This is a genomic window from Sandaracinaceae bacterium (assembly GCA_020633055.1).
Classification (GTDB): Bacteria; Myxococcota_A; Polyangia; order Polyangiales; family Houyiibacteriaceae; genus JADJJE01.
The window spans coordinates 692058-922743 of record JACKEJ010000004.1; the positions used below are offsets into that span (position 1 = coordinate 692058).

Genomic DNA, 230686 nt, shown 5'->3' on the forward strand with positions numbered 1-230686 from the left:
TTCGACCCCGAGGAGCTGCAGGGCATCGTGCAGCGCCACGTGCACCTGCCCATCGAGGAGAACGTCCGCGCGCTGATCGACGACCTGGTCGCGCACTACGGACCGAAGGCCATCGACGACAACGGCATCTGGGTGTTCTCGAACGCCGGCAACATCATGGGCACCATGACGCTGCTGCACGCGTCGCTGAAGGAGTACCTGCTCATCTTCGGCACGCCGCACGGCAGCGAAGGGCACAGCGGGCGCCACCGCTGCGACCTCTGGGACATCGTCATGCAGGGCGAGCTGAGCACCTACCAGGAGCACGAGCTGCGCGCGCGCGTGCTACGTCCGGGGGACATGTCGCACTTGCCGCGCGGACGGAGCAACGGCTCGCGCATGGGGCCCGAGGGCTCGTTCATGCTCGAGTATTGCCGCGGGCCCATCCCCACCATGCTGCCCTTCGGCCTGCTGGACAGCTTCGCCAGCACGCTCGACTTCCACGGCATCCGCACGACGTTCAAGGTCTACACGCGCTGCACGCTGAAGGCGCTGCTGCCGTAGACAGCGCGGGACCGTCGCTCAGGCGCCAACCCCCGACACCACGACACTGGGCGCCACCGCATCGCGCACGGACCAGATGTCGTCGAGGTCCGCTGTGTACACCACGTCACCCCGCGTCGCTGCCGACACGACGACCGCAGCGTCGACGATGGATGGACGCTTGTGAGTGAGTAGCGCCAGCGCTTGGCCGACGCGCCGGGCGCTGGCGTCCGTGAGCGCTTCCACGTGAACAACGTCGAGGAGCCGGGCGGCCGGACCACGCTGCCCCCGCCACCACTCCGCGACGACCACGGCGGGCACGGTGATGGGAACGTTCCGCGCCAACGCGGCACGCCACACCGCCGCCATGCGCCGATTCCCACGCTCCAACGCCACGAGCGCGCCCGTATCCATCGTGAGGCCGCCCGACATCAGAGGACGCCCAACGTGCGCAGCTCGTCCTCGCCCGCCTGCAGCTCCTCTGCGCGCAGCGGCTCGTCGAGGAGCTCCGCGAGCAGCGCATCGAAGGCCGCCAGCCGCACCGCGCGGCTCTCCTCCGCCGCCTGAGCCTCGCGCACCAGAGCGGTGAGCACCGCGCTGACAGAGCCGCCCTCCGCCACCCTCTCTTGCACCCACTGGAGCGCATCCGGGGGCATCGACACCGAGAACTTCTGTGCGTGAGTCATGAGACCCATGGTACGACTCGGTCATACCGGGTCAAGGGCCACCCTGCCCTTCGTCGAGCACGCGTGCTACCCCTGCGCGCGTGACCAAGACCGATACCCCCTCGTTCCTGACGCGCCTGTGGCTGGCGCTGGTGGCCCCCTTCCGCCTGCTGTTCGACGCGCGCTTCGCGGCCGCCGTGGTGAGCGCCCAGAACCCCGCGCTGCCCGCGCCCGCCCCGCGCGCCCCCGAGCCCGCACCCGCGCCCGAGCCGCCAGCTCCGCGCGTGTCCCTTGCGGACGCCGCGCCCGACGCCGCGCTGCAGCTGCTGGGGCTGTTCCAGCGCGAGGGGCGCTTCGTGGACTTCTTGATGGAGGACGTCAGCGCCTTCTCGGACGCGGACATCGGCGCCGCGGCGCGCGTGGTGCACGACGGCTGCAAGCGCGCGGTGGACGCGCACTTCACGGTGGGGCCCGTGCGCACCGAAGAAGAGGGAAGCGACGTGGCGATCGCGGCGGGCTACGACGCGCACGCGCTGCGCCTGACGGGCAACGTGGTGGGTGACGGCCCATATCGCGGGACGCTCGCGCACCGCGGCTGGCGCGTGACCGAGGTGCGGCTGCCCAAGCTGGTCGAAGGACACGACGCGCGCGTGCTGGCGCCGGCCGAGGTGGAGCTCGCATGAGCCCGCGCTTCGCCGTCGGGATCGACCTCGGCACCACGCACTCGGCCCTCTCGTACATCGACCTCGGACGCCCGCCCGCGCCGACGCAGCAGCCCCTGCTGCAGGTGCCGCAGACGGTGGCCGCAGGCGAGGTGGACGGCCGCGCGCTCTTGCCCTCGTGCCTGTACCTGCCGCTCGCGGGGGAGCTCCCTGCGGGCAGCCTGGCGCTGCCCTGGGACCGCACGCCGACCGCGCTGGTGGGCACGCTCGCGCGTGAGCTGGGCGCCGCGACCCCGCTGCGCCTGGTGGCCAGCGCCAAGAGCTGGCTGGGGCACAGCGGCGTTGACAGGCGCGCCGCGCTGCTGCCCACCGAGGCCCCGGACGACGTGCAGAAGGTGTCGCCCGTGGACGCCTCGGCGCGCTACCTCGCGCACCTGCGTGCGGCCTGGGATCACGCGCACGCGGGTGCTCCGCTCGCGCAGCAGCACGTCACGCTGACGGTGCCCGCGTCTTTCGACCCCGCCGCGCGCGAGCTGACCCTCGAGGCCGCGCGCGCGGCCGGGCTTCCACACGTGACGCTGCTGGAGGAGCCGCAGGCCGCGCTCTACGGCTGGCTGGAGCGCCGCCCGGACTGGCGCGATGAGCTCGCGCTGGGCGAGGTCATCCTGGTGGTGGACGTGGGCGGCGGCACCACGGACTTCTCGCTCATCGCGGTGTTGGAGCGCGACGGAGCCCTGGCCCTCGAGCGCGTCGCGGTGGGTGACCACATCCTGCTCGGCGGGGACAACATGGACCTGACGCTGGCCTACGTGGTGAAGGCCAAGCTGGAGGCCACCGGCGCCGCGCTCGACGCGTGGCAGCTGCGCGCGCTGACGCACGCGTGCCGCGCTGCGAAAGAGCTGCTGCTCTCGGACGACGCGCCCGCCGCTGTGCCCGTGGTGGTGCCCAGCCGGGGCAGCAAGCTGGTGGGCGCCTCGCTGCGCACGGAGCTGACGCGCGAAGAGGCCCTGGCCGCGCTGGTGGAGGGCTTCCTGCCCGTGAGCGCGAGCCATGACGCGCCCGCGACCCGCCCGCGCAGTGCGCTCACGCAGCTGGGGCTGCCCTACGCGCAGGACGCGGCCATCACGCGGCACCTCGGCGCGTTCCTCACGCGCCAGGCCAACGCGGGGGCCGAGCTGCCCATCTACCGTCACCCGGGCGCGAGCTTCCTGCACCCGACGGCCGTGCTCCTGAACGGCGGCGTGCTCAAGGCCGGGCCCGTGGCGCGGCGCCTGATGGACACGCTCAACGGCTGGATCACGGCCGAGGGCGGCGAGCCGGCCCGCGTGCTGGGCGGGGCCGACCTGGACCACGCCGTGGCCCGTGGTGCGGCCTATCACGCGCACGCCAAGCACGCGGACCCGTCGCGCGTGCGCATCCGCGGCGGGCTCGCGCAGAGCCTCTACGTGGGCGTCGAGGTGACCGCCATGGCCGTGCCGGGCATGGCCCCCGAGCTGCACGCGCTGTGCATCGCGCCGCACGGGCTGCAAGAGGGCGAGGCCCCCGAGCGCCCGCCCCAGCAGCTGGGCCTCGTGGTGGGCGAGCCGGTGCGCTTCCGCTGCTTCGCGTCCAGCACGCGCCACGACGACGCGGTGGGCAGCGTGATCACGCACGTGCGCGAGCCCGAGCTGGTGGAGCTGGGCGCCATCGAGCTGACCCTCCCCGCGGCCGGGCATCGCCCAGGGGACGTGGTGGCCGTGCAGCTGCAAGCACAGCTGACCGAGCTGGGCGCGCTCGAGCTGTGGGCGCACCCGGTCGGCAAGGGCGAGCCGTTCGTGGTGTCGTGGCAGGTGCGCGACCTGTAGGGAACCGAGACCCAGGTGAGCACGACCTCGACCCCGCGGCCGCAGCTCTTCAGAAGATGCAGAGGAACTCTGCGGGGTCGTTCTGTATGGCGGCGAGCGACCTCGGGAGCAGCTCCGCAAGCGAGTCCGCGACGTACTCGATGCGGTCCGGGTCATGCACGTACCGGATGATCTGGCCGGGCACTCCGCTCCCGAGCGGCTGATGGTCGACGAGCAGCACGGCGTGGTCGCTCTCTGCCGCGAACGGGAGCCAGCCGGGCGAGAACCAACCCACGCCGACGCGGGGGTCCCGGGGAGCCGTGCATGCTGGCGCCCGATCGTACTGTGGCGCACGGTGCTTGAAGCAGTCTCGCTCGTCGAGCGCCTGCTCCACAGAGAGGAGCGCGTAGCCACAGAGGTACTTTCCGTCGTGGAACACGGGCGCGTCGTCCGAGCCGTTCGCGACGTCCCAGAGCGCGCGCAGCTGCGGGTGAAGGGTGGTGCCCATCACCTTCTCCACCTTCGCGATGGCCTTCGCGCCAACCTTGCGGCGTAGGCGGAGCGTGTGCGGGCTCTCGGCACCGTGGTCGCGATAGATCACCTTCAGAGCGCTCAGGTAGTCGGTGACGTTCATGGCAGCTCGGCGTGCAGTCTACCGAGCACGAAGTCTCTCGGTACAGCGAGAGGTGCTGGCCTTCGACGCCGACCCGAACGAACGGGCGCGCTGGTCGACGAACGGCCCACCGCTCCTACCAAGGCAGCAGCCGCAAGAAGCCATGCGCGAGGATCACGGGGTAGAGCATGAGGTTCCGAGCGAGCGCGTACATCCACGACCAACGCGGCGGCGGTCCCCCAGCCACCACCGCCGCAGCCAGGCGTTCGAGGTGCGTCGGACCGAAGGGGCCGTCTTGAATGCGCCGCACGAGCGGCAGCGGGAGGGCTGCGGCACCATGCAGCGCGCCGAGCCACCCACCCACGATCGCAGCGTGTGAGTCCGTGTCCCCGCCGGCCCGAATGCAGGCGTCGATGCCGCTCATGGGGTCCTCCCCGAAGCGCAGGAAGACGTAGGTGCATAGGCCGACGGTGTGGAAGATGAAGCCGGTGGTGCCCAGCTGCGCTGCCGCGTCGTCCAGGGGCTCTCGTGCGCTGCGAACGGCGGTGTCGATGGCGTCGAGGATCGCAGGGTCCCGGACCACCTCGCGCGCAGCCGAGACCAACGCCGCGCGGGTCCGGGCCTCGGGAGATGCGCACAGCGCGCTCAGCTCGCTGACGTAGAGCGCGCCTTCGACCGCGCGCTCGTCCGTGTGCGTGACCGTCGCCAGCGCTCGCCCCAGGCGGCGTCGCCGGGCCGCGTCGTCCACGAGCATCACGCCCAGCGCGCCCGCACGCATCGCGGCGCCGTTCCCTGCCGAGCGTACCCCGGGCCTGCGCAGACCGATCGCCATGCGCAGGCAGGCGCGCAGCGTCGCGCCCCCGATGCCAAAGGGCAGCCGCGCGAACCACCCGACCATGGACCGCCGAAACCGCGAGACGGTGGCCGCGTCTTCACCGCCAGACGCGAGGAGCGCCTGCGCGAGCAGCACCATCTGTTCGGTGTCGTCGGAGACGACGCCCGTCCGCCCGAAGAGGCGGTGTCGGTCCGGACCCGGATAGCGGCGGCGGATGCGACGGGGCGAGAGCCCCTCGAACGGGAGCCCGAGGGCGTCACCGAGGGCCACGCCGAAGAGCGCTCCGAGCACACGGTCGTGTCTGTCCATGGTGTGGCCCACTGCCAGGTCCGTGCCAGCGCGACGCCACGCAGATCTGCGGTGCGGGTCTGGGCGCTCGCAGATCGGGGGTGTCGAACTGACACGAGCGCGTGCGTCCGAGGGACAGATTGGCGACACTGACCGCTGCTGACATGCAGGCGGACGGACACCAGCAAGGGAGCCTCGATGACGACCACCCGCTCGTCGCCACGTGCGCGTGCGCGTCCATGTCCGGGCTCCGCCGGCCCGTGCTGCGGAAGCGCCTCGCCGTCGCCGTACTGATGGGAGCGGGGTGCATGCTCGGCACGTGGAGTCCCCCGTCCACCGCGGCGGCTCACGGGTTCGACGTCGATCTTCGTCGCGGCACCACCATCGCGGTCGCCGGTACCATCTCCGGCATGGCCAACCTAGACGGTTCTGGGGCGTCCGCCGGGGCGCGTCTGGACGTCAGTCGGTTCTTCGGGGATGGGCGCTCACGCTTCGAAGGGCGTTGGTTCCTGAGCGTCGGCGTGTTCGCTGCGGGGCTGCTCGCCGACCAGTTCGTCGGAGGCTGGGTCCCCGAGGGGGGTGTCTCCCTGCGCACCGGCTACGGTGCCCTCTTCGTGGAGGCGGCGTGTGGCATCGTTGGGGAAGACCCGTCCGCCGTGGCGTCGTTTCGGGCTCGCCTAGGCGTGGGCTACATGAACGTCGCGACGTTTGCTGCGGGCGTGTTCTGGCTGGACCGTACGTTGCGCGTCGAGGCCGCCGTGTCTCTCGGGTTCGGGGCTCGCGTGCGCTGACGAGGCAGGCGGCTCTCGGCTGCGTTTGGCCATCGCGCCGTCTGCCGTGCTTGTGCTACCGTCCCGGCATGTGTCTAGGAGGGAAGCCATGGTTCTCACTCATCGTGTGCGTGCTGGGGCTGGGCAGCGCACTCGTGGCCGCGTCGCTGGGTCTCGCCCAGCCCGCGTCGCCCGAGCCAGCTGCGCCGGCGCCCAGCCCCGCGCCCGCGATCGAAGGCGCGCCTGCGCCCATGCCGACGGCAGCCCCCACGGTCGCGCAGCTGCCCTCCGGGCCGCCCGCGCGCAGCACCGTCCGGCTCGTGAGCGCGGGGGCCGAGCCGCGCGCCGAGCTGCGCTACGCGGCGGCCATCGGTACGCGCGAGGCGGTGATGGTGACCACGCGCAGCAGCACGGACCTCGAGATGGGCTTCGGCGTGCAGGTCACGCGCCTGCCCGCGACGCGCGTCATCGTGGAGATGGGGCCCGTGGGCGACGCGGGCGCCGGCCGCCTGATGGTCGCCTTCCACTTCACCGCGCTCGAGGTGGTGCCCACCGAGGGCGTCAGCCCCGACGTGGTGGCGCGCCTGCAGCGCGAGTTCAGCCCCATCGTGGGTCTCCAGGGCTATCAGCTCATCGACCGACAGGGGCTGGGCACGGCCGTGGACATCGTCATCCCGCCGGGGACGCCCACCGCGCTGGCCGAGCAGATCCAGGCGCTGCGCCGCAACCTGCACGACCTCTTCGCGCCGTTCCCGGCCGAGCCCGTGGGGCTGGGCGCCGTGTGGGAGGTCCGCACCCAGGTCGAGACCAACCACATCCTGGCCGAGCAGGTGACCACCTACACGCTCACCGCGCGCGCAGGCGAGGAGATCTCGCTGGGTGTGACGCTCACGCAGACGGCTCCGGGGCAAGACCTGCCGGCGCCGCAGCCCGGCGTGCGCGCGCGCCTCGACAGCCTGCAGGCCACCGGGACCGGGTCCATGGACCTGAAGCTCAGCCACCTCACGCCCACCACGCACTTGCTCACGCGCGCGCTCGTGCACTCGACCGTCGCCACGGGCGGCTTCGCGCAGCGGGTGCGCATGGGCATGGACCTGGACGTCTCGTTCGGGCTGCCCTGATGAGGCGCGAGTCGATTCCCCGAAACGAGCCGCGCCGCGCGGCAAGCGCGATGGACTGCGCCCATGATGTGCTAGGCTCTGCTCAATGCACTCACTGCTACTGCCCGAAGCGGGCAGCCCCGGCCAGGTGGAGCAGCGCGCGCTGCGTGTGGCAGCGCGACGGCTCCTCGCCGTGACCGGCACACCAGGTGTGGTCGCCGCCCAGAAGTGGTTCTCCGCCGCGCTACGCACCGACAGCTCCGGCGCGCTCGCCATCCTGGCCACCCCCGAGGTGCTGGAGGCGTTGCTCGGCGAAGCGGTGCCCGAGGCGGTGACTCTGCGACGCCCCGAACCGAGGCCTGGCGTCCGCCTCGATGCCCCTTGGCCGTCGCTCGCGGCGCACGTGCTACGAGTGGGCCCTGGCCCTGGCCTGGGGGTCGCGGCCAGCGGCTCGCCGGAAGATCTCACGGCCGCAGCCGTGATCGCGCGCGTCAGGCTGGTGCACGCGGCGACACCCCTCGCGGTGGCGCACGCACGATGCCGCATGGGAGAGAGCATGGACGTTGGTGCGGCCCTCGGCCACTGCACCGCGCTGGCGGTCGTCGCGCAGATCAAGGGAGAGGAGAGCGAGAGGGCAGCCGCGGCGTTCGCCGACCTCGCGCGCGGAGCCGAGCCAACGCCCGCCGGAGAGGCTCACTGGCGGGCCATTCAGGCAGCGGTAGGCGTGGACAGACGCCGACGCCTGGTGTGCTTCGACCTGGACTTCGACGACTTCGTCTACTCGGAGGCGGTCGCGCGTTCGTTGGTGGCTCGCGCGGCGGCAGCCGGATGGGCGGTGGACTGGGTGCGTCCGCATCCAGCGGACGTGCGCCGCCTCGAGGCTGAGCTAGGCGAGATGCCTAGGGTGAGCTTCGAAGGAACGGAGTGGTGGCTGCGAGACGTCGCGGACGTGCGACCACTGGCGAAGCTGGTCGATGGCGCCGACGCGCTGTTCGCCAACGTCAACGCACCCGAGTTTGCGTGGCTCGCCAGCGTTGCGCCCGACGTGCCTTGGGTGATGTGGGCACGGCACCTCGCCACTCAGCTCTGGGAACAGAATCACCCGCCGGTCCACGTCGCGCGCCTACATGCGTGGCTCATGTCGCTACCGTTCGAGTTCGGGATGGACCGCTACACACCGCACGTCCATGCCCAGTTCTGGCCGATGGAGCTGGACAGGCTCGACCACGACCGCACCGCCATTTCTGGCAGGGTGTTCACGGGCGGGGACAGCGCACGGGACACCGACACGCTCTTCGCGGCGCTGGACGGTCTGCCGCTCGAACTCGTGATGGTGACGTCTCGGCCCGAGGAGCCGCGCCCGAACGTGGTCTTCCCTGGTCGCCTCTCGCTCATCGACTTTTGCCGGGCGATCGGAGAGTCCGAGATCGTCGTGCTCCCCTTGGTGGGAATGACGCGCTCCGTGGGGCTAACCGTGCTCGCGCTCGCGATGCTGATGGGGCGAGCCATCGTCTCCACAGAGACTCACTGCATCCGCCATCATGTCGTTCACGACAAAGAGGCGCTGTTGGTCCCCGAGGGCGACGTGACGGCCCTCCGCGCAGCGCTCCTCGACCTGCATGGTGACGCGGACAAGCGACACCGACTGGGCCGCGCCGCAAAAGCGCGCGCCTACCGAGACTTCGACGTGCGCGAGCTCGCCAATGCCATGTTCGCAACGCTCGAGAACGAACTGGCCGCCTCGAGCTGAAGTTCACGGTGCCCCGTCGGACGTTCCCCATACGATGGCGACGTTCTCACGCCGTACGGCCAAGCGAGGCGACCGACGCGAGCCGCTGACCGAGGGTGTGGCAGCGCTCAGGGAGCGCAGCGTCAGTACGGGCGCCGCGAGCCGACGTTCCCGGCCGGGCGGTAGCGGCAGACCCAGATCTCGCCGAGGCCACCGGTGAAGCCGGCGATGCCATCGCAGGTGGCGACGCCGCAGCCGATGGTCATGCTCTCGCGCCAGACGATCTGCGTGTAGTGCCCGCACACCCCGGAGCAGGTGCCCGAGCCGTAGTCGTAGTCCTCCGCTTCCTCGGCCCAGCCCTCCACCACGTCGGTGCCCGTCTGCCAGCCTGGTGGCGCGTTGACCGAGAGGTTCTCGCCCGTGTTGGGCCCGCGGTTGCTGTCGTGCTGGAAGTTGCACCGCTCGGCGTAGGCCTGCGCCTCCGCGGCGAGCGTGTCGTCCCACGTGACGGGCTCGAGCGCCGGCGAGGGCGAGGGCGACGCGGTGACGCGGATGCGGTTGTGGTCGATGACCATGTTGGCGAGCCGCGTGTCGACGCCATCGACGACGTCACCGGGGATGACGCGGGGACCATCCGAGCCGCAGGCGGCGAGGCAGAGGAGTGCGAACGAGATCGAACCGCGTAGAGCGGCGCTGAGACGTGTCCAACGCATGGACCGATCGTACCGTAGCGGCGCCGCGGAATCCCGGGCCGCGAGCGACTCCGGAAAGAACGATGCACAACCCGACCGGAACATTGCTGAGCTGACGGTCGAGTTGTGCAGCAGACATCCCGGTGACCCCAGTCCCAGCCCCTGGTACGCTCGCCGCGTGACCCGCCGCAGCCAACCGCACGATGCACCGCCGCACACGGGGGTTCGCGTGTCGACGCGAGACGTCGATGGCGTGGAGCTGGTGTTCCTCGACGTCCCTGCGCCGTCGCGACGAGGCGCCGTGCTGGACGCGCTGACCACCGCGGAGCGCGAGGTGGCGGAGTTGGTGCTCGACGGGTGCTCCAACGCCGAGGTCGCGGACCGGCGCGGCACGTCGGCGCGCACCGTCGCGAACCAACTGGCGCAGATCTACCGCACGCTGGAGGTGAGCAGCCGCGCGGAGCTGTGCGCGCTGCTCTCGGAGCGCTCGTCGTGGCCGGAGGACGCGTGAACCTCGGCGATCCCTGGCTGCCTCGACGTGGAGGCCGCGCATGGCGCGCCTAGCCCATCACGACGTCGCGGTGGCGGCCTGGGAGCTGAACAGCGACCGCGCGACGTGGCTGCGCGACCTGCTCGGGATCGCGTCTGCGGTCGCCGGCGTCCACGATGGCCTCGCCTGGTCGGCGGAGCTCCAGGACGGCCCGCCCAAGCTCGCCAACATCGAGGGGGCGCCCGGGCTCGCGGCTTGGCTCACCGTCGACCACGCCGGGCGCACGTCCGAAGACGCCATCCGCGGCGCGTACTTCGAGACCCCCATCGTGACGACGATGCGCAGCGCCTTCAGCGCCATCTGCGGCGAGGTGCCGGCCCCTATCCGCGACGAGTTGGCCAGCCGCGAGCTGCGGGACGTGCTGTTGGTGGCGCCCCGAGCGGGTGACGAGGTCGCGACGCTGGGTCTCCCTCTGTCGATCCACGGCCCGGCCGAGTGGGACGACCCCGCGCGCCTGGCCGAGCGCTGGGCCGGGGTGGCGCTCCACATGCGGCACGCCCTGCGCGTCCGACACGCCCTCGCGCGCTTGGACTCCATGGACGCCATGGACGCCATGGACAAGGGCGGCGCGGTGCTGGCCGACTTCGACGCGCGAGGGCGCGGCAGCTTCGCCGTCCCCGCCATGCGGAAGGAGCTGCGCGAGCGGGCAACCCAAGCCCAACGGACGCCCACCCGGACCGCGCTCTGGACTGACCTCGTGATCGGGCGCTGCTCCATCGTCGGGTACCGCACGCGCGCCGGGGCGATGCGCTTCATCGCGGTGGCGAACCCCGACGGCGCACGTGGGCTGCGCGCGCTGTCCGCCGTCGAGCGCCGCACCATCGAGCGGCTCGCGGCGGGCGACAGCCAGAAGGCGGTCGCGCTGGACCTCGGCATCCGGGAGACGTCGGTCTCCAACATCGCGCGTCGCGCACGCGCGAAGCTCGGCCTGGTGGACCCATCGCACCTGGCCGCCGTGTGGGCCGCGACGCGCCGCTGACACGCCTCCACGACGCGCGTCGCCCTCACTCGCGTCGCGCCGCCCCTCACGCCGAGCGTCGCGTCGCGCCCGTCAGGAGACAGGGCGCAACGAAGGCGGACGTCCGTGTCTGCGGACACACGCGCCGCGGGAAGAGAATTGACCATGGAGCCCAACGCGGGCGGTGCGCAGGGTGATGGCATGCACGAACCTTCACAACGCACTCCCTCCGCCCACGGCGTCCTCCGCTCGTGCGCGACCTCTTACCTCTCACTCGCGCTGCTCGCGTCGCTCGCGCTGTCCCCGCTCGGGCTCGGCTGCGGGGGCAGCAGCGCAGGAGGTGACCCCGACGCGAGCGTCGACATGGGCGGTGACATGGGCATCCCGAACCCCGACCAGGGCATGGCCTGCCCGACGGGGACGCAGGACGCGGACGGCAACGGCACCTGCGAGCCCGACTGCGCGAGCATCGCGTGCGAGCACGGCACCTGCACCGAGAGCGCCGCGACCGGCCTCGCCGTCTGCACGTGCGGCGCCGGCTTCACGGGCGACGCGTGCGACACGCTGGTGCGCCCCGCGGCCAGCGCCGCGGACTTTTGGATCGACGCGGCCGAGGCGAGCTCGCTCTCCTATCACTCCGGCCGCTTCGTGAGCGGGTGGACGGACCTCTCGTCGTCCGGGATCGAGGGCGCCAGCGCGGACCAGGCGAGCGCCCCCCAGCGCGTGGACGGCGCGCAGAACGAGCTGCCCGTCATCCGCTTCGACGGTGTCGACGACGCGATCGCGTTCCCGGGCGTCGCAGCGTTCAGCCAGGCCACCGCGTCGTACACGGCGTTCCTCGTGGTGAGGGCGTCACCCGACGTGAACGGACAGATCTTCTTCGGGGAGGGCGCGGCGTTCAGTGAGGTGGAGCTCACGGCCTCCGAGGGCGAGGCAGACCAGCTCACGTACACCCACGCCCCCGCGGATGCGTTCATGGAGGTCGAGGTCGAGGCCGACGCGCGCCAGTACGGAGACGCGTCCGGTTGGACCAACGACGCCTTCCACCTCGTCACCATCCAGCGCACGCGCGAGAGCCTCGTCATCTGGATCGATGGCAACCACATGCTGGCCAAGTTCGACGTGTTCTCGGAGTTCGCGGAGCAGATCCTCACGGAGGCGCTGACCCTGACCTTCTCCCCGAGCGGGGACCCGATCGCGATGGACCTGGGCGAGATGATCGTCGTCTCGAGCGCGCTGCACTACGGTGAGCGCAAGCCCTTCGAGGACTACCTGGCGGCCAAGTGGTTCGGGGCGGCGTTCGCGCGGACGCCCAGCGCGTTCGGCGAGACCACGGTGTGGCTCGACGCGAGCGCAGGGGACGACGTGATCGTGGCTGGCGGCGGCGTGACGACGTGGGTGAACCACGGCATCGACGGCGGCGCGTTCGGCAACGGCGCGTTCGCGGACGCCCGCCCAGCCTATGAGGCCACTGGCCTGAACGGGAGGGCCACGGTGCGCTTCGACGGTGGGGACGCGCTGGTGCAGAACGACGTGCGGGCCGAGGTCGGCGCCATCCGCGGCGAGTACACCATCATCGTCGTGGTCGACCCGCCCACGACGGGCAGCACGCAGATGATCTACCGAGCGATCAACGCGGCGGACGACGACCCCGCGTTCCGCCTGGACATCCTCCCCACGGTGCCCAGTCTGCAGTACCAGCACGTGGACTGGAGCGACCCGCTGACGTTCGACACGTTCGCGCCCGCCATCGACGTGTCGGCGCCGCACGTGGTGCTGGTCGAGCGCCGTGAGAGCGGCCAGTTCTCGATCCGGGTGGACGGAACGACGAGCTCGTTCGCGGGAACGGACGCGCTCGACTACACGCAGTCGAACTTTCACTGGTCCTTGGGCGGCGAGGAGATCCAGGCGCCCGGCCCCGGGCTCGTGGGCGCGGTCTCGGAGTTCATCGTGATGAACAACCGCCTGAACGCGGCCGAGGAGGAGGCGCTGATCGGGGCGCTCCGGGAGAAGTGGGGGCTCTGAGCGCACGCGGGTGAGGCGCACGCCGAGGGGACGTGCGTCTCGCCCGTGGACCCGGGCGCGCGCCGGCGGGATCAACCGCGCGGCGCGCGCTCTCGTTTGGCTCCCAGGCGGCGCAGGTACTCCTCCGGCGCGATGCCCCCGGCCCACTCGGCGAAGGCCGCATATTGATCGGGTCCTTCGTACCCGACGGCACGCAGCACCTCCTGGCGACACGCCCCCCGTGCGGCCCCGTAGGGTGGGGCCGCACGGCACTCCACGATGCGCTGCCGACTGCGCTCGGCAGACAGGAGGCCCACTCCCGTGCCGAAGTCGCGCAAGCCCTCGCGTCCCGGCCCTCGAAGGAGCGGGCAGAGCCCAAAGGACACCTGCACGTCGCGGGTGCCGCGGACGATCGCGTGGGAGAGCGGGAAGTCCACCTCGTGCGCCTCGAGCGGACGGTGCCCGACGATGGGGAGCTCTCCGAAGAAGAGCTGGTTGTCCATCACGTACTCGGCCTCGAGCATCAGTGTCGCCGCGAGCGCGTCGAGCGCCGGTTCGTCGGTCGTATGCTCCTCGCCATACAGGCGCACCACGAGCGGCTTCGTCATCAAGCGACTCATGACATGCTCGTCCGCGAGGACGCCCCACTTGCGGAGCGCGAGCACCTCGGCGACGACCCGACCGAACGCGTAGTGCGCATATCCGACGCGCACACGGAAGAAGTCTCCGGGGCGATAGCGCAGGCGCTGTCGGGGAGCGCTGGCCGCAGCCTCGAGCTCACCTCGGTAGGCGGGCGTGAGCCGACGGTCGTGCTCGTCCAGCCAGCCGCGGAGCGCCTCGAGCGACCGCACCTGCTCGAACCCGAAGAGCGGCACACCGCGCGCGTTGCGCGTGTTCAGGAGCGCGACGTGCGGCGGCCGGTCGTCATCGCCGAACGTGACCTGGAACCAGTGGCCGTTCGCGCGCTCGGCGACCAAGAGCAGGCTCGCGGTGAGCTTCTTCTCCTTCCCGCGGCCGGTGCGTGGCAGCACGAACCGGCGCTCACGCGTGGGGAGCTGGGTGTCCACCTCGAGGTAGCCACGCGCGTCCGCCTTGCAGTACTTCCGCAGGACGTCCCCCTCGAAGTACACGGTCACGCCGTCGACGTCGACGCGATCCCAGTCGGGGATCACCGGCTGCAGGCCGAGGTTGTGGCGGTCGCGGGCGCTGAGCTCGAAGGGCTCCATGGCCCGGGGGAGAATAGACGTCACACCGCACGTGGTCACGCGTCGGGCGGCTGGAGAGCGCGGGGCGCGTCGCGAGACCGCAGCACGCGACCCGCGGGGGACGCGTCGAACCCCGAGCACGGAGAGGCGCGATGGCTCTACGATGGCGGCGCATGTCCCAGTCAGAAAGCGAGTCCGGTGCTGCGTCCGACGCGCGCGCGCTGCTGCGCGTGAAGGTGCTGCACACGGCCATCTGGGTCGTCCTGGCTGGAGCCATCGTGGCGCTCCCCGTGGTGGCGCTGGTTGGGCTCTACACGTGGGGCTTCGCCATCGTGGGGTTGGTGTTGCTCGAGACGCTCGTGCTCCTGGTCAACCGCTGGCGCTGCCCGCTGACGTTGGTGGCCGAGCGCTACACCACGGATCGGAGCGCGAACTTCGACATCTTCCTGCCGGAGCGGTTGGCCCGCTGGAACAAGGAGATCTTCGGGACGCTGTTCCTGGTGGGCGTCGTCACCCTCGTGCTGCGCTGGCGCGGCGCAATGTGAGGCGGCGTCGACACGGCGCAGGGCCAACTCCATCCCGCGGAGCCCGCTGAACGTCCATGGGCGCTTCTCGCGGACGGCTACAGAGCGGGCGCGCTGACGACCTGTGTCGACGCGACAGCCGAGAGGCGTCCCCGCGCGTCTACGAAGAGGACGTCCACGTGGGCATCCGCGGCGATCACGTTGCCCGGGAGGCTCGGGGAGCAGCGACCCGCTCGCGCGCCGAACGAGAAGCTGGTCTGGCCGCGCGCTTCGACCTCGACGCCGAAGCCGTAGGCGCGTGGAGCCTGCCCAGCGGCTGGCGTGTAGCGGACGATGATGCCGCGCACACCTGACGGAGGCGCGCGGCGCAGCTGGATCGAGTTGTAGGCCTGTGTCCGAGAGGGCCGGCCAGACGGCGCCCCGCCGACTGTAGTGAAGTCATGGAACGCCACGACAGGGGCGCTGGGCGCGCTCAGCGTCCCGCGTGCGCGGGGTCCGAAGACGAACGCGCGCCGTTCCGCCCCGAGGACGACCGTGGCGCGCCCGCGCAGGCCCTCGGCCGGCCGCAGCAAGGCCCAGCCCGGTGCCAGTCCGACCCACGTCATCGTCGCGGAGCCGTTGGCACGCTCCACCGTGTAGGGCGGTGCCGCCAGCTCGCCCAGCCCACCCCCTCGCGCGGCGTCACCGCTGGCGGTGGTCGGCACGAGGAGCACCCCACCATCCTCTGGCACGGACGAGCCCCCGCGCACAGCAAAGCCGAACGTGTAGTGGCGCACCGTGGCGCAGCCCCCCGCACGCGCGTGCCCCTGCGGTCCGAGCACCGCTCCACTGAAAGCCGCGAGGGCGATCCACGTGGCCCCCCACGTCGCGAGGTGTGTTCTCTTGTGCATGTGCCGACTCCAGGCCCACCGGACAGGATCGCCTCAGCGTCTCACGTCGTCTGCGCACGAGCCACCCCGTGACCAGCCGGCTACCGGAATCTTTCCGGGACGCGGTGGTCCCCCGGCGCGGACATGCTGTCGTCCGGCGCGCTTCGCGCCCAACGTCAGGAGTCCGGAGAATGTTGAAGCGAATGATGCTCGTGGGAGCGCTCCTCGGGAGCATGGTGCTGGGTGCTCACTTGTCGGACGCGGTACAGGCACAGCCCTCCGCTCCTGCGGGCGAGGTGGTCTGGTACCGCATCGTCAACCAGGGACGCAGCGCGGGCACCATGGCACGCTGGGCCCGCGTGGGTGAGGGCGCCGCGGCGACGTTCCCGTTCCTCGACAACTTCGAGGTCGACATTCGGCCAGCGGACGATGTCGTGAACGCGACGGTGCGCGACGGGCAGACGCAGTTCGTGACGAGCGTGTCGTGCACGCGACCGAACGCGCCGCACCGGGTCGCGGTCGCGACGAACCGTATTGGCGACAACCTGCCGGTCATCTCGCTCGCGCTGCAGTGCAGCGCCACCGAGCCGTCGGTCCGCTGACCGAGAACGGCGGACGGGCGCCACGCATACGCGCGACGCCCGCGGGCCGTCTGCTTGATCCTCTCGCCCCATGGGCGCGCGGAGCGAGCCCTTCCCGGCGCGCGACCAGGCGCAGCCGATGGGTCAGTCCGTCTGGGCTGCAGGCGTCAGCGTCTGGGCGCGCGGCGAACCGAAGCGCGGAACGAACTTCGGCGTGCGCTGCTGATACTGCGCGTACGCCTCGCCCAGCTCGCGGCGCAGCGCGCGCTCTTCGAAGTGCACGCCGATGACGATGTAGAGCGTCATGCCGGCGGAAAGCACGGCGTGACCGACCGTGAGGTCCGGGGCCGCCCACAGCCCCACCATCAGGGCCGTCATCATCGGGTGCCGGCAGTGGCGGTAGAGCACCGGCGTCACGAACCCCTTGGCGGAGAAGCTGCGTTTGCGCCACGCAGCGAACGCCTGCTTGAGCCCGAACAGGTCGAAGTGGTCGATGAGGAAGGAGGCCACGGGCACACCCACCCAACCCAGCGCGTTCAGCCCGTAGAGGGCCACCCGGAGCGCCGGGGTCTCCACGTGCCAGACGAGGCCCGGGACGGGCTGCCACCCCGCGTAGAGCACGACCAGCGCGAGCGCCGAGGCGAGGACGTAGGTGGAGCGCTCGAGGTGCGCCGGCAGCACGCGGGTGATGCGCCGCTTGAACGAGTCGCGCGCCATCACGGAGTGCTGCACACCGAAGAGCAGGATGAGCCCGACGTCGACGAGCACCGACGAGAAGGCACCCCCTGGCTGCCCGGAGTCGACCGTGAATGGCACGAGCAGGTCGTTGGCGAAGAAGGCGAGGTAGCCGAAGCTGGCGAGGAACGCGACGTAGGCGAAGACGCTGTAGAGAAAACCGAACATGACAATGGCTCCTGAAACGTGAGAGGTGAGGGAGGCGGCTACCCGTTCAGCGGGCAGCGTGACGCGCGGGACGACGGGGACGCGCCACACGGACACCGGGTGGCGTCGTGAACGCGGGCAGCGCAGCGGCCGAGGGCAGCGCGCCGACAAGGGGGGCGCTCGCAGGGTTGGCCCAAGGGACACCGAAGAACCCGGAGCGCACCAGCTCGGGGTCGAACGCCGCAGGGAGGGCCTGCGCATCGAAGCCCAACGCCACCACGGCGCTGCCGGCGTCCATGCTGAGCTGCGCGCTCGCCGCGTGGCCCCGCAGCGCGTTGTCGACGACATCGAACGTGAAGGTGCGCAGGACGTGCCGGTCCGTGCCCGTCCCGGTGCGCAGCTCACAGGTCCACGTCCCGTTGGCCGACGTGTCCGGGCTGGTGATGGTCGTCTCGGAGCCCTGCACCCAGAAGGGCAGGTCGTACACGGTGAGGATGTACTCCTGGTAGGTGAGCGTCTCACCGGCGCCCTCGTGCAGCTCGCCGTCCGCGGTGCGCACGCGGTTGCGGATCTCCTGCGCGTCGTTGCGCGTGCCCGGCCCAGAGACCCGGAACGCCTGGAAAGGGCCCTCGCCCACGCGGCAGCGCAGGTCGGCGCGCAGGCGCTCGTTCGTGTCGCGCGCGTCCCACCACGCGAACTGCACAGCACTGTTGGTCACCACGGGCTCGCCGCCGCCACCCACGCTGCGTCCGAAGTCCGCCTGGCGCGCCACGGCCGCGCCCAGGGCGCTGTCCAGGCGTAGCGCGCGCTGCTCCACGTGCTGGGGGCGACCGCGGCTGTCGTTGCCCACCCAGCTCCAGGACTGCAGCACCGGGAACGACGCTTGGTACAGCACCGTCGTCGCGTCCGTGGTGCGGTGCACGTGCGTCGCGCGCACCTCGACGGGCTGCGCAGGGTCCACCGAGGTCGCGACCAGGCGCTCGGAATTGCAGCGGGTCATCGGCTGGCGGCCACGCGTCTCCACGCGGCAGGAGAAGCGCGCCAGCTCCGCGCCGCGCTGCGAGACGCTGACCGAGAGGTCGCCGCCCGCGCCGTTCATGACGCGCGCAGCGAACTCGAACTCCACCAGGCCCACGGGCGAGCCCCCCCGTGTCTCCTGGTTGGGGATGGTGCGAAAGTGGAAGTGCGACCCGAAGTCGATGGCGGGGCCCATGGCCTGAGCGGCGGCGTGCTGCGCGCCGAAGGGCACGGAGCACAGGGCGAGCGCGAGGACGGCGCGGAGGGTGCGGAGGACAAGGACAGGCGAGCGAGGGGCGTTGATGCGGGACATGGCGTTTCTCCTGAGCGAGGGCGCGTCGGTCACGAACAGCCGTGAGGGCGCGCGGTGAGTCATCCGAGGGTGCTGGGGCTCCGTGGAAGCCCCCGTGTGAACGAGCGTGGTTTCTGGGTGCGTGGGCCGTGCGTTGGTCGGGCGCGCCCGGTGGGAGTGGGTCAGGCGCGGCGGGCGTGGATGGCCCAGGCGCTCGAGCCCATGCGGACCCCGAGCCCGGGCCGCCACGAACCCGCCACCGCCGCGGCGAGCTCGTCCTCGATGACGGGGCGCATGCGCTCCCCGAGCGCGCCCGCCTCGCGAATCACCTCACCTGCGGGTCCGAGCGCCATCATCATCGAGAGGGCCTCGGCCACCGTCGCCCCCATGGGCATCTCGGCGTCACTGCGCTCGAAGCGGATGTCGACGAAGCCGGCCGCCTCCAGCTGGGCGCGCACGACCGCCTCGTCGCTCATGGAGAGCGGACCTGGGCCGCAGGTCTGGGCCTCCTCGCCGGGGGCGGGCAGGTAGCGGCGAGCGACCTGCTTCGCGAGGTACAGCCAGGCGTTGTCCTCCAGGCGGCGCCAGGTGATCATCATCAGTCGGCCGCCTGGGCGCAGCTGGGCGTGGAGGTTGCGCAGCGCGGCGACGGGCGATCCGAAGAACATCGTGCCGAAGCGGGAGAAGATCAGGTCGAAGGGCACTCCGAAGCGCTGCACCTGCGCGTCACCGATCGCGAAGCGCAGCTGACCGAGGCCCTGCGCCTGCGCCTGTGCCTGGCCGCGCGCCATGAACGTCGGCATGCAGTCCTGAGCGATGACCTGCCCCGTGGGGCCGACGGCCCGCGCGAGGGCGAGGCTGGTGTCCGCCCAGCCGCAGCCCACGTCCAGCACGACCTGCCCCGGCTGCGGGCCGTGCTCGGCCAGGACGCGGTCGCTGTGAGCGCACGCCCCCTCGACGAGCACCTCGCGATGGCGCTCGAACTTGGGGGCGATGACGCTGCTCCAGCAGTCGATGAAGGCGGCGTTGGGGGGCGGGCTGACAATCTCGGTGGTGAGGTCCATGGGGGACTCCTTTCACCGAGAACGTGCCGAGCCACCGTGTGAGCCAGCGTGAGAGCGGGCGTGGATTCCGCCCCCCACGGTCCGCGAGACGCGGGTTGCGCACCTTTCGCCGGGGACCGAGCCGCCAGTGGGTGACGGCTACGCGACGCCGAGGTCGTCGTGGAACGCGGCCGACCAGGCACGCGTGAAGGGCAGCTGGCTCTCGAGGTTGGCGCGTCGCACGCTCTCGGCGTCGATGCCCTCGAAGTGGCACAGCCCGAAGAGACCGTCCTCGGAGAGGTAGGCCTCGAGCAGGCTGGCACGGTGCCGCCGCATGCAGTCGGCTGCGCCCGCACTCAGCGCCTTGTATTGGTCCAGGGTGGCGGCATCGGGCATGGCACGTTGCACCATCACGCGCTCACGTCGCTGCTGGAGGTCGGACACACCCCGGCCCGTGAGGATCAACGCCTGCCACACGCGCTCCCAGGGCACGCCCGCGTCGTCGTGCGCGGCCCGGACCAGCGCCGGCTCGGGCGCCTCGTACACGCTGACGCTGCGGCTCCCGTCACGCGCGAGCACGGCGTAGCGCAGCTGCACACGACCCTCCCCGTCCTGCTGGGCCACCAAGTTCTCGAGCGTCCGTAGCTGCTCGCTGTCGAGCGGGGTCTCGTGAAAGCGTTCGACGACGATGGTGTTCATGCTCTCGGCTCCCTCGGCCGCGCGCGGCGGCTCTTCTTCGTGGTGGCGGGGGGCTGGTCCGGGCCCGCGCTGGGGACACCCTCGCCGTCGCGCTGGAGATAGTCCAACACCCCGTGCGAGACATCACGGCTGCCCCGTCTCAACGCTTCGGCAGCATGGCGATCCGCCTCGGCCGTGTCACCGCGCGCGGCATGTGCGCGCTGGAGGATCCTCGAGGAGAGCGCGATCTCGCTAGGGCGCTCGAGGATCTCCGCCAAGTCGAGCGCGCTCGTGGCCCGCGCGATGGCGTGCGCGAGGTCGCCGCGCGACAGGTCGACCTGCGCCGCGCGGGACAGGATGAAGGCCAGGCGCGCCTTGGCGTCCGCCATGCGCAGGGGCGCGAGCTGGTCGTCGAGCGCACCGGGGTCGACCTCGCCCCGCAGGTGCCGCAGCAACCCCGCCAGCGCCACCACATAGGGCGCTTCACTGCCATCACGCAGCTTGGGGGCGAGCTGCTCGGCGCGCGAGAGGTGTCGCGCCGCGCGGCCCAGGTCCGCCCGCTCCACCTCCAACATGAGCGCGTGTTCGGTCGCGTAAAACGCCATGGCGTGCTCGCCGCGCAGCTGCGCGAGGGTGTAGGCCTGCTCGTAGCACTCAGCGGCCCGGGTGTAGTCCCCCTGGTGCTGCGCGATCATGCCGAGCCCGTCCTGGATGTTCGCCAGGTCCACCTCGAGCACCTTTGCGCGTGCGTCGGCCTCGAACAGCAGGGCGCTGCCTTCGCCCAGGTCGTGCTCCAGCAGCAGCAGGCAACGCCCCGAGTCCGCCATCGACTCGACCCGCGCCCGGGGCTCGAGCGACTGGCTGATGCGCTCGGCCTCCCGCATGTAGCGATTGGCCGCCGCGCCGGAGCCGTCCTCCCAGAACAGGTAGCTCAGCAACCAGAAGGCGCGCCGGGCCTCGGGCACCTGGCCAAGGCTCAGCGCCTCCTGAGCCAGCGCTTCGAGTTCGGCTTTCACCGGCGCGCGATCCTCCGGGCGTCGTGCGCGCAGCTCCACCCCCATCAGTCGGATGGTGGCGCCCACGCGCTGCTCGTCGGGGAGCGTCCGCGCGTGCCGGAGGCCGCGCTGGGCGAGCGTGGCGGCCTGCCGATTCGCGAACACACGTAGGCAGCGCTCGCCCGCGCGCGCGCATGCATCGGCAGCCAGCTGCGCGTCGCCACACAGGTTGGCGTGGCGCGCCAACTCGGCGACGGCCGCGCTGTCCGTGCGCCCTTGGTCCCGGAGGAGCTCGGCCACGCGGCGGTGCATGTAGCGGCTACGAGCACGCGAGAGGTCACCATAGACCGCCTGACGCACCACGCCGTGCACGAAGGTGAACGCCCCCGCGTCCTCGTCCGCCACGAGCAGCGCCTGCGCCTCCAGCAGCTCGAGCGCGGACACCAGGGCGCCTGGGTCCAGGTCGATGAGGCTCTCCAGTTGCGCGCTGTGGAAGCTCTCGCCGAGCACCGCCGCCCAACGGAGCACGTCGGCCGCTTCGGGCCCGATGCGCAGGACCCGCTCGCGGACCGTCTCCGTGACGCTCAGCGGAAGCGCCTCGTCGGTGGCGCTGGTCGAGCGCGCCAGCTGCAGCGCGAAGAGGGGGTTCCCGCCGCTGCGGGCGTACACCCGGTCCCACAGCGCGGGGCAGTCGGGCAGCAGCGCCTCGAGCGCCGCGCGGTCCAGTCGCTCGAGCGGCAACGTGGTCAGCTGGCCCTCGCGGCCGAGGCTGCGGATCACGCGCGCGAGCGCGACGTTGTCGGGGAGCTCGTCGCGGCGCGCAGCGAGCAGCAGCACCAGGCGGCAGTCCTGACACTGCCGGAGCACGTAGTGCAGCAGCTCGGCGCTGGCGGGGTCCAGCCACTGCACGTCGTCGAACGCCAGCAGCAGCACCTGCTCACGCGCAGCCCTGCCACGGACGAAGTCGGCGACCCCCGCCAGGAGCCGGTCACGCCCGCCCGCATCGGTGGCGTCCGTGTGCGCGTCCGGCAGCAACGCTTCGAGCGCGCCGTTCGCGCCTGCGTCGCGGTCGGCTCCGTGGGCCACGCGGCGCAGCGCGTCGATCCAAGGCCCGTATGGGCGCCCGGCTTCGCCCTCTTGAGCGGATGCGTAGACCACGGCGCCGCCAGAGCGCTGCGTGTGCTCCCGGAGCGCCTCCACCAGACGGCTCTTGCCGATACCTGGCTCTCCCTGCATCACCAGGATGCGCGCCTGCTGTTGGCGCTTGGCCTCGTCCACGGCGGCGGTCAGCATGCTCAGCTCGCGATGGCGGCCCACCAGCGGAAGCGACGTGGACGTGGCGCTGGTCTCATGGTCGGCGCTCACGGAGAGCGCTGCTCCCCGAGCCCCACGCGGCGTGGTCCCGTCGGCGGGCGCACCCCCTCCGACGCGGTCGACGGGTGTCGGGGCGGGCGTGACCACGGGTGCCGGCTCCGCGCGCTCGGCGGCGCTCGCCGTGTTCCGACGCGTGGGCGCTGGGCTGCGGCGCAACTCGGCCCAGGCCGCGACCAGCTGGCGCTCACGCGGATCGCTCACCTCGGCCAGGATGCGGCGGCCCGCGCTGAAGTACTGCTCCGCCTCGGCCTCGTGGCCGGCCGCGTGCGCCATGCGCATCGTCGCCAGACGCGCCTCGAGGTCGTAGGCGTCGAGGGCGGCCCACGCGCGGGCATGCGGCAGCGCCTCTTCGGGTTGCTCGCCCAGCCGCGCCACGAGCTCGCGCAGGATGCTCACGCGCAGCGTCCGCAGCTCTTAGCGCTCGGCCACGCACCAGGCCTGGTAGTCGTCGAACTCACGCAGATCGAGCCCCTCCAGCAGCTCCCCCCGGAACGCCGCGGCCCACGCCAGCAGCTCCGCAGCCGGCGTCCCGCTCACGCCCATCTCGCGCACGCGCGATCGCAAGCGCAGTACGTCCACATCCATGCCCTCGGTGTCGATCATCACGGTCGCGCGGTCGGCCACCAGGCGCGCCCTGCCCGGCTCGTCCACCAGCGGGCGGATCTTGCTGAGGCTCCAGCGCAGCGCGCCGCGCGGGTCGTCCGCCACGTCCCAGAACAGGTCGCACAGCTTCTCGCGCCGGAACGTGCGGCCCGTCAGCAGCAGGAACGCCAGCAGCGCGCGGGTCTTGCGCGAGGGCGGAAGCTTGAGCTCCTGCGCACCCCGGTGGATCTGCAGGTCCCCCAACAGGCACACGCGCACGACGTCGCCTGCCGCGTCTTCGGCCGCGCGGGCGGATCCTCTCTTCGGGGGTCTCGGCATGGAACCGCGGCTAGCCTACCGCACGGAGCCGGGCCGGCGGCCCGGAGTTGCGTCTCACCGGGGTCACGAACGATGACGCCATCGACCTGGGTTTCCGTGACTGAGCCGACACCGCCACACGCTCGCGGGCGCTCCACGCATCGTGCACAATGTCGGCGCGCTCCGAGGAGCGCCTCGATCATCTCAGTCCCGCTTGGGCACGACGTGAGGAAGCCATGGGTCCACTGCAGCATCGTCGAACACGCGGCCGGCACGGCATGCGCGCGCCACTCTTGAGCGCGTGCCTGGCGTTGACCACGTGGACCTGTGCGTCCTCCACGCACTACGCGAAAGAGTTTCGCATCGTGCACGTGCGCGCCTCCGACGGGATCGCGGCGCAGCTCGCCGCGCATGCCTGCGCGGGGCTGTACAACCGGCGCCTCGGAGGCTCGGTCTTCGTGCAGAGCGACCCCGACGTGTCGCAGGCGGCCATCGACGGTGCCGTCGCCATGGACGAGCTCTGGCTGGACGCCCTCGGTCTCGAGTCCGCGGAGAGCCAAGAGGTGCCTGCGTTCCTGGCCGAGTGCGTCGCCGACTTCGGCTGCGTGCGCTACGCGTACGACACGCAGCGCGAGATCCTCCCGAGCATCATGACGGTCGCGGCCGCCCACGGGGCGCCCATGCTGGCCGACGAGTCGCCCGTCCGCTGCGAAGATCCCATCGTCGACGCCACCGAGGTGTTCGCTGGGCGCAACACGCAGCTCCTGGCCACGCAGTACGTCTACGAGAACTACCTCGACGAGACGACGGGGCTGGCCATGCTGAACCCCGGGTACGACCGCTTCGCGGCAGACCTCGCGAACCCCAGCCTGACCGACGACATGTCCGTCGCGCTGGTCGACTTCGTCTTCGAGCGGAAGCTGTTCGTCGCGTTCCTCGTCAATGGCTGCATCCAGGGACACCCAGAGCGAGACCTGCTCTCCAGCATCGTGAACGAGAGCGCGTGGCCGAAGCCGCTGCCCGTGTACGGCTACAACGACTCGTGGCTGGTCCAGGGGTACGTGTACGAGGCGCAGACGCGCTGCTTGGAGAGCGCCAACATGGGCGCGATCCCGACGCGCACCTCCAACCTGTCCTTCTTCGGTAGCCGGCGCCCGCCCATCGAGCGCAGCGGCGAGCTCCCGCTCAACCCGCCGCAGGAAGTCACCTACGACCCCACCAAGGTCTACGTCGCGTTCGTGGTCGGGGACGGGGACAACGTGCGCTACATCATGTCCACGCGGCGCGACTGGATGGAGGAGCGCACCGCCCTGTGCCGCGACGCGAGCCCCGCGTGCCCGCCCCTGTCGTGGACCATCTCGCCCCACCTGCCCGAGATCGCGCCGGACGTGCTCGAGTGGTACTACGCCGCCGCGGCGTCCACCGGGTCGGACTACTTCACGCTCCCGCCGAGCGGCTACCTCTACTCGTACCCCGGGTCGATGCCGCCGGACGACCAGGCGCGCTTCGCCGCCGAGACCGAGAGGGTCGCCAGCATCCTCGGCACGCACAGCGTGGTGCACTGGGAGTGGTTCTCCACGTGGCGCGGGTCACGCGCGAACTTCCTGCCGCGCTATGCGCACGAGGGCGGGCAGATTCAGGGGATCTTCCCGGTCAACGTGCCCTACCTGGTGGAGATCTTCACGGACTGGCCCGCGGAGCAGGAGTACGGGCTCATCGAGGGTGAAGACGGAACGAACGCCGTGATCTTCCGCTCGCACGCGTGGCGTGGGGTGGACGACCGCGACGCGTTCCACCCGAGCCCACAAGTGATGTCAGACCGCCTCGCCGCGCTGCCCGCGGGCACGGTGACCTGGGTCTACATGACCAGCGACGGGGGGCTCAGCCTCGCGAACTCCTACACCGCGCTCACGCAGATCCTGCCGTCGAACGTGGTGATCGTGTCCGCGGACGCTGCGGCGCAGCTAGCGCTCGCCGCGGGCGAGCCGTAGGCCCCGCGAGCGGTGGGGAGAGGCTCCATCCGGGTGAAAGGGCGAGGGGAGGGCGGTGCCGCACTCTTGGTTGCGCTCCTCGTGGCGACGCTGCCCGCGTCTGCGTACGCACAGCCATCCATCGATGACTCGCGTTCTGCGTTGGTCGCAGGTCTTCCCGTCGCCATGGTCATGGCGCGAGACTGTCCCGGCGGCCGCAACGCACAACGACTGAGAGCCAGGTACCGCGAGCTGGAGCGGATCCCCGAAGCGGACCGGGATCGCGCCCTCGCCGTGGCGCTCGCGAGCGAGTTCATCGCGGTCGCGGAGCAGTGCCACGATGGTGCTGGGCGCGCGCAGCTGTTCCTCGATGCGGGGAATGCGCTCGTCCTCGGTGGAGAGCGACGCGCTGCGGCAGACCATTTCCTGAGCGTGCATCGTTTCGCTCGCGCGCTGCGCGATCCCGCGGCGTACGACGGCGGCGACGCCCTCCTGTCTCTCGAGGCCCAGGCCATGTTTCGGTACGGCTGGGCCCTCGAGCAACTCTTCGAGTTCGAGGAGGCGCTCGAAGCGTATCGCGCGGTGTTCGATGAGCCTGCCTTCAGCGCGGACGCGTCCTCGATGGCATTCCATTGGCACTTCGATGCGCTGGTGGGGAGCATGGCTCTTCGCTACTACCTACGGCAGTGGCGTGAGTTCGATGCTGTCCTGCTGCGCGTGCAGACGGTCATACGTTCACTCGACGAAGCACTCGCGGGCATGACGACGCTCGAACGCAACGGGGCACGGTGGACAGGCGACGCGTCCGCCGCCAGAGCCCGGCGTGAACGGCTTGCGGCCGGCTTGTTCGCTCGAGCCACACTCGCGGCCGAACGCGGCCAAACGCAGGACGCCATCCGCGACCTCGAGCGCCTCCTCGTCCAGTTCGACCAGGACCCAGCGGGCAACTTGCATCGCCTCAACGCGCGCTGGCGCCTGTTCGAGTTGCACGTCGACTCCGGCGCTCGCTCCACGCGCGCCACTCGCGTGGCGCTGCTTCAGGCGGTCCTCGACGAAGCCGCTCGTCCCAACGAGAACCTGATCGGGATCCCGGCACGGTACGCGGCCAGGGCGCGGTACCGGCTCGTCGACGAGCTCATGGCCGACCTCCGTGCGCACGTGCGCTCTGGCCGCCTGGTCACGCGCGTCCGACTGGAGCGCGCGATCGCCCTGGCGGACGCTGTCACCACCGCCTACGCGGAGGCGTTCGCGTCTTCCTGGCCTCCCTACGGCGTCCAAGGCATCGCGCGCAGCGCAGACGCCTACGCCCTCGTCGCGCGCGCGCTCGACGACGCCATCGGCGCAGGCAGAGCCCGTGACTGGCAGCGCGACGCACGTGCCCGGCTGGCCTGCTACGTGACGGCGCTCGATCGACTCGCCCTCGGCCACGCCCGCCACGCGGGGCTCGTCGACCCAGTGCTCGAGACATCGATCAACCGCCTGGGCGCCTTGTCCCCGGAGGACGTCAGCGCTTGCGGCGACTCCCTGCCGTCTGCGGCGGGAGCCTTTCCGCCGTCCCCGCTCGACGCGCCACACCCCGCGCCGTTGGGACTGCTTCCACAGATGGCGCGGCTGGACGCACCTCCGGAGCTCGCGCAAGTCCCTCCGTGAAGAGGGCTCAGCCAAGAGCGGCGCCCTTCGCGTGGGCGTGTACGTGACGTCGCGGGCGGGCGCCGAGTTCCCACCGCGTTCGGCCGGGGCAGGTATGATGCCCCCTCACCCCCTGAGGCCGACGCATGAAGCTGATGAAGCCCGAGCTGCCCCCGTACGACCCGTTCGAGTGGGAGCGCCTCCCGTTCCGTGAGCGGGCCAAGCTGGTGTGCGAGTCGTGGTGCATGGACGGCTACGGCTCGCCGTTCGTCGTGTACGTCGCTTACCTGCTGAAGATCGCGGGCTACATCGCGCTCTGGTTCTTCTTCTGCGGCTTCACCCCCGGGCTGGGCAGCACGGCCGACCTCGCCCGCTGGTGGGCCGACCCGGTCGCGTTCCAGAAGGCCATCCTGCTCACCACCATGATGGAGGGGCTCGGCATGGCAGGCTCGAGCGGGCCTCTCACGGGACGCTACCTGCCACCCTTTGGCGGTTTCCTCTACTTCCTGCGGCCGGGCACCACCAAGCTCGCCCTGTTCCCCGCGCTGCCCCTCCTCGGCGGCACGCGCCGCACGCTGTTCGACGTCGCGCTGTACGCGGGCTTCCTCGGGCTCGCGCTGACGGGCCTCTGCTCCGCCAGCATCCCGGGCGAGGTCTGGCTCGGGCTGGTGGTGGTGGTCCCGCTCATGGGCATCGCGGACAAGACGCTGTTCCCGGCGGCACGCTCGGAGCACTACTGGCCCACCATGCTGTGCTTCGCGTTCATGCCCAACTGGGTCGCGGGCGCCAAGGCCGTGCAGCTGGCCATCTGGTTCTGGGCGGGCGTGTCCAAGTGCAACGCGCACTTCCCCACCGTGGTGGGCGTCATGACTAGCAACCACCCCGTCGTGCAGGCCAAGTGGATCCGCCGCCGCATGTACAAGGACTTCCCCAACGACGTGCGCCCGGCCGCGCCCACCATCGTGCTCACCCACATCGGCACGCTGATCGAGCTGGTGATGCCCATGATCCTGGCCTTCGCGGTGGGGGGCTGGCCGCTCACGCTGGGACTCACGCTGATGGTCGGCCTGCACCTCTTCATCTTCAGCAACATGCCCATGGCGGTGCCCCTCGAGTGGAACGTCATGGCCGTGTATGGCGCCTTCGCGCTCTTCTACGTGCACCCCGACGTGAGCGTCTTCCACATGGACTCCCTGCCCGTGGCGGCGGTGCTGTTCACCACGCTCGTGCTGGTGCCCCTGTTCGGCAATCTGTTCCCGGAGCGCTTCTCGTTCCTGGTGTCCATGCGCTACTACGCGGGCAACTGGCCCTACACCATCTGGCTGTTCAAGGGCGACAGCCGCAAGAAGATGATGCAGCTCACCATGAGCGCGCCGTGGGTGCACGACCAGCTCAACAAGCTGTACGAGCCCGCCGTGACGCACGCCATCCTGGGCAAGGTGCTGGGCTTCCGCCTGATGCACCTGCAGGGGCGTGCCCTGTCCGAGCTGCTGCCCAAGACGGTGCCCAACCTCGCAGACTACGAATACTACGACGGCGAGATCATCGCGGGCCTGGTGCTGGGCTGGAACTTCGGGGACGGGCACCTGCACAACGAGCGCCTGCTCCGCATCGTGCAGGACACGTGCGGCTTCGAGCCCGGCGAGCTGCGCTGCCTGTGCGTGGAAGCGCAGCCGCTCGGCCGGCCCACCATGGCCTACCGCATCTACGACGCGGCCACCGGGCTCTTGGAGGCAGGCAAGGTGGACGTGCGCGCCATGCAGGCGCGTCAGCCTTGGGATGCACCCGCGGACGTCGCCGCCTCCGCCGAGGCCACAGCGAGCGGGGCAGCATGAGCCGCTACGACGCGGTGGTGGTGGGCTCCGGCCCGAACGGGCTCGCGGCGGCCATCCGGCTGGCGCAGGCGGGCGCGTCCGTGCACGTGCTGGAGGCCAAGGACACGCTCGGCGGCGGCATGCGCACGGCCGAGCTCACGCTGCCCGGCTTCCATCACGACGTGTGCTCCGCCGCGCATCCCATGGGCATCCTATCGCCCTTCTTCCGCACGCTGCCGCTCGACCGGCACGGGCTCAGCTGGGTGCAGGGCGACGCCTCTGTGGCGCATCCCTTCGAGGACGGCCCGGCCGTGCTGCTCAGCCGCTCGCTCGAGGCCACCGTGGCGGAGCTGGGCGCGGACGGTGAGCGCTACCACAAGCTGGTCCGGCCGTTCCTGTCGGACCCGCACGCCTTCGTGAAGGACGCGCTCGCGCCGCTGCGCATCCCGACCCACCCGCTGACCATGCTGCGCTTCGGCCTGCTGGGCCTGCGCTCGGCGGTGGGCCTCGGCAAGCGCTTCGAGGGCGAGCGCGCCAAGGCGCTCTTGGCCGGCTGCGCCGCGCACTCGGTGCTGCCGCTCAGCAAGTCGTTCACGGGCGCGCTCGGGCTGGTGTTCCTCATCACGGCGCACATCGAGACCTGGCCCGTGGTGCGCGGGGGCTCCCAAGCGCTGGCCGACGCGCTGGTGGCGCACCTGCGCGAGCTGGGCGGCACGCTCGAGACCGGGCGCATGGTGGAGCGCGCCGAGGACCTGCCCGACGCCAAGCTCTACCTGTTCGACACCAGCCCCGATCAGGTGGCGCGCATCGCTGGGCCGGCCCTGCCCTTGGGCTATCTGCGGCGGCTGGGGCGCTACCGCTACGGGCCGGGCGTGTTCAAGCTGGACTGGGCGCTGGACGGGCCGGTGCCCTGGCGCGACCCGCGCTGCGTGACCGCGTCCACGGTGCATGTGGGCGGCACCATGGGCGAGGTCGCGGCGGCCGAAGCGGCCATGTGGCGCGGCGAGCACCCGGAGAGGCCCTTCGTGTTGATGGTGCAGCAGGCCGACCTCGACCCGAGCCGCGCGCCCGAGGGGAAGCGCACCGGCTACGCCTACTGTCACGTCCCGGCCGGCAGCGAGGTGGACCTGACCGACGTGGTGGAGCGGCAGGTGGAGCGCTTCGCCCCGGGCTTCCGCGACCGCATCCTCGCGCGGCACGTGTCACACACGCGTGACATGCACGCGCACAACCCCAACTACGTAGGAGGCGCCGTGACGGGCGGCGTGGCCGACGCGTTCCAGCTGTTCACGCGGCCGGTGGCGCGCTGGAACCCCTACAGCACCCCGAACCCACGTGTATTCATGTGCTCCGCGGCGACCCCACCCGGCGGCGGCGTGCACGGGATGTGCGGGTTCTACGCGGCCGAGGGTGCCCTACGCCGCCTCGCGCGGGTGTCGCAGGCCGCCCCCCTGCGATAGTCCCGGGGGGGCCGCCACAGCGCCCTGTGCGACGCACGTCCGTGACGCACGAGTTTGTCGCTTTGCAACCGCTGCTCCACGCAGTTGTCACGCAAGGCGGTCAGCGTCACTTGGATGTTCTCTTCGTGTTGTTGTGTGATCGCGGACGTCGCGCTGCACGGTGCCCTGCAAAACGAGTTCGCGTCGGAGCCCGTGCTCCTGCGCTACGTCGCGACCGGGCGCGAGGCGCTCGCCATGACGCTCGAGCCGCCCGTGGTGTTCCTGGTGGCGTCGCCGCTGCCCGACATGAGCACGTCGGAGTTCCTGCGTCGGCTGCGTGAAGGCAACCACGGCAGTGAGCCGCTGGTGCTGGTGCTGGGCCGCGAGATCGACGAGATCGATCGCATCGTGGCGTTCGAGCTGGGCGCCGACGATCTGGTCCAGCAGCCCGTGCCGCGCCGCGAGATCGCGCTGCGAATTCGGGCACTTCTGCGGCGGTCCAAGGCGCCCACCCCCAGCGTCGACGTGGTGTCCGCGGGGCGCCTGCAGATCGATGTGCCGCAGCACACCGTCACCTTCGACGGCGCGCCGCTGGACCTCACGGCCATGGAGTTCCGCCTGCTGGCGCACCTGGCGCGGCACAGCGGCATGGTGCTCAGCCGGGCGCGCCTGCTGGACGAGGTGTGGAACCACCCCGACTCGCTGGATCGTCGGACGGTGGACACCCACATCAAGCGCCTGCGCGAGAAGCTCGGTGGCGCCAGCCGCGTGTTGGAGACGGTGCGCGGCTTTGGGTATCGGTTTCGTGGCGACGCCCTCGAAGGAGAGACGGCTGCCACGGAAAGGTCACATAGCCGCGCGCATTCGGTACCTGGCTGACACACGACCGTCACCGTCGATCCCTAAAACACACTCACCGTGTTCAACGACTTCGATCAAGATGCCGAGAAGGAAGAAGGCCGGGGCCGCCGTGCGGCTTCGATGGCCATCTCCGGGTTGCTCTTCCTGCTGATCGGCTCGGGGTTGGCCGCCACCATGGCCACCGTGCGCGCGATGCAGCCGCGTCGGCCCGATCGCGACGTCGAGTTCGCGGACCTGCCGATGGAGGCACCGCCCGAGCCCGAAGAGGCTCCTCCGCCCCCTCCGCCGCCACCCCCTCCCGTGCGGCGCGCGGAAGATCGTCCAGCGGGCGAACGCCCCGTGTTGGACGGTCCTCCCTCCGAGATTCCCGACGAGCGCCCCGAAGAGGCCGAGGGTGAGCTGGCGGCCGTCAACAACGTCGGCCCCATCGAGAACGGCGCGGTCATGGGCGAGGGTGGTGGCGAGCGCGAGCCCACACCGCCCCCCGTGCAGGCGCCGCGCGTCGAGCTACCGCAACGCGTGGAGCGCGCCCCCGAGCAGGAGCGCGAGACCATCCGCCGCGCCCGCTTCCTGGCGGACCAGTCCGGCTGCCGCAGCCTCATCATCCCGGACGCCGTGGGCCAGGCCCTGGGCGCTCGCACCGTCCGTATCCGCGTGCGTGCCCTCGTGGGAGTCGACGGACACGTCATGAACGCGAGCGTGATGAACGGCGACGCGGACGTGCCCGAGTCGCTCGTCATCGACTGCGCCACGCAGTGGGTCTTCGCGCCCGCCACGCTGCCCGACGGCACCGCCGTCCCCTACCCCGCCATCCGCACCTTCGTCATCACGCCGCGCACCTGAGCGTCGCACCCCGAGAGAGAGAGAATCACTATGGACATGGACGTCGTACACCTCTGGGCCAGCATGAACAGCCTTGTTCGTGGCGTGGTCATCGTGCTCACCCTGCAGGCCCTGTCGTGCATCGCCGTGGTGGTCGACCGGCTCATCCTGCTCTTCCTCAGCGCCCGCAAGTCGCGCACCTTCGCCAAGGCGGCGGGACGCAAGCTGGCGGCCGGTGACCACGAGGCCGTGGTGGCCATCGCGAAGGAGAACCAGGGCAGCCACCTGGCCAACTTCATCGAGACCGGCCTGACGGTGTTCATGGAGCGCACGGCCGACGGCCTCAGCCGCGAGAAGGCGGCCGAGCTGGCCAACCGCGCCCTCGAGCGCCGCGGCGAGCAGCTGTCCGCGAGCCTCAACCGCGGCATGAACATCCTCGCCTCCACGGGCAGCACGGCGCCCTTCGTCGGGCTGCTGGGCACCGTGCTCGGCATCTTGAACGCGTTCAAGCTCATCTCCGAAGACGGCGGCGGCGGCATCGGGACCATCGGCGCGGCCATCGGTGAGGCCCTCATCGTGACGGGCTACGGGCTCTCGGTGGCCATCCCGACCGTGCTCCTCTTCAACTACCTGAGCGGCCGCATCGCCAAGTACGAGGCGGGCCTCGCCAACGCGGGCAGCGAGCTCATCGACCAGCTCGAGGCCGGCTCCTACAAGCGCGTGGCGGACAGCGACTCGCCGCCCGCGCACAGCGCGCACGACGCCGCCGTCGCGATGGCCTGAGGAACACCATGGGACTCTCTCGCAAAGGCAACAACCGGCCGCGCCCGTCCATGAACGTGACGCCGCTCGTCGACGTCGTGCTCGTGCTGCTCATCATCTTCATGGTGGTGCTGCCGGCGATGGAAGAGGGTCTCAGCATCGACGTCCCGAGCGTCTCGCACCAGGACGAGGATCACGACTCGGAGATGGAGCCCTTCCTCATCTCCATCACGCGGGACGGCAGCTACTACTTCGACACCACCGCCATCCGACAAACAGAGTTCGAGGCCTACCTGCGGCAGCAGCACACCAGCCAGCCCCGTCGCAAGGTGGTGCTCCGGGCCGACAGCGCGGTGCAGTACGTGCGGGTGCGCGAGATGATGCACCTGTGCCGCGAGATCGGCTTCCCGGGGGTCTCGCTGCGCGTGAACGCGCGCCAGGGCGAGGCCGAGCAGGCCAACGTCGGCGGGTCGAGCGACCACATGCTCGCGAGCCGCGCGCACTGAGACACCGGCGGACCAGCAGGAGACCATCGTCATGGGCATGGACCTCGACACAGGCAAAAAGAAGAAGAAGGGCGTAGGCACGCCCGAGATGAACGTCACGCCCCTCGTCGACGTCGTGCTCGTGCTGCTCATCATCTTCATGGTCGTGATGCCCATGATGCACGCGAAGTTCTGGATCCACGTGCCGCCCAAGCCGGACGAGACCGCCGAGCAGGCGCCGCCCGACCCGGACGCGCTGCAGCCCATCGTGGTGACGGTGAACGCCCAGGGGCACATCCAGATCAACCAGGACGTGTTCCCGGACGACGTGTTCCCGCGCCGCCTGCGCGGCATGTTGGTCGCGCGCAACGAGCGCAAGGTCTACTTCGACGCGGCGGACAACGTCCGGTTCGAGCGAGCGATGGAGGTGATGGACCTCGCTCGCGGTGGCGGCGCCGCGCACATCGCAGTCATGACGGAGAGCCTCCACTAGGGCGCCGTTTCCCCCCTCGGCGCAGGGCCCACCGACGCGTGCACGCCTGCGCCCGCAACCGATGAGGTTCCTTGTGAATGCCAGCGTACGATCGTGCGAGAGGTCGTGGTCCGTCCGGACCGCGCTCGCGCTGTGTTTGATGATGGGAGGCGCATCGCCGGCCGCCGCGCAGGACGCGGGCGTGCCCCCAGCCGACGCCGGGACGCCGCAGGCTCCTGCGGGGGACACCACTCCACCGGCCGATCCGGTGCCCGAGGTGGAGCCCGAGCCCGAGCCCGAGCCTGAGCCTGAGCGCGAACCCGAGGTAGAGCCCGAGCCAGACACCCCGGCCGTGACGCGCGCGATTGACACCACCACGGGCCTCGGCGGCGAGATCGTCGACTCGGTCACGGGTCTTCCACTGGCGGACGCCCCCGTGATCGTCCAGCGCGGCGACGGAACCCCCGAGACGACGCTGACCGACAGCGAGGGTCGCTTCCACCTCTACGTGCGCCCCGGCCGCTACACCGTGCGCAGCTACTACGACCTCTACCACGGCGCGCGCATCGTCATCCGTGTCACACAGGGCCGCATCTCGCCGGTGCGCCTGTTGCTCGACCCGATCGACGAGGAGAGCGACGTCGCCGTGGACGCCGTGGAGGTGACGTACGTCGCGGACGTCTCCGGCGAAGAGGCCGGTCAGGCCGTCCAGGCCGCTTCAGCCGTCGCCCAGGACATCAACACCTCCGAAGGTATGACCCGCGCTGGGGCGAGCAACGCATCCGATGGTGCTCGCCAAGTGGCGGGCGTGTTGATCGAGAACGACCAGCCCATCATCCGCGGCCTGCAGGGGCAGTACGTGCAGGTGCTGATCAACGGGACGCCCGTCCCCAGCACGGACCCGAACATCCCAGGTGTCGACCTCGACCTCTTCCCGACCAGCATCATCCAGAACCTGGCGGTCATCAAGACGTTCCTCCCCGACATGAGCGCCTCGTGGGCGGGTGGTGTGGTGGACGTCCGCACGGTGCAGTTTCCGACGGACTTCACGCTGGAGCTGGGCGTCAGCTTGGGCGGCAACACCATGACGACGTTCCGCCCGACCCTCGACTACCAGGGCGGCCGCTGGGATTGGACCGGATTCGACCACTCCCGCGACCTGCCGGGGACCGTCCCCAACCAGCTCGTGACCCCCTCGCGCAACGGGCTCAGTCTGGACGAGGCCAACGCGATCGGCCGGAGCTTCGCGAACCGTTGGCAGTACGAGCAGTCCACCGGCATCCCGAACATCGGCGTGGGTGCAACGCTTGGGAACTCCCATCAACTCGGCGAAGGCCGTCGCTTTGGCTATCTGCTCACCGCGGGCTACGGCTACGACACCGCGCGTACCTCGGGCGTCAACCGCTATCGCCCGACGGTGGCGCCCGACGGGTCCCTCCAGCGCTTCAATGACCTCGAGGTCGAGACTGCGCAGCGCGACGTCAACCTGAACCTGATGGGCACGACGTCGGTGGACTTGTCCGTCGACAGCTCGCTCAGCTTCCTCGCCCTGTTCAACCGCACCACCTCGGACAACGTCGAGCTCAACCGCGGCATCCTCGGTGAGCTCGACACGGGCGCGCAGGCGGAGCGCTGGCAGCTGCAGTACCTGGCGCGCACCCTCTTCTTCTCGCAGCTGCGGGGCGACCACCGCAACCTCGGAAACACGGAGCTGCGCCTGCGTTGGACGGCGTTCGCTGGGCTCGGGCGGCGCAACGAACCGGACCGCCGCTCGGTCACCTACGGCTCCCAGGGTGGCGACATCCTGTGGCTCGCGAAGTCGGGCTCCGGCGAGCGCTTCTTCAGCGACCTCCAGCAGCGAGACTTCGGCCTGGAGACCAACCTGCAGATGCCGCTGTGGTCCACCACCGCAGGAGAGGCCCAGCTGTTGGTCGGCGGTTCGTTCCGCCGCTCGGACCGCACCTTGCTGAACCGTCGCTTCCGTCTGCTGCGCGGCTTGGACCAAATGCCCCAAGAGGTCTACGCCATGCCCGTCGAGGATCTGTTCAGCGACGAGGGCATCGGGACGCTCACCCGCTTCCAGGAATTCACGTTCCCCACAGATAGCTACAACTCGGACCAGACGCTCTATGCGGGATTCCTGACCCTCGACACGCCCATCGTACGCAGCCTCACCCTGAACGCCGGCGCACGCCTCGAGGTGTTCGACCAGTCCGTCGAGAGCACCAGCCCGTTCCCGACCACCAACGATCCCATCCGCACGAACCGCACGGACATCAACGTGCTCCCGGCGGCGTCTCTGAAATACGGCTTGCGCGAAGGCATGAACCTCCGTCTGTCCTACGGCATGACGGTGGTGCGCCCGCAGGTCCGCCAGCTCGCGCCGTTTCTGTACTACAACTTTCAACGCGACAGAAACGAAGTTGGTGACCCCGAACTCACGAGCACCAACGTCCACAACGTCGACGCTCGTTGGGAGTGGTTCTTCTCGGAGCGGGAGCGCGTCACGTTCTCTGCGTTCTACAAGGGACTCGACGGATACATCTACGCGCAGGTCCTCGACCCGATCTCCTACGCCGTGGGCTACCGCAACGCCGGCCGTGGCTACGTGGTCGGAGGCGAGCTCGAGCTCGCCGTCGGATTCGAGCGCATCCACGAGCGCCTCAGGCACTTCAGCCTGCTCGCGAACGCGACCGTCCTGCGTTCACAATTGTCACTCATCCAGACCGCTGGAAGTGCCGTGCCAGATCACGTCCCTGTGCCAGGCCAGGCCCCGTTCGTCTTCAATCTGTCACTTCGATTTGACGAACCTGTCTCGGGCTTCTCGGCGGCCATCGTCTACAACGTGGTCGGGCCTCGCGTCACGGACGTGGGTGTCCGCATCGACGAAAACACCCTCTATCCGAACATCCGGCGCATGCCGTTCCATCAGCTCGACTTCGTGGCTTCGTGGCAGGCCAACGAGCACCTGAAGCTCAAGCTGAAGTTCAAGAACATCTTGTTTCAGAGGCAGGACTGGAGACAAGGAAACTTCCTCGAGTCCAGCACCACCCCCGGCGCCTCGTTCTCCATCGGCCTCGACTACCAATACTAGAAATGAATGCTCCATCAGGGAGCGAAGAGGAACTTATGAACCGCAAAATCCAACTCTGCTCCTTGATGCTCGGCATCGCCGCCTTCGGCGCCGGCTGTGGCGACGACAGCGGGTCGACCACGTCGACGACGTCCACCACCTCCACCACGTCCACGACGACCACCACGATGGACATGGGCACCCCTGACACCTGCCCCACCTCCGGCGACGTGATGATCACGACGGACATCACCGAGGACACCACCTGGAGCTGCCCGAGCTACCTGCTCGTCGGCCAGATCTTCGTGACGGGCAACTCCACGCTCACGATCGAGCCGGGCGTCGAGATCTTCGGCGACACGGCCAGCACCCCGAAGCCGGCGCTGATCGTCACGCGCGGATCCCAGCTCGACGCCGTGGGCACCGAGTCGGAGCCGATCGTCTTCACGTCCGCCAACGCCCCCGGCGCCCGCGCGACGGGTGACTGGGCGGGCGTCGCGCTGCTCGGTAGCGCCACCATCAACGCTGGCACCAACAACGCCGGCATCCTCGAGGGGCGCCTCGAGGGCCTTCCGCCGACCGAGCCTCGCGCCGTCTACGGCGGAGACAGCGACACCAGCAGCTGTGGTCACCTCGAGTACGTCCGCATCGAGTTCGCTGGCGCTGAGCTGAGCGTCGACAACGAGCTGAACGGCCTCACGCTGGCCGGCTGCGGCTCCGGGACCGAGATCAGCTACGTGCAGATCCACCGCGGCTTCGACGACGGCATCGAGTTCTTCGGCGGCACGGCCGGCATGGACCACGTCATCATCAGCGGCTCCACCGACGACGGTCTCGACTGGGACCTCGGCTGGCGCGGCGACGTGCAGTTCCTCGTCATCCATCAGTTCCCCGGCATCGGCGACAACGGCATCGAGGCCGACAACCTGGGCAGCAACGAGGCCGCCACCCCGCGCAGCAACCCCCGGCTCTTCAACGTGACCATGGTCGGCAGCGCCCGCGGCATGGTGCTCCGTGAGGGTACGCGCGGTCTCCTGCGCAACTTCATCATCCAGGACTTCGCCAGCGAGGCCGTGGACCTGCGCGCCACCACCAACGACCTGAGCACCGAGTGGCCCTCGCAGCTCTCCATCGAGAACAGCTTCTTCTTCAACAACGGCGCCTACGACGACGAGACCACGGTCGCCGCCGACAACGACGACAACGGCTTCGACGAGCAGGCCGCCATCGAGGACGCGGCCCGCAACAACACGGTCGGCACCGACCCGATGCTCGGCTCCACCAGCGTCACCGCGCCGAACTACGTCCCGGCCAACACCGCCGTCAACAGCCAGGCCACCCCGCCCGCCGGCTTCGTCGACACGGCGGCCACCTACGCTGGCGCCTTCGCCCCGGGCGGCACCAACTGGGCCGCCGGCTGGAGCGCCTTCCCGGCCAACTGAGCCTCACGGCTGAACACGCGGAACGGCCGCGCTCTTTCGGGGGCGCGGCCGTTCCGCGTTTGCGGCTAGAGCGCAGATCAGGATCGCCGCAAGACGCTGGCGCCGGACGAAGGTTCGCAGGCAAGGCGCCGCCTGCGGGCCTTCGGGCGAGCCAGGGGTTGCGCCGAACCTGCATCGCGCTCTAGAGACGCTTCTTGGTGCGGCACGCTGGTCCGCGTGTTGCGCCGACGCCAGAGCCGACGTGGTACAACGAGCCCCATGGAACTCGGCGCATTCTCCATCAGCTTGGCGGTCAAGGACTTGGCCGTGTCGAAGGCCTTCTACGAGAAGCTGGGCTTCGCCGTCACGGGCGGTGACGACGCGCAGGGCTACGTCATCATGGCCAACGGCGAGCACCTGATCGGACTGTTCCAAGGGATGTTCGACAAGAACATCCTCACCTTCAACCCGGGCCTCAACAACCGCAAGGAGACGCTGAGCGAGTACACGGACGTACGCGAGCTGCAGCGGAAGCTGGAAGAGCAGGGCATCGAACTCACCCAGCGCTGCGACGAGAGCGGGTCGGGCGCGGCCAGCATCATGTTGGTGGATCCCGACGGGAACCCCATCTTGATCGACCAGTTCTTCTGAGCTCGAGGCATGCTCCTGGCGCACTGAGCGCGGCGCTGCGGGCGGCAGCGAGGACCTCAGTCGAGGCTCCGCGGGCGTGTGTGCTATGTGCATCAGAAGTGCTCGCGACCGACCACAGCTTCCTGGTGTTCACCGACCTCGACGGCACGCTGCTCGACCACGACACGTACAGCTTCGAGCCGGCGCGACCCATGGTGACGCGCCTGGCACAAATGGGTGCGGTGTTGGTGCTCACCTCCAGCAAGACCGAGCCCGAGATGCGCGCGCTGCGCACAGCGCTCGGCAACGACGCGCCGTTCGTGGTGGAGAACGGGAGCGTGGTGTGCATGCCTGCGCGAGAGCCGGGTGCACCCGACGAGCACGTGGTGCATGGCGCGCCCTACGCCGACATCCGGCGCGTACTCACCGAGCTCCGCGCCACCCACGGGTTCGACTTCGTGGGCTTCGGCGACCTCGACGCGGCTGGCGTGGCAGAGCTCACCGGCCTCAGCACGGACGACGCCGCACGCGCCAAGCAGCGCGCCGGCACGGAGCCGCTGGTCTGGCGCGACACCGACGAGGCGCTCGTCCGCTTCGAGCGCGCCGTGCAAGACGCCGGACTGCACGTGACGCGCGGCGGGCGCTTCGTGCACGTCATGGGCCACACGGACAAGGGGCGCGCCGTGCCCTTCTTGCGCGCCCACTACGAGACTCTCTTCCCCAGCCGCACGTGGACCACCGTCGGGCTCGGCGACAGCGAAAACGACCTGCCGCTGCTACACGCGGTGGACGTCGCCATCGTCGTGCGCAAGCCGTCCGGCGCGTGGCTCCCGTTCGAGAGCGCGCGCCCGCAGTACCGCACCGCGCTGCCTGGCCCCGCCGGCTGGGCCGCTACGCTCGCCATCGCGCTCGACGACGCGACGCGCGCGCACCAGCAACCCTCAGCGACCGAGGCCCAGCATGGGTGACTTCCACCAGAACGGCCCGGTGGCCACGCTCCACAACATCACCAAGCGGCCTACCGAGTACCTCGAGGCCGAGCTGATCGAATTCGCGAAGGCGCGGCCCATGACGCTCATCCTGCCCTCGCTCTATTCCGAGCTCGAGACCGACGCGCTCGCGCACATCGTGGACGAGCTGCGGCACGTGCCCTACCTGAGCGAGATCGTCATCGGCCTCGACCGCGCCGACCCGGACCAGTGGCGGCACGCGCGCGAGTACTTCAGCGTCCTCCCGCAGCACCACCGCATCCTCTGGAACGACGGGCCGCGGCTGCTGGAGCTTGACGCCGAGCTGGCCGAGCAGCGCCTCGCGCCCCGCGAGCGGGGCAAGGGGCGCAACGTCTGGTACTGCATGGGCTACACGCTGGTGTCTGGGCGCGGACAGGCCGTGGCGCTGCATGACTGCGACATCAAGACCTACGACCGCGGCATGCTGGCGCGGCTCTTCTACCCCATCGCCAACCCGGCCTTCAGCTTCCAGTTCTCGAAGGGGTACTACGCGCGCGTGGCCGGGGGCGCGCTCAAGGGGCGCGTCACGCGGCTGTTCGTGACGCCCCTCATCCGCGCGCTGAAGATCAGCGTGGGCAACCTGGCGTACCTCGACTACCTCGACAGCTTCCGCTACCCGCTCGCGGGCGAGTTCGCGGTGCGCGCGGACGTGCTGAGCGACCTGCGCATCCCGAGCGACTGGGGCCTCGAGGTGGGCACGCTGAGCGAGCTGTACCGCAACTTCGCCACCAGCCGCATCTGCCAGGCGGACATCCTCGACATCTACGACCACAAGCACCAGGCGCTCAGCCCCGAGGACGCCGACGCGGGCCTCGCCAAGATGAGCACCGACATCGCCAAGGTGCTGTTCCGCAAGCTGGCCATCGAAGGCCAGGTGCTCACGTCCGAGACCTTCCGCACCATCAAGGCCAGCTACTACCGCGTGGCCCTCGACCTGATCGAGGCCTACAGCGCAGACGCCGTCATCAACGGGCTCACGCTCGACCGCCACGCCGAGGAGCGCGCCGTGGAGGTGTTCACCGAGAGCATCATGCGCGCCGGCGAGCACTACCTGAACCAGCCCATGGAGGTGCCCTTCATCCCCAGCTGGAACCGCGTGCGCAGCGCCCTCCCCAGCCTGATGCCGCGCCTGCACGCGGCCGTCGAGGCCGACAACGCCTGAGGCCCGCGACCAATGGCGTGCACGCGGTCGCTAGGAGCCCGCGCCAGCCAGCCACATGCACTGGTAGGGCTCCAGCAGCAGCTCGGTGACGCTGCGGTCGATGTCGACGCCACTCAGCAGGTCGAGGGAGCGTCGCGGGAGGCGCGAGAGCGCGCGCTGAGCGATCGGCACGCGCTGCTCTTCGGGAGTGACGTTGTGCAGCGCCAGGATGCGCTGAGTGCCGTCCAGCGACAGGCGCTCGAACGCGAATAATGCAGGCCCCAGCTGCAGCACCTCCATGCTGGCGTCGGGGTGGAAGGCTGCCTGCCAGCGACGCAACGCGAGCCGCCGGCGGTGCTCGCGGAAGACGCGCGCGCCGTAGCCCCTCGGCTGTCGCAGACGCGCCAGCAGGGCCGCCTCGTCCCAGCGGTGGCGGTTGATGTCGCGCGGGTGCTTGGTCTTGTCGTAGCCCTCGTAGTCGTTGGGCGTGGCCGTCAGACTATGGATGTACACGCCCGGGATGCCGCGCAGCCCGATCATGGCCGTCTGGGCCGCGAGGAAGCGCTGCACCTGCAGCCGGTCGCGCCCCTTTGCACTGCTGCGCAGGGCGTCGAACAGGCCGACGTTGAGCTCGTACGGGCGCTGGTTGCCCGCGTCCACGGCGCGGAAGCTCACCAAGCCCCCGTTGCGCTGCATGCCCGCCACCAGGCGCTCGAGCTCACGCTCGTCCAGCAGGCCCTCCACGGGGCGCAGGCCGATGCCGTCGTGCGAGGCCGTGAAGTTGAAGAAGGTGCAGCCCGGTGGCGGTGTGCGCAGCGACGCGGCCCACGCCGTGAGCGCGGAGGCGTCGCCCGCGTAGAGCGCGTGCAGCAGCAGCGGCGGCAGGCTGAACTGGTACACCATGTGGGCTTCGTCGCCGGCGCCGAAGTAGCTGAGGTTCTCATCGTTGGGGACGTTGGTCTCGGTCAGCAGGATGACGTCGGGGGCCACCATGTCGCAGATGTCGCGCATGAGCTTCACCACGTCGTGCGTCTCGTCCAGGTGGATGCAGGGCGTGCCCAGCCGCTTCCAGAGGAAGGCCACGGCGTCCAGCCGCACAATGCGCGCGCCGCGCTCGATGTAGGTGAGCAGCACGTCCACCATGGCCAGCAGCACGGCGGGGTTGCCGTAGTCGAGGTCGGGCTGGTCACGCGAGAACGTGGCCCACACGTGCTGCGTGCCGCGCGCGGTCTCGAAGGGCTGCAGCAGCGGATGCGTGCGCGGGCGCACCACCTGCGACACGTCCGTGTCGGCTGGGAGCGTGTGGAAGAAGTCGTGCCCCGTACCCTCCCCACGCACGAAGGCCTGGAACCACGCGCTCTCGCTCGAGCAGTGATTCAGCACGAGGTCCATCATCAGGTCGTGCTGCGCGCCGATGCGAGCGATGTCGTCCCAGCTCCCGTGCGCGGGCGCGACGGCCTTGTAGTCGATGACGGAGAAGCCACCGTCCGAGCTGGACGGGCAGAACGGCAGGAAGTGCACCGTGTTCACGGCGCCCGCGAGCTGCTCTTCGAGGAAGCGGGCCAGCGTGCGCAGCGGCGCCTCCCCGGCGCGGCGAATGGAGTCGGCATACGTGATGAGCACCACATCGGCCTGGCTGTAGCGCGCCCCCGACCCGTGCGGCGGCCTGCGTGGGTGCGCGTCCATGCGGCGCAGCAGGTCGTCCAACACGGCACGGGCGCGGTCCGCGTAGAGCAACCGCAGTCGCGGGAGAGCGCGCTCGCGAAAGCGCGCCGCGTCGAGGGGCTCGGGGCTCACCTGTTTCGGTATGGGCCGAAGGGCGCTGGGATGCCACCTACCCGAACCGGCCGTGGAGACTCAATTGGCCGGGAAGGCCGTCCAGCCGGACGCCCAGTTGGTGCCGTTGGGACTGAACGCGCCCGCGTACGTAGCGGTAGTGTCGAAGCCGGCAGGCGGGGTCGCCTGGCCGTTGAGCGCCGTGTTGGCCGGGACGTAGTTCGGCGCGGTGATGCTGGTGGAGCCGAGCATCGGATCGGTGCCCACCGTGTTGTGGCGGTCTGGGTCCTCGATGGCGGCCTGCTCGTCGAAGCCGTTGTCGTCGTTGTCGGCAGCGACGGTGGTCTCGTCGGTGTAGGCGCCGTTGTTGAAGAAGAAGCTGTTCTCGATGGACAGCTGCGACGGCCACTCCATGCTCAGGTCGTTCGTGGTGGCGCGCAGGTCCACGGGCTCGCTTGCCCAATCCTGGATGATGAAGTTGCGCAGGAGGCCGCGGGTACCTTCGCGGAGCACCATGCCGCGCGCGCTACCGACCATCGTCACGTTGAAGAGGCGCGGATGGCTGCGGGGCGTGGCGGCCTCGTTGCTGCCCAGGTTGTCGGCCTCGATGCCGTTGTCGCCGATGTTCGGGAACTGATGGATGACGAGGAACTGCACGTCGCCGCGCCAGCCCAGGTCCCAGTCCAGGCCGTCGTCAAAGACGCCGCTGATGATGACGTGGTCCAGACCGGCCGTGCCGCCGAAGATCTCGATGCCGTCATCAAACGCACGATGGATCTGAACGTAGCGGATCTCGGTCCCGGAGCCGCAGCCAGCTAGCGTGAGGGCATTGTATTCGGCGTCTGGAGCCCACTCAGCCCCGGCGAATTCGATGCGCACGTACTCGAGGTGACCGCAGCTGCTCGCATCGTCGTCACCACCATACAAGCCGCGCGGGTCGTTGGGCGGTATGCTCTCGAACAATCCTTCGGGTACACCTGCGTTGTCGATGCCGGAGTTGATGGTCGCGCTGCCTAGCAACGCCACGCCGCCCCAATCGCCCGTGGCACGCTCGCCAACCGACCTGCCCGAGGAGAACACGATGGGCTGTGCAGCCGTACCCACCGCGTGGAGCTCCGAACCACGCGTCACGATGAGAATACCCTGCGGAGACTGCGTCGAGTCCCCAACGACCTCGACGCCCGGCTCGATCGTCAGCGTGGAGCTCCCGGTCACGAAGATCTGACCAAACAGCCGGTACCTCGGGCAGCTCCACGTCGTGTCCTCCGTGACGTCCTCGGTGATCAGCACGTCGCCGGTCGGACACTCGGGTCCGGCGTCCGCGGCATCGCGCGCAGCGTCCAACGCAATGTTCGCGTCAGCGGTCGAGCCGCCGTCGGGACCCGCGTCCGCTGCGCTCTCGTGGGCTGTGGTACATGCGGCCAGCAGCATGACCATGACGACGGGCCCGACGTTGGCCAACCAGGTGAGTCGTGTACGCATGAGTCAGTTCGCCGGGTAGGCCGTCCAGCCGGACGCCCAGTTGGTGCCGTTGGGAGCAAACGCGCCCGCATAGGTAGCCGTGGTGTCGAAGCTGGCGGGCGGGGTTGCCTGGCCGTTTAGCGCCGTGTTGGCCGGGACGTAGTTCGGCGCGGAGATGCTCGTGGAGCCGAGCATCGGATCGGCACCCACCCTGTTGTGGCGGTCCGGGTCCTCGATGGCGGCCTGCTCGTCGAAACCGTTGTCGTCGTTGTCGGCAGCGACGGTGGTCTCGTCGGTGTAGGCGCCGTTGTTGAAGAAGAAGCTGTTCTCGATGGACAGCTGCGACGGCCACTCCATGCTCAGGTCGTTCGTGGTGGCGCGCAGGTCCACGGGCTCGCTGGCCCAATCCTGGATGATGAAGTTGCGCAGGAGGCCGCGGGTGCCCTCACGGAGCACCATGCCGCGCGTGCTGCCCACCATGGTCACGTTGAAGAGGCGCGGATGGCTGCGGGGCGTGGCGGCCTCGTTGCTACCCAGGTTGTCGGCCTCGATGCCGTTGTCACCGATGCCCGCAAACTGGTGGATGACGAGGAACTGCACGTCGCCGCGCCAGCCCAGGTCCCAGTCCAGGCCGTCGTCACCGGCGCCGCTGATGATGACGTGGTCCATGCCGGCCGTACCGCCGAAGATCTCAATCCCGTCGTCGAATCCGCGGTGGATCTGCACGTAGCTGATCTCGGTCCCCGAACCGCAGCCCGCCAGAGTGAGCGCGTTGCGTGCGCTGTCCAGGCCGAACTCGGCACCTGCGAACTCGATGCGGACGTACTCGAGGTGGCCGCAGCTGCTCGCGTTGTCGTCGCCACCATAGACGCCACGATCCTCGGTCGGCGGCAGGCCCTCGAGGCGGCCCTCGATAGTGCCCGCGTTGTCGGTCCCAGCGTTGATTCTTGCAGTGCCGAGCAACGCAATGCCGCCCCAGTCACCCGTCGCGCGGCTGCCGGCGGCTACTCCCGAGGAGAACACGATGGGCTGTGCAGCCGTACCCACCGCGTGGAGCTGCGAACCTCGCGTCACGACGAGAACCCCTTGCTGAAATCCCGTCGAGTCCCCAACGACCTCGACGCCCGGCTCGATCGTCAGCGTGGAGCTCCCAGTCACGAAGATCTGACCGAACAGCCGGTACCTCGGGCAGCTCCACGTCGTGTCCTCCGTGACGTCCTCCGTGATCATCACGTCGCCCGCCGGACATGCAGGTCCCATGTCCGCCAGGTCCGTCGTCGCGTCCATCGCCCCATCACGCGACACGTCCGTGCCGCCGTCCGCGGGCACCTCCGCCGACTCCTCACAGCCCCACAGGCCGATGCAGCACGCGAAGACACCCAACACCATCCGCTCCTTGAAGTCCATGCTCGCTTCTAAGCACGTCCGCCCAGCCCGCGTGGAGACGTTCTCGGGGCGCCCGCGTGACAAGCTCGCGGAGCTTCAGCTGGGCTTCAGGGTTCGCGTGCGACGCGACAGCTGACGCCCCCAACGAGAGGGCGTACCCTCGCGCGCATGAAGTACACGAAGAAGATCCTCCCCGCCCTCCTCCTCTCGCTCGCGGCCGGCTGCGGTGGCGCGTCCGCAGGCGGCAGCGGCGCGGCCAGCAGCGCGCCCCCGGGCGCCGAGTACATGGGCCTCTACCGCGGCGACTGGGGCACCATGGTGCTGCGCCAGGTAGGCGACGAGGTGTGGGGCGCGTACGCCCACGACGGCGGCGCGGTGCGCGGCCGGCTCTCCGGCGACGTGTTCAGCGGCGTGTGGTGCGAGGACCCGACGCGCACCGACGACGGAGACACCGGCCAGGTACGGTTCATCTTCGGGACGGCCCCGGATGGCGCCATCACCATCGACGGCACGTGGTCCTACGGCAGCGAGGCCCCCAACCGCGACAACTGGGACCTCACTCTTCAGCCTGGCGAGCAGGACGCCGCGCTCGAAGCTGCCTTCGCCGACCCGTCGCACTTCTGCCCAGAGTGAGTCAGCGCCTGGAGGCGCCCCCCCCCACGCGCTGGCGCCCCGCCCATCACGGGACGTGTCGTCGGCGCGAGGGTGACTCCGCCCGTGCGCTCAGAACGGCATGGTGAGGCCGACCTGCGCCGTGACGGCGTCGCCGAAGCTGCTGGTGCGCCACATGTAGTTGAAGCTCAGGTCCAGCCGCCCGCCGCGCAGCATGTCGAGCGCCGTGCCCTCGAGGAACCCGAAGCCCACGCGCAGCTGCGTACCCAGCTCGTGGCTGTGGAAGGCGCTCATCTTTGGGTCGTTGGTGAAGAAGCGCGCGTTGGGCGCGTAGGCCTCGTCGTCGTCCTCGTAGAAGAACGAGTGCGTCTGCCGGTAGAAGCGGTAGCGCAGCCGCATGTCCACATTGCGCGTGAGCTGCTGGTAGACGCGCACCTCGGGGTTGATGGCGCCGATGTCCCACGAGTCCACGTACGCCCGATAGCGCAGCTGCACCGTCGTGCGTGTCTGCCGGATGTGCGCCTTGAGCCGCCCCGTGACGGTGTGACGGATGCGCGTGCCAGGGTGGGTCTCCCCCACGGCCGCGCCCGCGATCATCACGCGCCGGTAGGCGTTCGCGAGGAAGCCGTTGAGGTAGACGAGGTCGTAGCTGACCTCCGCGATCAGCCAGCGCTGCAGCACCTGGTCCCACCCGATGGTGATGCTCAACGCGTCGAAGTCCTCGTTGAACAGCCCGAGGATGGTGCCCGGGCTGGCCTGGGGAGGCGGCCCGCGATAGTTCTGGCGCACCTCGTCGTGCAGGTAGCCCACCGTCAGGTGCAGCGTCGTCGCGCGCTGGTCCAGGAACAGAGCTGCGCCCAGCGAGCCCGAGATGGACGTGTAGTCGGGCTCGCGGCTGAAGTGGACACCTGTGGTGAACTGCAGGGCGTTGTCCCCCAGCGTGAATTCGTGGCCGGCCCCGAGGGTCACATCATGACGCGTCTCGTTGAAGCTCACATCGACGGTGGCACCAGCCGCCTGGCTGGCGCTGGTGATCGTGTCCACCAGATAGTTCGCGCTCAGGTCCGTGCCGTTCGGTGACGTGAGCTGCAGGTTCAGCTCGGGGGCCACCACGCGCGTGCTGGTCTCCCAGTAGTAGTTGCCCAGCAGGGTCAGGCGCCCGGACCACTCGCCGTCCACTTCGTCGGCGCGGCTCACGCTGCGCGCGCAGCACAGCGGCAGCAACACCAACGCCACCGCCGCGGACACGCTGCGTGCCCGCCGCGAGCGCACCCAACTGGCGCGCGCCTTCGAGGCCACCCGCATGCTCAGTTGCACCCGCAGCCGCCGCCGGTGGAGCCGTGGCCCCCTGCGGCCCCTTCGCGGGCGTCGTACACGTGCGAGCGGAAGCGGTCTTCCTCGGCCTCGCTCTCGGACTCCATGCCCGGACGGGTGAGTTCTTCGCGCGCGTAGGGAGGCACGTGCGCGCAGCCGGCGAGCGCGGCGAAAGCCAGCCACAGGACGAGCGCACGCGCAGCCCACGAGCGGGGAGCAGGAGCGCGGCGGTCAGCGGGCCGACGCGGATGAGCAGCGAGAAGGATCACGGAGCGTCGTCATGCAACAAGGCGGCGAGTGGCGTCAAGAACGCTCGGGCAGCTTCCTTCAGCCAGGGCCGCTCGTCGAGCGAGCGCGCCGCCTCGGGACCGAATTCGTAGTACGCGTCCACGAACGCTCGGCCGAGCGCGTTGGTCATCAGGTGGCGGTCCCGGAAGCGCCTGAACGTGCCCACCTCCGCAGCGAGCGGCGAGCCGTAGGCAGCAGTGGCGATGAAGCACGGGGAGACGGTCGTGAACGTGATGGCCGTGGTCGTGACGCTCGTCGTGGCGATGTCCCCGCGACGCCCACAGCTCTCTGCCTGCACGGCGATGTAGGTCGTGCTCTGCGGGATGAGGTGCCCCACGCCGTAGGTGGTCTCGGTGCCGGCGACTGGGCACCCGCCGTTGCAGATGTCCAAGGCCTCATCGGCCAGCGTGGCGCCGCGCGCCGGGATGCCCGCGTTGAACGAAGCCTGGTCCACGATGGGCGTGCTGCTCACGCGCACGTGATAGGTGACGATGTCGCGCGCGAAGGCCGGTGGCGTGAAGTGCAGGTCGGCCCAGTGGTGGCTCTGCTTCACGTCCGTGTTGGGCTCGGCGTGCAGACCCACGACGGCTGGCGGCGTCAGCGGCTGATCGCACATGCCGACACAGCGGCCCTCGGAGCCACACACGAAACCGCTCGGGCAGTCCGACGGACCGCTGCAGCCCATCTCGCACTCGGGGGGCGGGATGGGTTGCTCACACACGTTGGTGGCCACGACGTCCACGCTGAAGCGCGTGCCCCCCTGCACCAGCAAGCGATCCGCGCCGCTGCCGGGCGCGGCGGACGGGTCGTCGGTGATGCTTCCGTCCATGACGCGCAGCGCGCCGTCTTCGCCATGCAACGCGCCGTAGCCCGCGGGCACGTCGGTGTCGTACATGCCGCTCGAGTCCATGCTGAACGGCACGGAGAACACCACCGAGGGCTGTCCGCGATAGGGATAGCCGTACGTCTGCGCCCAGTAGTCCCAGTGCTCGCTGACCGGGGTCGGGTAGACGAGGTTGTCGTACTGGGCGTTGTAGTCCCCTTCGACGTTGACCTCGAGGTAGGCGACGTACGCCCCGGGCGGCCAGTCGTCGGGCACGGCGAACTGAACCATCTGCGCGACGCCGTCTGCGGGCGTGGCCATGGCGATGGCGTCGAGCTCGGGCATCACGGCCAGCGCGTCTTCACGGAAGCCGCGCACGTCTTCGTGGTCGGCGCCGCCCAACCCGTCCACGTCGCGGCGCGGCGGGTAGAGCGAGGTGGTGTCCAGGGGCCGCATGTCTTCGACCGCGCCCACGACGAAGGGCTCGGCGTAGCCGGCCGTGACATCCGCGCTCGTGACGTAGCGCCCCTTGTCGCTGTTGAACACGCTGGCGCAGGTGACGGCGTCGAGCGCCTCGCGGGTGGTGGTCGCGGTGTTGAAGGAGAGACAGAAGTAGTCGTCGCGGCTCTGGTCGTTGGACGTGCGCGACGCGTAGCCCTCGCTGAGGCGGTCTTGGAAGATGACGCGCTGGAAGCGCTCGGCGCCTGGCGCCGCGGCCCGGCGATGTGCCCACACCGGCAGCACGCCCTCGCGGCGGCCATAGGGCCAGTGGAAGCCGCTGTTCATCTGCGTGGCGCCCGGCCGGTTGCCGATGCCGCGCCGCGCCACGCCTTCCGTCAGGCGCAGCGTGCCCATGAAGGTCCCGTCCTCGCGCTCCACCCACAGCACCAGCTGCGCGCGCGCGGTGGGGCGAAAGCGGAACGTGAGCAGGCGCTGGGCGTTGCTGACCCCGCTCGCGCCCAACACGCCACAGGCAAGGGTCAACGCAGCGACGCGCAGCAGGAGGCGGCCCCTGGGGGAAGTCATCGCTGGCCAGCATATCAGCCTCGCAGGGAGATCGCATGTGCGGGTTCGGCGGTCCCGTTTCCCGGCCAGGGGCTCGGAACCCGGGGCAAAGGGAAACGGGAAGCGGGAAGCGGGAAACGGGACCCGTGACCCCGACCGCCCCCCACCCCGCCACGTGCGCGCCTCCCCACCTTGGCGCATCTTCCCCTACATGTCCTCCTCCGACACGCCGGCCTCCTGGCTCACCCCGGCCCTCGGCCAGCTCTCCCAAGCGCTCGGCGCCGCAGAGCCCCTGCGCGCCCGTGGCCGCGTCACGTCCTTGGTGGGTCTCGGCCTCGAGGCCCGCGTCCCTGGCGTGCGCGTGGGCGAGCTGGTGCAGATCCATCGGCGTGGCGCGGGCCCCCTGCTGGCGGAGGTGGTGGGTTTCCACGGGCCCGACGCGACGCTCATGCCGCTCGGACGCGTGGACGGAGTCAGCCCCGAGGACGACGTGCTGGCCGTCGGCCGCCCGCTCGAGGTCACGTGCGGCGACGGCCTGCTGGGGCGCGTGGTGGACGGCCTCGGGGAGCCCATCGACGGGCTCGGTCCCATCCACGGCGTGCGCCGCGCCGTCATGCAGCGCGCCCCCGACCCGCTCACCCGGCCGCGCATCACCCGCCCGCTGGCCACGGGCGTGCGCGCCATCGACGCGCTGCTCACGCTCGGCGAAGGACAGCGCGTGGGCCTCTTCGCGGGCAGCGGTGTCGGCAAGAGCACGCTGCTGGGCCAGGTCGCGCGGCAGGCCGAGGCCGACGTGTTCGTGGCGTGCCTGATCGGCGAGCGTGGGCGCGAGGTGCGCGAGTTCCTGGAGGACGCCCTCGGAGACGAGGGACGCCGCCGTGGCGTGGTGGTGTGCGCCACCAGCGACGCCCCCGCGCTGGTGCGCCTCAAGAGCGCGCACGTGGCCACCACCATCGCCGAGCACTTCCGCGACCAGGGCCTGCGTGTCCTGCTCATGATGGACAGCGTCACCCGCTTCGCGCGCGCGGGCCGCGAGGTGGGCCTCTCGGCCGGCGAGCCCCCTGCGCGACGCGGATACCCGCCCAGCGTCTTCGCGGCCCTCCCCGAGCTGCTCGAGCGCGCCGGCACGAGCGCGACGGGCTCCATCACGGCGCTGTACACCGTGCTGGTGGAGGGGGGCGACATGGAGGAGCCCGTCGCGGACGAGGTGCGTGGCATCCTCGACGGTCACATCGTGCTCGACCGAGCCCTCGGCGCGCGCGGCCGCTGGCCGGCCATCGACGTGCTGCAGAGCCTGTCGCGCGTGATGCCGGCCGTCACCAGCGAGACGCAGCGCGAGCACGCGAACGCCCTGCGCGCCCACCTCGCGGCCTACGAGTCCAAGCGCGACCTGGTCTCGCTCGGTGCGTACAAGGCGGGCTCGGACCCAGCCCTGGACGCCGCCATCGCGCGCATGCCGGCCATCGAGGCCTTCCTGCGCCAGCGCCCCGAGACCCGCTGCGAGACCGACGACACGTGGCTCGGCCTCGAGCGGGCTTTGGGTGCCGCGCAGGACTGACCCGCGGACCCGCGCGCTCAGCGGGTCGAGACCTCACGGTGTGCGTCGCGAGGAACCTCCCGTGGACGGCGCGGGCTCGACTACTCGAGCAGCCCGCGCAGCTTGTCCAAGAAGCCCGCTTGCTGTGGGTGCGTGTCCACCCCCAGCTCCTCGGCCAGCTCCTGGATGAGCTTGCGCTGCTTGCGCGAGATGTTCTCCGGCACCTCGACCACCACGCGCACCAGCTGGTCGCCCTTGCCGGCACCGCCGTACACGGGGATGCCCTTACCGCGCAGCCGGAACGAGCGGCCTGACTGCGTGCCCGGCGGGATCTTCATGGTCACGCGCCCCTCGATGGTGGGCACGTCCACGTTCGCGCCCAGCACCGCCTGGGGGAAGCTGATGGGCACCTCCAAGAGCACGTCGGCGCCTTCGCGTGTGAACAGCGCGTGGGGCTTCACGTGCACGGTCACGTGCAGGTCGCCGGCGGTCCCGGACGCCACCTCACCCGCGCCGCGCAGGGTGCGCACGGCTCCGTCCTGCACACCGGCCGGGATGCGCACCGTCATCTCCTCCTGGCGCAGCTGGTTGCCCGTCCCGGCGCAAGCACGACACGGCGAGGCGATGCGCTTGCCCGAGCCGCGGCAGGTCGTGCATGGACGCGACACGGCGAAGAAGCCGCGCTGCTGCCGCACCTGCCCGCGGCCCCCGCAGGCGTCGCACGTCTCCACCTTGGTGCCCGGCGCGGCGCCCGTCCCGGTGCAGTCGCCACACGGCCCCGGGCGCTCCACCGTGATGTTCTTCTCCACCCCCGTCGCCGCCTCGATGAACTCGATGTGCAGGTCGTACGTGAGGTCGCGCCCACCCGTGCGGCGCCGACCGCGCCCGAACATGTCCCCAAACAGCCCCTCCAGCAGGTCACCCACCGACCCGAAGTCGCCTGGGTCGAAGCCCCCTGGCCCCTGTGACTCGAAGGCCGCGTGCCCCATGCGGTCGTAGCGCTTGCGCTTCTGCTCGTCGCTCAGGATGGTGTAGGCCTCGGTGGCCTCCTTGAACTTGTCCTCCGCGCTCGGGTCGTCGGGGTTGCGGTCGGGATGGAACTGCATCGCCAGCTGGCGATAGGCACGCTTCATCGTCGCGGCGTCGGCATCGCGAGGGACACCCAGGACTTCGTAGTAATCGCGCTTGGCCACTGCGGCGGATGATACGGGGCGCGACGCGCCGTGGCGAGCCGGACGAGCGCTCGGTGCGAGCACACGCGCAGCACCGCGTCACAGCACAGCCGTGCACGTGGTCGGGCCGGGCCAGCCGGAGCTGCCCGCCTCACGTATCCCCCACACCAGGAACCAGATCAGTCGTCGTCGGTCGGCCGCACGATGCGGCGCGGCTGCACGGGGGCGGCGAGCTTCGGGCTGACCACGCGGCGACGGATGACCGCCACCTCGGGCTCGGGGCTCTGCGACTTCATGAGCGGCTTGCCACCGCCCGCGGGCTTGCCGCCGAACTTGCCGCCCTTGCCGCGCGCAGGCGCCTTCTTGGAGGACACGGCCGGCGTGCGCGGGGCGGTCTTCTCCTCCAGGCGCTTCTCCAGCGCCGCGCGCCAGATGTTGGCGGTCTCGGGAGCCGGCGAGATGTTGCCCATCATCTGGTAGAGCCGGACGCGCGAGTGGCGGCTCTTGATGCCCCCAGGCTCGGCCGCCTGCTTGAGCAGCTCGATGGACTCCTTGAGGGCCGTGAGCTTCTTGGGCATCTGCGGCGGCTCGGAGGGCTCTTGACCGGCTTCACGCAGGGCACGAAGGGACTCGGTCATGATGTCGTACCAGGCCGCGGCCTCTTCGGGCGTGGGCTCGGCACCGACGATGTCGGTCAGCAGCAGCAGCCCCTCGGCGTCGAGGCGCTTGGGGATGGTGCGTGCCATGAGGAGATGGAGCGCGCGGGAGAGTTCCTCGAAACTCTCCGGGATGCGCGGCGGCTGAGGTCGCATACCCGGTTCTTGAACTGCCTTGGCCCAGGAAACAAGCCCCCACGCACGTTCACGGGCCGTTCGTCACGTCGCGGGCTACCATCGCCGCATGAGCAGCGACCCCAGCGGACGCGTCTTCGTGGTCCCCGATCGGGCTGCGGGTCTGCGCCTCGACCACTTCTTGGTGCAGCACGTGCCACACATGACCCGCGCGCTGGCCACCGCCTTGAGCGCCGCCGGGGAGGTGCGCGTGGACGGTCGTCGTGCGCGCAAGGGCGATCGCGTGGTCCCCGGCGCGCACGTCGAGCTGCTGCGTCTGCCCGAGCCCGCGGACTTCGCCCCCACACCTTGGGACGGTCTCGCCCTCGACGTGCGGCACGAAGACGAGCACGTGGTGGTGGTGGAGAAGCCACGTGGGTTGCCCACCCACCCGCTGCGCCGTGAAGAACGGGAGACGCTCGCTCAGGCGCTGCTGCACCGCTACCCGGAGATGGCAGGGGTGGGCTACGCGCTACGCGAGCCCGGCGTGCTCCACCGCCTGGACACGGACACCAGCGGGCTGGTGGTGGCGGCCCGCACGGCCAGCGCCTTCGACGCGCTGCGGAGCTCCCAGCGCACGGGAGCGTGGACCAAGTCCTACGTGGCCCTGTGCGAGGGCGTGCCGCGCACCCCGGACCGCATCGAGACGACGCTCGGCCCAGACCCGACCGACCCTCGGCGGATGCGCGTGCTGGCCGATCGCGACGAGACGAACCCCCAGGTCACCGAGCTGACCGAGGCGCGTGTGCTGGGCGCACTCCAGACGGCGGACGGCGCGCGGGTCCAGGTCAGCGCGGTGCACGTGCGCGTGGAGAAGGCCACCCGCCACCAGATCCGCGTGCACCTGGCGTACTACGGCCACCCCTTGGTAGGAGACACGCTGTACGGGGGCGCTGCCCTGGCGGGGGACGAAAGCCCCCCGGCGCACTGGCTGCATGCCTGCGCCATCGCCTTCCCCCACCCGGCCCAGACCGACACCCTGGTGCGCGTGGAGTCACCCACAACCACAGAAATGCGTGACATCGAGGCGCGGGCGGCGGTCGGAGCGAGCTCCGCCTGAGGTCACGGAGTTGACGTGCGCAGCATTTGCGGCCACTCTTCTGACAGCTCGCTGGAGACGGCGATGCCAGAGCCCCGGGAAAACTGCAGTCCCTCCCCTCCTTGCACCCCGGGGCTCACCTATTTCGTTGCTGAGAGCGCCCGGTCGAGATCGTCCACGAGATCGGCCGGGTGCTCGAGGCCTGATGAGATGCGCACGAACGAGTCCGTGATGCCCTGCGCCAGCCGGAGCTCGCGCGGCATCGAGGCGTGGCTCATCTCAGGCGGGTAGGACACCAGGCTCTCGACCCCGCCGAGGCTCTCGGCCAGCGAGAACAGGCGCAGCGCGGACAGGAAGCGGCGTGTACCCGCCCCATCGGCGCGCAGAACGATGGACAGGACCGCCCCGGGCCGGGTCATCTGCGCACACGCCAGGGCGTGCTGGGGGTGCTCCGGCAGGCCTGGGTAGTGCACCCGCTCCACCTGCGGATGCTGCGCGAGGAAGGCGGCCAGGTGCTCCGTGTTGTCCACGTGCCGCGCCATCCGCACCGGCAGCGTCTTGATGCCACGCAGGGTCAGGTAGCAGTCGAAGGGCGACGGCACCGCGCCCCCCGCGTTCTGGATGAACGCCAGCTGCTCGGCGAGCGGCGCGCGCGAGGTGACGACCACCCCACCCAGCACGTCGCTGTGCCCGTTGATGAACTTGGTCGTCGAGTGGACCACCACGTCCGCCCCGAGCGTCAGCGGCCGCTGCAGCATGGGCGTGGCGAAGGTGTTGTCCACCACGACCAACGCCCCGCGCGCATGAGCGAGACGCGCGAGGGCGGCGATGTCCACCACCTTCAGCAACGGGTTGGTGGGTGACTCCAGCCACAGGAACGCGGTCTCGGTGGCGAGCGCCTCTTCGACGGCGGCGGGCTGCCCCACGTCCACGAACACCACGTCCACGCCCAGCAGGCGCACGACCCGCTCCAGCAGCCGGTAGGTGCCCCCGTAGAGGTCGGCCGTCGCCACCACGCGCTGCCCAGGGCGCAGCGTCTGCAGGAGCGCGGCGATGGCCGCCATCCCGCTGGCGAACGCGTAGCCGTGTTGCGCCCCCTCGAGCGCCGCCACGCTGGTCTCCAGCTGAGCCCGGTTGGGGTTGCCCGTGCGCGTGTAAGAGAAGCCCTGGTGCTCGCCCGGCGCACGCTGCGCGAAGGTCGTGGACAGCACGATGGGCACGCTGACCGCGCCGGTGGCGGGATCGGGCGGCTGCCCGGCGTGGAGCGCCAGGGTGTCCAGGTGTGGCGTAGGCCCAGACGAGCCGTCCGCGCGACCGTCGCTCATGCCGGGTGGAACCCGCCGTCGTGGACGTGCAGGTCCTTCACCTCGAGGCTCGCGCCGGTGCGGCGGATCTCGCTCAAGCGCACGGCCTTGCGTCCCTGGGGGGTGATGGCGAGGCACACCAAGAGGTTCGCCGCGCTGGCGATCAACCCGGCCGCCGCGTCGTCGGAGCGGACGCCGCCCATGTGCAGCAGCGTGCGCAGGCCTGCGAGCCCGTCGCCGCCCGTCGCCGTGCAGTGCACACCCACGAGGTCACCCCCAGCGCGGCTGCCGAGGATGGTGAGCACGTCCACCGCATCCCCCCCACGCACGTCGTCCACGACGAGGCAGGTGGGCCGCATGCGCGTGGCCTGATGCGCGACCTGAGACAGCGTGACACCCGTGGTCGCACCGCCGGTGGAGAGGGACACCGCGCGACCCGGGGGTAGTCCAAGGTCGGGCACGTCCTCCACGGTGACCATGCGCTCGCCGGCATCCACGTGGCGCGCCAGGGCAGACAGCAGCGAGGTGACCCCCGAACCCGCTGGGCCGAGCACCATGACGTTGCGACGCGACGCCACGGCTGCACCCAGCAGGCCCTTCATCTCCTGACTGAGGAGCCCCTGTGCGACCAGGTCGTCCAGCGTCCCCGCGGGCACCCACGCGCGCAGCTCGATCACCGGACCCTGCGGAGCGACCGGCGGCAGCACCACCAGCACGCGGGCCCCGCTCGGCAGCGAGCACTCGTGGATGGGCTTGTCGGTGCGCAGCTGCTCCCCAGCCTGCGCCACCAGGCGGCTGGCGATGACGGTCAGCATGGCGCGCGACGAGAAGTAGGTGTCGAGCGTGACGAGGCCGTTGCCGAAGTCCGCGGAGACGTGCCCCGGCCCGCTGACGACGACCTCACGCAAGCCCTCGGCCGTGAGCAGGCTCTCGAGGGCGCCGAGCCCCACCGCCTCGGTCAGGGCCATGGAGGACAGCAGCTGGGGGTCTGCGCCGCCGGAGAGCTGCGCGCTGTTGCCCATCGCCTCGAGGGCCACGTCGATGGCCGACTGCGCCGCGCGACGCCGCGAGGGGTCGAGCATGGCCACGGGAGACGCGTCGTAGAGGTCGAAGGACGCAGAGACGCGCCGCATGAGCTCGGCCAGGAGCTGCTGACCCGACGAGCCGCCAATGGGCGCAGGTGCGCTCGAGACGCGCGGCATGTTGTGCACCCCGCTTCCACCTGCGCGAGGCGGCAAGGGAGGCGGCATGCTCCCTGGGCGGACACGAGGACCTGCCGTCAGGTCGGGAGGGCTGGCCACGACCGCGGGACGGGCGGGCGCAGCGGTGACGGGAGGCTCCGCTGGACGCGCTGGCGCCGCCGGGGGCGGAGCGGGCACAGCGGGCGCGGGCGACGGGACGGAGGCGGGGGCCGCGAACGCGGGCGCGTGCTCGAGGGGCGGCGGGGCGGGCGCGGGCGCGGGCATGGCCTGGGCCGACGGACGCACGGGTTCGGCGGGCGGGGCAGAGCCACCGGGCGGCGCGCTCGAGACCGACTGCAGCCCGGGCTGCGAGGCGTCGTCGAGCTCGTCGAGGGTGATGATGAAGTCGCCGATGTAGATCTTGTCGCCGGGCTTCACCACGAGCGGAGACGTGATCTTGCGGCCGTTGACGTAGGTGCCGTTGGTGCTCTTCAGGTCGACGACGATGAAGCGGCCGTCCTTGAGGACGATGCGCGAGTGGCGCTTCGAGACGTTGCCCTTGCCCAGGATGACGTCGTTGCCTTGTACGCGACCGACGGTGATTTCGTTCTTGTCGAACTCCATCCGCCGCTGGGCGCCACCCTTCTCCGTGATCACGACCGAGAACATGCGAGGGGTATTGAACGTGCTCCCGCCAATTAGGTCAATTTCTATCGAAGCACGCGCGTTTTCGAGGCCATCTGGTGCCCTCTGACGCTCACGTCGTGGGGCGGAAGCGGCCTACGTTGCGCTCCAGTGTCAGATCGGGGGCAGCGCGAGGTCCTCCATGCCCAGCAGCGCGGCGCTGTGCTCGAACAGCGCGCGCGCGTTCTCGTCGTTCACGTTCCGCGAGGTCGAGCGCACCTTCTTGTCGCTCCAGTATTGCCCATGGGTGGTGACCCCCGCGGGATCCGTCGCCAGGAACACCCCCGTCTCGCCGCCCTTCTTGGGGGTACGCAGGAACACGCGGCCGATCTTGGTGCCGAAGCCCAGCAGGCTGCTCGCGTCGTCCTGGGCGAACTCGGTGCCCACGGCCCCCGGGTGGAAGCAGTTGGCCACGATGCCACGGGAGCGGGCGCGCGCGTCGAACTCGCGTGTGAAGAGGATGTTGGCGAGCTTGGTGAGGCCGTACTGGCGGAAGGCCGAGAACGACCGCTCGGCCTGCAGGTTGTCCATGCTGAAGCCGGTAAATCGGTGGCCGATGGACGACGTGGTGACCACGCGCCCCCCGGCGAGCGGCTCCAGCAGCAGGTGGGACAGCAGGAAGGGGCCCAGGTGGTTGATGGCGAACATGCTCTCGAAGCCCTCCGGGGTGAGCTGTCGCTTGGGCAGGTAGACACCCGCGTTGTTCATGAGCACGTCCACCTTCGGGTACGTGGCGCGCACCTGCTCCGCGAACGCGCGCACCGAGTCGGGGGAGCCCACGTCCACCTGCAGCAGGTCCACCGGCCCCGTGGCGACCGCCTTGATGTCGGCCTGCGCGGCCTCCCCACGCCCGAGGCTGCGGCAGCCCATGACGACGTGGTGACCCGCGGCGCCCAGCTCCATGGCCATGGCCTTGCCGATGCCGGAGTTGGCGCCCGTGATGATGATGACTTTCCGCTGGCTCATGTGCCGCTGCTCTCCGTCTTGCCGCGTGTGGGCGGCCGAGTGTTCCGCGCACGCGCGCGACGTAGGGACCGCGCAGCGCTGCGCGGGTGGCGTCTGGGTCGCCCCGCCCGAGGGAGCGTTACCTCTCCCGAGCGAGCGGAGCGTACTGGGCACGCCACGACGTCAGCAAGCCTCCGGAAGCTCCCGCGCGCGACGGCGCACCCTTCCCCTGGCGTGTCGGCCGGCTCGCGGGATCCGCGCTGGCGTTGGGCGCGTGAGCCGCTCAGGCGTGGATGCCGAGCTTGATCCACCCGTCGCGACGGTAGGCCACCACCTCGAGCACCAACTTCAGCGCATAGCTGGCCGGGAACGCGATCCAGATGCCGAGGGGTCCGAGCCCGAGCAGCGGCCCCAGCACGAGCGACAGGGGGATCTGAAAGAAGAACACCGTCAGCGCGTTGATGGTGAGCCCCGTGTTGGTGGCCCCCGAGCCCTGGAACAGGCCCACGAACGCGAAGTGCGCGCCCACCAGCGGCATGCCCAACGCGAGCAGCGACATCCACGTCCAGGTGAGCTCGCCCAGCGGGCTGCCCGGCTGGGCCCCGAACAGCGCGATGAGGGGCGCGGCCAGCACGATGATGAGCACGCCGAGCGCGCTGAGCACCCCGGCTGACAGGGCGCTGGACGCGCGCACCACCTGCCGCACCCGCTCTACGTTGCCCGCCCCGAGGCTCTGCCCGACGAGCGCGCCCGTGGCCTGCGCGATGCTCAGACCCGGCACGAAGGCCAGCGACTGGAGGCGCATGCCGATCCCGTGCGCCGCCACCGCGAGCGGGTCGGCGCGTCCCAAGAGCGCGATGATGAGGAACAGCGCCGCGTTGAGGATCATCATGTCCAGCGCGGCCGGGGCCCCCACGCGCAGGAGCTCGCGCGCGAGCGGCAGGTCCAGCGGCGCCCACCCAAGACGCAGCTCGAGGGCCGGCTCCACGCCGCGGCGCAACAACGCCACGGACAGCAGGACGCCAACGATCTGCGCGACGATGGTGCCGTACGCGGCGCCCGGCAGTCCGAACGCGGGCACGGGGCCCAGCCCGAAGATGAGCGCGGCGTTGAGCAGCACGTTGAGCGCGTTGACGACCATCGCTACGAACAACGCCAGGCGCGTGTTGCCGACCCCCCGCAGCACCGCACCGAGGAGGATGTTGAGGTAGGCGAAGACCGTCGCGCCCATGAGTGGCGCGAGATATCCGAAGCCCGCCTCGGTGACCGCGTCGTCCGCCCCCAGCATGCGCAGCAGCGGACGGCTGCCCGCGACCCCCAGCGCGCCCGCGACGACGCCGAGCAGCACGGTGAGCTGGAGGGACTGCTGCAGCAAGTGCTGCACGCGCTCGCGTGCCCCGGCCCCGTGTGCCCGCGCGACCAACGCGACGGCGCCCACGGTGATGCCCATCATGATGACCACCATCAGGAACAGGATCTGGCCGGCGAAGCCGAGCGCCATCAGCGCCTCTTCCCCGTTCTCGAGGTGGCCGCACATGATGGCATCCACGATGAGCGCCAGCACGTTGAGCACGTTCAGCCCCACCACGGGCCACGCCAGGCGCATCAGCTCGCGCAGCGCGGAGGGCGCCGCGGCTGGCGTGGACGCGAACGGGGCGTCCGTGGTGGCGGGGGGCATCCAGGGCTTTAGCGCGGCGGGGTTCATCACGCCACGGAGGGCGCGCTCGCGCCGTCGTGCGCCGTAGACCGCGCGCGCGAGATCCGGCAGCATGTCCGAGTGGAGGATGACCCGCTCGCGCTACCGCTGACGCTCCCCTGTGGAGTGACCCTGCCCAACCGGATCGCCAAGGCCGCGATGACGGAAGGGCTGGCGGATCCGCTCGACCAACCCACGGAGCGTCACGAGCGCCTCTATGCGCGCTGGGCGGAGGGCGGCGTCGGCCTCTCCATCACGGGCAACGTCATGGTGGACCGCCGCTTCCTCGAGCGTGCGGGCAACGTGGTGCTGGACCAGACGTCGGAGCTGGCGGCGTTCCGCGCCTGGGCCGCCGCCGGCACGCGCGGCGGGACGCAGCTCTTCGCGCAGCTCAACCACCCGGGGCGTCAGTGCACGCGCGCGTCGTCGCGTGAACCACTCGCTCCGTCGGCGGTAGGGCTCGACCTGATGGGCCTGTTCGGACGTCCGCGGGCGCTCGAAGAGCACGAGATCCGCACCATCATCCGCGCCTGGGCCAACGCGGCGCGCCTGTGCCGCGAGGCGGGGTTCAGCGGCGTGCAGATCCACGCGGCGCACGGATACCTGGCGAGCCAGTTCCTGTCTCCCATCGTCAACCTGCGCACCGACGACTGGGGCGGCCCACTCGACAAGCGCGCGCGCTTCCTGCTCGAGCTGGTGCGCGCCGTGCGGCAGGCCGTCGGCCCCGGCTTCCCTGTCGCCGTGAAGCTCAACTCGTCGGACTTCCAAAAGGGGGGCTTCACCGCCGTGGAATCGGCGACGGTCGCGCACTGGCTGGCCGAGGAGGGCATCGACCTGCTCGAGATCTCGGGGGGCACCTACGAAGCGCTCGCGTTCATGGGCGACGGCATGCAGAGCTACGAGGGCCGCTCGCGCTCCACCGAAACGCGCGAGGCGTTCTTCCTGGACTACGCGCGCACGGTCCGCGCGGCGGCGCCCGCGCTGCCCATGATGGTCACCGGGGGCTTCCGCAGCTCGGGCTTCATGCGGCAGGCGCTGCGCGACGGTGAGCTCGACGTGGTGGGCCTCGGGCGACCTTTCTGCGTCATGCCAGACCTGGCCGGGCGCCTGCTGGCGCGCACGGTGGACACGCTGCCTGCGCCAGAGCGCGCGCTGCGGCTGGGGCCAGGGGCGCTCGGCCCCAGCAGCGAGAACACGCAGGTGCGCGGGCTCAACAGCCAGGCCGAGGCGGCGTACTTCTACGCCCAGCTGATCGAGCTGGCCGAAGGGCGAGGGCCGCGCCACGGGCTCGGCCCCGCGAGGGCGCTGATGGAGCACGCACGCGGTGAACTGCAGCGCGCACGCGCACGCCGCTTCCGCTCCGGACGCTGAGCGCGTTGGCCACGATGTGGACGGCGGCGCGCCCACGCGGGATCCTTGGCGCGGCGGCCCACGTTGGCCGTCGGATCGCACCTGCCCACCTCGTGACTCATACTGCGACCTCGCGCGGCGCCCTCGGGCGACTGCGCCTCTCGCCACGCATGCCTCTCCGCCCACGCCACCCCCGTCCGCGCCAACGCCCGCTCCAGCGCGCGCTCCCTCCGGCTGCCTCGCTTCTCTGTCTCGTCGCGGTCGCGTGCGGGGGGAACGCCCTGCCCGAAGGCCAGGCCACCGGCGGCGAGGGTCCGGCCCCCGCAGGAAGCGAGTCCACGGCGCAGGTCGCGGCGCTCGCACAGGATCCCGAGACGCCCCCCGAACCCGAGGAGGAACCGGCGCCGCCCCCTGTGCCCCTCGAGCCGGTGCAGCGCAGCCCCCTGCCGCTGATCACGCCGATCGACGCCGCCATGCGCGCGAACCTGCAGCGCATCGCCGCCCGGAACCCCGAGCTGCGCGACGACGTCTTCGCGAAGATGGGCGGCTCCAGCGTGGTCAGCCGCGCCTACTTGCACTGCTTCGCCACGAGCGAGGTCGAGCTCGGCGAGCACACCGACCTGCAGCCCACCCTCGACGTGTTCCGCGCGTCCCAGGTGGCCGGTGGCAACGTGTTCACGCGCGAGAGCGAAGCGGCAGGCGTGGGCTGGAGCCTGCGCCAGGGCATGAGCGGTCGCCCCTCCCGCGTGCAGCGCGAGGTGCGCACCCTGCGCCCACGCTTCGCGCTCGCGTTCTTCGGCGGCAACGACGTGCAGGGCATGAACCCCAAGGTCTATGCGCGGCGCCTCATCGCGCTCGTGGAAGACCTCACGGCGCAGGGCGTGATCCCGGTACTGGGCGCCATCCAGCCGCGCCGCAGCCGCGACATGGAGCCCTGGGTGGTGCGCTTCAACAGCGTCACGGCCTCGGTGGCGCAGGCCTTCCAGCTGCCCTACGTGGACTTTCATCAGGCCATGTTGCCCTTGCCGGGCATGGGGCTCGCAGGCGACGGCGTGCACCCGAACGTCTACCGTCAGGGCTCGCGGCTGGTGCCCTGCGACCTGACCGAGGCGGGTCTCACGGGCGGCACGAACATCCGCAACCTGCTCACCCTGCAGGTGTTGCATCAGCTGCGCGAGGCGCTGAGCGCCGAGGGGACGGGCCCCCAGGAGCCCAGCGCAGCCCCCCGCCGACCCGAGGGCGACGGGACGGTGAGCTCGCCCGAGCCCGTGGTGCAGCTGCCCTTCGCGGCGCGCCTCTCGCCCAGCGTGGCGACCCTGGATGGCTACGACGGCTGCGAAGCCGCGGGGGCGCCGGGCCCCGAGCGTGTGTACCGCGTGCTGGTGGACGAGCCGCTGCGCGTGCGCGCGCTGGTGGTCACGCCGGACGACGACGTGCACGTCGGCATCTACCACCTGGGCGAAGAAGTAGACGCGGCGCAGTGTCAGGGCGGCGGGACGGACGAGGCGATGTTCGACCTGCCACCGGGCACGCACCACTTCGTGGTCGAGGTGGACCCGCGCTCCGAGCGCGACCTCAGCCAGACCCCGGTCTTGTTCTCGCTGGTGGACGAGACCGAGTGAGCGGGTCATGAGTCGGGGGGCACGCGCGCCGTGCGACCAAAGCCCGACCAAAGCCTGATGAGCCCCGTGAGCGACACCCTCCTCATCCACGAGATCTACGCGTCCATCCAGGGCGAATCCAGCTGGGCCGGGCTGCCCTGCACCTTCGTGCGGACGTCGGCCTGCAACCTGCGCTGCCGCTGGTGCGACACGCCGCAGGCCTTCACGGGCGGCACGCGCATGACGCAGGCCGCGGTGCTCGAGCAGGCGCTCGCGACCGGGACCCCGCTGGTGGAGCTCACTGGCGGCGAGCCGTTGCTGCAGCCGGGGACCCTGCCGCTGATGAGCGCCCTGGCCGACGCGGGCCGCACGGTGCTGCTCGAGACGAGCGGCGAGCGCGACATCTCGGGCGTGGACCCACGCGTGCACCGCATCATGGACCTGAAGGCGCCAGGCAGCGGCGAGCACACGCGCAACCGCTGGGAGAACATCGCCCACCTCACCCCGCGTGACGAAGTGAAGTTCGTGCTGGCCGACCGCGCGGACTACGAGTGGGCGCGGGACGTCGTGCGCGAGCACGCCCTTGCGGAGCGCGTCGGCGACGTGCTGATGAGCTGCGTGTTCGGTGAGCTTTCGCCGCGCGACCTGGTGGCCTGGACGCTGGAAGACGCGCTGCCGGTCCGCGTCCAGCTGCAGATGCACAAGTACATCTGGGCGCCGGACGCGACTGGCGTGTAGGGGCGCAACGGCATCGGCGACCGCGCACCTGGGACGGCGCGGGCCGGCGCGAAGGCCATCGCCTCAGTCCGGCGCCCGCCCGTCACACGGGGAGGGGGCCCGAGAAGCCGCCGTCGCCCAGCAGCGGACCGGCCAGACGCTCGGCCTCGAGCAGCGCCTCCTTGAGCTTCGCCCGGCCGCGGTGCAGCAGGACGCGCAGGGCGCCACGGGTCACGCCCATGGAGTCTGCCGCGTCGTCCCGCGAGACCCCCTCGACGTCGCACAGCGTGACCGCTTCGCGCTCGCGGCGCGGCAGGGCGGGCAGCTGCGTGTCGATCACGCGCAGCGCCGCCAGGTCGTCCAAACGCTCACGCGCGGGTGGCAGCGTGGGCGGCGCGTGGTGCTCCTCGAAGGCCACGGACGGGCGACGACGCCGGTGATGATCGGCGATCTTCCGCCGCAGGATGGCGGTGAGCCACGTGCGCACGGCCGCTCGCCCCTCGAAGCGGTCCGCCGCGGAGATGGCAGCCGCCCAGGTCTCCTGGACGAGGTCCTGCGCGAGCTCGGGCTCCCGCACGCGGCGCTGGGCATACGCGAGGAGAGCGGGTTGATGGAGCGCGATCAGCGCGGAGTCGATGTGGAGGGTGGTCATGGGGGCGAATTGGAGAGCGGACCGCACCTTTTGGAACAGTCGGTCCAAAAGTGACCACGAGCCTCGGAGCCGCAAGGGGCAGCCCTGCATTTTCTGAAATTTGGTCTTCGGAGGCGCCGGGTGGCACACCAGATACATGCCGCTGCTGCCCCAGAGCCCCGAGCGCTACCTGCGCGCGCCGCGCCTCACCCATGCGCCCGAGGGGGCGACGCTCCACGTGATCGCTTGGGAAAACGGCGCGGAGCACGTACTGCGGGTGTCCCTGGACGCGGCCGGAGACGTGCTGAGCGAGCAGCCAGGGGACCCGCAGGCGGCGGTCGTGGCGCTGAGCCCCGAGGCCCCGCGACCGGCGGACAGCTCCACCGCCCTGTGTGTCGCATGTGACGCGGCCAGCGGTGCGCGGGTGCGCGTGACGTACGAGGGGGGGCTCAGCCGGGTCGTTCTGGAGACCGCGGGGCACGGCGCGGCAGGGGACGCGGCGGAGACCCCCGAGTCACGGGCCCCGAACCCCATGGACTCCGTGGTCGTGTTCGAGGCGGCGTGCATGGTCGCGGCGCCGGCCGTGCTCAGCGGGCCGGCCGGTACGCTGGTGGCCTTCCACCACGACCTGCGCGAGGACACCCACGAGACCGACGTGGCCAAGTGGATCGCGCTGCGGCTTGTCACGCCCGAGGGCGACGTGCTGGAGCCCGCCGCGCCCATGACCGGGCGCGACCGCGATCTGGCCGAGGTCGAGCAGTCGTTCGAGTTCCCGGCGCTGGCGCTCGGGCCTCACGGCGCGGTGGCCCTCTTCGGCCGCGGGTCGCACAACTTCTGGCGTCAGGACCTGGACGCGGACGGCTTCCACCCGCGCGTGCCGCTCAGCGACGGGGAGTGGGGCTCGCGTGGCCGCTGGGTGAGCGTGGTGGGGTGTGAGAGCCCACTGGGGCCGCGCCTCGTCACGGCGCAGCGCGACCGCCGCGGCATCCTCGTGCAGTCGCTCGAGCCGCCGCAGGGGCAGGCTCCAACGTGGGTGCCCACCGCGGTGCGTCCGCAGGTGGTGCCGCGCGCGCACGTGGCTCGGGCCGCCAAACACGACCCCGCAGCGGCGCACGGGATGCGCACGTACTTCGGCGACATCCAGCAGCACAGCGCGCACTCGGACGGGGTGGGCAGCGCCGACGAGGTGTACCTGCGCGCCCGCCATCGCTACGACGACGACTTCGTGGCGCTCACGGACCACGAGTCGTTCCTGGGCAAGCGCACCGGGCCGGGCGAGTGGGCCTACCTGCAGGACGTGGCCGACCGCTTCGACGAGCCCGGCGCGTTCGCCACGCTGATCGCCTACGAGTGGACCGGCAAGATGTACCCGGGGCCGGGGCACAAGTGCGTCTACCTGCCGCGCCGGGGGCTGCCGCTGGTGTCGCGCGACGACCTGCCCGAGGGCGCGGACCTGGTGCGCGCCGTGCGCGAGCTGGGCGGCATCGCGTCGCCGCACCACATCGGGTGGACGGGCTGCGACGAGGCTGGGCACGACCCGGAGGGGCAGCCGGTGTGGGAGATCTGCTCGTGCCACGGCTGCTACGAGCACGCGGACCACCCGCTGGGCATGCGCGGTGAGCACGTGCATCAGCTGGCGGACGTGATGTTGAAGAAGGGCCTGCGCTTCGGCTTCACGGCCTCGAGCGACAGCCACGGGCTGCTCTACCACCACGGCGAGGCCCGCAAGCGCGACCCCTACCGCACCGGGCTCACCGCCGTGCAGGCGCCGTCGCTCACGCGTGACGCGGTCTTCGAGGCGCTGCGTGCGCGGCGTTGCTACGGCACGAGCGGCGCCAAGATCCTGCTGGACATGCGCGTGGACGGAGCGCCCATGGGCAGCGTACTGAAGCGCCGCGGCCCCGTGCCGGTCAGCGCCAAGGCGCACGGCGAGAGCGACGTGGCGCGCCTCGAGCTGATCACACGGGACGGGGTCGTGGCGACAGCCGAGGGACGGGGGCGCGACGCGACGCTCGAGGCGCAGGTGGACGCGGACTACGTGTACGCGCGCGTGGTGCAGCGCGACGGCGAGATGGCGTGGGCCTCGCCGGTGTTCATGGAGCACTGACTGCTCTGATTTGGGGTCACCCCGGACTGAAGAGGCTGTGTCAGAAATGCTAACAGTCCCGATTTAGGGGCACCCCGGACTGAAGTCCGGGGCAGCATCCTTCCGAGCGCCCGGCTAGTGCCGGGCACTCGGAAAAGTCCTCCCCACAAGGGGGAGGACTGTCTTGCTCGGCGCCACCGCAAATCCACGAACGCAGCCGTCCCGCCGAACACCCGACACCAATCTACGAGACGCAGTCCGCCTCCGCAGGGGGCGGACTTGGCGGGAGCGATCACCTGAGATCGCTGCCCCGGACTTCAGTCCGGGGTGCCCCTAATTCGGGATATTTGGCTGTTCTGACACAGCCTCTTTAGTCCGGGATGCTCCTAATTCGGGACAGCTGGCCGTTCTGAGACAGTCTCTGAAGTCCGGGGCAGCAACCTCAGGTGACTTCGGCGAGTGCCAGGCGGTAGCCAACGCGCTTGCGCCCGCAGGCCCCAACGGCGATCCTGGCGCGCGGGGTTCCTGTGAGTTCAAGGCAGATCGAGATGGTGTGGCGCTGCTCGTCGTGCGGCCACCAGAACCTGGGGCGGCACAAGCTCTGCCAGGGCTGCGGCAACCCCAAAGATGCGAGCGAGCGCTACGAGATGCCGAGCGACACGGCGGCGGCCGAGACGGTCACCGCTCCTGAGCTGCTGCGCTTGGCCACGGCGGGGCCCAACTGGCAGTGCGGGTTCTGCGGCAGTCATCAGCGGCGGCTGGACGGCGAGTGTGCGCAATGCGGCGCAGCGCAGCAGGACGGACGCGACCTGTCGCCACCCACCGACGAGCCGGCTGGAGACGCCAAGGACGCCGAGCGCGCGTTCGACCCCGAAGACGAGGCCGTGCAGGAGCTGGTGGGCAAGCCCACGGGCACGCGCTGGAAAGTCGCCGGAGCTGCGGGGGTGCTGGCCGCCGTCGTGGGCTTCTTCGGCATGGGCGGCGAGGTGCCCGGCCTGCACGCCGACGGGCCGAAGACGCACTACGTGGCGCGGGTCGGCGCGCGCCGCTGGGAGCGGGTGGTCACGGTCGAGCGCTACCGGCAGGTGACGCAGGAGGCGTTCGCCGAGAACATCCCGAGCGACGCCGAGGACCGCACCAGCCTCGGGCAGCGCCACCATCACCACGAAGAGGTGCGCGACGGGTTCGACACCGAGCACTACACCGAGCGCGTGCGCGACGGGTACGACACGGAGCACTACACCGAGCGGGTGGCGTGCGGTCGGGACTGCAGCCCCCGCCCGCAGCGCTGTCGTGAGGTGTGCACGCCGAACGAGAACGGCTTCGCCACCTGCCGCGATCACTGCACCGGGGGCGGGCAGGACTGCACCACGCGCTACTGCAACGAGTCGCGCACGCGGCGCGTGCCCCGCTATCGCGACGAGCGACGCACGCGGCAGGTGCCTCGCTACCGCACCGTGTCGCGCACCGCGGAGTGGTACAGCTACCGCGTCTGGCGCTGGGGCGAAGACCGCGTAGTGCGCGCCGCTGGCAGCGGGCCGACCGAGCCGCGCTGGCCGAGCGCGGAGGAGATCCGCCTGAGCGAGGGGCTGGCCGAGGGGGAGCGCGAACGCGAGCAGCGCAGCGAGACCTTCGAGGTGACGCTGCGCGCGGGCTCGCGGGACTTCGTGAGCCACCCGGCGAGCGCGGCGGCGTTCGGGAGTCTACAAGCAGACACGGCGCACTTCGTGCGGGTGCAGCCGAGCGGAGGGTTCGTCGTCGAGGGGCCGGCCGACGGCACCAACCGCTGAGCGGCAGACCGATGGCCGACCAAGGAGGTGCGCGCCTCACGTGGCGGCGGCTCCCGAGGCGCGATCACTCGGCCGGGGCGACGCTGACGCCAGCAGCGGGGGCGGCGAGCGCGGGCTCGGCGCGCGCGGCGAGCATGGGCGCGAAGGCGCTGCGGTACGCGTAGGCCAGGAAGATCTCGAGCGCGAGGAGCAGCAGCGGCAGTCCGACGCCCTCACGCGCCAGCAGCCCGTGGTAGGCCACGATGTTGACGATCACGGGCGCTAGCAGGGCGAGCGCCAGCGGGACGAAGCGGTTGCCGAGCAGGAGCGCGCCAGCGATCACCTCGGTGCCCTTGATGAGCGGGAACATGTAGCCCGTGGCCGCGAGGGCCCCGAGGAAGGCTGCAGGGGCGCCCGTGACCGGCGGCATGGGGAGGAACTGGAGGAAGCCGTTCAGGCCGAACACGAGGAACGCGAGACCGAGGAACAGGCGGGCGATGGTGGGGAGCTTGGACATGGGAGCCTCTCGGGAAAGGCCGGGCGAGCGGCCGGGAATGGGGCCGGGGACGTCCCGGCGGGCATGTCCTGACTCTAATTGTTGCTATCCCACGCGGTAGACATGGCGCCACGAACACTCCGTTGCTATCAAGGCAACAATGGACCTCAACCTCAACCACGTCGCGGTGTTCGTCCAGGTCGTCGAGGCGGGCAGCTTCACGGCCGCAGGCGAAGCGCTGGGCCTGCCCAAGTCGTCGGTCAGTCGGACGGTGTCGAAGCTGGAGGAGGAGCTCGGCGTCCGCCTGCTGGCCCGCACCACGCGCAGCCTGCACCTGACGGAGGCGGGGCGGGTCTACTACGACCGCGTGCGCAACGCGCTGGCCAGCCTCGACGAGGCCGCCGCCGCAGCGGTCGACGACGTGCTCGAGCCGCGCGGCGTCGTGCGCGTGACGGGCTCGGCGGGCATCGGCAGCGGCGAGCTGGCCGTGCACATCGCCGAGTTCGTGCGGCAGTACCCGCAGATCCACGTGGAGCTCTCCATCACGGGGCGCACCGTGGACTTGATGGAAGAGGGCTTCGACCTGGCGGTGCGCGGGGGCACGCCAGAGGACTCGGACCTGGTGGCGCGCACCGTGGGGGCCTCGGACTTCGGGATGTTCGCCTCCCGCGCGTATCTCGACGAGTTCGGCGCCCCCACCACGCTGGCCGAGCTGAGCCAGCGCGCGTGCGTGCTGTACAAGGGGCGCGCGGGTCGCAGCACCTGGACCCTGAGCGACGCGGAGGGGAACCAGACGACGGTGCCCGTCCGCGGGCCGATCAACGTGGACGAGATGCTCTTCGTACGGCAGGCCGTGGAGGCGGGCGCGGGCATCGGCATGTTGCCGCTTGTGGTGCTCGCTTCCTGCCAACGGGCGGGACACCTGGACGCCTTGGTGCGCGTGCTGCCCGAGTACGCCACGCGCGGCGGCGTGCTGTACCTGGTCACCCCCCCGCTCGACATGGTGCCGCAGCGCGTGAAGCTGCTGCGCGACTTCCTATACGAGCGGCTGGCGGCGACGTACGGTCGCAACACGGCGTGCGCGACGCGCCCTTGAACGCCCCAAAGCGCGGCGCTGCCACTACGCGGGCGGGCGGTTCAGCGACGCGGGGCGCGCGTGCCCGTAGAAGCGCCGCAGCAGGCGCTCCACCTCGGGGAACTGCTCTTCGAGCAGGTCGGGGCGACACAACACGTGCTCGGAGCACACGGCGAAGAACTCCTCGGGGGAGTGCGCGGCGTACGGGTCCACCAAGCTGTCGTCCTCCTGGCCAGCGTCGACCAGCGCGCACAGGCGCTCGTAGGCCTGCGTGAAGGTGCGACCCCACTCGTCGCGGCTGACGCCCTTGGGCAGGCGCGGCATGCCGTCCACCCCGCCGCTCAGCTCGTCGAGCTTGTGCGCGATCTCGTGCACCACGACGCACACTCCGTCGTCGGGCTTGTCGAGGTCCTCCTCGATGTCGGCCCAGGACAGGATCAGCGGCCCGCGCTCCCAGGCCTCGCCGATCAGCTCCTCGTGGTACTCCGTGACCACACCCGTGAGCTCGTCCTCGTCGCTGCGCAGGGCGCGGAACCCCTGCGGATAGACGATGACGCTGGTCCACCCGCGCAGCGCCTCGTGCCCGATGTGCAGCACGGTCCAGGACGCGAGCGCGGCGATCACGAGGCGCATGTCGTCGGTGACCACGAGGCCAGCCGCGCCCACGAAGCGCTTGGTGCGCAGGAAGTGCCCCGTGTACTCGCGCAGGCGCAGCAGCTCGTCGGCGTGGAGGTCGTCGAACCAGACCACGCCCTCCAGCAGCGCGGCCCATGCGGCGTCCTCGATGGGTACCGGGTCGGGGCCGCGCAGGAGCCGTCGGAAGAAGGGCAGCATGCGTCAGTCGATGACGACGACCGGGATCTCGCGGTCTCCGCACCACGCCAGGTAGCGGTTGAAACGTGGGTGCTCGTGCGCCACCGAGTCCCACAGGCGCTGACGCTCCTCCCCGGTGGTGGTGCGCGCGGTGCCGGTGAAGAGCTGGCCACCGATCTGGTAGATCACGCGCGGGTTGGCGCGCAGGTTGACGTACCACGCGGGGTGCACCTTGTTCCCGCCGTAAGAGGCGATGGTGAGGAGCTTCCCGTCGCGGCGGAAGTAGGGGATGGCCACCGTGCGCTCGATGCCGGTCTTCCGGCCCGTGGTGGTGAGCAGGAAGATGTCGAGCCCGTCGGCGCGCCCGCCGATGAGCCCGTGCGTGCGCTCGTAGAGCTTGATGTGGAGCCGCCCGATGCGCTTCATGGTGTCGGGCTTGGGCACCCAGGGGATGAAGAAGCGGCGGCGCGCGGGCAGGTGGGAGTCGGACATGGCGGCCCGACGATAGCAGGCCCGCGCAGGGATCCGACTGCGAGTCGGCGCCTGGCCTTGCCGACCCGGCGGCGCGCTCCCAGACTTGGCGCGATGTTCTCGTTCTCCCCCAGCGTCGTGCTCGTGACCCTGCTGCTCGCCCTGCCCGCGAGCGCCTGCCAAGACCCGGAGGCCAATGGCGCGGCCGTCAGCGCAGAGGGCGCGGGCCACGAGGAGCAGCAGACCAACCGCTACACCGTGAACGGCGTGGTACGCGGCATCGATCGCGACCGCCTGAGCGTGACCATCGCGCACGAGGACGTGCCCGGCTACATGCCCGCCATGACCATGCCCTTCAGCCTGCGCGCCGCGAGCCAGGTGGACGGCCTCGACGTGGGCGACGCGGTGCGCTTCACCTTCCAGCCGGAGGCTGGCGGACGGCACGTGGTCGTCGAGATCGCGAAGCGCTGAGCCGTGGGCGCGCAGAACCCCATCGGCGTGGACCTCCCGGAGCTGCTCGAGAACTTCGAGTTCCTGGACGACTGGATGGAGCGCTACCGCTACATCATCGAGCTGGGCAAGCGCCTGCCGGAGCTACCCGAGGCGCAGCGCACGGCCGAGAACAAGGTGCTGGGGTGTCAGAGCCAGGTGTGGCTCGTGACCTCCGAGAGCGACGACCCGGACGTGATGGTGTTCGAGGCGGACTCCGACGCGCACATCGTGCGCGGCCTGGTGGCCATCTTGCTGGTGATGTTCAGCGGCAAGACGCGCGCCGAGATCGCGGCGCTGGACCCGCGCCCCACGTTCGCCGAGCTGGGCCTCGACCAGCACCTGAGCCAGGGGCGCAGCAACGGGCTGCTGTCCATGGTGGGTCGCATCAAGGCGCTGGCGGCCGCGTGAGGACTCGCGCGTAGCTCACTTCGCGCAGGCTGCGTAGTACGCGACCACGCGCGGGTCGCTGGCGATGCGCTCGTTGTGCTTGGTGAGGGCGGGCGAGAGCTCGGTCACGAAGCTGGCGGGGATGTGGTCGAGCGTGCCCTTGAGCAAGCTGCGCAGCTGCACGAACACCTTGAGGTCCGCCACCGTCAGGCGGCCATCCGCGAAGTACTCGCCGCCCCCGCGCGCGAGCAGCACGTCGAGGCCCTTGATCAGCGTGGTCAGTGGGCCCTTGGCGAGGGCCTCGCGGGCCTCACGCAGCGCGTCGCCCTTGAGGCCGAAGGTGCGCACCACCTGGTTCGCGATGTCCTCGACCGCGTCCATGACCTCGTCGCAGTAGAGAGCCTGGAGGAGGTCCTCCGGGTAGAGCCCGGCCAGGCGGCCGACGTAGCGGTTGAGCGCGTTCGACTGCGTCACCTCGGCGCCGTCGATGGTCAGCACGGGCACCGCGTTGAAGCGCAGCGACGCGCGCTTCTGGCCAAACTCGGCGAACGACCAGCGCTCGTCCTCGAAGGGGATGCCGCCGAGACAGAACGCCAGCCGGATGGACTCGGCGCGGCCGCCGTGGACGTCGAAGTAGGTGAGCTTGTAGTGGGTCATGGGCAGCGTGTCTCCGAGAGAGGGAAGGCGCGCACGCTGCCACGACTCGCGCCCGGGGCGCCAGCGCCAGCAATGCGGACCGTAGGCGCGCTACTCGGCCGCGACGGCAGAGGCCCCGTGGGACAGCTCGCGCACGTGCGTGAGGATGCTGGCCGGCGCTTCGCACGTGACCATGTGGCCCACGCCCGGCAGCCAGATGTTGCGCGCGTTGGGGATGTCGCGCCCCAAGCGCTGCGAGTGCCAGGGCTTGCACGTCTTGTCGCGCTCCCCGCACAGCACGATGGTGGGTACGGTGATGCGGCCCAGGTTGGGATACCAGTCCTCGTCCATCTGCGCGCGCAGGATGGGCAGAGAGCGCTGCATGTCGTGCTCCAGCATGCCGAGGCGGTTCTGCTCCACGTACTCGTCCGGGGCCCAGTCGCCGAAGATGGTGCGCGACATGAGCCGGCCCAGCTGCGGCTGCTTGATGAGCTGGGCCATGATGCCCAGCTGCAGCAGCGGGATCTGGAGCTGGTTCTGCAGGCTGCCCTCGGCCACGCGGCCGCCGTGCGCACCCACCAGCAAGAGGCCGCGCAGGCGCTCGCGCACGACGTCGGTGTGTGTCTGCGCGAAGACGAGCGAGAGGAAACCGCCCATGCTGTGCCCCACTAGCACCGCGTCGCGCAGGTCGAAGTGCTCGAGCACCGCCACGTAGTCGCCCGCCATGGCGACCGAGGTCAGTCCGTCGCGCCCCAGCGACGAGGCGCCGTGCGCGCGCTGATCGAAATTGGTCACCCGGAAGCCGGCCTCGACCAATTGGCGCTGCACGATGGCCCAGTCGCGCTCGCTGCCCATGTAGCCGTGCGCCAGGAGCACGTCGGGCCCTGACCCCGCGCGCCGCGCGTGGAGGCGCGTGCCATCGGGGCGGGGGATCCACTCGGAGTCACCGAGCATGGGGAGGTCGAGGCGGGGCAGGCTGTGGGGCATGAGGACTCTCGGGGCTGGGCGCCGCTGGGGGCATTCAGGGGGAGTGCCTGGTGGTAGAGAAGCTGGGTCGTCAGAGGCGGCCCAGAGACGTGACGTGCAGCCGCTACGCCGCGAAGAGCGCGTCGAGCTGCTGAACGAGGGCTGTGCGCAACGCGCTCTCCGAGGATGACGTGAATAGGCCCGGCAGGCGATAGAGGAACGGGCTCATCTCCACTTCGTAGCCACCGAGCGCGTGGTCCTCTGCTGGAGGGATGTAGCCGAGCATGCCGTTGGCGTAGCCCACGACCAGCGTGCGGGCGGCGGGCGATGCCGCCTTGATGCGCTGCCCGGTGGTGGTGAAGAGCTCGGCGCCGCAGGTCGTGAGGGCGACGTCGCCGAGGCGGAGGGACTGCAACGTGAGCGGCGCCACCCATGCGCCATCGGGCTCGTGCTGCGCGGTCGGGGCCCAGGGGTACATGCGGTCCAGGAGCGGGTCCGCCCAGCGCGCGGGGATGCGCGTCTGGCGGGACAGCTCGCGGGCATGCCGGGGCAGCGCGTCCGAGCGGGGCGCGGGGGCGCGCAGGGCGGTGGTGGATGGCCGGGGCGCGCGCTGGTTGCTCCCTGGGGCGGCCGAGGCCTGATCATCCCCGAGGACCGCCGCGGCCGGATCGTCGGCGGGCACATGAAGCGCGAGTGGAAGCACCTCCAGCTGAGCGCCCACGTGCGAGCTCGCGACGGGCTCGAGCGGACCCTCGACCAGCGCGAGCGCTGCCTCGGCCACCGTGCGCCCCAGCCGCGTGACGGCCGCGTCGCCACCGCGCAGCCAGCGGTGGTTCGGGTCCACGTCGCCGGTGGCCCCTTGGAGGAACAGCACGGTGCCCGCCCCGCGCGCCTCCATGTGGCGCCGCATCTCCCCCGGCCACTCGGCCGACGCGCGTCGGTTGAGGGGGCTGAGGATGGTCGGGTGGCAGGCGTGATTGACGAGCGTGGCCAGCGGTCGCCCGCCTTCGGCGCGCACGACGAGCACGTCCAGGTCCGGGTCCAGCGGCCCGTCGGGGTTGGTGCCGATCACGATGCGCCCGTCGGACGCGACCTCACGTCGGTTGTGACCGATGACGACGCGCCCGGTGGCGCGCCCCAGCGTGGCCGGCGCCAGCGCACGCACGGCCTCGTCGGCGGCGCTCAGCAGCTGGGCCTCGAGGTGCGCGAGGAACGCGTGCTGCGCAGGGGGTGAGGAGGCCAACGCCGAGCCCAGCGGCGAGCTGTGGCTGTGGATGCACGTCAGCGCGATCGCTTCGGGGGGGACGCCCGTGCGCTCGGCCAGCTTGGTGCGCAGGGCGCTGGCGAGCGCGTCGTGGATGGCCAGGAGGTCCATCGACGCGAGGAGCACCACGCTGCGAGCCCCCCCGCGCAGCCCTTCGCTCGCGGCAGCGCCCTGCCCTTCTCCCTCGAGGGCCAGCACCGTGAGCGAGAGGGGGTCGCGCACGCTGCGGTGCGCCCGGAAGGGGTTGGGGTAGCCGGCCAGCCACGTGCCGCGCGGCAGCTCGAGAGGGCGTCGCGCCACGCCCGCGCGCATACCGGGAGCGCTGCTCAATGGAACGCGAGCTCCACCTGGAGGCCGAAGCCGTACTGCCGCCCGCCAGCGGTGTAGTCACCCACGGGGTCCACCAACGAGAGCTTCTCGTGCGCGCGCTCGCTGACCTGCGCGTAGAGGAAGTACGCGTCCACGTTGAGGTCGCCCGGGAAGCGGCGGCCCGGGCTCACGAAGGTGGCGCCGACGCCCAGGGCGAGGCTGTGGCGGTTGCTGTCGACGAAGTTGGTGCGCCCGCGCTGTGCCGGGAATGGCGAGCGCTCGAACACGTAGCCGGCCCGCGTGTGCAGCACGAACGCGTCCGTGCGGTGCGCGTCCCACTCGACGCCGACGCGGGGCACCACGATGTCGCGCAGGTTCATGGGTACAGGTGTGGTCCCGCCGATCATGGACGGGATGTCGAGCATGATGCCCGGCGGCAGCTCCACGTTGAGCAGCAGCTCCTCCGTGCTGATGAGGCTCGGGTGCTTGGACCAGTCCACCCAGCTGACGTCGAGGCTGACGCGCAGCGCCTCGATGGGGCGCGCGGCGACGCCGACCACGAGCTGCTGCGGGATGTATGCGCCCACGCTGCGGGAGACGAGCTCGAAGCTGACCGGGAAGGCCGGACCGAGGCCCGTGAGGCCGCCCTCCACGCGTGCGGTGAGCTGGTCGCGCAGCGCGAGCGCCCCGCGCCAGGTGACGCCAATCGAGAGCCAGTCGAGGGGGCGCACCTGGGCGCCGGCTTGGAAGGCGCGGCTGCTGAGCAGGTCGCCCTGCAGCTGGTGGGTGAGCCGCGTCTGCGAGGTGCGGAGGAAGTTGATGTCCCCGACGATGTCGAGCTCCATGGTGGACGCGGACTGGAACGTGACGCCCACGCCGACGTTGAGCCACGGCACCAGCTGGAGCGCCAGGTTGGTGGCCAGGTAGACCTTGTGCGGGCGGCTGTCGTAGAGCGTCCAGAAGGGGCGCGAGGGGAGCGAGGAGCGCGTGCGGTTGATGCGCTGGTCGGGCAGATGAACGGCCAGACCAAACGCGAGGCGCACGCTGCCGATGGCGGCCGGCGCGACGATGCCGAGGTTGAGCCCGCTGATGCGCTCGACGTGGCTGTTCACGTCGTTGATGTGCAGGTCCGAGCTGAGCGACGCGTAGGAGAGCGAGAGGCGCAGCCCCGGGCTGCCCACGAGCCCGGCCGGGTTGTAGTAGTTGGCCCCGCCGTCCTGTACGTCCGCGGCCACGGCGCCCCCGAGCGCGATGTTGCGGGCGCCGAAGCCGAGCAGGTCGGCGGGCGTCGCGTGGGCCGTGACGGGGACGCCGAGGGCGACCCCCAGCAGGGCGGCGCCGAGGACGACGAGAGACAAGCGTGCCCGCCCAGGCTCGAACGTGAGCGGGGAGCGCACGACGCACGCAGCGCCTCCACGTACATGCCGGGGAGGCCGCTGGACCGGCCGGCGCTCGGCGCGATGCGATCGACGGGCGGCGCTCACCACTCGAGGCCTCCCGTCCAGCCGAGAGCGAGGATCCAGCCTTCGCTGCGCATGTGGGGTCCCGTGTCGCTCGGCGAGACGGCGTCGGCCGAGATGCTGTGCGTGCGCGCGCCGATGCGCTGCGCCTGCGCGAAGAGGTCGAAGCGCACCAGCGGCTCGTGGCGCGTCTGCCAGCGGATGCCGGTGCCGGCGGTGAGCACGTAGCGGTGCCCGTCCAGGTAGCGCACGGGCAGCAGCACGGGGCGGCCGTTCGGGTCGAGGCGCACCTGCCCCGTGCTGTCACGTCCCGGCTCGAAGCCTGCGCGCGGGGCTGGAGTGGGGTCGAAGGCGAAGCCCCCGCGCAGGGTGGCCGAGAGAGCCTCGTCGCCCGTGCGCCACTCGGCGGCGATGCGCGGCGAGACGGTGTCCCGGAAGCGCGGTTCGGGCGGCTCGAAGCTGTCCTCGGTGGTGCGCTGCGGGGCCCCCGTCCAGGCGGACCAGCGGCGATACGTGAGGTTCGCGACGAGCATCAGGCTCGGCACCGGGAAGAACGAGACCTCGGCGGTGAGCGTGTGCGGGTCGAAGTGCGCGAGCGCGTCGATGGTGAGCGCGGGCAGCGCGATGGGCAGATCGTTGACCTGCACGTCGAGCGCGACGTCCGTGCGCAGCTCGCCGCGGTAGGTGACGCCCAGGGCCCAGCGCTCCCGCTGGTACTGCACGCCCAGCACGGGCGAGAAGCTGGTGGTCAGCTGCACCTCGGTCACGGAGGCAAAGTCGCCGCTCGGGTCCAGCTCGACGATCAAGCGCCCCAGGTTCTGCGCCATGGCCGAGACGCCGCCGCCGATGCGTAGGCCGGGCACCCAGCGGTCGAGGTTGATGCCGGCCGCCATCTGCAGCGCGACGACCTGCGCGCGGTCGACCACGGGCCACTGCGGGGAGTCCACGAACAGGACGTTGTTGCGCAGCACCGTGTTGGTGGGCGTGAAGAAGCCGGCGCCGATGACGAAGACGTTCTCGAGCTCGTCGGTGAAGGGCAGGGGCAGCTGGAAGCCGATGGTCATGCCCTGCGACGCGTCGGTGGGCATGATGTCGCCGTCCAGCCGGAGGCGATAGGCCCCGCCCGTGAGCCCGAGCACCAGCGCCATGCGCCGCGCCCCAGCGAGCCCGGCGGGTTTGGCGAACACGGCCTCGAAGTCGTCCACGTAGGACGCGCCGGTCATCGCCATACCAGGCGTGCGCGCGCCGAAGCCGAAGATGTCCTGCGGCGTGGCGTGAGCAGACGGTGGCGCAGCGAGCGTGACGGAGGCACACGCGCAGAGCAGCACGAGCGCGCGTCGCGTTGCGCGGAGGGCTGGGGGGGAGAGGAACATCGACGCGCGCGAGGCTACGCGACCACGGCACGCAACTCCACCCATGTGCGGCGAATAATCGAGGAATAATCGTGGTTCCACGTGCCTCGCTCCGTTGGCTCGGTCCTCCGCGACGTTGGAGGCGAGCAGTACGCGATCTCGTTCGAGCGCGTTGTCGTGAACCCAGCCACGGGACCCAGATGCTACAGAGCCACGTGGTCTCCCATCCGTCGCTCGTCTTGTTGCCCGGAATGGACGGCACCGGGATGCTCTTCGAGCCATTGCTGGACGCGCTCCCAGCGGACGTCAGCGCAAGGGTCGTGCGCTACCCGACCGACGCGTCGCTGTCCTATGAGGCGCTCGTGACGCGCGTGCTGGCGCAGCTGGCGGACGACGAGCCTTTCGTGCTGGTGGCCGAGTCGTTCTCGGGGCCCATCGCGCTACGCGTGGCGGCGACGCGACCCGCGGGGCTGCGCGCCATCGTGCTGTGCGCGTCGTTCGCGATCAGTCCCGTCCCCGTGCCGGCTGCCCTGGCGAAGGTGGCGCGGCCGAGGCTGCTGCGGGCCGCGCCGTTCTCGCTGCAGGCGCCGATCATGCTCGGGGCCGGCGCTGACGCACCCCTGCGCGGATTGCTGCGAAGCGCACTCGAGGCGGTCTCGCCCAACGTGCTCGCGTTCCGCATCGGGGAGGTGCTGCGCGTAGACGTGACGGACGCGCTCGCGGCCTGCCCGGTGCCGCTCCTGTACCTGCGCGCCACGCGCGACCGCTTGGTCAGCGCACGCAGCCGCGACCACGTCGTCGCGCACCAACCGCGCGCTTCGGTCGTCGACATCGACGGGCCGCACCTGCTGCTGCAGCGCAGGCCAGCGGAATGCTGGCGGGCCATGGTCGCGTTTCTGGACGACAGGCTGGACGCGCAGCCAAGCTGACCACTCCCCGAGGGCCCCATGCAGAACGACTTCACGATCGCGCCGCGTTTCTACGACGGCTCGCTGCGGCCACTGTCCGCCACCGAGACGCTGGAGCTCTGGCTGCTGCAGCTGGGGCTGATGCTCCTGGGGACGTACTTCGCCGTGGGCGTGCTCACCGAAACGCCCTACGCGTGGCCGCTGCTGATGGGGCCAGGCCCGTTTTTCGCGGTGTTGTGCGTGTACCTGGGCTGTCAGCTGCAGCGACGCACGCCGCACCTGTACGCCCTGGTGCGCTTCGTGACGCTGTTCAGCGTGCCCTACGCGGGCCTCGCGCTCGCCCGGGGTCACTTGCAGGAAGGCACGGAAGCGGCCACCTGGCACATCGGCTACCTGCCGCCGCTCCTGCTCGCTGGGACCCTGGCGCTGCGCCTGCACGCGTGGCGGCGCCTGTTCGATTCCGCCTATGAAGACGGGATGGACGAGGGCGGCGCCTTGCTGCTGGAGCTGTTCGCCGGGGTGGGCGCGTGGTGCGCCGTGGTGTGTGGTGTGGCGTGGGCGCCGCAGCTGCGGGAGTGGGCCTTCGCGCAGCCCAGCGGTGGCCGGCTGGTCCCGATGCCCGCCTACACCGTCACCCTGTTGCGGCTGATGTTCGTGCCGGCGCTGATCTCCGCGGGGGTGGGCGCGGCGCTATACGTGCGCCGGGCCTCGCGCGGTGCGACGACCGCCGCGCTCGTGTTCGTCTTGGGGATAGCCACGATCCACGCCGTCATGCTGGCGGCCTTCGCCAACGACGGGTGGTCCATGGCGTCGGGAGTCCTCTGGTCGCTGGTGTTGCTGGGGTTCGCCCAGCACATCTTCCGCCGGGGCGTGGGGCGCAGCTCGGCTTGGGCGGACGCAGCCCCGAGCGTGTTCTAGCGCGCGCGGACGCACGGGCGCCTCACCGTCCGGGGTATGCGACGCCGCAACCCGAGCGTTCGGAGGTGCGCGCGCAGCAGCTCCTCGCGCGGGCGGAAGGGATACGTTGGCCCCTGCGCTCCTACATGTCATCTTGACCCAGCGCGGGCCGCGTGGGTGCCCCGCCAAGCTTTGGTGAGGTCTATGTCCGTAGCGTGGGGCCGGGGGAAACTCGGTGGGTGCCGTTCGAAGGGGAGTCTGTGGAGCATGCCGACGTGGCTGCTCGCCACGTGGGCGCTCGCGAGCGTCACAGGCTGCTCGTTGCTCTACGACGGCGACGACCATCAAGGGGGCGTGCTGGACGGGAGCACGGGCGACACGGGTGTGGACGCCGCCGCGCAGTGCATGGCCGACCCCGACCAGGACGACGACGGGCACGACGCCATCGCGTGCGGCGGGGACGACTGCGACGACATGAACAACGCGGTGTACCCCGGCGCGCCCGAGGTGTGTGGCAACAACCGCAACGAGAGCTGCGGAGACGCGACCCTCGCGACCGCGCTCGGCGTGACCGCGCCCGTGGTGCAGCACCCACCGCGCTTGCTGTTCAGCTACCAGCAGCCTCGCTTCCCGAGCACGGCCAACTTCGTCGCGCCCGTCAGCATGGCGTCGACGCTGGGCAACGTGGGGTGGTTCGTGGCCGCGACGCTGCGCCACAACGGGACGCAGAACGAAGAGGTGATGATCCGCGCGACCGCCGACGCGCCCACCACGTTCACGCAGATCTCGAACTACATCCAGGGGCCGCCCGCGTTCGCCGACCTGGTGGGGCTCGCCGTCGCGCGCGACCGCAACACCGGAGGGGACCCGGCCATGGCCATGATGGCGCTGTACCGGCAGCCCGACGGGGACGACGTGCTGGGGTTCGTGGGGGACATCGACACCCCCGGGAACGACATCGCCCTCACCAACCTGAGCCCGCTGACCACTACCGAGGACGTCTCGTTCCGCCCCGGGATGACGATGACGGGCGGGGATCTCCCACCGCAGTGGGTGCTGGGCGAGGTCGGCTCGGTGACCATGCCAGACCGCCTCGGGTCATGCCGCGAGGGCTCCGCCTCGTGCAACTTCACGGACTCCACGCTGGGCGGCACGTCCGACGAGCAGCCGATCCTCGCGGCGGGGTCTCCCACGGGGCACGTGTTCTTCGCTTCGGGGGCGGGGCCGCTGATCATCTGGGACCCCATCAGCAACGGCACCACGACGCTGTCGGTGTCCGCGCTCATCGCCGACGGTGTCGAGACGAACGGCCGCCCGTCGGTGGCCGAGGTCGCCGTGACACCCGGCCTACCCGCCATCCACCACTACGTCGTGGCCCTGCCCTATCGCGACGCGGGCGATGCCGCGCGCCTGGCCCTGGTGGGCATCGACTGCGGCTTCGGCCAACAGCCCGCGGCGTGCACCGCGGGGCGCTCCATCGCAGTGCCCGTCGGGAGCGGCAGCTTCGCTGGGCCCGTCGCCATCGTCGGCTATGGGCAGGGGCGCTTCGCGCTGCTGGTGGCGCGCACGCTCGCCGGCACACACTCGCTGCGGATGCTGCCAGGGAGCTACGACCACACGGCCGTGAGCGACCCGTTCACGGTGGGCGAGGAGCGGGAGCTGCAGAGCTTCGCGGCCAGCGCGGGCGCGCTGCTGGACGTCAACGCCAACTACCTCGCGCGCGTCAGCCAGCCCTCCATCGTGTCCGTCGTGTGGCAGGCCCAGCGCGGGCTGGTCGAGCTGCACACCACCGCCTTCTCGTTCTGCCAGGAGCCCTGACGTGCCGCGACTCGCTCAGCCCCATTCGTTCGCGTCCGCGCTGCGCGGGCTCCTGCTCGCCTGCGCGCTAGTCGCTCCGAGCGGCGCAGGCGTCGCCCGCGCGCAGCCGTCCGAGTCGAGCGACCAGATCGCCCACGCCCACTTCACGGCGGGCACCGGGTACTTCAACAGCGGCGACTACGAGTCGGCCCTGCGTGAGTTCGAGCGGGCCTACGCGCTCACGCAATATCCGCAGCTGCTGTTCAACCTGTTCGCCTGTCACGAGCGCCTCGGGCACCTGGAGCCGGCCATCGCGCGCCTCGAGCAGTACCTGGCCGCCGCGCCCGACGCCGAGAACCGCGTACGCCTGGAGGAGCGGCTGGCCAACCTGCGGCGCCGCTACGACGCGCAGCAGAGCGGCACCCCCACGACCGAGCCGGAGCGCGAGCCCCCGCCGACGCTGCTCGAGGGTCGGCCGGCGCCTACCCCGGAGCCTGCTCCCGCCGAGCCCGCGGCGCCGGTGAGCGACCCGGACGAGGACCAGACGGACGCTCCGACGTCGTCGGGGCACGCGCCCGCGATCGCCATGTTCGGCGTGGCCGGGGCCGGCGCCGTGACCTGGGCCGTGGCCGGACTGATGGCCCGCAGCGAAGACCGCGCGCTGGCCCGCACGTGCGGACGTGACGGACCGCGCACGTGCTCCGACGCGCAAGTCCAGGGGCTGCGCCGACGCGCCATCACCGCCGACGTGGGGCTCTCCGTGGCCGTCGTCGGCGGCGTGGTCGGGCTGGTGCTGCTGCTCGTGCAGGGTGGCGACGACGACCCGTCCGAGCCGGCGGTGGCGGTGGACGCCGACGTCGGTCCGGGGCTCGCCAGCGTGCGGGTCAGCGGCCGCTTCTGAGACCCCGGTGTCGGGTCGGCTGCGGTCAGAACGAGTACGCGAGGTCGAGCCCGACGCTGACGCCTCCGCGCGTGGCCTGCTGCCCGCGGTAGCCGACGACGAGCCTGACGTACGTGTCGGGCGCGAACCGGTACGCCGCGTCCAACAGCAGGCGCACGTTGGCGTCGCCGTCCAACGGGAAGTTCGTGACCTCGATGGTGGCGCCCAGGGGGACGTGCGGCACGGTGTCGAAGCCCAGACGCACCCTGGCGAGGTAGCCCACGTCGGCCAGGTACTCCCCGCCCAGCTCGACGTGGGTGCCAAAGGGCTTGCCGAGCAGGGCGTAGGCGCCACCTCCCAAGGTGAAGCCGTCCTCCGAGAACCCGAGCGCGAGCGCGACGCGTAGGCGCATCCGCTCGTGGAGGCGCAGGGTCAGGTCCGCCCGCCCGTAGTCGACGCCCGGGTCGTTGGGTCCGTCCACCATCGCGCGCGTCACGCCCACGCCCACCTCGATCGTCTCGAGCGCCGTCAGGAAGTGGTGCGCGTAGGAGGCGGTCGCGCGCAGGTAGTAACCCCCGGAAGGACCCAGCTGCACCACCTCGCCTCCGAGCCGGAACGTGTTGCGACGTCCCTCGCGGTCGGCCAGCGCCTCACGCTCGAGGCGACGCCGGCGGGGCTCGATCACCACGATGGGCTGGGGATCGTCGGCGCTCGCGAAGATGGGTCGCTCGCGCCCGCTGGCCTCGTCGCGCAGCACCACCCAGTACTCGCTGCCGGTGAGGTGCAGGTGCTCGGGTGAGAGCGTCGCGACGAAGCCCTCGCTCGTCATGACGACGGGCACGGCGGCGGGTTCGTCCGTGCTGCCCAGCGGACGCACGAACACCAGCACCTGACCCGGGTCGCCGGGACGCGCCACCAGGAAGCGCAGCTGTGCGCCCGTCGAAGGCGCCTGCATCAGCGGTCGGTGCGCGATGCGGCGCGACGCGAACGTGTCATCGTCGGGCCGCGCGGCGCCAGCGTCTCCAGCGGAGTCCTCGTCGGGCGAGGCGGGCTCGGCGCCCGAGGCATCCTGGTCGGGCGAGGCGGGCTCGATGCCCGGCGCGTCCTCGTCGCCCGAGGCATCCTCGTCGGGCGGGGCAGCTTGCGCGGCCACTTGCGTGACCAACATGACCAACGTGAGCAGCACCAGCGACGTGAGCGCGAGCCCACCGAAGCGGGACACGAACCAAGCGCGCAGAGAGGGTGTGTGCGTCTTCATGTGGCGTCTCCTCACCAGTCGAACGTGAGCGCGAGCCCCGCGCCGAGGCCTGCGTGGTCGATGCTGCGGCCCTGGTAGGACGCGCGCAGCGAGAGGGCGAAGGTGTCCGTCAGCTGGCGCCCCACCTCGAGGATGCCGCGCACCGCGAGCTCACCCTCGTTGACGGGTTGGTCGGTGACGTGCACCTCCACCGCCATCGGCCAGCGGGGGCGCGGCACGAAGCTGAGCCCGATGAAGGCGCGCTGCCCGATCTCGGGGATCGTCTCGGCGCCCAGGACCAGGTTGGTGCCGTCGTCCGGGCCGATGCGCACGCGCAGCTGGAACCCGCCGCGCACCTCGCTGTTGCCACCGCTGCCGAGACCGAGCCCCACGGTCACCCGCGGCACCAGCGCGAACAGCCGATGCAGGCGCAGCTCGGTCTCGAAGAATCCGTACGAGAAGCCCGCCGAGCGCACCGTGCTGGGGTCGTCGATGTCGGCCGGGCCACGTCCGCGGTAGTGGCCGTAGCCCACGCGCACCGCGTGCACGAAGCCGCGCTGGACGCGATAGAGGAAGTCACCGCCGGCCGCTACGTACCAGTCGTCTCCGGACGCGCCGTCGAAGCTGGCCACCTCGCTCTCGAGCCGGACGCGCGCGCGCGGGCCCGTGGGCGCGGGGTCGCTGGCGCTCGCGGGCACCCGGACGCGCTGGGGGTGCGCGCTGTCACCCATCACACTCACCACGGCCCCCGTCACGCCGGACACCGCGACGACGAAGAACTCGAAGCCAGGGGCGTGTACGAGCTCGGCCGGCACCCGCGCACGCGTGTGACCGATGTCGTCGGTGTGCATGGACACCTGAGTGAACTCGGCCGGCGCACCGGGCTCGATGCTCCGCGCGTAGAGCTCGAACCCGCTCACGGCGTCGAGATCGGACATGCCGCGTGAGGCCGGCGGCTGGGCAGGCACACCACGCTCCGCCGGCTGCAGCTCGCCCATGGACGGCTCGAGGAGCAGCCCGATGAACACGGGTTGGTCCGCGTGCGCCTCGGTCAGCGCCAGCGCGTAGACGCGCGCACGCACAGCGCGCTGGATGAGCTGCCGTTGCTGCTCCGCCGTCGGCGCTGCTGGCACGCTGGCCCCCTCCGCGGCGACACGCAGGGCCTCGATGTCGCGCTCGATCCCGGCCGCCAACGGGGAGCCCGGGAACGCGCGCACGAACTGCTCCATCCGGGTGATGCGCTCCTCGGGGCTCGCACCCCGGCTGTCCCGGAACATGGCCAGCAGCGCCTCCTCGTCGGCGGCGCGTGGCGCGGGCGCAGCGTGAGCGGCGACGGGAGCGGCATGGGGCTCGAGCGTGGGCGCGGGGGCACCCTCGGGCGCTCCCAGGGGCGTCGGAGTGCCCATCGCGCGCTCGACCTCGACGACATCCCCCACCTGGAGCGGTCGGTCGGCGTCACCCACCAGACGGGCCAGCGACAAGGTCGTCCCAGCTTGACGCACCTCCAGCCAAGCAATGACGAAGCGGTCTTCGACGGGCTGGCGGGTCAGGGGATGGCGCAGGCGAATGGTCCTGTAGACCGCGAGACGCGCGCCGTCGCGCACGCTCGGCGCGCCGAGGTCCAGCACCACGTCGTCCCCGTCGAGGCGGACGACGTGCCCGGTCGGCGGACCTTGAGCCTCGATGACCGCGGGGCTCGAGACGAGCGCCCCCAGCACCGCGGCGAAGACGATTCGCGCAGTTCGCATGACTTCCTCCGTAGATGCAGGAGCGCAGGGCTCCGCAGGCGAGCGGTGCAAGGCCTGAGCCAAGCTAGCGACGCGCGGTTAACGCGCGCGACGCGACCGCCTGGCCGTTCATGCTGCGCAACGACGCCACACCACGTGGTCGAGACGGCACACCCTCTGTGCGCCAGTGGCACGGTGGTGTGTGTTGGCGGCACCCGCCCGGCGTGGCAGTGTCGAGGCATTCGGGCGGTGGGTGCCCCGAGCCGACTCGGGGTTCGTGCCGTATCCGTGGGTGCGGTCAAGGGCGCCTGCCCTCATGCAGCGGGCAACGCCACGTCACGGGCGATTTCCGTGATGGAAACGCCCACCTCACGCCGACCCTCCTCAGCCCCTCGAGACGTCATGAACACACCCCAGACCCTCGGTTCCGCCCAACGCACGTTCGTCTACGACCCCGAGCAGCGCAAGGTCACGCTCATGGTGGGGCTCGGCATGCTCGGCTTGGCGGTGGCCTTCCCCGTGCTCTACGCCATCGACCCGGAGGCGGCCGGCGTGATCGCGCTCTACCTGTCCCCGCTCACCGCGCTGGTCGGGCTGGGGTCGCTCGCGCACTGGGTCTACACGCGCGGCATCTCGCTCACCTTCTTCGAGCACGGCTTCGGCTACCGCGGGCAGGGCGTGCCGTACCAGGACATCCGCGGCATCCGCTACAAGCTGGTGCACGTGACGGGCGGCTCGGCCAGCTACAACAAGGGCTTCCTGCACGTGCGCTTGGCCGACGGACGGCGCGTGTCCACCAGCATGCAGCTGGAGAAGATGGACGAGGTGATTGGGACGCTCATCGGGCGCGCCATGCCCACGCTGCACGGCGGCATGCTGCAGGCGCTACTGAGCGGGCAGTCGCTCACCTTCGGGCCCTTCGCGCTTCACCCGCAGGGCGTCGTGTGTCGCGGCAAGTCCATCCCGTGGGAACGGGTGGCGTTCTCCAGCTCGGGCTCGAACACGCACGTGCAGCTGATGGACGTGGACCCCGACGAGGGCGACTACGAGGTGGTGCACAAGGCGAAGCTGGCGGACCTCGAGAACACCGACGCGCTCGAGGCGGTGGCCGAGGAGATGCGCTCGCGGGCCATCCGGGCCCGCCACTGAAGGGTCGGTCGACCACGCCGCAACGCACATCGCCGCTCAGCGCGGGAGCAGCTCGTCCACGATGCGGGTGAGGCGGGGTGACTCGGTCAGGTCGCGCGGGGTCACCATGAGCGTGTCCTCCGTCAGGCGCCCGGCGGTCTGTTGCGCCGCGCGCGCGCGGAGGCTGCCCAGGCGCACGGTGTGCGGCGTGACGAACGGCGGGGCGCCCTCCCCGGCGAAGGCCTTGATGACGAGCTCGCTGCAGTAGATGCGCGCGTCGTCCCACTGGTAGTCCCCGTCGTAGGGCCGGCCGCGCATGCGCTCGAGCGCGCGGCGGGCAGCGGGGAGCCGCGCCAGGAGCGCCGCGTCCGGCCGATACACGGCGAGCTCTTGGTTCACGCCGCGCCCCACCCACGCCACCAGGGGGGTGGGCCCGACGGGCTCGTAGGCTTCGTACACCACGCGCTCTCCATCCTCGATCATGACCAGCCCCACGTGCACGTAGCGGCTCTCCGTCACGCGTCGGATGAACGAGCAGCGCTGCCCGCACGCGAGGTCCTGGAACACGAGGTCCCCCTCGCGGATGCCGCCAAAGACCCGCTCGCGGGCCGCCAGCGCGCGCTCTGGGGCCCCCGAGAGCACGTACAGCGTGATGCCCAGCGCCGCGAAGACGAGCGCCAGCGAGTGAGCGAAGGTGAAGCCCGAGGTGCGCACGCCCATGGGACACCCTCTGGCGTCGCGGGTTCCCGACAGACATCACGTCAGCGTCCTGCCGACCCTTCGGACTCGACGCACTGACCCTGCAAACGCGCCCCAGCGCACGGGTGGTTCTGATACGTTCGCGCGCATGGCCATGCTCGACAGCACGCGCAGCGGGATCGCTGGCACCGCCGAGGTGCTCTACCCCGTCAACACCTTCGGCGCCCCGGACTGGCTGGAGGCCGAGGTCGTCGCCAACACGCTCAGCTACCTCGCCGAGCTCCCGCCGCACCGTGGCCAGCTGGTCGGAGCCCTGTTCGTGGCCGCGGACGTGATGCTCCCGGCCATGCTGGGCGCACGACCCGGCCTGCCCTACGTCCCCCTCGAGAAGCGGCAAGCCGCGTTCGAGCGCTGGTACAAGGAGCCCTTCTCGCCCATGGGGCAGTTCGTGGGCGCCCTCAAGGCCACCCTCGCCATGTGCTACTTCGGGCACCCGAAGGTGGTGAGCTACATCGGGACGCGCAAGGTGTGTGAGCGCCCCTGGGACGCGTACAAGGTGGACGTGGACGTGGACTTCCTGGTGCGCGACCGCGCCCGCGTGGCCAGCAGCGAGGGGGGCCGCGCGTGATCCATCACCTGAACGACCTGAGCGGGGGCTTCGACGCCGAGGCCGACGTCATCGTGGTGGGCAGCGGGGCGGGTGGGGCCGTGGCCGCCGCCAACTTCGCCGAGGCTGGGCTGCGCACGGTGGTGCTGGAGGCCGGCCCGCAGATCGCGAAAGAGGACATGACCCGCGACGGGCCACGCTTCATGGCGCGCTACATGTGGGACGGGGGCCTGCGCATCATCCAGGCGCGCTCGCCGGTGCCCATCATGCAGGGGCGCTGCCTGGGCGGCAGCACGGTCATGAACTCGGCCATCATGCTGAAGATCCCGGACTGGGTGCGGCAGGACTGGTCGCGCAAGAACGGGCTCTACTGGCTCGAGGGCGAGGAGCTGGACGCGGGCTTCGAGCGGGCCTTCGCGGGCACCAAGACGGCGCCCACCCCGATGAGCGTGATGGGCCCGCGCAACCGCATCGTGCGCGACGCGCTGGTCGCCGCGAACCAGCCGGGCAAGCCGCTGCCGCGCGCGGTGCACGACTGCGAGGGCTGCTCCGACTGCCTGGTGGGCTGCAGCAGCGGCGCCAAGCAGAGCACCGACCGCAGCTACATCCCGCGGGCCGTGAAAGACGGCGCCCAGGTCTACACCTGCGCGCACGTGGAGCAGATCCTGATGGACGGCACCCGCACGGTGGGCGTGACGGGCCGCGTGGTGGACCCGGTCGGCCGACGCCCGGTCGGCAAGTTCACGGTGCGCGCGCCGCGCGTGGTGCTCGCCGCGGGCGTCATGAACACGCCCGTCATCCTGCAGCAGAGCGGCATCAACCCGCGCGGGCGCGTGGGGGCCACGCTGGACGTGCACCTCACGGGCGGCGTGGTGGCGCGCATGGAGGAGCGGGTGGACCCGTGGATCGGCGCGACCCAGGGCTGGGGCGCCATCAGCGAGGAGATCCGCGGGATGAAGTTCGAGTCGCTGTGGGCGCCGCCAGGGCTCCTGCTGGCCAAGTGGGGCGGCCTGGGCGAGTCCTTCCTGCGCGAGCTGGACGAGATCAAGTACTTCGCGGTGATCGCCATCGTCTATCGCGGGAAGTGCAGCGGGAGCGTCACGGCCGACCGGCACGGGCGACCCAACATGAAGTTCAAGGTGCCCGACTTCGAGGCGCGCAACGTGTTCCGCGGCATGAAGATCGCGGCGGACGGCTTCCTGGACGTGGGGGCGCGCTACGTGGGCGCGGGCACCTTCCCCGGCGTGCCCGCGAAGATGCGCACCAAGCGCGACACGGAGAGCCTGCTGAGCCCCAAGCTGGGCGCGAAGCACATGGCCATGACCGGCAACCACGCGTTCGGCTCCTGCCGCATGACGGCCGCGTCCAACGAGGGCCCGTGCGACCCAGACGGCAAGGTGCGCGGCGTAGAGGGCATCTACATCTGCGACACCAGCGTGTTCCCGAGCCCCACGGCCGTGAACCCGCAGGCCACGTGCATGGCGGTCGCGGACGTGCTCACCCGGCGCATCGTCGCTCGGGCGTAGCGGCGGGCGGCGAACCCGGGGCGCCAATAATGCGAGAGGCGGGGGCGTTCTGGGGTAGCTTGGTGCCGAACGATGATCTCCGCCTCGTTGAATGACGCCCTGGCCACGCTCACCGACGCGCTCCTGAGCCAGCCCGAACTCGATCCGTTGCTGCGCCGTCACTGGCGTGAGGACCCGACGGACGAGGACGACCTGCCCGCGCACCTGCGGGCGGCGGCGGACGTGCTCTCGGCCGAGCTGCCGGTGCTCAGCGTGGGCGAGGACCCGGACGTGGTGCTGCTGTCGCTGCTGGCGAACCACGGGGGGCTGGTGCTGCTGACCTGGTGCTCGTCGAGCGCGTGGCGCGGGGACACGTGCATGTCCGCCATGCTCGAGGTGGCGGTGGGCGAGGACGACCTGGCCCAGGCGGTGTCGGGCGCCGCCCGTGAGCGCGTGGTGAGCGGCCCGCTGATGGACGCCCTCGCGTGCGTCCCGCTGATGGGCGACGGAAGCGACCTGAACCACCCGATGAACGCCGAGGTGCGCGCGCGGCTCGAGATCCTCGTCTGGGAGGCGGGCTCGTGCGCGTGGGAGCTGCCCGAGTTCGGGGCGTGGATCTGGCGCTCGCCGGCCGCGTTCGACGCGTTGATCGGGACGCCTGCGCACGGGTCCTTGCGTGGGCGCGTGCTGGCCGCGCGTTGCCTCGAGGCCACCGTCTGCGCCGTCACGCCGCACACCAGCCAGGAGCTGGTGGGGCGCACGCTGTCCGTGCTGCAGCCGCTGTTGCTGCACCCCGAGCCGCTCGTGTGGGTGCACGCCGCCCGCGCGCTCGGCCGCCTGACGGGGCCGCTCGAGGAGCTGCAGGGCATGCTGCTCGACTGGGTCATGGGCGACTCGCCCGTGCTGCGTCAGCGCGCCATGACCGCGTTCGCGTCGCTGCCAGCAGACCGCCTGGGCTTCCTGGCCAGCCAGCTGGTGGCCATCGTCCGCTCGCCCAACGAGGACCCCTCCGTGCTGGCCGCCATCGCGGCCGCGACGCCCTACCTGTTCTTCGAGCGGCGCGACATCTGGGACCGCCTGGCGACGCGCATCTACAGCGGTGACGGGGGCGCCATCACGGCGCGGGCCCTGGCGCGTGGGCTCGCCACGCTGTGGCGGCGCGGCACGCTCAACGAGGAGATCGAGCCGCACCTGCGCCGGCTGCGCAACCGCGCGCGGCGCGTGCGCGCGGGTGAGTTCTCCGACCTGCGGCGCTGGATCGAGGTCATCGCCGTGACCGACATCGTGGACGGCGCCGAGCGCGACCCGCTGGACCTCGAGCTGGGGCTCGACAACCTCATGCGCCTGGCCGCGCAGTACGACGACCCCGAGGCCGACGCCCGGGCCGCGCGCTTCGCGGGCTCGGTCGCGACCACGTTCGAGGAGGCGCGGCGCATCACGCTCAGCGAGGCGCGCCCGCGGCAGCGCGCGGCGGCCATCAACGCGGTGGAGGCCTGCGCGCGCGTGTTCGCGCTGCGCATCTGGGGCCCATTGCTGGAGACCAGCCCAGACAGCATCCCCGTGCAAGAGCCGATGCTGGAGGCCACCTGGCAGACCATCGCGGAGACCCCCGCGCACATCCTCGACCTGGTGAAGCAGCGGCGGCAGGACGAGGGCGTGGAGATGCCCGTGGACGTGCCGCTCGAGGTGCTGGCCCTGCGCCTGGGCGGCTACGCGCTGGACGCGTGTGGCGAGGAGCAGTTCGGGCCGCAGGCGGGCCAAGCGGCGCACGACACGTGTCTCTGGCTGCGCAAGCTGCAGGGGCTGGCAGACGGCTCGCGGCACATGCCCGCGCCGCTCGAGACGGCCCTCAGCGCCATCTTCTGGCGCTTGGTGGACACGGCCCGCGGCACCACGCTGGGCGTAGGCGACGACGTGGCCTGGCTCGGACCCTTCGCGGCCTGGTGGGCGCTGGTCATCGACCGTCCCTCCATGTTGGAGCGGCTGGCCACCGCGTTGCCCATGATGGACACGCACGCGCTGACCCACTGCTGCACGCAGGCCGAGACGCTGCGCACCGTGCTGTCGGCGGGAGAAGACGACGGACGGTGGGGTGAGGCCTCCGCGACCGCGCTCGCGGCGCTGCACGCGCAGGACACCGAGCTGGCGCACGCGCTGATGGCGCTCTCCCAGTCGCTGCAGCGCTTCAGCGGGGCCGCGGGGCGGCACCCGGAGCTGGAGGCCCTGTGCCAGGAGCTGGTCTTGGCGGGCGACCGCGTGCAGGCCGCGCTGGCCGACCCGGTGCGCGCGCTCGGCATCGAGGGGGTGCCCGCCGACGACCCGGCCACGCGCGACAGCCTCGAGAACGCGCCGCGCCGCGCCGCGCTGATGGCGCGCGCCATCCGCTCACGCGAGCTCTCCATGCTCGACGTCTGGCTGGCGTCGCTCGGCCCCATCGCGTCGGCCCTGCTGGAGGCGGGCATCCAGGCGGCCATCCGGCGCACGCCCCCGCCGCCGCCCACCAAGCCCAAGAAGGAGCCGCAGTTCATCGAGGGCTACGAGCTCATGCAGCGCATCGGCGAGGGCGGCATCGGCTCGGTGTGGCTGGTGCGCAAGCCCGGCGCAGACCGCATGTTCGTGCTCAAGATCCCCAAGCGCGAGGCGCTGGCCAACGCGTCCGAGACGGAGAGCGCGGGCATCCTCGCCTCGTTCGTGGAGGAGGCCGCGGCGCTGGCGGGCCTGTACCACCCCAACGTGGCGAACATCATCGACCGCGGCGTGTCGGGGGGCGTGCCCTTCCTGGTGCTGGAGTACCTCATCGGCGCGGACCTGCAGCAGTACGCGACGGCGCGGCGCATGAGCCTGTTCGAGCTGCGTGACGTGGTGCTGGGGGCCTGCGCGGGCCTGGCCGGCCTGCACGGCGCGGGCCTGGTGCACCGCGACATCAAGCCCGCCAACCTGTGGCTGCGCCTGCCCCTCGCGCGCGGTGAGCGCTTCGACCCGCAGAAGCACCGCGACCCCGCGATCGTGCCGCCGCTCGCCACCGTGGTGATCGACTTCGGCATGGTGCGCGCGCAGCACGTCTCGAGTGACGTGGCCGGGCGCTTCGTCGCAGGCACCGCGGGCTACATCGCGCCCGAGCAGGTGCTCGACCCGGTGGAGCTGGACCCGCGCGCGGACGTCTACGCGCTGGCCGGCACCATCTACAACGTGACGACAGGGCGCTCGTTCTTCGACGAAATCGAGAACACCCGCGACCGCATCATCGCGCACATGAGCCGCGACCCGTTCGAGGACCCCGAGCGCCTGAAGGGCTTCCCGCCCACCATGGCCAAGCTGCTGCGCGCGGCGACGGCCAACAAGCCCGGTGACCGGCCGAGCCCGCTCGAGTTCGGGCGCTTGTTCGCGAGCGCGCTGTAGACGCGGCGGAAGGCCTCGAGCCGAAGCGCACGAACCCCCACCCGCGCGTTACGTGGTGCGGGACCCCGCGCCGTGCATCGCGGGACGCTACGTGATTCCTCGGACCTCGCATATCCTCGCAGGAGTGGGTTCCAGCGGAAGGTAGTCGTCATGAAGGGCTCTCTCGCACAATGGTTCGGTCCCGTGGTTGTGTTCGCCACCCTCGCGGGGTGCTCCGACCCGGAGGCGCCGCTCGAGGTGACCTTCGGTCCGCATCCGACCGAGCGCGACGGTGCGCGTCAGTACGCCCTCGCGACGATCCAGACTGCCCCCAACCTCGACGCAGTCGTGACGTGGACCGTCGGGCAGCGCGAGGAACGACTGGAGCTCGACCCCAGCGGCCGCGCGACGATGGAGCTCGTCCACTTCCCTGGGGAGTCGGACACCATCGAGGCGGTGGTCGACGTGCGACCCATGAGCGACTCCGGGTTCGCACCTGTGCGGCGCGCCGTGCGCTACGTGTTTCCACCCATCCCCCCGAGCCTCACCGGCGACCCACGGGGGCCATCGCTGGCGTGCTACCACTCGCCGAGGCCCTGCGAGGTGCGCTGGGCGAACGGCGGCTGGAGGCTCTCGGGTCCGCCCGGGACGACCGTCTCCATCGGCGGTGCTACGCACACCATCGCGACCTCGGCGCCGCTGGTGGTGCCCGTCCCGCCGGGACAGCTCTTCGCGGGCATCCCCCTCGCGAGCATGCTCTCGCAGGAGCTGTCGGTCGGCATCCCCATGACCATCACGCTTCCTGGCAGTCCGCCTCTTCAGGGCGATCTTCCTTTCCCACGGCGCTCGATGGTCAACGCCGTGGCGGCGCACTTCGAGACCGTGGCGGGGAGCGGCGTCAGCGTGTCACCCGAGGGGACCGGCCGCGGGATCCTCGTCGTCCGGCAGGGCGAGGTCGGGGATCGAGAGCTCCGCGTGGTGGGCACGGCAGCGACCGCGGGCGACATCGGCTACGTGGCCCTCGTGACGTGGACGTCGACGCGCCGTGACTGCGGCATGTATGGCTCGGGAGGTGTCGCCCGGACGCGCATCCACGCGGTGACGTTCACGCACGCCATCAAGCTCTTCGAGCGCCGAACGGGCCGGGAGGTCGCGTCACGCTCGTTCACGGGTCCCGCGGCCCAGTGCCCGTCGTCGGCGATGTCCGACGAGACGGTCGCGGTGACTGGCCCGGAGCCCGCCGAGGAGGACGCCTGGATGGTGGCGCAGGCCCACTGACCGCGTGGACCACGGCTTCGTAGGGCCGCAGACACGTCGGTTGCTGACGCCTGCCGCGCGTTCAGCGGACTGGCCCGCGCACGACGTGCAGGACGCGCCCGGCCTCGGCGCAGACCTTGTAGCCGCCGAAGCGCGGGATGTAGTTCGGCGGGGGCGGCGTCTTGCGCGTGCCACGCACCATGCGGAGCGTGACGGTGCGCTGCTCCACGTCGATCTCGCTCACGTACTGCGCGTCGCCGACGTCGAGCCGCACCGGGAACTCCTCGGCCAGCTGCTGGCTCTCGTAGGCGGGGAGCGCGTCGGGCAAGAGGTCGTCCGCCGAGAGCAGCGCGAGGTCGTCGGTGCGCTCGACGCCCAGCTCGAGCAGGCGCTCGGCCACGAACGTCTCGAGGGGCGGCGGGGGACCGCACGGGGTGAGCCCCAGGCTCTCGCCGACGCGCGTGCCGGAGAGCGCCGCGGCCAGGGCGCGCTCTTGCGTGCGGCGCTTGGCCTCGCCCACGGAGCCCTTGAAGATGCGCCCGGCCAGGAACAGCTGGGCGATGGCCTCGCGCGCCAGCGGCCCCTCGGGCACGGCCTCGCGCGTGCTCAGCACGACGCCCGCGTACACGCGCTCGAGGGTGGCCGTGATGCGCCCGCGCTCCTTGGTGACGGCCCCGAGTCGCTCCTCGCCCAGCCCCGCCTGCCCAAGCCAGGCGAGCGGGACGGGCATGGCGCAGGTCGCGATGAGCTTGGTCTCGCGTGCGTTCGCGCCGAGGGCGCGGGTGTCCAGCACGAGCATGGCGTCGACCACGGGCGCGTCACGCCTCCCCTCGTCGCGCTCCAGCTTGAGGCGCAGCGCGCTCTCGCGACCCAGCTCGAGCTCGGGGCCCCCGTTGGCCCAGGCGGTGCCGTGCTTGCGCCGTCGCGCCACGTAGGCCGCGCGGGCGTCGGCCGCGAGGATGGCGCGCGCCAGGGCCTCGCGGGACGTGGCGGGCCGTGGACGCTGCGTGTGGTCGGTCGTCGGCACGGACTTCGCGCCCGCTCGCTCCGAACCGAGCGCGAGCGCCTGCTGCAGGCGGTCGCGTAGTTGGTGCGCCTCGCGCAGCGCCGGCGCATGCAGGACGTGGGGCGGCGCGTCCTCCCGCATGGCGCGGATGATGGCCTGCACGTCGCAGCCGCTCGCGCGCGGGTCGCTGTCGTCCCGCAGGTCCAGCTCGCGTGGCGGGCCCTGGAAGAGCGGGCGCCCGACCGCCAGCCCCGCCACCAGGCACAGCAAGTCGTCTGCGAGCACCACCTCGCCCCGCGCGCGCTCGGCCTGCGCCTCGACCACCAAGCGGCCCAGGGCGGCGTCCAGCGGCAGCCCCGAGAGCGCGCGGCCCGCGGCCGTCACGCCGTGCTCGTCGAGCGCCCCGAGCGCGTGCAGCTCGGCCTCGGCTTGCGTGAGCGCGTGCTCCTTCGGCGGGTCCAGGAACGGCAACGCGCGCACCGGCACCCCCGCGGCCGCCGCGCCGAGCACCAGCGGCACGAGCGACTCGCGGTGCACCTCGGGCGGCGTCGCGGCCGCGAGGCGGGTGGTCTCGCTCCACAGCCGGTAGCACACGCCCGCGGCGGTACGGCCCGCGCGACCGGCGCGCTGCTCGGCGCTGTCGTCGGCGATGGGCAGCAAGGTGAGAAAGCCGCGCCCTTGGTGGTAGCGCGTACGGCGCACCAGCCCCGAGTCGATGACCACGCCCACGCCCGGCACGGTGAGCGACGTCTCGGCCACGTTGGTGCACAGGATGACCTTGCGGCGGGGTGCGGGCTCGAACACGCGCGCCTGCTCGTCGAGCGTGAGCCCGCCGTGGAGGTTGAGCGTGAGCACGTCACGGCGCTGCGCGAGGCGCTCGTGCACGGCGTGGATCTCGCCCTTGCCCGGCAAGAACACCAGCACGTCGCCGGGGTCGCGGGCGGCGCGCTCGAGCGCCTGCGCCACGCGCTCGGGCAGGTCGTCGCGGTCGGGAGGCCGGTGACCCACGTGCGCGACGCGCACCGGGAACGTGCGGCCCTCGGCGTGCAAGTGCGTGCCTCCGAGGGCTTGGGCGATGTCGTCGCCCGCGAAGGTGGCGGACATCACGACCAGCCCCGCCGTGCGCTCGTGGCGCAAGAGCGCGAGCAGCAGGTCCACGTCGAGGCGCCGCTCGTGTAGCTCGTCCACCACCACGGCGTGCGCGGCGCGCACCTGCGCGAGCTGACGCAGGGCGATGCCCGGCGTGGCGAAGACGAGCTGCGTGCCCGGCCCCGTGCGGTCGTCGTCACGCACGCGGTAGCCCACGCGCTCACCCAGGCGGGTGCCCAGCAGCGAGGCCACGCGGCTGGCGAGGGCCCGGCACGCCACGCGGCGCGGCTCGATCACCCACACCACCTGGCCAGTGGGCGCGCTCTCCAGCAACCACGCCGGCACGCACGTGGACTTGCCCGAGCCCGTGGGCGCCGAGATGACCACCGGCCCTGTGCGCAGGGCTTCCGCGAAGGCGGGACGCAGCGCATCGATGGGCAGGCGAGGCTCGGACACGCGCCCGTATAGCACGCGGCGCTGAGCTTCACGGCCGCTGGACCCCTGGTAGTATCCCCCCATGAGCACCGCGGTCACCCCCACACCCGAGTCGCGCCCACGAACGGTTCGGGTGCGCCGCGCGGCGGCTCGCGCCAAAGCACACGTAGAGACGCGCGTCCGGCCGCGTGAGCTCGATGGCGCGCCCAGCGAGCCGGCATGACGCAGCGCCTGGACCACCGCCGCGCGCAGGCCATGCGCCGCTTCGCCGAGTTCTTCACAGAGCTCAAGGGGACCTTCCGCGAGCGCGAGGACGTGCTGGACCAGGTGGCCCTGGCGCTCTTGGCGCGCGAGCACGTGTTGATGACGGGGCCGCCGGGCACGGCCAAGAGCCAGCTCTCGAGCGCGGTCGTGGGGCGCATCCGCTGCGAGCAGAGCGGACAGCCCAGCCTGTTCAGCCGGCAGTTCACGGAGAGCACCGTGCAGACCGACCTGATCGGCCCCGTGAACTTCAAGACGCTGACCGAGACGGGACGCACGGAGCACTTCACCGACGAGGGGATGTTGGGCGCCGTGCACGCCTTCTTGGACGAGGTGCTGGACGGACGCGACATGCTGCTGCGCAGCACGCTGAACGTGTTGGAGGAGCGCGAGCTGAAGCAGGGCACGCGCGTCACCAAGGGCGCCATCGAGTGCGCGCTGATGACGAGCAACCGCTACCTGGCGGAGGTGCTGCAGGACAGCCGCGAGACGCTGCTGGCGTTCGTCGACCGCATCGCGTTCGTGAACTTCGTGCCGCGCGGCTTTGCGCGCTCCGAGAGCCTGGACGCCGTGCTCGCGGGCACGGTGGGCAAGCACCGGCAGCCGCTGCGCGCCCCGCTGAGCATCCAGGACCTGGACGTGCTGCAGGCGATGGTGGAGCAGGTGGAGGTGCCCGCGCACGTGCTGACGCAGCTGCGCGAGCTGGTGGAGTCGTTCGAGCGCGAGCAGCGCCTGGCCGAGCGGGCGGACCCGCACTTCGTGCCCACGCGCTACCTCTCCACGCGCACGGTGGTGCGCCTGGGCAAGCTGCTGCGCGCCATCTGCGTGTTCGACAAGGCCAACCACCGGCCCGAGCGCGCGCTGCGTGTGGAGCTCGACGATCTCGGCCTGCTGCGCCTGAGCCTGTTACTGGCGGGGCCACGCACGGCGGACATCGAGGCGCTGATCGAACGTGAGAGCGACCCGCGCGAGCGACGCCAGCTGAAGGTCATGGCGCGCGAGCACGAGCTGTTCGCGCAGTGCCTGCGGAAGCTCACCCTCCGGCAGCCGAGCCTCGACCCCACGCACCCCGCGCACCCCGCGCAGGAGGAGCACGGCGCCGAGCCCGGGACGCCGCGGCGGACGATCCGCGACACACGCCCCGAGTTCGAGGCGCTGGGCGCGACCGACACGGACGCCGAGGGTACGGACGGCCACGCGGGGGCCGCGCACGAGGCCGAGCGCGAGGCCGAGCGCGAAGCCGAGCGGCTGGGGCTGCAGCTGGTCGCGGAGAGCGCGGCGGCGCTGCGCGCGGGATGGCTCGTGTCCGGCGCAGACGACGCGCTGCACGTCGCGCGGGACCTCGCGGCGCGCGCCGATGCCCTCACCAGCACGGAGGCCGTGGGAGAGGCGACGTCGAACACCGCCCTCGCGCGCTGGCTGCGACGACGGGCGCTGCGCGAGCTGGTGGTGGGCGTGCAGATGGCGAACGAGCCCGGCGGGCCGTCGCCGAGCTGCCCGACCTCGACCGAGGAAGCCCTGCGCGTCTCGCGTGAGCGCATCGCGCGCATGCAGGGGGTGCTCAGGCTGCGGGAGGAGCTCGAAGCGCAGCTCGCCGCGCACGGGGCCGCTTCCCACACCGGCCCCCATGGCGCAGGGTCCGCTGGACGTGACGCTGCGCACGCCGCCCGCGCGCCTGCTGGACGTGACGCTGCGCACGCCACCCGCGAGTCTCCTGGACGTGACCCTTGGCACGCCGCCCGCGCGCCCGCCTCGGGCGCCACGTTCGACCCCGAGGGCGACGACGACCGCGCGTTCCGAGCCGGCCTCGGGCGACTGCGCGAGGCGCTCCGCCTGTGGTGGGACGCCGCGCTGCGCACCCGCGTGCAAGAGACCACGGGAGCCGCCGAGCGCGACGACCTGGGCGCCGTGTTGGACGCGCTCGACACCGTGCGCGCCCCGCTGGACGCGCTGGACCACGAGCTGGGTGCGCTGGAGCAGATGGTGGGCGGGGCAGACGACGGCGGCCCGCGGGAAGCGTTCGGCATCACCGTCGCGGGACCGCGTCTGCGCCCGCTGGTGCGCGCCGCCTACGGGCGGCTCCAGCTGGCGGACCGTCGCGCGCTGGTCACGCGGGTGCGCGAGCTGGTCACGCGGCTGGACAAGCTGACGCTCGGGGACGCGGTCGGCATCGACGAGCACCTGGCGTGGGCGGCCGAGGCCCTGCTGCGCACGGAGACGCGCACGCCGTCCATCCCGCCCATCACCGACCTTTCGGGCTATCGCGAGCTGCGCCGCCACGAGGCCAACAGCGCCGCGAGCGCGGTGCTGGCGGAGGTGGCGCTGGTGTTGCTGGAGGCAGAGGGGTTGCGAGAAGGGGCCACGCTCGACCCGGCGGACGTGGCGGCCTGCTTCGAAGGGCAACCGGAGGAGACGGCGCGCGCGCTCGGCAGGTCGGACCTCGACCGCGTGGAGCGCGCCATGGACGCGCTCGAGCTGTGGTGGACCAACGCCAAGGGGCGCGGAGCGGTGCTGCCGAGCGAGCTCTCGGGGGTGCTCCTGGACGAGCGCGCGCTGCAGCGCTTCTGGCTCGAGTGCCGGCTGACCGGGCAGGTGTTTCCCGCCGTGCGCGCGGAGGCGAGCGCCCTGGAGCAGCGCATCGTCGCGCTGAAGGGCGCGCTGAGTGACGCGGTGGCGGCGCACGAGCGGCACCAAGCCGAGCGCGCCTGGGACGAGCTGTTGGCGTCGATCGGGGACGGCCCGACGGCGGACGAGCGGCGCTAGGGCGTGGAGGAGCGGCTCGCCGACGTCCGACGTCGCCTCGAGCGCTTGCACAGCGCCCCCGATCGCGCGCCGAGCGGCTTCGAGCGCGTGCTGGTGCCCGTGCTGCGCGCCGTGGGCTGGCGGCCCCAGCTCTCGACGGACGCGGCCCGCGCGCTGCTGGACGCGGCACGCGCGCGACTCTCGGCCCCCGAGAGACCCAGCACGCTGCCCGCAGCGACGCCGCAGGCCGGTGGGACGCGCACCCCGCTGCCCCCCGCGCTGCTGGAAGCGACGCTCGCGGAGCTGGAGGACAACCTACGAGCGGTGGAGCGCTCGGCGCTCGTGCACCAGCTGGCCCCGGGTCACTACCTGGCCTGGTTGACCCGCGTGCACGACTGGCTGCGCGACATGGGGCGCGCCCAAACCCTCGACGTGGCGCACGCGTGGCGCGTCGCGGGCGCAGCCCGCACCAGCCGAGTCACCCTACCGCTGACGGTGAGCGCCGCAGACGCCCCGCCCGGCCTGCCGCTCGGGACGGTGGACGTGCTGATGGAGGCGGCGCGCGACGAGGTCGGCTCGCTGCACCGACGGCGACGCCTGCTGGAGGGGGCGCGCCGCGTGCTGCTGGAGCTGGGGGCCTCCGCGACGCTCGAGCCCGAGCCCCTGGCCGCGCGGCGCGAAGACCTGCTGACGGGCATCACGGAGCTGAACCGCCTCGAGGCCGCAGGGCTGGACGGCGAGGTCCAGCTGCCCTACCAGCTACGTCAGGCGCGCGCGCGGCGCGACGCGCCCAAGACCTACCTCGCGCTGGCCGCCGTCGAGGCCTTCGCGCGCGAGCGCGGGGACGTGGAGCTCGCGCTGCACGCGGGGCGCTGTCTCGCGCGCATCCCCGGTGCGTCTGGCCCGTCGGGCTCGTCTGACCCACCGGCGGGGCCGCCGACCCACGCGCGCGTGTCGACCGAGGCGCCTCTGCCCGGTCCCGTCGCGCGCGCATTGCGCGAGGCCTATGCGCAGGAGCGCGCGCGTGCTGCGGAGGCCGCGCAGGCAGCGACCATGAGCGACGCCCGCGAGCTGCGCCGGCGCGAGGCCTACTTCTCGGAAGAGGGTGCGCTGCGGGCGGCCCTGCTCGGGCTGGTGGCGGACGGCTGCTTCGACGTGGGTGGCTCGCTCTCGCCGGTGCGCGTGACCGAAGACCTGCGCACGCGCATCACGGTGCAGCACCCCACCGCCGCGCTGGTGCTGGAGACCGCGGGTTCACCGGCGGACCTCGCCAGCGCCGTAATCGACGACCCGCGCCTCCTGCTCTACCAGCTCGCCGGCGGACGCTTGCTGTGCCGGCGCTACGCGGACGAGCGGGTGCAGCGGCGCGAGCGCGACGCGCTGGTGAGCCAAGCGCGCATCTACGTGCTGGACGGCTCCAGCTCCATGGTGGGGGCCCGCGCGCGCATGCGGGACGCGCTGCTCGTCAGCGAGCTGGGCGCGCTGGTGGCCCGCCTGATGGCGCCCGAGACCTATGTGCACACCGTGCTGTACTTCCGCTTCTTCGACCACGCCGCGGCGCCCACGCAGCGCATCGCGACGGTGGACGAGGCCGTGGCCGCGGTGCGCGTGATCCTCGCGCGCGAGCGCGGCGGCCGCACCGACATCGAGGGCGCGCTGGTGGACTCGTTCGCACAAGTGACCGCCGCCCGGGCGCACGACCCGCACCTCACGCACGCGCAGGTGGTGCTCGTGACCGACGGCGAGGCCGACGTGAGCGCCGAGCGCGTGCTCGCGGCGCGCGCCGCCCTGAGCGACCTGCCGATTGGGGTGAGCGTGGTCGCGCTAGGCGACGAGAACCGGGACCTGCGCGCGCTGGCCGACGAGCAGCGGCGCGCTGGGGAGGCGGTCTTCTACCACCACCTGAGCGACGCGGAGCTCGAGCGCTGGGAGCGCGGCGAGGTGGACCTGGGCGTCCCGCTGCGCACCGACGACGGCGTACGAGACGGGGCCTGGCTCGAGCTGCTGGCCGACGAGCTGAGCGCGACCGAGCAGGCCGCGGACCCTACCCGCACCGTGGACGAGCTCGACCACGCCGGCGTGGCGCTGAGCGCCCTGGACGACGTGGGGCTCACGGCAGCGTCCGGCCGCGCCGACGGGGAGCGCGCTCGCTGGGAGGCGGCGCGGCGTGACCACGCGGCGCTCGAGCGGCGCTTCGCGCGCTGGTTCCCGGACATCGCCGAGGCAGAGGCATCCACCCTGACGCCTGCGGACGGCCCCGACGCGCACGCGCTGCTCGCGCTCGTGGACGCGCTCTCCGTGGTGAGCGAGATGCTGGCCCTGCTGGGCTCGGGCGGCGCGGGCGCGATGGTGGACGCCATCGACCTGCTCGGCCGGCTCTTGTGGGACGCCGGCATCTCCCCCGCCCGCTACGGCGCGCTCCTCCGGGACCACCCTGGCCCGCTGCGCGAGCCGCTGCGCGCCGTGCGGGCCGCCGCGGGTCAGGATGGTCGGAGACCCGCGGAGCACGGCTGAGCAGCCATCGGCGTGTGGCGCGCGGGCTCACGGCCGACAGACGCGCACGGGCCACGCGTCACTCCCGGCCCGCGGGCTCACCCGGCGCGCTCGGCAGGCACGCTCGGCGAGCATCACGGGCATGGGCATCACCAGGTCCGTGTCCGAACCGCTCGAGCCCTCACCCCACGCCAGGCTCAGCCGCTCGACGCTTCCGTCCGGATGAAGCGCGTCCAGGAACCCATCCAGGCTGACGTACATGTACGGCGTGGCGAAGCCAGCGAAGAGCATGGCGCCCGTGCCGTGGAAGGGCACGTAGAGGTCCAGGGCGTCGCCCGCGCGTAGCTCGTAGAGGTCACCCTCGGCCGCGGCGTGACGCAGCGCGGCGAGCTCTTCCTCGCTCGGTGGGGCGTCGGTCAGGCGCCGCTCGTCCACCAGCAGGCGCTCGGCATCTGTCTGCGCGCCGAACTGGTTCGGGTGCACCAGCGTGGGCGCCGCGAGGTCGAGCCGCAGCGCGTGGTCGCCTTCGTTGCGGACCCGCAGGCGCACGCTCCAGCCGTCGTCGGCCTCGCGATAGAAGGCGGGGTCCGGGAGAGACAGGCTGAGGGACGCGGCCCTGGTCAGCACACGCTCGGAATCGCCAAAGTTCGCGCCTTCGCTCGGGGCTGCGCTCGTTTCGTAGCCCGTGGTGGACCCCGCTTGCCCGCGCCCCGCGCAGCCCGCGTCGGTGAGCGCCAGGAGCGACACCAGCGACACCAGCGGTAGGTGCGACACGAAGCAGCGATGACGTGCGGAGGAGTCCACCACGGCGAGCATACGCGCCCAGCTGCGGCGGCATTCCTCCGCGCCGAGCCCGCGTGGTACTCATGCCCGCATGAGTGAGAACGACCTCGACGTGCTGATCGTGGGCGCAGGCCTGTCGGGTATCAGCGCCGCGTACCACGTCCAGGCGCTCTGCCCGGGCAAGACGTTCGCGTTGCTGGAGCGACGCGAGCGCCTGGGCGGCACCTGGGATCTGTTTCGCTACCCGGGCGTGCGCTCCGACTCGGACATGTACACCCTCGGCTTCTCGTTCAGGCCCTGGACCAACCCCAAGGCCATCGCGGACGCCCCGGACATCCTCGCCTACCTGCACGAGACGGCCGACGCCTACGGGCTGCACGAGAAGATCCGCTACGGCCTGCACGTGAAGCGCGCCTCGTGGTCCAGCCGCGACGCCCGCTGGACGGTGGAGGCCGAGCGCGTGGCGACGGGGGAGGTGGTGCGCCTGCGCGTGGGCTTCCTGTTCATGTGCAGCGGCTACTACGACTACGACCGCGGCTACCAGCCCACGTTCCCGGGCATGGAAGACTTCACCGGGCGCTGGGTGCACCCGCAGTTCTGGCCGGAGGACCTCTCCTACGAAGGCAAGCGCGTGGTGGTCATCGGCAGCGGCGCCACCGCCATCACGCTGGTGCCCGCCATGGCCGAGCAGGCCGCGCACGTGACCATGCTGCAGCGCTCACCCACGTACGTGGCCAGCGCCCCGGCCGAGGACCAGATCGCCAACTGGCTGCGCGAGCACCTCCCCGGCGAGACCGCCTACCTGCTCACGCGCGCCAAGAACATCGGCTTCGGCATGGTGATGTTCGCGTTCTGCCGGCGCTTCCCCGAGCGCGCCAAGGCGTTCTTGGTGGGCGAGGTGCAGAAGGCACTGGGCCCGGACTTCGACGTGGAGAAGCACTTCACGCCCACCTACGCCCCGTGGGACCAGCGCGTGTGCCTCGCCCCCGACGGTGACTTCTTCGCCGCGCTCAACGACGGGCGCGCCGCGGTGGTCACGGAGCAGATCGAGCGCATCACGCCCCATGGCATCCAGCTGCGCACGGGCGAGACGCTCCCGGCGGACGTCATCGTGTCGGCCACCGGCCTCGAGATGCAGTTCCTGAGCGGGATGCAGCTCGAGGTGGACGGGCGCGCCGTGACGCCCGCGGAGACGCTCACCTACAAGGGCATGATGTTCAGCGGGGTGCCCAACCTGGCGCTGGCGCTGGGCTACACCAACGCGTCGTGGACGCTCAAGTGCGACCTGACGGCGGCCTACGTCTGCCGCCTGATCAACCACATGGACGCGCGCGGCTACGACACGTGCTGCCCCGAGCCCGACGGTCCGCTCGAGCCCATCCCGCTGATCGACTTCTCGTCCGGATACGTGCAGCGCGCGCTCGCCAAGCTCCCCAAGCAGGGCAGCCGCGCCCCGTGGAAGCTGTACCAGAACTACGTGCTGGACCTGCTCACCCTGCGACACGCACCGCTCGACGACGGAGCCATGCGCTTCTCGCGCGGCGCGTAGCCGACCGCATTCGGGGCCGCCGTCGAGACATCACCGCGGTCGTCCCCCGAGCGCCGACCGGCGGTGTCTCAGAGCACGTGCCGCACCAAGAACGCGCGGGACACACGGCTCGGTGCGGGCGTGGCCGCGATGTGCGCCACGCGCTCCACCTCGTCGGCGGGCAGCATGTAGAACAGCACGTCGAGCACGGGCTCGCCGCGGACCATACGCTCGGCCTCCTCCAGGGGGACCTGCTGCTCCACCTCCTGGTCCTCTTGGTGCTCGGTCCCAGGGAACGCCTCCTCCATGGCGTCCTCGGGCTCGCTGCTGGCCGAAGGGGGCGCCGCACCGAACAGCTCGCGCCACCACGCGCGCTGAAACGCGGCGCGCTCGGCCCCCGTGAGCCCTGCCTCGCGCAGCGCGACGTTGAGCGCCTCGGCGGCGTGGACCCAGGACTCACTCGGGGTCGGCAGCGGCTGCCAGGTCTGGCCCAGCGTGACCGCCGCGGCGCGCACCTCGCCATCCACCAGCGCCATGCGGAACCCGCTGATCTCGCCACGCGTCGCGTGCGCGCGTACCAGGTCGCCGCTCACGTTCACCGCGACGGGCAGCGCGATGGGGCGCGTCGCGGCGAGGCGATAGAACAGGAGCGGCATGCGCTCGCCTCCCACCTCGAGACAGGCCCCGTCGCGCGTCTCGTAGCCCGACAGCTCGCGCACCTCGCAGATTCCGTCGGGAGCCGCGCAGTCCGTGAGATAGCGGTGCTGCCCCACGCATCCCTCCGGGCTCAGCCGCGCGCTCCAGTGCAGTCCCCGCGTGGGCGGGTAGTGCTCCCGGGCCTCGAAGCCCGGACCCGGGAGGACCTCCAGCTGGATGGCGAGTGCCTCCGGCGTGTGAAAGTAGAGCACGGGCTTCTCCACCACCATCTGGACGAACTCCCGCGGCGGACCCGCGGTGACATCCGTGCCGGCCGCCGTGGCGGTGATGACGCCCCACTCGTGCACCTCGTAGGCGGGCGCGGGACCCGTGCGCGGCGAGGTCTCGGGCTCTTGTGTGCCACCGCAGCCCGCGACGAGCGCGAGCACCACCCAGGCGAGGAAGCGCTTCATCGCCGCACCATACACCGCGTGAGGCGTGCGGAGCGAGTGACACGCAGGAAGGCCACGACGACACCCGAGAAGTGGTAGCGTGCGAGGCACGCCCCACAGGGCTGCGATGGGTCCGGCGCCGTGCTGGGCCAGGTGATGGAGGAGAGTCGATGTCCACCGATCAGAGCCGTTGGCGCGTGCGCCGCTTCGACGAGGCGCACTTCGAGCACCCCACGAGCGAACCCGAGCTCGTCGCCCTCATCCTGCGCGCCCGCACCGAGCACGCCCAGCTGCGCGTGCGGGGCAGCGCGCACTCGGTCGCCGCTGCGGTGTACACGGACGCGTTCGATCCCGAGAGCGGCCCCGTGCAGCCCGGCGCGCCCGTCATCAACGTCATGCTCGACCGCTACCGTGGCCTGCACTTCCACCAGAGCGGTGGGGTGGACTTCGTCACGGTGGAGGCGGGCCGCAACCTGGGCTCGGACCCGTATGGTCCGGGCACGACGCCTGGCGACGACGAGGGCCTGGTCCACGCGCTCGCCGCTCGTGGCTTCGCGCTGCCCGTGCTGGGCGGCATCTCGCATCAGACCCTCTCGGGCTTCCTCGGCACGGGCTCGGCCGGAGCCAGCGTGCAGCACGGCTTCCACCAAGCCATCGCCAGCATCCGTGTGCTGGACGGTCTCGGCAACGCGCGCGACCTCACCCCCTCGGATCCGGACTTCGCGCACGTCGGCGTGTCCATGGGTCTGATGGGCATCGTGTCGAGCGTCACCCTACGCCTCGAGCCCGAGTACGTCATCCGCGGCTGGACGTCGGTGCAGCGCGTGGCGGACTGCGACATCGACCTCTTCGGAGACGGCGACGCCACGCGCCCGTCGCTGAAGACCTTCTTCGAGACCACGCCCTACGCGCGTCTCTTGTACTGGCCCCAGAAGGGCGTGGAGCGCGTCGAGATCTGGACCGCCGAGCGCGCCGCGAAGACGCCAGGGTGGAAGCCCAAGCCCTACAAGCAGTTCAACACCGCGCCGTTCCTGATGCAGTGGCTGGTGCGCTTCCTGTACACGCGCGTGCTGCCCCGCATCGACCTCGTGCCGGGCGACGCCGACGCCGCCATGGCCGAGGCCTGGTTGCGCGACGCGATCACGGAGGGCTTCGCGGACGCGGGGCTGGGGGCGCCCACCCTGTCGGGCCCGCTGGTGGACCCGATGATCGACGCGCTCGCAGAGACGCTGGCCGACGTGGACGACGGGGTGGACAGCGTGAAGGAGGTGCTGGTGCGCGAGATGATCCGGCTCATCATCGCGCTCAGCCCGCGCGCAGGCGGCAAGTACGAACGCAAGGCCTTCACGGACACCTGGTACGACGGACTGCCGCACGACAACCAGATGGACGATCAGCTGATGCCGGTGCTGTTCACCGAGCTGTGGGCGCCCCTGGACAAGACGCCGGTGGTGATGCGCGCGCTGCGCGACTTCTGGTCCGCGGGCGGTCTGGAGGCGACGGGCACCTTCGCCACCGAGATCTACGCGGCCCCACCAAGCCCGTTCACGCTCAGCGCAGCGCACGGCACGCCCGTGCTGCGCATCGACCCCTTCGTGTTCTGGCGCGAGGACGCCAAGCCCGAGCAGGACTTCTTCCCGGGCTACTGGGAGCTGTTGCGCGCGTTCGACGTGCGCTTCCACTGGGGCAAGACGCTCTCGGCCCCTGGCAGCACGACGGGCGTCTCGTACCGGCGAGACATGTGTGGCGTGGCGGCGTGGGACGCGTGGAAGGCGCGGCGGGCCGCGTGGGACCCGGACGGGCTGTTCGTCAACGCGTACTGGCGCGCCCACCTCGGGCTGTAGCGTAGGCGATCTACGGCAGGCTCGCGCCGGGCGGCGGCATCGGGCTGGGCGCGCCGACAGCCGCGCGCAAGAGGTCGAGGGTGGGCTCGCCGTAGAGCGTGTGAGCCCCCTCGTAGTGTTGTAGGGCGTACTCCTCGGCGGTCGTGAAGTAGCCCGCGTAGTCCCCGGAATAGCCGATCAGGCTGGCGCTGCTCACGCCGGGCCGCCCCAGCGCGTCCCCCTCCATGCGGAACCCGGCCACCGTGGTGGGCTCACCGGGGACTGTGACGAACTCGTGCGTGCCCAGCCGCAGCCGGTGCAGCGGGTGCCACGGCGACGGGTTCAGGCCGACCTTGCGCAGCATGCGCTTGAGCAGCGGCAGGACCGAGCGCTTGGGCCACTGGGTGTCCCCGGGCTTGCGGGTGCCCTCGCGCTTGCGCATGCCCTCGCGCAGGACGGCCCCCAGGAGCTCGGTGCGGCCGTCCTCGGCACCGAAGAGGATGGGGTAGCCCACGTCCCACGCGTGCGTCGCGCCTGGCGCCCACGCACCGCCCGAGACCTCGAGCGTGAGCGGGGTGGTGCTGGCCGGCAGCGCCGCGAGGATGTCGGCCACCACGTCGCCGACTGTGGCGCCCACGGTCTGCGCCAGCGGCTCGCCCTGCGCGTCCCCCTCCTCTTCGCCCGGCGGGAGCGGCGACACGTCGCCGGCGCACCCGAGCCCGAGCGCGGCGACCACACCGTTCGGGTGGCGGCTCTCCACCTTGTCGATGGCGTAGCCCGGCCAGTCCCGGTGGTAGGTCGTCTGCTTCGGGCCCAGCGCGGTGGCGTGGCACGCGTAGAACGCGAAGGCGGCCGCGTCCCCCGCGCCCGTGGGTCGCGCCGCGATGCAGGTGACGCGCGGGTCGATGGCGCGGCGGGTGCCGTGCAGCCCTGCGGTCGCGTGCTCGCCGGGCATGCCGGGGGCGCTCCAGGCGGTGGCCTCGGGGTTCGACGCGAAGGGCGCCTCGGATCGGTTGCGCGCGACCCCGTAGCAGTCGGCCCGACCCACGCCGACCACGCCAGGCCGCAGTGAGGTCCAGGCCGCGCTCACGCCGGCCGCGATGGCCGCGCCCAGCTCGTCGATCCACGCGAGGTTGGGCTCGAACACGGCGTCGGGGCGCAGGGGCTGGGCGAACACGCGATAGAACGAGTTGCCATAGAAGTGCCCCGGGGCGGTGTGGGTGTGCGTACCCGCCAGGATCAGGCGCTCGGCCGGGATGCCCGTCTTGGCCACCACCGCTTCGAACAACGCGAGGGATGGACACATGAGGTCCACGATGCACAGCGTGGCCTCCTCGCCCCCCGCGTCCTTCAACGCGAGCGTGCGCGCGTAGAGGGTCTGGCTGCCCGCGTGGCCCTTCTTCCCACCCAGCGAGTAGCCCGCCATGCCGTAGTCGTCCGGCAGGGGCAGGGGCTGCTCGCTCGTCCCGAACTCGAGCGTCCCGACGCTCGCCCACGTGATGCTCGTCGCCATGTTCTCAGTCCACCCCCGCGCCGCTCGTCTGCCGTGCGCGCGGACGCGTGTGCGCCACCAAGAGGCGCTCGACCATCGGCGCCCGCGCCCACGCAGTCCATCGCATGCGCGCTACCCTATGCGGATTCGCGCGCGTCGGTCAACGGCGCGCGTAGGCGAGCAACCCCGGGAGCGCGTCGAGGGTCGCGCCGGCCTCTGCCACGGGGGGCCACGCCGTGTCGCGCTCCACCACCCGGAACGCGGCGCTGCCCGGTGGGGACCAGCGCCCCTCGTGGGACAGCAGCCGGGAGAGCCGCGCCGCGCAGTCCGCCGGGTCCTCCCAGCGCCGCTTCACACGCTCGAGCACCCACCCCAGGAGCCCGCCTCGCGCCCCGAGCTCGGTGCGGACGACGCCGGGGTGCAGCACCAGGACGTCGAGCTCTGGGTGCAGCCGCGCCAGCTCGCGCTGGGCCACCGCGAACGCCAGCTTGGTGTCGCAGTACGTGCGGAAGCTGGAGAAGTCGCGCCCCGTGGGGGTGCGTTCGGCGTCGACCCGCCCGCGCACCATCAAGCCCGCACCGATCACCAACACCCGCGCGAGCGAAGAGGGCGGATCCAAGAGCTCGGCCTGCATCGTGAGAGGGCCCGCGCAGTTGGTCACGAAGGCCTGTTCCAGCCCGTCCTCGGTGAGCGTGCGATGGCTCGGCCACACGCCCGCGTTGTGCACCAGCAGCGCGCCCGGTCGCACCCACGTGCGCGCCGTCCTGCCGAGAGCGCGAGCCGCGTCGAGGCCACCGAGGTCCCCCACCTGGGCCTGCGCGTCCACCCCACGTGCGCGCAGCGTGCCCACGAGCGAGGCGAGTCGCTCGGCGTCACGCGCGATGAGGAGCATGCGGGGAGGGTTCTCGTCTTCCGCGAGCGCGAGGGCCAGCGCACGGCCGATACCACGTGACGCCCCCGTGAGGATCAGGTCGGTCATGGGCACACCGTAGCGCTCGTCGAACTCAATTGGAAGAATCTTCCATTTGTCTCGAACAGCGGACTCGTGCAGCCTGCGCCCGTGACGCGACGGCGAGACGGTCTTCTGCGCCGGGAGGCGCTGCTGGACGCGGCCCTGGTGTGCTGCACGCGCTCCTCGGTGCTGAGGGTGGGCATCGAGGAGATCCGCCGTGAGGCCGGCGCCAGCCCCTCGAGCGTCTACAACCTGTTCGCCGACCTGAACGCGCTGCGCCTCGCGCTCTTGCTGCGTACGTTCGAGCAGCTCTTCGCCCACCTGACCGAGCGTGTGGTCGGCACGCGTGGCGCGCGCGGAGCCGTGTTCGCGCTGGTGGAGGCGCACCTCGAGTGGGTGCTCGCCCACCCCGCGGAGGCCCGCTACATGTATCAAGCGACGGCGCTCGAGTACGAGCCGGAGGCGGCCGCGCGTCTGCAAGAGCGCAAGGCTGCGCTGCTGGCCCCGGTGGTGCACCACGTCGCGCCCTTCGTCGCCGCCGGGGACCTCCCGTCGTGGTCGGTGCTGGCGCTGGACGTGAGCATCCTCGGAGCCAGCCACGAGGCCTGCCGCCGCTACCTCGCGGGAGCCGAGCTGGACCCAGCCTGGATGCGCCGGGAGCTCCCGCAGCTGGCGTGGGCGGGCATCCTCTCCGAGCGACGGCGCGCGCGGCGGGCGGTCACGTGAGCGGGCGCAACAGCTGACCCGCGCCGAAGCCGGGCGTGACGTAGCGCGCCCAGCGCGGGGGGTCGGCGATGCCGTGGGCCGCGAGACTGTCCATGAGTGCCTTGTCGTCGGCGGCCGCACCCTCAGCGCCCAGCTCGAGCAGCGCGCGCCGGCAGAGGAGCGCGTGCGCCCCCAGCCGGGCCGCGTCGCAGGCCGCGAGCGCGCGCTCGAGCTCGGCGCGCGCCGCCTCACGCGCCCTCGAGGAACTCGCCGTGTGCGAGGCCCCCGCAGCGCGCGAGGCCCCCGAACCCGACGAGACACCCGAAGCCTCCGAGGCCAGAGACAGCGCCGCCTGCGCGACGAGCGCCAGCGCGGGCCCATCCGGGCGCTTCACCACGCGCAGCTCGTCTCGCGTACGCTCGACCCGGCGACGCAAGCGTCGGTCACCGGGGCGCGCGCACCAGGCCGCGACCTCGGCCGCCAGCCGCACGTGCAGGATGGCGGGCAGCACGACCGGCACGCGCAGCAGGTTCGCGGCGCGGATGGCCGGCCACGCGGCGTCGACCAGCGCGAGCGCGCTCTCCGGCTGCTCACCGATCAGCCGCTCCAGCACCTCGAGTCGCAGGCGGTAGAAGTCCCACATGCCGAAGTCCACCGTCCACGAGTGCATGGTGCGGCGCATGTCGTCGATGGCGCGCGCGAGCCCCTCCGCGTCACCCGCCGCGCCCAGCGTGAAGCCGACCGCGCTGGTGACCATGACGAAGGTGATCTGCTCGCCGCTGTTGGCGGTCTGCCGCAGGAACTCCTCGCTGCGGGAGCGCATCTCGCCCAGCCGCCCGCGGTACTCGAGACACGCGGTGATGGTGGTGCGCGCGACGGCCACGCTCCACGCCGTGGGCTCGGGCGCGGACGAGAGCAACAGCACGGCGCGGTCCCCATGCTCGATGGCCGCGTCCCAGGTACCCTCCAGCAGCCCCCGCTGGCACCACGCCACGTGCAGGAGGCCGCGCAGCGCGGGGGACTCGTCAGCGTCGGCGATGCGCCGCGCCAAGCCCATGAAGTCGTCCGGTCGCGACCCCATGAAGGGCGTGAAGCCCGACCCCACGAACAAGAGCCCGTTCGCGATGGCCCGCGGCGAGCCCGAGTCGAGCGCGTAGAGCAGGCTGCGCAGGATGGTGACCGTGCCCTCCACCGGCGCGATGTTGCTGAGCCCCTTGCCCACGGACCAACACAGCGCGCTCTTGAACGCCGCGTCCTCGTCGACGCGTCGGCTCCCGAGGGCCAGGTCCCCCCGCACGCGCATTCGGACTTGCGCGGTGGCCCACAGGAGCCCGCGCAGCGCGGCCCCGCTGTCCTTCGGGAAGGGCACGCCCGCGTCCGCGAAGAGGGGTCGCAGGATCTCGAACGCCTCGCGCACCGCGCCGGCAGACAAGAGGGCCTCCGCGGCCAGCCGCTGCAGCTCCATCCGCGCGCGCCGGTCGCTGACCCCGGCCGTCGCGCGCAGGTAGGCGGCCCCCGCTTCGTCGCAGCGCCCCGCCTGATGGAGCGCGTCGGCGTAGGCGCGACGCACCGCCTGGACGTCGGCCAAGTCCTCCCCGGACCAGCGCAGCGCATCCCGGTAGGAGTCGGCGGCAGATTGGTACGCCAGGCTGCCGAGCGCTTCTTCGGCCGCGCGCAGCGCGTACTGCGCGGCCTCCTGCAGCTGCCCCGCCCCATGCAGGTGGGACGCGACGAGCTGCGGCGGGACGCTCTGCTCGGCCAGCAGCTCCCTCGCCAGCGCGGCGTGGCAGTGGCGACGCTCCTCGGGCGCGAGCACCAGCAGCACCCCTTCGCGGATGCGATCGTGATACGCCACGACCCGCGCGCCCGGGCCGGCCCCGTCCACGCGCACCAGCGACTTGGCGGCCAGCGTGGCGACGGTGGCGCGCACGTCGTTCACGGCAGCGGCGCGCATGACCAGCTGCTGCTCGAGGGGCTGACCCGCGACGGACACGGTGCGCAACACGCTGCGGGCCTGGTCGGAGAGCTCCTGATACCGTGCGCGGACCACGTCCTGCACGCTGACGCGCGCCCGCGTGCGCGCTCCGTGGAGCGCCAGCTGCTCGATCAAGAACGGGTTGCCGCCAGCGTCGGCCACCAGCTCGTTGAGCTCGAGGGTGTCCACGTCGTGGCTGCAGCGACGCGCAAGCTCCACCGCGGCCGTCGCCGAGAGCGGTGCCAGGTCGATGTGCGTCTCCTGGTGGAAGTCACGCCCCGCGAGCGGGGCCAGCTGCTGCAGCAGCGCGCTGGTCTCCACCTCGTCGGAGCGGTACGCCAGCACCCAGAAGATGGGCAGCGAGAGGGGGGGCGTGAGCAGCGACGCGAGCACGTGCCCCGCGCCAGCGTCGCCCCACTGCGCGTCGTCCAGCACGAGGCACAGCGGTCGCTCGAGGTGCAGCGCCTCGAGCAGCTGGGCCAGCCCGGCATAGGCGCGCTCGCGCACGTCCACACCCCCGGATTGCGCGGGCAGGCGCGGCAGCTCGGGGAAGGCCCCGAAGATGGCCGGGAACATGCGGGCGGCGTGCGCGACGTCCTCGCCGACGAGCTGGGCCCGCGCAACGTCTGGCGTGGCGCACAAGCGCAGCACGAGCTGGTCCACCAAGTCGTCGAGGCCCTTGTAGGGGATGGCCTCGAACTCGTGGCACTTGGCGTTGAGCACCGTGGCCACGCGACCGAGGCGCGACACCGCCTCGTCGCACAGGCGCGACTTGCCCACGCCAGAGAGACCGCGCAGGTGCAGCACGCTCGGCCGGTCGGCGTCACGTGCGTGGTAGGCATCGAGGATGGCGTCCAGCTCGTCCTCGCGTCCGACGAGCGCGGCGGCCGTGGCGCTCAAGCTGGGCCCCACCCCGCCCTGCTCGGGCCGCAGGACGGCGAGCGCGGCCTCGAGCGTGGGTCGCTGGCTGGGGTCGCGCTGCATCAACCCGTAGGCCAGGTCGGCCAGCGGCAGGCAGTCCTCTGGCAGCTCCGCCATGTCGGATGGGTGCGGCAGGGGCTCGGAGCACTTGCGCATGATGACCGTCAAGGCCGAGTCGCCGGGCTTCTCGAAGGGGCGCAGGCCCACCAGCGCCTCGTAGAGCATCACGCCGAGCGCGTAGCAGTCGGAGCGTGCGTCGGTCGGGGCGCCCCGCGCCTGCTCGGGCGCCATGTAGAGCGGGGTCCCGACCACGCGCTGTCCCTCGGCCCCGCGCGTCTGCCCCCCGCGCAGCGCCGCGATGCCGAAGTCGAGCAGCACGGCGCGCCCATCCGGGGCCACCACCACGTTGCTGGGCTTGAGGTCGAGGTGGCGCACGCCGGCCGCGTGCAAGGCCGAGAGCCCCTCCACCAGCTGCGCGAAGGCGTCACACAGGACGGGCGCGCGCAGCGCCCCGGGTGGGCTGCGCTTCGCCAGGTGCTCGCCCAGGTCGACACCCGGCACGTGCTCCATGGTGAAGAACCACGTGTCCTCGGCCACGCCCAGCTCGTACAGCTTCACCAGGTTGGGGTGCGCCAGCGCGGCCGTGTAGCGGAACTCGCTCTTGAAACGCATGAGCGCCATCGGGTCCGCCGAGCGCAGCGTCTTGAGCGCGACGGCGCGCGAGCCCTCCGGCTCGTGGGGGTCCGTCGCCAGGTACACGACGCCCATGCCCCCTGCCCCCAGCATTTGCTCCACACGGAAGCGCCCCAGGTGGGAGGGCATGCCCGCGGTAGACGGACGGATGGGGTCCGCGCGGGTCACGAGGCCATCGCTCGTCACCACAGCGCCGTCCGGGTGCGTGCGCACGCCCGAACCCCAATCCGGTGGGTCCAACGACATGGCCTGGTGTACCACTTACGCGACGTCAGCCGGCGGCGAAAGCGCGGACCTTGGGCCATCTCAGGCGAGCGACGGGTGGGCTCGGTCGCGCTCTGCCCCGGCGACCCCAGGCGCCGTGACCACCCCACGGCGCAGCAGCACGCGCCACTCGTCGGCGCTGTGTACACAGGGGCTCGTGCCGTCGTAGAACGCGCGGAACAGCGCGAGGAAGCGAGCGGGGTCGTCCTGGTGGGGGAAGTGCCCAGCCCCGTCGAAGACCTCGAGGCGGCTCGACGGCATCGCGGCGTGGATGCGCGCGGCGTGCTTGACCGGAATGACGCCATCGCGCGAGCCCCACACCACCAGCGTGGGCATGTCCTTGGCCAAGTAGCAGCGGTCCAGCATGGTGATGGCCTGCCCGCGCCAGTCCACGGCGCCCCGCAGCGTGCGCACGAAGGCGCGCCGGGATGCGGTATTGGGCAGCGCCTCGAAGATGCGCATCAGCTGCCTCGAGTCGCGGCCGATGTCGGTGTCCAGCAGGCGCAGGGCGGTGAACACGCCACGCCCCAGCAGCCTGGCACCAGGGGCCTGCAGCAGGGGTAGCACCAGGTCCGCGTTGGGCGCGGCCACGAACCGGAGCACGGGGTGGACCTCGTGGCTCACCCCTCCGGTGCCGACCAGCACGAGGCGCTCGCAGCGCTCCGGGTACTGATAGGCGAACTGCATGGCCACGCCGCCGCCCAGTGAGTGTCCGAGCACCGTCACGCGGTCCACGTCGAGCACGCTCAACAGGTCGCGCATGGCGTTGGCGTAGGCACCGATGGAATAGTCGGCGCGCGGCTTGTCGGACGCACCGTGCCCCAGCAGGTCGGGGGCGATGACGGTGAAGTCCTTGGCGAGCGCGGGGATGACGTCGGCCCAGCTGTCGGCGTCGTCGCCGATGCCGTGGATCAGCAGCAGAGCGGGCCCGCTGCCAGCCCGGATGAACGCGCGTTGATAGCCATGGATGGTCCGAAAGCTGCGCGTCAGAGCGGTCACGGTCTTGGCAGGGTATCGAGCGCCGCGCGTGGGCGCCCCCTCCGCGTGCATGGACGAGTCGAAGTTGCGACCGGGAAATGACCGTGAAACCAGGTGGAAACGCGCCACCGCCGGCCGTCGCGTCGGGGGGCGCGGCAGCTCCTCGGGTGACGCCCGGCTGGGAGACCGCCGCGCGCCGCGCCCGGCCGCTGGGAGACCGCCGCGCGCCGCGCAGGCCGAGCGACGTCGCGGCGACCCAGTCGTCAGGGAATGAGCGCGACAGCGTCGATCTCGTTCCAGCCCGTCACCGCGTTCGTGTCGAGGTACAGGCGTACGGTGTGGATCGAGCGCGGCTCGGGCAGGCGCACCTCGACAGCCGCAGCGCCAGTCACCCCTCGCGTGGGCTCGATGCCGGAGAACAAGGTCACGACCTGCGCCGGATCGCTCACGTCGTCCACGCGCACCACGGCGCCGGGGTTGTAGGTCTCGAGCCAGAACACGGCGGTGGTGAGCACGGGCTCCGCATAACGCAGCGTGATGTGTTGGATGCCGCCGTCCGCGAGGCGCGTGGCCCACGCGTTCGGGAGGTCGCCCGCGGTCGGATACACGTCGGGGGCGCCCGTCGCGCGCTGGGCGGAGTTGCCGTCGCTGGTGTACTCGGAGGAGAAGTCGACCACGGAGGAGGCCCAGCGGGGGCCACGGCGCTGGATCTCGGACAGCGGCTCGGTGCCCATGAGGATGGTGGTGCCCGGCAGCGTCGACGTCGGTACCGCGTACTGCTGACTCGACTCACCGCTCCCGTTGCAGCCGCGCACCGCCACCACCACGCCCACGACGAGGCCGACGATGACCAGCGCGAAGGCCCACATGGCGCCGCCGACCGAGAGCTCCTTCGTGGGTGGCGGGATGTACGGACGCTGCTCGAGGGGCAGGGGGTCGCGCGCGAGGAGCGCCACGGTGTCGATCTCGGTGTAGCCGCTGGTGTTGGTGAGGTACACGCGCAGCTTGCGCACGACGCGCGGCGCGTCGAAGGTCACGTCCAGTGCACATGACTCGCTCTTCGGGCTGACCTCGCCGTAGTACACCAGCTCCTCCCCGTCGGTCTGGTCCACTACGGCATAGACGCGGCCGCTGTTGTAGGTCTCGTACACGCGCAGGCCCGTGACGGGCTGGGTGCTGTCGTACTCCACGCACACCCACTCCACGCGGCTGTTGCTGGAGGACGGCGCCCACGCTCCGCCGATGTCGCCGTAGCGAGGGAAGACCTTGGGGGGCCCGACCATGGCCGAGGGCGACCACGAGCCGCCGTACGTCGTGGAGGCCGTCGCGTGCTTGGGCCAGATGGCGCGCTCGACCGGGCACAGCACCTCGCGGCTGCCGTCGCGCGTCGTGAGGCGCCTCCCTCGGCCCTTGGCGGGGCGCGCCGTGGGGCCCTCCATCATGCGAGCGTGCAGGTCCGAGTCACGGCTCGCCGCCGGCTGCTCGCGCCCTACCCCGGGCATGTTCATGACCGTCTGCGTCAGGTAGGTGGCCTGCGCGCAATACTCGCACTGGACCACGTTCTGACCCGGGACGGGCGACAGGTTGGCGCCGCAGTTGCCGCAGCGCAGCACGGTGGACTCGGATGGCATCGTATGCGCGATACTACGCGAGTCGCGGCGCGGATCATCCGTCCACGTGCAGCACGACCTTGCCGCGAGCCCGCTTGGTCTCGAGGTAGCGGTGGGCCTCGGCCGCGTCGTCGAGCGCGAACGAGCGGTCGACCACGACCCGGAGGGTGCCGTCGTCGATGTGGGCGCGCAGCCACTCGAGCTGGGCGCGGTGGGAGCGCACCACCACCAGGCGCGCGCGCTGGGCGCTGAGCACGGTCCGCGCGATGTCACGCACGATGCGCCCGCTGGGGATGGTCTGCACGTAGGTGCCGCCGGGCGTGAGCAGCGGCCGCAGCGTGTCGAAGCGGTAGTTGCCGAACACGTCGAACACGCAGTCGAAGCGGGTGGCCAGCTCGGGCAGCGGGGTGGTCGCGTAGTCCACCACGTGGTCGGCGCCCAGGCTGCGCACCAGCTCGGCGTTGCGCGCGCTGCAGGCCGCGGTCACCTCGGCGCCCAGCAGCTTGGCGATCTGCACCGCGAACACGCCCACCCCGCCGGACGCGCCGTTGACGAGCACGTGATGCCCGGGCGCCACGCGCCCCTCGTCGCGCAGGCCTTGGAGCGCGGTCTGGGCCGCGAGAGGCACCGCGGCGGCGGTGCGCAGGTCCACGCTGGCGGGCGCGGTAGCCAGCGACTGAGCGTCCACGGCGGCGTACTCGGCGTAGGCGCGGCCCGCGAAGTCGTTGATCATCCCGAACACGGACGTGCCCACCGGCAGGTCGGCGCCGGGCCCGGCCTCGACCACCTCGCCCGCGATGTCGTGGCCCACCAGAAGCGGGAAGCGCTTGCCCGTCACCACCTGGAACTTGCCCTTGCGCACGATGACGTCCTTGGGGTTCACGCCGATGAAGCGCGTGCGCACCAGCACCTGACCGCGCGTGGGCACGGGGCGCGGGACCACCGCGGGGCGCAGCACCTCCGGCGGGCCGTAGCGGTCGACGAGCACGGCCCGCATGGTGGCCGTGGGGTGGAGATGCCTGCCGTACTGAGGGAGCGCGCTCATGGTGGGTGGTTCGTACCCGCGGACCCCGGGTCTGTCGATGCGCGGCGGAAGACCCCCCGCGCCGAGGCACGGTAGCCTGCGGCCTCGAGCCAGGGGGCCAGCGCGGACTCGCGCGGGTGCGCGCCATCCACCGCTTCGAGGTGTGTGGCGTCGGGACAGGTGGCGAGGGCGGCGACCAGGACGGCGGCCCCGCGCGCGCGCTGCGGCTCGGTGTCGGGCAACACGGTGACGAGGTTCTTGCCGCTGGGCCCACGGTACGCGGTGAGCGCGCCGTCCACCAACCACACGCGGGCGCCTGCGGTCCGCGCGAAGCGGCCCGGCCCCACCGGCCAGGGCAGCACCGCACCGTAGGGCTGCGCGGGGTCGGTGGCGGCCAGCTGCAGCACCTCGGCAGGCGCCTCGGCGGCCCGGGTGCGCAGCTGTCGCAGGCGCTCGGCCGCGCCCGGCCAGGCGAATTGCAGCCCGCCGAGGCCGTCCACGAAGTAGCCACGCCGCACGCGCCCCGTGGTCTCGAGCGCCTCCAGCACCGGGTACGCGCCGGCGAACCCGCCCTGCCAGGACTCACTGGTGAGGCTCTCGCGCAAGACCACGCCATGACGCAGCAACAGGCGGGTGACGCGCGCCTCGGCCCGCTCGGTGGGGGTCACGGGGGTATCCAACGTGAATCCTGGCGGAAAGAGCAGCGACCAGCGACCCTCCCCGCCAGGCGGGGCGTGCCGGGTGGCGCGCGCCCGGTTGGCGACGCCCCGCAGCCGCGCAGGCCCGCGGCTGTCGCGCGCGTCGCTGCCCATGCGCCGGAGGGGCAGAAACGTATCGTTCGTGACTACGCCGTCCGCCATCAGGCCCCACAGCGTGGCCAGCACGTCGGCGGGGAACCCCCGCGTCTCGCTCAGGAGCTCGTGGAAGAACAGCGCACCGCGCTCGGCCAGCGTGCGCAGCACTCGTGCGGCCAGGCTCTCCGTGGGCGCCTCGTCCGGACCACCCGGCACCCGCGTCGCGGACGGCGTGCATGGAGGCTCCACCAGCGTGTCGACGTGCTCGGCCAGGTAGAGGGCCACGCGCAGATCGCGAGCGCCCAGCGCGCCCTGGCCTTGGAACACCACATCGCCCGCCGAGAGCAGCGCGTCCAGGTCGCGCGGATCGAAGCCCGGCAACCGCGCGGGCAGCACGCTCCGCTCGAGGTCCGAGGCGGGCAGCGGGTAGCCCTCCAGCTGCGCGATGACGTCCAGCAGCGCCTCGGGACCGCGCCGCGCGGCGCCCACGCCGTGCCACGCGGGCAGGAAGCGCCCGAGCGTCTCCGCCGGGACGGCCTCCACCTCGCGTCGGTGCTTGGCCAGCGAAGCGCGGCGCAGGCGCTTGAGCACCTGCTCGTCGCAATACTCGTGACCCTCGCCGCTGGGCAGGAAGGCCCCCTCCGAGAGCCGCCCGGCCTTGACCAGGGCACGCAGCGCGAGCTCGGTGGCCGCCACGGTGAGGTGCAGGGCGCGCTGCGCGTCGGCGGCGCGAAACGGCCCGTGGGTGCGCGCGTAGCGGCCCACCAGGTCACCCAGAGGGTCCGCGACGGGGGCCAGGAAGGCCTCGGGGAGCCCCGCGGGCAACGCCACGCCGAGCGCGTCGCGGTAGCGCGCCGCGTCCTCTGCCGCGATGAGGTGGGGCTCGCCGCCCAGCGCGATCTCCACGACACGCGTCCGGACTCGGAGGGTGTTCAGCACGGCCTCGAGAGGCTCGTCGCCCTGGTAGCGCCGGGCGAGCTCCGCCGGGGTGAGCGCACCGAGGTCGCGTAGGAGGTCGTGCACGCCGTCGGCCGAGCGCGCCCGCCGCGTGTCCAGGTGCTGCAGGCTGTACGTCACGTCCTCGATGGCGGCAGGGTCGAGCAGCTTGCGCAGGTCGGGCTCGCCCAGCAGCGCCCGCAGCTGAGCGTGGTCCAGGGTGAGCGCGCGGGCCTGGCGCTCCGCCACGGGCGCGTCGTCGTCGTAGAGGTAGTTGCCTACCCAGCTGAAGAGCAGCGAGCGCGCGAAGGGCGAAGGACGCACGCTGTCCACCACGCTCAGGGTCACCTCGCGCTGCTCGAGCCGCCGCAGCAGGGTGGCCAGGCCCGGCAAGTCGAACACGTCGCGCAGGCACTCGCGGTAGGTCTCCAGCACGATGGGGAAGTCGCCGAAGTCCCCGGCCACCCCGAGCAGGTCGGCCGAGCGCCGCCGGTTGAGCCAGAGCGGCACGCGCTGTCCAGGGCGCCGCTTGGGCAGCAGCAGCGCGCGGCCCGCGTTCTCGCGAAAGTGCGCCGCGAAGAGGGCCGTGTCGGCCAGGGCGCCCGAGACCTCGTCTTCGATACCCTCCGACTCGGGCAGGAACAGGCTCGGATCCGGCGCCTGGGCCAGCTCGGGCAGCCGGAAGACCATGCCCTCGTCGTGCCACATGACGTCCAGCGTGGTGCCGTAGGCCGCTTCGAGGCGGCGCTTGACCGCCACGGCCCAGGGCGCGTGCACCCGCCCGCCGAAGGGCGAGAGGATGGCCACGCAGCGGTCGCCGACCGCGTCCGCGAAGCGCTCCAGCACGATGACCCGGTCACTGGGCACCACCCCCGTTGCCTCGCGCTGCTCGTCGACGTAGCGCAGCAGCTCGTGGGCGGCGTGCTCGTCGAGGGCGTGGGTATCACGAAGCACACCCAGTGCTTCGGGAGCAGCCGTGCGCGCCAGCCGCTCGCTGAGCGCCCCGATGACCTCCCCGAACTCGAGCGGACGAGACGGGCGCTCCCCTTTCCAGAACGGCATGCGGCCCGCTTCGCCCGGGGCCGGGCTGACGAGCACGCGGTCGTGCGTGATCTCCTCGACCCGCCAGGACGTGGCCCCCAGCTGGAACACGTCGCCCGCCTGCGACTCGAAGACCATCTCCTCGTCCAGCTCGCCCAGGCGCGTGGGCTTCTCGGCGCCGGCCAGATAGACCCCATACAGCCCCCGGTCCGGGATGGTGCCGCCGTTGACCACCGCCAGCAGCTTGGCGCCACGCCGGGCCTCGAGCGCGCCGGTGGTGCGGTCCCAAGTGATGCGTGGACGCAGCTCCGCGAAGCGGTCCGAGGGATAGCGGCCGCTGAGCATGTCCAGCACCCCATCGAACACGGGTCGTGGCAGCTCCGCGAAGGGGGCGGCCCCCAGCACGCGCGCGTAGAGCGTGTCTGCGCGGCTGGGCTCGGTGGCGAGCATGGCCACGAGCTGCTGCGCCAGCACGTCCAGCGGGTTGACGAGGTAGCGCGTCTCCTCCACGTGCCCGGCGTGCACGTGCTGCACGAGCGCAGCGCAGGCCAGCAGGTCGCTGCGGTGGGTGGGGAAGAGCACACCCTTGGACACGGCGCCCACCTGGTGCCCCGCGCGCCCGATGCGCTGGATGCCCGCCGCGACCGACGGCGGGGCCTCCACCTGCACCACCAGGTCGACCGCGCCCATGTCGATGCCCAGCTCCAGCGAGGAGGTGGCCACCACGGCGGGCAGTGTGCCGTTCTTGAGACGCTCCTCGAGGGCCGCGCGGGCTTCCTTGCTGATACTCCCGTGGTGCGCGCGGGCCACCTCCTCCCCCGCCAGCTCGTTGAGCGCTTGGGCCAAGCGCTCGGCGAGCCGGCGGCTGTTCACGAACACCAAGGTGGTGTGATGCGCCCGGACCAGCGCCAGCAGGCGCGCGTGCAGGCTGGGCCAGATGCTGGGGGCGGCGGGACCGCCGGCGGTGTCTCCCGGGGGCCCCTCCTCGGCCGGGAGCTCCGGGGGCAGCTCCACCTGCAGCGCGAAGCGCTTGGTGCGGCCTGCGTCCACCACCTGCACGGGACGCGGCGACACGCCTGGGGACTGGGTGTCCGTCGGCGCGCCGCGGACGGCCCCGAAGCCACCCAGGAACGTGGCCACCTCCGACAGAGGCCGCTGCGTGGCGCTGAGCCCGATGCGCTGCAGCGGCGGGGGCGCGGGCTGCGCGGCCTGCCGAAGCGCCTCCAGCCGCTCGAGGCTGAGAGCCAGGTGCGCGCCTCGCTTGGTGCCCACCACGGCGTGGATCTCGTCGACGATGACGACCTCCACGTGGGCCAGGCCAGCACGCGCTTGGCTGGTGAGCAGCAGGTAGAGCGACTCGGGCGTGGTGATGAGGATGTCGGGGGGGCGCCGACCCAGCTGCGCGCGCACCTTCTGTGGGGTGTCCCCCGAGCGCACGCCCACGCTGGGCACGTGGTGGGGCACGCCATCGCGGGCGGCCTGCGCGGCGAGCCCAGCGAGGGGCGCGCGCAGGTTGCGCTCCACGTCCACCCCCAGGGCCTTGAGGGGCGAGAGGTAGACCACGCGCGTGCCGCCGTGCGTGGCACGGTCCCCGAACATCAGCCGGTCGAGCGCGACGAGGAAGGCCGAGAGGGTCTTGCCCGAGCCGGTGGGCGCGAGCAGCAGCGTGGACGCGCCGCTGGCGATGACCGGCCACGCCGCCGCCTGCGCGTGCGTGGGCGCGGGGAAGGCGCTGGCGAACCAGCGGCGCGTGCAGGGGTGGGCCGCCGCGAGCGGGTCGGGAAGGAGATCCACGGCAGCTCTCGTTCTACGGGCTGGGTGTGACAGTGTCATGGGGTCTCGTCCCGTCGGGCACCCGATCAACCCCAAGGGCCATGCTCGGGTCGCTCCGAGGCGGCCCCCACGGACATGTGCGCCAAAGTGCGCCAGGGTACGCCTTGTGCGTGCTCGAGGCCCCTCGACGTGCTAGCCAGGCGGCGTGAACCAGTGGATGCGGGTTGGGTTCGTCGCCCTGTGCGGCGTGTTTGGGGCGGGTTGCTTGACCGAGACGGTCTACGTCTGTCCGCCAGGCAGCGAGGTCACGGCATCGCAGCGCTGCGGCGCGGCGTGCGCCAGCGGCGAGCTCGACGCCGAGGTCTGTGCGCAGGTTCGGCAGGCGTGTGCGGACGGCCGGCTCGGCGCGCAGGACTGCGTGGGCTTGGACGTGGACATGGGCGTGCTCGACCTGGGCATGGACGCCGCGCCCCCGGACATGGGCGACGACCTGGGGCCCGACCTCGGACCAGACCTCGGCGTCTGTGGCGCCTGCGGCAACGGCACCGTCTGCGACCCGGACTCCATGACGTGCGTCCAGTGCGTCACCGCCGCCGACTGCACCGGCCCGCTGGGCCAGTGCAACGCCATGCACCAGTGCGTCGCGTGCCTCACCGAGGCGCACTGCGACGGCAGCACCCCCTACTGTGTCGCCGAGACCTGCGCTGCCTGCCGCAACAACGGCGACTGCCCCCTCACGGACCCGGTCTGCGACACCGTCGACCACACCTGCGGCTCGTGCCAGCAGCGCAGCGACTGCAACGACCGCAGCGCCACCCCCGCCTGCAACACAAGCACCGGCGACTGCACCCTGTGCGACATCGACAGCGAGAGCGCCGACTGCCCCGGTCAGCGCTGCTTCAACCAGACCTCGTGCACCGAGTGCCGGCCCGGGACCGCCAGCGTGGACTGCACCATGCCGTCCAAGCCCCAGTGCAACACCATCGGTGAGTGCGCCGCCTGCACCATGGACGATCACTGCAGCCACATCAGCGGCCGCCCCCGCTGCGTCAGCGGCACCTGCGTTGCGTGCATGCCGGCCACAGAGGCTACGGACTGCTCCGGAAACACGTGCCACCCCGCCACGTTCACGTGCACCGGCACGCCACGCTTCTCCCGTACCGTGTGCGAGTCGTGCGTGTCGGACACGGAGTGCATCCAGGGCGGCCCGGGCAACACGTTCCGGTGCGTCCCGATGAACTTCCAGGGCACTGGGCTGGGCGGGTTCTGCCTCCGCGTCGCGAATGTCCCGCCACCGACAGGATGTACCCGCCCGTTCACCACGCTGATCACAGCGGTGAGTCTCTCGGGATTCGCGTCCGCCGGCTACTGTGGGATCGACCAGACCGCGACCAGTTGCCCCGCAGTCCGCGCCTTGCTTGACGGCTTCTCGTGCCCAAGTGGCAGCGCAGGAGAGTGCATGGCTGATGGCGCGCTGTGCGACACGGTGAGCGCCGAGGACAACCGGTGCACCTACGCATGCGGAACCCCGAGCGATTGTCCCGCGGTCGGCAGCGCCAGCACCTGCGCCGGGGGCTACTGCGGCTCCTGAGCAACGCCATGGGGAACGCAGCGAACACAGGCGCGGCACTCGCACTCAGCGCGACGCTAACCATGGTGGGGTGTGCCAACGCAGGCTGCCCCGTCGGTACGGTGCTCGACGACTCGCTCGGCCAGTGCATCCGTGTCGGCGACATGGGCGTGCTCGACCTGGGCATGGACGCGTCGCCCCCCGACCTGCTGCCTGACCTCGGACCGGACCTGGGCCCCTGCGGGGCGTGCGGCCCCGACACCGAGTGCAACCCGGACACGAATACGTGCGTGCCGTGCCTCACCGCCGCCCACTGCAGCGCGCCCCTCGATCAGTGCACCAGCATGAATACCTGCGTTGAGTGCATCAACGACGGTCACTGCGAAGGGAGCACCCCCTACTGCGTCGCCAACGCCTGTGAGGCGTGCCGCAACAACTCGCACTGCCCCCTCACCGACCCGGTCTGCAACACTGTCGACCACACCTGCGGCTCGTGCCAGCAGCGCAGCGACTGCAACGACCGCAGCGCCACCCCCGCCTGCAACACCAGCACCGGCGACTGCACCCTGTGCGACATCGACAGCGAGAGCGCCGACTGCCCCGGTCAGCGCTGCTTCAACCAGACCTCGTGCACCGAGTGCCGGCCCGGGACCGCCAGCGTGGACTGCACCATGCCGTCCAAGCCCCAGTGCAACACCATCGGTGAGTGCGCGGCCTGCACCATGGACGATCACTGCAGCCACATCAGCGGCCGCCCCCGCTGCGTCAGCGGCACCTGCCGCGCCTGCACCCTGGCGACGGAGGGGACGGACTGCGGCGCCAACTCCTGCAACCCCGCCACGCTCACCTGCACCACAACGCCACGCTTCTCCCGCAGCGTGTGCGAGTCGTGCGTGTCGGACACGGAGTGCATCCAGGGCGGCCCGGGCAACACGTTCCGGTGCGTCCCGATGAACTTCCAGGGCACTGGGCTGGGCGGGTTCTGTCTGCGCGAGGCTCCGGGATGTTCGGCTCCGTACGCAGTGCCCATCGTCAACGTAGTGAGTCTCTCTGGCGCAACCGCCAGCAACTACTGCGGCCTCAACCAGACCGTGACTTCGTGCAGTGCGGTGCGAGTAATGATCGAGAGTCGGCCGTGTCCCGGGGGGACGGATGATGAGTGCATGGTCCCGGGCGGACGATGTGAGACCGTCGGCTCCATTTTCGACCAGTGCACCTACGGCTGCTCGGTCGCCAATGAGTGTGTAAGCGGGTTCTTCTGCAACGCCGGCTACTGCGGCTCCTGACGAAGCGCCCATGGGGACTACAACAAACACGTGCGCGACGCTCACGTTGAACGCCGCGCTGACCATGGTGGGGTACGTCAGTGCGGACTGCCCCGTTGGTACGGTGCTCGACGACACGCTCGACCCGTGCGTTCGCGTCGTCGACATGGGTGTGCTCGACATGGGCATGGACGCCACGCCCCCCGACCTGGGCGACGACCTGGGGCGCGACCTCGGACCGGACCTCGGCTCCTGCGGCGCGTGCGGCATCGTTGCCTTCCGCGAGTACACCCTCAGCAACGGCGAGACCCGCTCCGAGTCGACTCGCATCGGGGTCGCCTGGCCGAGCAAGAACGGCAACTTCAGCCTCCAGCTGGACTTCATCCCCCACCGACCTCGCCAGCATCAAGATCGTGGTGATGGTCGTGGTCGCGGCCAAGAAGGTCGCTCCCGCCCCCGACGCCATCCCGACCTGAGCCGCAGGGCTCGCGAGTCAACAGGAGTGATCGGTTGGGCGGAAGGAGCGCGCGAAGCGCCGTCTGGCCGGGGCCGCCGGTCGCTGGCTTGACACAGCTCCGGGAGCTGCCAGAAGGGGCCCAGGAAGGGTTGTCATGAATACGCGTACATTGTGGGTTTGGGTGGGCAGCGTCGCGCTGGGTGGGATAGCTGGTTGCGACAGCGGGCCGATATCAGGGGAGTGCCCGGACGGTTCCTGGGCAGCGGGGGGCGACGCAGGGACCGCGTGCGTCGAGTGGACACCCTGCCCTGCCGGCCACTACGAGTTTCGCGCCGGGACAGCCACATCGGACCGCGCCTGCGCGCCTTGTGGCTTGGGGTCGCCCGACCCGGCTTGCGCACTCACGGACTGCGTGGCGGGTGAGTATCGCAGCCCGGGCACGGGCTACCAGTGCACTCCCTGTCCGAGCGGCAGGTTCAGCGTCGGCAGGAACGCCGGCAGCTGCACGGTATGGAGCACCTGCCACCCAGGGCAGTACGTCCTCGCGAACGGCGCTCCCGGCGGTGATCGCATCTGCGCGTCCTGCCCGACTGGTCGCTTCAGCACCACCAACAACGCCGTGGCTTGCAGCCCGTGGACCACTTGCGAAGCCGGCCAGCGCCAGCACTCTCCAGGCAGCGACATCAACGACCGCGTCTGCATCGTCTGTCCGCCGGGTACCCACACCTCGGGCCCCAACCAGACCATGTGCATCGCCGCGGGGGATTGCCCCGCCGGCACGGTGCAGACCGTGGCCGGTACCATGACCTCCCCCCCCGTCTGCACCGCCTGCTCTCCCGGCCAGCACTGCCCGGGAGCCACCAGTCCCGCCGTCGCGTGCGCGGCCGAAACCTGGGACGACGACGCCGACGCGGCCACACCGTGCGTGGCGTGGTCAGTGTGCGGCGGTGGCACCTACATGACCGCCGTGGGCACGTCCACGGTCGACCGTCTCTGCGCACCTTGCCCCTCGGGCACGTTCAATCCAGCTTCCCTCAACGTCAGCATGTGCACCCCGTGGAGCGAGTGTGGGTACGACGAGGACGAGGGTACGCCCGGCACCGCGTCGCACGACCGAAGCTGCGTCATCGCTGGCTGGACCCTTCAGTTCGGTACCTCCGGCCATGACGAGGCGGCGAGCGTCAGCGCGAGCGCGTCCAGCATCGCCGTGGCAGGACGCACCACGGACGCCTTTACGATGCAAACGTCCGCAGGTGCCGCGGATGCCTTCGTCCAGCGGTACTCCGCTGGCGGCACGCTCGCGTGGACGCGCCAGTTCGGCACAGCCAGCACGGACAACGTCTACTCGGTGACCATGAGCCTAAACGAAGCGGTGGTCATCGCCGGCCGCTTGGGTGATGGCCCAAACCCCTACTTCGTCCGGCAGTACAACTCTGGCGGCCATCTAAGCTGGGACATCGCCACCTTTTGGGCCATCGCAGCGGCGAGCGCTGGGACCGACGGGAGCGTCTTCGTGGCGGGGTCCGCTGGCCATGCCCTCCCGGGGCAGAGTGCCTTCGGCCTCAGTGATGCCGTCCTGCAGAAGTACAGCGCAGCCGGGTCTCTGCTGTGGACTCGGCAGTTCGGCACGTCGGACAGCGACTTCGCCGTGGCCGTCAGTGTCGGCAGTGACGGGAGCGTAGTGGTCGTGGGGGGCACGGAAGGCACTTTCCCCGGCCAAGCGTACCTGGGCGTACAGGACGTCTTCGTTCGGAAGTACGACGCGGATGGAACTCTGCTCTGGACGCGGCAGTTTGGGACGGTGGCCGATGAAACCCCTTACGCTGTGAGCGCCGATGCCGAGGGCGCAGTGGCTGTCGTCGGCAGCACCCGAGGAGCGCTCCCCGGGCAGAGCCACCAAGGCCACTTGGACGCGTTCGTACGCAAGTACGATCGCGACGGTGCCCACCTCTGGACGCGACAGTTCGGCGGGACAGGTGCGGACGGCGCGACCGGTGTGAGCATCGCCCCGGACGGACGCGTCCTAGTCGCCGGCGTGATCCGCATGGCGCTCCCGGACCAGGTCACCCTCGGCGGTCCCGATGCCTTCCTGGTCACCTACAGCGCCGAAGGGACAGTTCTTCGGACTCGGCAGTTTGGAACGGCGGGCAGCGACTATGCCTTTGCGGTAGCGTCCACGAATAGCGGCAGCGCGCTCGTAGTGGGGGCAGTCGAACACGCGCTCCCAGGGCAGCTCAGCTTGGGCGGTCACGACGCGTTCCTGCGCGAGATTTACAACCCGTGACCTCTGCGCGGTCGCTGCGCTAGTCCACTGCGCGCCACCTCGACTTCCCTCTGGCGAGCGCGTGGTGACGGGCGAGGGCGTCGCGCGCCGGTCGTGCCCTCTCGTCACGGGGGGGGAACGAGCCCTCGGGTGCGTAGAGCTACTGCCTCTGCCTTGCGAACGTGTCGGGCAACTACAACCTCACGTGGGCGCGGGCGAAGGTGACGTCGCCCTCGCGGCGCCGGTGCGTCGACCACCGAGCATTGGACGACGCGGACGCCATCGGCGCACGCATCCGACTCGAGCGCCCCTGCGGGGTGGCCGCTTGCGTCGCCACTGGAAACCGGGTCCGAAGCGTTGCTCGGTGCGCTGCGCGCAGGTTTCCCCCCCAACTCTGAGGGTCTTGCTGGGAATCAGTGACCCAGGATTCCGGGACAGGCCTGCACGCGGTCTCCCATCCCTGGTAGGTTGGGGCATGCGCGGCATGACTCCTTTCCCCTTGCTGGCTTGGTGCCTCGCCGCGCTGAGCGTGATGGGATGTTCGGAATCGCCTGCGCCGCCCCCCGCGCAGAGCGGGGGAGAAGCGGACGAGCCTACACACGTCGCAGAGCAGACGCCCGACGTGCGGAACGAAGCGTCGGGGGACACGGTGGCGCTGGCGCCGTCGGACGGGCCCCCCACCGACCCGGCGGACACCGCTCAGCAAGGAGCGAACGTGAACGCGCCCGTCGACGGCCCCGACGACGCGGACGCGGGCGCGTCGCTAGGCCGAGTCGAAGCAGCCTCCGGGAACGCCGTCGACGGAGCCAATCCACGCGCGCGCACCTCACCTCCTCGCGGGCACGCACACTCAACCGTGACCAGCATCCGCGTGCCCGACTGCATCCGCTCCTGCGTGGCGTCGAGCCCCCTGCGCGAGCTGTCGGAGAGCGCCGCACGCGAGGACTGCGCGCGCACCTGCCGGCAGTAGCGCGCCCGGCGGGCACCTCCCGAAGCCCCACGTCGCGCTGCACCTACCGTGTGCGCCGCGCACGGACACGGTCCCCCTTGTCGTGGCGCGCGCGGGCCCGCCATGATGGGGGGGATGGATCCGTTGCACACCTTGCCTCGCCTGCTGGACCGCGTTCCGGCCGAGGTCTTGGTCCACTCGGAGCCCGAGCCCTGTCCCTACATCGAGGGGCGGACGGCGTTGATGCCGCTGCGCTTGCCCATCCGCCGCCTGCAGCCAGCCGAGCTGGACCTGCGGTTGCAGCAGGGAGACCGCCGCCACGGCGCGTTGCTCTACCGTCCCAGCTGCGCCGACTGCCACGCCTGCGAGGCCATCCGGCTGGACGTGGCGCACTTCCCGCTGCGGCCCCAACACCGGCGCGTGCTGCGGCGCGGTGACAAGGCCCTGCGTGTGGAGCTGGGCCCACCCATCGCGGACCGCGACCGCATCCAGCTGTTCGAGCGGCACAAGCGCGTCCGCGGTCTCGAGAGCGCCAACGCGCGCCCCATCACCATGCTCTCGTATCAGCGCTTCCTGGTGGACCGCCTGTGCGGCTCGTTCGAGATGCGCTACTACCTCGAGGATCGCCTGGTGGGCGTGGCCGTCACGGACAAGGGCGAGACCTCGCTCTCGGCCGTGTACTGCTACTACGACCCGGACCTCGCGCGGCTGAGCCTCGGCACCTACTCCATCCTCAAGCAGCTGGAGCTGGCCCGCCGCTGGGGCATGCAGCACCTGTACCTGGGGCTCTACATCGAGGCCAACGAGCACATGGCCTACAAGGCGCGCTTCCTGCCGCACGACCGCCTGGTGCGCGGCGAGTGGCACCACTTCGCGCGTCCCGACGCGGAATCGCCGGGAGCGACGCCCACGGCACCGACGACGCCCACGACCCCGACGACGCCTACGGACGCCGCGCCCAGGTGACGCTGGCCTGCTGGCACACGGGCTCGCAGTTCGCGCCGTTGGGGTACGTGGCCGCGTAGCTGGGCGTCGCCGTCTCGTCGCGCAGCGTCACACCGTCCAGCGTGTGCACCACGCGCACCCGTGCAGGCCGCCCGTACACCTCGATGACCATCTCGAACGCCCCCGGCACGGCGCGCGCGCCCGCCATGACGGTGCCCGGCACGGGGCTCTCCATCTCGACCATCTCCGTGCGCGCACCGAGGAACACGCTGGCGCCCCCGTCGCAGGTAGCGTGGTCGACGGCGGAGGTGTCCGTGTGCTCGAGCGTGCAGGTGATGGTGGTTCCGTCCGCGTCGATCACGAACTCGTGCCGACCGGCGGCGGCCTCCTCGGGGCTCAGGTCCACGCGGATGGTGACCTGGTCGGCGCAGCCGATCTCCGTGCAGATGGGCCCGGCGGACGTGCTGGCACCGCCGCCGCACCCCACGAAGGATGCCGAGAGGAAGGACAGCAGGAGCGCCGACAGCGCGACCGCTCGGTGAGCCATCCGTCGCGCCGACGGGGCCACTGGGCGACCCGATGCGACCGGTGAATGGGCTGGGACACGGGCCGAGCGGAGGGCGTAGAGGGCAGTGCGCATGAGGGTCCTGGTGCGAAGGCGTGGCGCCCGATGCTCGATGCACGCGCGCTCCCCAGCAAGACCCGCGTGCTGGCTCGGTCCTTGGCCGGGCATGGCAGCACCCACCGGCAGACCGGGCCGCGCGTTCATGGTGGGGGGTGCAACCGAACGCAAGACACGGACGTCGCCGAGCCCGCCTCGTCGACACGTCGCGCGCGCGGGAATACGCACGCCCCCCAGCCCGGTTCGGCCGCATGGTCCGCCCCACCCGTGCCCGTGCCCTCGCCACCGCCCGCATCCTCGGCGCCCAGGTGTGCCTGGCGCTGCTGGCGTGGGTGCTGCTGCGGCGCAGCCAGCCGGAAGAGGGCCTGCCCGAAGGAGCGCTGGCCAGCAGCACACCAGACCCCGAGGACGCCTCACCGGGGTCCGCGCGCGACCTCGACCTCGACCTCCACGGCCGGAACGACGAGCTGACGGCGACCGACCATGGCGCAGCGCGCGGCGCGAGCCGCCCGCCCGGCGCGAGCACGCAGGTGCGCGAACTGTCGACCAGCCTGCCCCCGAGCGAGGCCCTGCGCGCCCTGACCGAGTGCGAGGCCGCCTGCGACACCCCGTTCCAGCCGCAGCCCAGCGCTCTCCCCCCCGACGCGCGCCGCCGCCGCGCAGGCCTGCACCGCATCCCGGGTGGGCGCACCTGGTGGCTGGACCCACGCGCAGGCACGGACCAGGGCGCGCTCGTGTGCAGCGAGGTAGGCGACGGGCAGGTGGAGTGCCCCTGGACGCTGCCCCTCGAGGCACGCATCCCCCGGACCGACCCGGCCACGCGCGCCACGCCCTACCACGCAACGCTGTTCATCGCGGAGGCCTTGCTGGAGGTCCAGCTGTTCGTCCCGGGCGAAGACGGCCCGCGTTGCACCTGCCCACCGTTCGACCTGCGCGGCGTGCCCGACTGAGCCGCGGCGTCAGACCAGGCCAGCGGCTGCGCGCATGGTCAGCGCAATGAGCACCAGGCTCGACAGCGCGAACAACACGAAGCGCGCGGGGATGTGGTTCACCAGCGTCTGCACCAGGCTGTGCGCCACGCGCAGCCCGACGTACGCCCACGCCAATGTCACGGCCAAATCGTCCGCGGGCGCGATCAGCGCGCTCGCGAGGGCCACCGCGTAGAAGACCGTCGGCTGCTCCATCAAGTGGTTGTAGTTGTCCGCCTTCCACCGCACGCGGGCCGGCAGCTGCGCCATCTGCTCGCCGCGCGGGGCGTTGCTGTCGGGCGTCATCTTCGCGACCCGCATGGCGGGCAGCCGCGTGGCGTACATGAAGGCCCACATCAGGTGGGTCCAGAAGGCGAGGGCAAGCAAGGGCGCGAGGATAGGTGCAGGCATGCGCCGAGCATGCGCCACGATCCGTGCGGCATCCATGCGTCCTTCGGGGCCTCGATCAACCACTCCGGGTCTAGACGGAGGCTGTCCCGCGTGGCGCCAAGTGGTACGCTGCGGACGACTCGGGCAGGGCTGCGGTCCGTGAGCCCTCGCGAGGAGATGATCCGCATGAAGGCATGTGCACGGTCGCGACGCACACCATCCCACCACAGCGCACCCGCGCCGTTCGGACTGTTCACATGGGTCCTCTGTCCACGTCACATGGAAGCAGCGACGAGGATGTGCGCAGCGTGACGTTCGCGCCCCCAGACGAGATCGATCTGAGACAGTTAGCCAAAGGCACAGACCATCTGAGCCCTGCCGTTTGCGGCCAACTGGTAGAAGCCGCCGTCTGCTGCCTCGCACACCAAGGACACGACAATGGCGCGCACATGGAGGTCAACGGGTCCGCGGTCGTCGTGAGGTGCGGCGACCTGGATCCGAGAGCGAACGCGTCGCACGCCGACCGCCAGGATGCGACCGAGGACGGTGCTGTTGCTATCGCCATTGCTCTCATCCGCGCAGGCACCGATCTGGACGTCGTTCAACGGTCGTGGAAGGGTACCGGCTTCGACTACTTCCTAACCTCAGGAACAGGAAACGCGCCGTTCGAGGGAAGTGCCTGCCTAGAAGTGTCCGGTATTCTTGCAGAAGACGACCTATCGATGCGTCGGAGAGTCGCCGCCAAGGTAAAGCAGGTCGATGCGGGCGATGGCGCTCTGCCGGGCTACGTTGTAGTCGTCGGTTTCTCCCTGCCAAGAGCGGCCGTAAAGAGCGTCCCATGAGCGAAGCCAACGAACTCCACAACCGGGCCATGGCGCTCGTCGAATCAGCGCTAGGCGCTCGGCGACGCGGTGACCATGCTGAGGCCCGCGATGTGTTTGCTGAGGCCCAACGGCTGGAGTTGGCGTCGGCCCAGAAGGCGGAGACGCAACCTTCGCGCTCGATCCTGTTCCGCAGCGCGGCGTGGCTAGCGCTCGAGGCCGAGGACGCTTCTGAGGCGGAGCGGCTTGCCGCCTGTGGCCTGGCCGACATCGGAGTGCCGAACAAGGTGAAGGTGGAGCTGCGAGCCGTTGCTGAGGAGGCGAGGCTTCGGCTGCATCAGCCGCTGCCGCCCCCGACCGCCATGTCGAGCGTCACACTTCACTTGGAGGGCCCTGCCGTTGGCTACGGCACGGCATCGGCAGGCGACGTCGACCGTCGGAAAGGTGCCCTCCAGAGCATCATCGTGAGGACCGCCGAGCGAAGGGCACGGCGCCCGTTCAGGCTTCACGGTGGCGCCCCACGAGACGTCGTTCGCCAGCTCCAGCCTCGACTGTCGTATGCGGCGGGAAGCATGGTCGTTCAGGTTGTTCTCGGCGGGGATCAGCGCGAGCTGTGGGACGAGAACGCTGCGGTCGTAGAAGACGTGCAACGGTGTCTCCTGGCGTTCAGCGAAGGCGGGACACGTGCGTTGCGAGCACCTATCGCCGATGATCTCTATCGCGAGAACTTTGCACAACTCGCGACACAGCTGGCACCCGACGGGAAGCGGGTGACCTCGGTGGATGTCCTCGTGGCAACGGCGACTGGGTCTCAAAAGCCCGTACGAATGCGTCGGCACGGTTCCGAAGACCGCAAGGCGAAGTCCCTACCGGTGGGCCCCGCACTCGACGTCCTGGAAGGCGAGTTGAGGGGCGTGGACGAGACGACGCCGAGGAACACCATCAAGATTCTTCTCTCGGGCGCGAACGCAACCGCCGTCTCCGTCCAGGTCGGGGATGCTGTGATGGAAGACATCGTCCGACCGCTCTACGGTCGAGTCGTCCGCGTCACCGTCGCCACTGTGGGAAAGCAGCACAAGCTGATCGGCGTCCCAGAACTGGTCGACGACGACGAGTCGTGACCCAGCACGAGCGGAGGTCGCTGAACGCAGCGCGGCGTGGCGGACGCAGCGCCACGCCACGGGACCCAGCCCTACGCGTCGCCTTCCGACCAGTCGTGCTCGACGTCGTGATCGGCACGCCACGAAAGCCCCTCGAGCGCCTGGATCTCCTGATGGAGCTCCTCGGCGTCGGCCGCGCTGGACCCACCCGTGGCGAGCGCACCCAGCCCAGCAGCCCGGACGTTGGCGACCGCTGCACGGCTGAGCAGCGAGAAGGTCTCCGCGACCCCAACGCGCGCGTGAGCGCACGCGGTGATCGCGTGCGTGTCGATGGGCAGACCGAGCGCCTCGCAGGCCTCGCGCGGGGAGACCGCGCTGGGCAGGTCGGTCTTGTTCAGCTGCAGCACCAAGCTCGGCACGAGGTCGGGGCGCGCAGCGCGCAAGCTGGCCAACATGCGCGCTTGTGCGCCAAGGCGACCGCTGGCGTCGGCCACGAAGCAGACGGCGTCCGCAGCGCGCAGCAACAGTCGGCGGCGCGCCCGCAGGGCCCACTGCCCCGGCACGGCCAGCACCTGCACACGCAGGCGCCGCTCATCGATGTAGCCCGCGTCGAACGCGCGCCAGTCGAAGAACTCGGTGCGCCGCGACGTGGATCCAGGAGAAAGCAGCTCGCCTGCGCGAGCGCTCAACAAGGTCTCGTGCAGCACACGCACGTTGGTGGTCTTGCCCGCGCCCGCCGCACCGTCGTACAGCAGGCGCAGCGTGATCGCGCCCGAGTTTGGGTCTAGATGCGCCACGCGGATCTGGCGCTCAGAGCGTCAGGCCCTCTTCGACCGCGCGCAGCTTGTGGCGCGCGAGACCGAGGTTCCCGCGCTGCTTGTCGATCGCCACGTAGATGAAGAGCGAGGGGTGCCGCGTGAGCGGGCGGATGATGTGGTACTGCGTCTCCAGCGTGATGAGCATGTCCTCGATGACGCCGGGCAGGCCGAGGTCTTTCATGACGCGCGTCTTGGCCTTCACGACCGACGTGTTGCCCGAAGCGGCCAGCTCGATGTCGAACCCAGCGCCGCCGCCGGTGGTTCCGAGCGTCATGCCGGACTCGTAGTCGACGAGGGCCGCGGCGAGCGCTCCATCGAGGGTCATGATCTGTTCGAGGCTGCTGGCGATGGTGGACATGGGGACCTGGCTCCAGGGGTTGGTAGGGGGGACGATACCAGAGGTCGTGAGCGCGCTGGTCTCGCTGCCGTGCTCGGGCGCACGGAGGCGCGTGCCCGTCTGGGCGAGCTCCTCGAGCCGCGCCACCTCGGCGCTGAGCTCGTGGAGCGAGAAGCAGAGCTCGGACGCGTACGCGCGCTGCACCGAGTGGAAGACGACCTGTCCCTGCGCGGCGCGCTCGACCAGCGCGCGCAGCTGCCGCGCGTTGTGCTCCAGCAGCGCGTCACGCATCGCCACGCGCTCGACCACGCCGTCTTCGACGAGGGCTTCGGCGAAGTTGCGGCCGGTCTCGCGGCACTGCTTCCACACCTGCTGGAGCGCCGGCCGCAAGGCGAGGCCGCGGGAGGTCATCACGCGCGCGAGGCTCGTGGGGGCACCCGCCGAGACCACCCAGGCGATGGCGCCGCCCGCGAGAAATATGCGATCCTGCTCACGCCCAACGTGCACCGTGATCTCACCATGACCCAGCGTGAGCGCGTCCCGGAGGACCTTCTCGAGCGTGGCCGGCATGGGCAGCGAAACGCTTGCGTTGTCGAGGATGCCGTGCTGGGGGAGCGCGCTGGCACGCGGTGACATGGAGCGGACACTAGCACCAAAGGGGGACGTGGGCCACGCGAATCGTGCTATCACTGAAATTGACAGCATGTCAGTGTAATCGGCGATGGACGGCGGGTCTCCCGTGCCCGTGCGGTCCCATTGTCGGCTGCCGTGATGACCCCACACGCGGCCCCGAGACGCCGACGGCGGGGCCGTGATATGGCAGCGCGGTGACGTTCGTGAACCACCTGTGGAACCTCGGGAGCGCACTGGGCGTGGGCTGGATGATCGTGGCGGCGCTCCTCGCGCGCGCTTCGGTGCTCGATTCACCCAAGGGGTCCGATCCCCGCGCGCGCTTCCGCTTCGCGTTCTCGCTCTTCGGCTTTTTCGCCGTCCTCTTGCTGGCCAGCGCCGCCACCGCAGCGTGGCACGGTCAGAGCGCCGCGGAGCTGCGCGTGGCGACGGGACTGGTGGGCACCTTGGCCGGTGTCGGGCTGGTCAGCGTGGTGGTGTTCGAGGGCTTGGTGCGCCGCGTGCGTCCGAACATCCCGCGCATCGTGCCCGACGTGCTGACCACCATCGCGGGTCTGGTCGCGCTCATGCGGGCGTCGTCGCACCTCGGCTTGGATCTGAGTGGCATCATCGCGACGAGCGCCGTGCTCACCGCCGTCATCGGCCTCTCGCTCCAAGACACGCTGGGCAACATCCTGGGTGGGCTCGCGCTGCAGATGGACGGGTCCATCGAGGTCGGCGACTGGGTGAAGATCGGGGACCTCTCTGGGCGCGTGTCGGAGATTCGCTGGCGCTACACCGCCATCGAGACCCGCAATTGGGAGACTGTCATCTTCCCCAACAGCATGCTCACGCGGGGCCAGGTGATGGTGCTGGGCAAGCGCTCCGGGCAGCCCGAGCAGTGGCGGCGCTGGGTGTACTTCCACGTGGACTTCCGCCACGCGCCGACCGACGTGATCGCGGTGGTCACGCAGGCGCTCTTGGCGCAGCCCATCCGCAACGTGGCGGCCACGCCGGCCCCGAACTGCATCGCGATGGACTTCGACCAGAGCTCCACCAAGTACGCGGTGCGCTACTGGCTCACGGACCTCGCCGTGGACGACCCGACCGACAGCGAGATCCGCACACGCATCTTCTTCGCCCTCGCGCGCGCGAAGATGTCGCCCGCGATCCCCGCGCAGACGGTGTTCGTGACGGAGCACGACGAGGAGCGCGCGCAGGCCAAGCGCGAGGCGGACTTCGAGCGCCGCGTGAAGGCGCTGCAGGGCGTGACGATCTTTCGTGACCTGTCCGACGAGGAGCGCAGCGCGCTGGCCGAGAGCCTGCACCGCGCGCCGTTCGCGGCGGGGGAGACGATGACGCGCGAGGGCGCGACGGCGCACCACCTCTACATCTTGGTGCGAGGTGAGGTCTCGGTGCGCGTCGGCGGCATCGAGCAGACCAACGAGGTGGCGCAGCTGCGCGCGGGCGCGTTCTTCGGCGAGATGGCGCTGCTGACGGGCGAGAAGCGGCGGGCGACGTGCATCGCGCTGAGCGACGTGGACTGCTACCGCTTGGACTGGGGCGCGTTCCGCGGGCTGCTGGAGCGGCACCCGGAGCTGGCCGAGCAGGTGGCCGCGGTGCTGGTGGAGCGGCAGGCGGATCTCGAAGCCGTGCGCGAGCGCGTGGACGTGGCCCAGGACGCGAAGCGGCGCGCCGAGAGCCAGCGCGACCTGGCGTTCAAGATCCGGACGTTCTTCCAATTGGATTGAGGGCACGGACCCGGGCGCCCGCACTTCTCGTGGCGTGTCGCGAGCCGGCAGGTGTTCCCCATGACGGCGACGCGCGGTTCAGCGCGAGGTCAGCCGACGATGGACACCGTGACGCGTCGCCGATGCGGACGGGTACGGTGCTCCCACAAGTAGACCCCCTGCCAGGTGCCGAGGTCGGCGCGGCCGCCCGCCACGGGGATGCCGAGCGAGGTCTGCGTCAGCGCCACGCGCACGTGCGCGGACATGTCGTCGGGCCCCTCGTCGGTGTGAACGAACAGGGGGTCCCCGTCCGTGACGAGCCGCGCGAAGAACGCGTCGAGGTCCACGCGCACGTTCGGGTCCGCGTTCTCGTTGATGATGAGCGAGGCACTGGTGTGATGGACGAACACGGTGCAGAGCCCGCGCGTGATGCCCGAGGCCCGCACGACGCGCTGTACGTCGTCCGTGATCTCGAGGGTCCCCCGGCCGCGCGTGGCCAGCTCGAGCGTCTCGGCGTAGTAGGTCATGCCGCGACGTAGCACGCCGCCACGGCGACGCAGGCGACGCGATGCCAGGTCCAGGTGGGGTTGGCAGGTCGGGCCCTGGGCCTGCTACGTTGAACGCGAACGAAGGAGCCCCGCCATGAGCACACCGACCGCTTCCCTGCCACGCCTTGCCACGCTCTTTCGCCTGCTTGTGGCGGCGCTCGCGTGCGTCGCGCTGGACGGCGTCATGGCGAGCGAAGCCGCCGCCCAGGCTCCGGCCGTGCCACGTGCGGAGCGCGTAGTCGACTTCGACGACATGACCGTGAGAGGCGCGGCCCCTGGTCCAGGCGCCTTCTACCACGTGCCGCGGAGCACGGCGGCCGACGAGCCCCGCGAGCTACGCCGAACGTTCGTGCGCCAGATCGTCGAGAGCGTCGGCCGAGAGCCGTTCTGAGCGCTCGCAGCCCGTTGACGAACCCCCGTCGCATCGCGCGAGCACCCGGCGGCACGTGGGCCTCGGACGGCCGGCGAGAGGACGGGAGGGCGCCCCGAGTAGCGTGAGGCTCGCGTCCCGCGCGACCGGCGCGCGGAACGCGACTGAAGAAAGGCTACTTCTTGCCCTTGGCGGGCGCGGCGGCCTTCGCGGGCGCAGCCGCCTTCGGTGCGCCGGCCTTCGCGGGCGCAGCCGCCTTCGACGCCGCGGCCTTCGCGGGCGCAGCCGCCTTCGACGCCGCGGCCTTCGCGGGCGTCGCTTGCTCTCGACGCGGGCGCGGGCGCATCCGCTCGGCGCCAGGCGCCTCGCGGGAACGCAGCGATCGACGAGGGCGAGCCGTGCACTTCTCGGGGCCGCCAACGGCGCCCGAGGCCGCCTGCACGGCCTTCGGCGCCGCGGCCTTCGCGGGCGCAGCCGCCTTCGGCGCCGCGGGCTTGGCCGCCTTCGCGGGAGCGGCCTTGGCCGCAGGGGTCACTTGCTTGGACTTGGTGGCCGGCTTCGCCGCCTGCATCGACTTCTCAACCATTGTAACCTCCATGAGATGACACATGTCATCTCATGTAGTGTCTCGCATGTTCAGAGATACACAAGAGGGATAATACGGGTATGAGTGAAAATCCGTGCGTCCCCCTTCCCCCTGCGTGATGCCCCATACGTTGGCGACGAGCTCCGACGAGCTCCCGCTCCACCCACGAAGTCCGCCGGAACAGACGAGTTCCCAGGCGCACTCTTCGCCGGTTCTCGCGCGCCGGCGTGCGCCCCCGCTCACGCGGCGGCTGCGTCGCTCAACGCCCGGCGAGCCGGCGACGCACGGAGCGGAGGATGTCGAGGCGCACCGACATCGACTCGGGTGGCGCGCCCCCGGGCGCTCGCCCGCGATGACCATACGCCGCCCACCAGCGGACGCGGGCTTCCGGGTCGAACTCGCCCTCCAGCTCGGTTGCGAGCCGTGCCAGCTGCTCACCGAGCACACGGGCTGAGGGCGGGCGCTCGGCTGGCCGCTTTGCCAGGCAGCTCAACAGCAGCTCTCGCAACGCCGCCGGCGTGTGCTCGACGCTGTGCTCGGGCCATGTGGGCAGCGGCCCGTGTACGTGCTGCGCGAAGAGCGCATGGCGGTTGGCCCCCTGATACGGGGGCTTGCCCGTCAGCAGGAAGAACCCGAGGCCTCCGAGGCCGTAGAGATCGACGGCTGGGGTGATCGCCTCACCGACCACCTGCTCAGGGGCCATGAACGCGGGGGTGCCCTCGATGATCGGCGCCTCGCCGGGCGCACCCTGCTCCCCCACGGCGCGCGCCAGCCCGAAGTCCAGCACCTTCACGAAGTCGAGCGCGTCCGCGATGCGACACAGGAACACATTGGCGGGCTTGACGTCCTGGTGTACGAGGCCGGCGTCGTGCGCTTCCGCCAGAGACGCACAGACCTGGGCCAGGATGTGCGCGACACGCGCCGCGGGCTGGGGGCCGTCGCGCTCGACGAGGGTCGCGAGGTCGAGACCGTCGAGCAGCTCCATCACCAGGTAGTAGCGTCCGTCCTCCGCCACGCCGAAGTCATGCACCGCCACCGTGTGCAGGCAGTGCAGGCTTGCCAGACGCTGAGCCTCGTCGAAGAAACGCTGACGCCGCTCCGCGTCGCGTGCCGTGTCCGCCTCCCCCGAGGGCTCGCGGTGCTTGATGAGCTTGAGGGCGGCGTCGCGCGCCAGCAGCGTGTGACGCGCTCGGTAGACCTCGCCCATGGCCCCCGCCCCGAGAGGTTCCAGCAGCTCGTAGCGACCAAGCTGGCGCACCTGCTCCTCGGCGCGCCGTGCCGCGCGCTCGGCGCGCAGCCGTTTGCGGCGATGGTTGGCGAGGCTGGACGACACGGCGAGCGCTCCGAGCAGGGCCACCAGCGTAAGCGCCCCCGTGGTCGCAGCACCCGTCAGCGCCTGACGCTGGGCGTCGGCGTAGAGCTCGCGTTCGGGTACCGCCGTGACCAACCACACCCGCTGGCCGGAGAGGTCGAGCACCTGCTGCGCGTCGTAGCGATAGGGTTGTCCCGTCACCTCCATGACCCTGGCCTCGCGTACGACGCCATCACGGAACGCCTCGCGGATCGCGACGCTGAGGGGGTCGCCCAGATCGCGCAGCGTCGGAGGTGGCTGCGCCTCCGACGACGGTGGTGCGACGCGCGCGCTGGTGTCGTCCGGGGTGCCACGAGACGCCAGCACCACCCCTTCGGAGGTCAGCACCAGCGTGCGCTGCCCAGGCACCAAGGGCTCGCCCAGCAGCCGAGCCAGCTCCACCGCGTCGAAGTCCACGGTGAGCACGGCGAGCAGCGGACGCTGCGGACCGGGCCCATACACGGGCTCCGTGCGTGTCACACCCGTGTGCCAGTGGGGCAGGAACGTGTAGGGCTCGGTCCACGCGCGCTGCCGCTCGCGCACGGCGAGCCGGTAGAACGGTCGGCGCCGCGGGTCGTAGTCCGTGGCCGTGCGCGGCCCAGCGTGGACGCGTGCCTCGTCGTCGAGCGTCAGGACCCACTCCTCGGCCACGCCGCGCCTCGTCGTGTCGCCGGGCGGCGTCGTCCCGCGGGACACCAACGCGCTCGCCTCCGCGTGGTAGCCGCCGTCCTCGTCGCGGGCCACGCCCACGAAGGTGCCGTTCGGGAGGCTCACGCTGATCCAGGTCACCCCCGTGCGCCCCGCAGCCAGGGCGTGCAGGCGAGGGACCAGCGCCTCCACCGGGTCGGCCCCGAGCCCGCCGCGCACGGTCGCCGCCAGCTGGTCCAGCAGCGGGTCGGCGACACCGAAGGCTTGCCCGAAGGTGAGCTCGAGCTGGTCCCGCCGCCCTGCGAGCCACGCGTCCGCTCGCCGCTGGCCGGCCTCTTTCAGCGTGACGTACGAAGACGCCGTGGAGAACACCCCGGCGGAGATCAGCAGCGCCGCGACCCCGCCCAGCAGCACCCAGCGCGACCCCAGGTGCTCGCCGACACGCGCCATCACCCGCGTCTGGGAGACGTCGTCGGGCGGCGCGGAGCTCGGTCGCTGCGGGATCCCCATGGGTGGCACCTGCGCTAGCGTACACTCGTCCGCGATGACCTTCGAGCTTCACCCCACCCTGGCCGCCGACAGCGTCTTCGTGTGCGCCCTGCCGCTCTCGGACGTGCGCCTGGTCCGTGACGCGCGCTACCCGTGGGCACTCCTCGTCCCGCGCGTGGTCGACGTGCGCGACCCGTACGAGCTGACCGAGGAGCAGCAGCTCGCGCTCACCCGCGAGTCGGCCGCCCTCAGCCGCGCGCTGGTGGGGCTCTACGCGCCGTTCAAGCTCAACGTCGCGGCCATCGGCAACATGGTGCCGCAGCTGCACGTGCACCACGTCGCGCGCTCGCCCGGCGACGAGGCCTGGCCACGCCCGGTGTGGGGGATCGGGGAGGCCCGCGCCTATGAAGAGGCAGCGCTCGCCGCCCGTGTGATGGAGCTACGCGCGGCGCTCGGCGCGTGAAGCGGCCAATCGCCCGGTCCTCGCGCTGACGATCACTGGGGACCCGGTGCTCAGCGCGTGAAGCGGCTGACGGCCTGGTACTCGACCTTGCGCTCCCCCAGCCGCGCGCGCACCCAGGCCTTGGTCTTGCGCCGCGCGCGCGCGTCGGCCCACGCGTCCACCTGCGGCACGCGCCGCCGCACGGTCTCGAACGCAAAGCGCGGCAGAAACTGCGCGGGCGGGTGCAGCGCCCACAGGCCTGGGCCGGGCAGCTTGTAGGCGAAGCGCGACTGAGGGGGCAGGAACCACGCGGCATAGCCCCGCTCGAGGCCGTGCTCGAGCGACTTGATGAGCGCGTCGCGCTTGCTGTCCGTGTCGGTGGGGCGAAAAGACTCGAGGTAGGACAGCGCCAGCTGGCGCCCGTCGTCGCCCGAGCCGCGCACGCCCTTGATCTCGCTCGCGTACAGCAAGCCGATGCCCTCCTCCGGCGTGCTCGGGTACCAGCGCGGCTGCACGCCCACCAGGTGCCCCACGTAGCGCCAGAAGTGCAGTAGCGCGACGATCTCTTCGCGTGGCACGCGGAACCCGAGGAAGCGCAGGCCATAGCCAGGCGCGACGCTGCCGCCCATCAGCGTGAGCAGCGCGTCCCCCTGGGAGATGGGCACGCCCCACGCCTCGAGGTCCCACCCCGGATGCGCCAAGAGCCGCCGCCGGACGAAGACGTGCATGAGGCGCACGCGCAGCGCCGTCTCGCGCCCTTTGCCGCCGGGGCGCAGGCCCCCGGGCTCGGCCACGTCGATCCAGAACGCCGCCGTCTCGAGGAAGCGGCGGTTGGCGGACTCGCCGTTGTAGGCGCCCGTGAACGACAAGGGCTTGGCCACGGAGTTCTCGCGGTAGCCGTGCAGCGTGATCACCCCCGCGAAGCTGTACAGGTACGTGCTGAAGCGCCGGAACACGCGCGCGCCCAGCTCCACCTGCTCCCAGTCGAGCCAGCTGGGCACCTGCTCGATCTCTGCGAACAGCCGCTTCAACGACTCGGGCGCGTCCGTCACACCGTCCAGCCCGTGGGCGAGCGCTTGGTCGACCATGGCGCGCCCGGCCTGCTGCCCGCGCGTCATGTAGACCTCGTCCACGAACGCCTCGGCCACGGGGTCGGCGTCGAAGTACGCCTCGGCGTACTTCTGGACCGCCTCGCGCGGCAGCCGCGGGTCGACGCCCAACACCCCCTGCAGCAAGCGCCGCAGGGCCTTGGCGTAGGGGCTGTCGAGCTGTTCCCAGTAGCGGAACTCGGTGGGTATGCGGGCGCCGTTCACGTTGCGAGTCCCGTCTCGGGTGTCAGTCGCAGGTGCCCTGCATCTGGCAGGCGCGCCACTGGGCACTACAGCGCTGCGTGAAGCAGTTGAAGCTGAGGCACGGCGGGAAGGTGAGGATCTGCTGGAACGCGCAGTTGAAGAACTGGTCCGCGAAGAACAGCGCGTCCGCGCACGCCCCGTTGCCGCAGCCGTTCACGCAGCTGGCGAGGTTGGTGGGCGGGAAGAGGCAGTTCACCGTGCAGGGCGCCACGTCCTCGCAGTCCTGGGGCGGGCAAGCCCCGCAGTCGCCAGGGCAGTTCGCGCAGTTCTCGAGCGACTGGCACACGCCGTTGCCGCACACCGAGCACGAGCCGCAGTCACGTGCACATCCGGCGCAGTCCTCCGTGGCCGAGCACACTCCGTCGCCGCACCCCATGCAGCGGCCGCAGTCCGCGGGGCAGTTGCTGCAGGTCTCGGGCGCCGTGCACGTGCCGTTGCCACACGTCGGGCAGAAACCGCAGTCGGGCGCGCAGGTGTTGCAGGTCTCGCCCTCGCCAGCGACGCAGAAGCCGTCGCCGCAGAAGCCGCAGGTCCCACAGTCACCGGGGCAGTTGGTGCAGCTCTCGCCCATCGAGCAGACGTTGTCGCCGCACACGACGCACGCGCCGCAGTCCGCTGGGCACGTGCTGCAGTTCTCGAGCGGGCCACACACGCCGTTCGGACAGGTCACGGGGCACATGCCGCAGTCCGTTGGGCACGTGTTGCAGTCCTCGTCGGCGGCGCACGTGCCGTTGCCGCACGTCGGGCACATGCCGCAGTCCATCGGACAGTTGGTGCAGGTCTCGCCCGCGCCGCAGGTGCCGTTGCCGCACGTCGGGCACATGCCGCAGTCCGCCGGGCACGTGCTGCACGTCTCGTCCGCGCTGCACGTTCCATCGGGGCACGTCACCGGGCACATGCCGCAGTCCGCCGGGCACGTGGTGCAGGACTCGCCCGCGCCACACACGCCGTTCGGGCACGTCGGACACGCCCCGCAGTCCGCTGGACACGTGGTGCACGTCTCGCCCGCGCCGCACACGCCGTTCGGGCACGTCGGGCACGCCCCGCAGTCCGCTGGGCAGCTCAGGCAGCCCTCGCCTGCGCCACACACGCCGTCGGGGCAGGTCGGGCACGCCCCGCAGTCCGCTGGGCAGCTCGAGCAGCTCTCGGCCACGGCGCACACACCGTCGCCGCAGAGCTCACATACACCGCAGTCCATCGGGCAGCTGGAGCAGTTCTCGGTGGGGCCGCACATGCCGTCTCCACACGGGGGGCACACGCCGCAGTCCGCCGGGCAGCTCTGGCAGCTCTCGTCGGCAGCGCAAGTGTTGTCGCCACAGGGCGAGCAGGGGCCACAGTCTACCGGGCAGGTGAGGCAGCTCTCGTCTGCGCGACAGATGCCGTCCCCACACGTGGGACAGGTTCCGCAGTCGCTGGGACAGGTGCTGCAATCCTCGCCAGCGTCGCAGCTGCCGTTGCCGCAGCTCATGCACTCACCGCAGTCCACTTCACAGGTCGTGCAGTTCTCGGCTGCACCGCACACGCCGTCGCCGCAGTCGGGGCACAGGTCGCAGTCGGCCGGACAGGTGAGGCAGGACTCGGTGTCGTCGCAGAAGCCGTTGCCGCAACCCATGCACTCGCCGCAGTCCACCTGACAGCTCACGCAGTTCTCGCCAAAACCGCACACGCTGTCGCCGCAGAAAGGCGGAGGCAGGTCAGGGATGTCCAGATCCGTCCCCATGTCGGGGACGCCACCGTCGGGGGTGGGGTCGGGCACCCCCAGGACGGAGCGGCCGCAGGCCGACAGGGTCAGCGCAAAGAGCCCAAAGAGGACAAGCGAAAGCAGGGGAAAGCGGCGCATCGAGACTCCACGAGAGCGATCGTCCACAGCGTAGACGATCCGAACGGGGGTGGCACGAAAGCGACCCCGAGGGTCGACCGAGTCCAGCCCGGGCCCCTTCGGGCGGGTAGTGACCGTGGCCGCGGGAGCGACGACACATGTCCCCAACCGGTGGGCTGTGCGGGGGAGTGGACGGTGGCCCCGGGCTTTGGTCTGATTCCGCATGACCGAGGTGGACCACGCGGGGCCGAGCAGGACGACGACAGGCGTGACGTACGGTTCGACGGGGCGCGCTGCCGCCCTGTTGGCCATGGCGCTCGGTTGGCTCTCGGGCTGGCCCGGGGCGGCCTCCGCCGGGAACGACGACGAGCTCCTGGTGGGGGACCAAGCCGCGCTCGCCGGTGGCGCCGTGACCGCCATGGCGGAGGGGGCGGGCGCGCTGGCCTACAACCCGGCGGGTGTGATGCGCGGCACGGACGAGAACCACATCGACGCCAGCGCCACCGTGTATGGGGTGCGGCGCTACGTCACGCGCGCCCTGCTCTCGCTGCCCACGCAGGCTGCCGACGGGGAGAGCTTCCTGGAGATCACCGTGGTGCCCAGCACGCTGGCCTACGTGCGGCAGCTGGGCCGCCTGCGCGTGGGCGTCGGCTTCTTCCAGCGTCGCGCCACGTCGCTCACGCTGCGCGCGAACGTCAGCGACGACAGCGCGGGTCAGCTCGACTGGCGCCTCACCATCGTCGACCGCAACCAGCTCTACGACGCGGTGGTGGGCACGGGCTTCTCGCCGCACCCGCGCCTGCACCTCGGGTTCGCGCTGCACGGCTTGGTGTCCAGCACCTCGGGCTTCATCGCGTTCGGGGGTGGGCTGGTGGACCCCGTCACCCGCCAGGCGGACTACGCGCTGAGCCAGTCGTTCCTGGTGTCGGCCACCACCGTCAGCGCGCGCGTGTCGGCCGGGCTGCAGTGGTCACCCACCGACGACGTGAGCGTGGGCGCCTCGATCGACTCCCCCGCGCGCACCCTCTACTCGTCCACCACGGTGGACTTCTCGGCGCAGCAGCAGTCCCCGACGAACAACGGGTTCGCCACCGACTCGGTCGACAGGACGGGCCTTGTGTACGAGCGCTTCCAACCCGCCCGTGTCCGCGTCGGCGTGGCGCTCGAGCGGCCATGGGGCTGGCTCGCGCTGGACGGCGACCTCCAGCCGGCCGTGCACCGCAGCGACCTGGACCGCAAGCTGGTCTGGAACCTCCGCGTGGGCGGCCTGTTCCGGGTGACCGACGTCCTGCAGGTGGGTGCCGGGCTGTTCACCGACCGCGCCTCCGAGCATCGCCCCGACTCGTTCGGCGAAGCACGGGTGCACGCCTACGGCGCGACCCTCGGGTTGCGCTTCATGAAAGACCGGCAGCTGGCGCCGGGGGAGGAGGCGCCGCGCCTACGCTTCGAGTCCACGTTCGCGCTGCGCTACGCCTACGGTGCGGGGCGCGTCGCGGGCCTCGACGTGGCGCCGGTGCCCGACGTCAACGACCCGAACGTGACGTCGCCGCGCATCTCGCCCATGCGCGTGCACGAGGTGAGCCTGTACATGGGGTCCCGCCTGAGCTTCTGACGCGCCCGGACGCGGCGGCGCGCTGCCGTCCGTGTCCGCCCCTGCCACGGCGAGTCGCGGGCTGCCTGCGTCACGTCGACGCCACCCCCGCCTCCACCGCGCGGGCTCCGATCGCCCCGTGGCAGAAGACCCGCACGATCTTGCCCGCCTGCGCCGAGAGGGGCTGACTGGTGTCGCCCTGCGCGATCCAGCGCGCGAAGTAGCCCTGCACCAAGCCCCACAGCACGTAGCCTGCCTCCTCGGGCGCCATGTCGGCGAGCGCGGGGTGGTCGGGGTACTCGGCGCAGGCCGACGCGAAGTAACCCGTGGAGAGCGCGGTGAAGTCCGGCGGCGGATCCTTCTCGTCGTCGCCCACCTCGGCCGGCGGCGGGGTCATCACCGCGACGATCTGCGTGCGGTGCTGGTCGATCCAGCTGAGCTGCTCGAGCAGGATGAACTCCAGGCGCTGCTCGAGCGACAGGCCCGCGGGGAGCGGCCGCTCGAACAGTTCGAGGATGCCGTGTGTGACCACGTCGAGGAGCGCGTCCCAGATGGCGCGCTTGCCCTTGAAGTAGCTGTACAGCGAGGCCGCGCCGAAGCCCGCCTCGGCCGCGATCTCCTGCACCCCGGCAGCGGCGTAGCCCTTCTTGGCGAACACGCTGGCGGCCGCGTCCAGGATGTCCTCGCGCGCGTGGGCGGCCGCGCGCTCCCGGCGGTTGCGCTTGGCGACGGCGCTCATGGCGTCACCTCGGCCGTCTCGTGTGGCGTCCGGGTGAACAGGCGCGCGACCCGCATGCGCATGCCCTCGAGCAGCGAGTACAAGACCGGCACCACCACCAGAGTGAGGATGGTGGAGGTGATCAGGCCGCCGATGATGACGATGCCCATCGGCGCGCGCACCTCCCCGCCGTCGCCGTGACCGATGGCGACCGGCAGCATGCCGAAGGTCATCGCGGCCGTGGTCATCAAGATGGGCCGCAGGCGCGTGGCCCCGGCGTTCTCGAGCGCCTCGGGGATGGACTGCCCGGTGGCGCGCAGCTGGATGGCGAAGTCGATGAGCAAAATGGCGTTCTTGGTGACCAGACCGAACAGCATGATGAGGCCGATCATCGCGAAGATGGTCATGGTGTTGCCGGTCACCAAGAGCCCGCCGAACGCGCCGATGAGCGAGAAGGGCAGCGAGCTCATGATGGTGAGCGGGTGCAGGAACGACTCGAACTGCGCCGCGAGGATCATGTAGACGCAGATCACCGCGAGGAAGATGGAGAGCAGCATGCTGGCCATGCTCTCTTCCATCATCTGGGCCTCACCGCCGAAGGCCGCCTGGATGTCCGCGCCGATCTCCTCGTTGGCGATGGCCTGCACCTCGGGCATGGCGTCGCCGAGCACCTTGCCGTTGAGGTTGGCGTAGATGGTGACCTGCCGCTGACGCGCCTCGCGGTCCACGCGGCTGGGGCCGCTGCTGAGCGTCACGTCGGCGATGATGCCGAGCGGCACGGGGCGACCCTGGCTGGAGATGACGTTGGCGCGCGCGGCGTCGTAGATGTTGCGGTTCTCCTCGGGGAGCCGCACCCGCACGTCGATGCGCTCGTCGCCGTCGGCTAGCTGCGTCGCGACGGTGCCTGCGAAGAGGGTGCGCGCGGTGGCGGCCACGGTGTCGGCCGAGATCCCGAGGTCGTCGATGACCGCCCGGCGCACGTCGACGCGCAGCTCGGGCTTGCCCTCGCGGAAGCTGGTGTCGACGTCGACGTAGCCCGGGATCTCGCGCAGGCGAGCCGCGATGCGGTTGCCCGCGGCCTGCAGCGCAGAGAGGTCGCCGCCGCGCAGGTTGAGCTGGATGGCCGCGTTGCGGCCGCTGCCGCCCGGGTTGTCGCCGGCCTGCTCGACCGCGACCGTGTACTCGGTGACCCCGGCGAAGCGCTCGCGCGCGAAGGCCATGATCTCGGTCTGGTGGTAGCCGCGCTGCTCGGGGGGCACCAACAGCACCAGCACGGTGGCCACGTTCTTCTGCTCTTGCGCGCCGCCGCCCACCGTCGTGAAGGTGGACGTGACGCCGGGGAGCTCGGCGAGCGCGTTGGCGATCTGCTGGGCGGCCTCGTCCGTCGCGTCGAGGTTCGAGCCCGGCGGGAGCTCGAGCAGCACGTTGAACTGCGACTTGTCCTCGATGGGCATGAACTCGAAGCCGAGGATGCCAGCGGCGCCGAAGCTGGCGAACAGCACGACGACGGCCGTGGCGAACGTGAGGAAGCGCTGGCGCAGCGCCAGGCGGATGACCTTGCGGTACAGGCTGTCGAGCCCGTTGAGCGCCTTCTCGATGAGCGCCGAGAGCCCCTTGCCGTGGCCGTGGTGCGCGCTGAGGAAGCGCGCCGAGAGCATGGGGGTGAGCGTGAACGAGACGAAGAGGGAGATGAGCACGGCCACCGCCACGGTCATGCCGAACTCGTAGAAGAACTGCCCGATCATGCCGTCCATGAACGCCACCGGCACGAACACGGCCACGATGGACATGGTGGTGGCGAACACCGCGAGGCCGATCTCGGCGGTGCCGCGCTGCGCCGCGTCCATGGCGGACTCCTTCAGCTCCGTGCGGCGGCGGACGATGTTCTCGATGACCACGATGGCGTCGTCGATGAGGATGCCGATCGAGAGCGACAGCGCCATGGTGGTCATCATGTTCAGTGTGAAGCCCATGATCTGGACGAACGCGAACGTGCCGACGACGGAGGTGGGCAGCGCCATGGCGCTGATGAGCGTGGCGCGCCAGTCACGGAGGAAGATGAAGATGATCAGGATGGCCAGCGCCGCGCCCAGCACGAGGTCGAGCTGCACCGTCTCGATGGACGACACGATGATGGTGGAGTTGTCCTGCACCAGCTCGATGGCGATGCCGGCTGGCGCGGAGGCCCGCAGCGCGGCCAGCTGCGCGTGCACCCCTTCGGCCACGGCCACGGTGTTGGCGTCGCTCTGCTTGATGAGGGCGACGGCGACGGCGGTGCGCCCGTCGAGGCGGGTGACGGACGCCTGCTCCTCGAAGCCGTCCACCACGCGGGCGACCTGCGCGAGCGAGACCGGGATGCCGTTGACGGTGGCGATGGTGGTGGCGCCCAGCTCGTGCACGTCCGCAAAGCGCGCGTCCGTGCGCAGCACCAGGTCCTGCCGACCGCGCCCCGAGTTGCCCGCCGGGACCTCGATGTTCTGGCGGCCGAGGGCGCTCACCAGGTCCTGCACGGTGAGCCGGTAGCCCTGCAGCGCCTGCAGGTCCACCAGCACCTCGATCTCGCGCGGCCGCAGGCCGATGAGCTGGACCTGACCGACCCCCTGCACGCGCTCGAGCTCGGGCTTGAGTTGGTTCTCGACGTAGTCGGAGAGCGCGCGCGCGTCTTCGCCGGAGACCGAGAGCTGCAGAATGGGCGCGGCGCCCAGGTCGAGCTTCTCGACGGTGGAGTCCTCGGCCGCGTCGGGCAGATCGCGCGCCACGGAGGCCACGCGGTCGCGCACGTCCTGCGCGGCCACGTCCAGCGGCACGCCCAGCTCGAACTCGACGAACACCTGGGACACACCCTCGACGCTGGCGGAGCGTAGCGAGCGGATGCCGCTCAGGCTGTTGACGGCCTCTTCGATGGGGTCCGTGACCTGCTCCTCCATCGTCTCGGGCGAGGCCCCCGGGTAGACGGTGGTGACCGTCACGATGGGGAAGTCGACCTCGGGGTAGAGGTCCACGCTGAGCCGTGTGTAGAGCAGCACGCCGAACACGACGAGCGCGCTGATGACCATCGTGGTGAAGACGGGGCGCGCGATGCTGACGTCGGAGATCTTCATTCCGCAGCCTCCGGCTCGGCGGGGGCCTCGGCCTGCGCGGCTTCACCTGCAAGTTGGGCGGCGTTGGCTGCCGAAGGGGCTGGCGCGACTTCCGGCGTCGCGTCTTGTGCTCCCGGCGAGCCAGCCTGGGCGACCTGGGCCCGCACGCGCACGTCTTCGCGCAGCGGCTGCTCGGCGCGCACGACGACCTGGTCGCCCTCCTCCAGACCGGAGAGCACCGCCATGGTGTTCGCGTCGACGGGGCGGGCCGTGACGTTCACGCGCCGCGCGGTGTCGTCCGTCACGCGGTACACGTAGCTCTGCCCGGCCGCGCTGCGCACGGCGGCCGCCGGCAGCAACAGCCCCTCGGGGGGCGCCGCCTCGGTCAGCGTGACGTACGCGAACATGCCGGCGCGCAGCGTGGTGTCGGGGTTCGGGAAGCGCACCAGCACAGACGCGGTGTGGGTCAGCGGGTCCAGCTCGTAGCCCACGCGCTCGACGCGGCCCGTGACGCGGAGGTCCAGGCTGCGCAGGTGCGCCGTGGCTGCCCCTCCGACGGCGATGCCCGGCAGCAGCGACTCGCTCACCTTCACGCGCGCCTCCACTTCGCTCAGGTCGATTAGGCGCACGAGCGTCGCGCCCCCTTGCGACGCCACCTGCCCGACCTCGGCCGGCAGGGACTCGACGATTCCGTCGAAGGGCGCGCGGATGACGTAGGTGCGCAGCGTGGTGGTCGCCGCGCTGCGGGCTTCGCGCGAGGCTTGGGCCGTGGCGAGCGCGGCGTCCCGACTGGCCGCGAGCTGGTCGGTCTCGGAGACGGCGACCGCCCCACGCTCGGCGAGCGGCGCCAGCCGGTCGTACTCGCGCGCGAGCTGCGCGGCCTGGACCTGCGCCGACGAGGCCATGGCGTCCGACTGGGCGACGATGGCCCGCGCGTGAGCGGCGTCGAGACGCACCAGGAGCTGCCCCGCGCGCACGCGGTCGCCCTCCTCGACGTAGACGCGCTGCACGCGCGCCGTGACGTCGGCGCTGAGGTCCACGGCCCGGCGCGGGAGCAGGTGGGAGCCGATCTCGGCCTCGTAGCCCACGCTGCCGCGCGTCACGCGCACGACCGTGACGTCGACGGGCGCGGCGCGCTCGTCCTCCGCCGACGGAAGCTGCGCGGCCGTCTCGGGAGAGCAGGCGGCGGCCGCGGTGGTCAGGAGCGCGAGCGCGAGGGTGCGCGCGGAAGGGAGCGAGAGAGCGGGGGTGGCGCGGAACATGGGGATCTCAGTCCGGGGGGTCTCGAAGCGATGGGGGTGGGCGGGGTACACGCGCCGTGGGGTCTGAACGCTGCGGCTCATGGCGTGGCCTCCTCCGTAACGCCCAGCGCGTAGCTGCGGCGGGCCTGCGCCAGGCGGTAGTTGATGTAGGCGTCCACCAGGTCCACCTCGGCCTGGCGGGCGGCCATCTCGGCGTCGAGCACGTCGTTGGACGTGCCGGCGCCCGCCTCGTAGCGCAGCCGGCGAGCCTCGTAGGTCTCCTGCGCGGCGGCGACCGCCTCTCGAGCGGCGCCGATGGACGCGGCGGCGGCCCGCACGGCGGCGTCGGCCTGGTGGATCTCGATCGTGATGGCACGCTCGAGGCCGCTGAGCTGCGCCTCGGCCTCCACCAGCGTGGCCTCGGCCCCGGCGGCGCGGTGGTGCCCGGCCGCGAACGCGTTCGGCGACCACGTGACGTTCACGCCCAAGCTCCAGGTGTGCCGGAACTGGGCGGTCTGGGGGAACACGCGTTGATTCGGGTTGGCGTAGTCGATGGCGCCCACCAGCGCGACCTGCGGCAGCTGGGTGCCGCGGTGCACGCGTACCTCGGCGCGCCGCACCTCCACCAGCGCGCGCAACGCCGCCGCCTCGGGCCGCGCTTCGAGGGCCGCGTCCACCTGGCCGGCGTCCAGCGCGGCCGGGATGGACACGTCGCTCACCTCGGCCGCCTCGCCGAGCACCACGTGGTCCCCGGCGCGCCCGCCGATGCGCTGCACGAGCGCCACCTCCGCGATGACCGCGTCGCCCTCGGCCACCATCAGCACCACTCGGATGGACGAGAGGCGCGCCTGGATGCCGCTCAGCTCTGCGCGAGCCAGCACGCCGCGCTCGACCATGGCACGCGTGGTGTCGACCAGCGCCTCGAGCACACGCACGGACTGCTGCGCCACGGTGACGCGCGCGCGCGCCTGCATCAGCTGGAAGTACGCCTCGCGCCCCTGGATGCGCAGCATGCGCTCCTGCTGCGCGGCCTGCAGCTCGGCCGCCTCGCGACCGAGCGAGGCCGCGCGCATGCCGGGCAGCGTGCTCATGAAGATCTGCGTGACAGGCACGGACACCGACGCGCGCAGCAGGTAGTTGTTGAGAATCTGCGGGAACGGGTTGTCGATGACCGTGCCCCCGCCGATGTCGAACGGCGGCAGGTTCACCCGTGACAGGCGGGTGTAGCTGGCCTGGAGCTGCAGCTGCGGGAACAGACCGACCCGGGCCTCACGGTAGGCCGCCTCGGCGCGCGCGGTGGCGGCGGCGGCCTGGGCCATGTCGGGCGCGTGCTGCACGGACAGCTCGGCGGCGGCGTCCGCCGTGAGCCCTCCGGCGCCCAGCTCGACCACCACGCTCGGGCCCGGCCGGAGGGGCGGAGCCTCGAGTGTGGCGGGGGCCTCGGGAGTCGGCGCGTCGAGGGGCACGGGAGCTTGCGCGGCAGCGCCATGCGCATGGGCGAGGAGCGCTGCGGCGCAGAGGAGTGGGATGCGGTGTCTCATGGAGCGGTCGTTGTCCCTCATCGAATGACTGTTCGATAGGCTGGACGATACGGTCGCAACGCGCAAGGCTCGGAGCGCGGAAATGTGCGCCGATTGCACACAAAACATGAGCATTTCACCTATGGAACGCGGCGCCTGGCAGACAGAACGTCGGTTCGGCGGCTAGACGCTGGTCGCCACGTCGCCCCCTCAGACCCCCGGATGCCGCTCGGTCCCCAACCCCCGACATCCCCGAGCAGCTTGCTCTTCGCACTACCGACGCACAGCTGATTGAAGCCGGGTGGGGGAGGGCTTGGCGCCGTGCGCCAGCGTTGCATCGTCCGAGACCGCTCGTCGTGTGGACCATCTGTGGACCGCAAGTCGTACAGTCGAGGCGGCCTCCAACGGCTGGTGCTGGTACGACATCTGCGCCGCCGCAGAGGACCGCTTCGCAGTCTCGACGGGCGAGGAGACCGTGGCGATGTGGTCCGCCAAGACTGGGGTGCTGCTGGATGGCGCTTGCTTCTACCGCGTGGATCGCATCGAGGTCGCCCCCCACCGCCACAGACAAGGGTACGGCTTCGCGAGCTTCTACTTGCTCGCGACGCGCGCTCGAGAGGTCGCCGCTACCGGCATCGTGCTCGCCGCACTGCCCGAGGCATGCGAGTTCTACGAGAGGTTGGGGGGTGTCCAACATCGGCCCCGCGGTTGGCACTCAGCTCCTGGGCTGGTACCGTTTTTGTTCGACAGTTCACGACTCGAGGAGATCGCCTCCGATGCCGACCGATTCCGAAAGCACGGCTGATTCCAAGCGGCACGACGAAGCCGTTGCACGGTTTAGGGGCTACCTCGCGGTGGCCGCCGAGACGGAGGTCTGCGTTCTCGCGACGGACGAGACCCCCCGGGCCGCCATCACGAACTCCGGCTCGTCGCAGCCCGCTGCTGTGGCGGGCGCTGGTCAAACGCAGCGGCAGCGCTGAACGCAAGCCGCCAGAGAAGACAGCGCTCGCGCCATGCCACGTTGTGCCAGAATTGCCGGCACGGAACGTGCTGGTAGGAGGTGCATGACACGAAGCTCGGCTCTCGCGATCACGTCACCGCTCTTGGGCCTGCTCGGCATGCTGGGGTGTGCCGAGGCATCCATTCACCCGCTGGACGCCGCGATCGACGGCGCACTGCCCGATGTTCGCCAGGCGGCCCTAGCTTCCTGGCGGGCGCTGGACGACGCCGCCGAGACGCCCGGGGTCTACTGGTACGAGGAGCACAACTGCCCGCTCATGTCGCCGACCGGGACCGCCAGCGTGGTGCAGGTGACCAACGGGGCGGCCACGCTGGCGGGCCGGCGCGTCGTGTGCGGGTCGACCTGCGAGCATGGTCTCGAGCGCTACGCCGACCTGGTGCCCGCCACGCTGCCGGCGCTGATCGCGGCCTGCCCCGAGGGCGCCACGGTGGAGCTCGACGGCGACGGCGTGCTCACGCTGTGTCGGCTGCGCGCGCCGGACTGCGACGACAGCTGCGACACGGGCTTCCACGTGGTGCGCTGGGCACACGGCGTCTTCGAGGGAGACGCGACCACCAACGAGGAGTGCGCGCCATGAGCGCGATGAGAGCGACGCTGAAGATGACTGACTCCCCGCGCTCGCGGACCGCATGCGCACTGACCCTCGCAGTGGGGGTCGCGCTCTCGCTCTCGGTGACGTCGCACGCCGGCGCTTCGTGTGTCCTGCCGGACCCGGCCATCGTGTGGTCGTACCCCGCGGAGGGCGCCACCGACGTCCCGGTGGACGCGCGCATCTTCTTGCGGCTCAACACGTACTCGGAACGCCACCCTGTGGGTGCCGCGAGAGCAACTTCCTGTGCCCAGGCCGCAGCGTCGGTGTGGGGCCCTGGGCCGCGCTCGCCGCCCTCACCACGCTCGCCGCGCGCCGTCGTCGCCACTGACCCGGCGCGCCACTGGGAGTCCTGTGCGGGTCCGCCACCACCCCTCGCCGTCTGACGACTCGTCACACGCCCTTGCGACGTTCCGCCGGAGAGTGATCCTGCCGTGGCTCAGGTCATGGCGCGCGCAGCTTCATGACGAATGCGTCCGTCGCGCCCGCGCTAGCTTGTCCCGGCAAGGTGCCACTCGTCCGGCCCGCGACCAGCACGCCGCCACCCGGGCCCACGCTCAGCGAGAGGGCGACGTCGAACCACACGGTCCCGAACTGCCGCGTCCAGATCTCGGAGCCTGCGGCGTCGTACTGCCGCACGAACGCGTCCTCGTTCCCCCCGCTCGTTTGTCCTGGCAAGGTGCCACCCGTTTGGCCCGCGACCAGCACGCTGTCGTCCCCACCCACGCTCACGGAGAGGGCCAGATCGTAGCTCGCGCCTCCGAACTGCCGCGTCCAGACCTCGGTACCTGCCGCGTCGTACTTGCGCACGAACGCGTCTTGACCGCCCGCCGTGGCTTGTCCCGGCAAGGTTCCCAGCGTGTCGCCCGCCACCAGCACGCTGCCATCCGCCGCCACGCTCACCGAACTGGCGTGTTCGTCGCTCGCGGTCCCGAACTGTCGCGTCCACAGCTCCGTGCCCGCCGCGTCGTACTTGCGCACGAACGCGTCCCAACTGCCCGCGCTGGTTTGTCCCGTGAATGTGCCGAACGTGGAGCCAGCGACGAGCACGCTGCCATCCGCTCCGACGCTCACCGACTCGGCCGAGTCGCCGTTCGCGGTCCCGAACTGTCGCGTCCACAGCTCCGTCCCCGCTGCGTCGTACTTGCGCACGAACGCGTCGAAAGCCCCGAGTCCAGCTTGCCCAGACAAGATGCCACTTGTCCCGCCCGCGACAAGCACGCTGCCATCTGCCCCGACGCTCACCGACTCGATCACGTCGCCGTCAGGGGTCCCGAATTGCCGCGTCCACAGCTCCGTCCCCGCTGCATCGTACTTCCGCACGAACCCGTCGCCGAAGCTAGCGCCGATGCCCGGGCCGGTTTGGCCCGGCAACGTGCCCTGCGTGAGGCCTGCGACGAGCACGCTGCCATCCGTCCCCACACTCACCGAATAGGCGAAATCGCCGTTCGCGGTCCCGAACTGGCGCGTCCATAGCTCTGTGCCCGACACGTCGTACTTCCGCACGAACGCGTCCGTCGAACCCGCGCTGGCTTGTCCCGGCAAGGTTCCGTCCGTCCAGCCCGCGACCAGCACGCTGCCATCGGCCCCCACGTGCACCGACTCGGCGAACTCGACGCCAGCGGTCCCGAACTGCCGCGTCCACTCGTCCGGCACGCAGGTCCTGTCCATCGTCGCCGAGCCTGGCGCGTCTTCCACCTGCCCGGCTCCGCACACCTGCCATGGCGTGCACATGGTCAGGTTCGAGGTGGCGCTGTACTCCCCCGACGGACAGCCCATGCATGCTTGGTCGTTCGTTGCCGTCCCCGCCGTGCTCACGTAGGTGCCGGCCACGCATTCCGAATACGCGACGCAGCTCGCTGCGTTGGTTCCCGTGCTGTAGGTGCCCGCCGTGCACGCGGCGCACGTGCGGTTCGTGGTCGCGTCACCGTCGCTCACGACCGACTGGCCCGCTGCACAGTCCGTGCGCGGTGCGCACGCCGTCGCCGGGTCGCTGTCGTGGTCCCAAGTGCCGCCCGTGCAGGCCACCGCGGCCGTCGCACCGCCCGCGCAATGCTCCCCGGCGCTGCAATCTGCGCACACCGGCGGCGCCGTCATCGTCGCCGGTGCGGTCTGCACGGTGCCCGGCGCGCACGCGCCGACCGGCACGCACATGGCCTGGTTCGGACCCGACGTGTACTCCCCGTCCGGGCAGGCTGTGCACGCCTGGTCGCTCGTCGCCGTCCCCGCCGTGCTCACGTACTCCCCCGCCTCGCACACCGTGTGAGTCGCGCAGATCGCAGCGTTCGCGCCTTCGCTGTACGTGCCGTTCGTGCACCCGGTGCAGCTACGGTCCACTGTCGCGCTGCCCTCGTCCGTCACATACGTCCCCGCCGCGCAGGCTGTGCGCGCCACACACGCCGTCGCCGGGTCGCCGTCGTGATCCCACGTCCCGTCCCCGTCGTCGCAGGCCACCGCGGCGAGCTCGCCGCCCGGGCAGTGCTGTCCCGCAGCGCACGCCTCGCACACCGCGGGATCCGTCGCGGTCGCAGGCGCGGTCTGCACCGTGCCCGCCGCGCACCCCGTCAGCGCCACGCAGGCGGTCTGGTTCGGGCCCGAGGTGGTCGTCCCCGGCGCGCACGTCGTGCAGGCTTGGTCGCTGCTCGCGCTGCCTGCCGTGCTCACGTACTCGCCTGAGGCGCACTCCGTCCACGCCACGCACGCCGCCGAGTCAGCGCTCGCGCTGTACGTGCCGCTCGTGCACCCCGTGCACACTGGGTTGCTTGCCGCCGTCCCAGCCACGCTCACGTACGTGCCCGCCGCGCACGCCGTCCACAGGCTGCAGCTCGCCGCGTTGATGGTCGGCGAGAACTCGCCCGCAGCACACGCGGCGCACTCTCGATCCGTCGCCGCAGTGCCCGCCGCGCTCACGTACTCCCCCGCACCGCACACTGTCCACGCCACGCAAGCCGTCGCCGCGTCATGGTCATGGTCGTACGTGCCTCCCGCACATGCCTCGGGCGGCATCCCCTCCCCACACCCCACGCCCGCGAGGACCGCCACCAGGCCCGCCAACACCGGGGCCATCCGCAGACAACGTGTCGCCCGACGAACGGGAGACGTCTCGATGTGGCGGCTCGATACCCAGACGGTCATGGCGGCGCTTCTCGGAGTTCCAGTACGCAGTCCAGGGTAACAGCGCCGCCACGACACCAACCACATCGGCAGCACACGTGAACCACTCCGGCTCAACGGCCACACCGCCGAGGTGCTCGAGCACGCCCCGGCGCCGGAAAGCCCCGAACGAGCAGCCGTGCACGCGACAACCTCACGCGGTCGGGTCAGCGTGGCTCGCTGCGCGCGCCCCTTGCCGCCTGCACGGGTGCGCCGGAGGGAGGAGCGCATGTCCACCCAAACACGAACACCGAGCCGCGCGCTCGCTGTAGGCCCACGCGGCGCTACAGCTTCCGCGCGTGCGCTCGTGACGGTGGTCACGCGTCTGCAGCGGTCCGGGGGAGACGTCAGCCCTTGGCGGCGGCGGCGGCGTAGATGTCCATGATGGACGACAGCAGCGCGCGACCCTCCTCGGGGCTGCGCTGGAACGCGTTGCGGCCGACGATGGAGCCGTAGCCGCCGCCGTCCGCGATGCCACGGATCTCTTCGAGCACGGCCTCGGTGCCCTTGGCGGCGCCGCCCGAGAAGATGACGATGCGGCGGTTGTCGAACGCAGCCTGCACGATGTGGGCGATGCGCTCGGACAGCGTGGCGATGGGGATGCCCTCGTAGTTCTTCTTCGCCGCGCTCTGGTGCACCAGCGCCGTCGGGGGCTTCACCTTGATGATGTGCGCGCCCAGCTGCGCCGCGATCTGCGCGGCGTAGGCGACCACATCCACGGCGGTCTCGGCCTCGGTGGGCAGGTTGCCGCGCGGGTAGGACCACAGCACGGTGGGCAGGCCCGCGGCGCGCGCCGCGCGGATGAGGTCGCGCAGGTCCTGATACTGCTGGTTTCGCAGGCTGCTGCCCGGGTAGATGGTGTAGCCGATGGCCGAGCAGCCGAGGCGCACCGCGTCCTCCACGGCCGAGGTCAGCGCGGAGCACGGGGCCGGGGGCTCGCCCAGGCCGTCGCTGTTGTTGACCTTGAGGATGAGCGGCAGGCGCCCGGCGTACTCGGCGGCCACGGCCTCGATGAAGCCGAGCGGCGCGGCGTAGGCGTTGCAGCCGGACTCGAGCGCGAGGCGGGGGTGGTACTTGGGGTCGTAGCCCACGGGGTTGGGCGCGAAGCTGCGCGCGGGGCCGTGCTCGAAGCCCTGGTCGACCGGCAGGATGACCAGCTTGCCCGTGCCGCCCAGGCGACCGTGGTTGAGGATGCGGCGCAGGTTGCCGAGCACCCCGGGGGTCTCGCCGGCGTAGTTCGCGAGGATGGCTTCAACGACTTCGGACATGGTCTCTCCAGGCAGATTCGAACAGCGCAAAGGTGTTGGCGGAGGAGGAGGGATTCGAACCCCCGGAACTTGCGTTCAGCGGTTTTCAAAACCGCCGCCTTAGACCGCTCGGCCACTCCTCCTGGGCCCCCACGGGGCACAGTGGGAGGGCTCCTAGCACATGGAGTGGAGGGTGGACCAGCCCCCGCCGCGTGGGGAGTATCCGCCGTACCCGTATACAGCGCGAATACGGAAACTCGGGGGCGCGCGCCGCAGCAGCCGGGCCCACCCAGGCGGGGAGGCTAGGCTGGGGACTCTTATGCTTATCCCCGGTCTCCCATCCGCCCCCGCTCCCGCTTGGCTGCTGGTCTGTGCCACCGCGCTGAGCGGGTGCGGGGGGACCTCCTCCGGCAACCCTTCCGATCAAGGGACGAGCGACAGCGGTGGTGGGGACCTCGGACACCCCGACGGCGGCCTCACGGACCCACGCTTCGCGCACTGCCCAAGTGCCGAAGCGTTCGTGGGAGAGAGCAGCTGGCCCATCGCGCTCAGCGCCACCGAGGGCGCCGTCTACTGCACCCGCTTCCACGAGGGGCGCACCCTGCAGGAGGAGCTCGCCGCCAAGGTCCAGCTGCGCATCGTCGCGGGCGCCTATCGCCTGCCGACCAGCGCGGGGCCCTACCCCTTCGTGCTCCCCCTGTGCCTCGCCCTCGCCGACGGCCCAGGCCCCGCGCTCTCCGGCGCCGACGGAAGCATCACGCACAGCAGCAGCATGTACGAACAAGACACGTTTCATCAGCTGCACGTGACGCAGTCGTTGGTGGGCGCGTCCTTCACGGCAGACTTCTACCCGACGCAGCGGGGCGCGGTGCTCCCCACGCCGATCATCGACGGAAGCCCCTACGACCCCTTCGGGGACTCGGGCTTCTCGTTCGGCTTCTCGCTGTGCCTCGCGGCCAGCTGTGAGCCCGGCGCGGAGATCTACTTCGACTCCTGCACACACGAGGACAGCTCGGTGCACTTGCACGAGGTGCAGCTGGGCGACGACGGGGACGTGACCTTCGAGCTGCGCATCGGCGAGAGCGCGGCCAGCACCGAGCCGGCTGCCTACGTGCGCGCCACGGGCACCTTCCGCGGCACGGACTTCGATCAGCGCGACTTCTTCAAGCTGGTCTACAACCCCTCGCACCATCACTTCGAGCGACACTTCGCGGTCCTGTTCGACGCGCCCATCGACGGGGTGTGCGGCATCGAGGTCGAGAACCTCGAGCCGTGGGACGACTACCAACCCGACGCTGCCTACGCGGTGGACTGCGCGCTCGATCGGCTGAGCACGCTGACGGTCGAGTCGCACACGTGGACCGTCGAGTGACCACGGCTCCCTGCGGCGCCCACTGCGTCACCTGGCCCGCCAACTCCCGACGCATCGTCGGATTGATCGTCGCGCTCTGCGCCGGGCTCGTCGCCTGCGGCACCAGCCACGCCCCGGGGGCGAACGACGCGGGCCATGGCGACACGGGCACGGCGCCGAGCACGTTGGACGCGTGTTTCGCGGGACTCGCCCCCACCGGCGACAGCCCGTTCGTGGGCACGCTGCGCTTCGCGTCGCTGGACGGAAGCATCGAGGTGCGCCTCGCGCGCCAGCCGGGAGAGCGGCCCGCGGTGGGCGAGACCTGGGCGTACGACCTGGTGCGCTTCGGCATCGCGCAGGACGGCGTGGTGACCTGCATCACGCAGCCGGGCGCGCTCGCGTACGACTTCGGTCACCACAACTGGGCCGACATCGCCACGGCCGAGGGCGCGGCCACCTACGTGGTGTCGATGCGCTACGAGTTCACCGGCGACGCGGCGGCCTGGGTGGACACGCTGCAGATCGACGGCGCCGCACCCATCACGCTGCGCGCGACGGCCTGCGACGTGACCCCGAACGACCTCAACCACTGCCTGCTGCGGAGCTTCCCGTGACCCCGCACGCGACGCGTGCGCCCGCCCATCCCGCACGCGGGCCCTGGCGGCGAACGCGGCTCGCGCGGCGGATGCAGCTGCTGGCGCAGCTCGCGGTGCCCGCCATGCTCGCCCCCCTCGCACTGGCCGCGTGTGGCGCCGGAGACGCCACGGGTGACGCCGGGATGGACGCGAGCGCCGCCGACAGCGCCGTGATCGAAGGGCCGGACTACCTCGAGCAGCTGGACACCGTGGCCGAGTTCGAGAGCTTGGCGGCAGACGGAACCGTGAAGTACCTGGCGCGCGTCGACGGACGCGAGCCCCTGGTGGACGCCGACTGCTTGTTCCAGAACAGCCGCCGCTTCCCGTTCCACGCGCAGTTCCTGCGGCGTGTGTTCCCCGAGTACAGCGACCTCAGCTTCGACACCTACGTGGAGTTCGTGCTGCGCCAGGCCACCCGGCGCGCGTGGGGTGGCGCGCTCGAGTGGCGCCCGCGGGTCACGCACCCGCTCAGCGGGCAGGCGGGCATCTACGTCTACTACGCCTATCAGGAGCGCCAGCCGGACGAGAACCTGAGCGTGTCCCAGCTGGTGGAGCTGGACCGGCGCCTCAAGGCCTGCGCGCCCATCGCGGCGAGCCAGCTGGTGTTCGTGCCCAGCGTCCTGGAGCAAGAGGTTCACGTGCGGCCGCTCGTGCCCGAGCTCAACGCCGCGGGCGTGGCGGTGCGCTTCCCGGCCGACCTGATCGACCGCGACTACGAGGCGTATAGCGTCGGCGAGAGCTACGGCTACCTGCACGTGATCCCGGCCGGGACGGCGGTCCCCGAGGACTACGGCTCGCGCGACGTGCTCGTGGTGGAGGGCGCGCCGCCCGACATCAGCACGCTCGCGGGGCTGATCTCGACACTCCCCCAGAGCTCGCTGAGCCACACCAACCTGCGGCTGCGCGAGCGCGGCCTGCCCAACGTGCTGCTGGCCCGCGCCTACACGGACAGCCGCGTGCGCGACCTGGAAGATCGCCTGGTGCACGTGGTGGCCACCGAGACCGAGCTGACGCTCACGTCGGCTACGCTGGCCGAGGCCGAGGCCTACTGGGAGGCGCACCGCCCGATGGTGGGCCCCGTGTCCAGCGACCTGAACGTGACGGCGCTCGAAGGCATGGACACGCTCACGCACGAAGACGCCATCGCCTACGGCGCGAAGGCCGCCAACCTGGGTGAGCTGCACGCCGTCTTGCCTGCGCAGAACCGCGTCGAGGGCTTCGGCATCCCGTTCAGCGCCTACCGCGACTTCATCGTGCACAACGGCCTCGACGCCAACATCACGGCCCTGCTGGCCGACCCGCAAGTGGGCACCGATCGCGCCTACCGCGCGGAGGCGCTCGACGACCTCCGCAAGGACATCCGCAACGGCGCGTTCCAGCCCGGGTTCTTCGCGGCGCTGGACGCGCGCCTGCGCGAGGTCTTCGGTGCGGACGCGGCCACCACGTTCATTCGCTTCCGCTCCAGCACCAACGCGGAGGACCTGGATGCGTTCAGCGGCGCGGGCCTGTACGACTCGAAGACGGGCTGCCTGGCGGACGACCTGGACGCCGACACCGTGGGCCCCTCGCACTGCTTGAGCGCCGAGCACCGCACGTTCATCGAGGCCGAGCTCGCGCGCCGACGCGCGGAGCAGACCGCGCACCCGGAGCGCTGGTGGGTGGCGGACATCATCGCGGACCTCGAGGACGACCTGACCGACGAGAAGACCGTGGCGGACGCGGTGCGCAAGGTGTGGCGCAGCCTCTGGAACCTGCGCGCGTACGACGAGCGGGAGTACTACGGCATCCCGCACACCGACGTGTTCATGGGCATCGCCGTGCAGCCCACCTTCGTGATGGAGCGCATGGAGTCGGTGGCCGTCACGCACCTGCGCCCGGACGCGGGCGACCCGCTCTACCGCGTGGTCTCGCAGCTGGGCGAGGTGGGCATCGTTCGACCCATCGACCCCGGCGCGGTGCCCGAGACGCTGACCTTCCGGCGCACGCCGGCCGCGCCCAACGGCATGAGCGACGTGCGGGTGGCGATCCCGTCGTCGCTCTCACCAGGGGCGCAGCCGCTGTACGACACGGCCATGCAAGCCCAGCTGGGCGCGCTGCTGTTCACCGTGCACGACCACTTCGCCGCGAACGTCTATCCGCAGCTCACGGGGCTGCGCCTCGACGTGGAGATCGAGGTCACGGACGGGCGCATCGTGCTCAAGCAGGCGCGCCCGTACCTGGGCGTCGAACCCTGAGCGTCAGCTGGGCTCGACCACCATCGCGATGGCGCGGCCTTGCAGGCTGGGGCGCGAGGCGACGCGCGCGATGCTCGCCAGCGACTCCTCGAAGTACTCCTGCATCATGGCCGTCCAGCGCTCGGGGTAGGCGTTCTCGCGACCGCGCAGGCGCATCACGAGCTTCACCTTGTCGCCTCGCTCGAGGAAGCCGCGGGCGCGCGCGAGCTTCGTGTGGAGGTCGTGATCGTCGGTCTTGGGCCGCATCTGGACGATCTTCAGGCTGGTCGAGGCGCTCTTGCTGGCCGCGCGCTGCTTCTTCTTGTCGTACTTGAACTTGCCGTAGTCCATCAGGCGGCAGACGGGCGGTCGCACGTTCGGTGCCACCTCGACCAGGTCGAGGCCCTGGGCGCGTGCGAGCTCGCGCGCCTCGTCGGGGTGCATGATCCCGAGCGGCTCGCCGTCGGCGGCGATGACTCGGATCTCGGGGATACGGATGCGGCCGTTGATGCGGTGCTCGGCCTGAGGAAGTGTCCTGTCACGATGGAATCGACCCAAAATGTGTCCTTTGCATGGGGTGGGAGGGCGGCCGGCGCGCTGGCCGCGAGCCCTCGTGGATGAGCGTCCTCAACGCGAAGCGGACCCACCTGGGAGGCGGGGCACGGACCCACGGGAGAGGCGCCGGAAGGGCGCCCGATCTCCACGAGGAGTCACACTCAGGCCAACAAAGTAGGGGCGAGACGCGCACATCGCAAACTCGAGCGCGCCCTTGACGCAGCGAAACCAAGACGCCACAACGTACGGGCGGCGCCAACGCGTCGCGACGATGACCTACTGAAGCGCTCACCACCCGCCCCGCCCTGCACCCGCCCGTACGCGCGAGTGCGCGGGGTCGTGTCCACCGCTCGGGCCCTCGGCCGTCGTTCGCGCGACGCCCGCGACCACGCGACGCCACCGCCCGAGCTGTTTCTCCGTAGGTCCCCATGCCCTCCATCGTCCTCTCTCACCTCTCGTTCGGGTACGACGCGACGCGCGCCGTGCTCGAGAACCTCGACCTCAGCTTCGCCCCCGGCTGGCACGGCGTCGTCGGCGCGAACGGTGCGGGCAAGAGCACGCTGCTCGCGCTCGTCACGGGTGCCCTCGCGCCTACGCGCGGGCACGTCATGCGCTCGGCCGACATCGCGCGCGTCGCGTTCGTGCCGCAAGCCACGGAGCACCGCACCCCCACGGTGGACGCGCTCACGTCGCGCTACGACCGCATCGCCGCGCGCTGGTGCGGGCGGCTCTCCGTGGATCCCGCCGAGCTCGCGCGCTGGGACACGCTGTCGCCCGGCGAGCGCATGCGCGCGCACCTGTGCGCCGCGCTGGTGGACGAGCCCGACGTGCTGGTGCTGGACGAGCCCACCAACCACCTGGATGCGGAGGCGCGCGAGCAGGTGCTGGCTGCGCTCGCGCGCTTCTCCGGCATCGGCCTCTTGGTGTCCCACGACCGCGCCTGGCTGGACGCGCTGTGCACGCAGACGGTGTGGCTCGAAGAGGGCGGCGCGCGCGCCTGGGCGGGCGGCTACACGGCCGCCGCAGAGGGGCGCGCGCAAGGGCGGGCCGCGGCGCGCGCGGCGCGTGACGTGGCCCGCGCCGAGGTCTCGCGGCTCACGCGCTCGGCGGAGCGTGCCCAGCGCGCACGCGCCGGCGCGGAGCGTATGATCTCCACCAAGCACCGCGCGCGCTCACCGAAGGACAACGACGCGCGCGGCATCCTCGCGCGTACGCGCGCCGAGTGGGCCGAGGCGCGGCTGGGGCGCGCGGCCGCCACGCGCGATGCCCAGCTGGGGCGCGCGCAGGAGACCCTCGCGGCCCTCCCCAAGGTGTGCGCCGAGCGGGGTCGCGCGCTCACGTTCGAGAGCACGGGCGGTGGCGGACCGCTGCTGCTGTCGCTCGACGGGCAAGACGTGTGCGCCGGCGAGCGGGTGGTGCTGCGCGACGTGCACGTGGCGCTGCGCCGCGGCGAGCGGGTGTGGCTGCGTGGCGAGAACGGCGCGGGCAAGACGTCGCTCCTGCGTGCGCTGCTGAAGGCCCGTGAGCGACCGCGCGCGCTGTACGTGCCGCAAGAGCTGGAGCGCGACGTCGTCACGCGCCATCAGCAGGACCTGCTGGCGCTGCCCCCGGACGTCCGCGGTCGCGCGTTCCAGCGGCTCGCGGCGCTGGGCTGTGACCCCACCATCGTGACCAGCTCCTCCGCCCCCTCGCTGGGCGAGGCGCGCAAGCTCGCGCTGGCCGCGGGGCTCGCGCGCCCGCTCGACGCCATCCTGCTGGACGAGCCCACCAACCACCTGGACCTGCCCTCCATCGAGCGCCTGGAGCACGCCCTCGACGACTTCCCCGGCGCGCTGCTGATCGTCAGCCACGACGAGCGCTTCGCCGAGGCCCTGTGCGACACGGTCTGGACCGTCGAAGCGGGGCAGGTGCGATGAAGGGCGAGTCGGACAGCATCCGGTCGCCGTCACTCGCTGGCCGCGCCCGCAGCCCACGTCGGTGCGGCACGTCGCGCCGACGCCAGAGTGTGTCACCCTTGGCGCCGATATCATGACCGCAACGTCCCACAATCCCGCCGACAGCGCGCGCCTGCGCGATCGCCGCCAGACGCTGAGCGCCATCGCGACCCGCCGTGAGCCCTGGGACATCGTCGTCGTGGGCGGTGGCATCACGGGCGCAGGCATCGCGCGCGAGGCGGCCCGACGTGGGCGAGCCGTGCTGCTGGTCGAGCAGCGGGACTTCGCGTGGGGGACCTCCAGCCGCTCCTCCAAGATGGTGCACGGGGGGCTGCGCTACCTGGCCCAGGCGGACTTCAAGCTCACGCGCGACGCGCTGCGCGAGCGCGAGCGTCTGCTGCACGAGGCGCCCCAGCTGGTGCATCGGACGGGCTACTGGTGGCCCCACCGCAAGGGGCAGTTCCCGGGACCCATCGGCCTTGGCCTCGCGCTCGAGCTGTACGACCGTCTGGCAGGCATCCGCGACCATCGCTTCGTGCGCCGCGACGAGTACCTCCGCGCCGTCCCCGGGAGCAACCCGCGCGGGCTGGTGGGAGGCACCTACTTCACGGACTCGACGGTCGACGACGCGCGGCTGGTGCTACGCGTGCTGGACGAGGCGGTGGCCGACGGGGCCCGCACGCTCAACTACGCGCGCGTGTCCGAGCTGCTGCGCACGGCCGGGCAGGTGACGGGGGTGCGCGTCGTCGACGAGGTGTCCGGAGAGACTCTGAACGTCTCTGCCCGCGTGGTGATCAACGCGACGGGCGCGTGGGCCGACGTACTGCGCAGCAAGGTCGCGGGCGAGCGCAAGGTGCGCCCCCTGCGCGGGAGCCACCTGGTGCTGCCCCGCGCGCGGCTGCCCCTCGACGAGGTCATCGGCTTCCCGCACCCCGAGGACAAGCGCCCGGTGTTCGTGTACCCGTGGGAGGGGGCGACGATCGTCGGCACGACCGACCTGGACCACCGCGCTTCGCTGAACGAAGAGCCGCGCATCAGCAAAGAGGAGCTGCGCTACTTGCTGAGCGCCGCGCAGCGCGAGTTCCCCGACGCGGAGCTCGGGCGCGAGGACATCGTCGCCACGTGGGCCGGCGTGCGGCCGGTCGTGGCGTCGGGCAAGGGTGTCGATCCCAGCAAGGAGCGGCGCGACCACGTGGTGTGGGACGACCACGGCCTGATCAGCGTGACCGGCGGCAAGCTGACGACGTTCCGGCTGATCGCGCTCGACGCGCTGCAGCGCGCCGCCCGTCACGTGCCGGGCCTCGACGCCCGCGACACGCGTGAGCCGACATTCCGACGCGCGCCGATCACGGGCCCGACCGCGCTATCGCGCCACGTGCGCGAGCGTCTCGAGGGGCGCTACGGACCGTTGCTGCCGCGCTTCCTGAGCGAGATGCCCGCGGACGAGCTGGTGCCCATCGGAGACACCGAAACCCTGGTAGCCGACCTGCGCTGGGCCGCGCGACACGAAGCCGTGGTGCGCCTCGAAGACCTCCTGCTGCGCCGCACGCGCCTCGGCCTCCTGCTTCCCGACGGTGCGAGCGCGCACGCCACGCCGATCAAGCGCGCCGTTCAGTCCGAGCTGGGCCTCGATGACGACGCCTACGGCCATGCGTGGGACACGTACCTCACGCTCGTGAGGGACAGGTACGGCCTCCCGGGCGAGGCGCGCGAGGCGCGCGAGGCGGTAGGGTGACTCCCACGCGGTGACTCTTGCGGACGGAGGGCCCGCGCCGCCATGATGACCGCTCGGTGTGGGACACGCCCCAACGGATGGAGCACAGAGCGAATGAAGATTCTCCTCGCGGATGACGACGCGGTCGCCAGGCTGACCCTGACGAAGATCTTGGAGCACCTGGGCCACGAAGTGCTCTCGGCCTCCGATGGTGAGGAAGCGCTCGCGATCCTGGAGGGAGCTGCTGCGCCGCGGCTCGTGGTGCTCGATTGGGTCATGCCGGGGTTGGACGGGGTCACGCTGTGTCGTCGCATCCGCGCCCGGACACGAGCGCCCTACACCTACATCGTGATGGTCAGCGCCAAGTCGCGCCGCGACGACGTCCTCGAGGCCATGGCGGCCGGCGCGGACGACTTCGTGTCCAAGCCCTACTCCTTGAAGAGCATGGCGGCGCGCATCGCCGTCGGGGAACGCGTCCTGGACCAGAGCCGGACGTCGCCCGCCGAGGCGCTGCGCACCTTCGAGGCAGCGCTGACGAGCCAGACTGGTGGCGAGGTGGTGGCGCGCGCAGGAGACGCCGTGGGGCGGGTCCACATCGCGGCGGGACAGATCGTGTGGGCACACCTGTCGACGGAGTCTGGCTCGCTGCAGGACGTGGTGGCGGACTTGGTGCCTCTCTCGCGCGACGAGGCGCTCAGCGTGGTCGAGGAGGCGCGTACGTCAGGCAAGAGTTTTGGCGAGGTGTTGGTCGACTGGCAGTTCGTCGAGGCCGACCGGCTGCGCAGCTGCCTGCAGGCGTGGATCGCGAAGAAGCTGACGGCGATCCTCTCCCTCGACGAGCTGAGCACCTTCTTCGTGCCCGCCACGCGCAAGCTCGCGCCCTCCGCGTTCGGGTTCGACTGGTCGGAGGTCAGCACACTGGCGCTCGGCGAAGCGACCGGGCCTCGCGGCGCGGCGAGCAAGCGGTCGATCAGTGGCGTGGGCATCGAGGTCCCCCCGCCGGACGCGCAGATCGTCGAGGCGGTCGAGCAGTTCTCGAAAGCCGAGGGCGTGCTGTCGGTGGCCGCCATCGACCGTGCGCTCGGCAGGACGCTGCACGCAACGGGCGCGCCGCTCGACGAAGGCCTGTACCTGGCGGTGCTGCACGCCATCTCGCTCGCGGAGCTGTCGGAGGGCACCGTCGGCGAAGACCTGATCCTGACCAGCTCGCGCCGCATCTTCCTCGCGCGCGTCATCCCCGCACGCAGCGGCGTCGCGATCTTCACGGTGCTCGAGGGGGACGAGTCGAACCTCGGTCGCGCGCGGGTGCTGTTGAAGCAGGCCGTGGCGTCCATCACCTGAAGCCGCGCGGCGTCGCGGCCGGGTCCCCTTCCCTCAGGCGCACACTGCGGCGACGCGCTGGCCGCGACGCCGAGGGTTGACACACGCACATTAACGTAACATTTAAAGTTACGTGAGAAACGACAGCCGCCTCTCCTCCGTGCTCCACGCGCTCCTGCACATGGCGTCGCACACCGGGCCCATGACCTCGGAGCAGCTGGCCACCTGCATGCAGACCAACCCCGTGGTGGTGCGACGCACCATGGCCGGGCTGCGCGAGGCTGGCATCGTGCGCTCGGAGAAGGGACGCGGTGGCGGCTGGTCCCTCGAACGCGTGCTGGCACACATCACGCTGCGCGATCTGCACGACGCGCTCGGCGAGCCCTCGCTCTTCGCGGTGGGCCACCACCACGCGGAGAGCACGTGCCTGGTGGAGCAAGCCGTCAACGCAGCGCTCGGCGACGTGTTCGAGGAGGCCGAGCGACTCCTCCTCGCCCGTCTGGGCGCGGTCACGCTCGCGCAGCTCGAGCAGGACTTCACGGAGCGCATGGGCCGCGCCGGACACACGCCGGGCGAGCACCACCACGCGCGTCACGCCCCCGGCGGCAAGCACGGCCCCACCGGCCGCAGCCTCCGATGAACCCGGCGGCCAGGCGACGCGCGCGAGAACAGGAACCACCCGATGCCACCCGCACCCGCACCCCTGGAGACACCCATGACCAAGGAGACCAACGACACTCGCGCCCGCAAGTTCCTCGACGACCAGCCCACGTCCCCGTCCGTCGCGTTCGCCTTCGACACCGCGCGCGCCGAGGCGTACGACCGCCAGTTCGAGTCCATCCGCGCCATCACCGGCGCGCTCCACCTCCTCATGCGCATGCACTTCGCGGGTCTCCCGAGCGACGCGCGCATTCTCGTCGTGGGCGCCGGCACCGGCGCTGAGGTGCGCTTCCTCGCGCCGCTCTTCCCAGGCTGGCGCTTCACGCTGGTGGACCCCTCCGAGGCGATGCTGAGCGTGGCGCGGCGGCACGCCGAAGCCGAAGGCTTCCTGGACCGCTGCACCTTCCACGCGGACCTGCTCCCCTCGCTCCCGCCCACGCCGCACCACGCCGCCACCAGCCTGATGGTGTCGCACTTCCTCCTCCATAGGGAAGAGCGCCAGGCCTTCTTCGAAGCCATCGCGGCGCGCCTGCTCCCCGGCGGCTTGCTCGTCACCGCCGACATCGCCGCCGACCCGACCGCCCCCACCTTCGACGCCGTCATGGACCTGTGGATCGACCTCCTCGTCCACGCCGACACCCTGTCCCCCGACGGCCGCGCCAACTACCGCGCCGCCTTCGGCACCAACTTCGCCGCCCACCCCCCGGCCGAAGTCGAGGCGCTCATCCACCGCGCCGGCTTCGCCCCACCCACGCCAAGCTACCAAGCCGCCCTCCTCCGAGCCTGGACCACGACACGCCTCCCCGCCTGAGCCGCCGCAGCCGGACCGGCGACAGCGCCCGTCGCGACGACGCGGTACAGTCCCGCCATGACGTGGACGGAGGCACTCACTCCAGCTCCGCCACACCCATCCTCCACCCGAACCAACCAGCCCCGACCAACCACGTCGGACTCACTCCCGTCCCCCTCCGAAGCCCGAGACGTCGCCGAGGGAGGCGTGCCCCATTTCACGCGCCAAAGGCGCGTAGAAATGGGGGGAGGCACCGCAGGGAGCGCCTGCGCGACCGAGCCCCGGCGCAGGCCGCCACGCCTCCCGCACGCCACGTCGCCAAAGGGCGCATGTTACAACCCGCCCCCATGGGCGCCATGGATCCGATCCTCCCCGAGTTCGACATCCGCGAGTGGCGGCAGAAGCCCTGGCCCACCCGCTACCGCATGGCGTGCCAAGACTGGGTGGTGCGTGGCTACGGCAGCCCGTTGCCGGTCTACATCTTCTACGTACTGAAGGCCGCGCTGTATGTCTGGCTGTGGAGCGTCTTCGTCGCGCGCACGCCGGGCCTCGGGCAGCTCGCCGACATCGGCACCTGGTGGGCCGCGCCCATCGCCATTCAGAAGGCCGTGCTCTTCAGCCTGCTGTTCGAGGTGGTGGGCCTCGGCTGCGACTGCGGTCCACTCGCAGGGCGCTACAACCCACCCTTCGGCTCCGTCCTGCACTTCCTGCGGCCAGGGACGCTCAAGCTGCCGTTCTTCCCGCGCCTCCCGCTGCTCGGCGGCACCAAGCGCACACCCCTCGACGTGCTCCTCTTCGCCGCGCTCCTGGGCGCGCTCCTCTACGCCCTGCTCGCGCCCACGCTCACACCGATGCACGTCGCGCCGGTCGTCGCGCTGGTGCTGCTGTGTGGCGTGACCGACACCACCATCTTCCTGTCCGCGCGCGCCGAGCACTTCCTCACCGCCGCCATCTGCCTGCTCTTCGCCGACGACTGGCTGGCCGGGCTCAAGTGGACCTGGGCCGCCATCTGGTTCTGGGCCGCGGTCTCGAAGCTCACGCCACACTTCCCGCTGGTGGTGTCGGTCATGCAGGCCACCAGCCCGCTCACGCACTTCTTGCCCGCTGTGCGCCGCGCCATGTTCAAGTCCTTCCCGGAGGACATGCATCCGTCGCGGCTCGCCATCGTCATGGCGCACGCGGGCACCGTCGTGGAGCTCGCCATCCCCCTCGCGCTCCTGGCCACCGACGGTGGGCCCAGCACGGTCGTGGTGCTGGGCGCCATGGTGGCGTTCCACGTGTTCATCACCTCGAGCTTCCCGCTGGGCGTCCCCATCGAGTGGAACATCGTCATGGTCTACGGCGGCCTCGCGCTGTTCGGCGCGCACCCCGAGGCCAGCGCCCTCGCGCTGAGCAGCCCGCTCCTGGTGGCGATCCTGGCCGTGCCGTTGGTGATCGTGCCGCTCGTGGGCAATGTCTCCCCGCGCCACGTCTCGTTCCTGCTCTCCATGCGCTACTACGCAGGCAACTGGGCCTACAGCGTGTGGCTGTTCAAAGGGGACGCCGAGAACAAGCTGGACCAGCACATCACCAAGGCCGCGCTGGGCGGCCGCGCACAGCTCATGACGATGTACGAGCAGGACAAGGACATGGTCGACGCCATGCTGTGCAAGGTGCCGGTCTTCCGGCTCATGCACGTGCAGGGGCGTATCCTGCACGACCTGCTGCCCAAGGCCTGCCCCGACGTGGAGGACTACGTGTTCCACGACGGCGAGGCGGTCGCCGGCCTGGTGCTGGGCTGGAACTTCGGCGACGGGCACCTGCACCAGGAGCGCCTGCTGGAAGCCATCCAGGGCGAGTGCCAATTCGAGCCGGGCGAGCTGCGCTGCATCTTCGTGGAGTCGCAGCCCATCCACCGGCCGTTCCTGGGCTACCGCATCCACGACGCGGCCACCGGGTTGATCGAGGAGGGCGAGGTCCCCGTGAAGACGCTCCTCGCGCGCCAGCCATGGCCCGAGGGCGCCTAGCGCGACCACGCTTTCGTAACGTTCGAGGCGATCGTGCGTCCACGGGGGCTGCTATATTCTCGCGAGCGCCGCATGAACGACACGCCCAAGTCCCTCGAGATCGACCCTCCCCTGCCCACGTCGGCCCAGATCCGCGCGCGGCTCGAAGCGGCCAAGGTGCGCTTCCACGCGAACGACAACATCGCCGCCTACCTGCAGCCAGGCGACCGCGAGGCCCTGCTGGAGGAGGTCACCAGCAAGATGCAGGGGGTGCTCGAGAGCCTGGTGATCGACACCGAGAGCGATCACAACACGCACGACACCGCGCGGCGCGTCGCCAAGATGTACCTCACGGAGATCTTCCGCGGCCGGTACGCCGAGGCACCACCCGTCACCGAGTTCCCCAACGCGTCCTGCCTGAACGAGCTGATGATCGTCGGGCCCATCACGGTGCGCAGCGCCTGCAGTCACCACCTGTGCCCCATCATGGGCCGGCTGTGGATCGGCGTGATGCCCAACGAGCACTCGAACCTGATCGGGCTCAGCAAGTACTCGCGCCTCAGCGAGTGGGTCATGTCCCGCCCCCAGATCCAGGAAGAGGCCATCACGCAGCTGGCCGACCTGCTCATGAACAAGGTCACGCCGGACGGGCTCGCCGTGGTCATGGAGGCGGACCACTTCTGCATGCACTGGCGCGGCGTGAAGGACGACTCGACCAAGATGATCAACAGCGTCATGCGCGGGTCCTTCCTGAAGGACGCCGCCCTGCGCCGCGAGTTCCTGTCGCTCGTCAACCTCAAGAATGGGGGCTGAGATGCTCGTCCGTTGCCTGTACGCCAGCCGCGCCGTGACGCCGGTCACGCAGCACCTGACCGACGCCATCCTCGACCAGTCGCGTCGCACCAACCCCAAGCACGGCATCACCGGCATGCTCGTCATGAGCGACGAGGTCTTCATCCAGGTGCTCGAGGGCGGGCGAGACGCGGTCTGCGACCTCTTCAACAACATCGTCCGCGACCCGCGCCACACGGCGGTGCGCATCCTGGTGTTCGAAGAGATCACCGAGCGCCGCTTCGGTCACTGGAGCATGGCCCACGTGAACACCGCCAAGGTGAACGCCTCGCTCCTGCTCAAGTACTCCGAGAAGGCCGCGCTCAACCCCTTCGCGGCCCCCGGGCACGCCACCATGGCGCTGCTGGACGAGCTGGTCGCCACAGCCGCGGTCGTCAACCGCAGCTGACGCGCGTGTGGCACACCCTGGCGCGCATCCGGCGGGCACGAAACGTGCACTGTGTGGCGCCATGACCAACTTCCCCCCACCCATGGCCCGGCACTCGCTCGCCATGCTCGGCCTCTGCCTGCTGTCCATGCTGAGTGGCTGCACGAGCGAACCAAACCAAGACCCCTTCGAGCCTCGACCCGCCGAAGAGTGCGCGCCAGCGTGCGTGCCCGCGTCGACCCTCGGCCTGTCGGGGCCGTCCATCTGTTTCGACGGCTGCCACTACTGCCAGTGCACGGCGTCCGGTCCAACCAACTGCACGGCAAATGCGTGTTTCGACGCAGGCTCCGAGCCGTTGCCCGACCAAGGCGCGCCCTGACGCCGTCCTCTGCAGGACCGCGTAGACGGCTCGTCAGTCCCGAACCCCTTGGCGGACATCCCGTGGGTGGCCTTCACCGAAGACCTGGCTGGGTCGACGCCGGCGCGCTGGGCGAGTGAGCACCTCGCGGGCATCACGCCCGTGCTGCGCTCCGACAGCCTGACCGTGCAGCTCAGCGCGGTGCGTGGTGGGGTCGGCGCGGCGCTGGTGCCCGAAGGCAGCATGGCGCCCTATGGGCTGACGCCGCTGCGGCTCGGGAAGGCGCTGCGCGTCGCGCTGGGCCGTGGCCGGTGGACGACCTCTACCTGGTGACCCACCAGGCGCTGCGCGCCGTACCACGCGTGAGGGCCGTGTGGGCGTTCTTGGCGGAGCACGTCGGGAGCCGCGCCCCTGGGTGAGCCACCGCGAGGCCCGCGGGGCCGCAGGGGCGCGGCTCGTCCCGAGAGCTTCGACTAGCTAGGTGTCTTCCCGTTCCGTAGCGCTTACGAAAGCGGAGTCCGCGCTCGCCAACCACTGCAGCACGCGCGCGAGCGCCGCGCTCACGCGTGGCTCGCTCATGTCGCGTCGCACCTCGGGCGGGAGCGAGCGCCACAGGCTGTGCACCTCGGGCCCTCGTCGCCGGCCGTGCGCGCGTTGCCTCAGCTCCCACACGTAGGCGCAGAGGCTCACGTCGTGCGCGAGCGGCGCGTGGCGGACCACCGCGCGCAGGCGCTTGTCCGTGGTCGCACAGCCATGCATCCGGCCGAGTCGCGTGAGGGCCTCCTGCTTCACCCGCTGGGTGCTGCGGCTCGCCGCCCGAGCCCGCCCACCTCGCGCGGCGGGCGACGCACCGAGCGACACACGCGTGTCGATCAGCTCGCCGTCCCACGCGAGGTGCGACACCCGAAACGACACGTCCAAGAACGACGCCAGCAGGTTCGCCGTCCGCACGAAGTCGGGCTGAGTCGCTCCATTCGCATCCGCCTCGTACTCGGCCGACGGACGCAGCGCCTCGGGCAGGCCGGGCCAAGCCTCACGCAGCCACGCGAGGGCGCCCGCCCGGGTGCGCAGGCACTGCACGTCGTCGGGCCCCAAGTGGCCGGGGTCGCGCAGGCTCTCGGACTCCAGGTGCAGCAGCAGGTCGTAGGTGCGCTGGTGTAGCGCCAGCAGGCCTCGGATCTCGGCGGGTTGCATGAGCCCGCCTAGAGCAGGACACGTGCCATCCGCTGACCTTCGTGATCATGGAGCATTTCGCGCACGACTCGCGCAGCACCCGATACGTGCAGATTGCGGGCTATCCGCACGGCGCGTCGGCTCAACGCCGCCTGCGGAGGGCGAAGGCGAGGCCGAACAACATGGCGAGCGTGCCGAGCGGGGTGCGCCACTCCCTGGCCTGACACCGTGCAGTCAAGTGTCACTCAACTGGCCCAGCCCGCTCGGACCCCTCCCTCGCCCCCGCACCCAGCCGTGCTAGCGGCTGACGATCTCGCCCAGCTTGTGGAGGCCGCGCTCGAAGTCGGGGCCGATCATGCCATCCATGCCCATCAGCGTGTCCATCACGCGGCCCATGAAGTTGAGCTGCCCCTGCATGCTCCACGTCACGCGGGTCTGGCCGTCGCCCTCTGGGGCCAGCTCCATGAAGACGACGGCTTGGTCCTCCATGGGAGCCGTGAAGGTCAACGCATAGTCCACGCGTGTGGGGGTGATGCTCGTGATTTCCATCCGCCCCGCGCCCACCTCTTCCCCGCTCCACGTGTACCAGGCGCCCACGCCCGACGCCGGGTCCGAGTAGACCTTGGTGGAGCTCGGCTCGAGCTCGTCCCACGGGTTCCAGAGGATCCACTGACGCAGGTCCGTCAGGTAGGGCGCCACCGCGTCCGGTGGGGCGTTTACCACGAGGGACCGCGATACCGTGTAGCTCGTCGGGCGAGTGGCGACGTAGGCGCAGAACGCCGCGACGACGACTGCCAGGACGCCCACCACCCCGAGGGCTTTCTTTTTCTTGGACATGGTCGTGGAGCGTAGCGACATGAGCTGCGCTCTGCGAGCCCCACGACGCTCGTGCGCACCAAGCGAGTCAGCACCCTAGCGCAGGTTGAGGTGGGTGAGCCGGAGGCACTCGTCGGTGACGAACGTGTCGACGAAGTCGATGGAGAGCACGTTGGGGATACGGCCGGGACGGATCTCCCCACGCGCGACCAGCTCGTCGAGCGTGGGACCGAGCAGCGGGTTGGCCATCTCCGCCAGGTCGCGGATGGAGGTCGCCTGCTCGGGCGGGCCGATGCACGACACCGCGAGCTCCTGGTTCTGCGTCAGCGTCCACGACAGCTCGAACAGGCGGCCGCTGCCCGGGTCGTAGCTCTCGAAGCGCGCCACCTGCTCGGCGCGCAGCAGCTCCACGTCGATGACGTTGCTCCAGTGTCCATCGACCGTGAGCTGGGTCGGGCTGTAGCGCCCGGCCGCGCGCAGCTCCGGCGTGTCCGCCAACCCCTCGTAGAAGAAGACCGCCCGACCTCCGTCGGGCCCGACCAGCTCCGCCAGCGGGCGCTGCATGAGCGGTCGCGTTTCACCCGCCGGCTCCGTGTACAGGCGCGGCCCGAGCGTAGTCGTGATGAGCGCGACGAGGGTGTCGTCGTCCGCGCCCGTGCCGCAGAAGCCGCCCACCTCGATCACCACGAACTCGCGGTGTTGGTCCAAGAACGTGCGCAGCTCACCGAGCAGGTCCTGCAGGCGCGCGCCGAGGCAGCCGAGCCCCCCACAGGTCGTGGTGTGGTGCGTGAAGTAATCGTCGTCCATTCGCTCGGGCCTCACGTCGAAGGCGCGCACCCCCGCCTCGAGCTGCGCGCCCATGCCGAGCTCCTGGGTCTTCGTGTTGCAGGCGCTCGAGAAGCGACTGCGGCAGTAGCTCTCGGCGTACGTGCCCGCGTCGTGCGCGCGCGGCCAGCAGATGTCCGACATCGTGGGCTGCCGATCCGCGTACCGCGCCGCGATCTCGCTCATCCAATCGGCGTGGTGCGTTGGGTCGGCGCACCCCGCCGAAGCGAGCGCGGACACGAGCAGGAGGGCAGAGAGGCGGGTCATCGAAGGGAGTGTATGTCAGTCCCTTCGACGCATGGCGAACGCGAGGAGGAGCAGCATACCCAGACCGAAGAGCGGTTGGCTGCGCGTGCTCGCGTCACCAGTCGCGCAGTCGCCACAGCCGCCACCGTCGCTGGGGGGAGGCAGGCCACGCAACGAGGCGCTGTTGCTGCCCACGTTGCCGGCCTCGTCCCGCACCTCGAACTGCACCTCGCCGATGGCTTCGGCGACGAACCGCTCGGGCGTCTCCAAGGTCTGCCAGCTGGACCATGTCTCGTCGCCGAGCGCGCGGTAGCGGAACTCGAGCGCGTCGGCGTGGGTCACCGCGTCGGCGGCGCGCAGCCGCGTGCCGCGCTCCGTGATGGTGGTCTCCACCTCTGGCGCCAGCACGTCGATCAGGAACTCCACGCGCGCCGGCGTGAGGTCGACGCCGGTGTCCGCCCCGACGATGCGCGCCCGCGCCTCGGCGCTGTGACGCCCCTGGAGCAGCAGGGTGTCGTGCGACACCACCGCGTACGGGCTGCGCGACCAGTCGCTCCACGATTGCTCGTCCACACGATGCTGGTACTCGAAGGAGACCCCGTCCGGTCCGCTCGCGCTCATCTCGAGCTCGACGCTCGGCCGCTCGCCGACGCCGAACGTGTCGAGCGCGAACACGCTGGAGTCTGGGAGGTGGACGTTCACGAGCCGCAGCGTGGTGTCGGTGCGCTGCTGGAGCGGCGCCGGCCCCGCAGTGAGGTTGACGAACACGCCGAGGTAGCGCTCGTTGCGTCCGCCACCGAGGTCGTCCTCCACCAAGCGGAGCGTCCCCGATCCGAGCGGCTCGATGCCCACCGGCAGCCCCGCGGAAGCGACCAGGTCACCGACGTTGAAGCTGGGGAGCGCCCCACTGACCATGGTGAGGGCGACGGGAACGACCCCCTCGACGGCGAGCGTGATCGTCGCGGGGTCCTCGCGGATGAGCTCGTTGTTGGAGATGACCGCATTCGCGAGCTCGACTCCGAGGATCTGGGGGGTCAGCGTGCCGTTGTCGATGGGCACGTTGATGCGCGCGGTCGTGTCTGCGGTGAACGTCATGAAGCGCGCGTAGCGCTCGGTGGTCCACACGTAGAAGTCGAGATTCAGCTCGGGGAACTCGATGGTGACGAACGGGTCCTCCTCCGTCCCCGCGCCGAGCGTCACGTGTGGCGGCTTCCCGGGGCGAAGCGCAATCCCGAGCGCCGAGCCGCTGAACGGGAAGGTCAGCTCCTTGAGCGACCCAATGAGCAAGGAGAAGAGGCTCGTGCTGAGCAACGGGCTCAAGCGCGTGGTGACCTGCAGGCACAGCGCGCCACTCTCCCAGAGCTGGTAGGCACCCCAGTTCATGACCCGCTCGCTGAGCCCCACCTGGATGTGGTGGGTGTCCGCGCCGCCCGTGAACGCCGAGGCGAGCGCGACGTCCGTGGGAGGCTGGTCGAGGCCCAGCATGCTCAGCTCCTCGGGGGTCAAGGGATCGATGCAGGAGCTGTTCTGTACCAAGCTGCTGAAGCCCCCATAGGCCGGCACGGTGTAGCCACCACCCACACCCACTGCGTCGTCCTGCACCGCGAACAGGACGTCCACGGCGGCCCGCAGGCCCGGCGAGATGGAGCTCAGGAGGTCGCCCATGTCGACGCGCACTTCGGCGCCGAGCAGCTGCGGCACGCACTGCCCAGACACGGGTTCGCCGTCGTCGAACAAGCCATTGCCGTTGGTGTCGGTGAACCCGTGGCAGTTGCCGTCGGGTCGCGCGGTGCTGCCGCTCGGGCAGATGTCGCGCTGACCCGTCGTGGGGTTCAGCAGGGCCGGCTGACACAGCGAGACCAAGTCGTTCTTCACCTGCTGGATGGCGCGCGTGACCGTCTGCGCCGGGTCGCCCGTGAACGTCGTGACGATGCCCACCAGCTGCGAGGGACTCAGACCGAACGCGTTGCAGTTCGTCGAGAGGTCCGACACCTGCAAGCTGCCGTTGTCCAACGAGAAGTCCCCGATCGCGAGGGCACCATAGCCAGGACGCGCCGCCGACGGCCCGATGCCCACGTCCACGTTGATCGGGATGCTGGGCGGGTTCGAGCGTCGCGTGTCGATGTCCAGCGTGCACTCCTGGAACCCCGTGCTGATGCCGATGATGCTGTTGGCCATCACCATCGGCCACGCGCGCCGGGCTCCCGCGCTGTTCGTGGTCGTCGCGAAGAGCGGCACGCGCGCCTCGATGAACTGCCCGTCGGGGACGAGCGCGACCGGCGAATCCGCCGCCCCGAGCGTGGGCGTGATGGCGCACCCGCCCGCCGCTGGCGCGAACACCCGCACGTTGGAGCTGGGTCCCACGCTGGAGCCAGCCCGCGTCGCCCGCACCCGGTACTGCGTGCCTGCGGTCGCGTTGAACTGGCAAGAGCCTCTGAAGTCTTGACACCCCCCGGTTGACCGGCTGATTCGTCGAGGAAACGCGGCGTCAAAATTCGACACCATCGTGGCATTAATTCCGCTGCGGTACGTTGGTGGGGGATGCCGACGTCATCGAGCCAGAGCGCGCTATTCGAGAGGGTGGATCCGACCACGGTGACGAGCTTGTTCAGCGGGGGTCAGGTGCGGATCCTGGTTCACGGCCACGTGGTCTACGAATACCAGGAGGACGACCTGACCCACCGAGATCTGGCCGTCATAGGGCTCCGGAGGATCGGCCTTCGAGGCAAGCGCATTGCGATGGTGTGCCGCGTGAGCGAGTCGGAGGTCACGCGAGTGCGTCGACGCTACGAGAAGGGCGGCACGGCCGGTCTGGTGCGCGCGCCAACGCGCGAAGGGCTTTCACCGCTGAGCGCGGAGGAGCGCTCGCGCGCCATCGCGATGCGAAGCGCCGGGGCATCACTGGACACTGTGGCGCGGACGATGCGGCTGTCGCTGCCGCGCGTCATCGCGACGCTCGACGCGGAGGGATTGGGGTCCGTGGGGCGCGGTCATCGCTTGCGCACCCACCTCCCGGCGCAGCTTCCTCTGACGTCGGTGGAGCCTGAGCCGAGCCCCGCGGACGAGCCCGCCGCCGAGCCCGAGACGCGTCCTGCGCGCGATGCGGAGGACGACGAAGAGCTGCGCCCCGGCATGCCGCTTGCGGCGGGTACCGAGCACCGCTCGCAGTACGCGGGCCTGGTGCTGCTGACGAGCACGCTATGCGACTTGGGCATCGTCCCGGCGCTGGAAGTGGCTTCGGCCAAGCGCTCGGACAAGGCGGTGTACTCGGCGCCGACCATCGCGATGACCCTCTGCGCGGGCATCGCGGCGGGGTACCACTCGCTCGAGTCGCTGCACGAGCGCGATGCGTATGGGCTCGGGGTGGTGCTCGGCACCGAGCGATGCCCGAGCGTGCGGACGATGCATCGCGCGCTCACCCAGATGACGGCCACTTATGATCGCGTCGCGCTGCACGGCGAGCTCGCACGCCACCTTGCCCGCCGCGCTCCGATGGACGTCCGCGTCTTCGGTGTCGACATCCACTTCAAGACGTATACAGGCAAGGAGCGCATCGACAAGGGCTGGAACAGCAAGCGCCGCCTCGCCGAGAAGGGCCTCGCCGACGTGGTGGTCACCGACGCGATGGGTCGTGCCTGGTTCCGCGAGCCGGTCCCCGCGGGCAGCCACCTCTCGGCCTGTCTCGGCCCGATGGCCGAGCAGCTGCGCGTGGCGCTTCCGGAGACGACCGTCGTACTCGTGTCAGACCGAGGTGGCTTCGACTTCGATGTGCTCGAGAAGCTGAACGCGACCGGCGTGAAGTACATCGCCTGGGTGCCGGCCTCCGTGAATCTCCCCGACCTCGCGACCATCGCGCCAGTGCAGGATGGCATCGGTGGTGCGGTCTTCGAGCACCCGCGTATGACGCACGCGAGCCGACTCATCGTGCAGCGCGACGGCGACAAGCTGCTTCCGCTCTGCACGAACGTCGACACGAGCATGGATGTCGCGGAGGTCGTCGAGACGCTCCGCGCGCTGCGCGGCATGCAGGAGAACTCCTTCAAGTCGGGACGGCAGCGCGCCGGCATCGACCACCTGTCCGACCGTGGCAAAGCAACGCGCGCCCCCGACGACCGCACCATCGACAACCCGGAGTACGGGCGCTTGAAGGACGAGCTCGAGCAGCTCAACGAGACGGTCTCGGAGATCGAGTCATGCCCCGAACGCTGCACCCAGCGCGGCAAGTGGACGAGCGAGTACGTCGCCGCGCATCTCCGCCAGCAGACCACACAGAAGCTGATCCGTGGCGTCCCCGCTCGCGTCGAGCGATGCGCCGTCGAACCCGACGCCCAGCGTGCTTGGCTCTGCACCACCAAGCGCGACCTCGTGGTCCCTCTGCGCTACCTCGTCGACAACGCGGTGCGCGACCTGGTCGACCGCCTCGGGGACGCCCTCTCCGCGACCGACCGTCAGCACGATGCCTCGACGCGGGCGCGAACCCTGATGGCCCTCCTGCAGGCCCCCGGCACGCTCCGCTTCGAGAAGCGCCACGTCGTGGTCACCATCGAGCTGCCGCTCCCGCCCGCGCCGCACACGCGGATCGCACAGGCCCTCGAAGCCATGGATGAACTGCAACCGCGCTTCACGGATGGCGTGCGCACCGTCCGCTTCCGCCTCGCGCCCAGGGTCACGTGTGGCTCGATCCCCCTCGCCCCGAGCCCGTCGTGAAAATGCCATTCGGGCGGTCGACGAAGCCGGGGGGTGTCAAGACCTCAGAGCCTCCATTGGGCGCCAGGAACCCGCCGCTGCACATCTGCACGCCGTCCGACACGCGGTGGGCCGAGAATCCGCTGTGGAGCGTCGTCCCGAAGGGCGACGTCATCGCCACCACCGTCACGCCCGAGGCCGCGGCCCGGAAGGTCTGTTCCGTTGCGTTCTCGCCGTTGAACACGCCGGCCGAGCCAATGTCGAAGTTCAGCACACGCTCGGAGCAGATGATGACGTTCACGCTCGTCCCCACCGCACCGCCCCCCTGCACGCCTGTCGTCACCGTCTGCGTCAACCCGCCTGGCACCGCCCCGTTCACTAGGCCGGTCAGGTTGGCCTCCAAGAAGTCGAGACCCTGCTGGCTCAGCCGAATCTGCGTCGCGTTCGGCAGCCGCTGGTCGCCTCGTGCGTCCTGGCCCGACGGGAAGCCACCCGGGATGGGCAGCAGGCTGCAGCCGCAATCCGAGCAGTCACAGGCGGCGCAGCTGCCGCAGTCCGAGGCGCAGTCGCTCAGGCAGTCAGCGAGACAGCCAGCTGCGCACCCTTGAGCATCACAGCCACCGAGGGCGAGAGACGGCGGTGAGCGCTCCGACAACGACGAAGCGCAAGGAAGACAAGGAGATGGACATGAGGGGGGCGGCTCTCCAAGCAGATGCGAGCCCAATCATGCCATACAATATCGCGACCAGATGGACAGTGTGTGATTTATTCTGTCACCCCGTGTCACCATCTTCGGAGTCGCGGATCGTCTGCAGCAGCGTCTCGAAGCGCTCGACGATCCCATGGTCCATCTCGACCAGGATCCGGTTGAGCTCCTCCCAGAGCTCGCCCCGCGACTCGCGCGTCGCGACCAGGGCCTGGATGATGGCCAAGTTGTGGCGCCGAAGCGCGGCGCTGTCTGCGTAGTAGGCTTCCGCGAGAAAGGGGACCTGCCGCAGCATGCGGAGCGCCGTGTTGTAGAGCCACGCCACGGTCATGTTGTCGCCGGCCAGCTTGACCATCAGGCGCGAGAAGGCTGCGTCGGCGCTGAGCTTGCCGTCGATGTCGTCGTCCGCGACGCTCTCCAGCTCGATGGCGGCGCCCACCAACGTGGCGCCGGCTGCGATGATCGCGTCACGATGCTCGATCATCATCGTGGTCATGAGCGCGCGGCGGACGTCCAGAAAGTCTTGCAGGATGCGGCGGCGCGCCGCGGAGTCGTGCAGCGCCGCCTCCAACAGGGCGGGCGCGAGCGTGATCTCGCCGGTCAGCGCAGGGTCCTCCACGTGGATCCCGCTGCCTTGGCGGGCCGTGACAAGGCCAGTCGCCTCCAGCCGGGCGAGCGCTCGCTGGACGGTGGTGACGTTGACGTCGAAGCGCTCCGCGAGCTCACGGACCGTCGGCATGCGCGTCCCCATCGGGTACGCCCCCTGCAGCAGCTCCCGCACGAGGACCTGCTCGATCCGGCTCGCGACGTCGTTCTTCATGTGCACGCCCGAGTGCTAGGCGCGTGGTGAACGAGTGTCAATCGCCCCGCGCGAAAGGACAGCGCTGCTAGGCTCGTGGGGTGACGCGAGCTCCGACGGCGCTGCTGTGCCTGCTCTGCGCAGCCGGCGCGACGGGCTGTGCGGACGGTACGTACGCCCTCGACGCGGGCGTCGACGCTTCGCACGCGCCATCCGACGTGGGGACGCTCGACGGGAGCCAGCCCAGTGCGGATGCGGACGTCGGGGATGCCGGGCGTGACGAGGGAGCGGCGCATGGACCAGAGCAAGGCACAGACGGTGGACCGAACGATCTGGACGTCGCTGACGGTGGGCTGGACGTGGGGGCGAGCGCGCCTGACCTGGGGCCGGAGCCGACCCTCCCGGAGGGCACGGTCACGCCGCTGCCCCCCGCGCTGCGGACCGAGGTGGAGATGATCCTCCCAGCCGCGCACGCCTTTCTCCTGAGCCAGGGGGACGTGGACCCCATCGCGCACTTCGCCGGTGACCTCTTGGCGCGGCGCTTCGCCGTCGCGGGGTTCGAGCAGGCGCTGGCCCGCTTCGACCAGGCGACCACCACCGCCCCGGGTCCCATCGCCAGCATCATGCGCCTGCTGCGGCGCGTGTTCGACTTCGACAGCCCGCTGGTGCCCGGCGACCTCGAGTCGCTGGACGCGCTGACCGACCGCGTGACGATGCCCGCGCTGCAGTGCGACCGCGCCGAGTGGCCGGCCGACTACGACGCACGCCTGCAGGCAGCCGAGGCGCAGGGCGACTATGGCACGACGCACGTGTTACCGCGCACGCCCAGCGATGGGCCTCAAGTCGCGGAGCTTGATGGGCATCGCGTGATGCGCGCCGCTGGTCACGGCGGCGATGCCCATCGCCTCAGCGCGCGCGGACGCGCGACGCGTGATGGCCACCACCCCAGTGACGCGCTGTGCGCGTCGGGATGATGGCCATCAGTTGTATGCTGTTGGTTCAGGCGACGAGGTCGTTGAGGTGGTCGGCGAGCACTTTGCCGAGGACGGATCGGTCGACGATGCGGACCTTGCGCGAGGCGGCGTGCTGGAGGGCGTTGGTGGCGAGGCGGTCGATGTCGCGGAGGCGACCAGACGAGGCCTCGTGGAGGATGGTGACGGCGTCGCTCGAGAAGGGGTTGTTGTCCCCGCCGACAGCGCGGACGCGGTATTCGATGTACTCGGCGGTGTCCTCGGGAGAGGCCGCGCCGAGCTGGATGCGCGTGTGGATTCGGCTGAGCAGCGAGCGGTTGCGGCGCAGCGCGAGCCGGTCGGCGAGTTCGGGCAAGCCGACGAGGACGATGGAGAGGAGGGCTTTGCTGTCCCAGTCGTAGTTGGCGAGGATGTGCAGGTGGTCGAGCACGTCCTGGTGAAGGAGATGAGCTTCGTCGAGGAGGAAGACGGGGTGGACGCGCGCGGCGCCGAGTTCGTGGATGTGCTGGCCGATGTCGTAGAAGACCGCCGCCGCCGTCGCGCGTGGGCTCAGCCCCAGCGCGAGGCAGAGCTGGCGATAGAAGTCGCGACGACCGAGCGTGGCGTTGTGGCAGTAGGTGAGACGGAATCCGGCTTCAGGGAGGCGCTGTCGTAGCGAGCGCAGGACGCATGTCTTGCCGACACCGGGCTCGCCGGTGAGCAGGATGTGCTGGTGTTCGTGGCAAGCCTCGACGAGGCGGTCGACGCGGCGCTCGCGCGACGCGGGGACCCAGAGGTCGTCGTCGCGGATCTCCTTCGAGAACGGCGGCGACGCGAAGCCGAAGTAGTGGGCCCATGCGTTGGCGTTCACAGCGCAGCTCCCTTCTCGGCGGCATGTCGGGGGGCACGCCCGACGAAGCGGTCGAGGACGGCCTCGGCGGGGTCGAAAGGCACGCTGTCGATGCCCTTGGTGCTGGTGGGGCGCCGCGTGCGCTTGGCCTTGCCGTTGGCCTTGGGGTCGACGGGACGGAGCGCGAGGCGCTGGTCCTCGTGCTCGACCCACGGCAGCGTGGTCGGGTCGAGCAGCGAGCGCGCGACGGTGACGTTGTGGCCGGCGAGGTATCCCTGGTCCAGCTCGAACTCGCTCCCTGCGATGGACACGGTCCCGTCGCCGAGCATGCGTCGTCGCGCACGCACGGTGAGCGCTTCACGCAGCATCGATTCTGCGACCGGTGCTCGTCGCTCGCCATCGGCATAGGCCTCCGTGGGCGTGCGCCCCATGAGCCCGCCGTGCGGCGTGACGAGGTAGCGCTCGTTGAGCCACGCGAGCAGCCGCACCTGCACGTCGTGCAGCGAGCCGAGGCCCGCGCAGTGGTCGAGGCACTGCTCGCGCAGGGTGCGCCAGAAGCGCTCCATCTTGCCGCGCGCCTGCGGGTCGTAGGGCTTGGCGTGCACCAGCCCGATGCCGATGCGTGCGCACGCCGTCGTGAGCGCGGTGCCCGAGTAGGTGGCGCCGTTGTCGAGGTAGAGCACCTCGGGTGCGGGGTGCGAGCGGAGGGCCTTGACCAGGAGCATGAGCATCTCGCTCTCTCGCTCGTTGGTGGTGGCCTGGAGGGCGATGATGTGGCGGCTGTAGTCGTCGAGGATCGCGTGGATGCGTAGCGGCACCGACTTGCCGTGGATGCGGAGTGCGGGGCCGTGGCACACGTCCGCGTGCCACAGCGCGTTCGGGGTCGCGGTCTGCCAGCGTCGCCGCGGCTCGAGGTCGCTGTGCCGCAGCGTCCGAGCATCGAGCCCGTGCACGCGGTAGAAGCGGCGCAACGTCGACGCCGAGATCCGGGTGCGGTCCAAGCGCCCGTCAGCGACCAGCGTCTCGAGCACCACGCTCACCGGGACACGCGGATGGGCGCGACGAATCTCGAGCAGCAGCTCGCGCTCCACGTCGCCGAGCGCTTGCGCGAGCCGCACGCCCGCTCGTCGGGCAGGCCGGAGCGCGTCCAGCCCCATCGCGCGGAACGCGTAGTACCAGCGCTCCAGCGTCGCCACCGAGTAGGTCCTTGGCCGTGATGACCCCGGCGGTCGCACGGGCGTGCGCGACAGCTCGCGCAGCGCCTCGGCGAGCTCGCCGTGCGTGCGCCCGTCGCGACACAAGAGCGGGCCGACGACCTGCGCGCGGAAGACCGCGAGGTCCTCCGCAGGATCCTTGGGAGCAAGTGATTCGAGGGATGGGGGCATGATGACTCTCCTTCGCGCGCGTCCATCGCGCAGCTCGGGGAGTCATCACCCAGGTCCCGGACGCTCGGAACGAACAGAGCTGGTGGGACGACTTGGAGCGCTCATTCAGGCGCGATGCGCATCAGCGATGGAGCGCGCCGCACACCGCATCGGTGGCCACGACGCCCGTCGGCAGCGGCGCCAGCGCGGCGAGCTGTGTCGCGATGGCACCCGCCCGCGCTCGCGGTGGTGCCGTTGCGTCCACGTAGAGCCCCATCGTCAGCGGGCCGCTCACCCAGCGCGTGAGTGACCGCCAGCCGTGCAGCCTCTCGTCGCCCGAGCTCGACCACGGGCTGACCTCCGCGCGTGCCCGCCAGCCCGCACGTCCCTCGTGACCCCACGCGACCAGCGCCGTGACCACCGCCACCAGCGAGTACCGCAGGCGCGGCAACACACCCCGCGGCACCACCATCACCACCGCCCCGCAGCCCTGGCACCGGTACCGCCGGACGACCACAACCACCACGCGCGGACGGCCTCCGCGATCCGTCGGCCCTACCACGAGCCGCTCTCGGACCCCATGACCGTGCAGCATCGTGGGACCCCCGAGACGCCTTCCCGCAAGCCCGCAACATGGACATCGTCTCGGCCTCGCCGCTCCCACCGAGGGCAGACTCTGCTCCCAAGAGTTGACGTCCGAACCGCGATGAACGATGAAGCGCTGACCCTGGGAACTCTGGATAGGTGGCCGGGGCGTGACGAGGGCGCCGTCGCCAAACTACGGCCTCGTCACCTATTCCGTCGCGGCCGGCTCCATGCCAACGCCCCGGGCTCCTGCAACGCCGTCTACCCTGGACCCGGATCCAAGGTGAAATGACCGGCATGTCTTGAGGCCCATCGCGCACTCGCGCGGGCCACTGCCCTCACGCCCGCTGCTCAGCAGAGGCACCGATCGGCATCAGCAGACACGCTCGCTAACACACGTCGCGCTGGCCTTCGTGTGGGCCAGCGATCATGGCTGCTCGTTCCCGCTGTCTGCCTGGCGTTGGGTGGCTGTGGTGGACGCGCTGGTGGACATCGTCGCCCCGGCCGTCGCGACCGACCTGGCGCTCGAAGCCGCCGCCCTGCTGCACTACCTCGGGCAGGGCTTCCGCGTGCCAGACGCGCTCGTGCGCGCCACGCTGGACGCCCAACAAGCCGACGGCGGGTGGGACTGGACCCCAGGCGGGGGTGAGGCCAGCAACTGGCACTCGACCGGTCTCGCGCTCTGGTACCTGCACGAGCGCTTGGGCGACCCGACGTTCGACACGATGAGCGCGGGACCGCGGTAGCGAGACGGGCACGGCACCAATCAGATCGAAGACCCCGGAACCGGATTGACTACGGCAGGCAGATCGTGCCCGGCACGGGCCACATAGATCTGGGTGCGTGCGCTGTCGTCCGATCGGACGACGCTTCCACCGTTCCCATGCCAGATGAATCGTCCGTTCATGATGGCCGAGTACGTGGAACCGTAGGCGTCCCCTTCGTCGGAGACGACATTGGCCCGACAAAACGTCGTGCCGCAGACGACGCCATCGAGACGTGCACTCGGATCGACATCCGCGAGAGCCTCTTGCAGCGTGGCTTCCAACCGAAGCTCCGCGTCGTAGCTCCACTCCTCGTCCACGGGTTCCGCCGCAAGCGCGGCCTCCAACTGCGCGACCGTCTCGGCGGAAGACGCTTCTTCGTCATCGGAGTTCGCGAGCTCGTCCGGGGCCACCTCCATCTGAACATCGGAAAGTTCGGCCCCTACAACAACGGAACCGTTCGCGTCACCGACAGGAGCATTGGGTTCGACACGCGCACGTCGAATCATCTCCTCTACCTCGGCACGAGTCAGTCCCGAGGTTCGCGACGCGCCCGTGCCCTCCACAGAAGAATCGTCCATCACGACGATACGTTCAGCGGCATCATCCGAATCGACCACACGCCCGAACAGCCACCCAACACAGAACAGTGCAGACGTGAACACCACGCGCCTGAAATCAATCTTCATACATTCACCACGTACAACGACACCGGATCCACGCTTCGCGCAAACATGCGCCAAGAATGGATCCGACGTGCACCATGTTACATCGGGACTCGATTGTCCCCGATCAAAGCACCTCGTACGCGTAGATCCGATCGGTCTTGTTCAGGAAGCACGCGGTAAAACCGTAGTCTTCGCCCGAACGGCTCGTGACGGAGCTGCTCATGGTCTGCAACCCCGTGGACGATGTGAGGTAAGAGTCCGCCCCGAAGCTGAAGCCGGTCGAGGACACGCTAAAGGCCGTACAGCGGGCGTTGCTGACAAGTCCGTCCGGAGACTGGACGATGATCTGTGCCGAAGTCGTGGTTCCGAGATCGTTCTCCGTCGCCGGCATGATCCACGTTCGGAGCGTCGAGGTACTGCCACAGTTGAGCTCGAGGTATCCTGCCGCCTCGTTCCAACACCCTTCCTCCGAACCGACGTTCGGACGACCCAGCGCCGCAAACAATTCCGCCTCGACCGTCGAAGGACCCATCATGTAGCCCAAGCAAAGCGCTACAACACCAATAAACATCATGCGTTTCATGAACGTTCTTCCCTCATATGTGCATCGCCGTTCCAACGTGGAATGTGCGTACGCGCACCAATTATCAACACACAACTACGAAGTCAACGTCCTAATGTCGACGTTCAGCTAAAATAGTGTTTGACTTCGCGTTCGTCCGCACGTTGAGAACTACGTATCCATCAACGGTGTTCCGGGTCGACGGATACGCGACACCTGGGTGCGGGGGGGGTGCCGTAGGACAGGAGGTTGGCTCGGGGGAACGAGTCCGGGTTGCTGGATCTGGAGCGCCGTGGGGCAGCCCCTCGCCGAGCCCAGTGGGCTTGGCAGGGGCCCAAGGGACGAATCGCACCCCCCGGAGAAAAAAGCAGCCCCCCATGTCGGCCACGGCTAGCTTCGTTCGTCCTTGATCAACCTCGAACGAACGAGAGGCCCGAATCCCATGCTCTACGCTGTGCTCTGCTACAACTCCGAAGACGTCGTCTGGTCCTGGACCCAGGCCGAGGACGACGCCGTGATGGCCCGCCTCGGCGTGGTGCACGACCGCTGGGAGCAAGCCGGCAAGCTCAAGCCGGCCATCCGGCTGTTGCCCACGACGTCGGCCACGACCCTGCGCAAGGCGGACGGCCTGGTCCTGGACGGCCCTTACGCCGAGACCAAGGAGCAGCTGCTCGGCTTCTACATCATCGACGTGGCCGACCTGGAGGAGGGCCTGCAGTTCGCCCGCGAGCTGACCGAGGCGAACCCGGGCGGGGCCTACGAGCTGCGCCCGATCGCCCTGTACGTGCCGGGCACTCCGGTGTCGCCCGAGAACGTGGCGGGGACGGGACGCTGACATGAGCGAGCTCGGGACGCTGCAGAGCACGCTCACGTCGGCGCGGCCCCGCGCGGTGGCGGCGCTCCTGCGCTACTTCAGAGACCTGGATCTCGCGGAGGAGGCGTTCCAGGACGCGTGCCTGCGCGCGCTCCGGTCCTGGCCCGAGAACGGCCCCCCACGCGACCCCGCCGCCTGGCTCATCATGGTCGGGCGCAACGCCGCGCTCGACAGCGTGCGGCGCAACGCCCGGCTGCGCCCGCTGGAGGCGGGAGAAGGGCACGACCTGGGCACGCCAGCCGAGGCAGCCGAAGCCGACCTGGTGGAGCGCCTGGACGACAGCCACTACCGCGACGACGTGCTGCGGCTGCTGTTCATCTGCTGCCACCCCGAGCTCCCGGCCACCCAGCAGATCGCCCTCGCGCTGCGCATCGTGTCGGGCCTGAGCGTGGCGCAGATCGCGCGCGCCTTCGTGGTGGGTGAATCCGCGATGGAGCAGCGCATCACACGTGCCAAAGCCAAGGTCGCCGCGGCGGGGCTCCCGTTCGCGACGCCTGACGCGGGCGAGCGGTCGGACCGCCTGGCCGCCGTCGCGACGATGCTGCAGCTGGTGTTCAACGAGGGTTACTCGGCCGCCGCCGAGCCCGAGCGCGCCCAGCTGGCCGACGAGGGCATCCGCCTGATGCGCCTCCTGCTGCGCATGTTCCCCTCCGAGCCCGAGCTGATGGGCCTGCTCGCGAACATGCTGCTGCAGCACGCCCGCCGCGACGCGCGCTTCGACGCCGCGGGCGAGGTCATCCTGTTGGAGGACCAGGACCGCCGACGCTGGGACCCACGCGCCATCCGCGAGGGCTTGGCGCTGCTGGACAAGGCCATGCTGCACCGCGCGCCCGGGCCGTATCAGGTGCAGGCCGCCATCGCGGCCCTCCACGCGCGCGCCGAGACCGCCGCGGACACGGATTGGGCGCAGATCGACCGCCTGTACGCGACGCTCGAGCACCTGCGGCCGTCCCCCATCGTCACGCTCAACCGCGCCGTGGCCGTGTCGAAGGTCGAGGGGCCCGAGGTGGCGCTGCGCATGGTCGAGCCGCTGAGCGAGCGCCTCGGGAGCTACTTCTACTTTCACGGCCTGCGCGGCGGCCTGCTCCTGCAGCTGGGACGCCCGCACGAGGCCCGCGAGGCCTTCGACCGCGCCATCAGCCTGGCCACGACCGCGGCCGAGGCCGCTCACATCCGCATGCACCTGGACCGCCTCAGCGAGGCGTCGTCCACACGAGCCTGACGCGCACGGCGCTGCATCCCGCGCCATTCGCCTGCCACACGAGAGGAACCCGCATGACCACCGAACCGACCCCTGAAAACGACCGCGAGCTCGTGCTCACGCGCCTCGTCGACGTCGCCCCCGAGAAGCTCTACCGCTGCTGGACCGAGCCTGCCCTGCTGATGCAGTGGTTCGCGCCCGCGCCCTTCACCACCCCGAGCGCCGAGCTGGACGTGCGCGCGGGCGGCGCGAACCGCATCACCATGCGCAGCCCCGAGGGGCAGGACATGCCGAACGAGGGCGTGTACCTCGAGGTGGTCCCCAACGAGAAGCTGGTCTTCACCGACGCGTTCGCCGCAGGCTGGCGGCCCGCCGGGAAGCCCTTCATGGCGGTGGAGCTCACCTTCGCTCGTGAGGGCGACAAGACCCGCTACACGGCGCGCGTGCGCCACTGGACGGTCGAGGCGTGCGAGCAGCACGTCGCGATGGGCTTCCACCAGGGCTGGGGGCAGTGCGCCGATCAGCTCATGGCGCTGGCGGCGACGCTGTGACCGAAGGACGGTCCAGCATGCTCGAGAACCCCCACGTCACCGAGACCGAGGCGCTGCTCGTCGCCAAGGTCCCCGTCACGACCCCGCGCGACAAGATCCACGAGGTCATGGGCCCGGCCATCTCGGAGGTCTACGCCATGGTGCTCGAGCAGGGGCGCTCCCCCGTCGGGCCCTGGTTCACGCACCACCTGCGCGTCGACCCGGCCGTGTTCGACTTCGAGGCCTGCGTGCCCGTGGACCAGCCGGTCGCTGCGGCGGGGCGCGTGGTGCCGGGCGACTGGCCCGCGACGCGCGTCGCCCGCGCCATCTACCAGGGCCCCTACGAGGGCCTGGGCGAGGCGTGGGGTGCGTTCAAGGCGTGGGTCGCGGCCCAAGGGCTGACGGGCCGCGACGACCTCTACGAGCGCTACCTGGTGGGCCCCGAGAGCACCACGGACGGGACCCAGTTCCGTACCGAGCTGAACCAGCCGCTCGTCTGACGCGCCGCCGCCGGCGCGTCGGACACGGCGGGGCTCAGAGCGAGAAGCGGATGGAGTTGCCGTCGCGCAGGTTGGCGCGCACGAGCGAGAAGTTCTCGTGCACCAGGATGAGGTCGCCGTTGGTGTCGAGCCACATGCCGCCCTCGTTCTGGTAGCCCGCGATGAGCGCGCCGCCGAGGCACAGGTCGCGCCAGGAGCGGTCGGCGTTCACGCTCTGGCAGAAGGCCTCGGTGCGCTCGCCCGTCGCGGGGTCGACCGCGATGAGCATGCGGCGGTTGATGGTACCGGAGGTCCAGAACAGGTCGCGCGCCGCGTCGTAGAGCACCCAGCGCTGACCGAGGCCCGCCGTGCTGGTGGGTCCGTCGCCGAGCACGCTGCTGGTGGACGCGCTGGTGATGCGGGTGCGCGCACCGGTGAGGAGGTCCACCTCGACCAGCGTCAGGTACGCATGCTGGACGGCGTACAGCGTGTCGTTGCGGATCTCGAAGCCCTGGTAGCGACCGCGGTCGAACACGTAGCCGCCGCCCACGTCCTGCCCGAAGTAGGCGTTGAGCGACTGGGCGCCCGAGCGGGTCACGAACGAGCAGCCCATGCCGTTCGCCGCGATGCGCACGATGCCCACGCCCTCGCCGTACGGGCTGGTGTTGCTGAAGCCGAGGTAGAAGTTGCCCGCGCTGTCGAGCGCGAAGCCGCGGTCGTTGACCTGCGCGCCCATGCGGGCCGGGTCGCCGCTGGCGCACTGGGCAAACCCCGCGTCCTGCGCGCGCCAGACGAGCGTGCGCTGACCGTTGGCGGGGTTCACGCGGATGATCTCGAGGTTCACGCTGGAGCTGGGGACGCTCAGCGCGTAGAGGTTCCCGTCGGCGCCGCGGCGCACGTCGATGACCTTGTGGAAGCTGGGGCCGGTGCCGGTCTCGCTGAAGCCCGCGCCGCCCGCGTCATAGCCACCGGACACGATGCGTCGGTTGCCGGTGTCCAGGTGGATGGCCATCACGAGGCCCGAGTTGGGGTGCGCGGCGGACGACCAGTCGACGCCCACGTAGACCTCGCGCGTGCTGGCGTCGAGGAAGCCGCCGTTGATGTGAGGCTGGGCCAGCGGGCGCACACGCGGGCCCGTGCCGAACGACGTGGCCGGGGGCAAGTACTGGGCGCTCACGCACTCTTGGATGCCCGCCGAGGGCACGCGGTTGCTCGAGCAGCGGCAGTCACCGTCGAGCGCCGTGGGGTGCTCGATCTGATGGGTGAGCGGGCAGGAGCGCGTGTAGTAGGTGGCGCTCGTGTTCGCCACCGAGCTGCGGCACGCGGGCGGACCGCCGATGGTGTTGCACTCGATCTGACCCTGGCACGCCTCCACCAGCGAGGCCGGCTCGTTGCAGCTGGTCAGGTTGTAGACGTCGCCCGCGTAGCAGCCCTCGGTGCCCGTGTTGGCGCACACGCAGCTGGTCCCGCAGGAGCTCGGGTCCGAGCAGGTGGCGCCCACCCCGGTGTCGACACACGTGAGGCCGCCGCTGCAGGTCTCGACGATGGCGCCGGCGCGGCCGCAGGAGTCGAAGCGGTGCACGTTGCCGTCCGTGCCGCAGCCGACCGCGACGTCCGCCACGCAGCCACAGCGAGGCGCGTTGTTCACCACGCTGCACAGCTCGCCCGCCCCGCAGTCGTTGATGAGCGTGCTGTCCGAGCCGTTGGCATTGCACTCGCGGATGCTCTCGCCGCTGCAGAACGCCTGACCGGGCGTGCACACGACGGGTACGCACGCCTCGTGCTCACAGAACTCCCCGGCGTCGCAGTCCCCGTCGTCGTCGCAAGCGTCGCGCGAGCGACAGGCCGGGCCCGCCGCGCCGTCGCTGCACGGGCTCAGCAGCGGGCAGGAGGTGGCCACGTTGTGGAAGTGGCCGCACGAGTCGAAGTTCGCGACGTTGCCGTTGTAGCAGCCCTGGTAGGCGTCCTGCGTGCAGCTGCAGACCGCGTTGCCGCCCGAGGTGTCGCAGAACTCACCGCCGGTGCAGCTGTCGTAGAGATCGTAGCCGGAGCCCCGCGCGTTGCAGCGCAGCACGCTGTCGCCGTCGCAGACGCGCGCCTGAGGCACACACACCTGCGGCGTGCACAGCGACGCATCGCAGAAGGAGCCCGGCGCGCAGTCGCTGTCGGCGGCGCAGTTGATGGGCGCTGCGCAGAAGGGCTGACCGTCGGCGCCCACCTGACACACCTGCGGGTTGGTGCAGTACTGGTAGAGGGTGCCGCGCTGACCGCACGAGTTGAAGTTGTAGATCTCGGTGCTGTAGCAGCCGAGGAACGCGTTCGGGACGCAGCGACACTCACCCACACCGCCCGTGTTCACCACGCACTGCTCGCCGTTGACGCAGGTGTCGAGCGGCGTGTAGGCCTCGCCGCCCCCGCCGCAGATGAGCACTTGCTGGCCGCTGCAGAACGCCGGCACGGACGTGCACACGTCAGGGCGGCACTCGCCCGACTCGAGGTGGCACCAGTCGTCGAAGTAGCAGTCGGAGCTGGAGGTGCAGACGTCCGGCAGGCCGCAGTCCGGTCCGGTGACCGGGTCGTCGATGCAGCGCTCCGGCGCCGTGCAGTCCTCGCGCCGCAGCTCTCGCACGCCACAGGAGTCGTAGTAGTAGACGTCACCCTGGTAGCAGCCCAGGTCGTAGCCGGAGACGCAGCGGCAGAGGGCCCCGCCGCCCGCGCCGGGCACGCACTGCTGGCCGCCCGTGCACGTGGCCGTGATGTCGATCGCGCTGCCGTTCGCGCGGCACTGGACGAGGTTGTTTCCGTCGCACATGGACAGGGAGAAGTTGCAGACGTCGGGCTCGCACATGCCGGTGCTGGTGTTGCACCAGGACGTGCTCAGGCACTCGTTGTCCTGGGTGCACACCGTGGGCAGCGCGCAGGTGAGGGCGCCGTTTCCGTCGTCCGTGCAGACCTGCGGCGACGTGCAGTCCTGCACGCGCGCGCCACGCACACCGCACGAGTCGTAGGCGTAGACGTCACCCTGGTCGCAAGCCTCGTGGTCGTTCGCGACGCACAGACAGGCCGCCCCGCCGGTACCGACGACGCACTGCTCGCCGCCGGTGCAGGTGTCCGTCACGTCGGTGCCGCTGCCGTTCGCGCGGCACAGGCGCACGTCGGCGCCGTCGCAGGTGGAGGGGCCCGGGGTGCACACGTCGGACACGCACAGGCCAGAGTCCGTGTCGCAGAAGGCGCTGCTGGGACACTGGCCGTCCATGGTGCAGGGCACGGTGCCCAGATCCATGCCACCCGCGTCGACGCCGCTGTCGTCACCGACACCTGCGTCCGTGTCCCCCGCGTCGCCGCTCCCAGCATCGTTCGTCATGCCAGTGTCGGGGCTACCTCCATCCCCCCCCATGCCACCATCGACGCTGGCGTCCGCGCCAGGAGGCGTGGTGTCGTCGCCGCAGCCGGGCGCGAGCAGGAGGCTCGAGGCGAGCACATAGAACACGAGAGAGGGGAGCCGAGGAGATGACGACATGGTGTTCACCGAGCGGGAGCGGGGCGCAGAGGTGCGCGCTCTCGGGATACCCGGAGTCTGACGTCGCCCTCCCTCGGGTGCGGGGCGGAAAAATTCCGAGGCCTTTGCGGTGAGGGTCGGGTGACGACTCGGCGCTGGGCGCAGCATGCGCGCTCGCGTACCGTATGGACATGCCTGACTCTCCGCGGGACACGGGCGCGCACGGTGCGCCCAGCGCGATGCCACGGCGCCAGGAATGACGGGTTCGAGCGGAGCGTCGTGACGCCGTGGACCCTGTCGCTCCGGAGCACCCCCGCTGGCCACGTTGGCTCGGCCGTGCGCTTGCGCTGCCGACGGCAGCCATCTTGGGCGCGGCAGGCGCGGTGGGCTTGGCTCTCGGGCGCGGGGACCTGAGCGCGTGGGGCTGGCTCTACGCCCTCGACGCGCTGGCGCTCGCAGCCGCGCTCACGACCGTGGGCACGTCGCGCAGGACGGGCCGCTGGCGTCGGCTGCTGCGCGGCGCCGCGCCCGGCTTGCTCGTGCTGCTGGTGACGACGCGCGTGGTGGCCTTCGGGGGCAACCACGCCACGGAGCTGGTCGTGCTGAATCGAAGCGGACACGTCGTCTCGACCGCGCGCTTTGTGAACCGGCTGTTCGAGGAGCGCGACGCGGCGTTGGTGGGCAGTCGCCTACTGGTCGCGCTGGGCGCGGTGCCAGCGCCCGAATTCCCGACGCTGCCCGAGCTCCTCCGCCGCTCGTATCCCGCCACGGAGCAGGAGGGTGCGCGCCTCGGCACCCCCCGTCCCGACGACGCTGCTCGACGGGCAGGGGCCTGACGCGTTCGACGCCATCGTCGTGCGCCTTCGGCCAGAGGACGCGCCAGCCGTTCCGCTCGGGATCGTGTTCCTGCACGGCTTCGCGGGGAACTTCGCGCTGCAGTGCCTCGAGGTCGCACGGAGCGCGCGCGCGGTCGGTGCGCTCACGGTGTGTCCCTCGACGACGTTCGACGGCAGATGGGCGGAGCCCGCCGGGGAGGCCACCGTGCGCGCATCCATCGCCTACCTCCGGGCCGAGGGTGCGCAGCGGATGGTCCTCGCGGGGATCAGCGCGGGGGCCATCGGCGCGTCGCAGCTGGCGCCTCGGCTGGACGCGACCGTGGACGGGATGGTGCTCCTGTCTGGCGTGTCCTCGCGCGCCGCGACGCCGCGTGTCCCGACGCTGCTCGTCCAAGGGGACCACGACGCGATGGTGCGCACGGCACGCGTGCGGGCCTGGGCGCACGGACACCCCCGCGTGCGCTACCGCGAGCTGCCGGGCACGCACTTCGTGCTCCTCGAGCAGCGCGCGGACGTCGCGAGAGAGCTCACGGTGTTCCTCCGCGAGGTCGCGGCGCGCGAGCGCTGAGCCCCATCGCTCGCGGCGGGCGCCGCTACTCGTCCCCCACACACGATGCACGTCGCGTCCATGCCGCGGACGATAGTGACTCCACGGACCCCCGTCGACCACACACGCGTCACTCCCGCGCTGGAGGTGGTCCGCAGCGCGGGACGTCCCGCAAGTCGACCTCGCCGCTGTCGAGCGCGATGTCCGAGAGGCGGTCCACCCAGCGCAACGCGATGTTCAACAGGGGGCGGTCGGCCGCGTAGGTGATGCGCGGCTGTCCCGCGCCAAGGCGGAGGCGCATGGCGACCAACCCATGCGGATGACAGACCCGCAGCCGCAGGTCGAAGATGGACCCCGTGGCGCGCACGTCGGTTCCGCTGATGGCGGGGCGGCCATCCATGAAGAAGTTGCCGTACACGTCCGAGAGCACCACGTCCGTCGGACGCTGCCCGTCGCCTTGGCGCTCCAGGTCGTGATCCAGGTGAAGCCCGGCCTGCGTCACGTGCACGGCGATGGACGCGCCCGTCAGCACGCGCACCGTCGCGTCCTCGATGGCCACGTGGTCGAGCAGCACCTTGACGCCGTCGTCGTCGCTCTCCGCCGCGTCGCTCGGTCCAGGCGCGGCGAAGGCGTCCTCGATGGACGTGCTGTTGGCGTCCCCGGTGAACAGGATGACCTCGGCCCCGCGCGCACGCGCCACGTCCAGGCGCACGGTGCCCATGAGCAGCTCGGTCCACAGGATGTGCACCTGCGCGTCGTCGATGTGGATCACGTCGCGGCCGCGCGGGTCCTCGAACGCGAGGCCGCGCACGTGCGCGGTGGAGAAGCCCATCGACACGACCTGATCGATGCGCATGCGCCCCGCGATGGCGTCGGACACGGCGGACGCGATGCATGCGCCAGCGGTGCGACGCCCCCAGGCGGTCTCGAGGGCGAGCGCGACCAGCAACCACACCACCAAGGGCGTGAGGCACAGCGCGACGATGCGCCGCCGCCGAGTCGAGGCACGGGAGCTCATGGACACACGCATAGCCCGTCTGCGCCCGTCGGGCAGCTCTTCGTGGAGAGCCGGGCGAACATGCGCGCGGTGGTGCGTGGCGTCACGCGGCGACTGGGGCAAAGCGCCACACTTTTGGGCCGCATTTGCGGGTTTTTGGCGACGTTTCGGCGTGGTTGGCCGTTGGCCCGCACCCTGCACTGGCTCGGGGCATCCATCGTTGACCCACACCAAGGAGACCCCATGAGTCAGAAATCCGAACTGAAGGACCGCGTCATCGCGAAGCAGAAGTACCTCGAGGCGCGCCTGGTCGAGCTGCGCGCCGACGCACGCCGCGACGCGCGTGAGGAGGCTCGTCGCATCGAGGAGTCGCTCGACCACGTGAAGGCGTCCGTGAAGGACGGCTGGGACTCGCTCACCGAGGAGGCCTCGCGCAAGCTGAACCGCTGGCTGAAGGCCGACGAGGAGCCGTCGACGCGCCCGCGCGAGAGCCTGCACTGACCCGCGCCGGGCGCCACTCGGCGTTCGCGCTGACCCAGGCCGGGCTCGGCTTGGCGTTCGCCCGTGGCCTCGTAGGCTACGGGCGTCGCCCATGTCCATGCCCGAACCTGCGCTCGCCCCGACCTTTCGACGACACGACGATGCCTTCGTGCCGCTCGCCCCCGCCCGCAGCGGCTGGGACCCGGGGCTGTGCAACGGCAGCGCCGCGGCCGGCTTGCTCGCGCGGCTGCTCGAAGGCGCGCTGCGACGACCCGGATTTCAGGTGGCGCGGCTCACCATCGACCTGCTCAAGCCCATCCCGTTCGACGCGCTGACGGGGCGTGCCCACGTGCAGCGTGAAGGCGGTCGCCTGCGCCAAGGGGAGGCCGAGCTGCGGTGTGGTGACGCCGTGGTGGCGCGCGCGAGCGGTCTGTTCCTCGCGGGATCGGACGCCCCGAGCAGCGTGTACGGACCGGCGCCCTTCCCACCCCCAGGGGAAGCCGAGTCGAGCGGTATGTTCCGCGCTTCCAAAGACCCCGGGCGACAGCCGTCGTTCGAGTACTTCTGCGACCTGCGCTGGGTCACCGCGCGCGACGCCGCGCAGCCCGCGCTGTGGGTGACCCCTCCGGCCGTCTTCGTCGAGGGAGAGCCGTGCTCCGACCTGGTCCGCTGCGTGGGCGCCGCCGACCTGATGGCGGGCCTGGCCGAGCTGAGCCGACGGCAGCGCGCGCCCGAGTCACCGGTGGCCATCAACGCCGACCTGAACCTGACGTTCAGCGGAGAGCCACGCGGTTCGGCGTTCGGGCTGCGGCTGACCCACCTCGCAGCCGAAGCAGGGGTTGGCCTCGCGCACGCCGAGCTGTTCGACGCAGACGGCTTCCGGGGCACCGTCGCGCAGTGCCGCGTGGGGAACACGCCGAAGTCGCGCACGCCGTGAGCACCACGAGCGCCCGGTGGCGCACGCGCTGACGAAACATGTCAGCAGTCTGTCAGCGTGGTCGTGTTCGCCCTACCACGCAGAAGACGAGGCCACTAGATTCGCGGGCATGACCAACGCGAACAACATCGTCCTCTATCACCACCCCTTCAGCCGCGCCGCCAACGTCGTGTGGATGCTGGAAGAGCTGGGCGTGCCCTACACCCTCGAGTACGTCGACATGGGGCAAGGCGCGCACCACACGAGCGAGTTCCACCAGAAGAACCGCATGGGCAAGCTGCCCACGCTCGTCGACGGCGACGTCACGGTGGCCGAGAGCGCCGCGATCGCCCTGTACCTCGCCGACCGCTACTCCTATGGCGAACTGGCGCCCAAGGTCGACACACCAGAGCGAGGCCCGTACCTGCGCTGGATCCTGTTCGCGCCGTCCGTCGTCGAGCCCGGCTGCTATGCGCAGGCGTCCAAGTGGGACTACCAGCCGCAGTCGGCCGGGTGGGGCACGTACGAGAACATGCTCGCCACCATGGAGGACGCCATCGGTGACGGTCCGTGGCTGCTCGGCGAGCGCTTCAGCATGGCGGACGTCGTGTTCGGCGGTACCGTGCGCTACATGTTGCGCTTCGGAATGCTCGAGAAGCGCGCCGCGTTCGTCGCGTACGCCGAGCGCCTGGAGGCGCGCCCCGCCGCGATCGCCAGCGCCGCGAAGAACGCCGCCATCGTGCAAGAGCACAAGCTGGGCGGGTGAGCAGCTGCGGGCCGTGGAGCGCTCGCCGCACGCGCGGCGCGGAGTAGAGTGACGCGCATGAAGAGCGTCATCGTGAACGCGGGGCCGGGCGCCTGGGGATTCGAGCCGTTGGCGAACGCGCTGGCGGCGGCCACGGGCGTGCCCATCTCGGAGACCCCAGCCGAATGGAACTACGTGCTCGGGTGGCCGGAGAGCATGGCCGGCTTCCCGTCCGGATCATTCGTGCCCCAGCAGGCCATCACCCTCGCCGCCGACAAGCGCCTGCTGGCGCGAGCGTTCGAGCGTGGTGCCGTCCCCTCGCCCGAGACCACCTTGGTGGACTCGGCGGAAGAGGCCCGGCGTTTCCTCGGCGCCACGGATCGCTACTGCCTCAAGTATCCGACCGGCGTGGGGGCGCACGGCCACCGTATGCTCACGGAGGACGCGCTGGCCGCGCTCCCTTCGAGCTGGCCGCGGCCCCTCGTGGTGCAGGCCTTCATCGAGAGCGTGCGTCCCGAGGTGTTCCGCATCTACGCCGTGGGCGGTGAGCTGCTGGGCTTCAACGTGCGACGCTTCCCCGACGACACCCTCGGAGGGCCGTGGGTCAGCCACGCGCGCGGAGGCCGCTACGAGAGCGCAGGTGAGGCCCCCGAGGAGGCGCGGGTCGCCGCGCGGGCGGCCTTGTCCGCGACGGGGTTGCTCTCGAGCTTCGGCTGCGCGGACCTGATGCGCGACGCCCAGGGACGCTGGCTGGTGTTGGAGGTAGGCACGGACGGCGTGTTCAACCACGTGGACCGCGACGTGGACGACGACGCGTTCTTGGCCACGCTGCACGCCCGCATCGCCGAGGTGTTCCTCGCGGGTCCGCGCTGAGCCCGACGACGGGTCCCGACGCTCTCCCGCTCGCGCCATGGACGGCCAAGCCGCAGGTCGTGCTCGCGGCGCTCAGTCGAACAGGGAGCCGAGCCCGCCCGACGAGCCGCTGGAGCTCGCGGCCTGCTCGATGCGCTTACGCATCTGAGGATCCACCGCCTGGTTGGCGGTGACCTGGTGGAACCGGGACAGCAGCATGACCAGGCTCGCCGGCTCCAGGAACGCCGTGCGGATGAACCACGACGTGAGCGCGCCAAAGGGCAGGCCGATCAGCAGCGCCCCGAACCCGGCCGCGAACAGCCCCATCACGGTCGCCCCCTCCGACGGGACGCCTGCGTCGGCGGCGGCGCGCCCGGCCACGGCCTGGATGATGGCGAAGGCCGCACCCCCGATGACGCCCGTGGTCACGAAGTTCGCGAAGCCGCCGAACATGCGCTCGGTCAGGTTGGCGCGGATGGCGGTGCCGAGGATGGCGCGCGGGTTCTGCGCGACGAGCGCGACGGCGTCCTTGCTGCCCTCCCGGATGTCGGGGAGGCCCCGCGCCAAGCAGTGCGAGAGGCACAGGTCCGCGACCCGTGGGCTGACCTGGCGCACCAGCCAGTCGAACGCGCGACGCACGGGGCCCACGTCGATCGGCAGCATCTCCTCCACTTTGTCGAACGCCTCGAAAAACTTGCGGACGATGCGCTGCACGTCGTTGTGCGCGTCCACGATGCCGTCCAACGAGCCATACTTCTCGGCCACGAAGCGCTCCGCCTCGGCGGTCGCGCTGCCGGTGGAGAAGTCACGCCCGCGCACGAGCACCTCCGTGCTGAGCGCGGTGAGCGCCGTGCGCATCTGGAACAAGCGGCGGTCGATGAACGGCATGAGAAGCAGCGCGATGGCCACCGCCCCGAGCGCGAACAGCACGCCACCCACGGTCTTGTTGAAGTAGCCGGCGATCGCCGTCACGAGCACGAGCCCCACCAGCGAGCCGCCCAGGATGGCGCCGTTGGTCATCACCGCCACCGCGCGCTTGCCCGGGTAGTCCCCCGTCTTCTTGACGTAGCCCCGGGCCGCGAAGAACCCGAGGGGCTCACGCGGCAGGTGAGCGGTGGAGAGTGGGGCACCGGACTGTGAGTACTGCACGCCTGACATGTCGATCTCCTCGCGGAATCGTGCGCGCCTCTGCGCGTCGAGCGCAAGGTCGCAAGCTCGTGTTCCACGGAAACGAGAGGCGCCCCGTCCGAGGGAGCTGCCATATTCCAACGAGGCCGCAGCGAAGTGCGCCGACACCACTCTGTCACCGGAGTTGATCCCGTCTGCCACGCGCGCGTGGGAGCGTGTCCGCATGTACTCGCAGGACTTCTACGAGCGGCGTCAGGTGGCCAAGGAGATGGCCGCCGAGCTCGTGCTCGATCGCTTGCTGCCCGTGGTGCCGACGGTCCGTACGGCCGTCGACGTGGGCTGCGGGGTGGGCACTTGGCTCGCCGCCCTCGAGGCACGCGGCGTGGACGTGACGGGCTTCGACGGGCCCTGGGTGGACGCGCGCCGCCTGCGCATCGACGCCGACCGCTTTCGGCGAGCCGATCTGGTGCAGCCGCTGCCGCTCATGCGCCGCTGCGACCTCGCCATCTCGTTGGAGGTCGCCGAGCACCTGCCGGAGACCGCGGCGCTGACGTTCGTCGACAACCTCACGCGCCTGTCCGACGTGGTGCTGTTCTCGGCGGCCATCCCCGGTCAGGGTGGCACAGGGCACGTCAACGAGCAGTGGCCCGACTACTGGGCCGTGCGCTTCGACGCGAAAGGCTACGCGCTGGCCGACGTGTTGCGCACCCCGCTGTGGAACGACGAGCGCATCCCGTACTGGTACCGGCAGAACACGTTCGTCTACGTGGCCCGCAGCGCCCTCCCCCGGGTGGCTCCCGCGCTGCGCGACGCCATCACGCAAGGCCCACAGCTCCCGCTCCGCGCGGTTCACCCCTGCCTCTTCGACGAGAAGCGACGCGGGTTCTCTGGGCTGGTGGGCGACCGGCTACGCGAGACGCGGCGCGCGGTGATGCAGACGCTCGAGGCGCGCTGGGACGCCGCCACCTGAGCCAAGGCGGCGCAGCGATGGACCAGGCGACGCAACGACCACGGTTCCGGACGGACGTGGCGATGGGGGTGCTGCTCGCGTGGGGGGTGTGCGCGCTGCTCTACCTCGACGTCGCCGCACGGCTCGAAGCAGGCGCGTCCGATGGACTCGCTGCGTGGCTACGCGCCGCCACGCGCGGCGGTGTGATCTCGCCCCTGGACGCATGGGCATCTGCCATGCGTCGGCTCGCCTGCGCGGTCACCCTCGTGTCGCTGCCTTTCGTGTTTCCCGCCATGTGGCGAGACCGGCGCGCCCTCGCCGCCCGCGTGGTCGGCGAGTCCACGAAAGAGACGGTGGCGTTCCTGCGGATCGTCGTCGCCACGATCCTGCTGGTGACGACCTTCGTGGAGGACCTGCCGAGCGTCGCGCGGCTACCCGCTTCGGCGGCGCGCCCGAAAGGCGTGATGCTGCTCGTGCTCGGCATTCCAGGCGTCGCCGACGCGGCACGCAGCCCTGCCGTGCTGCAAGGGCTCGTATGGGGCACGCGGGGCCTGCTGGGGCTTTCCCTCTTGGGCTTCGGCGGGCGTCGCGTGGTCCTGGCTGCGGCGGTCTCGACGTTCGTCTTCGGTGGCCTGCTGCGCACGTACGCCAACGCGTTCCACGCGGGCTTGCTGCCCATCTGGCTGCTGCTCGTGTTGGCCTGCTTCCGCTGCACGGACGCATGGTCACTCGACGCATGGCAGAGCGGCCCGCCACAGGGGGCGTCCTCGGGAGAGTGCCGCGCACACTACGGATGGGCGCGCTACACCTTCTTCGGTGTGCTGTCGTTGGCCTACGTGGCCGCTGGCGCGAGCAAGCTGTTCAATGGGGGGCCGCTGTGGTGGGAGCCCGACAACCTGCGGGTGATCCTCGCCATGGACGCGCTGAACCCCATGGAGCTCCCCTTCCGCGTGGGGCTGCCCATGGCGACGGGGCCGGCTTGGCCGCTCGCGCTGCTGGGCCTCGCTGCCGTCGGCACCGAGCTCGGCATGCTCGGGATGCTGTTCTCACAGCGCGCGCGCTGGGTCATGCCGGCGGCGATGCTCGCCACCCACGTGGGCATCGCCGTGATGCAGAACGTGCTGTTCGCAGACTTGATCCTCGTCTTGGGCCTGTACTACGCGCAGGTGCTGACGGACCGCTGCTCGCCATGCGCCAGCACGTTCCTGCGACGCCGCACGGCCCCCGACGTCGAGTCGCCCGACGGGTCTGCGGACGGCCACGTGATCACACTTGGTGCGCCGTCAGGCAGCGCGCGAGACACGCGACCGTTCATGGCGTTCGCCTCGGTCTTCCTCGTGGCCAACCTGGCGGGTGTCGAGTTCTACCCGCTCACCGGGATGCAGATGTACTCGCGCCGCAACCACGACGGCGTGGTGCGCTACAACCGCATCGTGACCGTCGACGACCGTGGCCGTGAGCGCGAAGCCCTCCCGCAGCAGTGGGTGCGCGCCCTGCGCGACTCCCGCTACCGCTTCCACCTGCACCGCTGCTTCGGCGAAGGTGACGACGGCTTGGCGTGCGACGACTTCATGCGCGGCTTCGCGCATCACCTGGAGACCACCGGGACGCCGGACGCGAACCATGTGGTCGCGCTCGAGGTGCAGGAGTGGCGCTGGTCGATCCGCGACCACCGCGACGACCCCGACCATGGCGCGGTGTCCTCGCGCGTGCGCATCCCGATCGTGGGCCGCCGCGTCGCACACGCCCCGTAGGCCAGCGAACAGGATCGTGCTCTCACAGGTCCCAGGCTGGCGTCTGGGCTTTGGCCCGGTTGAGCTGCACGGGCGGACGCAGCAGGCCGAGCGCGAAGGACACGCCGTGCAGGGCCGTCCAGCTCGCGAGGGTCGCGGAGCTCGCCGCACGCGGGAAGCGTCCCTCGCGCTGCGCGTCCCGGTGGAGGCGCGCACTCTCGAACGCGTCGTAGTAGCGGGCGACGCACGCGTCGGGGTCGCTCCGTCGCAGCGCGTTGTCGCGCGCGAGCGCCCCCATGCGTGCACGTGACGCGCGATCGCCAAGCAGCTGCAGCACCCGGCTGCCGAACGCCAGCCCTCCGTCGCGCTCGTCCGAGCCTGGGTCCACGAGGTACCCGTCGACACCGTTGGTCACCTGTCCGCTCACCCCCATCTGATCGGCGAACGCCACCACCGGGAGCCCGGCGTGCAGCGCCTCGCCGATCACCTGCCCGTAGGTCTCGGAGAGCGACGTGTACACGAACACGTCGGCGTGGGCGTACCAGCGCGGCATCTCGGCCAGCGGACGTTCGCCTGCGAAGAACACGCGATCAGCGAGCCCGAGCGCGGCCGCGTGACGGACGAAGGTGTCATGGTCCGGACCATCGCCCACGAGCGTGAGCGTGACGTCGCGGTGCCCAGGCAGGATGTCGCGCGCGAAGATCGAGAGCAGCTGCTCCATGTTCTTCTCGCGAACGTGCCGGCACACCACGAGCAAGCGGCTGCCACGGACCGTTCGTTCGTCGAACGGGTCGGCACCACCGCGTCCGTCGAAGATGCGCTTCTCGATGGCCCTGGGGATGACGTGGATCGGCACCTCGACGCCCCGCTGCTCCCAGTAGCGCTTGAGGCCTGGGCTGAGCACCACCAGCCCGTCGCCGCGGTTGTACGTCTCGGCGGTGGTGCGCTCCACCCACGGGACGATCCGCTCACGGAAGAGCTCGTGCACCCACGCGCGCTCGTTCAGCCAGTCGGGTAGCACCACGTTGTACACGCTGGGCAGGTGGACGGTGTTCACCGCGACGAGCGGCACCTGGTGCGCCTGTCGCAGCCACACGCCCGCCTTCAGGAGTGCGCTGCACGTCTGGGCCAGGAAGACGTCGAAGTTGGCCGCGCCCAGGGCGCGCAACGGCCCGCGCGAAGGCAGCGCCAGGTGCACCCCGGGATGGGTGCGCAGCGGCACGGACGCCAGGCACAGGTGACGCGGCGGCATCGCGCCGACGGCCGGACCGTTCGCGCCCCGCTCCTCCGGGCCGACGATGGTCACCTCGTGCCCGTTCTGCTCGAGCGCGCGGTAGAGAAACTGCGACGCGAACGACGAGCCGTTGGCGTAGGGGATGCGCACGTAGTCGTTGGCGATGGCGACGCGGCGCAGCCAGCTGGGGGGCGTCGCCCGTGACTCGGTGGCGCCGCCGATGGGGCTCGGGCGAGAGAGCTGGGCTACGTGAGGGAGAGTCATGGGGCTTCCGATCTCGGTGACGGTCTCTGGGCGACGCGCGTTCGAGGCGCCGTCGCTCGGCGCGAGAGCAGGCAATACCCGTACCCGGGAGCGACTGTGTGGAGCGCGCTCATCAAACGTGTAACGCATCGATTCACACGCCTTCATTTGTGACACTACAGCGTCGTATTCAACGCACGACGTTGGCGTCATTCAAAATCGTTGCGGCGCGTCATGGACGCCCGTCGTCAAACTGTGAACATCGGGCACACGAGCGTGCGCCCGGGGCACACTCATGTGAACCGGCGGCCCACCCAGCGCGTGTTCAGCACGGCCGGCAGCCACACCAGGTTCACGACCGACGCGAGCCCGACGGCGAGCGCCCCGACCAACCCGAGCGACGCCACGCCGGGGTGCGTGCTGGTCGCCAGGCTCCCGAACGCCGAGAGGGTCGTGACGGTCGAACCCAGGATGGCGCCGCGGCTGACCCGCAGCGCGCGCTCCTGCTCCGGACCGCTCCCCTCACCCGCACGCGCCCACACCACGTACACCGCTCCGTCCACCGCGATGCCGAAGGCCGCCGGGAGGATGACCATGTTGTAGAGGTTGAGGGAGAGCCCACACAGAGCCAACACACCCCCTGTGACGGCGCTCGTCACCGCGACGGCGAGCAGCACGAGCGCGAGGCGCCCCAGGCTCCTCGAGAGCGCGAAGGTCGAGGCGCTCAACCCCAGCAGCGCGAGCAACACGACCCACGGTGCGTCGTGGTAGAGCGCGGGCAGCACCTCGCCGAGCAACGCCGGCGGTGAGGCCAGCGCGACGGACGGGTGCTCACCGCGCACCTCGGCCAGCACCTGGCTGAGCTGCATCATGGCGCGCGCGTCGGAGCCGCTGGCGCGCACGATCACGAGCGCGATGTGCCCGAGCCGTCCCTGCGCGTCTACCAGCGCGTCCCGCACGAACGGCGGAAGGTCCGCGGGCCCGATGGGCTCATGCACGGCGAACAGCGGGCGCAGCTGGTCGACCTGCGCGCGCAGCTCGGGATCGAGCGCCTCGGGGAGGTCGAGCAGCTGCTCGTGGACACGCGCGATGGCCGAGAGGCGCCGTGGCTGCTCGTCCGACGCGAGGGCGGCCGCCGTCAAGACCAGCGCCTCGCCGACCCGCGCGTCGTCCGCGTCCGCGAGGACACCCACGCGCTGCGCGATGGCGAGCGCGGCCGCGCGGACCTGCGCGGGGTCCTCCCCGTAGAGCTGCACCTCGACGCCCTGTGTGCCATGCAGCGCGCCACGCGCGTCGAGGCCGTGCGCGATGCCCTCGGGCTGTAGGCGACGAAAGTCCTCCTGCACGGTCACCCGCGTGGCCAAGGCTCCCAGCACACACGCCCCCAGGAGGCCGACCCCGGCGACCACGAGCGGGAGCCGTCGACCGGGGCGAGGGGGCACATCCAGCGGGCGCGGCCCATCGGCTCGGGGGGACGGGGCTCGCTCGGGACGGAGCCTCTCGAGCGCCGACACGAGCGGCGGGAACCACAGCAGGTTCGCCACCCAGGCGGCCACCACGCCGGCCCCTGCCACCCAGCCCATCTGAGCGAAGCCCGGGAACGCCGCGAAGGTGAGCGCGAAGAACGCCACGGCGGTGCTCAACGCGGCCACCCCGAGCGAGTTGCCGAGCGCGTCGAGCGTGTGTGCGACGGCATGCGCGGCGGGTAGTCCCTCGGCGCGCGCAGCCCGGTAGTGCGCCGCGAGGTGAATGCCGAAGTCCACGCCGACCCCCATCAAGATGGCGAAGCTGAACGACGCGATGAGGTTGAGTGGCTGGCCGACGGCGGCGACGAGGGCGAGGGTGACGGCGCCGGCAGCGAGCACGGGGGTGAGGATCACGAGCGCCCAACGCGGCGAGCGAAACTGCACCAGCAACACGAGCGCCACCAGCGCCCCGCTCAGCCACGAGATGCGCTGCAGGTCGGCCTCCGCCACGCGCTTGTTCATGGCCGCGTTCCGCACCGGTCCGCTCACCACGACGCGCATGTCCGGCGCGCCCACGCGGGCCACGGCCTCGGCGCCGAGCGCCTCGGCGCGCCGGAGGACGTCTTCGGCCACCGTGACGTCGCGGGCCTCGCCGCGCAGCGACGCCTCCACGGCGCACACGTCACCGTCGTCGTTGCACAGCGCGCCCACGTCCACGTCGTCTGCCGTTCCGGTGCTTGTCCCGAGGGTCGTCACGGGCTCCCGCAGCAGGCGGCCGAGGTTGGCGAGGTCGGGCTGCGCGGCCAGCCGGGCGCGCACGTCGTCGAGATCGAGGTCCGGCGGCCGGTCGTCCAGCTGGACACAACCAGGCATGCGCTCGCACTGCTCCCACGCCACGATCCCCTCGAGCTGGTCGGCCCACCCCTCGAGCTCCGACGCAGGCACGATGAGCAGCTGCTTGGCGCGCAGGCGTTCGGCGCCGCGGCGCGCTTCGGCCCAGCGTACGTCGGGCCAGCGCACGAGCTCGTCCGCGAGCCAGCCCGCCACGCGCCGGTTCGCGGCCGGATCGGGCGAGGTCACCAGCAGCTGCAGGGGGGTGCCCGTGGTCCCCCGCTGCTCGAGCGCGGAGAGGTCGCGCATCGCCTCGCTGTCCGGGGGCAGCAGCGCCAGCAGGCGCGTGTCGAACGCGACGGTGGAGGCCCCCCACACGGCCAGCGCGCTCACGACCGCGAGGCACAGCAGGACCACCACGGGGGCCGTCTCACAGCGCGCGAGGTATCGACGACAGAGCGGCATCGGCGCGTACATAGCAAGACACAGTCCCGCTTCCATCTTGGGTGAATGTCGAATTGATGGCGCGTGACGACGATGCGTCGACCATCGTGACAGCGCGGCGTCTCAGTAGCACTACCGTGGCGTTTGCAAGCGGGTGGTCACGCGCCCGTCGCGCGGCACGCGTCGTGCTAGGAGGCGAGGGTCGTCATGCCCCACAGCGGTGTCCACGAACTGCCGACGGAGCGCTCCGTCACGCACGACAGCGACCTGCGGCGTGGCGCGCTCGCGAACCTGCTGGGCTTCGCAGTACGCGCGGGGCACCCGCTGTTGCTGGCGCTCACCACGCACCTCTACGGCGCCGGGCGCTGGGGTCTGTTCGTGGCAGCCCAAGCCGGTGTGATGCTCGCCGTACGCGTGGCGCTGCTGGGGTTCGACAAGGGGCTCCTCTACTGGTTGCCGCAGCGAGACCGCGCGGGGGCGCGCAGTGGTCTCGCTGGGATCGCAGCGGTCGCCGGCAGCTCCGCCCTGCTGCTCACGCTCCTCGCGGCCCTCGCGGCCGGGCCGCTGGCGGACTCGCGCGGGCTCCCCGAGGCTCGCCTCCCTTGGTCCTTGATGGCGCTCGGCATCTTGCCCCAGGCGGTGGGTGACTTCTTCGCGTACGCGAGCGTGGCGCGCCGCCGGCCCGAGGTGCTCGTGCTGGTGCGCGAAGTGGTGCTCCCGTTCAGCCTCGTCGGGGCGGCCATCGCGCTGCACGCGCTCGGCCTCGAAGAGCTGGGGCTGGCCTGGGCGTTCCTCGCGTCGCAGTGCCTGGGCGCCGTGGCGGCTGCGGTCGCCTACTGGCGCTGCGTCGGCCGCTTCGACGAGGGCGACCGCCAGCGTGAGCTCAGCTCCGGGTTCGTGCGGTATGCGCTGCCGCTCGGGGCGGCGGAGACGCTCAACGTGCTGCTCTTCCGACTGGACGCCCTGGTGCTGGCCGCGCTGGTGGACCCCGCCCTCGTCGGCGTGTACGGGGTGGTCACCCAGTTCGGCAACACCGTGCGCGGCGCGCGCGCGTCGTTCGAGCCCGTGGTGCACGCGGTCGCGGCGGACATGGCCACCGCCCCACGCGGTGAGCGCGTCCGCGAGGGCTTCGGGTTGGCCAGCAGCCTGGTGTTCGCGACCCAGCTCCCGCTCGCGTTCGCGGCGGTGATGCTCGCGCCGCTCGTGCTGCCCTGGTTCGGCCCCGGCTTCGAGCGTGGTCAGACGGCCGTGGTGATTGCCTGTGTCGGGTGGACGTTGAACGGCCTGCTCGGGCTCGCCGGACCCGTGGTGAGCGGCTTCGGGGGTAGCCGCGTGACCCTCCTCGTCGGGCTCGCCACGCTCGGCGTCCTGGGCGCGCTGCTGGGCGTGCTCGTGCCGCCCTACGGCGTGGACGGCGCTGCGCTCGCCGTCGCGCTCGCGTTCGTGCTGCAAGGACTCCTCCAATGCGCGGCGATGCGCGCGTTGACCGGGAGCTGGGGCCTGTCCGAGGCGATGCTTCCGCTGCTCACGCGTGGGGCCACCGCGACGGCAGCGGCGCTCCTCACCCTCGCGCTGCTCGAGGGTGAAGCCCCCCACCCCGCCGCGCGCGCGTGCGCCACCGCGGTGTTCGCGCTGTTCTTTCTCCCGGCCGCGCTGCGTGTCTATCGGCGTCCGAAGCCGGTCGACAGCCGCGCCATCGAGGTACCCGCATGAAGGTCTTGGATGTGAACGAGTTCTTCGCCGACCGCGGCGGGGGCGTCCGTACGTACGTACACCGCAAGCTCGAAGCCGGCGCCGCGCGCGGCGTGTCGGTGGTGGTGGTGGCCCCCGGTCCGGAGGACCGCGTGGAGCAACGCTACGGAGGCAAGGTGGTGTGGGTGAGGAGCCCCACCATGCCGCTGGACTCGCGCTACCACGTGCTCGCGCGAGAGCGCGCCGTGCACGCCGTCATCGCGCAGGAGCGCCCAGACGTGATCGAAGGCTCGAGCCCGTGGTCGGGAGGCTGGTTCGCGGCGCGCGCGCCCGGTCGCGCCCCACGCGTGCTGGTCTTCCACCAAGACGCCGTGGCGGTGTACGGGCACAGCCTGCTCGACGGCGCGCTGCGACCCGACACCGTGGACCGCGCTGCGCTCCCCTACTGGCGCTACCTGCGGCAGCTGTCGAGGCACTTCGACCGCACCGTGGTGAGCGGCGCGTGGCTGGCGCAGCGGCTCGCGCGCTTCGGGGTGCACGCGCCGACCACGGTGCGCTTCGGCGTGGACCGGCAGCGCTTCGCCCAAGCCCAGGCGTCTACTACGCGACGCGCCGACCTGCTGGCGCGCTGTGGGCTCTCCCCGCGGGCGACGCTGCTGCTGGCGGTGAGCCGCCTGCATCCGGAGAAGCGCGTCGGCACCCTGATGGACGCGGTCGGGCACCTGCAGGGTTCACCCGTGTTCCCGCACGGCGTGGGGCTCGCCATCGTGGGGGACGGCCCGCTCGCGCCGTACTACCGCCGGCGCGCCGCCGCGACCGCGGGCGTGCACCTGGTGGGCTTCGTGGACGAGCCCGGTGCGCTGCCGGAGATGATGGCCAGCGCCGACGCGTTCGTGCACGGCTCGTCGGCCGAGACGTACGGTTTGGTGGTGGGCGAGGCGCTGGCGGCGGGGCTGCCCCTGGTGGTGCCGGACGCGGGCGGCGCGGCCGAGCTCGCGGGTGCGGAGTACGCGGAGCGCTATCGCGCAGGCGACGCAGCGGGTTGCGCGGACGCCATCGAGCGCCTCGGCGCGCGGGACCCCGTGCGCATGCGCGCCGCCGCGAGGCGCGCGGGTCAGACGCAGGTGCTGGACGCCGCCGGTCACTTCGACGAGCTGTTCAGCACGTACGAGGCGCTCGCGGGCGCGAGACGACCCGACCTCGCGCCGCCCCTGACGCTGGCGGCCGCGCGTGCGACGAGGGCGGGCTGAGTGCCACACGACGTCGCCTGGTTCGTGCATGGGCGTGGCCGCGGTCACGCGGCGCGCGCGCTCCACTGCGTGCCGCACCTGAGGGGCGCGGGCGTGCGCGTCCACGTCCACGCCGGCCGCGAGGCGCGCGAGATGCTCCGGGTTCTGCAGAACTGCGAGGCGATGGACACGTGCGGTCCCGGGCCGCGCTTGCTGCGCCGCTTCGCGACCCGGGTCGCGCGCGACGTGGCCGTGCTCAGACGCACCCGACCTCGGCTGGTGGTCTGTGACGGTGATGGCCCCTCGCTGCACGCTGCAGCAGCCCTCGGCATCCCCACCGTGTCGGTGGGACACGGCTCGCTCTATGCCACCTGTCGGCTGCCTGCGACGCTCCCACCCGCGCGACGGACGCGCGAAGCGCTCAACGCTGCCAGCTCGTCGTGGTGCGCGACGCGGCGCGTCGTCGTGCACTTCGCGCCAGCGGTACCGTTCGTGCCCCGCACCGCCGTGGCGCGCCCGGACCTGCCCGTGTGGCTCGACGGAACCCCCACGAACGATGGGTACGTGCTCGCGTACTTCCGCGATGGCGACGGGCGTCCCTGGCTCGAGCACCTGGTCGCGCGCGGCGAGCGCGTGGTGCTGTTCGGAGACGCACGGCACGCCCCACGTGGCGTCGAGGTGCGTCGCCCGCACGCCGAGGACTTCGCAACGCATCTGCTGCGCTGCCGCGCCGTCATCTCTTCGGCGGGGAACCACCTCCCGGCCGAGTGCGGCATGCTCGGCAAGCCGTTGCTGGCCACGTACGCCCGTGGTGACGCGGAGCACCGCATGAACGCCACTTTGATCGAGGAGGCAGGGATCGGCGTGGCAGCGCCCGTAGAACGCGCCGACCCGCAGCGGGTGGCCGCGTGGCTGGACGGTCCGCCCCGCGTACCCGACGTCCACGCGCGCATCCGCGCCATGGAGCCCGCGTCGCGCGTGCTGACGCGCACCGCGCTCGAGCTGCTGGTGTAGAGGGCTGCGGTCGAGCAGGCGACGCGAGCCCTACGCAACACGCGCGCCGCGAGCCACGCGTGGCGCCCATCGCGCGTCGTGCCGGGTGACGCGCTCGAACGCTGCGGGCGTTACAGCACGTCGGCGGAGCCGGCGCGGAGGTCAAGCTCCGTGCGCCGCACGGGTTGCACCAGCCGCGGCACGGACGGCCGGACGCGTCCGTCGACCATGGGAGTCCACGACTCTCGCTGCCCCGCGCGGCCCACGCCGATGCCCTCGTACTCGAAGCCCAACGCGCTCAGGTCGTAGCTCGACCACACGTTGCGTCCATCGACGATGAGGGGACGCGCCATGCGCTGCCGCATCAGGTCGAAGTCGGGGTTCTGATACTCGCGCCACTCGGTGTGGAGCGCGAGCGCGTCTGCGCCGTTCAGCGCGTCGTAGGGCGACTGCACCAGCTCGACGCGGTCACGACGCAGCCGTCGGAACTCGTCGAGAGCCTTGGGGTCGTGCGCCACGATGTGCGCCCCCTCGCTGAGGAGCACGTCGATGGTGGTGAGCGCGGGAGCCTCGCGCGTGTCGTCCGTCTCGGGCTTGAAGGCCAGGCCCCACACGGCGATGCGCCGCCCCCGCAGGTCGCCGCCGAAGCGCGCGCGCAGCTTGGCGGCGATGACCGTCTTCTGGCGCTCGTTCACGCGGTGCGTCGCGTCGGCCAGCTCCATCGACACGCCGAAGTCGCGGCCCGCGACGCTGAGCGCCTGCACGTCCTTGGGGAAGCACGAGCCGCCGTAGCCCGCTCCGGCGTGCAGGAACTTGTCCCCGATGCGGCTGTCGGCGCCCACCGCCTGGCGCACGTCGTGGATGTCCGCGCCGGCCGCGTCGGCCAGCAGCGCCACCTCGTTCATGAACGAGATGCGCATCGCCAGCATGGTGTTCGAGACGTACTTGGTGAGCTCGGCGGAGGCCGGCGTCATCCACAACAGGCGGCTGCCCGACAGACAGTACGGGTGGTACAGGCGCTCCATGAGCGCGATCACGCCGCGGTCGTCTCCGGCGTAGCCCACCACGATTCGCTCCGGTCGCAGGAAGTCCGCGAGGGCCGCGCCCTCTTTCAAGAACTCCGGGTTGCTGACCACGTGCACCGGGTGCGTCGCGTGCTGGACGATGCGACGCACCCGCTCGTTGGTGCCCACGGGCACGGTGCTCTTCAACACCAGCACGACGCTCTTGCGCGCGTACTGCGCCACCGTCTCGGCCGCGGCGTCGACGTGGCGCATGTCCGCCCCTCCGTCGCGCCGCCCAGGCGTACCGACCGTGAGAAAGACCACATCGGCCCCCAGCACCGCAGCGGCGGTGTCGATCGAGAACGTGAGGCGCCCAGAGGAGAGGTTGGCGCGCACCATCGACTCGAGCCCAGGCTCGTAGATGGGCACCTCCCCACGGGCGAGCGAAGCGACCTTCGCCGCGTCGCGATCCACGCAGGCCACGGTGTTGCCAGCTTCGGCCAAGCAAGCCCCTGTGACCAGTCCCACGTATCCAGAGCCAATGACGGTGACGTGCATGCGGTACCTCGGCGCGAGTCACGGCTCGCTCAGTACCGGCTTGTAGAGCGCAGACACGACGACGACGTGGACGTTCGGCAACGTTCCCGCGTCGCGCGTTCAGACGCCCATGCGCACGAGGGCCACCCAGCCGACGATGACGAGCACGCCCACCAGCGCCATCGTGAGCGGGTCACTCACCAGCCACGGAAACGTCATCAGCACGGCACCCGCGAGCATGTGTGGGAAGCGCGCCATGCGGCGCCCATAGACGAAGCCCACGAAGCCGATCGCACCGAAGACGAAGGAGATCAGCATGGACGTGGGATCGAAGGACATCGCACGGGGGAAACACCGCAGGCGCGCACCTCATTCCACGTCACGCAGATGCCGTCTTCGTGCACGTTCGGTCGCACGCCAAGAGCAGTCGTTGCCCACGTGAGCGAGTCGGTTGATATAGGGTGCGCGACCCACGGAGACCCGCATGCCCACCCTCGGACGTCGACACTTCCTGCGCCTCACCGGACTCACCGCCACGGGCCTCGCGCTGCCCGGCTGCATCACGAAGGCCCTCGAGATCCCCGCCCACAGCTGCTCGCGCTCGCTGATGGACGTGGAGCACGTGGTCATTCTGCTGCAGGAGAACCGCGCCTTCGATCACTACTTCGGGACCATGGCCGGTGTGCGCGGCTTCGGGGACCGCTTCACCGCGCCCGTCGCCGACGCCCCTTCGCTGTGGCACCAGCGCGACGGAGACGGGAACGTCGTGCTCCCATACCACCTGGACGAGACCGCCGGGAACGCGCAGCGGGTCGAGGGCACGCCCCACAGCTTCGTGGACGCGCAGCTGGCCTGGAACCACGGGCGCTACGGGCGCTGGGCGTCGTGGAAGTCGGAGCGCGCGATGGGCTACTACACGCAGCAGGAGCTGCCGTTCCAGTTCGCGCTGGCCGAGGCCTTCACGCTCTGCGACGCGTATTTCTGCGGGATGCACGCGGGCACCAACCCGAACCGGCTGGTCGCCTTCACCGGCACCAACGACCCCACGGGCGAGCAAGGGGGTCCTGCGGTCGACAACTCGCACGACACGCTGGGCGACCCGGCCGAGGGCTACACGTGGACCACCTACGCCGAGCGCCTCCAGGACGCCGGGGTGTCCTGGAAGGTCTACCAGGACATGGCGGACAACTTCACGGACAACCCGCTGGTCGGCTTCCAGAGCTTTCGAACAGCAGAGCGGGACGACCCGAGCTCGCCGCTCGCCCGCCTGGGCGTCTCCACCACGCTGACCAACGACGACCTCGAGGGGCTCCGCGCGGACGTGCTGGCGGGGCAGCTGCCGAGCGTGTCGTGGATCATCGGCCCGGCGGAGTACTCGGAGCACCCGGGCCCCTCGTGCCCGGCGCAGGGCGCGGTGTACGTGCAGCAGGTGCTGGAGGCGCTCACGGCCGATCCCGAGACGTGGAGCAAGACGGTGCTGCTCGTGACGTTCGACGAGAACGACGGCTTCTTCGACCACGTGCCGCCGCCCTGCGCGCCCTCCGCGCGGCGCGATGGCACCGTGATGGGCGCGAGCACCGTGGACGACAGCGCCGAGCGCCACGAAGCGGCGGCGGTGATCTTCGGCGGCGCGCCTCCCTATGGCCCGGGTCCGCGCGTGCCCATGTGGGTGGTGTCGCCCTTCAGCCGCGGGGGCTGGGTGTGCTCCGAGAACCTGGACCACACGTCCATCCTGCGCTTCCTCGAGGCGCGCTTCGGGGTGGAAGAGCCCAACATCAGCGCGTTCCGGCGCGCGTTCTCGGGCGACCTGTGCAGCGCGTTCGACTTCGAGAACCCCAACGACGACGCCGTGCCGCCGCTCGCAGGCTACACGCGCGCCGAGGCTTCGCAGCTGCGGGATTCGCAGGAGCTGCTGGATCCCGTCCCCGCACCCACCGGCGCGGCGGGTGCGATGCCGCGCCAAGCGCAGGGGACCCGCCCGTCGCGCGCGCTGCCGTATGCCCTGTACGTCGATGCCGAGGTGGGCGCCGAGCCCCAGGGCGTGCAACTCGACTTCCTGAACCATGGTCGTGTGGGTGCGGTGTTCCACGTCTACGACCATCTGCACCTCGAAGACATCCCGCGCCGCTACGCGGTCGGCTCCGGCGACGCGCTCTCGGACACCATCCCCGTGACCGATCCGGGTGGAGCCTACGAGCTGACCATCCTCGGCCCCAACGGCTTCTTCCGCTGGCTGCGCGGCGCGGCGAGCGCCACCTCGGAGACGCAGGGACTGGAGGTCGAGGCGCGCTACCGTGGGCAGACGGAGACGCTGGAGCTGACGCTACACAACCGCAGCGAGCGCGCGCAGACGTGCTTGGTGAGCGCCCGCGCATACACGGACCCCAGCCCCGTGCGCGTCGAGGTCCGGGCACGCGGCCAGCAGACGCTGCGGCTCGACGTTTCGGCGGCGGGGCGCTGGTACGACTACGAGGTCACCGTGGCAGACGACGCGACGTTCGCGCGACGGGTCGCCGGACGCATCGAGAACGGCCTGCCCAGCATCAGCGACCCCGCCTTCGGCACGACGTGAGCGCGCGCCATCCCTCCCCACGTGCGCGGCTCGCTGGCGGCGCACGTGGGGCGATGATCTGGCCGCTACGAGCCGGAAGTGAACGCCCCGTAGGCGACCACCGCGAGCAGCAGCGCCGCCATCACCAGCAGCGGCCACAAGGCGTTGAGCTCGGATGACGGCGCGCTGACGCGCGGGGCGTCGGAGGCATCGGTCGTGGGCGCGAGCGGTTCGAGCCCGTCACGGTCACGATCACCCGTCGCGCCGGCTGGTGTGGCGGGCGAGACCGGGGGAGCGCCGCCGGGCTCCGATGGAACCGACTCGGCGCGATGCACGACGGCCGCCTCGTGCGGAACGGGCTGGGACTGCGCGCTGCGTGTCGCGGAGCCGCGCGACGGTGGGGACGGAGCCTTGGATACTCGGCTCTTGGACTTGGACATGTTGGACCTCGGACAGCGGCTCGACGTCGGAGACGCTGCGGAATGGAGTGAGAGGGGGTGGTTGGGCACGACGAGGTCGGGCCTCGGACGAGGCCACCTCCGGGTCACGCGGCTCGACGAAGCGAGCGCGTCAGAACCACAGCGGGCGCCGCCCAGGGAACGCACGACGGACGTGCCGCGCGCGAACGAGACGAGGAGACCTCGCGGCCCTGGGTTGCGCGTCTCAGGCGCGCGCTGCGGCCGCGGGTTCGAGTCGACCCCGTTGGCGACCGGGACGAGCGCGCTCGAGCGCGCGTCGTAGGTCCACGGGGCGCGCGGCGACCGTGGCCATGCGCGAGGGGACGCGCGCATCGACGGGGCCGTGACAGGAGCTTCGCAGAGTCCGTGGGCCGCGCTGCGGCGTGCGCACGACCGTGGTCCCACGTTCGTCCGCGTCTGCCGAGGCGTCGCGCGATGGCCGCACATCGAGGCTGACGCGCTCGCTCTCGATGACCCGTGCGCCCTGCTGCGGTGGCGCGCTGACCGTACTGATGCTGCGGATGTCGGGCGCCTGCAGCCCGTGCGGAGGCGCACCGAGCAGGCCGTACACGGCGGCGGCCACCCAACACGACAACGCGACGACACACGCCCGGATCACGGCCGTGACTCTACCGCCGCGCGGCGACGTCGCAAGGCGCTCGCGAGGCCCTATGCGGGCATCGTGACCAGCGGGGTACCCAGCGCGTCCAGCACGGCGCGCCCCAGCGCGAGCAGACGGCCGTCGTCGCCGCGCTTGCCCACCAGCTGCACACCCAGCGGCCGCCCACCCACCATGACGGGGAGCGTCAACGCCGGGTTGCCGCTGGCGTTGAGCGCCGCCGTCCACGCGCCCAGCAGCGCAGCCCGGTCGAAGCGCTCGGCGGCCCCACAGCGCGCGAGCTCGCCCACGCGCAGGGGAGGCACGGCAACGGTCGGGACCACCCACAGGTCCGTGTCCGCCAAGAGCGCGTCCACCCGCTGCGCGATGCTGTGCCGGGCGTGCATGGCATGCGCCTTGTGCACGTCGCGGCCCGCGTCGCGCAGCCAGCGCGTGGTCGGTTGGAGCAGGCGCGCGGAGATGACCGGCTGCGCCGCCACGAGGTACTGGAAGATGGGCAGGAACTCCGCGACGGTTCCCTCGAGCGCCGGCGCGGCCTGGACGCGATGACCTAGCTCGCCGAGCACACGCGCGACGACGTCCACGGCCGTGACCACATCGGGGTGCGTCTCGACCAGCGGGCTCTCGACCGTGGTGGCCACACGCAAGGACGGTACGTCACCCCAGCAGGCGTTGGAGAAGCCCCCGTGCGGATCGCCCGCGAGCACGTCCAGCAGGGCTGCGGCGTCCGGCACGCTGCGCGCGATGGGCCCGATGACCGAGATGCCGATGGTGTCGAAGGTGTCCATGGGGTTGGGCACCAGGCCGCGCGTGGTCTTGAGGCCCACCAACCCGCAGAACGCGGCGGGGATGCGAATGGACCCGGCGCCGTCGCTCCCGGGCGCGATCGGCAGGAGGCCCCCGGCGACGGCAGCCGCCGAGCCTCCGGACGAGCCGCCCGCCGTGAGCTCGAGGTCCCACGGGTTGCGCGTGGGCGGGCCGAGGTCGGTCTCGACGAACGGCAGGATGGCCAGCTCGGAGGTGGTGAGCTTGCCCGTGATGACCAGGCCCGCGCGGCGCACGGCAGCGCTGGTGGCGTCATCGAAGGGTGACCACATGTGCCGCCACGCGCGGGACCCCATGCGCGCGGGAGCGCCCGCCGTGAAGTGGAGATCCTTCAGCCCCGTGGGCAGCCCCCAGAGCGGGCCACGCGGCTGATGGGGGTCACGTCGTCGCTGTCGGTCGAGCGCCCGCGCCGCCGCGAGCGCCCGCTCGGCCCCCACGTGCGCGAACGCCCCCAGCGCGCCGTCGCGCGCCTCGATGCGCGTGAGATAAGCCGCAGTCAGCGCCTCGCACGTGAGCTCCCCCCGTCGCAGCAGCGCCGCTTGGTCGAGCGCCGACAGCGCCAGCAGCTCGCGCAGCGGCCCGCCGCCGCTCATCCCAGCTCGCCGCGCAGGTACTTCCCGATCAGCGTCGCGCTCTCGTCGTAGCTGCGCTGCAGCGCGCTGCGCACGAAGGCCTCGACCACCTTGCCCACGCCCAGCGGGATCTTCGCGTCGATGTCGAAGTGGACGATGCGCGTGAGCTTGTCGGCACCGAGGGGCTCCACCGCCTGGTAGCCGGTGATCGTGATGTTGCCCTTCGAAGGATGCACCACGAAGTCGTAGCGGCCGGTAGCCGCGTCGGTCTGCCCCTTCTCGTGGAAGTGCAGGTCGTCCCCCATGACCTTCCGCACGACGGCCGGCACGTCCGTGCTGGGCCAGGTCTTCACCTCACGCTCGCCCGTGGTCGGGTCGCGCTTGATGAGCTGGTAGCGCATGTCGAGCAGCTTGTGGATGGTCTCCTGGTAGTGCTCGTTCCAGTGGACGCGCTCCATGAAGTGAGCGGGGTTGGTGGGGATCTCGTGGCGCAGCGTGACCTGGGTGGACATGGGCTGGCTTCATACCCGTGCGGCGCAATGCTGCGTAGCCCCAAACAAGGATATTGTGGACCACTGACGGGAATGTGACGCTGCCATGACGGAGTGTACACATAGCGACCTCAGCATGCCGGACCTGCCCCCCAACCCACGACCGCGCCCATTTCGCACGCTCCTCGCCGAGCACCAGGCGCGCGACTATGACGAGCTGGACGACGGACGCGGCATGGTGCGGCTCTGGCACCTGGGGCATCGCATCGGCGTGTTCGAGTCGTCGGGGTCCCTACACGAGAGCCACGCCGCGTTCATCATCCAGTACCACGCGCGGCACATCGAGGCCTACGCGCGCCCCTGGTACACCTTCGGGAACTGGATGACGCTCAAGGCCTACACGCCAGACGTCCGCCGGCTGCTGACCGACTGGCAGGCGTCGCAGCGCTATGACGGAATCTACGTCGCACACGACTCGCGGCTGCTCGCCATGAGCATCGGCATGGCGAACAGCGTGCTCGACAACAGCGTGAAGGTGGTCCCCAACGAAGAAGCGCTGGACGACATCCTGATCGAGGTTCGCAAGCAGACGGGGACGTGACATGGCCTGGAACACGGTACCCTGAGGCATGACGTCGGAACGGCTCACCCAGCGCCCCCCTGCGCGCCCCTTCCGCACGCTGCTGGCTGAGCACCAGGGGCGCGACTACGACGAGCTCGACGACGGCCGCGGCAAGGTGCGCATGTGGCACCTCGGTCATCACATCGGGGTGTTCGAGTCGTCCGGCAACATCTGCGAGGCCCACTCGGACTTCATCATCGCGTACCACCAGAAACACATCGAGGCCTTCCCACGCCCTTGGTACACGTTCGGGAACTGGATGACGCTGCTGGGATACACGCCCGAGGTGCGGCGCACGCTGACCGAGTGGCAGCGCGAGGCCAAGTACGACGGGCTGCACGTGGCCCACAACTCGCGCCTGCTGGCCATGAGCATCGGCGTGGCGAACGCGGTCCTGGAGAACACGGTCGAGGTGGTCGTCGAGGAGGAGCTCCTGGACGACGTGCTGGTCGCGGTGCGCAAGCGCATCGGCGTCTGACCGCGTATCCGCCGTCAGGGAGACGCGAGTGTGCCGAACGGGCGCGCCTGCAGGAACACCACACGACCGTCGGGCAAGATCGCCAGCTCCACGTCGAACGCGCCGGCTTCGTCGCCACGGGCGCGGTAGAGCGCTCGTAGGCCCGTGTCGAGCGTGCGCAGGTCGTCCCGCAGGCGACGCGCCACCGGTGGGTCGAGCAGCCGCGCACGTGCTGTGGACGCACCGTTCACCAGCTCGGGCGCGCTGCCCAGGTAGAGCAGCCACTGCTCCGCCGTCCCCTCGCCTGCCGTCACCGACGACCCCGCTGCGGCGAGGTTCAGCACGTACCCCGCGCGGTGGCCGTAGGGGTTCTCGGTGATGGCCACGCCCAGGGCGCGCGCGGATGCGAGGAACGGCTGCACCAGCACGGCCATCCCCACGTCGCGCTCGGGCACCCCGGCCCGGGCACGCTCCGCACGAGCGCGCACCGAGAACGCGCTCCGCCACACGCGCAGCAGCCCATCCCGGAGCGCCTCCGCGTCACGCGCGTCCACCACCACCGACTCGTACAGGCCCGCGCCGCTGAAGCCGGGGAGGTCTTCCGCGTTGGCGCTGGAGCGCAGGATCACGCGCTCTGCCCCGAGCGCGCGGGCGCGCTGCGCCAGGTCGTCGACCAAGCCCTGCTCAGGCGCCCGCAAGGTCGGAGGGCTCGCGACGAGGTCTCCGCGATGGCGAACGAAGTGGCCTATCGGCACGACGAAGCCGTCCAGCACGGGCAGCCCCAGGCGCCGCACCTCCGCCAGCTGGGCCGCCTTGACGCCCACGCGTCCCACGTCCGCCAGCGTGAGCCCCGCCAGTGACACGAGCGCCATGGCATCGGCGTCCAGCGGTGGGACGCGTACCGCGGCGGTCGCGGACGGCTGTGCAGCCGAAGAGACGGGCTCGAGCGAGAAGCCCCGCGCGCCCACCACCAGCCGCGCCGTCCGCCCCTCGAGCGCGAGCCACGCAGGATCCGTGAGCACGCCGCGGAGCGCCATGGTGGGCGTGGCGCGCGCAGCCGAGAGCACCGCCACGTGCGAGAGGGGCGTCTGCAGCTCGGCCGTCACGAGGCCGCGTACGGGGGGCAGGTCGATGGGTGTTGTGGCGGTCACGAGGAGCTCGTCCCCACGCAGCGCGTCGACGTCGAGCGCGCCGCGCACGAAGCGCACCACCCCCTCGGCCTGCCCGCGCGTCACGGGTTGGTAGCGCACCGCCCCCCACAGGGTCGACGCGTCCAGGACGGGCAGCCGGGCGCGCGCCGCGCCGTCCAGCTGATGCGCGCTGCGCGGGTGGAAGCGCAGGCGCTCCCCCGCGAAGTGTCGTGCAGCGACGCGCGCGAGCATGGACGCGATCTCGTCGGCCCCGAGCGTGTCGGCCGGCCCCAGCTCGAACGCCCACAGGTCGCCGTCCACGAAGTGCACCAGCGAACCCAGCACGTAGTCACGGTCGGCGCGCAGGTAGTTGCGTGTGCCGAACTCGCGCAGCGTCGGATAGCGCCCCTGCTCCTCGGGGTGCAGGTGCAGCACGAACGCGTGGTGCAGCGGCCAGCGCTCCGACTGGCAAAAGTGGAGCTCCTCGCGGCGCCGGTCCCAGACCACCTTGACCACCTCGGTGTGCGCCACCGCGTGCTCGTCCGAGGGCGCCGCCAGCCGCGCCCACGCCTGCGCGTCCGGCACCGACGGCAGCGCGTCCAACGTCGGGTCGGCCGCGCCCAGCACGAGCGGCACCACCGCTCCCACCGGCGCGCCCATGGACGCCGCATCCTCAACCGCGCCAGGCCCCGCGCCCCCTGACCCACCTCCCGCTCCTGCCACGACCGCCGACCCACCCGCGCCCGCACCAGGGTCCCGAGCGCCCGGCTCACCCTCCGCACCGCACGACCAGAGCAGACTCACCGCCAGCCACGCGCAACCCAGCCGAACGTGGCGACACCAACGCATGCGCCGAAGCCTATCGCGCAAGAGCGCCCCGCCCCAGCCGCGAGCCCACACACTCAAAGCCCGACCCCACCAGCCCATCCCAGCCCCCATCGCGAGCCCCGAGCCCACACACTCAAAGCCCGACCCCACCAGCCCATCTCCGTCCCAGCCACGAGCCACGAGCCCCCCGCCCCGAAGCCGGATCCCACGCGTCCATCCCGCGCCCCGTCGCGAGCCCCGAGCAGAGACGTCGCCGAGGGAGAGGGGCGGGCCGCGCACGGGTGTCGGGGGGGCCCCATTCCAAGCGCCTCGGCGCGCCGGAATGGGGGAGGCACCGCAGGGAGCGCCTGCGCGACCGAGCCCGTGCGCGGCCCGCCCCTCTCCCGCTCACGATCACGTCATCAAACCGGCTACCCCCCACGGAGCCCACAGGACCCGTGAGAACCGGCGCCCCGCTTCCATTTTGACTCAGAAACGCTACCCTCCTGCGGCGCCGACCGCAGTGGACGGTCGCTCCCACCAAGAAGACCAAAGGCTAGTTGTGGCGGACACCATTCCTTCGCGCCTCCTCGGGCAGGCCAACACTCGACCCTCCGCACCCGCTTACTACGTGCGCGACGCCGGCGTCTGGCGCGCCACCAGCTGGGGCACCTACTCGGACCAGGTGAAGCAAGCAGGCCGCGCCCTCGTGGCGCTCGGTCTCGACGTGGGCTCCACCACGACCATCCTCGGCTTCAACCGGCCCGAGTGGGTCATCATGAACGTCGCCACGATGGGCATCGGCGGCGCCGCAGCGGGCATCTACACCACGTGCTCCCCAGTCGAGGTGGCCTACATCGTCAACCACTCGGAGGCGCCGCTCATCCTGGTGGAAAACGAGGACCAGTGGCTCAAGGTGAAGGCCGAGCGCGCCAACCTGCCGCTGCTGAAGCACGTCGTCACCATGAAGGGCGCCCCGCGCATCGCCGACGACATGGTCATGACCTGGGACGAGTTCATGGCCAAGGGCGACGCCGTGCCCGAGAGCGACTACCTCGAGCGCGTCCATGCGCTGAAGCCCGAGAGCCTGGCCACCTTCATCTACACCTCCGGCACCACGGGCCCCCCCAAGGGCGTGATGCTCTCGCACGAGAACCTGGCGTGGACCGCGGCCGCCGCGCGCGACATGAACGACCTGCGCAGCTCCGACGTGAGCCTGTCCTACTTGCCGCTGAGCCACATCGCCGAGCAGATGTTCACGGTCCACGCGCCCATCACCACCGGCGCGCGCGTGTACTTCGCGGAGTCGATCGACGCCGTGCCGGAGAACCTCAAGGAGGTGCAGCCCACGCTCTTCTTCGGCGTGCCGCGCATCTGGGAGAAGTTCCACGCGGGCATCAGCAGCAAGCTCAAGCTCGCCACGGGCCCCAAGGCCAAGCTGGTGGAGTGGGCCATGAAGGTGGGCCGTGAGGCCAACCTCACGCCGCACGGCAACAAGGGCCTGCAGTACAAGCTGGCGCAGAAGCTCATCTATTCGAAGCTCAAGCCCGCCATCGGCCTCGCCCGCGCGCGCATCTGCGTCAGCGGTGCCGCGCCCATCGCGCAGGAGGTGCTCGAGTTCTTCGCCAGCCTCGACGTCATCGTGCTCGAGGTCTACGGCCAGTCCGAGGACACCGGCCCCACCTCGTTCAACATGCCGGACAACTACCGCTTCGGCAGCGTCGGCCCGGCCGTCAAGGGCGTGGACGTGAAGATCGCAGAGGACGGCGAGATCCTCGTGCGCGGGCCCAACCTGTTCATGGGCTACTACAAGGACAAGGAGGCCACCGACGAGACCCTCGTGGACGGCTGGCTGCACTCCGGCGACCTGGGCGAGTTCCGCGACGGCTTCCTGTACATCACGGGGCGCAAGAAGGACATCATCATCACGGCCGGCGGCAAGAACATCGCCCCGAAGAACATCGAGGCCTCGCTCAAGAACCACGAGCTCATCAACGAGGCCGTGGTCATCGGCGACCGGCGCAAGTACCTCACCGTGGTCGTCACGCTGGACCCGGAGGCGTCGGCGGCCTGGGCCAAGGAGCGGGGCCTGTCGCTCGAGGGCCTGGGCGAGCACCCCACCCTGCGCGCCGAGATCCAGAGCGCCGTCGATCACGTCAACACCGAGCTGGCGCGCGTCGAGCAGATCAAGAAGTTCAAGGTGCTGGCCCGCAACCTGACCATCGAGGACGGCGAGCTGACCCCCACGCTCAAGGTCAAGCGCAAGAAGGTCTACGACCACTTCGCGACGGACATCGAGTCCATGTACGAAGGCGCCTGAGGCGGGCCGCGCCATGCGCCGGCTGATCGTCGAGTCCGAGGCCTCCCGGCAGGTGGACGCCCCCCTGCCGGACGTGCGCGCGCTGTTGTCGGACTTTCCGCGCGCCATGCGCCTGCTCCCGATGGTGGGGCTGGTACAGGCGCTGCCGGCCGACGACGCGGCGTACGTGGCTGGGCGTGAGCGCTTCCGCGTGCACCTCGGCCCGTTCGGCGTGGGCGGCTTCCGCGGCACGCTGCGCCTGGTGGTCGACGTGGTGCGCGAAGCCACGGAGGACCGCTACGCGCTGCAGGTCACCACGGTGGCGGGCGAGGGCAACACCGACGCTTCGATCGACTTCGTGGCGCGCGGCGTACTGGGAGGAACCAACGTTCACTGCCACGTGTGGGCTGCGCCCCGCAAGGACATCCCGGCCATGCTTCCCCTCGGCATCGTACGGCGTGCGGCCAGCCGCGTGTTGGAAGCTGCGCTCAGCGAGGGACTCGAGGGGCTGTGGCGGCAGGTGTGCGTGGACGAGCTGGAGTACGAGCCGACCGAAGGTCCGGTACCCTCGTAGCCTGACGCCCCCGTGCAGCGAGTCGACGCATGGGCGTGGCCGCCAGTGGCTGGAGGCCGCGAGGAGGCACCGCTGGGACCGCTGCCGAGCGCGGCGTTCAGTCGAAGGGCGCCTTGAAGTCCGCCTTGGGCCACACCTGCTGCGACAGCACGGGATAGTTCGCACGCACGCGCCCACGCGCCTCGGGGTCCTGCACGCCAGAGCGGTCCTGAAAGGCGTGCATGCCCGCCTCGAAGGCGGTCAGGTACTGCTCCCAGCTCGCGTAGCGGCTCTGCAGCACCTCGGCGATGCGCAAGGTCCAGTCACGGTTGTCGCCGTCACTCAGCAGGCCTGCGGCAACGGCGATGCGGACCGTGTCGGCCGCCCGCCCCGCGTCCCACGCGAGGTTGCCGGTCTGGCGGCCGCGCACCAGGTCTTCGAGCAGCGAGTCGAGGTCGTTCGCGTTCTCGATGCCATACCAACTGCGTAGCGAACTCTGCGCGCGGTCCCGGTCCCACGATGCGCTGTCTTCCAGTCCGGTCCAGGCCCCGTAGACGCCTGCCAGCCACAGCGCGGCACGGTTCCCGCGCAGGCGCGAGCGGAGGAAGACCCAGGCGAGCGTCGCGAAGATGGCGAACACGGCGAAGGCCACGATCAGCACGGCGGGAATGAAGGTGCTCTGATCCATCGAGTTCATGGGCTCGTCGGAGAGTGTCTCCCGTCTGCCCACGCTCGTCTACAGGCCCCGTCCGCAGGGCGTGACGAGAACGCATGGCCTCCATCGACACGCAGTGCCACCTATGGATGCCTTACGATCAATCACGTCGGACCGATAGCCAAGTCAACACACATTCCAAGAAACTCAAACACGATTACTACGTTTCCGTAGGCTGACTTGTGGTCCCGTGCGGGTCGCCTCTAGCACCATCCGGTGTCGTGCTTCACACCCATGAACGACACGAATTCAAGCGTCACTGAAAACACACCTCCTAAAATGAGACGTAGATGACCTAAGTCGACGATGTCGAAATTTTTTTATCTCTGTGCATTGTCCGGTCACACCGTCTTGATCTATGGTGATCACCAGTGGGGATACGCAGGTGAACATCACTCGGTCAGCCACGGCTCTGATGAGCGGGGCCAGTTCGAAAAAACGTCTACAGCACACCGCCTTCTGGGGGCTCGGTGTGGGGCTGCTCCTGAGCATCGCAGGGGCGCTCGCGTCGCCCTGCCGTGCGCAGGGCACACCGCGGCCGACCACCGTCGTGCTGCGCACCGAGGCGGCGCCCGAGCTGCGCGAGCTAGCGGACGCCACCGGCCGATTGATCCGGATGGAGATCGACCGCGCGGAGACGCTCGACACGCGGGGCACGCCCGCGCTCTACCTCGAGGATCTGCAGATGGCGCTCGGCTGCATGGGAGAGACCGCCGAGTGCCTGACGGTCGTTGCGAACGAGCTCGGCGTCGCGACACTGGTCTACGCCTCGCTCGAGCGCTCGGCCGCACGCCTACTGTTGACCCTGGCGTACTTCGACGGGGTGCGGGCTCACACCGTCACACGCAGTGTGGAAGCGCCCACGCCCGACAGCGCCATCCTCGACGTGGTCCGCCCCCTGGTGCGCGAGGTGCTGGGCCTGCCGCCCCTCCAGGAAGCTCGGCCCATGACGGCGGCCGGACCAGACGCGACCCCCGAGACCACGCCCGACCCTCTGGCTGCGGAGGACGCCATCCCCACGCAGCCGCGCGAGCGACGCGGCCTGCGACCCGGGGCCTTCGCCGCCGCCGGCGTGGCGGCTCTCGCGCTGGGCGTGGGCGCGTTCATGGCGCGCGAGCACACGCACGCGGAGGACGACTACCGCGACGCCCCCGTCGCCGTAGCCAGCGAGGTGGACTGGGCGCTCGGGCGGCGTACACACGCCCAAGCCACAGGACGCGCCTCGGTCGCGCTGTTCGGGGTCGCGGGGGCCGCAGCGGTGTCGGCGGTGGTGCTCGGCTTGATGTCGCGGGGCGCGGCCGGAGAAGACGGCGAGGACGAGCCCTCCGTCGCGCCGTCGGTCGTCGTGGGCCCCGGGGTCTTCGGCCTGACGCTGGGAGGGTCCCTGTGACGCGGGCGCGGGCTACGCTCCTCGCCGCCGGGAGCTGCCTCGCGTGGGCGTGCAGCGTCCCGCTGGACGCGAACCCGGCCTTCCGTGGGTGCGAGGCCGACGCTGACTGCGACGAGGGCGCCGAGGTCTGCCACCGAGGCTTCTGTGTCGCGGCAGCATGCGAACCGGAAGACATGCTCGACTGCTACACGGGCGCGACGCCAGACGGTGGCACGCCAATCATCCGGGGGGTGTGCCGTGTTGGGCAGCGCAGCTGCGTGGACGGCCTGTTCGGGCCGTGTCGGGGCCAGGTGCTGCCCGGCATCGAGGTGTGCAACGGGCTGAACGACGACTGCGACGAGGACATCGACGAGCAGCCGGAGGCCAGCTGCGAGACGGGCCAGCAGGGGCAGTGCAACCAGGGCCAGCCCGCCTGCGCGGGGGCCGAGATCGTGTGTCGCCGCGTGCAGGATCCGCGCTCCGAGGTGTGCGACGACCTGGACAACGACTGCGACGGGGACATCGACGAGCAGGCGGACATGGCCTGTTTCCCTGCCGGCACGAATGGTTGCACCGAGCAGCCGGCCGGGTCGGGCAAGTTCGTGTGCCAGGGCGTGTGCAGGGCGGGCGTCTCCGCGTGCACGTCGGGCGTCAGCCAGGAGTGCGCTGGCGCCGTGATGGCGCAGACGGGCGACGGCTGCACCCTGATGGGTCAGGTGGCGCTGGACGACGACTGCGACGGTCAGGTGGACGAGGACTGCTCGGCGTGCGGCGTCGCGGGCAGCACCCAGGGATGCTACGGCGGCCCCGTGGGCACCATGGACGTCGGTGCCTGCGCCGCTGGGGCGCAGACTTGCCTGGGGGACGGACGCTGGACGGCATGCGACGCGGTCACCCCCGAGGCGGAGTCCTGCGCCAACCTGTCGACCGGGGACGACGCCGCGGCCGACAACGACTGCAACGGCGTGACGGACGACATCGAGGGGCGTGGCGAACCTTGCGTCGGCGCAGCACAGGGGCGCTGCGCCTTGGGCGCACGGGACTGCCAGTCCGACGCGCTCACCTGCGTGTCCCCGCCGGCCATCGCCGAGCTGTGCAACGGCGTGGACGACGACTGCGACGGCGTGGTCGACAACGGCTTCGACCTGCTGGGAGACGAGGCGAATTGTGGCGCGTGCGGGCGTCCGTGCGCCGAGGGGCTCGCGTGCTGCAACGGCAGCTGCGTGAACACGCAGAGCGACGGCGCCAACTGCGGCACCTGCGGCAGCGCCGCCGGCGAGGGGCTCGCGTGCTGCAGCGGCAGCAGCCGCGACACCAGCAGCGACCCCCAACACTGCGGTGCGTGCGGGCGAGCCTGTGGAGCGGGTCGCAGCTGCTGCGATGGGGTGTGCGTCGACACGTCCCGCGACGCGGCTCACTGCGGCAGCTGCACGCAGGCGTGCGAGGCAGGACAGACCTGCTGCCAGTCTGGCTGTCGCGCACCCGCCTCCAGCTTCTGTCAGGGCTGCGCACAGGACTGCGTGTCCATGGACCGGGAGTGCTGCATGGGGGCGTGTGTCGACACCGACACGGACCCGTCCAGCTGCGGGAGCTGCGGCAACAGCTGCGACCCCGGCGAGCTGTGTTGTGATGGCGGCTGTGTCCCGGACGACACGGCCAACTGTGGCACCTGCGGCAACAGCTGCGCGCCGGGCTCGCTGTGCTGTGGGGGCCAGTGCACCCCGCAGGGCGCGGCCAACTGCGGCACCTGCGGCAACGTATGTGGCTCGGGCCAGGCGTGCTGCGGCGGGAGCTGCGTCGGGACCCAGACCAACGACGCCGCATGCGGACGCTGCGACAACCCATGCGGCAACGGCCAGACCTGCTCGGGCGGCGTGTGCTGTGGGCCCGGCCTCACGGGCTGCGGCGGCAGCTGCGTCGACACCAAGACGAACGAGGACCACTGCGGGGCCTGCAACGACGTGTGCAGCGGCACCTGCATCAACGGCAGCTGCTGCATCCTGGTGTTCTGCTCATGAGTACCAACCGCGAACCCAGCCGCTCCGGCGAGCAAGAAGACCCGCTCATCGGCATGACCCTGGCCAACCGCTACCGCATCCTGCGGCGCCTCGGCGAGGGAGGCATGGGCGTGGTGTACAGCGCGCGCCACGACGCGATGAACCGCGACGTCGCCGTGAAGGTCATGCTCCCGCAGACGGCGGCGGACCAGGTCGAGGTGCAGCGCTTCTTGGGGGAGGCGCGCATCGCGGGCGGGCTCGGCCACCCGAACATCGTCGAGGTCTTCGACTTGGGTGAGCTGGGCGACGGGCGACCGTTCTTGGTGATGCCCCAGCTGCACGGCGTAGGCTTGGACGCGCTGCTGACGGACCACAGGCGCATGCAGCCCACGCACGTGGCGACGATGGCGCGCGGCGTCGCGGGCGCGCTCGACGTGCTGCACGCGCAGCGCATCGTGCACCGGGACCTCAAGCCGCAGAACCTGTTCCTGTGCCGCCAGGCCGACGGCACCAGCGTGGTGAAGCTGCTGGACTTCGGGCTGGCGACGCTCCTCGGCGAGCGGGACGTGCGGCTCACGCGCACCAACATGATCGTGGGCACACCGCAGTACCTCGCGCCGGAAGCGGGCGATGGCCGCATGCTGGACGCGCGAGGCGACGTCTACGCGCTCGCCTGCATCGTGTACCAGGCGCTGACGGGGCACCTGCCGTTCGAGGGCAGCACGGCGGGCGAGATCATGCGTCGCAAGATGGCGCTGGACCCACCCCCGCTGTGCGCGCACGGAGACGCCTACACCACAGCCATGGAGGAGGCCATGGCCCGCGGGCTGCACTACGATCCCGACAGCCGCTACCAATCCGCGGGAGCGTTTGCGGACGACATCGTGGCGGCGGTCACCGAACAGTTCGGACCCGTGCCCCGGTCCATCCCCATCGATCAGACGGGCACCCCACGCCTCGGACCGCCCACTACGTCGGACCAGAAGACCAC

General features: G+C 71.1%; 191 protein-coding genes, 1 tRNA gene and 1 pseudogene (2 of these 193 only partly in view). 105 read left to right on the plus strand and 88 right to left on the minus strand.

What is annotated here, in order from left to right; translation table 11 throughout:
* Nucleotides 1-543, plus strand: the 3' portion of a protein-coding gene (locus H6726_02780; GenBank protein MCB9656549.1) for a hypothetical protein. 12 nt of this gene lie to the left of the window's left edge; only the last 543 of its 555 coding nucleotides appear in the window; its start codon lies off the left edge, out of view; the stop codon is at nt 541-543.
* 18 nt (nt 544-561) lie between these two features.
* On the opposite strand, the gene H6726_02785 is transcribed toward H6726_02780, so the two are convergent.
* Together H6726_02785 and H6726_02790 are read right to left on the minus strand one after the other, a co-directional pair.
* Nucleotides 562-954, minus strand: coding sequence for a PIN domain nuclease (locus tag H6726_02785; GenBank protein ID MCB9656550.1), 393 nt, complete (start codon nt 952-954; stop codon nt 562-564).
* The gene (locus tag H6726_02790) at nt 954-1208 is read right to left on the minus strand and encodes a hypothetical protein (protein MCB9656551.1); all 255 of its coding nucleotides are present in this window, start codon (nt 1206-1208) and stop codon (nt 954-956) included. The genes H6726_02785 and H6726_02790 overlap by 1 nt, the downstream gene beginning before the upstream one ends.
* 80 nt (nt 1209-1288) lie before the next feature.
* Here H6726_02790 and H6726_02795 point away from each other — a divergent pair, with 80 nt between their 5' ends.
* Together H6726_02795 and H6726_02800 are read left to right on the plus strand one after the other, a co-directional pair.
* Nucleotides 1289-1870 (plus strand): DUF2760 domain-containing protein, encoded by a 582-nt coding sequence (locus H6726_02795; GenBank protein MCB9656552.1) that lies wholly within the window; start codon nt 1289-1291, stop codon nt 1868-1870.
* Complete coding sequence (locus H6726_02800; protein MCB9656553.1) at nt 1867-3693, plus strand: Hsp70 family protein; 1827 nt, start codon at nt 1867-1869, stop codon at nt 3691-3693. The genes H6726_02795 and H6726_02800 overlap by 4 nt, the downstream gene beginning before the upstream one ends.
* Before the next feature lie 49 nt (nt 3694-3742).
* Here the strand turns inward: H6726_02800 and H6726_02805 are convergent, their stop codons facing one another.
* A complete protein-coding gene (locus tag H6726_02805; protein ID MCB9656554.1) occupies nt 3743-4306 on the minus strand; it encodes an SMI1/KNR4 family protein in 564 nt (187 codons plus the stop codon).
* A gap of 115 nt (nt 4307-4421) precedes the next feature.
* On the minus strand, nt 4422-5429 hold the full coding sequence (locus tag H6726_02810; protein ID MCB9656555.1) for an ADP-ribosylglycohydrolase family protein: 1008 nt from the start codon (nt 5427-5429) through the stop codon (nt 4422-4424).
* A gap of 143 nt (nt 5430-5572) precedes the next feature.
* Between H6726_02810 and H6726_02815 the strand changes: the two genes are divergently transcribed.
* The 3 genes from H6726_02815 to H6726_02825 all read left to right on the plus strand — a co-directional run bounded on the left by H6726_02815 (nt 5573) and on the right by H6726_02825 (nt 9028).
* Nucleotides 5573-6199: a hypothetical protein gene (locus H6726_02815; protein ID MCB9656556.1), complete on the plus strand. Its 627-nt coding sequence runs from the start codon at nt 5573-5575 to the stop codon at nt 6197-6199.
* Between the two features lie 68 nt (nt 6200-6267).
* Nucleotides 6268-7299, plus strand: coding sequence for a hypothetical protein (locus H6726_02820; protein MCB9656557.1), 1032 nt, complete (start codon nt 6268-6270; stop codon nt 7297-7299).
* Between the two features lie 85 nt (nt 7300-7384).
* On the plus strand, nt 7385-9028 hold the full coding sequence (locus tag H6726_02825) for a glycosyltransferase (protein ID MCB9656558.1): 1644 nt from the start codon (nt 7385-7387) through the stop codon (nt 9026-9028).
* Nucleotides 9029-9150: 122 nt separating this feature from the next.
* On the opposite strand, the gene H6726_02830 is transcribed toward H6726_02825, so the two are convergent.
* Complete coding sequence (locus H6726_02830; GenBank protein ID MCB9656559.1) at nt 9151-9720, minus strand: hypothetical protein; 570 nt, start codon at nt 9718-9720, stop codon at nt 9151-9153.
* A gap of 157 nt (nt 9721-9877) precedes the next feature.
* On the opposite strand from H6726_02830, the gene H6726_02835 reads away from it, so the two are divergent.
* The 3 genes from H6726_02835 (at nt 9878) to H6726_02845 (ending at nt 13232) form a co-directional block, all read left to right on the plus strand.
* The gene (locus H6726_02835; GenBank protein ID MCB9656560.1) at nt 9878-10210 is read left to right on the plus strand and encodes a helix-turn-helix transcriptional regulator; all 333 of its coding nucleotides are present in this window, start codon (nt 9878-9880) and stop codon (nt 10208-10210) included.
* A gap of 40 nt (nt 10211-10250) precedes the next feature.
* Nucleotides 10251-11228, plus strand: a complete 978-nt coding sequence (locus H6726_02840; protein ID MCB9656561.1) for a hypothetical protein — start codon at nt 10251-10253, stop codon at nt 11226-11228.
* 180 nt (nt 11229-11408) lie between these two features.
* Complete coding sequence (locus H6726_02845; GenBank protein MCB9656562.1) at nt 11409-13232, plus strand: hypothetical protein; 1824 nt, start codon at nt 11409-11411, stop codon at nt 13230-13232.
* A 71-nt stretch (nt 13233-13303) separates the two neighbouring features.
* Here the strand turns inward: H6726_02845 and H6726_02850 are convergent, their stop codons facing one another.
* Entirely contained in the window at nt 13304-14437 is a 1134-nt protein-coding gene (locus H6726_02850) for an immunity 26/phosphotriesterase HocA family protein (protein ID MCB9656563.1), read from the minus strand.
* Nucleotides 14438-14589: 152 nt separating this feature from the next.
* Here H6726_02850 and H6726_02855 point away from each other — a divergent pair, with 152 nt between their 5' ends.
* Entirely contained in the window at nt 14590-14961 is a 372-nt protein-coding gene (locus H6726_02855) for a hypothetical protein (GenBank protein MCB9656564.1), read from the plus strand.
* 77 nt (nt 14962-15038) lie between these two features.
* Here H6726_02855 and H6726_02860 read toward each other — a convergent pair whose 3' ends face one another.
* Nucleotides 15039-15830 carry a hypothetical protein gene (locus H6726_02860; protein MCB9656565.1) on the minus strand — a complete coding sequence of 264 codons (792 nt, stop codon included), beginning with the start codon at nt 15828-15830 and terminating at the stop codon, nt 15039-15041.
* A 170-nt stretch (nt 15831-16000) separates the two neighbouring features.
* Here H6726_02860 and H6726_02865 point away from each other — a divergent pair, with 170 nt between their 5' ends.
* The gene (locus tag H6726_02865; GenBank protein MCB9656566.1) at nt 16001-16411 is read left to right on the plus strand and encodes a hypothetical protein; all 411 of its coding nucleotides are present in this window, start codon (nt 16001-16003) and stop codon (nt 16409-16411) included.
* Nucleotides 16412-16534: 123 nt separating this feature from the next.
* On the opposite strand, the gene H6726_02870 is transcribed toward H6726_02865, so the two are convergent.
* The 6 genes from H6726_02870 to H6726_02895 form a co-directional block, all read right to left on the minus strand.
* Nucleotides 16535-17293, minus strand: coding sequence for an isoprenylcysteine carboxylmethyltransferase family protein (locus H6726_02870; protein MCB9656567.1), 759 nt, complete (start codon nt 17291-17293; stop codon nt 16535-16537).
* A gap of 46 nt (nt 17294-17339) precedes the next feature.
* Nucleotides 17340-18602, minus strand: coding sequence for a hypothetical protein (locus H6726_02875; protein MCB9656568.1), 1263 nt, complete (start codon nt 18600-18602; stop codon nt 17340-17342).
* 161 nt (nt 18603-18763) lie between these two features.
* Nucleotides 18764-19645, minus strand: a complete 882-nt coding sequence (locus H6726_02880; protein ID MCB9656569.1) for a class I SAM-dependent methyltransferase — start codon at nt 19643-19645, stop codon at nt 18764-18766.
* Between the two features lie 138 nt (nt 19646-19783).
* On the minus strand, nt 19784-20323 hold the full coding sequence (locus H6726_02885; GenBank protein ID MCB9656570.1) for a DUF4242 domain-containing protein: 540 nt from the start codon (nt 20321-20323) through the stop codon (nt 19784-19786).
* Entirely contained in the window at nt 20320-23067 is a 2748-nt protein-coding gene (locus tag H6726_02890) for an AAA family ATPase (protein MCB9656571.1), read from the minus strand. The genes H6726_02885 and H6726_02890 overlap by 4 nt, the downstream gene beginning before the upstream one ends.
* Nucleotides 23068-23085: 18 nt before the next feature.
* Complete coding sequence (locus tag H6726_02895; GenBank protein ID MCB9656572.1) at nt 23086-23592, minus strand: hypothetical protein; 507 nt, start codon at nt 23590-23592, stop codon at nt 23086-23088.
* A gap of 215 nt (nt 23593-23807) precedes the next feature.
* Between H6726_02895 and H6726_02900 the strand changes: the two genes are divergently transcribed.
* The 14 genes from H6726_02900 (at nt 23808) to H6726_02965 (ending at nt 41121) form a co-directional block, all read left to right on the plus strand.
* The gene (locus H6726_02900; protein MCB9656573.1) at nt 23808-25562 is read left to right on the plus strand and encodes a hypothetical protein; all 1755 of its coding nucleotides are present in this window, start codon (nt 23808-23810) and stop codon (nt 25560-25562) included.
* Between the two features lie 171 nt (nt 25563-25733).
* Nucleotides 25734-27191, plus strand: a complete 1458-nt coding sequence (locus H6726_02905) for a hypothetical protein (GenBank protein MCB9656574.1) — start codon at nt 25734-25736, stop codon at nt 27189-27191.
* A 125-nt stretch (nt 27192-27316) separates the two neighbouring features.
* Entirely contained in the window at nt 27317-29005 is a 1689-nt protein-coding gene (locus H6726_02910) for a DUF3556 domain-containing protein (GenBank protein MCB9656575.1), read from the plus strand.
* Nucleotides 29002-30444 carry an NAD(P)/FAD-dependent oxidoreductase gene (locus H6726_02915; GenBank protein MCB9656576.1) on the plus strand — a complete coding sequence of 481 codons (1443 nt, stop codon included), beginning with the start codon at nt 29002-29004 and terminating at the stop codon, nt 30442-30444. The genes H6726_02910 and H6726_02915 overlap by 4 nt, the downstream gene beginning before the upstream one ends.
* 114 nt (nt 30445-30558) lie before the next feature.
* Entirely contained in the window at nt 30559-31302 is a 744-nt protein-coding gene (locus H6726_02920) for a response regulator transcription factor (GenBank protein MCB9656577.1), read from the plus strand.
* Nucleotides 31303-31341: 39 nt separating this feature from the next.
* Nucleotides 31342-32127 (plus strand): hypothetical protein, encoded by a 786-nt coding sequence (locus tag H6726_02925; protein ID MCB9656578.1) that lies wholly within the window; start codon nt 31342-31344, stop codon nt 32125-32127.
* Nucleotides 32128-32190: 63 nt separating this feature from the next.
* Nucleotides 32191-32889, plus strand: coding sequence for a MotA/TolQ/ExbB proton channel family protein (locus H6726_02930; protein MCB9656579.1), 699 nt, complete (start codon nt 32191-32193; stop codon nt 32887-32889).
* Between the two features lie 8 nt (nt 32890-32897).
* Nucleotides 32898-33374 carry a biopolymer transporter ExbD gene (locus H6726_02935; GenBank protein ID MCB9656580.1) on the plus strand — a complete coding sequence of 159 codons (477 nt, stop codon included), beginning with the start codon at nt 32898-32900 and terminating at the stop codon, nt 33372-33374.
* Between the two features lie 31 nt (nt 33375-33405).
* Nucleotides 33406-33846 carry a biopolymer transporter ExbD gene (locus tag H6726_02940; GenBank protein ID MCB9656581.1) on the plus strand — a complete coding sequence of 147 codons (441 nt, stop codon included), beginning with the start codon at nt 33406-33408 and terminating at the stop codon, nt 33844-33846.
* A gap of 181 nt (nt 33847-34027) precedes the next feature.
* Nucleotides 34028-36919, plus strand: coding sequence for a TonB-dependent receptor (locus H6726_02945; protein ID MCB9656582.1), 2892 nt, complete (start codon nt 34028-34030; stop codon nt 36917-36919).
* A gap of 35 nt (nt 36920-36954) precedes the next feature.
* Nucleotides 36955-38340, plus strand: a complete 1386-nt coding sequence (locus H6726_02950; protein MCB9656583.1) for a hypothetical protein — start codon at nt 36955-36957, stop codon at nt 38338-38340.
* A 258-nt stretch (nt 38341-38598) separates the two neighbouring features.
* Nucleotides 38599-38970, plus strand: coding sequence for a VOC family protein (locus tag H6726_02955; GenBank protein MCB9656584.1), 372 nt, complete (start codon nt 38599-38601; stop codon nt 38968-38970).
* A gap of 98 nt (nt 38971-39068) precedes the next feature.
* Nucleotides 39069-39917 (plus strand): HAD-IIB family hydrolase, encoded by an 849-nt coding sequence (locus H6726_02960; GenBank protein MCB9656585.1) that lies wholly within the window; start codon nt 39069-39071, stop codon nt 39915-39917.
* The gene (locus tag H6726_02965; protein ID MCB9656586.1) at nt 39910-41121 is read left to right on the plus strand and encodes a glycosyl transferase; all 1212 of its coding nucleotides are present in this window, start codon (nt 39910-39912) and stop codon (nt 41119-41121) included. The genes H6726_02960 and H6726_02965 overlap by 8 nt, the downstream gene beginning before the upstream one ends.
* A gap of 30 nt (nt 41122-41151) precedes the next feature.
* Here H6726_02965 and H6726_02970 read toward each other — a convergent pair whose 3' ends face one another.
* From H6726_02970 to H6726_02980, 3 genes are read right to left on the minus strand one after another with little or no spacing between them, the layout of a single operon-like run.
* Complete coding sequence (locus H6726_02970; GenBank protein ID MCB9656587.1) at nt 41152-42897, minus strand: sugar phosphorylase; 1746 nt, start codon at nt 42895-42897, stop codon at nt 41152-41154.
* A 60-nt stretch (nt 42898-42957) separates the two neighbouring features.
* Nucleotides 42958-44358, minus strand: a complete 1401-nt coding sequence (locus H6726_02975; GenBank protein ID MCB9656588.1) for a hypothetical protein — start codon at nt 44356-44358, stop codon at nt 42958-42960.
* 3 nt (nt 44359-44361) lie between these two features.
* On the minus strand, nt 44362-45744 hold the full coding sequence (locus H6726_02980; GenBank protein ID MCB9656589.1) for a hypothetical protein: 1383 nt from the start codon (nt 45742-45744) through the stop codon (nt 44362-44364).
* 147 nt (nt 45745-45891) lie between these two features.
* On the opposite strand from H6726_02980, the gene H6726_02985 reads away from it, so the two are divergent.
* On the plus strand, nt 45892-46356 hold the full coding sequence (locus H6726_02985) for a hypothetical protein (GenBank protein MCB9656590.1): 465 nt from the start codon (nt 45892-45894) through the stop codon (nt 46354-46356).
* A gap of 90 nt (nt 46357-46446) precedes the next feature.
* Here the strand turns inward: H6726_02985 and H6726_02990 are convergent, their stop codons facing one another.
* The 3 genes from H6726_02990 to H6726_03000 form a co-directional block, all read right to left on the minus strand.
* Nucleotides 46447-47640 carry a DUF3570 domain-containing protein gene (locus tag H6726_02990; GenBank protein ID MCB9656591.1) on the minus strand — a complete coding sequence of 398 codons (1194 nt, stop codon included), beginning with the start codon at nt 47638-47640 and terminating at the stop codon, nt 46447-46449.
* Nucleotides 47641-47642: 2 nt separating this feature from the next.
* Complete coding sequence (locus tag H6726_02995; GenBank protein MCB9656592.1) at nt 47643-47756, minus strand: DUF4266 domain-containing protein; 114 nt, start codon at nt 47754-47756, stop codon at nt 47643-47645.
* A gap of 158 nt (nt 47757-47914) precedes the next feature.
* Entirely contained in the window at nt 47915-49786 is a 1872-nt protein-coding gene (locus tag H6726_03000) for a hypothetical protein (protein ID MCB9656593.1), read from the minus strand.
* Between the two features lie 190 nt (nt 49787-49976).
* Between H6726_03000 and H6726_03005 the strand changes: the two genes are divergently transcribed.
* Entirely contained in the window at nt 49977-51323 is a 1347-nt protein-coding gene (locus tag H6726_03005; GenBank protein ID MCB9656594.1) for a FliI/YscN family ATPase, read from the plus strand.
* An 80-nt stretch (nt 51324-51403) separates the two neighbouring features.
* Here the strand turns inward: H6726_03005 and dnaJ are convergent, their stop codons facing one another.
* Nucleotides 51404-52495 carry a molecular chaperone DnaJ gene (gene dnaJ, locus H6726_03010; protein MCB9656595.1) on the minus strand — a complete coding sequence of 364 codons (1092 nt, stop codon included), beginning with the start codon at nt 52493-52495 and terminating at the stop codon, nt 51404-51406.
* Between the two features lie 158 nt (nt 52496-52653).
* The gene (locus tag H6726_03015; GenBank protein ID MCB9656596.1) at nt 52654-53220 is read right to left on the minus strand and encodes a hypothetical protein; all 567 of its coding nucleotides are present in this window, start codon (nt 53218-53220) and stop codon (nt 52654-52656) included.
* 154 nt (nt 53221-53374) lie between these two features.
* Here H6726_03015 and H6726_03020 point away from each other — a divergent pair, with 154 nt between their 5' ends.
* Complete coding sequence (locus tag H6726_03020) at nt 53375-54364, plus strand: RluA family pseudouridine synthase (protein ID MCB9656597.1); 990 nt, start codon at nt 53375-53377, stop codon at nt 54362-54364.
* Nucleotides 54365-54483: 119 nt separating this feature from the next.
* Here the strand turns inward: H6726_03020 and H6726_03025 are convergent, their stop codons facing one another.
* The 4 genes from H6726_03025 to H6726_03040 form a co-directional block, all read right to left on the minus strand.
* Nucleotides 54484-55668: a PLP-dependent transferase gene (locus H6726_03025; GenBank protein MCB9656598.1), complete on the minus strand. Its 1185-nt coding sequence runs from the start codon at nt 55666-55668 to the stop codon at nt 54484-54486.
* Nucleotides 55665-57497, minus strand: coding sequence for a Flp pilus assembly complex ATPase component TadA (gene tadA, locus H6726_03030; GenBank protein MCB9656599.1), 1833 nt, complete (start codon nt 57495-57497; stop codon nt 55665-55667). The genes H6726_03025 and tadA overlap by 4 nt, the downstream gene beginning before the upstream one ends.
* 129 nt (nt 57498-57626) lie before the next feature.
* Nucleotides 57627-58478: an SDR family NAD(P)-dependent oxidoreductase gene (locus H6726_03035; protein MCB9656600.1), complete on the minus strand. Its 852-nt coding sequence runs from the start codon at nt 58476-58478 to the stop codon at nt 57627-57629.
* Between the two features lie 262 nt (nt 58479-58740).
* Nucleotides 58741-60228 carry an MATE family efflux transporter gene (locus tag H6726_03040; protein ID MCB9656601.1) on the minus strand — a complete coding sequence of 496 codons (1488 nt, stop codon included), beginning with the start codon at nt 60226-60228 and terminating at the stop codon, nt 58741-58743.
* A gap of 6 nt (nt 60229-60234) precedes the next feature.
* Between H6726_03040 and H6726_03045 the strand changes: the two genes are divergently transcribed.
* The 3 genes from H6726_03045 (at nt 60235) to H6726_03055 (ending at nt 63842) form a co-directional block, all read left to right on the plus strand.
* Nucleotides 60235-61524, plus strand: coding sequence for an NADH:flavin oxidoreductase/NADH oxidase family protein (locus tag H6726_03045; protein ID MCB9656602.1), 1290 nt, complete (start codon nt 60235-60237; stop codon nt 61522-61524).
* Between the two features lie 149 nt (nt 61525-61673).
* Nucleotides 61674-63125 carry an SGNH/GDSL hydrolase family protein gene (locus H6726_03050; protein ID MCB9656603.1) on the plus strand — a complete coding sequence of 484 codons (1452 nt, stop codon included), beginning with the start codon at nt 61674-61676 and terminating at the stop codon, nt 63123-63125.
* A gap of 57 nt (nt 63126-63182) precedes the next feature.
* A complete protein-coding gene (locus tag H6726_03055) occupies nt 63183-63842 on the plus strand; it encodes a radical SAM protein (protein MCB9656604.1) in 660 nt (219 codons plus the stop codon).
* Nucleotides 63843-63924: 82 nt separating this feature from the next.
* Here H6726_03055 and H6726_03060 read toward each other — a convergent pair whose 3' ends face one another.
* Nucleotides 63925-64473, minus strand: coding sequence for a sigma-70 family RNA polymerase sigma factor (locus H6726_03060; protein ID MCB9656605.1), 549 nt, complete (start codon nt 64471-64473; stop codon nt 63925-63927).
* A gap of 136 nt (nt 64474-64609) precedes the next feature.
* Between H6726_03060 and H6726_03065 the strand changes: the two genes are divergently transcribed.
* Entirely contained in the window at nt 64610-66559 is a 1950-nt protein-coding gene (locus H6726_03065) for a CehA/McbA family metallohydrolase (GenBank protein ID MCB9656606.1), read from the plus strand.
* A 527-nt stretch (nt 66560-67086) separates the two neighbouring features.
* Entirely contained in the window at nt 67087-68328 is a 1242-nt protein-coding gene (locus tag H6726_03070) for a hypothetical protein (GenBank protein MCB9656607.1), read from the plus strand.
* Between the two features lie 64 nt (nt 68329-68392).
* On the opposite strand, the gene H6726_03075 is transcribed toward H6726_03070, so the two are convergent.
* Nucleotides 68393-68824 carry a DoxX family protein gene (locus tag H6726_03075; GenBank protein ID MCB9656608.1) on the minus strand — a complete coding sequence of 144 codons (432 nt, stop codon included), beginning with the start codon at nt 68822-68824 and terminating at the stop codon, nt 68393-68395.
* Between the two features lie 139 nt (nt 68825-68963).
* Here H6726_03075 and H6726_03080 point away from each other — a divergent pair, with 139 nt between their 5' ends.
* Nucleotides 68964-69899: a LysR family transcriptional regulator gene (locus H6726_03080; protein ID MCB9656609.1), complete on the plus strand. Its 936-nt coding sequence runs from the start codon at nt 68964-68966 to the stop codon at nt 69897-69899.
* 24 nt (nt 69900-69923) lie between these two features.
* Here H6726_03080 and H6726_03085 read toward each other — a convergent pair whose 3' ends face one another.
* A complete protein-coding gene (locus H6726_03085; GenBank protein MCB9656610.1) occupies nt 69924-70712 on the minus strand; it encodes a zinc-dependent peptidase in 789 nt (262 codons plus the stop codon).
* Nucleotides 70713-70715: 3 nt separating this feature from the next.
* Nucleotides 70716-71183, minus strand: coding sequence for a nitroreductase family deazaflavin-dependent oxidoreductase (locus H6726_03090; GenBank protein ID MCB9656611.1), 468 nt, complete (start codon nt 71181-71183; stop codon nt 70716-70718).
* A 93-nt stretch (nt 71184-71276) separates the two neighbouring features.
* Here H6726_03090 and H6726_03095 point away from each other — a divergent pair, with 93 nt between their 5' ends.
* Complete coding sequence (locus tag H6726_03095) at nt 71277-71633, plus strand: copper-binding protein (GenBank protein ID MCB9656612.1); 357 nt, start codon at nt 71277-71279, stop codon at nt 71631-71633.
* A gap of 75 nt (nt 71634-71708) precedes the next feature.
* Entirely contained in the window at nt 71709-72062 is a 354-nt protein-coding gene (locus H6726_03100) for a SufE family protein (GenBank protein ID MCB9656613.1), read from the plus strand.
* A gap of 15 nt (nt 72063-72077) precedes the next feature.
* Here the strand turns inward: H6726_03100 and H6726_03105 are convergent, their stop codons facing one another.
* The 5 genes from H6726_03105 to H6726_03125 form a co-directional block, all read right to left on the minus strand.
* The gene (locus tag H6726_03105; protein MCB9656614.1) at nt 72078-72698 is read right to left on the minus strand and encodes a glutathione S-transferase family protein; all 621 of its coding nucleotides are present in this window, start codon (nt 72696-72698) and stop codon (nt 72078-72080) included.
* A gap of 90 nt (nt 72699-72788) precedes the next feature.
* On the minus strand, nt 72789-73664 hold the full coding sequence (locus tag H6726_03110) for an alpha/beta hydrolase (protein ID MCB9656615.1): 876 nt from the start codon (nt 73662-73664) through the stop codon (nt 72789-72791).
* A 103-nt stretch (nt 73665-73767) separates the two neighbouring features.
* Nucleotides 73768-75207, minus strand: coding sequence for a hypothetical protein (locus tag H6726_03115; GenBank protein ID MCB9656616.1), 1440 nt, complete (start codon nt 75205-75207; stop codon nt 73768-73770).
* A gap of 26 nt (nt 75208-75233) precedes the next feature.
* A complete protein-coding gene (locus tag H6726_03120) occupies nt 75234-76613 on the minus strand; it encodes an outer membrane protein transport protein (protein ID MCB9656617.1) in 1380 nt (459 codons plus the stop codon).
* 83 nt (nt 76614-76696) lie between these two features.
* Entirely contained in the window at nt 76697-78049 is a 1353-nt protein-coding gene (locus tag H6726_03125; protein ID MCB9656618.1) for a hypothetical protein, read from the minus strand.
* A gap of 245 nt (nt 78050-78294) precedes the next feature.
* On the opposite strand from H6726_03125, the gene H6726_03130 reads away from it, so the two are divergent.
* The 4 genes from H6726_03130 (at nt 78295) to H6726_03145 (ending at nt 82531) form a co-directional block, all read left to right on the plus strand.
* Nucleotides 78295-78957 (plus strand): alpha/beta hydrolase, encoded by a 663-nt coding sequence (locus tag H6726_03130; protein MCB9656619.1) that lies wholly within the window; start codon nt 78295-78297, stop codon nt 78955-78957.
* 18 nt (nt 78958-78975) lie between these two features.
* Nucleotides 78976-79854 (plus strand): hypothetical protein, encoded by an 879-nt coding sequence (locus H6726_03135; GenBank protein MCB9656620.1) that lies wholly within the window; start codon nt 78976-78978, stop codon nt 79852-79854.
* Between the two features lie 246 nt (nt 79855-80100).
* Nucleotides 80101-81651: a putative metal-binding motif-containing protein gene (locus H6726_03140; protein MCB9656621.1), complete on the plus strand. Its 1551-nt coding sequence runs from the start codon at nt 80101-80103 to the stop codon at nt 81649-81651.
* A 1-nt stretch (nt 81652) separates the two neighbouring features.
* On the plus strand, nt 81653-82531 hold the full coding sequence (locus H6726_03145; GenBank protein MCB9656622.1) for a tetratricopeptide repeat protein: 879 nt from the start codon (nt 81653-81655) through the stop codon (nt 82529-82531).
* A gap of 25 nt (nt 82532-82556) precedes the next feature.
* Here the strand turns inward: H6726_03145 and H6726_03150 are convergent, their stop codons facing one another.
* Together H6726_03150 and H6726_03155 are read right to left on the minus strand one after the other, a co-directional pair.
* The gene (locus H6726_03150) at nt 82557-83768 is read right to left on the minus strand and encodes a hypothetical protein (protein ID MCB9656623.1); all 1212 of its coding nucleotides are present in this window, start codon (nt 83766-83768) and stop codon (nt 82557-82559) included.
* Nucleotides 83769-83779: 11 nt separating this feature from the next.
* Nucleotides 83780-85495: a hypothetical protein gene (locus H6726_03155; GenBank protein MCB9656624.1), complete on the minus strand. Its 1716-nt coding sequence runs from the start codon at nt 85493-85495 to the stop codon at nt 83780-83782.
* A 381-nt stretch (nt 85496-85876) separates the two neighbouring features.
* On the opposite strand from H6726_03155, the gene H6726_03160 reads away from it, so the two are divergent.
* Nucleotides 85877-86623, plus strand: a complete 747-nt coding sequence (locus H6726_03160) for a hypothetical protein (protein MCB9656625.1) — start codon at nt 85877-85879, stop codon at nt 86621-86623.
* 36 nt (nt 86624-86659) lie between these two features.
* Here the strand turns inward: H6726_03160 and H6726_03165 are convergent, their stop codons facing one another.
* Complete coding sequence (locus H6726_03165; protein MCB9656626.1) at nt 86660-87322, minus strand: hypothetical protein; 663 nt, start codon at nt 87320-87322, stop codon at nt 86660-86662.
* 127 nt (nt 87323-87449) lie between these two features.
* Between H6726_03165 and H6726_03170 the strand changes: the two genes are divergently transcribed.
* From H6726_03170 to H6726_03185, 4 genes are all read left to right on the plus strand, one after another.
* Complete coding sequence (locus tag H6726_03170) at nt 87450-87929, plus strand: hypothetical protein (GenBank protein MCB9656627.1); 480 nt, start codon at nt 87450-87452, stop codon at nt 87927-87929.
* Nucleotides 87926-89434 carry a GMC family oxidoreductase gene (locus H6726_03175; GenBank protein MCB9656628.1) on the plus strand — a complete coding sequence of 503 codons (1509 nt, stop codon included), beginning with the start codon at nt 87926-87928 and terminating at the stop codon, nt 89432-89434. The genes H6726_03170 and H6726_03175 overlap by 4 nt, the downstream gene beginning before the upstream one ends.
* Nucleotides 89435-89506: 72 nt before the next feature.
* Nucleotides 89507-92812: a serine/threonine protein kinase gene (locus H6726_03180; protein MCB9656629.1), complete on the plus strand. Its 3306-nt coding sequence runs from the start codon at nt 89507-89509 to the stop codon at nt 92810-92812.
* Nucleotides 92813-92962: 150 nt separating this feature from the next.
* Nucleotides 92963-94069 (plus strand): hypothetical protein, encoded by a 1107-nt coding sequence (locus H6726_03185; protein ID MCB9656630.1) that lies wholly within the window; start codon nt 92963-92965, stop codon nt 94067-94069.
* Nucleotides 94070-94130: 61 nt separating this feature from the next.
* Here H6726_03185 and H6726_03190 read toward each other — a convergent pair whose 3' ends face one another.
* Nucleotides 94131-96599: an ATP-dependent RNA helicase gene (locus H6726_03190; protein MCB9656631.1), complete on the minus strand. Its 2469-nt coding sequence runs from the start codon at nt 96597-96599 to the stop codon at nt 94131-94133.
* Nucleotides 96600-96797: 198 nt separating this feature from the next.
* Here H6726_03190 and H6726_03195 point away from each other — a divergent pair, with 198 nt between their 5' ends.
* Both H6726_03195 and H6726_03200 read left to right on the plus strand, forming a co-directional pair.
* Complete coding sequence (locus tag H6726_03195; GenBank protein MCB9656632.1) at nt 96798-99602, plus strand: AAA family ATPase; 2805 nt, start codon at nt 96798-96800, stop codon at nt 99600-99602.
* 3 nt (nt 99603-99605) lie between these two features.
* A complete protein-coding gene (locus H6726_03200; GenBank protein MCB9656633.1) occupies nt 99606-102095 on the plus strand; it encodes a VWA domain-containing protein in 2490 nt (829 codons plus the stop codon).
* A gap of 27 nt (nt 102096-102122) precedes the next feature.
* Here the strand turns inward: H6726_03200 and H6726_03205 are convergent, their stop codons facing one another.
* The gene (locus H6726_03205) at nt 102123-102878 is read right to left on the minus strand and encodes a hypothetical protein (GenBank protein MCB9656634.1); all 756 of its coding nucleotides are present in this window, start codon (nt 102876-102878) and stop codon (nt 102123-102125) included.
* 70 nt (nt 102879-102948) lie between these two features.
* On the opposite strand from H6726_03205, the gene H6726_03210 reads away from it, so the two are divergent.
* A complete protein-coding gene (locus H6726_03210; protein MCB9656635.1) occupies nt 102949-104406 on the plus strand; it encodes an NAD(P)/FAD-dependent oxidoreductase in 1458 nt (485 codons plus the stop codon).
* A gap of 68 nt (nt 104407-104474) precedes the next feature.
* Here the strand turns inward: H6726_03210 and H6726_03215 are convergent, their stop codons facing one another.
* Nucleotides 104475-105494, minus strand: coding sequence for a hypothetical protein (locus H6726_03215; GenBank protein MCB9656636.1), 1020 nt, complete (start codon nt 105492-105494; stop codon nt 104475-104477).
* A gap of 149 nt (nt 105495-105643) precedes the next feature.
* On the opposite strand from H6726_03215, the gene H6726_03220 reads away from it, so the two are divergent.
* The gene (locus H6726_03220; GenBank protein MCB9656637.1) at nt 105644-107317 is read left to right on the plus strand and encodes a hypothetical protein; all 1674 of its coding nucleotides are present in this window, start codon (nt 105644-105646) and stop codon (nt 107315-107317) included.
* Between the two features lie 10 nt (nt 107318-107327).
* Here H6726_03220 and H6726_03225 read toward each other — a convergent pair whose 3' ends face one another.
* Both H6726_03225 and H6726_03230 read right to left on the minus strand, forming a co-directional pair.
* Nucleotides 107328-108809, minus strand: coding sequence for a neutral/alkaline non-lysosomal ceramidase N-terminal domain-containing protein (locus H6726_03225; GenBank protein MCB9656638.1), 1482 nt, complete (start codon nt 108807-108809; stop codon nt 107328-107330).
* Nucleotides 108810-108948: 139 nt separating this feature from the next.
* Nucleotides 108949-109767: an SDR family NAD(P)-dependent oxidoreductase gene (locus H6726_03230; protein ID MCB9656639.1), complete on the minus strand. Its 819-nt coding sequence runs from the start codon at nt 109765-109767 to the stop codon at nt 108949-108951.
* A gap of 81 nt (nt 109768-109848) precedes the next feature.
* On the opposite strand from H6726_03230, the gene H6726_03235 reads away from it, so the two are divergent.
* Nucleotides 109849-110466, plus strand: a complete 618-nt coding sequence (locus tag H6726_03235; GenBank protein MCB9656640.1) for a TetR/AcrR family transcriptional regulator — start codon at nt 109849-109851, stop codon at nt 110464-110466.
* On the opposite strand, the gene H6726_03240 is transcribed toward H6726_03235, so the two are convergent.
* The 5 genes from H6726_03240 to H6726_03260 all read right to left on the minus strand — a co-directional run bounded on the left by H6726_03240 (nt 110459) and on the right by H6726_03260 (nt 122514).
* Entirely contained in the window at nt 110459-114280 is a 3822-nt protein-coding gene (locus tag H6726_03240; GenBank protein MCB9656641.1) for a protein kinase, read from the minus strand. The two genes, H6726_03235 and H6726_03240, sit on opposite strands and share 8 nt — an antisense overlap.
* Before the next feature lie 60 nt (nt 114281-114340).
* A complete protein-coding gene (locus H6726_03245; protein MCB9656642.1) occupies nt 114341-115348 on the minus strand; it encodes an alpha/beta hydrolase in 1008 nt (335 codons plus the stop codon).
* Between the two features lie 191 nt (nt 115349-115539).
* Nucleotides 115540-116907 carry a discoidin domain-containing protein gene (locus H6726_03250; protein ID MCB9656643.1) on the minus strand — a complete coding sequence of 456 codons (1368 nt, stop codon included), beginning with the start codon at nt 116905-116907 and terminating at the stop codon, nt 115540-115542.
* Between the two features lie 34 nt (nt 116908-116941).
* Nucleotides 116942-117931 carry an NAD(P)-dependent alcohol dehydrogenase gene (locus H6726_03255; protein ID MCB9656644.1) on the minus strand — a complete coding sequence of 330 codons (990 nt, stop codon included), beginning with the start codon at nt 117929-117931 and terminating at the stop codon, nt 116942-116944.
* Nucleotides 117928-122514 carry a DEAD/DEAH box helicase gene (locus H6726_03260; protein MCB9656645.1) on the minus strand — a complete coding sequence of 1529 codons (4587 nt, stop codon included), beginning with the start codon at nt 122512-122514 and terminating at the stop codon, nt 117928-117930. Before H6726_03260 ends, H6726_03255 begins: the two co-directional genes overlap by 4 nt.
* Nucleotides 122515-122659: 145 nt before the next feature.
* On the opposite strand from H6726_03260, the gene H6726_03265 reads away from it, so the two are divergent.
* From H6726_03265 to H6726_03275, 3 genes are all read left to right on the plus strand, one after another.
* Nucleotides 122660-124045, plus strand: a complete 1386-nt coding sequence (locus H6726_03265; GenBank protein MCB9656646.1) for a hypothetical protein — start codon at nt 122660-122662, stop codon at nt 124043-124045.
* 62 nt (nt 124046-124107) lie between these two features.
* On the plus strand, nt 124108-125310 hold the full coding sequence (locus H6726_03270) for a hypothetical protein (protein MCB9656647.1): 1203 nt from the start codon (nt 124108-124110) through the stop codon (nt 125308-125310).
* Nucleotides 125311-125320: 10 nt separating this feature from the next.
* Nucleotides 125321-125857, plus strand: a complete 537-nt coding sequence (locus H6726_03275) for a hypothetical protein (GenBank protein MCB9656648.1) — start codon at nt 125321-125323, stop codon at nt 125855-125857.
* A gap of 333 nt (nt 125858-126190) precedes the next feature.
* Here the strand turns inward: H6726_03275 and H6726_03280 are convergent, their stop codons facing one another.
* The gene (locus H6726_03280) at nt 126191-126550 is read right to left on the minus strand and encodes a hypothetical protein (GenBank protein ID MCB9656649.1); all 360 of its coding nucleotides are present in this window, start codon (nt 126548-126550) and stop codon (nt 126191-126193) included.
* Between H6726_03280 and H6726_03285 the strand changes: the two genes are divergently transcribed.
* From H6726_03285 to H6726_03295, 3 genes are all read left to right on the plus strand, one after another.
* The gene (locus H6726_03285; protein MCB9656650.1) at nt 126549-128030 is read left to right on the plus strand and encodes a hypothetical protein; all 1482 of its coding nucleotides are present in this window, start codon (nt 126549-126551) and stop codon (nt 128028-128030) included. The two genes, H6726_03280 and H6726_03285, sit on opposite strands and share 2 nt — an antisense overlap.
* Nucleotides 128031-128493: 463 nt before the next feature.
* On the plus strand, nt 128494-128979 hold the full coding sequence (locus H6726_03290; GenBank protein MCB9656651.1) for a hypothetical protein: 486 nt from the start codon (nt 128494-128496) through the stop codon (nt 128977-128979).
* 114 nt (nt 128980-129093) lie between these two features.
* Nucleotides 129094-129924 (plus strand): arginyltransferase, encoded by an 831-nt coding sequence (locus H6726_03295; GenBank protein MCB9656652.1) that lies wholly within the window; start codon nt 129094-129096, stop codon nt 129922-129924.
* Here H6726_03295 and H6726_03300 read toward each other — a convergent pair.
* Nucleotides 129902-130450 (minus strand): hypothetical protein, encoded by a 549-nt coding sequence (locus H6726_03300; GenBank protein ID MCB9656653.1) that lies wholly within the window; start codon nt 130448-130450, stop codon nt 129902-129904. The two genes, H6726_03295 and H6726_03300, sit on opposite strands and share 23 nt — an antisense overlap.
* Before the next feature lie 326 nt (nt 130451-130776).
* On the opposite strand from H6726_03300, the gene H6726_03305 reads away from it, so the two are divergent.
* The gene (locus H6726_03305; GenBank protein MCB9656654.1) at nt 130777-131475 is read left to right on the plus strand and encodes a hypothetical protein; all 699 of its coding nucleotides are present in this window, start codon (nt 130777-130779) and stop codon (nt 131473-131475) included.
* A gap of 9 nt (nt 131476-131484) precedes the next feature.
* On the opposite strand, the gene H6726_03310 is transcribed toward H6726_03305, so the two are convergent.
* Entirely contained in the window at nt 131485-131904 is a 420-nt protein-coding gene (locus H6726_03310; GenBank protein ID MCB9656655.1) for an MAPEG family protein, read from the minus strand.
* Between the two features lie 428 nt (nt 131905-132332).
* Here H6726_03310 and H6726_03315 point away from each other — a divergent pair, with 428 nt between their 5' ends.
* Together H6726_03315 and H6726_03320 are read left to right on the plus strand one after the other, a co-directional pair.
* Nucleotides 132333-132725: a hypothetical protein gene (locus H6726_03315; protein ID MCB9656656.1), complete on the plus strand. Its 393-nt coding sequence runs from the start codon at nt 132333-132335 to the stop codon at nt 132723-132725.
* Nucleotides 132722-133825 carry a tetratricopeptide repeat protein gene (locus tag H6726_03320; protein ID MCB9656657.1) on the plus strand — a complete coding sequence of 368 codons (1104 nt, stop codon included), beginning with the start codon at nt 132722-132724 and terminating at the stop codon, nt 133823-133825. Before H6726_03315 ends, H6726_03320 begins: the two co-directional genes overlap by 4 nt.
* Before the next feature lie 71 nt (nt 133826-133896).
* On the opposite strand, the gene H6726_03325 is transcribed toward H6726_03320, so the two are convergent.
* Together H6726_03325 and H6726_03330 are read right to left on the minus strand one after the other, a co-directional pair.
* Nucleotides 133897-134601, minus strand: coding sequence for a GTPase domain-containing protein (locus H6726_03325; protein MCB9656658.1), 705 nt, complete (start codon nt 134599-134601; stop codon nt 133897-133899).
* 13 nt (nt 134602-134614) lie between these two features.
* Complete coding sequence (locus H6726_03330) at nt 134615-134980, minus strand: hypothetical protein (GenBank protein MCB9656659.1); 366 nt, start codon at nt 134978-134980, stop codon at nt 134615-134617.
* A gap of 806 nt (nt 134981-135786) precedes the next feature.
* Between H6726_03330 and H6726_03335 the strand changes: the two genes are divergently transcribed.
* Entirely contained in the window at nt 135787-137319 is a 1533-nt protein-coding gene (locus tag H6726_03335) for a mechanosensitive ion channel (GenBank protein MCB9656660.1), read from the plus strand.
* 89 nt (nt 137320-137408) lie between these two features.
* On the opposite strand, the gene H6726_03340 is transcribed toward H6726_03335, so the two are convergent.
* Nucleotides 137409-137825, minus strand: coding sequence for a YjbQ family protein (locus H6726_03340; protein MCB9656661.1), 417 nt, complete (start codon nt 137823-137825; stop codon nt 137409-137411).
* Between the two features lie 115 nt (nt 137826-137940).
* Here H6726_03340 and H6726_03345 point away from each other — a divergent pair, with 115 nt between their 5' ends.
* Together H6726_03345 and H6726_03350 are read left to right on the plus strand one after the other, a co-directional pair.
* The gene (locus H6726_03345; GenBank protein MCB9656662.1) at nt 137941-138237 is read left to right on the plus strand and encodes a hypothetical protein; all 297 of its coding nucleotides are present in this window, start codon (nt 137941-137943) and stop codon (nt 138235-138237) included.
* Nucleotides 138238-138398: 161 nt separating this feature from the next.
* Nucleotides 138399-138821 carry a hypothetical protein gene (locus H6726_03350; protein MCB9656663.1) on the plus strand — a complete coding sequence of 141 codons (423 nt, stop codon included), beginning with the start codon at nt 138399-138401 and terminating at the stop codon, nt 138819-138821.
* Between the two features lie 240 nt (nt 138822-139061).
* Here the strand turns inward: H6726_03350 and H6726_03355 are convergent, their stop codons facing one another.
* Entirely contained in the window at nt 139062-141311 is a 2250-nt protein-coding gene (locus H6726_03355) for a protein kinase (GenBank protein ID MCB9656664.1), read from the minus strand.
* Between the two features lie 34 nt (nt 141312-141345).
* On the opposite strand from H6726_03355, the gene H6726_03360 reads away from it, so the two are divergent.
* Nucleotides 141346-141753 (plus strand): HIT family protein, encoded by a 408-nt coding sequence (locus tag H6726_03360; GenBank protein ID MCB9656665.1) that lies wholly within the window; start codon nt 141346-141348, stop codon nt 141751-141753.
* A gap of 50 nt (nt 141754-141803) precedes the next feature.
* Here the strand turns inward: H6726_03360 and H6726_03365 are convergent, their stop codons facing one another.
* Both H6726_03365 and H6726_03370 read right to left on the minus strand, forming a co-directional pair.
* The gene (locus H6726_03365; protein MCB9656666.1) at nt 141804-143045 is read right to left on the minus strand and encodes a DUF2236 domain-containing protein; all 1242 of its coding nucleotides are present in this window, start codon (nt 143043-143045) and stop codon (nt 141804-141806) included.
* Between the two features lie 22 nt (nt 143046-143067).
* The gene (locus H6726_03370) at nt 143068-144924 is read right to left on the minus strand and encodes a hypothetical protein (protein ID MCB9656667.1); all 1857 of its coding nucleotides are present in this window, start codon (nt 144922-144924) and stop codon (nt 143068-143070) included.
* Between the two features lie 247 nt (nt 144925-145171).
* Between H6726_03370 and H6726_03375 the strand changes: the two genes are divergently transcribed.
* Nucleotides 145172-146515 carry a hypothetical protein gene (locus H6726_03375; protein MCB9656668.1) on the plus strand — a complete coding sequence of 448 codons (1344 nt, stop codon included), beginning with the start codon at nt 145172-145174 and terminating at the stop codon, nt 146513-146515.
* Between the two features lie 70 nt (nt 146516-146585).
* On the opposite strand, the gene H6726_03380 is transcribed toward H6726_03375, so the two are convergent.
* From H6726_03380 to H6726_03395, 4 genes are read right to left on the minus strand one after another with little or no spacing between them, the layout of a single operon-like run.
* Nucleotides 146586-147233: a TetR/AcrR family transcriptional regulator gene (locus H6726_03380; protein ID MCB9656669.1), complete on the minus strand. Its 648-nt coding sequence runs from the start codon at nt 147231-147233 to the stop codon at nt 146586-146588.
* The gene (locus H6726_03385) at nt 147230-150313 is read right to left on the minus strand and encodes an efflux RND transporter permease subunit (GenBank protein MCB9656670.1); all 3084 of its coding nucleotides are present in this window, start codon (nt 150311-150313) and stop codon (nt 147230-147232) included. Before H6726_03385 ends, H6726_03380 begins: the two co-directional genes overlap by 4 nt.
* Nucleotides 150310-151635: an efflux RND transporter periplasmic adaptor subunit gene (locus H6726_03390; protein MCB9656671.1), complete on the minus strand. Its 1326-nt coding sequence runs from the start codon at nt 151633-151635 to the stop codon at nt 150310-150312. The genes H6726_03385 and H6726_03390 overlap by 4 nt, the downstream gene beginning before the upstream one ends.
* A complete protein-coding gene (locus tag H6726_03395; GenBank protein MCB9656672.1) occupies nt 151632-153074 on the minus strand; it encodes a TolC family protein in 1443 nt (480 codons plus the stop codon). The genes H6726_03390 and H6726_03395 overlap by 4 nt, the downstream gene beginning before the upstream one ends.
* 292 nt (nt 153075-153366) lie before the next feature.
* Between H6726_03395 and H6726_03400 the strand changes: the two genes are divergently transcribed.
* Both H6726_03400 and H6726_03405 read left to right on the plus strand, forming a co-directional pair.
* A complete protein-coding gene (locus H6726_03400) occupies nt 153367-153858 on the plus strand; it encodes a GNAT family N-acetyltransferase (protein MCB9656673.1) in 492 nt (163 codons plus the stop codon).
* Between the two features lie 259 nt (nt 153859-154117).
* Complete coding sequence (locus H6726_03405) at nt 154118-154651, plus strand: hypothetical protein (GenBank protein ID MCB9656674.1); 534 nt, start codon at nt 154118-154120, stop codon at nt 154649-154651.
* A 456-nt stretch (nt 154652-155107) separates the two neighbouring features.
* Here the strand turns inward: H6726_03405 and H6726_03410 are convergent, their stop codons facing one another.
* The 3 genes from H6726_03410 to H6726_03420 all read right to left on the minus strand — a co-directional run bounded on the left by H6726_03410 (nt 155108) and on the right by H6726_03420 (nt 159206).
* Nucleotides 155108-157729, minus strand: a complete 2622-nt coding sequence (locus tag H6726_03410; protein MCB9656675.1) for a hypothetical protein — start codon at nt 157727-157729, stop codon at nt 155108-155110.
* Between the two features lie 434 nt (nt 157730-158163).
* Nucleotides 158164-159084, minus strand: coding sequence for a class I fructose-bisphosphate aldolase (locus H6726_03415; protein ID MCB9656676.1), 921 nt, complete (start codon nt 159082-159084; stop codon nt 158164-158166).
* 36 nt (nt 159085-159120) lie between these two features.
* Nucleotides 159121-159206, minus strand: a tRNA-Ser gene (locus tag H6726_03420).
* Between the two features lie 176 nt (nt 159207-159382).
* Between H6726_03420 and H6726_03425 the strand changes: the two genes are divergently transcribed.
* The 3 genes from H6726_03425 (at nt 159383) to H6726_03435 (ending at nt 163283) form a co-directional block, all read left to right on the plus strand.
* A complete protein-coding gene (locus H6726_03425; protein ID MCB9656677.1) occupies nt 159383-160435 on the plus strand; it encodes a hypothetical protein in 1053 nt (350 codons plus the stop codon).
* A complete protein-coding gene (locus H6726_03430; protein ID MCB9656678.1) occupies nt 160432-161028 on the plus strand; it encodes a hypothetical protein in 597 nt (198 codons plus the stop codon). The genes H6726_03425 and H6726_03430 overlap by 4 nt, the downstream gene beginning before the upstream one ends.
* Before the next feature lie 104 nt (nt 161029-161132).
* Nucleotides 161133-163283 carry a hypothetical protein gene (locus H6726_03435; GenBank protein MCB9656679.1) on the plus strand — a complete coding sequence of 717 codons (2151 nt, stop codon included), beginning with the start codon at nt 161133-161135 and terminating at the stop codon, nt 163281-163283.
* 3 nt (nt 163284-163286) lie between these two features.
* On the opposite strand, the gene H6726_03440 is transcribed toward H6726_03435, so the two are convergent.
* Entirely contained in the window at nt 163287-163820 is a 534-nt protein-coding gene (locus H6726_03440) for a translation initiation factor IF-3 (GenBank protein ID MCB9656680.1), read from the minus strand.
* 425 nt (nt 163821-164245) lie between these two features.
* Between H6726_03440 and H6726_03445 the strand changes: the two genes are divergently transcribed.
* The 10 genes from H6726_03445 to H6726_03490 all read left to right on the plus strand — a co-directional run bounded on the left by H6726_03445 (nt 164246) and on the right by H6726_03490 (nt 174130).
* Nucleotides 164246-165733 carry an ABC-F family ATP-binding cassette domain-containing protein gene (locus H6726_03445; GenBank protein ID MCB9656681.1) on the plus strand — a complete coding sequence of 496 codons (1488 nt, stop codon included), beginning with the start codon at nt 164246-164248 and terminating at the stop codon, nt 165731-165733.
* Between the two features lie 112 nt (nt 165734-165845).
* Complete coding sequence (locus H6726_03450) at nt 165846-167486, plus strand: glycerol-3-phosphate dehydrogenase/oxidase (GenBank protein MCB9656682.1); 1641 nt, start codon at nt 165846-165848, stop codon at nt 167484-167486.
* 93 nt (nt 167487-167579) lie between these two features.
* Entirely contained in the window at nt 167580-168806 is a 1227-nt protein-coding gene (locus tag H6726_03455) for a response regulator (protein ID MCB9656683.1), read from the plus strand.
* A 112-nt stretch (nt 168807-168918) separates the two neighbouring features.
* Nucleotides 168919-169425, plus strand: a complete 507-nt coding sequence (locus H6726_03460; protein ID MCB9656684.1) for an Rrf2 family transcriptional regulator — start codon at nt 168919-168921, stop codon at nt 169423-169425.
* A 231-nt stretch (nt 169426-169656) separates the two neighbouring features.
* Nucleotides 169657-170256 (plus strand): class I SAM-dependent methyltransferase, encoded by a 600-nt coding sequence (locus H6726_03465; GenBank protein MCB9656685.1) that lies wholly within the window; start codon nt 169657-169659, stop codon nt 170254-170256.
* Nucleotides 170257-170591: 335 nt separating this feature from the next.
* Nucleotides 170592-172241 carry a DUF3556 domain-containing protein gene (locus H6726_03470; GenBank protein MCB9656686.1) on the plus strand — a complete coding sequence of 550 codons (1650 nt, stop codon included), beginning with the start codon at nt 170592-170594 and terminating at the stop codon, nt 172239-172241.
* A 72-nt stretch (nt 172242-172313) separates the two neighbouring features.
* Complete coding sequence (locus H6726_03475; protein MCB9656687.1) at nt 172314-173033, plus strand: GTP cyclohydrolase I; 720 nt, start codon at nt 172314-172316, stop codon at nt 173031-173033.
* Between the two features lies 1 nt (nt 173034).
* Nucleotides 173035-173460, plus strand: a complete 426-nt coding sequence (locus tag H6726_03480) for a BLUF domain-containing protein (GenBank protein ID MCB9656688.1) — start codon at nt 173035-173037, stop codon at nt 173458-173460.
* Between the two features lie 61 nt (nt 173461-173521).
* Nucleotides 173522-173818 (plus strand): hypothetical protein, encoded by a 297-nt coding sequence (locus H6726_03485; GenBank protein MCB9656689.1) that lies wholly within the window; start codon nt 173522-173524, stop codon nt 173816-173818.
* Between the two features lie 66 nt (nt 173819-173884).
* Nucleotides 173885-174130 carry a hypothetical protein gene (locus tag H6726_03490; protein ID MCB9656690.1) on the plus strand — a complete coding sequence of 82 codons (246 nt, stop codon included), beginning with the start codon at nt 173885-173887 and terminating at the stop codon, nt 174128-174130.
* 144 nt (nt 174131-174274) lie between these two features.
* On the opposite strand, the gene H6726_03495 is transcribed toward H6726_03490, so the two are convergent.
* The 4 genes from H6726_03495 to H6726_03510 form a co-directional block, all read right to left on the minus strand.
* Nucleotides 174275-174991 (minus strand): hypothetical protein, encoded by a 717-nt coding sequence (locus H6726_03495; GenBank protein ID MCB9656691.1) that lies wholly within the window; start codon nt 174989-174991, stop codon nt 174275-174277.
* 276 nt (nt 174992-175267) lie between these two features.
* A complete protein-coding gene (locus H6726_03500; GenBank protein MCB9656692.1) occupies nt 175268-175807 on the minus strand; it encodes an SRPBCC family protein in 540 nt (179 codons plus the stop codon).
* 75 nt (nt 175808-175882) lie between these two features.
* Nucleotides 175883-176878 carry a hypothetical protein gene (locus H6726_03505; GenBank protein MCB9656693.1) on the minus strand — a complete coding sequence of 332 codons (996 nt, stop codon included), beginning with the start codon at nt 176876-176878 and terminating at the stop codon, nt 175883-175885.
* Nucleotides 176879-176893: 15 nt separating this feature from the next.
* Nucleotides 176894-179221, minus strand: a complete 2328-nt coding sequence (locus H6726_03510; protein ID MCB9656694.1) for a hypothetical protein — start codon at nt 179219-179221, stop codon at nt 176894-176896.
* 177 nt (nt 179222-179398) lie between these two features.
* Here H6726_03510 and H6726_03515 point away from each other — a divergent pair, with 177 nt between their 5' ends.
* Complete coding sequence (locus H6726_03515; GenBank protein MCB9656695.1) at nt 179399-181564, plus strand: hypothetical protein; 2166 nt, start codon at nt 179399-179401, stop codon at nt 181562-181564.
* Here H6726_03515 and H6726_03520 read toward each other — a convergent pair.
* On the minus strand, nt 181524-182198 hold the full coding sequence (locus H6726_03520) for a hypothetical protein (GenBank protein MCB9656696.1): 675 nt from the start codon (nt 182196-182198) through the stop codon (nt 181524-181526). The two genes, H6726_03515 and H6726_03520, sit on opposite strands and share 41 nt — an antisense overlap.
* Before the next feature lie 118 nt (nt 182199-182316).
* Nucleotides 182317-183069, minus strand: coding sequence for a FadR family transcriptional regulator (locus tag H6726_03525; protein MCB9656697.1), 753 nt, complete (start codon nt 183067-183069; stop codon nt 182317-182319).
* 80 nt (nt 183070-183149) lie between these two features.
* Between H6726_03525 and H6726_03530 the strand changes: the two genes are divergently transcribed.
* Nucleotides 183150-184022, plus strand: coding sequence for a hypothetical protein (locus tag H6726_03530; protein ID MCB9656698.1), 873 nt, complete (start codon nt 183150-183152; stop codon nt 184020-184022).
* A gap of 25 nt (nt 184023-184047) precedes the next feature.
* Here H6726_03530 and H6726_03535 read toward each other — a convergent pair whose 3' ends face one another.
* The 3 genes and pseudogenes from H6726_03535 to H6726_03545 form a co-directional block, all read right to left on the minus strand.
* Nucleotides 184048-184869 (minus strand): AAA family ATPase, encoded by an 822-nt coding sequence (locus H6726_03535; GenBank protein MCB9656699.1) that lies wholly within the window; start codon nt 184867-184869, stop codon nt 184048-184050.
* A gap of 107 nt (nt 184870-184976) precedes the next feature.
* Nucleotides 184977-186233 (minus strand): annotated as a pseudogene (locus H6726_03540) (DDE-type integrase/transposase/recombinase).
* 121 nt (nt 186234-186354) lie between these two features.
* On the minus strand, nt 186355-186738 hold the full coding sequence (locus H6726_03545) for a hypothetical protein (GenBank protein MCB9656700.1): 384 nt from the start codon (nt 186736-186738) through the stop codon (nt 186355-186357).
* A 472-nt stretch (nt 186739-187210) separates the two neighbouring features.
* Here H6726_03545 and H6726_03550 point away from each other — a divergent pair, with 472 nt between their 5' ends.
* Nucleotides 187211-187543: a hypothetical protein gene (locus H6726_03550; protein MCB9656701.1), complete on the plus strand. Its 333-nt coding sequence runs from the start codon at nt 187211-187213 to the stop codon at nt 187541-187543.
* A 20-nt stretch (nt 187544-187563) separates the two neighbouring features.
* Here H6726_03550 and H6726_03555 read toward each other — a convergent pair whose 3' ends face one another.
* Together H6726_03555 and H6726_03560 are read right to left on the minus strand one after the other, a co-directional pair.
* Nucleotides 187564-188250 (minus strand): hypothetical protein, encoded by a 687-nt coding sequence (locus tag H6726_03555; protein ID MCB9656702.1) that lies wholly within the window; start codon nt 188248-188250, stop codon nt 187564-187566.
* 103 nt (nt 188251-188353) lie between these two features.
* A complete protein-coding gene (locus H6726_03560; protein ID MCB9656703.1) occupies nt 188354-188812 on the minus strand; it encodes a hypothetical protein in 459 nt (152 codons plus the stop codon).
* 421 nt (nt 188813-189233) lie between these two features.
* On the opposite strand from H6726_03560, the gene H6726_03565 reads away from it, so the two are divergent.
* Genes H6726_03565 through H6726_03580 form a run of 4 tightly spaced genes read left to right on the plus strand, consistent with a single transcriptional unit; the run spans nt 189234 to nt 191896 of the window.
* Nucleotides 189234-189626 (plus strand): YciI family protein, encoded by a 393-nt coding sequence (locus H6726_03565; GenBank protein MCB9656704.1) that lies wholly within the window; start codon nt 189234-189236, stop codon nt 189624-189626.
* A gap of 1 nt (nt 189627) precedes the next feature.
* On the plus strand, nt 189628-190887 hold the full coding sequence (locus H6726_03570; GenBank protein MCB9656705.1) for an RNA polymerase sigma factor: 1260 nt from the start codon (nt 189628-189630) through the stop codon (nt 190885-190887).
* A gap of 53 nt (nt 190888-190940) precedes the next feature.
* Nucleotides 190941-191417 carry an SRPBCC family protein gene (locus H6726_03575; protein MCB9656706.1) on the plus strand — a complete coding sequence of 159 codons (477 nt, stop codon included), beginning with the start codon at nt 190941-190943 and terminating at the stop codon, nt 191415-191417.
* 17 nt (nt 191418-191434) lie between these two features.
* Nucleotides 191435-191896: a GyrI-like domain-containing protein gene (locus tag H6726_03580; protein MCB9656707.1), complete on the plus strand. Its 462-nt coding sequence runs from the start codon at nt 191435-191437 to the stop codon at nt 191894-191896.
* Nucleotides 191897-191930: 34 nt separating this feature from the next.
* Here H6726_03580 and H6726_03585 read toward each other — a convergent pair whose 3' ends face one another.
* Nucleotides 191931-195395: a hypothetical protein gene (locus tag H6726_03585; GenBank protein MCB9656708.1), complete on the minus strand. Its 3465-nt coding sequence runs from the start codon at nt 195393-195395 to the stop codon at nt 191931-191933.
* Nucleotides 195396-195661: 266 nt separating this feature from the next.
* Between H6726_03585 and H6726_03590 the strand changes: the two genes are divergently transcribed.
* A complete protein-coding gene (locus H6726_03590) occupies nt 195662-196210 on the plus strand; it encodes a hypothetical protein (protein ID MCB9656709.1) in 549 nt (182 codons plus the stop codon).
* Nucleotides 196155-196778, plus strand: coding sequence for a hypothetical protein (locus H6726_03595; protein MCB9656710.1), 624 nt, complete (start codon nt 196155-196157; stop codon nt 196776-196778). Before H6726_03590 ends, H6726_03595 begins: the two co-directional genes overlap by 56 nt.
* A gap of 109 nt (nt 196779-196887) precedes the next feature.
* Here H6726_03595 and H6726_03600 read toward each other — a convergent pair whose 3' ends face one another.
* Nucleotides 196888-197775 (minus strand): hypothetical protein, encoded by an 888-nt coding sequence (locus H6726_03600; protein ID MCB9656711.1) that lies wholly within the window; start codon nt 197773-197775, stop codon nt 196888-196890.
* 222 nt (nt 197776-197997) lie between these two features.
* Here H6726_03600 and H6726_03605 point away from each other — a divergent pair, with 222 nt between their 5' ends.
* The 4 genes from H6726_03605 (at nt 197998) to H6726_03620 (ending at nt 200768) form a co-directional block, all read left to right on the plus strand.
* Nucleotides 197998-198255 carry a hypothetical protein gene (locus H6726_03605; protein ID MCB9656712.1) on the plus strand — a complete coding sequence of 86 codons (258 nt, stop codon included), beginning with the start codon at nt 197998-198000 and terminating at the stop codon, nt 198253-198255.
* A gap of 91 nt (nt 198256-198346) precedes the next feature.
* A complete protein-coding gene (locus tag H6726_03610; GenBank protein ID MCB9656713.1) occupies nt 198347-199171 on the plus strand; it encodes a thioesterase family protein in 825 nt (274 codons plus the stop codon).
* A 109-nt stretch (nt 199172-199280) separates the two neighbouring features.
* The gene (locus H6726_03615; protein ID MCB9656714.1) at nt 199281-199916 is read left to right on the plus strand and encodes a glutathione S-transferase family protein; all 636 of its coding nucleotides are present in this window, start codon (nt 199281-199283) and stop codon (nt 199914-199916) included.
* Between the two features lie 57 nt (nt 199917-199973).
* A complete protein-coding gene (locus H6726_03620) occupies nt 199974-200768 on the plus strand; it encodes an ATP-grasp domain-containing protein (GenBank protein MCB9656715.1) in 795 nt (264 codons plus the stop codon).
* Nucleotides 200769-200840: 72 nt separating this feature from the next.
* On the opposite strand, the gene H6726_03625 is transcribed toward H6726_03620, so the two are convergent.
* Nucleotides 200841-201905: a hypothetical protein gene (locus H6726_03625; GenBank protein ID MCB9656716.1), complete on the minus strand. Its 1065-nt coding sequence runs from the start codon at nt 201903-201905 to the stop codon at nt 200841-200843.
* Between the two features lie 193 nt (nt 201906-202098).
* Between H6726_03625 and H6726_03630 the strand changes: the two genes are divergently transcribed.
* Together H6726_03630 and H6726_03635 are read left to right on the plus strand one after the other, a co-directional pair.
* Nucleotides 202099-202845 (plus strand): methyltransferase domain-containing protein, encoded by a 747-nt coding sequence (locus tag H6726_03630; protein ID MCB9656717.1) that lies wholly within the window; start codon nt 202099-202101, stop codon nt 202843-202845.
* A 62-nt stretch (nt 202846-202907) separates the two neighbouring features.
* Entirely contained in the window at nt 202908-204578 is a 1671-nt protein-coding gene (locus H6726_03635) for a hypothetical protein (protein MCB9656718.1), read from the plus strand.
* A 22-nt stretch (nt 204579-204600) separates the two neighbouring features.
* Here H6726_03635 and H6726_03640 read toward each other — a convergent pair whose 3' ends face one another.
* Nucleotides 204601-206055 carry a glycosyltransferase gene (locus H6726_03640; GenBank protein ID MCB9656719.1) on the minus strand — a complete coding sequence of 485 codons (1455 nt, stop codon included), beginning with the start codon at nt 206053-206055 and terminating at the stop codon, nt 204601-204603.
* A 272-nt stretch (nt 206056-206327) separates the two neighbouring features.
* Nucleotides 206328-208796, minus strand: coding sequence for an MMPL family transporter (locus H6726_03645; protein ID MCB9656720.1), 2469 nt, complete (start codon nt 208794-208796; stop codon nt 206328-206330).
* Nucleotides 208797-208982: 186 nt separating this feature from the next.
* Between H6726_03645 and H6726_03650 the strand changes: the two genes are divergently transcribed.
* The 3 genes from H6726_03650 to H6726_03660 are packed head-to-tail and all read left to right on the plus strand — an operon-like array spanning nt 208983 to nt 212710.
* Nucleotides 208983-210488, plus strand: a complete 1506-nt coding sequence (locus H6726_03650) for a lipopolysaccharide biosynthesis protein (GenBank protein MCB9656721.1) — start codon at nt 208983-208985, stop codon at nt 210486-210488.
* The gene (locus H6726_03655) at nt 210485-211717 is read left to right on the plus strand and encodes a glycosyltransferase (GenBank protein ID MCB9656722.1); all 1233 of its coding nucleotides are present in this window, start codon (nt 210485-210487) and stop codon (nt 211715-211717) included. Before H6726_03650 ends, H6726_03655 begins: the two co-directional genes overlap by 4 nt.
* On the plus strand, nt 211718-212710 hold the full coding sequence (locus tag H6726_03660) for a hypothetical protein (protein MCB9656723.1): 993 nt from the start codon (nt 211718-211720) through the stop codon (nt 212708-212710).
* A gap of 110 nt (nt 212711-212820) precedes the next feature.
* On the opposite strand, the gene H6726_03665 is transcribed toward H6726_03660, so the two are convergent.
* A complete protein-coding gene (locus H6726_03665; GenBank protein MCB9656724.1) occupies nt 212821-214251 on the minus strand; it encodes a UDP-glucose/GDP-mannose dehydrogenase family protein in 1431 nt (476 codons plus the stop codon).
* Nucleotides 214252-214350: 99 nt separating this feature from the next.
* Nucleotides 214351-214569 carry a hypothetical protein gene (locus H6726_03670; protein ID MCB9656725.1) on the minus strand — a complete coding sequence of 73 codons (219 nt, stop codon included), beginning with the start codon at nt 214567-214569 and terminating at the stop codon, nt 214351-214353.
* 145 nt (nt 214570-214714) lie between these two features.
* On the opposite strand from H6726_03670, the gene H6726_03675 reads away from it, so the two are divergent.
* Nucleotides 214715-216802, plus strand: a complete 2088-nt coding sequence (locus H6726_03675; protein ID MCB9656726.1) for a phospholipase C, phosphocholine-specific — start codon at nt 214715-214717, stop codon at nt 216800-216802.
* Nucleotides 216803-216867: 65 nt separating this feature from the next.
* Here H6726_03675 and H6726_03680 read toward each other — a convergent pair whose 3' ends face one another.
* The 4 genes from H6726_03680 to H6726_03695 form a co-directional block, all read right to left on the minus strand.
* On the minus strand, nt 216868-217221 hold the full coding sequence (locus H6726_03680; GenBank protein ID MCB9656727.1) for a hypothetical protein: 354 nt from the start codon (nt 217219-217221) through the stop codon (nt 216868-216870).
* 223 nt (nt 217222-217444) lie between these two features.
* Nucleotides 217445-217858, minus strand: coding sequence for a hypothetical protein (locus H6726_03685; GenBank protein ID MCB9656728.1), 414 nt, complete (start codon nt 217856-217858; stop codon nt 217445-217447).
* Between the two features lie 50 nt (nt 217859-217908).
* Nucleotides 217909-219276 carry an amidase gene (locus tag H6726_03690; GenBank protein MCB9656729.1) on the minus strand — a complete coding sequence of 456 codons (1368 nt, stop codon included), beginning with the start codon at nt 219274-219276 and terminating at the stop codon, nt 217909-217911.
* A complete protein-coding gene (locus tag H6726_03695) occupies nt 219273-219767 on the minus strand; it encodes a DUF2505 family protein (GenBank protein MCB9656730.1) in 495 nt (164 codons plus the stop codon). Before H6726_03695 ends, H6726_03690 begins: the two co-directional genes overlap by 4 nt.
* Before the next feature lie 115 nt (nt 219768-219882).
* On the opposite strand from H6726_03695, the gene H6726_03700 reads away from it, so the two are divergent.
* The gene (locus H6726_03700; protein MCB9656731.1) at nt 219883-220347 is read left to right on the plus strand and encodes a hypothetical protein; all 465 of its coding nucleotides are present in this window, start codon (nt 219883-219885) and stop codon (nt 220345-220347) included.
* A gap of 28 nt (nt 220348-220375) precedes the next feature.
* Nucleotides 220376-220846, plus strand: a complete 471-nt coding sequence (locus H6726_03705; protein MCB9656732.1) for a hypothetical protein — start codon at nt 220376-220378, stop codon at nt 220844-220846.
* Nucleotides 220847-220860: 14 nt separating this feature from the next.
* Here the strand turns inward: H6726_03705 and H6726_03710 are convergent, their stop codons facing one another.
* Nucleotides 220861-222615: a hypothetical protein gene (locus tag H6726_03710; protein MCB9656733.1), complete on the minus strand. Its 1755-nt coding sequence runs from the start codon at nt 222613-222615 to the stop codon at nt 220861-220863.
* Nucleotides 222616-223105: 490 nt separating this feature from the next.
* Here H6726_03710 and H6726_03715 point away from each other — a divergent pair, with 490 nt between their 5' ends.
* Both H6726_03715 and H6726_03720 read left to right on the plus strand, forming a co-directional pair.
* Nucleotides 223106-225082: a long-chain fatty acid--CoA ligase gene (locus H6726_03715; protein ID MCB9656734.1), complete on the plus strand. Its 1977-nt coding sequence runs from the start codon at nt 223106-223108 to the stop codon at nt 225080-225082.
* A gap of 13 nt (nt 225083-225095) precedes the next feature.
* Nucleotides 225096-225635 carry an SRPBCC family protein gene (locus tag H6726_03720; GenBank protein MCB9656735.1) on the plus strand — a complete coding sequence of 180 codons (540 nt, stop codon included), beginning with the start codon at nt 225096-225098 and terminating at the stop codon, nt 225633-225635.
* A gap of 97 nt (nt 225636-225732) precedes the next feature.
* Here the strand turns inward: H6726_03720 and H6726_03725 are convergent, their stop codons facing one another.
* Nucleotides 225733-226311 carry a DUF1266 domain-containing protein gene (locus tag H6726_03725; protein MCB9656736.1) on the minus strand — a complete coding sequence of 193 codons (579 nt, stop codon included), beginning with the start codon at nt 226309-226311 and terminating at the stop codon, nt 225733-225735.
* Between the two features lie 433 nt (nt 226312-226744).
* Here H6726_03725 and H6726_03730 point away from each other — a divergent pair, with 433 nt between their 5' ends.
* The 3 genes in view from H6726_03730 to H6726_03740 are tightly spaced (each overlapping or abutting the next) and all read left to right on the plus strand, a layout consistent with a single transcriptional unit that may run on beyond the window.
* Nucleotides 226745-227719 carry a hypothetical protein gene (locus H6726_03730; protein MCB9656737.1) on the plus strand — a complete coding sequence of 325 codons (975 nt, stop codon included), beginning with the start codon at nt 226745-226747 and terminating at the stop codon, nt 227717-227719.
* Entirely contained in the window at nt 227716-229716 is a 2001-nt protein-coding gene (locus H6726_03735) for a hypothetical protein (protein ID MCB9656738.1), read from the plus strand. Before H6726_03730 ends, H6726_03735 begins: the two co-directional genes overlap by 4 nt.
* Nucleotides 229713-230686, plus strand: partial view of a protein kinase gene (locus tag H6726_03740; GenBank protein ID MCB9656739.1) — the 5' portion only. 985 nt of this gene lie beyond the right edge of the window; the window shows 974 of its 1959 coding nt (coding positions 1-974); the start codon lies at nt 229713-229715; its stop codon lies beyond the right edge, outside the window. The genes H6726_03735 and H6726_03740 overlap by 4 nt, the downstream gene beginning before the upstream one ends.

Coding starts and splice junctions, on each gene's coding strand:
- H6726_03255 (MCB9656644.1), bottom strand. CDS start 117,931: ATGAGCGCGCTCCCTCAGTACGGCAGGCATCTCCACCCCACGGCCACC.
- H6726_03095 (MCB9656612.1), top strand. CDS start 71,277: ATGTTCTCGTTCTCCCCCAGCGTCGTGCTCGTGACCCTGCTGCTCGCC.
- H6726_03630 (MCB9656717.1), top strand. CDS start 202,099: ATGTACTCGCAGGACTTCTACGAGCGGCGTCAGGTGGCCAAGGAGATG.
- H6726_02845 (MCB9656562.1), top strand. CDS start 11,409: ATGCACGAACCTTCACAACGCACTCCCTCCGCCCACGGCGTCCTCCGC.
- H6726_03195 (MCB9656632.1), top strand. CDS start 96,798: ATGACGCAGCGCCTGGACCACCGCCGCGCGCAGGCCATGCGCCGCTTC.
- H6726_03330 (MCB9656659.1), bottom strand. CDS start 134,980: ATGTCCACCATCGCCAGCAGCCTCGAACAGATCATGACCCTCGATGGA.
- H6726_02885 (MCB9656570.1), bottom strand. CDS start 20,323: ATGAACACCATCGTCGTCGAACGCTTTCACGAGACCCCGCTCGACAGC.
- H6726_02830 (MCB9656559.1), bottom strand. CDS start 9,720: ATGCGTTGGACACGTCTCAGCGCCGCTCTACGCGGTTCGATCTCGTTC.
- H6726_03290 (MCB9656651.1), top strand. CDS start 128,494: ATGACTCCTTTCCCCTTGCTGGCTTGGTGCCTCGCCGCGCTGAGCGTG.
- H6726_03390 (MCB9656671.1), bottom strand. CDS start 151,635: ATGAGCCGCAGCGTTCAGACCCCACGGCGCGTGTACCCCGCCCACCCC.
- H6726_02915 (MCB9656576.1), top strand. CDS start 29,002: ATGAGCCGCTACGACGCGGTGGTGGTGGGCTCCGGCCCGAACGGGCTC.
- H6726_03465 (MCB9656685.1), top strand. CDS start 169,657: ATGCGCATGCACTTCGCGGGTCTCCCGAGCGACGCGCGCATTCTCGTC.
- H6726_02900 (MCB9656573.1), top strand. CDS start 23,808: ATGGGTCCACTGCAGCATCGTCGAACACGCGGCCGGCACGGCATGCGC.
- H6726_03565 (MCB9656704.1), top strand. CDS start 189,234: ATGCTCTACGCTGTGCTCTGCTACAACTCCGAAGACGTCGTCTGGTCC.
- H6726_03075 (MCB9656608.1), bottom strand. CDS start 68,824: ATGTCCAAGCTCCCCACCATCGCCCGCCTGTTCCTCGGTCTCGCGTTC.
- H6726_03715 (MCB9656734.1), top strand. CDS start 223,106: ATGGGGGAGGCACCGCAGGGAGCGCCTGCGCGACCGAGCCCGTGCGCG.
- H6726_03245 (MCB9656642.1), bottom strand. CDS start 115,348: ATGCACGCGGAGGGGGCGCCCACGCGCGGCGCTCGATACCCTGCCAAG.
- H6726_03130 (MCB9656619.1), top strand. CDS start 78,295: ATGCTCTTCGAGCCATTGCTGGACGCGCTCCCAGCGGACGTCAGCGCA.
- H6726_03600 (MCB9656711.1), bottom strand. CDS start 197,775: ATGAGCTCCCGTGCCTCGACTCGGCGGCGGCGCATCGTCGCGCTGTGC.
- H6726_03415 (MCB9656676.1), bottom strand. CDS start 159,084: ATGTCCGAAGTCGTTGAAGCCATCCTCGCGAACTACGCCGGCGAGACC.
- H6726_02895 (MCB9656572.1), bottom strand. CDS start 23,592: ATGCCGAGACCCCCGAAGAGAGGATCCGCCCGCGCGGCCGAAGACGCG.
- H6726_03725 (MCB9656736.1), bottom strand. CDS start 226,311: ATGAACTCGATGGATCAGAGCACCTTCATTCCCGCCGTGCTGATCGTG.
- H6726_03250 (MCB9656643.1), bottom strand. CDS start 116,907: ATGCCATCCGAGTCCACCGTGCTGCGCTGCGGCAACTGCGGCGCCAAC.
- H6726_03060 (MCB9656605.1), bottom strand. CDS start 64,473: ATGACCACCCTCCACATCGACTCCGCGCTGATCGCGCTCCATCAACCC.
- H6726_03040 (MCB9656601.1), bottom strand. CDS start 60,228: ATGCTGCCGGATCTCGCGCGCGCGGTCTACGGCGCACGACGGCGCGAG.
- H6726_02940 (MCB9656581.1), top strand. CDS start 33,406: ATGGGCATGGACCTCGACACAGGCAAAAAGAAGAAGAAGGGCGTAGGC.
- H6726_03125 (MCB9656618.1), bottom strand. CDS start 78,049: ATGTTCCTCTCCCCCCCAGCCCTCCGCGCAACGCGACGCGCGCTCGTG.
- H6726_03085 (MCB9656610.1), bottom strand. CDS start 70,712: ATGCTGCCCTTCTTCCGACGGCTCCTGCGCGGCCCCGACCCGGTACCC.
- H6726_03150 (MCB9656623.1), bottom strand. CDS start 83,768: ATGAAGACGCACACACCCTCTCTGCGCGCTTGGTTCGTGTCCCGCTTC.
- H6726_02815 (MCB9656556.1), top strand. CDS start 5,573: ATGCAGGCGGACGGACACCAGCAAGGGAGCCTCGATGACGACCACCCG.
- H6726_03385 (MCB9656670.1), bottom strand. CDS start 150,313: ATGAAGATCTCCGACGTCAGCATCGCGCGCCCCGTCTTCACCACGATG.
- H6726_03570 (MCB9656705.1), top strand. CDS start 189,628: ATGAGCGAGCTCGGGACGCTGCAGAGCACGCTCACGTCGGCGCGGCCC.
- H6726_02985 (MCB9656590.1), top strand. CDS start 45,892: ATGAAGTACACGAAGAAGATCCTCCCCGCCCTCCTCCTCTCGCTCGCG.
- H6726_03560 (MCB9656703.1), bottom strand. CDS start 188,812: ATGAAACGCATGATGTTTATTGGTGTTGTAGCGCTTTGCTTGGGCTAC.
- H6726_03340 (MCB9656661.1), bottom strand. CDS start 137,825: ATGACCTACTACGCCGAGACGCTCGAGCTGGCCACGCGCGGCCGGGGG.
- H6726_03160 (MCB9656625.1), top strand. CDS start 85,877: ATGAACACACCCCAGACCCTCGGTTCCGCCCAACGCACGTTCGTCTAC.
- H6726_03505 (MCB9656693.1), bottom strand. CDS start 176,878: ATGACCCGCCTCTCTGCCCTCCTGCTCGTGTCCGCGCTCGCTTCGGCG.
- H6726_03705 (MCB9656732.1), top strand. CDS start 220,376: ATGACGTCGGAACGGCTCACCCAGCGCCCCCCTGCGCGCCCCTTCCGC.
- tadA (MCB9656599.1), bottom strand. CDS start 57,497: ATGTTCTCGGTCGTGATCACGGAGAAGGGTGGCGCCCAGCGGCGGATG.
- H6726_03455 (MCB9656683.1), top strand. CDS start 167,580: ATGAAGATTCTCCTCGCGGATGACGACGCGGTCGCCAGGCTGACCCTG.
- H6726_02935 (MCB9656580.1), top strand. CDS start 32,898: ATGGGACTCTCTCGCAAAGGCAACAACCGGCCGCGCCCGTCCATGAAC.
- H6726_03425 (MCB9656677.1), top strand. CDS start 159,383: ATGCTTATCCCCGGTCTCCCATCCGCCCCCGCTCCCGCTTGGCTGCTG.
- H6726_03435 (MCB9656679.1), top strand. CDS start 161,133: ATGCTCGCCCCCCTCGCACTGGCCGCGTGTGGCGCCGGAGACGCCACG.
- H6726_03020 (MCB9656597.1), top strand. CDS start 53,375: ATGAGCAGCGACCCCAGCGGACGCGTCTTCGTGGTCCCCGATCGGGCT.
- H6726_03495 (MCB9656691.1), bottom strand. CDS start 174,991: ATGCAACCCGCCGAGATCCGAGGCCTGCTGGCGCTACACCAGCGCACC.
- H6726_02990 (MCB9656591.1), bottom strand. CDS start 47,640: ATGCGGGTGGCCTCGAAGGCGCGCGCCAGTTGGGTGCGCTCGCGGCGG.
- H6726_03635 (MCB9656718.1), top strand. CDS start 202,908: ATGGGGGTGCTGCTCGCGTGGGGGGTGTGCGCGCTGCTCTACCTCGAC.
- H6726_02955 (MCB9656584.1), top strand. CDS start 38,599: ATGGAACTCGGCGCATTCTCCATCAGCTTGGCGGTCAAGGACTTGGCC.
- H6726_03155 (MCB9656624.1), bottom strand. CDS start 85,495: ATGCGAACTGCGCGAATCGTCTTCGCCGCGGTGCTGGGGGCGCTCGTC.
- H6726_02910 (MCB9656575.1), top strand. CDS start 27,317: ATGAAGCTGATGAAGCCCGAGCTGCCCCCGTACGACCCGTTCGAGTGG.
- H6726_03525 (MCB9656697.1), bottom strand. CDS start 183,069: ATGAAGAACGACGTCGCGAGCCGGATCGAGCAGGTCCTCGTGCGGGAG.
- H6726_03305 (MCB9656654.1), top strand. CDS start 130,777: ATGGTCCGCCCCACCCGTGCCCGTGCCCTCGCCACCGCCCGCATCCTC.
- H6726_03500 (MCB9656692.1), bottom strand. CDS start 175,807: ATGTCCAAGAAAAAGAAAGCCCTCGGGGTGGTGGGCGTCCTGGCAGTC.
- H6726_03170 (MCB9656627.1), top strand. CDS start 87,450: ATGGCCATGCTCGACAGCACGCGCAGCGGGATCGCTGGCACCGCCGAG.
- H6726_03730 (MCB9656737.1), top strand. CDS start 226,745: ATGAGCGGGGCCAGTTCGAAAAAACGTCTACAGCACACCGCCTTCTGG.
- H6726_02995 (MCB9656592.1), bottom strand. CDS start 47,756: ATGGAGTCCGAGAGCGAGGCCGAGGAAGACCGCTTCCGCTCGCACGTG.
- H6726_03580 (MCB9656707.1), top strand. CDS start 191,435: ATGCTCGAGAACCCCCACGTCACCGAGACCGAGGCGCTGCTCGTCGCC.
- H6726_03515 (MCB9656695.1), top strand. CDS start 179,399: ATGCCGACGTCATCGAGCCAGAGCGCGCTATTCGAGAGGGTGGATCCG.
- H6726_03000 (MCB9656593.1), bottom strand. CDS start 49,786: ATGACTTCCCCCAGGGGCCGCCTCCTGCTGCGCGTCGCTGCGTTGACC.
- H6726_03640 (MCB9656719.1), bottom strand. CDS start 206,055: ATGACTCTCCCTCACGTAGCCCAGCTCTCTCGCCCGAGCCCCATCGGC.
- H6726_03185 (MCB9656630.1), top strand. CDS start 92,963: ATGAAGGGCTCTCTCGCACAATGGTTCGGTCCCGTGGTTGTGTTCGCC.
- H6726_02825 (MCB9656558.1), top strand. CDS start 7,385: ATGCACTCACTGCTACTGCCCGAAGCGGGCAGCCCCGGCCAGGTGGAG.
- H6726_02820 (MCB9656557.1), top strand. CDS start 6,268: ATGTGTCTAGGAGGGAAGCCATGGTTCTCACTCATCGTGTGCGTGCTG.
- H6726_03370 (MCB9656667.1), bottom strand. CDS start 144,924: ATGCGCCGCTTTCCCCTGCTTTCGCTTGTCCTCTTTGGGCTCTTTGCG.
- H6726_03070 (MCB9656607.1), top strand. CDS start 67,087: ATGGTGTGGCGCTGCTCGTCGTGCGGCCACCAGAACCTGGGGCGGCAC.
- H6726_02950 (MCB9656583.1), top strand. CDS start 36,955: ATGAACCGCAAAATCCAACTCTGCTCCTTGATGCTCGGCATCGCCGCC.
- H6726_03610 (MCB9656713.1), top strand. CDS start 198,347: ATGTCCATGCCCGAACCTGCGCTCGCCCCGACCTTTCGACGACACGAC.
- H6726_03670 (MCB9656725.1), bottom strand. CDS start 214,569: ATGTCCTTCGATCCCACGTCCATGCTGATCTCCTTCGTCTTCGGTGCG.
- H6726_03405 (MCB9656674.1), top strand. CDS start 154,118: ATGACACGAAGCTCGGCTCTCGCGATCACGTCACCGCTCTTGGGCCTG.
- H6726_02785 (MCB9656550.1), bottom strand. CDS start 954: ATGTCGGGCGGCCTCACGATGGATACGGGCGCGCTCGTGGCGTTGGAG.
- H6726_03320 (MCB9656657.1), top strand. CDS start 132,722: ATGAGCGAAGCCAACGAACTCCACAACCGGGCCATGGCGCTCGTCGAA.
- H6726_03105 (MCB9656614.1), bottom strand. CDS start 72,698: ATGACCCACTACAAGCTCACCTACTTCGACGTCCACGGCGGCCGCGCC.
- H6726_03555 (MCB9656702.1), bottom strand. CDS start 188,250: ATGAAGATTGATTTCAGGCGCGTGGTGTTCACGTCTGCACTGTTCTGT.
- H6726_03650 (MCB9656721.1), top strand. CDS start 208,983: ATGCCCCACAGCGGTGTCCACGAACTGCCGACGGAGCGCTCCGTCACG.
- H6726_03360 (MCB9656665.1), top strand. CDS start 141,346: ATGACCTTCGAGCTTCACCCCACCCTGGCCGCCGACAGCGTCTTCGTG.
- H6726_03665 (MCB9656724.1), bottom strand. CDS start 214,251: ATGCACGTCACCGTCATTGGCTCTGGATACGTGGGACTGGTCACAGGG.
- H6726_02980 (MCB9656589.1), bottom strand. CDS start 45,744: ATGGACTTCAAGGAGCGGATGGTGTTGGGTGTCTTCGCGTGCTGCATC.
- H6726_03680 (MCB9656727.1), bottom strand. CDS start 217,221: ATGTCCAAGTCCAAGAGCCGAGTATCCAAGGCTCCGTCCCCACCGTCG.
- H6726_03055 (MCB9656604.1), top strand. CDS start 63,183: ATGAGCCCCGTGAGCGACACCCTCCTCATCCACGAGATCTACGCGTCC.
- H6726_03015 (MCB9656596.1), bottom strand. CDS start 53,220: ATGGCACGCACCATCCCCAAGCGCCTCGACGCCGAGGGGCTGCTGCTG.
- H6726_03260 (MCB9656645.1), bottom strand. CDS start 122,514: ATGACACTGTCACACCCAGCCCGTAGAACGAGAGCTGCCGTGGATCTC.
- H6726_03110 (MCB9656615.1), bottom strand. CDS start 73,664: ATGCCCCACAGCCTGCCCCGCCTCGACCTCCCCATGCTCGGTGACTCC.
- H6726_02790 (MCB9656551.1), bottom strand. CDS start 1,208: ATGACTCACGCACAGAAGTTCTCGGTGTCGATGCCCCCGGATGCGCTC.
- H6726_02850 (MCB9656563.1), bottom strand. CDS start 14,437: ATGGAGCCCTTCGAGCTCAGCGCCCGCGACCGCCACAACCTCGGCCTG.
- H6726_03675 (MCB9656726.1), top strand. CDS start 214,715: ATGCCCACCCTCGGACGTCGACACTTCCTGCGCCTCACCGGACTCACC.
- H6726_03035 (MCB9656600.1), bottom strand. CDS start 58,478: ATGAGCCAGCGGAAAGTCATCATCATCACGGGCGCCAACTCCGGCATC.
- H6726_03275 (MCB9656648.1), top strand. CDS start 125,321: ATGGGGACTACAACAAACACGTGCGCGACGCTCACGTTGAACGCCGCG.
- H6726_03310 (MCB9656655.1), bottom strand. CDS start 131,904: ATGCCTGCACCTATCCTCGCGCCCTTGCTTGCCCTCGCCTTCTGGACC.
- H6726_02855 (MCB9656564.1), top strand. CDS start 14,590: ATGTCCCAGTCAGAAAGCGAGTCCGGTGCTGCGTCCGACGCGCGCGCG.
- H6726_03280 (MCB9656649.1), bottom strand. CDS start 126,550: ATGGTACCGGCCACGGTCTGCACCGTGCCGGCGGGGCAATCCCCCGCG.
- H6726_03025 (MCB9656598.1), bottom strand. CDS start 55,668: ATGAGCGACGGTCGCGCGGACGGCTCGTCTGGGCCTACGCCACACCTG.
- H6726_03080 (MCB9656609.1), top strand. CDS start 68,964: ATGGACCTCAACCTCAACCACGTCGCGGTGTTCGTCCAGGTCGTCGAG.
- H6726_03605 (MCB9656712.1), top strand. CDS start 197,998: ATGAGTCAGAAATCCGAACTGAAGGACCGCGTCATCGCGAAGCAGAAG.
- H6726_03285 (MCB9656650.1), top strand. CDS start 126,549: ATGACCTCCCCCCCCGTCTGCACCGCCTGCTCTCCCGGCCAGCACTGC.
- H6726_03230 (MCB9656639.1), bottom strand. CDS start 109,767: ATGACCGACCTGATCCTCACGGGGGCGTCACGTGGTATCGGCCGTGCG.
- H6726_03480 (MCB9656688.1), top strand. CDS start 173,035: ATGCTCGTCCGTTGCCTGTACGCCAGCCGCGCCGTGACGCCGGTCACG.
- H6726_03295 (MCB9656652.1), top strand. CDS start 129,094: ATGGATCCGTTGCACACCTTGCCTCGCCTGCTGGACCGCGTTCCGGCC.
- H6726_03315 (MCB9656656.1), top strand. CDS start 132,333: ATGGAGGTCAACGGGTCCGCGGTCGTCGTGAGGTGCGGCGACCTGGAT.
- H6726_03345 (MCB9656662.1), top strand. CDS start 137,941: ATGAGCACACCGACCGCTTCCCTGCCACGCCTTGCCACGCTCTTTCGC.
- H6726_03695 (MCB9656730.1), bottom strand. CDS start 219,767: ATGTCCACCCAGGTCACGCTGCGCCACGAGATCCCCACCAACCCCGCT.
- H6726_03090 (MCB9656611.1), bottom strand. CDS start 71,183: ATGTCCGACTCCCACCTGCCCGCGCGCCGCCGCTTCTTCATCCCCTGG.
- H6726_02965 (MCB9656586.1), top strand. CDS start 39,910: ATGGGTGACTTCCACCAGAACGGCCCGGTGGCCACGCTCCACAACATC.
- H6726_03450 (MCB9656682.1), top strand. CDS start 165,846: ATGACCGCAACGTCCCACAATCCCGCCGACAGCGCGCGCCTGCGCGAT.
- H6726_03180 (MCB9656629.1), top strand. CDS start 89,507: ATGATCTCCGCCTCGTTGAATGACGCCCTGGCCACGCTCACCGACGCG.
- H6726_02810 (MCB9656555.1), bottom strand. CDS start 5,429: ATGGACAGACACGACCGTGTGCTCGGAGCGCTCTTCGGCGTGGCCCTC.
- H6726_03050 (MCB9656603.1), top strand. CDS start 61,674: ATGCCTCTCCGCCCACGCCACCCCCGTCCGCGCCAACGCCCGCTCCAG.
- H6726_03445 (MCB9656681.1), top strand. CDS start 164,246: ATGCCCTCCATCGTCCTCTCTCACCTCTCGTTCGGGTACGACGCGACG.
- H6726_03485 (MCB9656689.1), top strand. CDS start 173,522: ATGACCAACTTCCCCCCACCCATGGCCCGGCACTCGCTCGCCATGCTC.
- H6726_02800 (MCB9656553.1), top strand. CDS start 1,867: ATGAGCCCGCGCTTCGCCGTCGGGATCGACCTCGGCACCACGCACTCG.
- H6726_03700 (MCB9656731.1), top strand. CDS start 219,883: ATGCCGGACCTGCCCCCCAACCCACGACCGCGCCCATTTCGCACGCTC.
- H6726_03395 (MCB9656672.1), bottom strand. CDS start 153,074: ATGAGACACCGCATCCCACTCCTCTGCGCCGCAGCGCTCCTCGCCCAT.
- H6726_03165 (MCB9656626.1), bottom strand. CDS start 87,322: ATGGGCGTGCGCACCTCGGGCTTCACCTTCGCTCACTCGCTGGCGCTC.
- H6726_03300 (MCB9656653.1), bottom strand. CDS start 130,450: ATGGCTCACCGAGCGGTCGCGCTGTCGGCGCTCCTGCTGTCCTTCCTC.
- H6726_02875 (MCB9656568.1), bottom strand. CDS start 18,602: ATGTCCCGCATCAACGCCCCTCGCTCGCCTGTCCTTGTCCTCCGCACC.
- H6726_03005 (MCB9656594.1), top strand. CDS start 49,977: ATGTCCTCCTCCGACACGCCGGCCTCCTGGCTCACCCCGGCCCTCGGC.
- H6726_03355 (MCB9656664.1), bottom strand. CDS start 141,311: ATGGGGATCCCGCAGCGACCGAGCTCCGCGCCGCCCGACGACGTCTCC.
- H6726_02860 (MCB9656565.1), bottom strand. CDS start 15,830: ATGCACAAGAGAACACACCTCGCGACGTGGGGGGCCACGTGGATCGCC.
- H6726_03620 (MCB9656715.1), top strand. CDS start 199,974: ATGAAGAGCGTCATCGTGAACGCGGGGCCGGGCGCCTGGGGATTCGAG.
- H6726_03690 (MCB9656729.1), bottom strand. CDS start 219,276: ATGAGCGGCGGCGGGCCGCTGCGCGAGCTGCTGGCGCTGTCGGCGCTC.
- H6726_03065 (MCB9656606.1), top strand. CDS start 64,610: ATGCCGCTGCTGCCCCAGAGCCCCGAGCGCTACCTGCGCGCGCCGCGC.
- H6726_03240 (MCB9656641.1), bottom strand. CDS start 114,280: ATGTCGTTGGACCCACCGGATTGGGGTTCGGGCGTGCGCACGCACCCG.
- H6726_03720 (MCB9656735.1), top strand. CDS start 225,096: ATGCGCCGGCTGATCGTCGAGTCCGAGGCCTCCCGGCAGGTGGACGCC.
- H6726_03135 (MCB9656620.1), top strand. CDS start 78,976: ATGCAGAACGACTTCACGATCGCGCCGCGTTTCTACGACGGCTCGCTG.
- H6726_03270 (MCB9656647.1), top strand. CDS start 124,108: ATGGTGGGGTGTGCCAACGCAGGCTGCCCCGTCGGTACGGTGCTCGAC.
- H6726_03100 (MCB9656613.1), top strand. CDS start 71,709: ATGGAGCGCTACCGCTACATCATCGAGCTGGGCAAGCGCCTGCCGGAG.
- H6726_03380 (MCB9656669.1), bottom strand. CDS start 147,233: ATGAGCGCCGTCGCCAAGCGCAACCGCCGGGAGCGCGCGGCCGCCCAC.
- H6726_03645 (MCB9656720.1), bottom strand. CDS start 208,796: ATGCCGCTCTGTCGTCGATACCTCGCGCGCTGTGAGACGGCCCCCGTG.
- H6726_02975 (MCB9656588.1), bottom strand. CDS start 44,358: ATGCGTACACGACTCACCTGGTTGGCCAACGTCGGGCCCGTCGTCATG.
- H6726_02905 (MCB9656574.1), top strand. CDS start 25,734: ATGGCGCGAGACTGTCCCGGCGGCCGCAACGCACAACGACTGAGAGCC.
- H6726_03220 (MCB9656637.1), top strand. CDS start 105,644: ATGTCCACCGATCAGAGCCGTTGGCGCGTGCGCCGCTTCGACGAGGCG.
- H6726_03140 (MCB9656621.1), top strand. CDS start 80,101: ATGCCGACGTGGCTGCTCGCCACGTGGGCGCTCGCGAGCGTCACAGGC.
- H6726_03655 (MCB9656722.1), top strand. CDS start 210,485: ATGAAGGTCTTGGATGTGAACGAGTTCTTCGCCGACCGCGGCGGGGGC.
- H6726_03710 (MCB9656733.1), bottom strand. CDS start 222,615: ATGGGCGCGCCGGTGGGAGCGGTGGTGCCGCTCGTGCTGGGCGCGGCC.
- H6726_03410 (MCB9656675.1), bottom strand. CDS start 157,729: ATGGCCCCGGTGTTGGCGGGCCTGGTGGCGGTCCTCGCGGGCGTGGGG.
- H6726_03625 (MCB9656716.1), bottom strand. CDS start 201,905: ATGTCAGGCGTGCAGTACTCACAGTCCGGTGCCCCACTCTCCACCGCT.
- H6726_02880 (MCB9656569.1), bottom strand. CDS start 19,645: ATGGACCTCACCACCGAGATTGTCAGCCCGCCCCCCAACGCCGCCTTC.
- H6726_02865 (MCB9656566.1), top strand. CDS start 16,001: ATGTTGAAGCGAATGATGCTCGTGGGAGCGCTCCTCGGGAGCATGGTG.
- H6726_03575 (MCB9656706.1), top strand. CDS start 190,941: ATGACCACCGAACCGACCCCTGAAAACGACCGCGAGCTCGTGCTCACG.
- H6726_03210 (MCB9656635.1), top strand. CDS start 102,949: ATGAGTGAGAACGACCTCGACGTGCTGATCGTGGGCGCAGGCCTGTCG.
- H6726_02805 (MCB9656554.1), bottom strand. CDS start 4,306: ATGAACGTCACCGACTACCTGAGCGCTCTGAAGGTGATCTATCGCGAC.
- H6726_03215 (MCB9656636.1), bottom strand. CDS start 105,494: ATGAAGCGCTTCCTCGCCTGGGTGGTGCTCGCGCTCGTCGCGGGCTGC.
- H6726_02920 (MCB9656577.1), top strand. CDS start 30,559: ATGTTCTCTTCGTGTTGTTGTGTGATCGCGGACGTCGCGCTGCACGGT.
- H6726_02840 (MCB9656561.1), top strand. CDS start 10,251: ATGGCGCGCCTAGCCCATCACGACGTCGCGGTGGCGGCCTGGGAGCTG.
- H6726_03615 (MCB9656714.1), top strand. CDS start 199,281: ATGACCAACGCGAACAACATCGTCCTCTATCACCACCCCTTCAGCCGC.
- H6726_02870 (MCB9656567.1), bottom strand. CDS start 17,293: ATGTTCGGTTTTCTCTACAGCGTCTTCGCCTACGTCGCGTTCCTCGCC.
- H6726_03470 (MCB9656686.1), top strand. CDS start 170,592: ATGGATCCGATCCTCCCCGAGTTCGACATCCGCGAGTGGCGGCAGAAG.
- H6726_03225 (MCB9656638.1), bottom strand. CDS start 108,809: ATGGCGACGAGCATCACGTGGGCGAGCGTCGGGACGCTCGAGTTCGGG.
- H6726_02930 (MCB9656579.1), top strand. CDS start 32,191: ATGAACAGCCTTGTTCGTGGCGTGGTCATCGTGCTCACCCTGCAGGCC.
- H6726_03475 (MCB9656687.1), top strand. CDS start 172,314: ATGAACGACACGCCCAAGTCCCTCGAGATCGACCCTCCCCTGCCCACG.
- H6726_03585 (MCB9656708.1), bottom strand. CDS start 195,395: ATGTCGTCATCTCCTCGGCTCCCCTCTCTCGTGTTCTATGTGCTCGCC.